General features: G+C 59.1%; 204 protein-coding genes, 7 tRNA genes and 3 rRNA genes (2 of these 214 only partly in view). 127 read left to right on the top strand and 87 right to left on the bottom strand.

Annotated elements, in window-relative coordinates:
• Nucleotides 1-1,158: the 5' portion of a murein transglycosylase A gene (locus tag PSH64_RS28060; RefSeq protein ID WP_305479279.1), read on the bottom strand. 27 nt of this gene lie to the left of the window's left edge; the window shows 1,158 of its 1,185 coding nt (coding positions 1-1,158); its start codon is at nt 1,156-1,158; its stop codon lies beyond the left edge, outside the window.
• A 128-nt stretch (nt 1,159-1,286) separates the two neighbouring features.
• Between PSH64_RS28060 and PSH64_RS28055 the strand changes: the two genes are divergently transcribed.
• Nucleotides 1,287-1,736 (top strand): cytochrome c, encoded by a 450-nt coding sequence (locus PSH64_RS28055; RefSeq protein ID WP_105340852.1) that lies wholly within the window; start codon nt 1,287-1,289, stop codon nt 1,734-1,736.
• A 20-nt stretch (nt 1,737-1,756) separates the two neighbouring features.
• Here PSH64_RS28055 and PSH64_RS28050 read toward each other — a convergent pair whose 3' ends face one another.
• The 4 genes from PSH64_RS28050 to PSH64_RS28035 form a co-directional block, all read right to left on the bottom strand.
• Nucleotides 1,757-2,152, bottom strand: a complete 396-nt coding sequence (locus tag PSH64_RS28050; RefSeq protein WP_105340853.1) for a DUF1090 domain-containing protein — start codon at nt 2,150-2,152, stop codon at nt 1,757-1,759.
• A 92-nt stretch (nt 2,153-2,244) separates the two neighbouring features.
• A complete protein-coding gene (ligB, locus tag PSH64_RS28045) occupies nt 2,245-3,924 on the bottom strand; it encodes an NAD-dependent DNA ligase LigB (protein ID WP_305479278.1) in 1,680 nt (559 codons plus the stop codon).
• A 264-nt stretch (nt 3,925-4,188) separates the two neighbouring features.
• Entirely contained in the window at nt 4,189-5,379 is a 1,191-nt protein-coding gene (gene metK / locus PSH64_RS28040) for a methionine adenosyltransferase (RefSeq protein ID WP_105340855.1), read from the bottom strand.
• 18 nt (nt 5,380-5,397) lie between these two features.
• Nucleotides 5,398-6,393: a metalloregulator ArsR/SmtB family transcription factor gene (locus tag PSH64_RS28035; protein WP_305479277.1), complete on the bottom strand. Its 996-nt coding sequence runs from the start codon at nt 6,391-6,393 to the stop codon at nt 5,398-5,400.
• 273 nt (nt 6,394-6,666) lie between these two features.
• Between PSH64_RS28035 and tkt the strand changes: the two genes are divergently transcribed.
• The 6 genes from tkt (at nt 6,667) to fba (ending at nt 13,044) form a co-directional block, all read left to right on the top strand.
• Entirely contained in the window at nt 6,667-8,664 is a 1,998-nt protein-coding gene (gene tkt / locus PSH64_RS28030; RefSeq protein ID WP_105340857.1) for a transketolase, read from the top strand.
• 150 nt (nt 8,665-8,814) lie between these two features.
• Nucleotides 8,815-9,879: an erythrose-4-phosphate dehydrogenase gene (gene epd, locus PSH64_RS28025; protein WP_105340858.1), complete on the top strand. Its 1,065-nt coding sequence runs from the start codon at nt 8,815-8,817 to the stop codon at nt 9,877-9,879.
• Between the two features lie 17 nt (nt 9,880-9,896).
• A complete protein-coding gene (locus PSH64_RS28020) occupies nt 9,897-11,060 on the top strand; it encodes a phosphoglycerate kinase (RefSeq protein ID WP_105340859.1) in 1,164 nt (387 codons plus the stop codon).
• A 34-nt stretch (nt 11,061-11,094) separates the two neighbouring features.
• On the top strand, nt 11,095-11,316 hold the full coding sequence (locus PSH64_RS28015) for a hypothetical protein (RefSeq protein WP_105340860.1): 222 nt from the start codon (nt 11,095-11,097) through the stop codon (nt 11,314-11,316).
• Between the two features lie 57 nt (nt 11,317-11,373).
• Nucleotides 11,374-11,706 (top strand): MliC family protein, encoded by a 333-nt coding sequence (locus PSH64_RS28010; protein WP_305479276.1) that lies wholly within the window; start codon nt 11,374-11,376, stop codon nt 11,704-11,706.
• 273 nt (nt 11,707-11,979) lie between these two features.
• Nucleotides 11,980-13,044 (top strand): class II fructose-bisphosphate aldolase, encoded by a 1,065-nt coding sequence (gene fba, locus PSH64_RS28005; RefSeq protein WP_018928755.1) that lies wholly within the window; start codon nt 11,980-11,982, stop codon nt 13,042-13,044.
• 79 nt (nt 13,045-13,123) lie between these two features.
• On the opposite strand, the gene PSH64_RS28000 is transcribed toward fba, so the two are convergent.
• The 4 genes from PSH64_RS28000 to PSH64_RS27985 form a co-directional block, all read right to left on the bottom strand.
• Nucleotides 13,124-14,323, bottom strand: coding sequence for a type II toxin-antitoxin system HipA family toxin (locus PSH64_RS28000; protein ID WP_305479275.1), 1,200 nt, complete (start codon nt 14,321-14,323; stop codon nt 13,124-13,126).
• Entirely contained in the window at nt 14,320-14,571 is a 252-nt protein-coding gene (locus PSH64_RS27995; RefSeq protein WP_064620880.1) for a helix-turn-helix domain-containing protein, read from the bottom strand. The genes PSH64_RS28000 and PSH64_RS27995 overlap by 4 nt, the downstream gene beginning before the upstream one ends.
• Nucleotides 14,572-14,774: 203 nt before the next feature.
• On the bottom strand, nt 14,775-15,137 hold the full coding sequence (locus PSH64_RS27990) for a DUF6124 family protein (protein WP_305479274.1): 363 nt from the start codon (nt 15,135-15,137) through the stop codon (nt 14,775-14,777).
• 459 nt (nt 15,138-15,596) lie between these two features.
• Nucleotides 15,597-16,265: a polysaccharide lyase family 7 protein gene (locus PSH64_RS27985; RefSeq protein ID WP_105340864.1), complete on the bottom strand. Its 669-nt coding sequence runs from the start codon at nt 16,263-16,265 to the stop codon at nt 15,597-15,599.
• Nucleotides 16,266-16,584: 319 nt separating this feature from the next.
• Here PSH64_RS27985 and PSH64_RS27980 point away from each other — a divergent pair, with 319 nt between their 5' ends.
• Genes PSH64_RS27980 through PSH64_RS27970 form a run of 3 tightly spaced genes read left to right on the top strand, consistent with a single transcriptional unit; the run spans nt 16,585 to nt 19,574 of the window.
• Nucleotides 16,585-18,708 (top strand): bifunctional diguanylate cyclase/phosphodiesterase, encoded by a 2,124-nt coding sequence (locus tag PSH64_RS27980; protein WP_305479272.1) that lies wholly within the window; start codon nt 16,585-16,587, stop codon nt 18,706-18,708.
• Nucleotides 18,709-18,754: 46 nt separating this feature from the next.
• Nucleotides 18,755-19,246 carry a M48 family metallopeptidase gene (locus tag PSH64_RS27975; RefSeq protein WP_305479271.1) on the top strand — a complete coding sequence of 164 codons (492 nt, stop codon included), beginning with the start codon at nt 18,755-18,757 and terminating at the stop codon, nt 19,244-19,246.
• Between the two features lie 31 nt (nt 19,247-19,277).
• Nucleotides 19,278-19,574: a winged helix-turn-helix domain-containing protein gene (locus tag PSH64_RS27970; protein WP_305479269.1), complete on the top strand. Its 297-nt coding sequence runs from the start codon at nt 19,278-19,280 to the stop codon at nt 19,572-19,574.
• Nucleotides 19,575-19,679: 105 nt separating this feature from the next.
• Here PSH64_RS27970 and PSH64_RS27965 read toward each other — a convergent pair whose 3' ends face one another.
• Nucleotides 19,680-20,132: a GNAT family N-acetyltransferase gene (locus PSH64_RS27965; RefSeq protein WP_305479268.1), complete on the bottom strand. Its 453-nt coding sequence runs from the start codon at nt 20,130-20,132 to the stop codon at nt 19,680-19,682.
• Between the two features lie 259 nt (nt 20,133-20,391).
• Between PSH64_RS27965 and PSH64_RS27960 the strand changes: the two genes are divergently transcribed.
• Nucleotides 20,392-21,129, top strand: coding sequence for an ABC transporter substrate-binding protein (locus tag PSH64_RS27960; RefSeq protein ID WP_105340869.1), 738 nt, complete (start codon nt 20,392-20,394; stop codon nt 21,127-21,129).
• Nucleotides 21,130-21,277: 148 nt separating this feature from the next.
• Here PSH64_RS27960 and yccS read toward each other — a convergent pair whose 3' ends face one another.
• From yccS to betI, 9 genes are all read right to left on the bottom strand, one after another.
• Nucleotides 21,278-23,461 (bottom strand): YccS family putative transporter, encoded by a 2,184-nt coding sequence (gene yccS / locus PSH64_RS27955; protein ID WP_305479266.1) that lies wholly within the window; start codon nt 23,459-23,461, stop codon nt 21,278-21,280.
• A 238-nt stretch (nt 23,462-23,699) separates the two neighbouring features.
• The gene (locus tag PSH64_RS27950; protein WP_305479265.1) at nt 23,700-24,878 is read right to left on the bottom strand and encodes an NAD(P)/FAD-dependent oxidoreductase; all 1,179 of its coding nucleotides are present in this window, start codon (nt 24,876-24,878) and stop codon (nt 23,700-23,702) included.
• Between the two features lie 150 nt (nt 24,879-25,028).
• On the bottom strand, nt 25,029-26,366 hold the full coding sequence (gene dbpA / locus PSH64_RS27945) for an ATP-dependent RNA helicase DbpA (protein WP_305481216.1): 1,338 nt from the start codon (nt 26,364-26,366) through the stop codon (nt 25,029-25,031).
• 231 nt (nt 26,367-26,597) lie between these two features.
• On the bottom strand, nt 26,598-28,025 hold the full coding sequence (mdtD, locus tag PSH64_RS27940; RefSeq protein ID WP_305479264.1) for a multidrug transporter subunit MdtD: 1,428 nt from the start codon (nt 28,023-28,025) through the stop codon (nt 26,598-26,600).
• A gap of 137 nt (nt 28,026-28,162) precedes the next feature.
• Complete coding sequence (locus PSH64_RS27935; protein ID WP_305479263.1) at nt 28,163-29,500, bottom strand: TldD/PmbA family protein; 1,338 nt, start codon at nt 29,498-29,500, stop codon at nt 28,163-28,165.
• Nucleotides 29,500-30,942, bottom strand: a complete 1,443-nt coding sequence (locus tag PSH64_RS27930) for a TldD/PmbA family protein (RefSeq protein ID WP_305479262.1) — start codon at nt 30,940-30,942, stop codon at nt 29,500-29,502. The genes PSH64_RS27935 and PSH64_RS27930 overlap by 1 nt, the downstream gene beginning before the upstream one ends.
• A gap of 274 nt (nt 30,943-31,216) precedes the next feature.
• Nucleotides 31,217-32,920 (bottom strand): choline dehydrogenase, encoded by a 1,704-nt coding sequence (gene betA, locus PSH64_RS27925; RefSeq protein ID WP_305479260.1) that lies wholly within the window; start codon nt 32,918-32,920, stop codon nt 31,217-31,219.
• Nucleotides 32,921-33,074: 154 nt separating this feature from the next.
• Entirely contained in the window at nt 33,075-34,547 is a 1,473-nt protein-coding gene (gene betB / locus PSH64_RS27920; RefSeq protein ID WP_305479259.1) for a betaine-aldehyde dehydrogenase, read from the bottom strand.
• 109 nt (nt 34,548-34,656) lie between these two features.
• On the bottom strand, nt 34,657-35,250 hold the full coding sequence (gene betI, locus PSH64_RS27915) for a transcriptional regulator BetI (protein WP_018928769.1): 594 nt from the start codon (nt 35,248-35,250) through the stop codon (nt 34,657-34,659).
• A gap of 380 nt (nt 35,251-35,630) precedes the next feature.
• Here betI and PSH64_RS27910 point away from each other — a divergent pair, with 380 nt between their 5' ends.
• Nucleotides 35,631-37,580 (top strand): BCCT family transporter, encoded by a 1,950-nt coding sequence (locus tag PSH64_RS27910; RefSeq protein WP_230175556.1) that lies wholly within the window; start codon nt 35,631-35,633, stop codon nt 37,578-37,580.
• Nucleotides 37,581-37,808: 228 nt separating this feature from the next.
• Here the strand turns inward: PSH64_RS27910 and choV are convergent, their stop codons facing one another.
• From choV to PSH64_RS27895, 3 genes are all read right to left on the bottom strand, one after another.
• A complete protein-coding gene (choV, locus tag PSH64_RS27905; protein WP_105340879.1) occupies nt 37,809-38,987 on the bottom strand; it encodes a choline ABC transporter ATP-binding protein in 1,179 nt (392 codons plus the stop codon).
• Nucleotides 38,984-39,829: a choline ABC transporter permease subunit gene (choW, locus tag PSH64_RS27900; protein ID WP_105340880.1), complete on the bottom strand. Its 846-nt coding sequence runs from the start codon at nt 39,827-39,829 to the stop codon at nt 38,984-38,986. Before choW ends, choV begins: the two co-directional genes overlap by 4 nt.
• A gap of 68 nt (nt 39,830-39,897) precedes the next feature.
• Complete coding sequence (locus tag PSH64_RS27895) at nt 39,898-40,845, bottom strand: choline ABC transporter substrate-binding protein (RefSeq protein WP_105340881.1); 948 nt, start codon at nt 40,843-40,845, stop codon at nt 39,898-39,900.
• Between the two features lie 436 nt (nt 40,846-41,281).
• Between PSH64_RS27895 and PSH64_RS27890 the strand changes: the two genes are divergently transcribed.
• Both PSH64_RS27890 and PSH64_RS27885 read left to right on the top strand, forming a co-directional pair.
• Entirely contained in the window at nt 41,282-42,658 is a 1,377-nt protein-coding gene (locus PSH64_RS27890) for an L-serine ammonia-lyase (RefSeq protein WP_105340882.1), read from the top strand.
• 539 nt (nt 42,659-43,197) lie between these two features.
• Complete coding sequence (locus tag PSH64_RS27885; protein WP_095052585.1) at nt 43,198-44,301, top strand: GlxA family transcriptional regulator; 1,104 nt, start codon at nt 43,198-43,200, stop codon at nt 44,299-44,301.
• A 113-nt stretch (nt 44,302-44,414) separates the two neighbouring features.
• Here PSH64_RS27885 and PSH64_RS27880 read toward each other — a convergent pair whose 3' ends face one another.
• From PSH64_RS27880 to PSH64_RS27855, 6 genes are all read right to left on the bottom strand, one after another.
• Nucleotides 44,415-44,678 (bottom strand): hypothetical protein, encoded by a 264-nt coding sequence (locus tag PSH64_RS27880; RefSeq protein ID WP_105340883.1) that lies wholly within the window; start codon nt 44,676-44,678, stop codon nt 44,415-44,417.
• 372 nt (nt 44,679-45,050) lie between these two features.
• A complete protein-coding gene (locus PSH64_RS27875) occupies nt 45,051-46,214 on the bottom strand; it encodes a gamma-butyrobetaine dioxygenase (protein WP_105340884.1) in 1,164 nt (387 codons plus the stop codon).
• A 13-nt stretch (nt 46,215-46,227) separates the two neighbouring features.
• The gene (locus PSH64_RS27870) at nt 46,228-46,704 is read right to left on the bottom strand and encodes a thioesterase family protein (protein ID WP_105340885.1); all 477 of its coding nucleotides are present in this window, start codon (nt 46,702-46,704) and stop codon (nt 46,228-46,230) included.
• Between the two features lie 167 nt (nt 46,705-46,871).
• Nucleotides 46,872-47,837 (bottom strand): L-carnitine dehydrogenase, encoded by a 966-nt coding sequence (locus PSH64_RS27865; protein WP_305410356.1) that lies wholly within the window; start codon nt 47,835-47,837, stop codon nt 46,872-46,874.
• Between the two features lie 143 nt (nt 47,838-47,980).
• Nucleotides 47,981-48,868, bottom strand: coding sequence for a 3-keto-5-aminohexanoate cleavage protein (locus tag PSH64_RS27860; protein WP_105340887.1), 888 nt, complete (start codon nt 48,866-48,868; stop codon nt 47,981-47,983).
• 75 nt (nt 48,869-48,943) lie between these two features.
• On the bottom strand, nt 48,944-49,888 hold the full coding sequence (locus tag PSH64_RS27855; RefSeq protein WP_105340888.1) for a choline ABC transporter substrate-binding protein: 945 nt from the start codon (nt 49,886-49,888) through the stop codon (nt 48,944-48,946).
• Between the two features lie 210 nt (nt 49,889-50,098).
• Here PSH64_RS27855 and PSH64_RS27850 point away from each other — a divergent pair, with 210 nt between their 5' ends.
• The gene (locus PSH64_RS27850; RefSeq protein WP_105340889.1) at nt 50,099-51,058 is read left to right on the top strand and encodes a GlxA family transcriptional regulator; all 960 of its coding nucleotides are present in this window, start codon (nt 50,099-50,101) and stop codon (nt 51,056-51,058) included.
• Nucleotides 51,059-51,213: 155 nt separating this feature from the next.
• Here PSH64_RS27850 and PSH64_RS27845 read toward each other — a convergent pair whose 3' ends face one another.
• Both PSH64_RS27845 and PSH64_RS27840 read right to left on the bottom strand, forming a co-directional pair.
• Nucleotides 51,214-51,630: a DUF3010 family protein gene (locus PSH64_RS27845; protein WP_105340890.1), complete on the bottom strand. Its 417-nt coding sequence runs from the start codon at nt 51,628-51,630 to the stop codon at nt 51,214-51,216.
• 80 nt (nt 51,631-51,710) lie between these two features.
• A complete protein-coding gene (locus PSH64_RS27840) occupies nt 51,711-52,112 on the bottom strand; it encodes a lysozyme inhibitor LprI family protein (protein ID WP_105340891.1) in 402 nt (133 codons plus the stop codon).
• Between the two features lie 235 nt (nt 52,113-52,347).
• Here PSH64_RS27840 and PSH64_RS27835 point away from each other — a divergent pair, with 235 nt between their 5' ends.
• The 10 genes from PSH64_RS27835 to PSH64_RS27790 all read left to right on the top strand — a co-directional run bounded on the left by PSH64_RS27835 (nt 52,348) and on the right by PSH64_RS27790 (nt 68,692).
• The gene (locus tag PSH64_RS27835) at nt 52,348-53,325 is read left to right on the top strand and encodes a dipeptidase (protein ID WP_105340893.1); all 978 of its coding nucleotides are present in this window, start codon (nt 52,348-52,350) and stop codon (nt 53,323-53,325) included.
• A gap of 79 nt (nt 53,326-53,404) precedes the next feature.
• Nucleotides 53,405-53,935, top strand: coding sequence for a DUF5943 domain-containing protein (locus PSH64_RS27830; RefSeq protein WP_007926354.1), 531 nt, complete (start codon nt 53,405-53,407; stop codon nt 53,933-53,935).
• 15 nt (nt 53,936-53,950) lie between these two features.
• Complete coding sequence (gene dgcA, locus PSH64_RS27825; protein WP_086944436.1) at nt 53,951-56,011, top strand: dimethylglycine demethylation protein DgcA; 2,061 nt, start codon at nt 53,951-53,953, stop codon at nt 56,009-56,011.
• Nucleotides 56,012-56,181: 170 nt separating this feature from the next.
• Nucleotides 56,182-58,131 carry a dimethylglycine demethylation protein DgcB gene (gene dgcB / locus PSH64_RS27820; RefSeq protein ID WP_105340894.1) on the top strand — a complete coding sequence of 650 codons (1,950 nt, stop codon included), beginning with the start codon at nt 56,182-56,184 and terminating at the stop codon, nt 58,129-58,131.
• Entirely contained in the window at nt 58,131-59,351 is a 1,221-nt protein-coding gene (locus tag PSH64_RS27815) for an electron transfer flavoprotein subunit alpha/FixB family protein (protein WP_105340895.1), read from the top strand. Before dgcB ends, PSH64_RS27815 begins: the two co-directional genes overlap by 1 nt.
• A 15-nt stretch (nt 59,352-59,366) precedes the next feature.
• A complete protein-coding gene (locus tag PSH64_RS27810; protein WP_019650283.1) occupies nt 59,367-60,137 on the top strand; it encodes an electron transfer flavoprotein subunit beta in 771 nt (256 codons plus the stop codon).
• 21 nt (nt 60,138-60,158) lie between these two features.
• Complete coding sequence (locus PSH64_RS27805) at nt 60,159-60,725, top strand: GNAT family N-acetyltransferase (RefSeq protein ID WP_105340897.1); 567 nt, start codon at nt 60,159-60,161, stop codon at nt 60,723-60,725.
• Nucleotides 60,726-61,870: 1,145 nt separating this feature from the next.
• Nucleotides 61,871-65,323: a GMC oxidoreductase gene (locus PSH64_RS27800; protein WP_305479256.1), complete on the top strand. Its 3,453-nt coding sequence runs from the start codon at nt 61,871-61,873 to the stop codon at nt 65,321-65,323.
• Between the two features lie 229 nt (nt 65,324-65,552).
• Nucleotides 65,553-67,421 carry a hypothetical protein gene (locus PSH64_RS27795; RefSeq protein ID WP_305479255.1) on the top strand — a complete coding sequence of 623 codons (1,869 nt, stop codon included), beginning with the start codon at nt 65,553-65,555 and terminating at the stop codon, nt 67,419-67,421.
• A gap of 26 nt (nt 67,422-67,447) precedes the next feature.
• Complete coding sequence (locus tag PSH64_RS27790; protein WP_305479254.1) at nt 67,448-68,692, top strand: metallophosphoesterase; 1,245 nt, start codon at nt 67,448-67,450, stop codon at nt 68,690-68,692.
• 123 nt (nt 68,693-68,815) lie between these two features.
• Here PSH64_RS27790 and gbcA read toward each other — a convergent pair whose 3' ends face one another.
• Entirely contained in the window at nt 68,816-70,111 is a 1,296-nt protein-coding gene (gene gbcA, locus PSH64_RS27785) for a glycine-betaine demethylase subunit GbcA (protein WP_105340901.1), read from the bottom strand.
• Between the two features lie 282 nt (nt 70,112-70,393).
• On the opposite strand from gbcA, the gene gbcB reads away from it, so the two are divergent.
• On the top strand, nt 70,394-71,494 hold the full coding sequence (gbcB, locus tag PSH64_RS27780) for a glycine-betaine demethylase subunit GbcB (RefSeq protein ID WP_105340902.1): 1,101 nt from the start codon (nt 70,394-70,396) through the stop codon (nt 71,492-71,494).
• Between the two features lie 78 nt (nt 71,495-71,572).
• Here gbcB and PSH64_RS27775 read toward each other — a convergent pair whose 3' ends face one another.
• Both PSH64_RS27775 and PSH64_RS27770 read right to left on the bottom strand, forming a co-directional pair.
• Nucleotides 71,573-72,397, bottom strand: coding sequence for an NAD(P)-dependent oxidoreductase (locus PSH64_RS27775; protein WP_105340903.1), 825 nt, complete (start codon nt 72,395-72,397; stop codon nt 71,573-71,575).
• Between the two features lie 291 nt (nt 72,398-72,688).
• On the bottom strand, nt 72,689-73,729 hold the full coding sequence (locus PSH64_RS27770; RefSeq protein WP_105340904.1) for a low specificity L-threonine aldolase: 1,041 nt from the start codon (nt 73,727-73,729) through the stop codon (nt 72,689-72,691).
• Nucleotides 73,730-73,856: 127 nt separating this feature from the next.
• Here PSH64_RS27770 and PSH64_RS27765 point away from each other — a divergent pair, with 127 nt between their 5' ends.
• From PSH64_RS27765 to fdhA, 8 genes are all read left to right on the top strand, one after another.
• Nucleotides 73,857-74,576: a TraX family protein gene (locus tag PSH64_RS27765; RefSeq protein WP_305481215.1), complete on the top strand. Its 720-nt coding sequence runs from the start codon at nt 73,857-73,859 to the stop codon at nt 74,574-74,576.
• Between the two features lie 285 nt (nt 74,577-74,861).
• Entirely contained in the window at nt 74,862-76,115 is a 1,254-nt protein-coding gene (gene glyA / locus PSH64_RS27760) for a serine hydroxymethyltransferase (protein WP_105340906.1), read from the top strand.
• A gap of 23 nt (nt 76,116-76,138) precedes the next feature.
• On the top strand, nt 76,139-77,389 hold the full coding sequence (locus PSH64_RS27755) for a sarcosine oxidase subunit beta (protein WP_007936415.1): 1,251 nt from the start codon (nt 76,139-76,141) through the stop codon (nt 77,387-77,389).
• Nucleotides 77,390-77,403: 14 nt separating this feature from the next.
• Nucleotides 77,404-77,733, top strand: a complete 330-nt coding sequence (locus tag PSH64_RS27750) for a sarcosine oxidase subunit delta (protein WP_008008142.1) — start codon at nt 77,404-77,406, stop codon at nt 77,731-77,733.
• Nucleotides 77,730-80,747 carry a sarcosine oxidase subunit alpha gene (locus PSH64_RS27745; protein ID WP_305479253.1) on the top strand — a complete coding sequence of 1,006 codons (3,018 nt, stop codon included), beginning with the start codon at nt 77,730-77,732 and terminating at the stop codon, nt 80,745-80,747. Before PSH64_RS27750 ends, PSH64_RS27745 begins: the two co-directional genes overlap by 4 nt.
• A 165-nt stretch (nt 80,748-80,912) precedes the next feature.
• Nucleotides 80,913-81,545: a sarcosine oxidase subunit gamma gene (locus tag PSH64_RS27740; protein WP_305479252.1), complete on the top strand. Its 633-nt coding sequence runs from the start codon at nt 80,913-80,915 to the stop codon at nt 81,543-81,545.
• 198 nt (nt 81,546-81,743) lie between these two features.
• On the top strand, nt 81,744-82,601 hold the full coding sequence (gene purU, locus PSH64_RS27735) for a formyltetrahydrofolate deformylase (protein WP_305479251.1): 858 nt from the start codon (nt 81,744-81,746) through the stop codon (nt 82,599-82,601).
• 204 nt (nt 82,602-82,805) lie between these two features.
• A complete protein-coding gene (fdhA, locus tag PSH64_RS27730; protein WP_105340910.1) occupies nt 82,806-84,005 on the top strand; it encodes a formaldehyde dehydrogenase, glutathione-independent in 1,200 nt (399 codons plus the stop codon).
• Between the two features lie 107 nt (nt 84,006-84,112).
• On the opposite strand, the gene PSH64_RS27725 is transcribed toward fdhA, so the two are convergent.
• Together PSH64_RS27725 and PSH64_RS27720 are read right to left on the bottom strand one after the other, a co-directional pair.
• Entirely contained in the window at nt 84,113-84,373 is a 261-nt protein-coding gene (locus tag PSH64_RS27725; RefSeq protein ID WP_305479250.1) for a hypothetical protein, read from the bottom strand.
• An 85-nt stretch (nt 84,374-84,458) separates the two neighbouring features.
• The gene (locus PSH64_RS27720; protein ID WP_305479249.1) at nt 84,459-84,671 is read right to left on the bottom strand and encodes a cold-shock protein; all 213 of its coding nucleotides are present in this window, start codon (nt 84,669-84,671) and stop codon (nt 84,459-84,461) included.
• Nucleotides 84,672-85,021: 350 nt separating this feature from the next.
• Between PSH64_RS27720 and PSH64_RS27715 the strand changes: the two genes are divergently transcribed.
• Nucleotides 85,022-85,636 carry a DUF2780 domain-containing protein gene (locus tag PSH64_RS27715; protein WP_105340911.1) on the top strand — a complete coding sequence of 205 codons (615 nt, stop codon included), beginning with the start codon at nt 85,022-85,024 and terminating at the stop codon, nt 85,634-85,636.
• 1 nt (nt 85,637) lies between these two features.
• Here PSH64_RS27715 and PSH64_RS27710 read toward each other — a convergent pair whose 3' ends face one another.
• Nucleotides 85,638-86,522: an acyltransferase gene (locus PSH64_RS27710; RefSeq protein ID WP_305479248.1), complete on the bottom strand. Its 885-nt coding sequence runs from the start codon at nt 86,520-86,522 to the stop codon at nt 85,638-85,640.
• Nucleotides 86,523-86,835: 313 nt separating this feature from the next.
• Here PSH64_RS27710 and PSH64_RS27705 point away from each other — a divergent pair, with 313 nt between their 5' ends.
• The 4 genes from PSH64_RS27705 (at nt 86,836) to creD (ending at nt 91,002) form a co-directional block, all read left to right on the top strand.
• Entirely contained in the window at nt 86,836-87,342 is a 507-nt protein-coding gene (locus PSH64_RS27705; RefSeq protein WP_105340913.1) for an ATP-dependent zinc protease, read from the top strand.
• Nucleotides 87,343-87,401: 59 nt separating this feature from the next.
• Complete coding sequence (creB, locus tag PSH64_RS27700) at nt 87,402-88,082, top strand: two-component system response regulator CreB (protein ID WP_305479247.1); 681 nt, start codon at nt 87,402-87,404, stop codon at nt 88,080-88,082.
• A complete protein-coding gene (gene creC / locus PSH64_RS27695; protein ID WP_305479246.1) occupies nt 88,082-89,500 on the top strand; it encodes a two-component system sensor histidine kinase CreC in 1,419 nt (472 codons plus the stop codon). Before creB ends, creC begins: the two co-directional genes overlap by 1 nt.
• A gap of 131 nt (nt 89,501-89,631) precedes the next feature.
• Nucleotides 89,632-91,002: a cell envelope integrity protein CreD gene (creD, locus tag PSH64_RS27690; RefSeq protein WP_305479245.1), complete on the top strand. Its 1,371-nt coding sequence runs from the start codon at nt 89,632-89,634 to the stop codon at nt 91,000-91,002.
• A gap of 211 nt (nt 91,003-91,213) precedes the next feature.
• On the opposite strand, the gene PSH64_RS27685 is transcribed toward creD, so the two are convergent.
• From PSH64_RS27685 to PSH64_RS27675, 3 genes are all read right to left on the bottom strand, one after another.
• Nucleotides 91,214-91,843 (bottom strand): glutathione S-transferase, encoded by a 630-nt coding sequence (locus PSH64_RS27685; protein ID WP_305479244.1) that lies wholly within the window; start codon nt 91,841-91,843, stop codon nt 91,214-91,216.
• A gap of 141 nt (nt 91,844-91,984) precedes the next feature.
• Nucleotides 91,985-92,692, bottom strand: a complete 708-nt coding sequence (locus PSH64_RS27680) for a PolC-type DNA polymerase III (protein ID WP_105340919.1) — start codon at nt 92,690-92,692, stop codon at nt 91,985-91,987.
• Entirely contained in the window at nt 92,689-94,623 is a 1,935-nt protein-coding gene (locus PSH64_RS27675; protein ID WP_305479243.1) for a putative nucleotidyltransferase substrate binding domain-containing protein, read from the bottom strand. Before PSH64_RS27675 ends, PSH64_RS27680 begins: the two co-directional genes overlap by 4 nt.
• A gap of 271 nt (nt 94,624-94,894) precedes the next feature.
• Here PSH64_RS27675 and PSH64_RS27670 point away from each other — a divergent pair, with 271 nt between their 5' ends.
• Nucleotides 94,895-95,341, top strand: a complete 447-nt coding sequence (locus PSH64_RS27670) for a response regulator (RefSeq protein ID WP_105340921.1) — start codon at nt 94,895-94,897, stop codon at nt 95,339-95,341.
• A 261-nt stretch (nt 95,342-95,602) separates the two neighbouring features.
• Here the strand turns inward: PSH64_RS27670 and PSH64_RS27665 are convergent, their stop codons facing one another.
• On the bottom strand, nt 95,603-97,780 hold the full coding sequence (locus PSH64_RS27665) for a malate synthase G (RefSeq protein WP_105340922.1): 2,178 nt from the start codon (nt 97,778-97,780) through the stop codon (nt 95,603-95,605).
• Here PSH64_RS27665 and PSH64_RS27660 point away from each other — a divergent pair.
• Nucleotides 97,763-98,035, top strand: coding sequence for a hypothetical protein (locus PSH64_RS27660; protein WP_146114669.1), 273 nt, complete (start codon nt 97,763-97,765; stop codon nt 98,033-98,035). The two genes, PSH64_RS27665 and PSH64_RS27660, sit on opposite strands and share 18 nt — an antisense overlap.
• A gap of 326 nt (nt 98,036-98,361) precedes the next feature.
• Nucleotides 98,362-98,880, top strand: coding sequence for a glycine cleavage system protein R (locus tag PSH64_RS27655; protein ID WP_007936467.1), 519 nt, complete (start codon nt 98,362-98,364; stop codon nt 98,878-98,880).
• A 215-nt stretch (nt 98,881-99,095) separates the two neighbouring features.
• Here the strand turns inward: PSH64_RS27655 and rarD are convergent, their stop codons facing one another.
• From rarD to PSH64_RS27630, 5 genes are all read right to left on the bottom strand, one after another.
• Nucleotides 99,096-99,983, bottom strand: coding sequence for an EamA family transporter RarD (gene rarD, locus PSH64_RS27650; protein ID WP_105340923.1), 888 nt, complete (start codon nt 99,981-99,983; stop codon nt 99,096-99,098).
• Nucleotides 99,984-100,158: 175 nt separating this feature from the next.
• On the bottom strand, nt 100,159-101,133 hold the full coding sequence (locus PSH64_RS27645) for a serine/threonine protein kinase (RefSeq protein ID WP_018928813.1): 975 nt from the start codon (nt 101,131-101,133) through the stop codon (nt 100,159-100,161).
• A 209-nt stretch (nt 101,134-101,342) separates the two neighbouring features.
• The gene (locus PSH64_RS27640; protein ID WP_305479242.1) at nt 101,343-103,244 is read right to left on the bottom strand and encodes a PhoX family phosphatase; all 1,902 of its coding nucleotides are present in this window, start codon (nt 103,242-103,244) and stop codon (nt 101,343-101,345) included.
• Between the two features lie 72 nt (nt 103,245-103,316).
• Complete coding sequence (locus tag PSH64_RS27635) at nt 103,317-104,081, bottom strand: TOBE domain-containing protein (protein ID WP_305479241.1); 765 nt, start codon at nt 104,079-104,081, stop codon at nt 103,317-103,319.
• Nucleotides 104,082-104,144: 63 nt separating this feature from the next.
• On the bottom strand, nt 104,145-104,885 hold the full coding sequence (locus tag PSH64_RS27630) for a ComF family protein (RefSeq protein ID WP_305479240.1): 741 nt from the start codon (nt 104,883-104,885) through the stop codon (nt 104,145-104,147).
• Between the two features lie 90 nt (nt 104,886-104,975).
• On the opposite strand from PSH64_RS27630, the gene bioB reads away from it, so the two are divergent.
• From bioB to PSH64_RS27580, 10 genes are all read left to right on the top strand, one after another.
• On the top strand, nt 104,976-106,031 hold the full coding sequence (gene bioB, locus PSH64_RS27625; RefSeq protein ID WP_105340928.1) for a biotin synthase BioB: 1,056 nt from the start codon (nt 104,976-104,978) through the stop codon (nt 106,029-106,031).
• Between the two features lie 209 nt (nt 106,032-106,240).
• Nucleotides 106,241-107,419, top strand: coding sequence for an 8-amino-7-oxononanoate synthase (bioF, locus tag PSH64_RS27620; RefSeq protein ID WP_305479239.1), 1,179 nt, complete (start codon nt 106,241-106,243; stop codon nt 107,417-107,419).
• Nucleotides 107,412-108,143 carry an alpha/beta fold hydrolase gene (locus tag PSH64_RS27615; RefSeq protein WP_305479238.1) on the top strand — a complete coding sequence of 244 codons (732 nt, stop codon included), beginning with the start codon at nt 107,412-107,414 and terminating at the stop codon, nt 108,141-108,143. The genes bioF and PSH64_RS27615 overlap by 8 nt, the downstream gene beginning before the upstream one ends.
• Nucleotides 108,136-108,948, top strand: coding sequence for a malonyl-ACP O-methyltransferase BioC (bioC, locus tag PSH64_RS27610; RefSeq protein ID WP_105340931.1), 813 nt, complete (start codon nt 108,136-108,138; stop codon nt 108,946-108,948). Before PSH64_RS27615 ends, bioC begins: the two co-directional genes overlap by 8 nt.
• Nucleotides 108,945-109,625, top strand: a complete 681-nt coding sequence (gene bioD / locus PSH64_RS27605) for a dethiobiotin synthase (protein WP_105340932.1) — start codon at nt 108,945-108,947, stop codon at nt 109,623-109,625. Before bioC ends, bioD begins: the two co-directional genes overlap by 4 nt.
• Before the next feature lie 120 nt (nt 109,626-109,745).
• The gene (locus PSH64_RS27600; protein WP_105340933.1) at nt 109,746-110,042 is read left to right on the top strand and encodes a pyrroloquinoline quinone biosynthesis protein PqqE; all 297 of its coding nucleotides are present in this window, start codon (nt 109,746-109,748) and stop codon (nt 110,040-110,042) included.
• A gap of 276 nt (nt 110,043-110,318) precedes the next feature.
• Nucleotides 110,319-112,124 carry a phenylacyl-CoA dehydrogenase gene (locus PSH64_RS27595; protein ID WP_305479237.1) on the top strand — a complete coding sequence of 602 codons (1,806 nt, stop codon included), beginning with the start codon at nt 110,319-110,321 and terminating at the stop codon, nt 112,122-112,124.
• Nucleotides 112,125-112,350: 226 nt separating this feature from the next.
• Nucleotides 112,351-113,640 carry a GGDEF domain-containing protein gene (locus PSH64_RS27590; protein WP_018928822.1) on the top strand — a complete coding sequence of 430 codons (1,290 nt, stop codon included), beginning with the start codon at nt 112,351-112,353 and terminating at the stop codon, nt 113,638-113,640.
• A gap of 90 nt (nt 113,641-113,730) precedes the next feature.
• The gene (locus PSH64_RS27585; RefSeq protein WP_305479236.1) at nt 113,731-115,527 is read left to right on the top strand and encodes an acyl-CoA dehydrogenase C-terminal domain-containing protein; all 1,797 of its coding nucleotides are present in this window, start codon (nt 113,731-113,733) and stop codon (nt 115,525-115,527) included.
• Nucleotides 115,528-115,714: 187 nt separating this feature from the next.
• Nucleotides 115,715-117,493 (top strand): acyl-CoA dehydrogenase C-terminal domain-containing protein, encoded by a 1,779-nt coding sequence (locus PSH64_RS27580; protein WP_305479235.1) that lies wholly within the window; start codon nt 115,715-115,717, stop codon nt 117,491-117,493.
• A gap of 225 nt (nt 117,494-117,718) precedes the next feature.
• Here PSH64_RS27580 and PSH64_RS27575 read toward each other — a convergent pair whose 3' ends face one another.
• Nucleotides 117,719-118,639 (bottom strand): LysR family transcriptional regulator, encoded by a 921-nt coding sequence (locus tag PSH64_RS27575; RefSeq protein WP_305479234.1) that lies wholly within the window; start codon nt 118,637-118,639, stop codon nt 117,719-117,721.
• A 169-nt stretch (nt 118,640-118,808) separates the two neighbouring features.
• Here PSH64_RS27575 and PSH64_RS27570 point away from each other — a divergent pair, with 169 nt between their 5' ends.
• Together PSH64_RS27570 and PSH64_RS27565 are read left to right on the top strand one after the other, a co-directional pair.
• Complete coding sequence (locus PSH64_RS27570; protein WP_105340939.1) at nt 118,809-120,092, top strand: aspartate aminotransferase family protein; 1,284 nt, start codon at nt 118,809-118,811, stop codon at nt 120,090-120,092.
• Between the two features lie 187 nt (nt 120,093-120,279).
• Entirely contained in the window at nt 120,280-120,438 is a 159-nt protein-coding gene (locus PSH64_RS27565) for a YqaE/Pmp3 family membrane protein (RefSeq protein WP_007904205.1), read from the top strand.
• 154 nt (nt 120,439-120,592) lie between these two features.
• Here PSH64_RS27565 and PSH64_RS27560 read toward each other — a convergent pair whose 3' ends face one another.
• The 10 genes from PSH64_RS27560 to PSH64_RS27515 form a co-directional block, all read right to left on the bottom strand.
• A complete protein-coding gene (locus PSH64_RS27560) occupies nt 120,593-122,425 on the bottom strand; it encodes a S9 family peptidase (RefSeq protein ID WP_305479233.1) in 1,833 nt (610 codons plus the stop codon).
• Nucleotides 122,391-123,533: a pyrroloquinoline quinone biosynthesis protein PqqE gene (gene pqqE, locus PSH64_RS27555; RefSeq protein ID WP_305481214.1), complete on the bottom strand. Its 1,143-nt coding sequence runs from the start codon at nt 123,531-123,533 to the stop codon at nt 122,391-122,393. The genes PSH64_RS27560 and pqqE overlap by 35 nt, the downstream gene beginning before the upstream one ends.
• 4 nt (nt 123,534-123,537) lie before the next feature.
• On the bottom strand, nt 123,538-123,813 hold the full coding sequence (gene pqqD, locus PSH64_RS27550; RefSeq protein WP_305479232.1) for a pyrroloquinoline quinone biosynthesis peptide chaperone PqqD: 276 nt from the start codon (nt 123,811-123,813) through the stop codon (nt 123,538-123,540).
• Nucleotides 123,810-124,562 carry a pyrroloquinoline-quinone synthase PqqC gene (gene pqqC / locus PSH64_RS27545; protein ID WP_007936521.1) on the bottom strand — a complete coding sequence of 251 codons (753 nt, stop codon included), beginning with the start codon at nt 124,560-124,562 and terminating at the stop codon, nt 123,810-123,812. The genes pqqD and pqqC overlap by 4 nt, the downstream gene beginning before the upstream one ends.
• 129 nt (nt 124,563-124,691) lie before the next feature.
• Nucleotides 124,692-125,603 carry a pyrroloquinoline quinone biosynthesis protein PqqB gene (gene pqqB / locus PSH64_RS27540; RefSeq protein WP_305479231.1) on the bottom strand — a complete coding sequence of 304 codons (912 nt, stop codon included), beginning with the start codon at nt 125,601-125,603 and terminating at the stop codon, nt 124,692-124,694.
• 84 nt (nt 125,604-125,687) lie between these two features.
• Nucleotides 125,688-125,762 (bottom strand): pyrroloquinoline quinone precursor peptide PqqA, encoded by a 75-nt coding sequence (pqqA, locus tag PSH64_RS27535; protein WP_009045898.1) that lies wholly within the window; start codon nt 125,760-125,762, stop codon nt 125,688-125,690.
• Between the two features lie 156 nt (nt 125,763-125,918).
• Nucleotides 125,919-128,357 carry a pyrroloquinoline quinone biosynthesis protein PqqF gene (gene pqqF, locus PSH64_RS27530; RefSeq protein WP_305479230.1) on the bottom strand — a complete coding sequence of 813 codons (2,439 nt, stop codon included), beginning with the start codon at nt 128,355-128,357 and terminating at the stop codon, nt 125,919-125,921.
• A 107-nt stretch (nt 128,358-128,464) separates the two neighbouring features.
• The gene (locus PSH64_RS27525) at nt 128,465-129,259 is read right to left on the bottom strand and encodes a carbon-nitrogen hydrolase family protein (protein ID WP_305479229.1); all 795 of its coding nucleotides are present in this window, start codon (nt 129,257-129,259) and stop codon (nt 128,465-128,467) included.
• A gap of 12 nt (nt 129,260-129,271) precedes the next feature.
• On the bottom strand, nt 129,272-130,954 hold the full coding sequence (locus PSH64_RS27520; RefSeq protein WP_305410321.1) for an NAD(P)/FAD-dependent oxidoreductase: 1,683 nt from the start codon (nt 130,952-130,954) through the stop codon (nt 129,272-129,274).
• A 199-nt stretch (nt 130,955-131,153) separates the two neighbouring features.
• Nucleotides 131,154-131,615, bottom strand: coding sequence for an Lrp/AsnC family transcriptional regulator (locus PSH64_RS27515; protein ID WP_007936532.1), 462 nt, complete (start codon nt 131,613-131,615; stop codon nt 131,154-131,156).
• A gap of 137 nt (nt 131,616-131,752) precedes the next feature.
• On the opposite strand from PSH64_RS27515, the gene PSH64_RS27510 reads away from it, so the two are divergent.
• Both PSH64_RS27510 and PSH64_RS27505 read left to right on the top strand, forming a co-directional pair.
• Nucleotides 131,753-132,397, top strand: coding sequence for a peptidase M41 (locus tag PSH64_RS27510; RefSeq protein ID WP_305479228.1), 645 nt, complete (start codon nt 131,753-131,755; stop codon nt 132,395-132,397).
• Between the two features lie 239 nt (nt 132,398-132,636).
• Entirely contained in the window at nt 132,637-132,822 is a 186-nt protein-coding gene (locus PSH64_RS27505) for a hypothetical protein (protein WP_305479227.1), read from the top strand.
• A gap of 551 nt (nt 132,823-133,373) precedes the next feature.
• On the opposite strand, the gene PSH64_RS27500 is transcribed toward PSH64_RS27505, so the two are convergent.
• The 7 genes from PSH64_RS27500 to rpsU all read right to left on the bottom strand — a co-directional run bounded on the left by PSH64_RS27500 (nt 133,374) and on the right by rpsU (nt 143,173).
• Nucleotides 133,374-133,616, bottom strand: a complete 243-nt coding sequence (locus PSH64_RS27500) for a hypothetical protein (RefSeq protein WP_054594326.1) — start codon at nt 133,614-133,616, stop codon at nt 133,374-133,376.
• 92 nt (nt 133,617-133,708) lie between these two features.
• The gene (locus PSH64_RS27495; RefSeq protein ID WP_305479226.1) at nt 133,709-134,128 is read right to left on the bottom strand and encodes a hypothetical protein; all 420 of its coding nucleotides are present in this window, start codon (nt 134,126-134,128) and stop codon (nt 133,709-133,711) included.
• Between the two features lie 503 nt (nt 134,129-134,631).
• Nucleotides 134,632-134,708 (bottom strand) — tRNA-Ile (locus PSH64_RS27490).
• A 15-nt stretch (nt 134,709-134,723) separates the two neighbouring features.
• A complete protein-coding gene (locus PSH64_RS27485; RefSeq protein WP_105340949.1) occupies nt 134,724-138,470 on the bottom strand; it encodes a bifunctional diguanylate cyclase/phosphodiesterase in 3,747 nt (1,248 codons plus the stop codon).
• A 122-nt stretch (nt 138,471-138,592) separates the two neighbouring features.
• Nucleotides 138,593-140,440 (bottom strand): RNA polymerase sigma factor RpoD, encoded by a 1,848-nt coding sequence (gene rpoD, locus PSH64_RS27480; protein ID WP_105340950.1) that lies wholly within the window; start codon nt 140,438-140,440, stop codon nt 138,593-138,595.
• Between the two features lie 67 nt (nt 140,441-140,507).
• On the bottom strand, nt 140,508-142,475 hold the full coding sequence (gene dnaG / locus PSH64_RS27475) for a DNA primase (RefSeq protein ID WP_105340951.1): 1,968 nt from the start codon (nt 142,473-142,475) through the stop codon (nt 140,508-140,510).
• A gap of 482 nt (nt 142,476-142,957) precedes the next feature.
• A complete protein-coding gene (gene rpsU / locus PSH64_RS27470; RefSeq protein ID WP_002551877.1) occupies nt 142,958-143,173 on the bottom strand; it encodes a 30S ribosomal protein S21 in 216 nt (71 codons plus the stop codon).
• A 199-nt stretch (nt 143,174-143,372) separates the two neighbouring features.
• On the opposite strand from rpsU, the gene tsaD reads away from it, so the two are divergent.
• The gene (tsaD, locus tag PSH64_RS27465; protein WP_105340952.1) at nt 143,373-144,398 is read left to right on the top strand and encodes a tRNA (adenosine(37)-N6)-threonylcarbamoyltransferase complex transferase subunit TsaD; all 1,026 of its coding nucleotides are present in this window, start codon (nt 143,373-143,375) and stop codon (nt 144,396-144,398) included.
• Nucleotides 144,399-144,418: 20 nt separating this feature from the next.
• Here the strand turns inward: tsaD and plsY are convergent, their stop codons facing one another.
• On the bottom strand, nt 144,419-144,988 hold the full coding sequence (gene plsY, locus PSH64_RS27460; protein WP_305479225.1) for a glycerol-3-phosphate 1-O-acyltransferase PlsY: 570 nt from the start codon (nt 144,986-144,988) through the stop codon (nt 144,419-144,421).
• A gap of 74 nt (nt 144,989-145,062) precedes the next feature.
• On the opposite strand from plsY, the gene folB reads away from it, so the two are divergent.
• Nucleotides 145,063-145,416 (top strand): dihydroneopterin aldolase, encoded by a 354-nt coding sequence (gene folB, locus PSH64_RS27455; protein ID WP_105340954.1) that lies wholly within the window; start codon nt 145,063-145,065, stop codon nt 145,414-145,416.
• Complete coding sequence (gene folK, locus PSH64_RS27450; protein WP_105340955.1) at nt 145,407-145,925, top strand: 2-amino-4-hydroxy-6-hydroxymethyldihydropteridine diphosphokinase; 519 nt, start codon at nt 145,407-145,409, stop codon at nt 145,923-145,925. Before folB ends, folK begins: the two co-directional genes overlap by 10 nt.
• 83 nt (nt 145,926-146,008) lie before the next feature.
• Here the strand turns inward: folK and PSH64_RS27445 are convergent, their stop codons facing one another.
• The 11 genes from PSH64_RS27445 to PSH64_RS27395 form a co-directional block, all read right to left on the bottom strand.
• The gene (locus PSH64_RS27445; RefSeq protein WP_305479224.1) at nt 146,009-147,238 is read right to left on the bottom strand and encodes a multifunctional CCA addition/repair protein; all 1,230 of its coding nucleotides are present in this window, start codon (nt 147,236-147,238) and stop codon (nt 146,009-146,011) included.
• A gap of 63 nt (nt 147,239-147,301) precedes the next feature.
• Nucleotides 147,302-148,864: a SpoVR family protein gene (locus PSH64_RS27440; protein ID WP_105340957.1), complete on the bottom strand. Its 1,563-nt coding sequence runs from the start codon at nt 148,862-148,864 to the stop codon at nt 147,302-147,304.
• Nucleotides 148,861-150,132, bottom strand: coding sequence for a YeaH/YhbH family protein (locus PSH64_RS27435; protein ID WP_305479223.1), 1,272 nt, complete (start codon nt 150,130-150,132; stop codon nt 148,861-148,863). Before PSH64_RS27435 ends, PSH64_RS27440 begins: the two co-directional genes overlap by 4 nt.
• Before the next feature lie 204 nt (nt 150,133-150,336).
• Entirely contained in the window at nt 150,337-152,259 is a 1,923-nt protein-coding gene (locus tag PSH64_RS27430) for a PrkA family serine protein kinase (RefSeq protein WP_105340959.1), read from the bottom strand.
• 297 nt (nt 152,260-152,556) lie between these two features.
• A complete protein-coding gene (gene glpE / locus PSH64_RS27425) occupies nt 152,557-152,886 on the bottom strand; it encodes a thiosulfate sulfurtransferase GlpE (protein ID WP_105340960.1) in 330 nt (109 codons plus the stop codon).
• A gap of 33 nt (nt 152,887-152,919) precedes the next feature.
• Complete coding sequence (locus PSH64_RS27420; RefSeq protein ID WP_305479222.1) at nt 152,920-153,798, bottom strand: symmetrical bis(5'-nucleosyl)-tetraphosphatase; 879 nt, start codon at nt 153,796-153,798, stop codon at nt 152,920-152,922.
• Complete coding sequence (apaG, locus tag PSH64_RS27415; protein ID WP_305479221.1) at nt 153,798-154,178, bottom strand: Co2+/Mg2+ efflux protein ApaG; 381 nt, start codon at nt 154,176-154,178, stop codon at nt 153,798-153,800. The genes PSH64_RS27420 and apaG overlap by 1 nt, the downstream gene beginning before the upstream one ends.
• A 114-nt stretch (nt 154,179-154,292) precedes the next feature.
• Entirely contained in the window at nt 154,293-155,111 is an 819-nt protein-coding gene (gene rsmA, locus PSH64_RS27410; protein ID WP_305479220.1) for a 16S rRNA (adenine(1518)-N(6)/adenine(1519)-N(6))-dimethyltransferase RsmA, read from the bottom strand.
• Nucleotides 155,108-156,097 carry a 4-hydroxythreonine-4-phosphate dehydrogenase PdxA gene (pdxA, locus tag PSH64_RS27405; protein WP_305479219.1) on the bottom strand — a complete coding sequence of 330 codons (990 nt, stop codon included), beginning with the start codon at nt 156,095-156,097 and terminating at the stop codon, nt 155,108-155,110. The genes rsmA and pdxA overlap by 4 nt, the downstream gene beginning before the upstream one ends.
• Nucleotides 156,094-157,410 (bottom strand): peptidylprolyl isomerase SurA, encoded by a 1,317-nt coding sequence (gene surA, locus PSH64_RS27400; RefSeq protein WP_146114671.1) that lies wholly within the window; start codon nt 157,408-157,410, stop codon nt 156,094-156,096. Before surA ends, pdxA begins: the two co-directional genes overlap by 4 nt.
• A complete protein-coding gene (locus tag PSH64_RS27395; RefSeq protein WP_105340965.1) occupies nt 157,391-160,165 on the bottom strand; it encodes an LPS-assembly protein LptD in 2,775 nt (924 codons plus the stop codon). The genes surA and PSH64_RS27395 overlap by 20 nt, the downstream gene beginning before the upstream one ends.
• A gap of 130 nt (nt 160,166-160,295) precedes the next feature.
• Here PSH64_RS27395 and PSH64_RS27390 point away from each other — a divergent pair, with 130 nt between their 5' ends.
• From PSH64_RS27390 to PSH64_RS27380, 3 genes are read left to right on the top strand one after another with little or no spacing between them, the layout of a single operon-like run.
• Nucleotides 160,296-161,315 (top strand): aminoglycoside phosphotransferase family protein, encoded by a 1,020-nt coding sequence (locus tag PSH64_RS27390; RefSeq protein WP_105340966.1) that lies wholly within the window; start codon nt 160,296-160,298, stop codon nt 161,313-161,315.
• Nucleotides 161,312-161,983 (top strand): N-acetylmuramate alpha-1-phosphate uridylyltransferase MurU, encoded by a 672-nt coding sequence (gene murU / locus PSH64_RS27385; protein ID WP_105340967.1) that lies wholly within the window; start codon nt 161,312-161,314, stop codon nt 161,981-161,983. Before PSH64_RS27390 ends, murU begins: the two co-directional genes overlap by 4 nt.
• 1 nt (nt 161,984) lies before the next feature.
• Nucleotides 161,985-162,752 (top strand): TerB family tellurite resistance protein, encoded by a 768-nt coding sequence (locus tag PSH64_RS27380; RefSeq protein WP_105340968.1) that lies wholly within the window; start codon nt 161,985-161,987, stop codon nt 162,750-162,752.
• A gap of 132 nt (nt 162,753-162,884) precedes the next feature.
• On the opposite strand, the gene PSH64_RS27375 is transcribed toward PSH64_RS27380, so the two are convergent.
• Nucleotides 162,885-163,877 carry an alpha/beta hydrolase family protein gene (locus PSH64_RS27375; RefSeq protein ID WP_305479218.1) on the bottom strand — a complete coding sequence of 331 codons (993 nt, stop codon included), beginning with the start codon at nt 163,875-163,877 and terminating at the stop codon, nt 162,885-162,887.
• Nucleotides 163,878-163,950: 73 nt separating this feature from the next.
• Between PSH64_RS27375 and PSH64_RS27370 the strand changes: the two genes are divergently transcribed.
• The 10 genes from PSH64_RS27370 to trpE all read left to right on the top strand — a co-directional run bounded on the left by PSH64_RS27370 (nt 163,951) and on the right by trpE (nt 176,326).
• Nucleotides 163,951-166,347, top strand: coding sequence for a transporter substrate-binding domain-containing protein (locus tag PSH64_RS27370; RefSeq protein ID WP_105340970.1), 2,397 nt, complete (start codon nt 163,951-163,953; stop codon nt 166,345-166,347).
• Nucleotides 166,348-166,419: 72 nt separating this feature from the next.
• On the top strand, nt 166,420-167,061 hold the full coding sequence (locus tag PSH64_RS27365) for a response regulator transcription factor (RefSeq protein WP_305479217.1): 642 nt from the start codon (nt 166,420-166,422) through the stop codon (nt 167,059-167,061).
• Between the two features lie 277 nt (nt 167,062-167,338).
• The gene (locus PSH64_RS27360; protein WP_105340972.1) at nt 167,339-168,463 is read left to right on the top strand and encodes an ABC transporter ATP-binding protein; all 1,125 of its coding nucleotides are present in this window, start codon (nt 167,339-167,341) and stop codon (nt 168,461-168,463) included.
• Between the two features lie 47 nt (nt 168,464-168,510).
• Nucleotides 168,511-169,554, top strand: coding sequence for an ABC transporter substrate-binding protein (locus tag PSH64_RS27355; protein ID WP_105340973.1), 1,044 nt, complete (start codon nt 168,511-168,513; stop codon nt 169,552-169,554).
• A gap of 189 nt (nt 169,555-169,743) precedes the next feature.
• Nucleotides 169,744-170,991 carry an ABC transporter permease gene (locus PSH64_RS27350; RefSeq protein WP_105340974.1) on the top strand — a complete coding sequence of 416 codons (1,248 nt, stop codon included), beginning with the start codon at nt 169,744-169,746 and terminating at the stop codon, nt 170,989-170,991.
• Between the two features lie 12 nt (nt 170,992-171,003).
• Nucleotides 171,004-171,828 carry an ABC transporter permease gene (locus PSH64_RS27345; protein ID WP_105340975.1) on the top strand — a complete coding sequence of 275 codons (825 nt, stop codon included), beginning with the start codon at nt 171,004-171,006 and terminating at the stop codon, nt 171,826-171,828.
• A gap of 214 nt (nt 171,829-172,042) precedes the next feature.
• On the top strand, nt 172,043-173,191 hold the full coding sequence (locus tag PSH64_RS27340) for an iron-containing alcohol dehydrogenase (RefSeq protein ID WP_105340976.1): 1,149 nt from the start codon (nt 172,043-172,045) through the stop codon (nt 173,189-173,191).
• Between the two features lie 91 nt (nt 173,192-173,282).
• A complete protein-coding gene (gene rpe / locus PSH64_RS27335) occupies nt 173,283-173,957 on the top strand; it encodes a ribulose-phosphate 3-epimerase (protein WP_007941649.1) in 675 nt (224 codons plus the stop codon).
• Nucleotides 173,954-174,772 (top strand): phosphoglycolate phosphatase, encoded by an 819-nt coding sequence (locus PSH64_RS27330; RefSeq protein WP_105340978.1) that lies wholly within the window; start codon nt 173,954-173,956, stop codon nt 174,770-174,772. Before rpe ends, PSH64_RS27330 begins: the two co-directional genes overlap by 4 nt.
• A 72-nt stretch (nt 174,773-174,844) precedes the next feature.
• A complete protein-coding gene (trpE, locus tag PSH64_RS27325) occupies nt 174,845-176,326 on the top strand; it encodes an anthranilate synthase component I (protein WP_105340979.1) in 1,482 nt (493 codons plus the stop codon).
• Between the two features lie 172 nt (nt 176,327-176,498).
• Here the strand turns inward: trpE and estP are convergent, their stop codons facing one another.
• Nucleotides 176,499-178,406, bottom strand: a complete 1,908-nt coding sequence (gene estP, locus PSH64_RS27320) for an esterase EstP (RefSeq protein ID WP_105340980.1) — start codon at nt 178,404-178,406, stop codon at nt 176,499-176,501.
• A 407-nt stretch (nt 178,407-178,813) separates the two neighbouring features.
• Between estP and PSH64_RS27315 the strand changes: the two genes are divergently transcribed.
• The 4 genes from PSH64_RS27315 to PSH64_RS27300 all read left to right on the top strand — a co-directional run bounded on the left by PSH64_RS27315 (nt 178,814) and on the right by PSH64_RS27300 (nt 182,099).
• Entirely contained in the window at nt 178,814-179,407 is a 594-nt protein-coding gene (locus PSH64_RS27315) for an aminodeoxychorismate/anthranilate synthase component II (RefSeq protein WP_105340981.1), read from the top strand.
• A 9-nt stretch (nt 179,408-179,416) separates the two neighbouring features.
• Entirely contained in the window at nt 179,417-180,466 is a 1,050-nt protein-coding gene (gene trpD / locus PSH64_RS27310) for an anthranilate phosphoribosyltransferase (protein WP_105340982.1), read from the top strand.
• Complete coding sequence (gene trpC / locus PSH64_RS27305) at nt 180,463-181,299, top strand: indole-3-glycerol phosphate synthase TrpC (RefSeq protein WP_305479216.1); 837 nt, start codon at nt 180,463-180,465, stop codon at nt 181,297-181,299. The genes trpD and trpC overlap by 4 nt, the downstream gene beginning before the upstream one ends.
• A 98-nt stretch (nt 181,300-181,397) precedes the next feature.
• Complete coding sequence (locus PSH64_RS27300; RefSeq protein WP_305479214.1) at nt 181,398-182,099, top strand: lipoate--protein ligase family protein; 702 nt, start codon at nt 181,398-181,400, stop codon at nt 182,097-182,099.
• A gap of 27 nt (nt 182,100-182,126) precedes the next feature.
• On the opposite strand, the gene crp is transcribed toward PSH64_RS27300, so the two are convergent.
• Nucleotides 182,127-182,771 carry a cAMP-activated global transcriptional regulator CRP gene (gene crp / locus PSH64_RS27295; protein ID WP_007941656.1) on the bottom strand — a complete coding sequence of 215 codons (645 nt, stop codon included), beginning with the start codon at nt 182,769-182,771 and terminating at the stop codon, nt 182,127-182,129.
• Between the two features lie 246 nt (nt 182,772-183,017).
• Between crp and PSH64_RS27290 the strand changes: the two genes are divergently transcribed.
• Both PSH64_RS27290 and speD read left to right on the top strand, forming a co-directional pair.
• Entirely contained in the window at nt 183,018-183,440 is a 423-nt protein-coding gene (locus PSH64_RS27290; RefSeq protein ID WP_007941657.1) for an OsmC family protein, read from the top strand.
• 238 nt (nt 183,441-183,678) lie between these two features.
• Nucleotides 183,679-184,473: an adenosylmethionine decarboxylase gene (speD, locus tag PSH64_RS27285; RefSeq protein ID WP_105340985.1), complete on the top strand. Its 795-nt coding sequence runs from the start codon at nt 183,679-183,681 to the stop codon at nt 184,471-184,473.
• A gap of 135 nt (nt 184,474-184,608) precedes the next feature.
• On the opposite strand, the gene coq7 is transcribed toward speD, so the two are convergent.
• The 6 genes from coq7 to hemJ form a co-directional block, all read right to left on the bottom strand.
• On the bottom strand, nt 184,609-185,256 hold the full coding sequence (gene coq7 / locus PSH64_RS27280) for a 2-polyprenyl-3-methyl-6-methoxy-1,4-benzoquinone monooxygenase (RefSeq protein ID WP_105340986.1): 648 nt from the start codon (nt 185,254-185,256) through the stop codon (nt 184,609-184,611).
• A gap of 185 nt (nt 185,257-185,441) precedes the next feature.
• Nucleotides 185,442-185,780 carry a histidine triad nucleotide-binding protein gene (locus PSH64_RS27275; RefSeq protein ID WP_007906873.1) on the bottom strand — a complete coding sequence of 113 codons (339 nt, stop codon included), beginning with the start codon at nt 185,778-185,780 and terminating at the stop codon, nt 185,442-185,444.
• An 80-nt stretch (nt 185,781-185,860) separates the two neighbouring features.
• Nucleotides 185,861-186,649: an SDR family oxidoreductase gene (locus tag PSH64_RS27270; protein ID WP_105340987.1), complete on the bottom strand. Its 789-nt coding sequence runs from the start codon at nt 186,647-186,649 to the stop codon at nt 185,861-185,863.
• Between the two features lie 62 nt (nt 186,650-186,711).
• Complete coding sequence (locus tag PSH64_RS27265; RefSeq protein WP_105340988.1) at nt 186,712-187,689, bottom strand: DUF805 domain-containing protein; 978 nt, start codon at nt 187,687-187,689, stop codon at nt 186,712-186,714.
• An 88-nt stretch (nt 187,690-187,777) separates the two neighbouring features.
• Complete coding sequence (locus PSH64_RS27260) at nt 187,778-188,746, bottom strand: nitronate monooxygenase family protein (protein ID WP_305479213.1); 969 nt, start codon at nt 188,744-188,746, stop codon at nt 187,778-187,780.
• Nucleotides 188,747-188,779: 33 nt separating this feature from the next.
• Nucleotides 188,780-189,211 (bottom strand): protoporphyrinogen oxidase HemJ, encoded by a 432-nt coding sequence (hemJ, locus tag PSH64_RS27255; protein ID WP_305479212.1) that lies wholly within the window; start codon nt 189,209-189,211, stop codon nt 188,780-188,782.
• A 295-nt stretch (nt 189,212-189,506) separates the two neighbouring features.
• Here hemJ and argC point away from each other — a divergent pair, with 295 nt between their 5' ends.
• A complete protein-coding gene (gene argC / locus PSH64_RS27250; RefSeq protein ID WP_105340991.1) occupies nt 189,507-190,541 on the top strand; it encodes an N-acetyl-gamma-glutamyl-phosphate reductase in 1,035 nt (344 codons plus the stop codon).
• A gap of 167 nt (nt 190,542-190,708) precedes the next feature.
• Nucleotides 190,709-191,059 carry an iron-sulfur cluster insertion protein ErpA gene (gene erpA, locus PSH64_RS27245; protein ID WP_007906865.1) on the top strand — a complete coding sequence of 117 codons (351 nt, stop codon included), beginning with the start codon at nt 190,709-190,711 and terminating at the stop codon, nt 191,057-191,059.
• A gap of 73 nt (nt 191,060-191,132) precedes the next feature.
• Here the strand turns inward: erpA and PSH64_RS27240 are convergent, their stop codons facing one another.
• Together PSH64_RS27240 and PSH64_RS27235 are read right to left on the bottom strand one after the other, a co-directional pair.
• Nucleotides 191,133-192,224, bottom strand: a complete 1,092-nt coding sequence (locus tag PSH64_RS27240) for an anhydro-N-acetylmuramic acid kinase (RefSeq protein WP_305479211.1) — start codon at nt 192,222-192,224, stop codon at nt 191,133-191,135.
• A 3-nt stretch (nt 192,225-192,227) separates the two neighbouring features.
• Nucleotides 192,228-193,646, bottom strand: a complete 1,419-nt coding sequence (locus tag PSH64_RS27235) for a peptidoglycan DD-metalloendopeptidase family protein (protein WP_105340993.1) — start codon at nt 193,644-193,646, stop codon at nt 192,228-192,230.
• Nucleotides 193,647-193,856: 210 nt separating this feature from the next.
• On the opposite strand from PSH64_RS27235, the gene tyrS reads away from it, so the two are divergent.
• The gene (gene tyrS / locus PSH64_RS27230) at nt 193,857-195,056 is read left to right on the top strand and encodes a tyrosine--tRNA ligase (RefSeq protein WP_105340994.1); all 1,200 of its coding nucleotides are present in this window, start codon (nt 193,857-193,859) and stop codon (nt 195,054-195,056) included.
• On the opposite strand, the gene PSH64_RS27225 is transcribed toward tyrS, so the two are convergent.
• On the bottom strand, nt 195,043-195,576 hold the full coding sequence (locus PSH64_RS27225) for a hypothetical protein (RefSeq protein WP_305479210.1): 534 nt from the start codon (nt 195,574-195,576) through the stop codon (nt 195,043-195,045). The two genes, tyrS and PSH64_RS27225, sit on opposite strands and share 14 nt — an antisense overlap.
• A 32-nt stretch (nt 195,577-195,608) precedes the next feature.
• Here PSH64_RS27225 and PSH64_RS27220 point away from each other — a divergent pair.
• From PSH64_RS27220 to rplO, 46 genes are all read left to right on the top strand, one after another.
• Nucleotides 195,609-197,146 (top strand): 16S ribosomal RNA (locus PSH64_RS27220).
• Between the two features lie 123 nt (nt 197,147-197,269).
• Nucleotides 197,270-197,346, top strand: a tRNA-Ile gene (locus PSH64_RS27215).
• A gap of 9 nt (nt 197,347-197,355) precedes the next feature.
• Nucleotides 197,356-197,431, top strand: a tRNA-Ala gene (locus tag PSH64_RS27210).
• Nucleotides 197,432-197,660: 229 nt separating this feature from the next.
• A 23S ribosomal RNA gene (locus PSH64_RS27205) occupies nt 197,661-200,552 on the top strand.
• Between the two features lie 140 nt (nt 200,553-200,692).
• Nucleotides 200,693-200,808, top strand: a 5S ribosomal RNA gene (rrf, locus tag PSH64_RS27200).
• The 16S, 23S and 5S rRNA genes sit together here with 2 tRNA genes alongside, the layout of an rRNA operon.
• Before the next feature lie 135 nt (nt 200,809-200,943).
• The gene (gene birA / locus PSH64_RS27195; RefSeq protein WP_105349168.1) at nt 200,944-201,903 is read left to right on the top strand and encodes a bifunctional biotin--[acetyl-CoA-carboxylase] ligase/biotin operon repressor BirA; all 960 of its coding nucleotides are present in this window, start codon (nt 200,944-200,946) and stop codon (nt 201,901-201,903) included.
• Complete coding sequence (locus tag PSH64_RS27190; RefSeq protein WP_105349165.1) at nt 201,893-202,642, top strand: pantothenate kinase; 750 nt, start codon at nt 201,893-201,895, stop codon at nt 202,640-202,642. The genes birA and PSH64_RS27190 overlap by 11 nt, the downstream gene beginning before the upstream one ends.
• Before the next feature lie 7 nt (nt 202,643-202,649).
• Nucleotides 202,650-203,090 carry a hypothetical protein gene (locus PSH64_RS27185; RefSeq protein WP_105349162.1) on the top strand — a complete coding sequence of 147 codons (441 nt, stop codon included), beginning with the start codon at nt 202,650-202,652 and terminating at the stop codon, nt 203,088-203,090.
• 143 nt (nt 203,091-203,233) lie between these two features.
• A tRNA-Tyr gene (locus PSH64_RS27180) sits at nt 203,234-203,318 on the top strand.
• Between the two features lie 25 nt (nt 203,319-203,343).
• Nucleotides 203,344-203,417: transfer RNA gene (locus tag PSH64_RS27175), tRNA-Gly, on the top strand.
• A gap of 26 nt (nt 203,418-203,443) precedes the next feature.
• A tRNA-Thr gene (locus tag PSH64_RS27170) sits at nt 203,444-203,519 on the top strand.
• Nucleotides 203,520-203,603: 84 nt separating this feature from the next.
• A complete protein-coding gene (gene tuf, locus PSH64_RS27165; protein ID WP_003186103.1) occupies nt 203,604-204,797 on the top strand; it encodes an elongation factor Tu in 1,194 nt (397 codons plus the stop codon).
• 53 nt (nt 204,798-204,850) lie between these two features.
• Nucleotides 204,851-204,926 (top strand) — tRNA-Trp (locus PSH64_RS27160).
• Between the two features lie 45 nt (nt 204,927-204,971).
• Entirely contained in the window at nt 204,972-205,340 is a 369-nt protein-coding gene (gene secE / locus PSH64_RS27155) for a preprotein translocase subunit SecE (protein WP_105349120.1), read from the top strand.
• Between the two features lie 9 nt (nt 205,341-205,349).
• The gene (gene nusG / locus PSH64_RS27150) at nt 205,350-205,883 is read left to right on the top strand and encodes a transcription termination/antitermination protein NusG (protein ID WP_007933727.1); all 534 of its coding nucleotides are present in this window, start codon (nt 205,350-205,352) and stop codon (nt 205,881-205,883) included.
• 117 nt (nt 205,884-206,000) lie between these two features.
• The gene (gene rplK, locus PSH64_RS27145) at nt 206,001-206,432 is read left to right on the top strand and encodes a 50S ribosomal protein L11 (RefSeq protein WP_007933726.1); all 432 of its coding nucleotides are present in this window, start codon (nt 206,001-206,003) and stop codon (nt 206,430-206,432) included.
• Complete coding sequence (gene rplA / locus PSH64_RS27140) at nt 206,432-207,127, top strand: 50S ribosomal protein L1 (RefSeq protein WP_007933725.1); 696 nt, start codon at nt 206,432-206,434, stop codon at nt 207,125-207,127. The genes rplK and rplA overlap by 1 nt, the downstream gene beginning before the upstream one ends.
• Before the next feature lie 198 nt (nt 207,128-207,325).
• Nucleotides 207,326-207,826 (top strand): 50S ribosomal protein L10, encoded by a 501-nt coding sequence (rplJ, locus tag PSH64_RS27135; RefSeq protein WP_007933724.1) that lies wholly within the window; start codon nt 207,326-207,328, stop codon nt 207,824-207,826.
• Between the two features lie 80 nt (nt 207,827-207,906).
• A complete protein-coding gene (gene rplL, locus PSH64_RS27130; protein WP_105349123.1) occupies nt 207,907-208,272 on the top strand; it encodes a 50S ribosomal protein L7/L12 in 366 nt (121 codons plus the stop codon).
• A 220-nt stretch (nt 208,273-208,492) separates the two neighbouring features.
• Nucleotides 208,493-212,566 carry a DNA-directed RNA polymerase subunit beta gene (gene rpoB, locus PSH64_RS27125; protein ID WP_018925655.1) on the top strand — a complete coding sequence of 1,358 codons (4,074 nt, stop codon included), beginning with the start codon at nt 208,493-208,495 and terminating at the stop codon, nt 212,564-212,566.
• 64 nt (nt 212,567-212,630) lie between these two features.
• Nucleotides 212,631-216,830, top strand: coding sequence for a DNA-directed RNA polymerase subunit beta' (rpoC, locus tag PSH64_RS27120; protein WP_105349125.1), 4,200 nt, complete (start codon nt 212,631-212,633; stop codon nt 216,828-216,830).
• A 215-nt stretch (nt 216,831-217,045) separates the two neighbouring features.
• The gene (gene rpsL / locus PSH64_RS27115; RefSeq protein WP_003186084.1) at nt 217,046-217,417 is read left to right on the top strand and encodes a 30S ribosomal protein S12; all 372 of its coding nucleotides are present in this window, start codon (nt 217,046-217,048) and stop codon (nt 217,415-217,417) included.
• 118 nt (nt 217,418-217,535) lie between these two features.
• Nucleotides 217,536-218,006 carry a 30S ribosomal protein S7 gene (rpsG, locus tag PSH64_RS27110; RefSeq protein WP_002555493.1) on the top strand — a complete coding sequence of 157 codons (471 nt, stop codon included), beginning with the start codon at nt 217,536-217,538 and terminating at the stop codon, nt 218,004-218,006.
• Between the two features lie 30 nt (nt 218,007-218,036).
• Entirely contained in the window at nt 218,037-220,139 is a 2,103-nt protein-coding gene (fusA, locus tag PSH64_RS27105) for an elongation factor G (protein ID WP_105349128.1), read from the top strand.
• Between the two features lie 30 nt (nt 220,140-220,169).
• On the top strand, nt 220,170-221,363 hold the full coding sequence (gene tuf, locus PSH64_RS27100) for an elongation factor Tu (protein ID WP_003186103.1): 1,194 nt from the start codon (nt 220,170-220,172) through the stop codon (nt 221,361-221,363).
• Nucleotides 221,364-221,520: 157 nt separating this feature from the next.
• A complete protein-coding gene (rpsJ, locus tag PSH64_RS27095; protein WP_003186070.1) occupies nt 221,521-221,832 on the top strand; it encodes a 30S ribosomal protein S10 in 312 nt (103 codons plus the stop codon).
• A gap of 80 nt (nt 221,833-221,912) precedes the next feature.
• On the top strand, nt 221,913-222,548 hold the full coding sequence (rplC, locus tag PSH64_RS27090) for a 50S ribosomal protein L3 (protein ID WP_003186059.1): 636 nt from the start codon (nt 221,913-221,915) through the stop codon (nt 222,546-222,548).
• Nucleotides 222,549-222,560: 12 nt separating this feature from the next.
• A complete protein-coding gene (gene rplD / locus PSH64_RS27085) occupies nt 222,561-223,163 on the top strand; it encodes a 50S ribosomal protein L4 (protein WP_007924200.1) in 603 nt (200 codons plus the stop codon).
• Nucleotides 223,160-223,459, top strand: coding sequence for a 50S ribosomal protein L23 (rplW, locus tag PSH64_RS27080; RefSeq protein ID WP_002555488.1), 300 nt, complete (start codon nt 223,160-223,162; stop codon nt 223,457-223,459). The genes rplD and rplW overlap by 4 nt, the downstream gene beginning before the upstream one ends.
• 14 nt (nt 223,460-223,473) lie before the next feature.
• A complete protein-coding gene (gene rplB / locus PSH64_RS27075) occupies nt 223,474-224,298 on the top strand; it encodes a 50S ribosomal protein L2 (RefSeq protein ID WP_003186055.1) in 825 nt (274 codons plus the stop codon).
• 16 nt (nt 224,299-224,314) lie between these two features.
• Nucleotides 224,315-224,590, top strand: a complete 276-nt coding sequence (rpsS, locus tag PSH64_RS27070) for a 30S ribosomal protein S19 (RefSeq protein ID WP_002555486.1) — start codon at nt 224,315-224,317, stop codon at nt 224,588-224,590.
• Between the two features lie 13 nt (nt 224,591-224,603).
• Nucleotides 224,604-224,936 carry a 50S ribosomal protein L22 gene (gene rplV / locus PSH64_RS27065; protein ID WP_003103908.1) on the top strand — a complete coding sequence of 111 codons (333 nt, stop codon included), beginning with the start codon at nt 224,604-224,606 and terminating at the stop codon, nt 224,934-224,936.
• A 13-nt stretch (nt 224,937-224,949) separates the two neighbouring features.
• Complete coding sequence (gene rpsC, locus PSH64_RS27060) at nt 224,950-225,636, top strand: 30S ribosomal protein S3 (RefSeq protein ID WP_003176422.1); 687 nt, start codon at nt 224,950-224,952, stop codon at nt 225,634-225,636.
• 12 nt (nt 225,637-225,648) lie between these two features.
• Complete coding sequence (gene rplP, locus PSH64_RS27055; RefSeq protein WP_003228729.1) at nt 225,649-226,062, top strand: 50S ribosomal protein L16; 414 nt, start codon at nt 225,649-225,651, stop codon at nt 226,060-226,062.
• The gene (gene rpmC / locus PSH64_RS27050; protein WP_002555481.1) at nt 226,062-226,253 is read left to right on the top strand and encodes a 50S ribosomal protein L29; all 192 of its coding nucleotides are present in this window, start codon (nt 226,062-226,064) and stop codon (nt 226,251-226,253) included. The genes rplP and rpmC overlap by 1 nt, the downstream gene beginning before the upstream one ends.
• 2 nt (nt 226,254-226,255) lie before the next feature.
• Nucleotides 226,256-226,522 (top strand): 30S ribosomal protein S17, encoded by a 267-nt coding sequence (rpsQ, locus tag PSH64_RS27045; protein WP_003176419.1) that lies wholly within the window; start codon nt 226,256-226,258, stop codon nt 226,520-226,522.
• Nucleotides 226,523-226,545: 23 nt separating this feature from the next.
• Entirely contained in the window at nt 226,546-226,914 is a 369-nt protein-coding gene (gene rplN / locus PSH64_RS27040; protein WP_002555479.1) for a 50S ribosomal protein L14, read from the top strand.
• Nucleotides 226,915-226,925: 11 nt separating this feature from the next.
• On the top strand, nt 226,926-227,240 hold the full coding sequence (gene rplX / locus PSH64_RS27035; protein ID WP_007896770.1) for a 50S ribosomal protein L24: 315 nt from the start codon (nt 226,926-226,928) through the stop codon (nt 227,238-227,240).
• A gap of 20 nt (nt 227,241-227,260) precedes the next feature.
• Nucleotides 227,261-227,800, top strand: coding sequence for a 50S ribosomal protein L5 (gene rplE / locus PSH64_RS27030; RefSeq protein ID WP_003210069.1), 540 nt, complete (start codon nt 227,261-227,263; stop codon nt 227,798-227,800).
• Between the two features lie 13 nt (nt 227,801-227,813).
• Entirely contained in the window at nt 227,814-228,119 is a 306-nt protein-coding gene (gene rpsN, locus PSH64_RS27025; RefSeq protein WP_003176414.1) for a 30S ribosomal protein S14, read from the top strand.
• A gap of 209 nt (nt 228,120-228,328) precedes the next feature.
• Nucleotides 228,329-228,721 (top strand): 30S ribosomal protein S8, encoded by a 393-nt coding sequence (gene rpsH / locus PSH64_RS27020; RefSeq protein WP_017848802.1) that lies wholly within the window; start codon nt 228,329-228,331, stop codon nt 228,719-228,721.
• A 12-nt stretch (nt 228,722-228,733) separates the two neighbouring features.
• Nucleotides 228,734-229,267 (top strand): 50S ribosomal protein L6, encoded by a 534-nt coding sequence (rplF, locus tag PSH64_RS27015; RefSeq protein WP_007896774.1) that lies wholly within the window; start codon nt 228,734-228,736, stop codon nt 229,265-229,267.
• Between the two features lie 10 nt (nt 229,268-229,277).
• Nucleotides 229,278-229,628, top strand: a complete 351-nt coding sequence (rplR, locus tag PSH64_RS27010) for a 50S ribosomal protein L18 (RefSeq protein ID WP_003186037.1) — start codon at nt 229,278-229,280, stop codon at nt 229,626-229,628.
• A 3-nt stretch (nt 229,629-229,631) separates the two neighbouring features.
• Nucleotides 229,632-230,132: a 30S ribosomal protein S5 gene (gene rpsE / locus PSH64_RS27005; RefSeq protein WP_003186035.1), complete on the top strand. Its 501-nt coding sequence runs from the start codon at nt 229,632-229,634 to the stop codon at nt 230,130-230,132.
• A gap of 2 nt (nt 230,133-230,134) precedes the next feature.
• Nucleotides 230,135-230,311, top strand: coding sequence for a 50S ribosomal protein L30 (rpmD, locus tag PSH64_RS27000; RefSeq protein WP_003176408.1), 177 nt, complete (start codon nt 230,135-230,137; stop codon nt 230,309-230,311).
• A gap of 3 nt (nt 230,312-230,314) precedes the next feature.
• Nucleotides 230,315-230,686 carry the 5' portion of a 50S ribosomal protein L15 gene (rplO, locus tag PSH64_RS26995; protein ID WP_011336169.1) on the top strand. It continues 66 nt past the right edge of the window, so the window shows 372 of its 438 coding nt (coding positions 1-372); it begins with the start codon at nt 230,315-230,317; its stop codon lies beyond the right edge, outside the window.

Genomic DNA, 230,686 nt, shown 5'->3' with positions numbered 1-230,686 from the left:
AACCTGCGGCACCTGCGGCAATGCCGCCCCTTTAGGCCAAAGCATCCAGATCTGCCCCTGCTGTTTCATGTCTCCAGCCAACTGCCCGGCTGCATCGCCCGTGCCCCAGAACAGGTCTGCGCGGACCTCGCCGGCAATCGCGCCGCCGGTATCTTGAGCCGCCACCGGACGCACCAGTGCGCTGCCGTCAGGTCGTGTGGTCGATAACCACAACAGGCTGCCAAGCGGAATCACCTTGCGATCCACCGCCGCACTGTAACCGGCGGTCAATGGCACATTCAGCGAGCCGCGCGGCCCTTCGTTGCTGTCCGGGTTGCGATTGAAAAACACATAGCTGGGATTGCTGCCGAGCAGTTCGGGAATGCGCGTCGGATTGGCCTTGGCCCAGTTATCGATGGCGCTCATGGTCACCTCTTCTTTCTTCAGCTCGCCCTGATCCACCAGCCAGCGACCAATGGGGCGGTAGGGGTGGCCGTTCTGGTCGGCATAACCGATGCGCAGTTGACGGCCATCCTCGAGCTGGATGCGCCCCGAACCCTGGATTTGCAGAAACTGCAGGTTCATCGGGTCGGTCAGCCAGGCAATCACCGGCGCCTTCACGCCTTTGGTTTCAATGGTTGCCGCATCGTCATATGGTTTGAGCACGCGACCTTCGAGCCGTCCGCGCAGGCGTTTGCCTTTGAGCTCCGGGTAAATACTGTCCAGCGAGACGATGATCATGTCTTCGGGCACGCCGTACACCGGGATGTTCGCTTGCTCGGTCTGGGTCAGGCTGCCGGGATACACCGGTTCGTAGTAACCGGTGATCAAGCCGTTGGGGTTGTCGTTGGCGGCGCGCAAGCCGTAAACATCGAGGTTCTGCTTGAGGAAGCCGCGGATATCGCTGGCGGTTGGCTGCACGTTGGCGGAAGCGGCACAGGTGCCACCCCAGACCGGGTCGGCCTTGAGTCGGGTGCAGGCGCTGCGCCACGAGCCGAAACCGGCAACGAGGTCGTTGTCGGACACCGCCGGAAGCGCTTCCCAGGTGGCGCTGGAGTAGGTCGCCAGTGCATGGGTTTTCGGTTTGCTGCTGTCGCCACCGGTGCAGCCCGCAAGCACGGCCACCATCGGAAGGGACCAGAGCAGATTGTGACGCCATGCCTTGAAACGGCTGTTCATGGAGTAATTCCTTTGCCGGTTGCCTGAGTGCTCCATGCGCTCAAACAACCCGTATTGATAATAGGGCTATTGGTCTTTGCCAGTGACGCGAGGATACTGGCTGCCGTTTCCCGTGACCTGAAGCCACCATGACTCTTAAAAGACTTTCTGTTGTATTGCTGGCCTGTCTGGCCTTGTCCGCCTGTGGCGGTGTCGACCCGAACTCGCCACTGGGTCAGCGCAAGGCGATCTTCAAGCAGATGCTCAAGACCGGCGAAGATCTGGGCGGCATGTTGCGTGGGCGTATTCCCTTCGATGGCCCGAAATTCGCCGACGGCGCGGTGAAGCTCGACGCGTTGTCCCATGAGCCGTGGAAACATTTCCCGCAGGTGCGCGAAGCAGATCACACCAGCGCCAAGGACGATGTCTGGCAGAAACAGGCACGTTTCCAGGAAATGGCCCGCACCCTTGAGGGCGCCACCGGTGAGCTGGTGATCGCCAGCCAGGTTCAACCCTACAAGGCCGGTAACCTGGGGCCGGCGGTGCAGAAAGTCGAAGACGCGTGCAGTGCTTGCCATAAAGAGTTTCGGGATCATTGAGGCGGCGTATTCAAACCGGATTACTTATCCAGTTCGTCGAGCGCGTCCTGTAAATCCTTGCGCGATTGAGCCAGTTTGTCTTTGCGCTTGTTGATCTTCTCGGCGTCGCCTTTCTTCATCGCCTTGTCGAGATCGGCCTGACGCTGGCTGACTTCATGCTTGGCGTCGAGCACCTTGTTTTCCCGTTCCTTCTTCAAGGAGGCGTCGGTGCAGTGGGCGGTGACTTCGCTCAGGGCGGTTTCCAGGCCCGCCTGTTGATCGGCATTGCCGTGGGACTTGGCCAGTTCGATCTGATTGATGATGCCTTGTTTTTTTGCGGCGCAGCCGGTGAGGCCCGGGGCGTCTTCGGCGGCCATCAATGGAGCGGCCATCACGCTGCACAGGGCCAACAAGGCGAGCGGTGAAAGAAGTTTCATAAAAGCTCCAGGTGAAAAATTCGATATGGCGATGGGCTGTTTGAGCCGCATCGGCACCTTTGGGTTCCCGGGCTGGCGGGGCTTGCCGGCTGCTAAAAACCGTCAATCCCGGCAACACGTAATGTCTCGCTCAAGGCCAGGACCTGCGGGTCGCGGAAAAATGCGCTCAATTGCGCCGCGCGTCCCGGACCGATACCGGCTTCGGCCTGCCATTGCTCGGTATTTCGTTGTGCCAGCACCTGCCATGAATCGGCGAGGCGTGCCTGGCCAGTCGGCGGCAAGCCCAGGGCTTTGAGCCAGTGAGCGAACGGGCGTTGCCGGGCGCTGTTGAAACTGTTCGCCAGGCGAGCGCTGCTGCGTTCGCCGAAGCCGTCAATGTTAGCAAGCTCTTGCTCATCGAGGGTCAACCAATCGAGCAGGCCGCCGAGGCGTTCGGCCTTGAGCAGTTTTTCCCAGGTGCCCGGTCCGACATGAGGCAAGGCCAGCCCCTGTTTGCCGCTGAGCCAGGCCAGGCGTGCGAGGAACTGACTTTCGCACCCCGGGGTCGGCTGCCAGCAACTTAACGGATGAAAATCTGCTGCCAGCGGTACGTTCAATTCAGGGCGCTCGGTGCTGCGCAATACGACACCGTCGAGCCTGGGGATGGTCAGCCCCGCCAGGCTGATGGCGACCTGATCGCCGGGACGAATGTCCAGTGCCTCCCAGCGTTGCAGGGAGCTGACACTGACGCGCTTGATCTGCCGGTCATCGAGCATTACCGGGGCCAGATCCAGCACCGGTGTGATCCGGCCGGTCCGTCCGATCTTGAAGTGGACCTTGCGCACCTCGGCCAGCGCCTGGGCAAAAGGGTATTTCCAGGCAACGCTCCAGTAAGGCGTTTTCGCCTGCCAGCGCTCGGCCGGTGGGCGTTTTCCTTGACGCAAAACGATGCCATCACTGGCAAACGGCAAGGGCGAGCGATACCAGTGATCGCGCCAGCGCTCGGCATCGGCAAATGCCTCGATCGGCTGGCTATAGGGCGCGGTGCTCGGGAACCCCAACTCATCCAGAGCCTCCACGCGGGCCGGCAGGTTTTTCGGGCCTTGCGGCCAGTCCCAGACAAACAATCCGATGCCGGCGCCTTGCTCGGCGCTCAGTTCCTTGCGCGCCATCAATCCGGCCACCGTGGCGCGGGCATTGAGGCTGCCGGCCTGGGCTTGTATGTGATCAGTCAGGCGCCAATAGAGTTCGCCTTGCAGCAGCAGGTCCAGCGGCTGTGGAAGGTTTTGAGGGATGGCGGCGATCTGGCGTGCCGAGGCGGTCCAGTCATGGCCGTTTACCCCGTCGCCACGACTGATCGCCTGGTACAGCCTGCCATTGCGATAGACCAGCGTCACTGCCACGCCGTCGACTTTGGGCTGAATCCACACATCCCCGCGATCTTTCAGCCAGGCTTCGACGGCGCGCCCATCGCGCAGTTTCTCCAGGCCTGTGTGGGCGATGGGGTGGGCAACCGTGCCGCCGGCCGTACGCAGCGGTTCGGCGGAGGGGCCTGAGTCAAAACACTCGCGCCATTCAGTCAGTCGCGCGCGGGATTGATCGTAGAGTTCATCGGCGATCAGCGATCGGCCTTCGCGGTGGTAGCTGTCGTCCCAGAGATCGATTCGCTTCTGCAATGCGGTGATTTCGTCGAGAGCGCGGGCCGGTGGCCAATCGGGGCAGTTGGTGGCATTGGCGGTCAGGCAGGTGAGGGTTAGCAGGAAACCGAAAAACAGGCGCAGGTTGGGCAGCATCGAGAGCGTCCTTGCTCGTTGGGATGCTTGAAGGCTAGATCAGTGTTGGTGAGTGCAAAGTATGGTTTTTTTGCTGAGTGTTTCTGGCGTGAGGCAGAGGTGACTGGGCAGGCCTCTTCGCGAGCAAGCCCGCTCCCACATGGACCGAGATCAAATGTGGGAGCGGGCTTGCTCGCGAAGGCGGCGACACGGTCTCAAGCGGCTGCACAATAAAAAGCCCCGCACGGCGAACCGTGCGGGGCTTTGGGTGCAACCGGGGAGGTCTTACAGGCCGGCGGCAGTACGCAGAGCGTCGGCGCGGTCGGTTTTTTCCCAGGTGAACGTGGTGAACGTATCGTCGCCCACGGTTTTGGTTTCCGGGGTACGACCGAAGTGGCCGTACGCAGCGGTGTCCTGGTACATCGGGTGCAGCAGGTCGAGCATGGTGGTGATCGCGTATGGACGCAGGTCGAACACTTCACGAACCAGTTTGACGATCTTGTCGTCGCTGATCTTGCCGGTGCCGAAGGTGTTCAACGAAATCGAAGTCGGTTGAGCGACACCGATCGCGTAGGAAACCTGGATCTCGCAACGCTCGGCCAGGCCGGCGGCGACGATGTTCTTGGCCACGTAACGACCGGCGTAGGCCGCCGAACGGTCAACCTTCGATGGATCCTTGCCGGAGAATGCGCCGCCGCCGTGACGGGCCATGCCGCCGTAGCTGTCGACGATGATCTTGCGACCGGTCAGGCCGCAGTCGCCCACCGGGCCACCGATGATGAACTGGCCGGTCGGGTTGATGTGGAACTGGGTGTCCTTGGACAGCAGTTCGGCAGGCAGTACGTGCTTGACGATCAGCTCCATCACGCCTTCGCGCAGGTCTTTGTAGGACACGTCAGGGTTGTGCTGGGTCGACAGTACAACGGCGTCGATACCGACAACCTTGCCGTTTTCGTAGCGGCAGGTCACTTGCGACTTGGCATCCGGGCGCAGCCAAGGCAGCAGGCCGGACTTACGGGCTTCGGCCTGGCGCTGAACCAGTTGGTGCGAGAAGGTGATCGGTGCCGGCATCAGCACGTCGGTTTCGTTGCTGGCGTAGCCAAACATCAGGCCCTGGTCGCCGGCGCCCTGATCTTCAGGCTTGGCACGGTCAACGCCCTGGTTGATGTCGGGGGACTGCTTGCCGATGATGTTCATCACGCCGCAGGTCGCGCCGTCGAAGCCGACATTGGAGCTGTTGTAGCCGATGTCGAGAATCACGTTACGGACGATGTCTTCCAGATCGACCCAGGCCGACGTGGTGACTTCACCTGCGATGATTGCCACGCCGGTTTTCACCAGAGTCTCGCACGCCACGCGGGCGAACTTGTCTTCAGCAATGATGGCGTCCAGCACCGCATCGGAAATCTGGTCGGCGATTTTGTCCGGATGCCCTTCAGACACGGACTCGGAGGTGAAGAGGGAGTATTCGCTCATCTCGATTGTTTCCTGAATTTACCGATGGTGAGTGTCGCCAGCCGGTCGCTGAAAATGGCGGACCTGAATCTGGAAACCATTACGTAAGCCTACATAGAGGCTTTCCCCGGGAACGAGTCCCGCAGCGGTGGCCCAACGGGCCAGATCGTCCTGTTCAAACCCCAACCAGAGATCACCGCAGGCCTCCCTGGCCCAACTCTGGTTGTGGCTACATAACTCTGTCACTAACAGGCTACCGCCTGGTTGCAGCAAGGCGGCCATGTGCTTGAGTGCTTCGGCCGGCGCGGCAAAATGGTGCAGCACCATGTTCAGTACAACGCAGTCGGCCTGAAGGCTCACACCGTTCAATGCATCGGCCAATTGCAGGCTGACGTTAGCCAGCGTTTCACGTTCGCAGACCTGACGGGCCAGTTCGAGCATCGCCGGGCTATTGTCCAGCGCGATGACCTGAGTGAAGCGCCGCGCCAGCTCCGGCAGAAAACCGCCATCGCCGGGGCCTACTTCGATGGCCGTGGCACCAGGGCCGAAACCCAGCTTGTCGAGCAATGCCACCACGCTTTCGCGGTATTGCGGCAGGCCGGCGATCAAGTCTTGCTGGGCGCGAAACTTCTCCGCCACCCGTGAGAAAAAGTCCTGGCTGGCCGCGGCTCGTTGCCCATGGACCTGCGCGATCCGCGCCTGAACATCAGGTGGCAGGGTCAGGTTGTCCACTTCTTCCATTAGCGCGGCATGCAGCTTGCCGCCCAACAGGTCGGTATGGGGCAGGGCGCGGCGGTAGAAAATCGCATTGCCTTCACGGCGGGTCGCCACCAGTCCGGCCTGGGCCAGTACCTTGAGGTGGTGACTCATGCCGGACTGGCCGATGCCGAAGATCTGCGCCAGTTCCAAAACGCCGAACGAATCGTTGGCCAGCGCGCGCAATACATTCAGCCGCAGAGGATCGCCGCCGGCCTTGCACAGGGCCGCCAGCTCATCGCAATCGTCATGTTGAACGGAAGGCACGCGCAAATTCATAAGGCCAGCAGTCTAGTGACGGTCAGAAATCACTGCAAGGGCAATATCAAAAAGTTTTGATATTGCTCGATAGATGGCACTTCTTAACGTTAGCTTCAGTCAACAAACCGACAGCGGAAAGGATTCATCGGCCGAATACGTCGTTATCCATTGGAAAAACGCCTTCAGATCACGATCTGTCATTGCCCCGAGGCCGGTGGGTGAGGGAAAATGCTCGCCTTTTTTCCGATTCGTTTTATTCATTCTCGATTCAATATCCGCAGGAGATCAGCGATGCCCAGCCGTCGTGAGCGTGCCAACGCCATTCGTGCCCTCAGCATGGATGCCGTGCAAAAAGCCAACAGCGGCCATCCCGGTGCCCCTATGGGCATGGCGGATATCGCCGAAGTACTTTGGCGTGACTACCTGAAGCACAACCCGAGCAATCCATCGTTCGCCGACCGTGACCGCTTCGTACTGTCCAACGGCCACGGCTCGATGTTGATCTACTCGCTGCTGCACCTGACTGGCTACGACCTGTCGATCGATGACCTGAAAAACTTCCGCCAGCTGCACAGCCGCACCCCGGGTCACCCGGAATACGGCTACACCCCGGGCGTCGAGACCACCACCGGTCCACTGGGCCAAGGCCTGGCCAACGCCGTGGGTTTCGCCCTGGCGGAAAAAGTCCTGGCGGCGCAGTTCAACCGTCCTGGTCATAACGTCGTCGATCACCACACCTACGTGTTCCTGGGTGATGGCTGCATGATGGAAGGCATTTCCCACGAAGTCAGCTCCCTGGCCGGTACGCTGGGCCTGGGCAAGCTGATCGCCTTCTACGATGACAACGGCATCTCCATCGACGGCGAAGTCGAAGGCTGGTTCACCGACGACACGCCGAAGCGCTTCGAATCCTACAACTGGCAAGTGATCCGCAACGTCGACGGTCACGACCCGGAAGAAATCAAGATCGCCATCGAAACCGCGCGCAAAAGCGCACAACCGACGCTGATCTGCTGCAAGACCACCATCGGCTTCGGTTCGCCGAACAAGCAAGGCAAGGAAGACTGCCACGGCGCCCCGTTGGGTGACGCGGAAATCGCCCTGACCCGTGAAGCGCTGAAGTGGAACTACGGCCCGTTCGAAATCCCGGCCAACATCTACGCCGAGTGGGACGCCAAGGAAGCCGGCCGCGCTGCCGAAGCCGAGTGGGATCAGCGTTTCGCCGCTTACTCCGCTGAGTTCCCTGAGCTGGCCAACGAACTGGTTCGTCGTCTGAGCGGCGACCTGCCGACCGATTTCGCCGAGAAGGCCCAGGCCTACATCGCTGAAGTCGCGGCCAAGGGCGAATCCATCGCCAGCCGTAAAGCCAGCCAGAACGCCCTGAACGCGTTCGGCCCGCTGCTGCCGGAACTGCTTGGCGGTTCGGCTGACCTGGCCGGTTCCAACCTGACTCTGTGGAAAGGTTGCAAAGGCGTCACCGCCGAAGATGCCAGCGGCAACTACATGTACTACGGCGTTCGCGAGTTCGGCATGAGCGCGATCATGAACGGCGTGGCCCTGCACGGCGGCCTGGTGCCTTACGGCGCGACCTTCCTGATGTTCATGGAATACGCCCGCAACGCAGTGCGCATGTCGGCGCTGATGAAAAAACGCATCGTCTATGTATTCACCCACGACTCCATTGGTCTGGGCGAAGACGGCCCGACGCACCAGCCGATCGAGCAACTGGCCAGCCTGCGCTGCACACCGAACCTCGACACCTGGCGTCCAGCCGATGCCGTTGAATCGGCGGTGGCCTGGAAGTTCGCCCTGGAGCGTGATGACGGCCCTTCGGCGCTGATCTTCTCCCGCCAGAACCTGCAGCATCAAACCCGCAATGCGATCCAGATCGAAGAGATCGCCCGTGGCGGTTACGTGCTGAAGGACTGCGCAGGCGAGCCTGAGCTGATCCTGATCGCCACCGGTTCGGAAGTCGGCCTGGCCGTTCAAGCCTTCGACAAACTGACCGAGCAAGGCCGTAAGGTCCGTGTGGTATCGATGCCATGCACCAGCGTCTTCGAAGCCCAGGACGCCGGCTACAAGCAATCGGTTCTGCCGTTGCAGGTCAGCGCGCGTATCGCCATCGAAGCCGCCCACGCGGACTACTGGTACAAGTACGTGGGCCTGGAAGGCCGCGTGATCGGCATGACCACCTACGGCGAGTCGGCGCCTGCGCCGGCCTTGTTCGAAGAGTTCGGCTTCACCCTGGAAAACATCCTGGGTCAGGCTGAAGAGCTGCTGGAAGACTGATCCAGAAAATGTGTCGTCTGGACTGCCGCCTTCGCGAGCAAGCCCGCTCCCACATGAGATCGCATTCTCCTGTGGGAGCGGGCTTGCTCGCGAAGGCGTCGGACCTGTCAATGCTGCACTGACGGATTCACCCAGGGAATCGAGAACCCCATGCCTCAACCGCGTCCTTACAAAGTTGCACTCAACGGCTACGGCCGGATTGGTCGTTGCGTCTTGCGTGCGTTGTTCGAGCGGGGCTCGACGGCTGGGTTTGAAATTGTCGCGATCAACGATCTGGCCGACATGGCCAGCATCGAATACCTGACACGCTTCGACTCCACTCACGGGCGGTTTCCCGGTGAAGTGAGGGTTGAGGGCGATTGTCTGCATATTAAGGGCGACTGCGTGAAGGTCCTGCGCAGTGCCACCCCCGAAGGCATCGATTGGGCGTCGTTGGGCGTCGATCTGGTGCTGGAGTGCTCCGGCGCTTATCACACCCGTCAGGATGGCCAGCGCTTTCTCGACGCCGGTGCGCCACGGGTGCTGTTTTCCCAACCGATGGCCAGCGAGGCGGATGTCGACGCCACCATCGTCTACGGCGTGAACCAGGATTGCCTGACCGGCGACGAACTGCTGGTGTCCAACGCGTCCTGCACCACCAACTGCGGCGTGCCGCTGTTGCGTCTGCTGGATCAGGCCATTGGTCTGGAATACGTGTCGATCACCACCATCCACTCGGCGATGAACGATCAGCCGGTGATCGACGCCTATCACCACGAAGACCTGCGCCGCACCCGTTCGGCGTTCCAGTCGGTGATTCCGGTGTCCACTGGTCTGGCGCGAGGCATTGAACGCCTGCTGCCGGAACTTGCCGGGCGAATTCAGGCCAAAGCCGTGCGGGTGCCGACGGTTAACGTGTCTTGCCTCGACATTACGATGCAGACCATAAGTGATACCGACGCCACCGAGGTCAACCGGATTCTGCGCGAGGCCGCCACCCATGGCCCGCTCAAAGGCCTTCTGGCCTACACCGAGTTGCCTCACGCCAGTTGTGATTTCAATCATGACCCCCATTCGGCCATCGTCGATGCCAGTCAGACCCGCGTTTCCGGCCCACGGCTGGTGAACATCCTGGCCTGGTTCGACAACGAATGGGGTTTTGCCAACCGAATGCTGGACGTAGCAGAACACTATCTGCAAACAGCTTCTCCACTCCCTGTTTCTCAGAAACTGTAACTCAGGAAATGCGACCCATGACCGTGTTGAAGATGACCGACCTCGATCTGCAAGGTAAGCGCGTACTGATCCGCGAAGACCTCAACGTCCCAGTCAAGGACGGTGTTGTCACCAGCGATGCGCGTATCCTGGCTTCGCTGCCGACCATCAAGCTGGCCCTGGAAAAAGGCGCGGCCGTGATGGTCTGCTCGCACCTTGGCCGTCCGACCGAAGGCGAGTTCTCGGCCGAGAACAGCCTCAAGCCAGTGGCTGACTACCTGAGCAAGGCCCTGGGCCGCGAAGTGCCGCTGGTGTCCGATTACCTGGGCGGCGTCGACGTGAAAGCCGGCGACATCGTGTTGTTCGAAAACGTGCGTTTCAACAAGGGCGAGAAAAAGAACGCCGACGAACTGGCCAAGCAATACGCCGCCCTGTGCGACGTGTTCGTGATGGACGCTTTCGGCACCGCTCACCGCGCCGAGGGCTCGACCCATGGCGTGGCCAAGTTCGCCAAAGTCGCCGCTGCTGGCCCGTTGCTGGCCGCCGAACTGGACGCACTGGGCAAGGCCCTGGGCTCCCCGGCCCAGCCAATGGCCGCCATTGTTGCGGGCTCCAAAGTGTCGACCAAACTCGACGTACTCAACAGCCTGAGCCAGATCTGCAACCAGCTGATCGTCGGTGGCGGCATCGCCAACACCTTCCTGGCCGCTGCCGGTCACCCGGTTGGCAAATCGCTGTACGAGCCGGACCTGCTCGACACCGCTCGTGAAATCGCGGCGAAAGTCAGCGTGCCATTGCCAGTGGACGTGGTGGTCGCCAAGGAATTCGCTGAAAGCGCGACCGCCACCGTCAAACTGATCGCCGACGTGGCTGCAGACGACATGATCCTGGACATCGGCCCACAGACCGCGGCGAATTTCGCCGAGCTGCTGAAGTCGTCCAAGACCATCCTGTGGAACGGCCCGGTGGGCGTGTTCGAATTCGACCAGTTCGGTAACGGCACCAAAGTGCTGGCCCAGGCCATCGCGGAAAGTTCAGCGTTCTCCATCGCCGGCGGCGGCGACACCCTGGCGGCCATCGATAAATATGGCGTTGCCGATCAAATCTCCTACATTTCTACCGGCGGCGGCGCGTTCCTCGAGTTTGTCGAAGGCAAAGTGCTGCCGGCCGTTGAAGTCCTGGAAAGCCGGGCCAAGGCCTGAGGTCGCCCATTTGACCAGGCAAAGGAGTGTTCACATGGTCAGGACATTAATGCTGTTGATCGCCGCGGGCATGCTGGCGGCTTGCGGGAGTAACCCGAAAGCCACGCCGGAGCCCGCGCCTTCCGCGACAGATAAAGGCTGCTATCAGGCCGACTGGCAAGCGGAAACCAACCCGGTGATCAACAAGCGTTCCGGGCCCGACGGCCTGGACAAATACGAGACACAGACCCCGGCCAAGGAACATGGCTGCCCTTGACGGGTCTGACTCTTTAACTCAAGGCTGGCGGCGTGCGCCGTCGGTCGAGGAACACGGATGAAACGCTTTATTGCCGTTGCGGCATTGGCATTGCTGGCAGGTTGCGCCAATTTGAACCTGTTCAACACTGCCAAGCCAGCGGACAGCTGGACCACCTGGACCTGCGACAGCCAGGCCAAAGTGCTCTGGCGCTACACTGATGTGAGCCGCAAGGAAGTCGACGTTCGCCTGGGCGGCGCCGATCAGGTCTACCGCCTGAAGCTTGAGCCGGGCGTTGAAGGTTCGCTGTATAGCAACGACATGCTGGCGTTTCACATAAAGGGTGAGGAAGGCCTGGTGTACTGGGTCGCCACCAATGATTTGATTGGCCGCGGTTGTAAAGCGCAGTAAGACACGAAGTTGATACAGCACAGATCCAATGTGGAAGCAGATCTAAATGTGGGAGCGGGCTTGCTCGCGAAGGCGTTGGGTCAGCTTGCATCAACGTCGAATGTGAAACCGCATTCGCGGGCAAGCCCGCTCCCACAGGGTTCCTGTGTAGTTTGAGAATTTGCATCACCGAATCCGCAGCCCGGGCCAACCCCCGATCTGCAATAACTTGAATAGCCGCCGCTACGGCAGGCTGGCACGATTAACGACCCTCAACCGGGAGAGACACACACAATGGCACTTATCAGCATGCGCCAGATGCTGGACCACGCAGCCGAGTTCGGCTACGGCGTTCCAGCCTTCAACGTCAACAACCTTGAGCAGATGCGCGCCATCATGGAAGCCGCTGACAAGACTGACTCCCCGGTGATCGTCCAGGCTTCGGCCGGTGCTCGCAAATACGCAGGCGCCCCGTTCCTGCGTCACCTGATCCTGGCGGCCATCGAAGAATTCCCGCACATCCCGGTGTGCATGCACCAGGACCACGGCACCAGCCCTGACGTCTGCCAGCGCTCCATCCAGCTGGGCTTCAGCTCGGTGATGATGGACGGCTCCCTGGGCGAAGACGGCAAGACCCCGACCGACTACGAGTACAACGTTCGCGTTACCCAACAAACCGTGGCCATGGCTCACGCCTGCGGCGTATCGGTGGAAGGCGAGCTGGGCTGCCTGGGTTCGCTGGAAACCGGCATGGCCGGTGAAGAAGACGGCATCGGCGCCGAAGGCGTTCTGGATCACAGCCAAATGCTGACCGACCCGGAAGAAGCCGCGGACTTCGTCAAGAAGACCCAGGTCGACGCCCTGGCCATCGCCATCGGCACCAGCCACGGGGCCTACAAGTTCACCAAGCCGCCTACCGGCGACGTGCTGGCCATCGACCGCATCAAGGAAATCCACAAACGCATCCCGAACACCCACCTGGTGATGCACGGTTCGTCTTCGGTTCCGCAAGAGTGGCTGGCGATCATCAACCAGTACGGCGGCGACATCAAAGAAACCTACGGCGTACCGGTTGAAGAAATCGTCGAAGGCATCAAGCACGGCGTGCGCAAGGTCAACATCGATACTGACCTGCGTTTGGCGTCCACCGGTGCGATGCGTCGCCTGATGGCCACCAACCCGAGCGAGTTCGACCCGCGTAAATTCTTCGGCGCGACTGTGACTGCGATGCGTGACGTGTGTATTGCGCGTTATGAGCAGTTTGGTACTGCCGGTAATGCTTCGAAGATCAAGCCGATTTCGTTGGAAGCGATGTTCCAGCGTTACCTGAAAGGCGAGTTGAACGCCAAGGTTAACTAAGCCTTAGAGTTTGACCCGTGTTGTGAAGAACCCGCCGAGAGGCGGGTTTTTTCTGGGCGGGGATTTTTGCGCGCAATAACTACCCAAAAGTCATAGAAAATGGCGCTGCCGCTTGCTCAATGGCACTGACCACATGAGGCGCCTGTTCCCGATACTCAGGATAGCGTTCAAGTACTGCTTCAGCCGAGGCAAGCAATTGCTGAATGCGCTCCTGAGGTCGCTCGATCTCACAGGTGTGCGCAAACTCAAGCAGTCCTTGCCGCGAGGCAAACATTGACTTGTTGCCCGCCAGATCCAAAGCCAAAACATCTTCCGGAATATAGGCCGTGGTGTTAACGATGTCGTAGGCCGGCGCCAGGTGTGCATCGCGTTGCGTAGGATCGGAATAGAGCAATCCGAAGTTTTTCAAATGAGCGTCGCCATTCCCGACAATACAGCTCAGAGCAACGCTATCGAAGAGTTGATCAAGGGAGGTGCGTAAATGTTTAGTCGGGCAGAACACGCGAATAGCCTTGGCGATTGCCGCATAGCTTTTGCTGTACTTCTGGTTAGCCGATAGCCCCATCAACACCGCCATGTCTTCAAATCCAATTGGGTTGAGCTGGTCGTCGCGATCAAAGCGACGCATGACAAACAGCTTGGCATTATCGGAAAGGTAAAACGGCGGAACGGGAATACCGGCCTCCTTCGCAATGGACATGCAAAGGAACTCGTTGATTGCCAGACCGGGAAATTCGTCTCGGCCACTTTTGATAATCAGGTCCGAGGTTTTCGATGTCACCCGTGATAATCCGGTTTCCAGGCGTTCCGGTACCAACACTTTGGGTTGAACGCCGGAAATGCCGGCACGCAGGATGTAGCGATCAAGAATGTCGGCGAAGATATCCTCCGTGCCGTCCCATGTCAGAATCTCTTCGAGTTTCTCCCCCGGAAATTGTTGCTCCTCCAGCAAGGCGTCAACCGTTTCAGACCGCACTTGCACCCTGCCAATGGGCGAAGTGCTGCCGGAAAGCGCCAGCAAAAGCATCGGATCGACATTCACGGTCTTGGCCAATCGATTGCGCAGTTGCTCCAATACATAGCCTTCCGGCAGATTCATCTGAAAAACAGGATGGAGTTCGCGCCGACGAAACTCGTTATGCCTTACTGGCATCGACAAGCTGATAGCCATTTCTGGCGATGCATCGTCGTGATAACGGAATGTGAAGTCTTCGGCATCGCTGAAAAGCCTGCCGCTACGCCCCTCAGGCGTGCTGACTTTGAGAGAGGACATCTTCATTCGAATAAATCCCCAAGCTCTTCAAGGGTCGGCATAGCAGCTGGAACGACAGCAAGCTCACAATCCAGAGCGCCAAGGACGCGCGCATAGGCGATCATGCCGACAGACAGAGTACCTTTCTCTACTGCGATGACTTTGTATCGTGTCAGCCCCGCGAGGTCGGCAAGCTGTGCTTGCGTCAGACCGCGATTTATACGTTTTTCGCGTATTTGGTTGCCAAGACGGCTGATCAACAGAAAATAATCCATGTTCCGCTTCAGTAACATTTATAGCTAAATGTAGCGTATACGCAACATTTTATCTACGTCGTATTTAAGTCCACGGCCATCGGCGACACGGGGATCGAGGTTAACTAAGCCCGAGCGTTAAGCTGCGTTGATAAGAAACCCGCCGAGAGGCGGGTTTTTTCATTGGAAGAAAGTTTGCTCACCTTGCACCAACCGAGCCGCGATTACTCCTTCAATTCGACATGATCCAACGCTTGATTCACCGCCAGTTCACCGAGCATGACCACTTGCGCAATGCCCAACAGGGTCTTGCGATGGGAGGTCTCCAGCAATGCTGCGAAATTGTTGAGCATGGTGGTGGCCGAGCCGAGTGTTTCGCTGGCGTTGGCCAGCAGCGCTTCGGTGTTGTACTTCGGATTGGCGAGGTACATGGGCTCGGGTTCGTGGGTGGTGGCCATGATTTTGGCGGCCGGGTTGAGGTAATGGTCGAGGGCGCGCTCGGCGGCTTCGTGGAATTTTTTTGAATCGGGGGATTCGTAGGGGGATGCCGGGTCTGTGACCGGCGGATGCGGCGTTGATTTAGTCATTTGCTCGAAACCTGATTGGAGTGCCCCTCTCTGGCTACTAATCAAAGTGGAGGCAACTGTACGCAGGTTAGTAGACCGGGGTTTCGAGCAAGCCGGCGCACCCGAAGGTGCCCTGCGCACAGTTACCATCAAGCGCAGGAATCGAAATCCCTGACTGACAGATGCTTGTGCACCAAGCTCGAAACCACGGGCTACTAAACCCGATCACTGCGAATCAGTGACACGAATCAAGTTACCGATGGCCTCCCAGACGCACAAGCCGGCGGATTCTGGCGTACCTGTAGGCGGTGACGCAAGCCGTTGTAGGCCTCATGAAGTAACGCTGAGTGTCTTTAAACGTGGGCGTTTAAGTGAGGCCTGATGCCAATCAGAGAAGAGATGGCGTTGGACACAAAGAACCTATGGCGAGGGAGCAAGCTCCCTCGCCATAAAGGGTGGATTCCTGCGGTCTTTCAGGGATTACGTATCGTGATCGATATCCAGCTTGCTGAACGTCACTTCCCCGCCTTCAGTGGTGTACCCGGTGTTGTCCTGCACATAAACCCCGGCCTTGAAGTACAGCGGCTTATCACGCCACATCGTGCTGATGTCGGTATCCCACTGGTACCCCGCCGCACTGATGCCCAATGCACCGCCCCGGCTGAGGTGGATGAGGTAGGAGAATTCCTGATTGAGTTTCACGCCGGTGGCGATGGTGATGACCCGGGCGGTGTCGTCGTCGGGGTGCATGCGGACTTTGGCGACGATGTTGCCGGTTGCGCTGTAGTCCTTGTATTGATACTCGACCTTCACCATGGGCTTCTGGCTGTTGAAGGCGTGGATCTGGCCAATGACGATCTTGCCCGAACTGGGCACCTGGCTGACCGAGAGGGTGGCACGCAGGAAGTTGTCTGCGTCGGGGTAGTACCAGTTTTTCAGCGTGCCATTGCTGTAGGTTTCGCGCAGTTCGGTGCGCGGGTAGATCGCGTTTTCGGTTTTGGAGCCGGTGACCGGGGACCAGAAAAATAAAGTACCGGTGTCGGAGTGGAAGTATTGATCCTTGAAGCCGTCTACCAGCTTGGCTGTTTCGACGGTGTACGGCGGGCTGCCGACAGGAACGCTGAGGTTCCAGGTTGCGAGATCGATCATAATTCAAGCTTCCACTTTTTTTACTGCACGTGCGTGCCAGAAGCTCTAGCTCGCGCCTTCGGGGGGGTCTTTATAAGCGTAGAAGGCCGCTTTGTTAATGCCCGTCTGGCAGATGATTGGCGTCAACAACCTGTCGAAATGCCATCCTTCCCGGTTTATAAGGCCTGCAGGACTGACCGTTAGTCGGCTATATGAAACTTTACCGAAGTGATGGGATACCAGCGGCTTCTGCTTTCCCGGATCCGGGTCTAGAGTGAAGTCGCAATATGTGACCGGTTTTAACAAAAGCCGGCCTGACGTCCCGAACAAGAGATGCAGCATGGAATGCGCAGAACTTACGCCAGCTGAAGGCAACTCAATCCTTTTAATTGTCGATGATTACCCTGAAAACCTGATCAGCATGCGCGCGTTGTTACAACGCCAGGACTGGCAGGTCATGACCGCGGCTTCCGGTTTTGAAGCCCTTGGCCTGTTACTCGAACACGATGTCGACCTGGTGCTGCTGGATGTGCAGATGCCGGGCATGGACGGTTTCGAAGTGGCGCGTCTGATGCGTGGCAGCCAGCGAACCCGTCTCACACCGATCATTTTCCTCACCGCCAACGAACAGTCCCAGGACGCGGTGATCAAGGGCTACGCCAGTGGCGCGGTGGATTACCTGTTCAAGCCGTTCGACCCGCAAATTCTCAAACCCAAAGTCCAGGCCCTGCTCGAGCACCAGCGTAATCGCCGCGCCTTGCAGCGGCTGAGTCATGATCTTGAGGTGGCCCGAGCCTTCAATGCCTCGGTGCTGGACAATGCGGCCGAAGGCATTCTGGTGGTGAGTGAGGACGGGCTGATTCGCTTCGCCAACCCGGCGATGTCGCGCCTGCTCAATGCCACGGTGTATGACCTGCAAGGCAAGGAGTTTCTGGATTTCCTGCAAAAACCGCACATCCCGATCTGGGCCGATTCCGAGCTGTTTGCCGGTTACAAACGCGGTGAGACCCTGCGCCTGCACGACGCGCTGCTGCGGACCGCGCCCGGTCAGCAAGTGCCGGTGGCGTTGTCCTGCGCGCCGTTACCCGCCGAACAGCATGCGATGGTGGTGACGGTGCTGGACATGTCGGTGGTGCACCATCTGCATCAGCAGCTTGAGTTCCAGGCAGTGACCGATCCACTGACCGGGCTGCTCAATCGGCGAGGGTTCTACCAGACTGTTGAAAACCTGCTGCTGCGCGGTGAGCGCTCCGACAGCTCCTGGGTGCTGTTGTACCTGGACCTCGACGGTTTCAAGCGGGTCAATGATTCTCTCGGCCACGATGCCGGCGACCGGGTGCTGCGCTGGGTGTCCGAGCAGTTGAAAGCTTGCCTGCGGCCCTTCGATATTCTGGCGCGGATGGGCGGCGATGAGTTCACTGCGTTGCTGGATCTTGAACTTCCCGAACAGGCGGCAAAAATTGCCGAGAAACTCATCGAGCGGGTGTCGATCTGTCAGCAGATCGAAGGCATGGACATCGCCTTGGGCGCCAGTATCGGCATCGCCACTTATCCCGATTGCGGGGCTAATCTGGACGGGTTGATGCGGGCGTCCGACATTGCCATGTACGAAGCCAAGCGCGCCGGGCGTCAGCAATATCGCTTCTACGATCACGAAATGAACGGCCGGGCGCGTTCGCGGCTGATGCTCGAAGAAAGCGTGCGTACAGCTATCGAGAACCGTGATTTCAACCTGGTTTATCAGCCCCAGGTGGCCATTGCCGATGGGCAGATTCGCGGCTTCGAGGCGTTGCTGCGCTGGCAGCATCCCAGTGTCGGCGATGTACCGCCGGGGCTGTTTTTGCCGTTGCTGGAAGAGGCGCGGTTGATCAGTCGCCTGGGCAGCTGGATTTACCATCGCGGGGCCAAACAGCGAAAAGCCTGGGAAACCTTGTTTGCCGAAGATCTGGTGCTGGGCGTCAGTTTGAGCAGTACGCAATTCGGTTTGCCCAATCTGGTCACCGAGCTGCGTCAGGTGCTGGAGCGCCATGGTTTGAAGCCGCGGCAGCTGGAAGTCGAGGTCACGGAAGAGGCCTTGATGTCCAACCCCGACGAGACCCGCAAACAACTGCGATTGCTGCGCAATCTTGGGGTGCGGGTGGCGCTGGATGATTTCGGCTCCGGTGCTTGTTCGCTGGCGCACTTGCGCGACCTGGAACTGGACACGCTCAAGCTCGACCGGCATTTGATCGCCCGGCTGCCGGGGTCCGAACGGGATGCGGCGTTGGCATACAGTGTGATCGACCTGTGCAAGCGGCTGGGTCTGCTGGTGATCGCCGAAGGGGTTGAAACGGTGGCGCAATACGAATGGCTGCAAGCCAACGGTTGCCAGTATGTGCAGGGCTTTCTGGTGGCGCGGCCGTTGATGGCCGAGGACACCGGTCACTTTGTCGAGCCGTTCGACTGGAGCGCGCTGACGAGTTGAATTCGCTACACTGGCGACCTTTTCGTGACGCATGTTGCCGCTCCCAATGACCGTGTTGAAATACCTCCAGGCCTATCCCCCCGCATTGCAGGACCAGGTGCGCCAACTGATCGCCGAAGGTCGGCTGGGCGATTACCTGAGCCAGCGCTATCCGGAAAAACACGGGGTGCAGAGCGACAAGGCGCTGTACGCCTATGCCCTGGACCTCAAGCAGGAATACCTGCGTAACGCGCCGGCCATCGACAAGGTGTTGTTCGACAACCGCCTGGACCTGACCCACCGCGCGCTCGGTCTGCACACCGCGATCTCACGGGTGCAGGGTGGCAAGCTCAAGGCCAAGAAAGAAATTCGCATCGCCTCGCTGTTCAAGGACGCGGCGCCGCAGTTTCTGAAGATGATCGTGGTGCATGAGCTGGCGCACTTCAAAGAGTCGGATCACAACAAGGCGTTCTACAAACTGTGCGAACACATGTTGCCGGGGTACCACCAGGTGGAGTTCGATTTGCGGGTGTACCTGACGTGGCGGGATATGCACTGAACAAATCTGCTAATTAATCGGGAGCGCATGGATGGACGTGAGCAAGACCAAGAGCAGCTTCTACCGCCGATTGTATGTGGCGTACCTGATCGACAGCGGGCTGGCCAGTAACGTCCCTGCATTGACCGAAGTGACCGGCATGCCCCGACGCACGGCTCAGGACACCATCGCGGCGTTGGCGGACCTGGATATCATTTGTGAATTCGAGCAGGAGGAGGGCGCGCGCAACCATGCGGGGCGCTATCGGATTCGCGAGTGGGGGGCGATTGATCGGGGGTGGATCGAGCGTAATCTGCGGCAGATCAAAGCGGTGCTGGAGTATCCCTGAGATTTTGCGGTGTTGCAGACGACGCCTTCGCGAGCAAGCCCGCTCCCACATTAGTCCTGTGAACTCAGTTCCAGTGTGGGAGCGGGCTTGCTCGCGAAGGGGCCCTTACGGGCGGCGCATCCCGATATGCGGAATCTGATCCTCCAGGTATTCCTCACCCACCACCACAAACCCGTACCGCCCGTAGTACCCCTGCAAATGTGCCTGGGCCGAGAGGTAGATCGGCACCTCGGGCCAGTGCTTCTCGGCCTGTTTCAACGCCTGGTTCATCAATTCATGCCCAAGCCCGGCGCCGCGTGCCGCGGGTGCGATGATCACCCGGCCAATCACTACATCGCCGCCCTGCAACTCTGGGTCGAGCAATCGCAGGTAGGCCACCAGCCGATCCCCGTCCCAGCCCATCAAATGGCAAGTGTCACCTTCCAGGTCCTGACCATCGACGTCCTGATAAGCGCATTTTTGCTCGACGATGAACACCTCGGCGCGCAACTGCAAAATGGCGTACAGCTGCTCTTTGCCCAGATCGCTGTGGTGTTTGCAGACCCAATCGATTGTCATCTTCACATTCCTTGAACAACGTTGTTCCGATACTAAGCGCCCTGATGGGGGTATGTCTTTATGGCAGAGAAATCTGTGATGAAGGCCAAAGTGCCATCATTCATTTCTCGCGAGATTGTCTTCTTTGTGTAATCTGCGATGAAGCGCTGTGCAATGGCCTCAATGAGCTAATGTTAGGACCTGGGTTTCGCCGGTAAAGGGACCCTGGAGTTTTGGCTGAAAAACACGTCGGGCAGCTCGCCCGCTAAGGATTTCTGGCATGCCGCGATTGCATCGAGCGTTTGCTTTGATTGGATTGCTGTTGCTGACACAGGCGGAGGCAGCGGAAAAACTGCGTCTGGTAGCCGACGCCTGGCCACCCTTTACCGATGCCACGCTGGTCAATGGCGGATTGGCCACCGACATCGTCAGCACCGCGCTGGCCCGGGCCGGTTATGCCAGTGATTTCGAACAGGTACCGTGGGCGCGAGCCTTGTTTGGAGTAGGTGAAGGGCGTTATGACGTACTGGTCAACGCCTGGTACACCGACGAGCGCACCAAGCTTGGGCAGTTTTCCGATGAATACCTGCTCAACCGGGTGCGCTTTCTCAAGCGCAAAGACACGCCAATCGAATACAACAACCTGCAACAGCTGCACACCTACCCGATAGCGGTGGTGCGCGGTTATGCCTATTCGCACGAATTCGACGATGACGTGTCGCTGCAGAAAATCCCGGTGCATAACTTCGCCATGGCCGTGCGCATGGTCGCGGCCGATCGGGTCAAACTGACCCTCGAAGACGAGTTCGTCGCCCGGTATTACCTCGCGCGGGAATCAGCCAAAGTGCGCAATGCCGTGGAGTTCTTGCCCAAGCCGTTGAGCGAAAACAGCCTGCATATTCTGGTGAGCCTGAAGAACCCGCAGCATGAACAGATCGTCGCCGGTTTCGATCGTGAGATCGCGGCGATGAAGGCTGATGGGAGTTATGAGAAGTTGCTCAGGCAGCATGGGATGTGATCTGCAAGGCCTGCGGTATCTGAGCCGGCGCTTTCGCGGGCAAGCCCGCTCCCACAGTTTTGGTGGTGGGCCACAAAACAGTGGTTCACAGCAGAACCTTGTGGGAGCGGGCTTGCCCGCGCAGAGGCCCGCCCAGACACGACACCTCTCAGGCTTCGCTGGTGTCCTTGATCAAATGCGCCGCCAACGTCCGTAACGGCCCCAGTTGCCGGCAGATCAACGCCAGTTGCGTCTGCACCAGGCGCTGCCCTTCATCGATTTCATCCGGCATCTGTTCAAGCGTATTGGCCAGCGCTTCTTCCTCGTCACTCTGAATCGCAATGGGCTGTTTGCTCGCCAGTCCCTGGGCGATTTCGTCGAGGCTGGCGGCCAGGCTCACGCCGGCGCCGTCGATCAAGTGCTCTCGCACGTCCGACGGCAGTTGGGTTTCACGGTGTGCCCCCAGGCCCGACAAATAGCTGAGCAAGGTGTGTGACAACACCAGGAAACGGAACCCGACATCGGCTTCCTTACGGAAGTGCCCCGGCTCCATCAGCATGTTGGCCAGCGTCGTCGACAACGCGGCATCGGCGTTGTGCGCGTTGCGTCGGGCCAGGCGGTAAGCCAGGTCATCGCTTTTACCAGCGGCGTATTGCTGCATGATCTGGCGCAGGTAAATGCTGTTGCAGGTCAGGGTATTGGCCAGCACTTTGTTCAGGCGTCGACCCTGCCAGTCCGGCAGAAACAGGAAGACCGCCAGCCCGGCGATCAGGCTGCCGAGCAGGGTATCGAACAGTCGCGGCAGGAGCAGCCCGTAACCGTCGCCCACCTGGTTGAAGCAGAACAGCACCATGATCGTGATGGCGGCAGTCGCCAGGGTGTAGCGGGTGGTGCGGTTGGTAAAGAACACCACCCCGGCAACGATGGCGAAGCTCGACTGGATCAACGGGTTCGGGAACAGATCGAACAGTGCCCAGGCCACGGTCAGGCCGATGGCGGTGCCGATGATCCGCTGGCCCAGTTTGCGGCGGGTGGCGCCGTAGTTCGGCTGACAGACAAACAGCGTGGTGAGGATGATCCAGTAACCTTGCGAGGGGTGGATCAAATGCACCATGGCGTAGCCGATGCTCAACGCCAGGGGCAGGCGCAGGGCGTGGCGGAACAGCAAGGACGTTGGCGTCAGCTGTGTGCGCAAGCGAATCCACACATCCTTGAGGCTGCGTGGCGAACGGTCGAGCAGGCTGCTGTCGGTGGCATCTGCGAGCGCATCGGGGTTGCTGGCATCGCTGAGCAAACGGTCGAGGGTGCCGAGGTTGGCGGCCAATGCCCGCAACGAGCGCAACAGGCCGCGCCACGCCGGATTGCTCTGGATGCGCAGGTGCTCGAGAGAGGCGTGCAGGTCACTCAGGGCTTCGGCGAAGCTGGCGTCATAGATGAACGGCTGGCGCATCTGGATCGATTCGGCCAGCGCGCGGCACGCCTTGCCCTGTTGGCGCAGCAGGCGCTGACAGCGGAACAGCACGTCGCTATGGAAAAACGCCTCGGCCAGCGCGTTGTAAGGGTAGTGCGAGGAGCTGGCGCGCTCGTGGATGTCCTGGGCGAGAAAATACAGCTTCAGGTAACGGCTGACTTTCGCGCCCGGCCGGCCATCGCCGACCCGGTGCAGAATGATTTCCTTGGCGGTGTTCAGGGCCGCCACCACCCGACCGTTCTGCTGGGCCAGTTCCAGGCGGCGCGCTTCCACGTCCAGTTGCCGGATCGGTTCGAAGAGTGACGATTTCAGCTTCAGGTAATAACCCAGCTCACGGAACAACCGCGCCAGGCTCTGTTGCACCGGCTGGTTGGAAAACAGCGCCTGCCACAGCACCGAGAGCAAGCCATACCAGGCCGCACCGGCCACCAGCAGCACCGGCTCGTGCCAGAAATCAGTGACTGCGCCGCCGCGCTGGTCCACGCCGATCATGGTGTAGACCGACAGAATCAGCGTCGCCGAAGCAATCGCCCCATAACGCTCGCCCAGCGCGCCGAGCATGGTCAGACAGAAACTGGCCAGGGCAAAGGCGATGATAAAGAGGATGGGGTAGGGGAAGAGCAGTTCGACGGACAGGGCGGCGACCATAAAACACACCAGCGTCACGGCCAGTGCGTTGAGGCGGCCCTGCCAACTGTCGTCGGTTTCGGCCAGGGCGCTGGCGATGATCCCCAGGAACAACGGGATCAGCAGGCCCATTTCATCTTGATACCAACACAGCGCCATGGTGCCGGTCAGGGCAATGAACACCCGCACGCTGTAACTGAATTTATCCAGCGCCCAGAGGCGACGCAGAGACTGCCGAAATGTGGTCGATGACATGAAGTGCGAAGGCCTTCCGAGGCAATGACGCTAAATTGAGCCACTAATGACGCCGACGCAATGGCGCCGATCACATCAGACAGCAAAATCTGTTCCTGACCAGTCACCATAAATTCAATGTGGGAGCGGCGGTGCGGCGATCCGACTTGCTCGCGAAGGGGCCAGTACATTCAACATCTCTATCGACCGTCAGACCGCCTTCGCGAGCAAGCCCGCTCCCACATTTAATTTGTGTTTGTCAGACGAATTGCGCGGCGGCGTAACCGGAGGCCCAGGCCCACTGGAAGTTGAAACCGCCTAGATGCCCGGTGACGTCGAGCACTTCGCCGATGAAATACAGGCCGGGGCTCTTCAGCGATTCCATGGTCTTGGATGACACCTCGCGCGTGTCGACGCCACCCAGGGTCACTTCGGCCGTGCGGTAGCCCTCGGTGCCGGCCGGCACGACTTTCCAGCTCGCCAGTTTTTCGGCGATGTCGGCAATTTCCGCGTGGGTGTACTGCTTCATCGGTTTGGAGACGAACCAGTTGTCCGCCAGCAGGTTGGCCATCTTCTTGGTGAAGATTTCACCGAGCAGGGTTTTCAGCTCACTGTTGGGGCGTTCGACCTGCTGTTGTTGCAGCCAGCTCGGTACGTCGTGATCCGGCATCAGGTTGATCTCTACCGTGTCGCCGGATTCCCAGAACGAAGAAATCTGCAAAATCGCCGGGCCACTGAGGCCGCGGTGGGTGAACAGGATGTTCTCGCGAAAGCTCTGGTCGTTGCAGCTCACCAGGCAATCCACCGACGTGCCGGACAGCTCGGTGCAAAGCTCCTTGAGCTGATCGGTGATGGTGAACGGCACGAGGCCGGCGCGGGTCGGCAGCAGATCGTGGCCGAACTGCTTGGCCACCTGATAGCCGAAACCGGTGGCGCCGAGAGTCGGAATCGACAGGCCGCCGGTGGCGATCACCAGGGATTGGCAAGTGATCTGGCCCAGCGTGGTATCCAGCAGGTAACCGCTTTCGAGCTTCTCGATGGTCTGGATCGAGGTGTCCAGGTGCGGGCTGACGCCGACCTGCTGGCACTCGTCGAGCAGCATGTCGAGGATGTCGCTGGATTTGTTATCGCAGAACAACTGGCCGAGTTTTTTCTCGTGGTATGGCACGCCGTGTTTGGCCACCAGACCGATGAAGTCCCACTGGGTGTAACGCGCCAACGCAGACTTGCAGAAATGCGCGTTCTGCGAGAGGAAATTGCTCGGCTCGGTGTACATGTTGGTGAAATTGCAGCGGCCACCGCCCGACATCAGGATTTTCTTGCCGGCCTTGTTGGCGTGGTCGAGCAACATCACCTTGCGCCCGCGCCCGGCGGCGGTCAGCGCACACATCAACCCTGCGGCGCCAGCGCCAATGATCACGACTTCGGTAGAGCGCAAAACGGTGTCCTCTCTGTTTCACCACAAAACTAATGTGGGAGCGGGCTTGCTCGCGAAAGCGGTGTGTCAGTCAACACTCATGCCGACTGACAGATTGCATTCGCGAGCAAGCCCGCTCCCACAGGGAATCTTCGTTGGGGCGAAGACTTCTTATAAAATGCGCACGCGCAGCGAACGGCCTTTGATTTTACCGTCGTTCAGGCGCTGCAAGGCTTGTTTGGCGATCCCGCGTTCCACGGCCACATACGCCTGGAAGTCGAAAATCGCGATCTTGCCGACCTGGGCGCCCGGGATGCCGGCATCGCCGGTCAGAGCACCCAGAATGTCACCCGGACGCACTTTGTCTTTACGGCCCGCGCCAATGCACAGCGTGCTCATCACCGGCAGCAGCGGCCCGCCGCCCTGGGACGTGAGGTTATCCACCTGATCCCAATTCAACGGCGACTTCTGCAGTTGTTCGATGGCTTGGGCGCGATGCGCTTCGGACGGAGCGACCAGGCTGATCGCGATGCCTTTCTCGCCGGCACGACCGGTACGGCCGACACGGTGAATGTGGATTTCCGAGTCACGGGCCAGTTCGACGTTGATCACCATGTCCAGCGCATCGATGTCCAGGCCGCGCGCGGCGACGTCGGTGGCGACCAGTACCGATGTACTGCGGTTGGCGAACATCGCCAACACCTGATCGCGGTCACGCTGTTCCAGATCGCCGTGCAGGCCGACGGCGGAGATGCCTTTGGACGTCAGGTGATCGACGGTTTCCTGAACCTGCTGCTTGGTGAAGCAGAACGCCACGCAGGACGCCGGACGGAAGTGGCCGAGCACCTTGGTCACCGCGCTCATGCGCTCTTCCGGGGAAATCTCGTAGAAACGCTGCTCGATCTGCGTGTCGTCGTGGAACGCCTCGGCCTTCACTTGCTGCGGATTGCGCATGAACTTCGAGGCCAGCTGCTTGATGCCCACCGGATATGTGGCGGAGAACAGCAGGGTCTGACGACGTTCCGGGCACTGGGCGATGATTTCTTCGATGGAATCGTAGAAACCCATGTCGAGCATGCGGTCGGCTTCGTCGAGGATCAGCGTGTTCAGGCCGTGAAGCACCAGCGAACCCTTGCGCAGGTGTTGCTGGATACGCCCCGGAGTGCCGACGATGATGTGCGCGCCGTGCTCCAGCGAGCCGATCTGCGGGCCGAAGGACACACCGCCGCACAGGGTCAGCACCTTGATGTTGTCTTCGGCACGGGCCAGGCGACGGATTTCCTTGGCGACCTGGTCGGCCAGCTCACGGGTCGGGCAGATGACCAGTGCCTGGCAACCGAAGAAGCGCGGATTGATCGGGTTCAACAGGCCGATACCGAAGGCGGCGGTCTTGCCGCTGCCGGTCTTGGCCTGGGCGATCAGGTCCATCCCCTTGAGGATCACCGGCAAGCTTTGCGCCTGGATCGGCGTCATCTGGGCATAACCGAGGGAGTCGAGGTTAGCCAGCATGGCGGCGGACAGCGGCAAAGTATTAAAAGCGGTGGCGATGGTGGTCACGGGACTGGCCTGCAAAACAAAATGTCGCGCAGTGTATCAGTCCCGAGCTCTGCACCTGCAAATTCTGGACGAATAGCCGTAGCAGCTGTCGAGGTACGAGGCTGCGTTGCGTGCCCGCAGGACCGCCCCGGGGGGGCCGCTTCGCAGCCCAACGCAGCCTCGTGCCTCGGCAGCTGCTACGGGTCAGTGCTCTATATCGTGCTCGCGGCTGACCATCCGTCGGCCATCCTTCGGTGAAAGTTGCGAGAAGATCGTTGCAGCCAGCATCGCCATGACTCCCACCGTCACAAACGTCAGCTGGAACGCGCCCAACACCGTGTCCACGTCGTCATTGCCCATCTCCGCCGTGAAGCCGCCGAGCAGCGCACCGGCGCACGCCACGCCCAGGCTCAGGGACAATTGCGCTACCACCGACAGCAAGCTGTTGCCGCTGCTGGCGCTGGCGTCGTCGAGGTCGATCAGTGTCACGGTATTCATCGCGGTGAACTGCAAGGAGTTGATCGCCCCCAGAATCGCCAGCTGGCCCAGCAACAGCCAATACGGCGTCTGCTCGCTGACCAGGCCCATGCTCGCCAGCATGATCCCCAGCGCCAGTGTGTTGCCGGTCAGCACGATGCGGTAGCCGAAACGTTCGATCAGCGGCCGCGCCACGGATTTGGCGACCATCGCCGCCGCAGCCAGGGGCAGCATGCTCATCCCGGCCTGTGACGGCGAATAGCCCAGCGCCACTTGCAGCAGCAACGGCACCAGGAACGGCAATGCGCCGCTGCCCAACCGGGCGAACAGATTGCCGAGGATGCCCACGGCAAAGGTCCGGGTCTTGAACAGCGATGGCGCAAACAGTGGATTGTCGATGTGCCCGGCCCGCAGCCAATAGGCCGCCAGACAGGCCATGCCGGCAAACAGCAGCAACATCACCCGCAAGTGCGGCAGATGCAGTTCGCCGAGGCCTTCCATGGCGATGGTGATCAGCACCATCGCCATGCCGAACAGCAAAAAGCCCAGGCTATCGAATCGGGTGCGCTCGCTGCCGCGCAAGTCGGGAATGAATTTCCACACCGCATAGCAGCCGATGACGCCCACCGGCAGGTTGATCAGGAAGATCCAGTGCCAGGTCAGGTATTGCACCATCCAGCCGCCCATGGTCGGGCCGATCAGCGGGCCGAGCAGGCCGGGAATGGTGATGAACCCCATGATCCGCACCAGGTCCGAGCGCGGATACGCGCGCAGCACTACCAATCGCCCCACCGGCAACATCAAGGCGCCGCCCAGGCCCTGGATCACCCGGGCGCCGATCAGCATGCTCAAGGTGCTCGATAGCGCACAGAGCAATGAGCCGATGCTGAACAACAGGATGGCGCCGAAGAAGATTTTCTTGGTGCCGAAACGGTCGGCGATCCAGCCGGAGGCGGGAATCAGCAAGGCGACGGTGAGCATGTAGGCGATGATCACACCCTGCATGCGCAGCGGGTCTTCGGCCAGGTCCCGGGCCATGGCGGGGAGGGCGGTGTTGAGGATTGTCCCGTCGAGGGACTGCATGAAAAAGGCAATGGCCACGACCCATGGCAACCAGCGGGCGGTGACGGCGTCGAGGGGGGGGCGGTTGGGCATGGGGCCTCTTGTGAGTTGGTCAGGTAACGGTAAACCTGTGGGAGCGGGCTTGCCCGCGAAGGCGATGTATCAGTCAATATTGATGTTGAAGCTGATGGCCTCTTCGCGGGCAAGCCCGCTCCCACAGGTTTTTGTGTTTACAGGGTCAAGGTCAGTCGGCTGACGAGCGCTCCCGGCAGCAATGCCGAAGACGTGTTGCGCTGACTGTAGGTGCTGGCCGACAACATCAGCTCGCGTTCCTCGGTCAACGCTTCCAGCTGCGAACCCAGCAGGCTGTAGGCGCTGTCATCGAAACGCATGGTGCTGACCGGTGCCTGAATCTCGCCGTTCTCGACCCAGAAGGTCGCGAACCGTGTCATGCCGGTCAGGCGCGCCGCCGGTTGGTCGGAGTAGTTCAGGTACCACAGGTTGCTGATGTACAAACCGGTGCCCAGTTGCTTGAGGATCTCGGCGTCAGGCAACGAGCCGGCTGCCATGTTCAACGCACTTGGCGCTTCACCGCCGCCAGCACCGTTGGCGGTCAGGCCGTACTCGGCGGCGCTGCGTGAACCGACCAGTTGCTCACCCGCCTTGCCCTCAACAATCAGCCGCAGATCACTGCGCGGATAACCTTCACCGGAGAACGCCGGGCTCAGGGAACCGCTGACTTTTTCATCCAGGGACACCATCGAACTGAACGAACTGTCGCCACCGTAGAGCTTCTGCAGCGGACTGCTCTTGCTGGCAATCGACTGCGCCGAGAACCCGCCCCAGCTGAGCATGCCCATGATTTCTTCCAGGGCCGCCGGTGCAAGGTAAGCGCGGTACTGACCCGGCGCCAGCGTGCGCAATGGCCGCCCGAGAAACGCCAACTGCTCGCGGGCCTGCTGGAAACGCCGGGCAAACCCGGCGCTGTTCCAGTCGTGCCCGGCATAGCTGGCTTTCACCGCCTGACCGTTTTCATGGAACAGGCTGAAATCGAAGTTGAAGCTATTGGCCTGATGCCAGCCGAACGCGCCCGAGGAGCTGGCGAAGCCGCGACTGATCGGCCCGGCGGCATAGAAACCGACCAGATCGAGCCCCTCGGCGGCCTGAGTGATTTCAGTGACCACCTGCTCGGTATCCGGCAGCGGATGTTCCTGCACGTTATTGCTCTGCCAGTCATCATGGTTGAGCAGCAGGTACGGGTCCTGAGGCAGCAACAGCAGGGTTTCGCGCAACTGCTGCAACCCCTCGGCCAGACGCTGAAGATCGACTTCCGGATCGCCCGACAATGTGATGTCGAGGTCGGCGTGGCGCCCATCGTTGATCAGTTTGAAACCGACGCTCGCCTGCTGCACCTGCCCGGCCTGACGCACCTTGGCGTGGTTGAAGCGCACAAAGGACGACGATTCGGCGGCGTAGCTGAGGGTGAATTGCTCAGGCTCGCGAATCGCTTCGCGCAACCAGTTGACCAATGTTTCAAACGATTCGGCCTGACCTTTTAATGTACTCATCAGGCATCTCCCCCAAACACATCAACGTTACTGAACACACAGGCCGGCGACGCATGGCCGACGCGGATCACCTGGTTCGGTTCGCCCTTGCCACAGTTCGGCGTACCCAACACCTTGAAGGTGCCGGCGTCGCCGACGGCGCTGAGGCTTTTCCAGAATTGCGCGGAAATCGCCCGGTAATTCGGGTTCTTCACCACGCCCTTGAGTTCACCGTTTTCGATCAACTGACCCCATTCGCAACCGAACTGGAATTTGTTGCGCGCGTCGTCGATGGACCACGAACGGTTGGTGCTCATCAAAATGCCGTGTTCGATGTTGCCGATCAGTTGTTCAAGCGGCTGATCGCCGGGCTCGATGTTGAGGTTGGCCATGCGGTCGATCGGCGGCCGGTTCCAGCCGCAGGCGCGGCTGTTGGCCACGCCGTCGAGGCCGGCCCGGAACTGCGAGAGTGCGCCGCCCAATGGCCGCAGCAGCAAACCTTCCTTGATCAGGAATTGCTTGCTGGCGGCGGTGCCGTCGTCGTCATGGCCGTAGCTGGCGAGTTGTTCGGGGATGTCCGGGTCGAAGGTCACATTGAGCAGTTCGGAGCCGTACTGCAGGCGGCCGAAGTCTTCTGCCTTGACGAAACTGGTGCCGGCGTAATTGCGCTCATCGCCCAGGATGCGGTCCAGTTCCAGCGGATGACCAATGGACTCGTGGATCTGCAGCATCATCTGGTCGGGCATCAGCAACAGGTCGCGCGGGCCTTGCGGGGTGTTCGGCGCCAGTAGCAATTGCAGTGCCTGATCAGCGATTTTCGGGCCGGAGCCGATCAGGCCGCAACGGCTGATCACATCAAAGCCGCCCTGCTGACCGAAGTTCTCGCGGCCCAGGGTACGGGTCTGGCTGTCGCTGCCGTCGTAGGCGGTGACGTCCATGCTCGGGTAGACGAAACGCTGGGCTTGGCGCAATTCGGCCCCGGCGCTGTTGAGGTAGATTTGCTCGACATGGGTGATGCCGATGCTCGCCTGCCAGTTCACCAGGCGCTCGTCCTTGGGCACGGCGGCGGATTCGGCGCCGAGCACTTGGTAGCAATCGCTCAGGGACGGGAAGGGCTGATCAAGGTTGGGCGATAAATAGTCGGCGCGGTCGCTGGAGACCGCTTGCTCGCGCAAGTCGAGGAGGGCGTGGGGCTTGAGTCGACGGGCTTGATGCTCGGCCTTCTCCAGCGCGGCTTGCAGGCCGGATTGGGACAGGTCGTTGGTCGCGGCATAGGCTTCGACGCCGTTGACCCGAACGGTCAGCATCGCGCCTTCGTCACGGCTCAGGCTCGGCGGTTCGGCGACGTTCTTGCGCACCGACAGGTACTGGCCGGACTCGCGCACATAACGCAGCGAAAAGAATTCAGCGCCCGTGCGCAAGGCAGCGAAGCGCTGCTTGAGCTGGGGGTGGAAATCGAACATTCGGGAACCTCCTTGGTATGGAGTGGCGGTGTATCGATGTCGCGAGGGGGTGAAACGTTTGCGTGGCGCTAGATTAGGCCTGCAGGGGGGTAGGATCAAGCGAAGAGCTGTGTAGGAAAGGTTTACCTCTGGGTGAGTCTGGAGGTTGTGTGTTGTCTGGTCGGGCCTCTTCGCGGGCAAGCCCGCTCCCACATTTGATCGTATTCCCCTGAGAGAACTCGGTTGAATGTGGGAGCGGGCTTGCTCGCGAAGGCTGCGCCTCGGTGTAACTGCCTTACTGCGCGGTAGGGCTCACATCCCGCAACGGCTTGCCACGCACCGGTGCATCACCGGCCACGTAGTATTTGGCCTTGCTGCGTGGCAGTGGCTTGCGACCGCGGATCTTGTCGGCGATTTTCTCGGCCATCATGATCGTCGGCGCGTTCAGGTTGCCGGTGGTGATGATCGGCATGATCGAGGCATCGACCACGCGCAGGCCTTGCATGCCGTGCACACGACCTTCGCCATCGACCACCGCCATTTCGTCGGTGCCCATCTTGCACGAGCAGGACGGATGGAACGCGGTTTCGGCGTGCTCGCGGATGAACTTGTCCAGCTGCTCGTCGGTTTGCACGTCGATGCCAGGGCTGATTTCCCGACCACGGAAGGCGTCCAGTGCTGGCTGTTGCATGATTTCACGGGTCAGGCGGATGCCGTCGCGGAATTCCTGCCAGTCCTGCTCGGTGGCCATGTAGTTGAACAGGATGCTCGGGTATTCGCGCGGATCCTTGGACTTGGCCTGGATGCGACCGCGGCTTGGCGAACGCATGGAACCCATGTGTGCCTGGAAGCCGTGCTCTTTCACGCCGTTGCTGCCGTTGTAGTTAATCGCTACCGGCAGGAAGTGATACTGGATGTTCGGCCATTCGAATTCCGGACGGGTACGAATGAAACCGCCGGCTTCGAATTGGTTGCTGGCGCCGATGCCGGTGCCTTTGAACAGCCACTCGGCGCCGATGGCCGGTTGGTTGTGCAGGAGCAGCGACGGGTACAGCGAAACCGGTTGGGTGCAGGCGTATTGCAGGTACAACTCGAGGTGATCCTGCAGGTTTTCACCGACGCCCGGCAGGTCGTGGACCACCGGGATATCAAGCTTTTTCAGCAGTTCGGCCGGGCCGACACCGGAGCGTTGCAGAATCTGCGGCGACGCGATGGCGCCGGAGCACAGCAGCACTTCCTTGCGGGCACGGACTTCAACGCGCTCTTCAGCCGCGCCAATCAGGTAACGCACGCCGACTGCACGCTTGCCTTCGAACAGAATTTTGTCGGTCAGGGCGTGGGTGACGATGGTCAGGGTCGAACGCTTCTTGGCGACGTCCAGGTAACCGCGAGCGGTACTGGCGCGACGGCCGTTCGGCGTCACGGTACGGTCCATCGGGCCGAAACCTTCCTGCTGGTAACCGTTCAAGTCTTCGGTACGCGGGTAACCGGCCTGCACGCCTGCTTCAACCATCGCGCTGAACAGCGGGTTGTTGCCGGCTTTTGGCGTGGTCACGCTGACCGGACCGTCGCCACCGTGGTAGTCGTTCGGGCCGATGTCACGGGTTTCCGCCTTGCGGAAATACGGCAGGCAGTCGAGGTAAGTCCAGTCTTCCAGGCCGGGCAATTTCGCCCAGTTGTCGTAATCCATCGCGTTGCCGCGGATGTAGCACATGCCGTTGATCAGCGAAGAACCACCCAGGCCCTTGCCGCGACCGCATTCCATCCGGCGACCGTCCATGTGTGGCTCCGGATCGGTTTCGTACGCCCAGTTGTAGCGACGACCTTGCAGCGGGAACGCCAAAGCCGCCGGCATTTGCGTGCGGAAATCCAGGCGGTAATCCGGGCCGCCCGCTTCGAGCAGCAGGACGGTGACGCCTTCGTCTTCAGTCAGACGGGTCGCCAAGGTGTTACCGGCCGAGCCGGCACCGATGATGATGTAATCGAATACTTGGGACATTGAATGCACCCTCTTTGAAGTTGGTCAGGTCATGGCCAAGGCGAGTGCTGTGCACTCATTCGCGAGCAAGCCCGCTCCCACATTGGAATGGGGACTCCTGTGGGAGCGGGCTTGCTCGCGAAGGCGGCCTCGCGGGCAACACAAGACTCGGGGCTTAGAACACCGAGGCGTAATCGCCCAGTTCGACCTGTACCGATTTGATGCGTGTGAAGTTGTTCAGCGAGCTGATGCCGTTCTCACGGCCCACGCCCGACTGCTTGTAGCCGCCGACCGGCATCTTGGCGTCGGACTCGCCCCAGGCGTTGATCCAGCAGATACCGGCTTCCAGTTGATGAATCACGCGGTGGGCGCGGTTCAGGTCCTTGGTGACGACACCGGCAGCCAGACCGAAGTCGGTGTCGTTGGCACGACGGATCACTTCTTCTTCGGTTTCGTAGGTCAGGATGCTCATCACCGGGCCGAAGATTTCTTCGCGCACGATGGTCATCTCGTCGGTGCAGTCGGTGAACACGGTCGGGGCCACGAACGCGCCTTTGGCGAATTCGCCGTCGGTCAGACGAGCGCCGCCGCACAGCAGGCGAGCGCCTTCTTCCTTACCTTTGGCGATGTAGCCCAGCACGCTTTCCATATGGGCGAAGCTGACCAGCGGGCCGAAGTTGGTGTTTTCGTCTTCCGGGTTGCCCACGCGAATGCGCGCAACGCGCTCAACGATCTTGGCTTCGAACGCGGCTTTCAGGTGGCTCGGTACGAACACGCGAGTGCCGTTGGTGCAGACCTGACCGGAGCTGTAGAAGTTGGCCATCATCGCGGTATCGGCGGCGCGATCGAGGTCGGCGTCGTCGAAAATGATCAGCGGGGATTTGCCGCCCAGTTCCATGGTCACGTCTTTGAGCGTGGAGGCGGAAGCGCTGGCCATGACTTTCTTGCCGGTGTCAGTGCCGCCGGTGAAGGAGACTTTTTCGATGCGTGGGTGCTCGGTCAGCCAGGTGCCGACTTCACGGCCGCTGCCGGTCAACACGTTGAACACGCCAGCTGGAACGCCGGCTTCGGTGTAGATCTCGGCCAGTTTCAGGGTGGTCAGCGAGGTGACTTCGCTTGGCTTGAAGATCATCGCGTTGCCGGCCGCCAGGGCTGGCGCGGACTTCCACAGGGCGATCTGGATCGGGTAGTTCCACGCGCCAATACCGGCCACGATGCCCAGCGGCTCGCGACGGGTGTAGACGAAAGAGGTGGTGCGCAGCGGAATCTGCTCGCCTTCGATGGCCGGTACCAGACCTGCGTAGTATTCCAGCACGTCAGCGCCGGTGACGATGTCGACGTAACGGGTTTCGGAGTACGCCTTGCCGGTGTCCAGGGTTTCCAGGGCGGCCAGTTCGTCGTTGCGCTCGCGCAGGATGTCGACGGCACGACGCAGGATGCGCGAACGCTCCATGGCGGTCATCGCGGCCCAGATTTTCTGGCCCTTTTCGGCACTGACCACTGCACGCTCGACGTCTTCCTTGGTCGCACGCTGTACGGTTGCGAGGACTTCACCGTTAGCCGGGTTGATGGCTTCGAAGGTGGCGTCGCTGCTGGCGTCGGTGTAACCGCCGTCGATGTAGAGTTTTTGCAGTTCGAAACGGGCCATAGTGTCCTCGCAAGTGCATTAAGTGGTTGGCGTTGACCACCGGGCGTGCCGTGTTGCGGGGCGACGCTGATCAGTGGCGGTTCAGGGGTTGAGCGGTTTTATGTGTGCTCTAACTCACCTGCTTGGCCAATTGGATATCCATGTATTCGTAAGCGATCCGTTGCGCCTGCTCGGTGTCGAAAGCATCTCCCGACAGCGCGCCGCGCAACCACAAACCGTCAATGAGGGCTGCCAGGCCCCGGGCGGCGCTGCGTGCTTGATCAAGCGGCAACGCACGGCGGAACTGGCAGCACAGGTTGGAATACAGACGGTGATCGTTGATCCGCTGCAACCTGTGCAAAGACGGCTGGTGCATGCTGGTGGCCCAGAAGGCCAGCCAGGTTTTCATTGCCGGGCCATTGACCTGGCTGGCGTCGAAGTTGCCTTCGATGATCACCTGCAGATGCGCCCGTGGGCTGTCATCTGCCATCGCCTGACGGCGCGCGGTGACGTTCTCGCTGAGGACGCTCATCAGATACCGCATCGTGGCGGCGATCAGGCCGTTCTTGTCCTGAAAGTAGTGACTGATGATGCCATTCGAGACACCGGCCAAACGGGCGATCAGCGCAATGCTGGCGTCCCCCATGCCGACCTGATCGACGGCCTGCAACGTGGCTTCGATCAATTGCTGGCGGCGGATGGGTTGCATACCGACCTTGGGCATCTTGCACATCTCCTTAGGCCTTCCGGTGGACGAAATACGGCTACCGGATTGAGGGCCAGTCTATTTTGTTTTGATTGAACGTTCAATCAACAAAGAATAAGATCTGCGACAATTCGTCGCTGCTTACAGATTTTTCCTACGTGTAAATGACGATAAACCGACATCCAAAAATGCTCGAAACCCATACGCAGACGCGTTCCAGGGGTTTCGGGCTTTTTTCGGGGTGTCTTTATATCACCCGCCGGTCGGCTGCCAACTAATCGATTGGTCGGGTACCGCGTTGCCTTGTGTTCTTCTCTCGCACTGCCCGGAGCATCTGTGCCATGAGTTCTGCCTCTCTAATAAAGACCCCACCCGAGAAGGTGATGGTCAACGGTTGGGTGTTCTACACCTCTACCGCGCTGATCCTGCTGTTGACCGCCATTCTGATCATCGCCCCGCAAGAGGCCGGCAGAATGCTCGGTATTGCCCAGGCCTGGTTGTCCCGCAGCTTCGGCTGGTACTACATGGTGGTGATCGCCGCCTATCTGGTTTTTGTCGTCGGCCTGGCGTTTTCGTCTTACGGCAAGCTCAAGCTGGGCAGCAAGGACGATACCCCGGATTTCAGCTACGGCGCCTGGGCGGGGATGCTGTTCTCGTCGGGTATCGGCATCTCGCTGCTGTACTTCGGCGCGTCCGAGCCACTGGACCACTACTTCAATCCGCCGGAAGGCGTGGCCGGCAGCAACCTTGCCGCGCGTCAGGCGGTGCAGTTGACGTTCCTGCATTGGGGCCTGCATGGCTGGGCGATCTATGCCTTGGTCGGCCTGGCCGTGGCGTACTTTGCTTACCGTCATAACCAACCGCTGGCGTTGCGTTCGGCGCTGTATCCGCTGGTCGGCGAGCGTTGGGTCAAAGGCGCGGCCGGTCATGCGGTGGACGGCTTCGGCATGTTCGTGACCCTGCTGGGGCTGGTGACGAACCTGGGGATCGGTTCGCTGCAAGTGTCGTCGGGGCTGGAAAACCTGTTCGGCATGGCACACAGCAACACCAACCTGCTGATCGTGATCATCGTGATGAGCACCGTGGCGACCATCGCCGCGGTGTCCGGTGTGGAAAACGGCATTCGTCGTCTGTCCAACCTGAACATCGTGCTGTTCAGCGGTCTGCTGATTTTCGTGCTGTTGTTCGGCCCGACCCTGCACCTGCTCAACGGCTTTGTGCAGAACATCGGTGACTACCTGAATGGCGTGGTGCTGAAGACCTTCGACCTCTACGTGTACGAAGGCGACAGTGAGAAGTCCGACCGCTGGTTGGGCCTGTGGACCCTGTTCTACTGGGCCTGGTGGATTTCCTGGGCGCCATTCGTCGGCATGTTCATCGCGCGTATTTCCCGTGGTCGCACGGTGCGTGAGCTGGTCGCCGGCGTGCTGCTGATTCCACTGGGTTTCACCCTGGCATGGCTGTCGATCTTCGGTAACTCGGCCCTGGACCTGGTGATGAACCATGGGGCGGTGGAACTCGGGAAGACGGCGCTGGAACAGCCATCGATGGCGATCTACCAGTTGCTTGAGCATTACCCTGCGTCGAAAGTGGTAATCGGCGTGTCGATCTTTGTCGGCTTCGTGCTGTTCCTGACCCCGGCGGACTCCGGCGCGGTGATGATGGCGAATCTGTCCTGCAAGGGCGGCAACGTCGACGAAGATGCGCCGCACTGGCTGCGGATTTTCTGGTCGGTGGTGATCACCCTGGTGACCATCGGTTTGCTGTTCGCCGGTAACTTCGAAGCCATGCAAACCATGGTGGTGCTGGCGGGGCTGCCGTTCTCGGTGGTGCTGGTGTTCTTCATGTTCGGCTTGCACAAGGCCATGCGCCAGGACGTGCAGATCGAACAGGAGCAAGCGGAACTGGCGGCGCGTGGTCGTCGTGGTTTCAGCGAGCGTCTGACTCAGCTGGACTTGCAGCCGAACCAGTCGATCGTTCAGCGTTTCATGGACAAACAAGTCAGCCCGGCGCTGGAAGAGGCCGTGGTGCAACTGCGTGGCAAGGGCCTGGACGTGCAAACGTTGCTGGGCAAAGCCAAGCGTTGCATGGGCCTGCGGATCGAGATGGAAGAGGGCAATCCTTTTGTCTACGAAGTGAGCCTGGACGGTTATCTGGCGGCGGCGAGCGAAACGGTGTCGGCCGAAAGTGCCGATGAACCGCGCGCACGTTACTACCGCGCCGAGGTGTACCTGCACAACGGCAGCCAGGACTATGACTTGATGGGCTTCACTCAGGATCAGATCACCCGTGACGTGCTCGATCAGTTTGAAAGCCATCGGCAGCTGCTAGGCCGGGTTTATAGCTGAGTTGTAAGAGGCGCGGTGTTTCTGTCTGAAGCACCGTGTCGCATTCATCGCGGGCAAGCCCGCTCCCACAGGATCAGGGCTGTGACACAAATATTGGTCACGACACCGATCCCTGTGGGAGCGGGCTTGCCCGCGAAGGGGCCATCACTGGCAAAGCTGATTGACCCGATACCCCATAAACAAAAACGCCGCGATCATCTCGCGGCGTTTTTGTGTCTGCTGCCTTGCTTACCCCAGGTTCTTGCCGAGCAGCGCGTGGTACAGCTCGCTGTCGCCGAGGATCCCGACCACCTTGTTGTTGTCGTGCAGCACCAGCTTGTTGCCGGTCTGGTAACGAATCTGCAGGGCATCGCGCATGCCGATGTTGGAGTCCACCAACGTTGGGCGACGACCCAGGCCTTCAACCGCTTGGCCCGGTATCCAGTTCTGCAGGTCCAGGCTTGAGCCGTTCTGGCGTGCGCCCTTGATGGTGTTGCCTTCGGCCAGGTCCAGCCACGAATCGCCGCCCGGATCCAGGCACACCGAACCGTTGATGCGTTTGCAGTTGTCCAGGGTGCGCATCAGGCTGCGACCGCACAACACGTTCAGCGGGTTGGTGTGAGCGACGAAGGTGCGCACGTAATCATCCGCGGGGTTCAGGACGATTTCTTCCGGCACGCTGTACTGGATGATCCGGCCATCTTTCATGATCGCGATACGGCTGCCCAGCTTCAGGGCTTCATCGAGGTCGTGGCTCACGAAAACGATGGTCTTGCTCAGTTTGCGTTGCAGCTCCAGCAATTCGTCTTGCAGACCCTGGCGGATCAGCGGGTCGAGAGCCGAGAACGGTTCGTCCATCAGCAGAATGTCGGCGTCCATCGCCAAGGCGCGGGCCAGGCCGACACGCTGCTGCATGCCGCCGGAGAGTTCGTCGGGTTTCTTGTTGCGCCACTGGGTCAGGCCCACCAGCTCAAGCTTCTCGTCCACCAGTTTGCGGCGTTCTTTCTCAGGGCGGCCCTGCATTTCCAGACCGAAGCTGATGTTCTCGCGCACCGTCAGCCAAGGCATCAGGGCGAACTTCTGGAACACCATCGCGATGCGCTTGGTGCGCATCATTTTCAGTTCTGCCGGAGTGCACGACGCGATGTCGATCTGCCTGCCTTCGTGCTCGACGAACAACTTGCCGCGGCTGACGGTGTTGAGGCCGTTGATGCAGCGCAGCAGGCTGGATTTGCCGGAGCCGGACAGGCCCATCAGCACGCAGATTTCACCTTTTTCGATGTCCAGGCTGGCCTTTTCGACACCGACGATTTGCCCGGTCTTTTTCAGGATCTCGTTGCGGGTCATGCCCTGGTCGAGGAGTTTGAGGGCCTCGCGCGGATCCTTGGAGAAGATCACATCCACGTCTTCGAAGCGAATAATGCTCATGCGTCACCCCCTACTTTGGCGTCGGGTTGTTTGCAGATACGGTCGAGCATGATCGCCAGCAGTACGATCGCCAGGCCTGCTTCGAAGCCCAGTGCGATATCAGCAGTGTTCAGTGCGTTGACCACGGGTTTGCCCAGGCCGTCGGCGCCCACCAGTGCCGCAATCACCACCATCGACAACGACAGCATGATGCACTGGGTGATACCGGCCGCGATGCTTGGCATGGCGTGGGGCAATTCGATTCGCGAGAGCAGCTGACGGCGCGAGCAGCCAAAGGCCTTGCCGGCGTCCATCAATTCTTGCGGCACATCGCGGATGCCCAGGTAGGTCAGGCGGATGGGCGCGGCAATCGCGAACACCACCGTCGAGATCAGACCCGGGACCACACCCAGACCGAAGAGGGTCAGGGTAGGAATGAGGTATACGAAGGTCGGTACGGTCTGCATCAGATCGAGTACCGGACGCATCAGTGTGTAGAACATCGGCTTGTGCGCGGCGACGATGCCCAACGGCACGCCGATCACTACGCAGACCAGGGTGGCGAACAGCACCTGGGCGAGGGTTTCCATGGTTTCCTGCCAGTACCCCAGGTTGAGGATCAGCAGAAAGGAGGCAATGACGAAAACGGTCAGGCCCCATTTGCGTTGGATGAAATGTGCCAGTAGCGCGATGAGGCCGATCAATGCCAGCGGGTTGAACCAGGTCAGCGCAAAAGTCACGCCGTGGATCATCGTTTCCAGTGACACGGCGATGGCGTCGAAGGTGCTGGCGCCGTGTTGCGTCAACCATTCGACAAAGCCCGCGATGTACTGGCCTAAGGGTATTTTCTGATCAATCAGCATGGTAGTGAACGTCCGCATGCAAGGAAATAAACAGCCCGGGCGGGCGAGCCCGCCCGGCGTAAGCGATTTTACTGTGCGAGCTTGGCTTTCACGGCTTCCAGGCCAGGTTTACCGTCAATGGTGGTCACGCCAGCCAGCCAGGTATCGAGCACCTGTGGATTCTTTTTCAGCCAGGCCTTGGCGGCCGCTTCAGGCTTCATTTTGTCGTCCAGGACGTTGCCCATCAGCGTACTTTCCATGTCGACGGTGAATTCCAGGTTTTTCAGCAATTGGCCGACGTTGCTGCACTCTTGGGTATACCCCTTGCGAGTGTTGGTCGCAACGGTGGCAGCACCGAAATCCGGGCCGAAGTAGTCATCGCCCCCGGTCAGGTACTGGATTTTGAAACGCTTGTTCATCGGGTGCGGTGCCCAGCCGAGGAACACCACGGCGGTGTCGCGTTTTTGCGCACGGTCGACTTGCGACAGCATGCCCGCTTCGCTGGACTCGACGACTTTGAAGCCGGCGGTTTTGAGACCGAAGGCGTCTTTGTCGATCATGCTCTGGATCAGACGGTTACCGTCGTTGCCTGGCTCGATGCCGTAGATCTTGCCGTCGAGTTCTTTCTTGAATTTGGCGATGTCGGCGAAGTCATGCAGCCCTTTGTCGTACAACGCTTGTGGCACGGCGAGGGTGTATTTGGCGCCTTTGAGGTTGGTGCGCACGGTTTCCACGGTGCCGGCATCGCGGTAGGCCTTGATGTCGTTTTCCATGGTCGGCATCCAGTTGCCGAGGAAGACGTCCATGTTCTTGCCGTCGGCCAGGGACTTGTAGGTCACCGGCACGGAAATCATCGTGGTTTTGGTCTTGTAGCCCAGGGCATCGAGAACGACGCTGGTGGTGGCGGTGGTGACGGTAATGTCCGTCCAGCCGACATCGGAGAAGTTTACGGTACTGCACTGGGCCGGTTCTGCAGCTTGAGCCAGGAACGGCAGACTCAGCATGGCGGCCAACAACAACGACGGGGAACCTTTCATAGGGGCGACTCCTGAGTGTTTTTTTTGGCAGTGTTCCGACTGGACCACCGCACTTATCTGTTGCGGTTGGATGGCGTTTTGGAGACAGCTCTACCACGGCGCCTTGCAATCGAGTCGATACGATCATGTACCAGTGAAAATCTGACGCCTACAGGGTGCGTCGTAACCAGTACAGGGATGGTCGCATCCAGTGTCGGTGACGTCGTTTACAGCTTTTTTCAGCCCTGTTTGTCCCTTTGATCCGCAAAAAAACGGCGAAAACACAGCGTGAGAGACTTGCGGCGCTAGTGGGCATGAGTGCGTCGGTGTGAGACGTTGAACGACATGGCAAAAGCCTGATGATGCGGCCATCTCGACGGATTGCAGCTTCAGCGTAGCAGCTCCGTCACTGGGCGCTTTCGCGCCTGGAGCAGGCACATCCAGGAGTTCAGCAGTAATGGCTATCAGCGTTTTCGACCTGTTCAAAATCGGCATCGGCCCTTCCAGTTCGCACACCGTGGGGCCTATGCGCGCCGCGGCGCTGTTCGTGCAAGGTTTGCGTGAACGAGGACTTTTGGAACAGGTGTGTCGCGTCGAAGTTCAGCTTTATGGCTCGCTCTCGGCCACCGGCATCGGCCACGGCAGCGACAATGCGGTGATCATGGGGCTGATGGGCGAGTGGCCGGACGCGATCGATCCGTCGCAAATCGGTATTCGCATCCAGGCCCTGCGTGAAACCAACACGCTATTGCTCGACGGTCGCTTGTCGGTCCCGTTCATCTGGGCCCGGGACATGCGCCTGATCGACGAAAACCTGCCATTCCATCCCAACGCCATGACCCTGGTTGCCGAAGGCGATCACGGCGAGCTGCATCGCGATACCTACTATTCCGTCGGCGGTGGTTTTGTCGTCGATCAAGCACAAGCTTCCAGTGGCGTGGTGGACCTGGATCGCACCGTGCTGCCATACGATTTCTCCAGTGCTGTCGAATTGCTCAACCTGTGCCAGAAACACAACCTGCGCGTGGCCGAATTGATGATGGCCAACGAAAAGGTCTGGCGCAGCGAAGAAGAAATCCGTGGCGGCCTGATGAAGCTCTGGCGCGCCATGCAGGATTGCGTGGAGCAAGGCCTCAAGCACGAAGGCATCCTGCCCGGCGGCCTCAATGTGCGCCGTCGTGCGGCGAAACTTCATCGCAGTTTGCAGGAGCTGAGCAAGCCCAACGTGATCGGCTCGACCTTGAGCGCGATGGAGTGGGTCAACCTGTTCGCCCTGGCGGTCAACGAAGAAAATGCCGCCGGTGGGCGCATGGTCACGGCGCCGACCAACGGCGCGGCAGGGATCATTCCGGCGGTGTTGCACTACTTCATGAAATTCAGCGAGGCAGTGACCGACGCCAACGTGGTCGATTACTTCCTCAGTGCCGCGGCGGTGGGCATTCTGTGCAAGAAAAACGCCTCGATCTCCGGTGCCGAAGTCGGTTGCCAGGGGGAAGTCGGTTCGGCCTGCGCCATGGCGGCGGCCGGGCTGGCGGAGATTCTCGGCGCCACGCCGGAGCAGTTGTGCAACGCGGCGGAAATCGGCCTGGAGCACAACCTCGGTCTGACCTGCGATCCCGTGGGCGGGTTGGTGCAGGTGCCGTGCATCGAGCGCAATGCGATTGCTGCGGTGAAAGCGATCAATGCGGCGCAGATGGCGCTGCGGGGTGACGGTCAGCACTTTATCTCGCTGGACCGGGTGATCCGCACCATGCGTGATACCGGTGCCGACATGCACGACAAATATAAAGAGACATCGCGCGGTGGGTTGGCGGTCAGCGCGGTGGAGTGCTGAGACCGAGTTGACCCCATCGCGGGCAAGCCCGCTCCCACAGGATTTGTTGTGTAATCGAGAAATGAGGTACACCACAAATTCTTGTGGAAGCGGGCTTGCTCGCGAAGGGGCCAGACCAGTCAAAACTGCGCACTAAGTGAACACCCGATTCAAAACGCGCCATGTTTTGGCGCGTCGCTAACAGGTAAGCCGTTTCACCCGGATCCAGGATCCATACAAGCCCTGACCGTCCGTCACCTGTGCTTGCGGTGACACTCTCTCCCGGCCCGCCGCAGGCCTGTTCCCACAAGTGCTACCGATTTGCTCACACGCAACGGGGCAGCGGCTTCGGGGCCTTTGATGGCACTTGTAACCTCTTATCTCTGCGCGCCATATCTAGACGCATCGCGACGTCGTTTTCAGGAGTTATTGAACGCGCATTCAATTTAGGCATGGCAATTGCTCTGTCATTACAAAGCCCGTCTCCCACGCGAGAACGATGGCAATAAAAAGAGCCTCCGCCTGAGGCCATCACCCGCTTTGTGTGAGGAGATACCGCGATGACGACGTTCAACTCCGGGGCCCAACCCCAGAACCGTGCGCCTCAATCCATCGGCTTTCTGCTGCTGGACAATTTCACGCTGATTTCTCTGGCCTCTGCAGTAGAACCTCTGCGCATGGCCAACCAATTGTCCGGCCGCGAGCTGTATCGCTGGACCACGCTCACCGTCGATGGTGGTCAGGTCTGGGCCAGTGACGGTCTGCAGATCACCCCCGATGCCTCCATGCACAAAGCGCCGCCCCTGGACACCGTCATTGTCTGCGGCGGTATCGGCATTCAGCGCACCGTAACCCGTGAGCATGTGTCGTGGCTGCAAAGCCAGGCGCGTCAGTCCCGTCGCCTCGGCGCGGTCTGCACCGGCAGCTGGGCCCTGGCGTGCGCCGGCCTGCTGGACGGTTTCGATTGCAGCGTGCACTGGGAATGTCTGGCCGCTATGCAGGAAGCTTTCCCGCGGGTGGCCATGAGCACCCGGCTGTTCACCCTCGACCGTAACCGCTTCACCAGCTCCGGCGGCACCGCGCCGCTGGACATGATGCTGCACCTGATCAGCCGCGATCATGGTCGTGAACTGTCGGCCGCGATTTCGGAAATGTTCGTCTACGAGCGCATCCGCAACGAGCAGGACCACCAGCGCGTGCCGCTCAAGCACATGCTCGGCACCAACCAGCCGAAGCTGCAGGAAATCGTCGCGCTGATGGAGGCCAACCTCGAAGAGCCGATCGATCTCGACGAACTGGCGGTGTACGTCGCCGTGTCGCGTCGTCAGCTGGAGCGGCTGTTCCAGAAATACCTGCACTGCTCGCCGTCGCGTTACTACCTGAAACTGCGCCTGATCCGCGCTCGGCAACTGCTCAAGCAAACGCCGATGTCGATCATCGAAGTGGCGTCGGTGTGTGGGTTCGTGTCCACGCCGCACTTCTCCAAGTGCTACCGCGAATACTTCGGCATTCCGCCGCGTGACGAGCGCGTAGGCTCCAACACCACGCAACAAGTGGCGATGATGCCGCTGCCGCAAGCGCTGGTGCTGTCGCCGTTGTCCGGGCCGCTGTCGGCGTTGAGCCAGGCGCGCAATGAGTCGACGTTTGCCAGCGTAAGGCTCTAAACCGCGCGGGCTATTGTGGCGAGGGGGCTTGCCCCCGTTGGGTCGCGCAGCGGCCCCAAGATTTTACGACTGCTGCGCAGCCGAACAGGGGCAAGCCCCCTCGCCACAGGCTGTCAGGCGTTACGGCTTTGCTGGTACTGCGCCAATGCCGGTAACAGTTGCTGGTCAATGGCCTGGCGCACGGCCGGCAGGATGGTCGCGCTGCTGGTGTACATCTGCTTGACCATCGTACGCAGCGTCATCGCCCGCTCATCGTTCAAGCCTCGCACTGCGCACTCGCAAGCCTGCTCGGCCGTGGCGCCGCTCGGCACTTGAAAACCCAATGACTTCAGATGGCCCAACAGGTCTTCCTGGTCTATCAAATCGGCGTGCATCATGACGCAATCCTTCTTTAGGGAACGGTGTCTTGGCTCGATTCTCGTAGGGGTGCGGGGTGGCGGCAAGGACGATTTGTCGCAATGGCCGCAATACCTATGAACAGGTCGTTTTCGGCTAACTTGCAAGAGGGGAGAGTGGGCACACTGGACTCAGCTGGCTTCACGAAGGTTTGGTCACCCTCGCGCATCAGCTCCTCAACAGTACCCTCCTCAGCTCCGATCCTGTCACGGCTTGATCGGGGTTTTTTTTGCCTGTGAATCCACAATTTATGTGTTGTCTGTGCGGACGCCATCGCGGGCAAGCCACGCCCCCACAGGACTTGCAAATAACCTGTGGGAGCGTGGCTTGCCCGCGATGAACGATGACCCGGTCTAGCGTTGCAACACCAAAATGCGCGATAGCAATTCATCCCGGTCGACATAGCACCCCTGGAAATGCCGGGCACCGGTGGCGGGGTCGAAGGCGTTGCGGGCGTGGAGGGTGCGACGGTTGTCGAAGCACCACAACTCGCCGGGGTTGAGCCGCGTCATCACCCGGAAACGCGCCTCGCGGGTCATCGCAATGAAGCGTCGGTAAGCGCGATACAGCCTGGGCATTTGCTCCACCGATGCATCGAACGGCCCACGCAGAAAGTTCGCCATGCGGATTTCCGACACCTGCCCGATTGCATCCAGCGCGATGATCGGCGCCAGGCAGCGGTAGTCGCTGTGACGGTCCTTGTTGCGAAACTCCACGGGGATATCACACAAGGCTTGAAACGCCTCGGGATCTTCCTGGCGCAAGGCTTGGGCGATGGCAAAACCGTCGACGAAAATGCTCTCGCCACCATCGGCGTCATTGACCAGGCAATGCAGAAATTGCAGCCCCGGTTGCAACTCCCGGGTCGGCAGGTCGCTGTGCAGTGGCAGGTTGAAGGCGGTGTAGGCATTGCTGTCGGCATCGGCCTTGGACTGCACGTTGAACAGCACGCCGAAATTGCTCTCGCGGATGAAGGAAATCCGCTGGGCAATCAACTTCAGCGAGCCAGGTTCGGTAGGTACGCCGCGCACTTGGGTCAGGCCGATGTCGCGCACAGCCAGCAACCATTGCAGCAAGGCTTGGTTGTCGTTCATCAGCGCCTGATAGTCGAACACCGGCAACTTCAGATGACTGTCCCACAGCTTGCTTTTCGGTTTGGCGGCCTGCCGCTCGGCGCGGGACTCGTCGTCGTAGGCATGGGCGCGCAACCAGCCGGGATCGAAGCGGCTGAGGTGGCCGTCCTGCCAATCGACGCACAGGCGACCTTCGGCATCGATTCGAGCATTGTCGGGAATCAGATCTTCCGCGACATCGACGATTTCCAGCACTTGCTCGCGGGTCACGGTGTAGACGCACTGAGGACACGGGCAGTTGTCCCGCAGCCATTGATGATGAAAAGGGCTGGCCCGACCGTCCGCCCACTGCACTTGAATGCGGTCCGCCAGGGTGTGCACGGCAGTCAACGCGCTGATCAACGGGTAGGTGCGGAAATCGGCAAAAGCGGCGGCGGTGTTCATGACGAGCTCCTTATTATTTTTCGGGCGGTAAAGCGATCACTCGGCCGATGAAGGCGGGGGCGGGCAGGTCGGCCTGCTCGGCGACAATGGCCCGCAGCTTGCTCAAGGTTTCTTCGCTGAACGGGGCGGATCGCGGCCCGGCGAGGTCGACGTGCAGCAGCATCTGTTCATTGCCCGCCAGCTCCTTGTCACCGCCCACCAGATGCAGGCTGTGGTAGAGGTGCAGACGTTTGCGGTCATGGCCGATGATCTGGGTGTGCACCTCGACCTCGGCATCGAGCTTCACTTCATGCAGGTAATTGAGGTGCAGTTCGAGGGTGAACAGCGAGTTACCGCTGGCTTCGCGGTTGTTGCTGTCCATGCCGAGTCGATCCATCAGCGCGTCGGTGGCGTAGCTGAAAATCAGCAGGTAGAAGGCATCGCGCAAATGGCCGTTGTAGTCGACCCAATCGGGGATGATTCTGGTTTGATAGGTGGTGAGGGTGGGCATGATGAGTGATCCAGGATGTAGGGTGACTGGGGCTGCCGTTTTCGCGAGCAAGCCCGCTCCCACAGGGGATTTGCTGGGTGACATGGATTGCATTCACACCTCAAATCAACTGTGGGAGCGGGCTTGCTCGCGAGGGGGCCAGACCTGCTGGCCCATAAACTTGAGGATTATTCGCTGAACGCCATCCCATGCTTCTCTTTGGTGGTTTTCACCGCCTCCAGCACCGCCAGCAAGCAATCGTCACGATAGCGCTCCAGCGCCGAGATGCTGTGTTTGCCCAACTGATCACTGGTGCCATCCACCACATCGTCAATCAACTTGTCGGTCAGCTCCGGTGCCGGCAGATACGTCCACGGCAACTGCAACGCCGGCCCGAACTGCGCCATGAAGTGCCGCATTCCGGCATCGCCACCGGCCAGGGTGTAAGTCAGGAAGGTGCCCATGAACGACCAGCGCAGGCCTGCGCCAAAACGAATCGCATCGTCGATTTCACCGGTGGTCGCCACGCCGTCGTTGACCAGGTGCAGCGCTTCACGCCACAACGCTTCGAGCAGACGGTCGGCGATGAATCCTGGCACTTCCTTGCGCACATGCAGTGGGCGCATGCCTAAGGATTCATAGACTTTCATCGCCGCTTGCACGGCTTCTGGCGCGGTGTTCCTGCCACCGACCACTTCCACCAAGGGCAGCAGGTAAACCGGGTTGAACGGGTGCCCGACCACGCAGCGTTCCGGGTGGGTCGAGCTCTCATAGAACTCACTCGGCAACAGGCCCGAGGTGCTGGAACCGATCAAGGCATTGGGCTTGGCCGCCGCGCTGATTTTGCTGTGCAGTTCCAGTTTCAGCTCCAGTCGTTCTGGAGCACTTTCCTGAATGAAATCTGCATCACGAACGCATTCTTCGATGGTGGCGACAAAGCGCAGCCGATCCTGCGACGCGCCGGGCGCCAGGCCTTGTTTCTCCAGGGCGCCCCAGGCATTGGCGACGCGTTTGCGCAGCGCCGCTTCGGCACCGGGCGCCGGATCCCAGGCCACCACATCGAGGCCGTGGGCGAGGGCGCGGGATACCCAGCCGCTGCCGATGACACCGCTGCCCAGCGCGGCGAAGGTTTTGATATCAGTGATAAAGCTCATGAATGCCGTCCTGAAGATTGGTCGAGAAACCTGTGGGAGCGGGCTTGCCCGCGAAGACGGTGGTCCTGCCACAAGAAATGTGGCGGATGTACCGGCCTCTTCGCGGGCGAGCCCGCTCCCACAGGGTTAGAGATGAGTTCGGTTCAACCGCGCTTGGTCAGGCCCATTTTTGCCCGGCCTTCTGCCGGGGTCAGAACGCGGGCGCCGAGGCGACTGAGGATTTCCGAGGCGCGTTCGACCAGTTGGCCGTTGGTCGCCAGTACGCCCTTGTCCAGCCACAGGTTGTCTTCCAGGCCGACCCGCACGTTGCCACCGAGCAGCACAGCCTGTGCGGCCATCGGCATCTGCATGCGTCCGATGCCGAAGGCGGCCCAGACCGCGCCGGCCGGCAGGTTGTCGACCATGGCTTTCATGGTGGTGGTATCAGCCGGCGCGCCCCACGGGATGCCCAGGCACAGCTGGAACAACGGGTTATCGAGCAGACCTTCCTTGATCATCTGTTTGGCGAACCACAGGTGACCGGTATCGAAGATTTCCAGCTCAGGCTTGACGCCCAGCTCTTGAATGCGTTTGGCGCCAGCACGCAGCTGCGCCGGGGTGGAGACGTAAATGGTGTCGCCGTCGCCGAAGTTCAGGGTGCCGCAATCCAGGGTGCAGATTTCCGGCAGCAATTCTTCAACGTGGGCCAGACGGGTCAGTGGGCCGACCAGATCGGTGTTCGGGCCGAACTCCATCGGGTTCTCGCCCGCGCCGATTTCCAGGTCGCCGCCCATGCCGGCGGTGAGGTTGACGATGATGTCGACGTCCGCCTCGCGGATGCGCTCCATCACTTCGCGGTACAGCGCCACGTCGCGGCTGAACTTGCCGGTTTGCGGGTCGCGAACGTGGCAGTGGACCACGGTAGCGCCCGCCTTGGCGGCCTCCACGGCGGCCGCGGCAATTTGTTTCGGGGTGACCGGCACGTGTGGGCTCTTGGCGGTCGTGTCGCCAGCACCGGTGAGTGCGCAGGTGATGATGACGTCGTGGTTCATTTAGCGGTTCCTTACAGGCGTGATTAGTCTGTTCGCAGCCCATGCAGGGCTGCGAATTGGTGGTTCATTTCGGTTCTATTTACTGGTCAGCTTCAGGTTTTCAGCGGCTGGTTTGCCATCGAAAGTGGTCACACCTTCGAGCCAGCGTTGCTTGTCTTGCGGGTGATCCTTGAGCCATTGTTTGGCCGATTCGAAGGCGTCCTTGTGATCCAGCAGCGGCTGCATCATGCGGCTCTCGTCTTCGGCGGTGAATGTCAGGTTGCTCAGCAAGCGACCGACGTTCGGGCACTGTTCGGCGTATTTCGGCGCGGTGACGGTCCAGACCGTGGCCATGCCTTCGTTCGGGCCGAGGGCGTCGTCGCTGCCGGTGAGGTAGGTCATCTTCACATTGACGTTCATCGGGTGCGGTGCCCAGCCGAAGAACACCACGGCTTCCTTGCGGCGTACCGCGCGATCTACTGCCGCCAGCATGCCGGCTTCGCTGGACTCGACCAGCTGGAACTTGCCGAGGCCAAACTGGTTCTTGGCGATCATCGCCTTGATCTGGGTGTTGGCGCCCGAGCCAGGTTCGATGCCGTAAATCTTGCCGCCCAGCTCTTTCTCGAATTTGGCGATGTCGGCGAAGGTTTTCAGGCCCTTGTCGGCAAGGTAAGTCGGTACTGCCAGGGTGGCGCGGGCGTCCTTGAGGCTTGGCGCCTCAAGCACTTTGACCTGCTTGGCATCGACAAACGGCGTGATGGTCTGGGTCATCAGCGGGTTCCAGTAGCCCAGGAACACATCCAGGCGCTGGTCGCGAATGCCGGCAAAGACGATTTGCTGGGAGGCGCTGGTTTGTTTGGTGCTGTAGCCGAGGCCGTCGAGCAGGACCTGGGTCATGGCGCTGGTGGCGATCACGTCGGTCCAGTTCACTACGCCCATGCGCACGTTCTGGCACGACGCGGGTTCGGCCGCCATGACACTGGCGCTCAAGAAAGCGGTACCGCTGAGTGCAAGAACACAGCTGCTGATCAGTCGTTTCATGTCGGGGTTCCTCGGCAGGTCGTTTATTGTGGGGTCCGGTGTCTGATGCGCCGGTGATGCCAAGTTACGCAGCAAAGCCCCCGTGAAAACGCACTGCGGCGACCAGCTCTTGCACTGCGGCGACCTGCGCACTTGAATGCCGCTTGCAAGTGGCGTATCAACATCCACACGCTACCCGCCCTCTCGTTACCTGCCAGTCGAGTGCGCTCCATGTCCCAGGATTTCTACTTCTTGTTGATGCCGGGTTTTTCGGCGATCGGTTTTATCTCGGCCATCGAGCCGTTGCGGGTCGCCAATCGCTTTCGTGGCGAGCTGTATCGCTGGCATGTGTTGAGCGCCGATGGCGGGGCGGTTCTGGCCAGTAACGGTATGTCGGTCAACGCTGATGCGGCGCTGGAGCCGCTGAAGAAAGGCGCGACCTTGCTGGTGGTCGCCGGTTTCGAACCGCTGAAGTTCGCCACCCCGGCCCTGGAGCATTGGCTACGTCGGCTGGACAACGAAGGCGTGACCCTCGGTGCCATCGACACCGGCAGTTTCATCCTCGCTGAAGCCGGCCTGCTCGACGGCCATCGCCTGACCCTGCACTGGGAAGCGATCGACGCCTTCAAGGAATCTTACCCACAGCTGAGCGTCACCCAGGAGCTGTTCGAGATCGACCGCCGACGCATCACTTCTGCCGGCGGCACCGCTTCCATCGACCTGATGCTCGACCTCATCGCCCAGGCCCACGGCCCGGAGCTGGCGATTCAGGTCAGCGAGCAATTCGTACTCGGCCGCATCCGCCCGCGCAAAGACCACCAACGCATGGAAGTCGCCACGCGATATGGCATCAGCAACAAGAAACTGGTGCATGTCATTGGGGAGATGGAACAGCACAGCGAACCGCCGCTCAGCACTTTGGAGCTGGCGGAATCGATCAAAGTGACCCGGCGTCAGCTAGAACGCTTGTTTCGCCTGCACCTGAACGACACACCGAGCAATTTCTACTTGCGCCTGCGGCTGGAGAAGGCGCGGCAGCTGCTGCGCCAGACGGACATGAGCGTGCTGGAGGTGAGCATCGCCTGCGGGTTTGAATCGCCATCGTATTTCACCCGCAGTTATCGGGCGAGGTTTGAGCGGTGCCCGCGGGAGGATCGGCGACGGTTGGGGGACGGGCGGGAGGTGGTCTGACTGCGTTCCAGGCCAGACACAAGACAAAATGTGGGAGCGGGCTTGCTCGCGAAAGCGCTGGATCAGTCGACATCAATGTTGAATGATCAGCCGCCTTCGCGAGCAAGCCCGCTCCCACATTCAGATCTGCGCTGCTCTGAAAGTCCGTGCCAGCCTTACTTCTTCATCAGCGCCGAGCAGGCCGCTTTGTAAGCCTCATGCTGATACTTGTTCAGCGTGGCCGGCAGTTCGAAATTGAACTTCTTGCTCTGCGCATTGATGGTTTGCGGCGACAGCAGCGTCACCTCGCAATTTTCCAGCAACTGGAAAACCCCTTCGATCTTGAACGTGGTCGGCCCACCGGCGAATTCACCTTTCTTGCTGCGCTTCTTGATCGCGATCCGGTCGATGGAATTCTCGCGCACAAACGACGCCACCTGAGCAGCAAAGAGTTTGACGTTGGCGGCTTCTTCGTCATCGTCGAGGGCGATTTTCTTGGTGGCCAGCGCGACGTGAGTCAGCCCCTGATCGTCGAGGGAGGCCACGGCAAGGATTGCTTCGCTGCCTTTGATTTCGATACCGCAGATTTTCATTTGAATCCCTTTACTGGCTGATGACGTGCAGCTTACAGCTCAAGTTGGCAAGTGTTTATGTCAACCGCTGTGGCAGCTTTTTACTCCTGCCCAATCGACTCCAAAAACTCCGACCGCTCGTCACTCATCCGCGCCACGCAATCGTTTTGCGCAATGTTGAAGGCTTTACTGCCGCTCGTCGCCGGGAACGCTTCCACCGCGCAATCGGCATCCCGGGTTTTCAGCCACTGCTGTTGCGCGGTCTTGATTTTGGCGGTGATGTCGGACAGTTGCGCCTTGTTACTGCCGTAGCGCGTTTGCATGCGCTCGTTCAGGTTTTGATAGTTGTCGTTCAGAAGCTGTTCGGCGGTGTTTCTGCTGTACGCCGAGCATTCCAGGGTCTGGACTTCGTTTTCGACGGCGTCGCAGGGGTTGTCGTCGGCCTCTTCGGCCGCCTGTACGCCAGTCGCTATCAGTACCAAAGCCAGCAAGATCGATTTCATTGCGTCGCCGCCCTTAATTCAGTGAAACATTCAGTGATGCGGCGAATTCTGGCCCATGCGGACGGGCTTGAACAGGTAGGTAATTACGTCGGTTGGCGACCCTTTGTCGCGGATTGACGCTTTCGGCAATTCCCCTGTCGTTTTTGCACCCGGCTGCCCCGTCCCTCAGGCATATGCTGGCCCCAAAGCGCCGGCAGACGATTCGGCGCATGAATCGCTAATAGGGGACAGCCTGATGAGCCCAGCCGAATTGCACGCCGACAGCATCGTTATCGACGGGCTGATTATTGCCAAGTGGAACCGTGAACTGTTCGAAGACATGCGCAAGGGCGGCCTGACCGCGGCCAACTGCACCGTGTCGGTGTGGGAGGGCTTCCAGGCCACCGTCAACAACATCGCCGCCAGCCAGAAGCTGATTCGCGAGAACAGCGACCTGGTGATTCCGGTGCGCACCACCGCCGACATCCGCAAAGCCAAGGAGCAGGGCAAGACCGGCATCCTGTTCGGTTTCCAGAATGCTCATGCTTTCGAAGACCAGATCGGCTATGTCGAGATCTTCAAGCAGCTGGGCGTCGGTATCGTTCAGATGTGCTACAACACCCAGAACCTGGTGGGTACCGGTTGCTACGAGCGCGATGGCGGCCTGTCGGGTTTCGGTCGCGAAATCGTTGCCGAGATGAACCGCGTCGGGGTCATGTGCGACCTGTCCCACGTCGGTTCGAAGACTTCCGAGGAAGTCATCCTCGAATCCAAGAAGCCGGTCTGCTACTCCCATTGCCTGCCGTCGGGCCTGAAAGTGCACCCGCGCAACAAATCCGATGAAGAACTGAAGTTCATCGCCGATCACGGCGGTTTCGTCGGCGTGACCATGTTCGCGCCGTTCCTGGCCAAAGGCATCGATTCGACCATCGACGACTACGCCGAAGCCATCGAATACACCATGAACATCGTCGGCGAAGACGCCATCGGCATCGGCACCGACTTCACCCAGGGCCATGGCCAGGACTTCTTCGAATACCTGACCCATGACAAGGGCTACGCCCGCCGTCTGACCAGCTTCGGCAAGATCATCAACCCGCTGGGCATCCGCACCGTGGGCGAGTTCCCGAACCTGACCGAGACCCTGCTCAAGCGCGGCCATTCCGAGCGCGTGGTGCGCAAGATCATGGGCGAGAACTGGGTCAACGTCCTCAAAGACGTTTGGGGCGAGTAAGCCGCCGCATCTGAAGAATCCTTTCCCCCGGCCGTCCGTGCCGGGGGCAACACAACGAATTTTCTGGAGTTAAGTTTCCATGGCCAAGATCGCCCCGCAATTGCCAATCGAAGTCGACAGCGAAACCGGTGTCTGGACCTCCGACGCCCTGCCGATGCTGTATGTGCCGCGCCATTTCTTCGTCAACAACCACATGGGCATCGAGGAAGTGCTGGGGGCCGACGCCTACGCCGAAATCCTCTACAAGGCCGGCTACAAGTCCGCCTGGCACTGGTGTGAAAAAGAAGCCGAATGCCACGGCCTGGAAGGCGTCGCGGTGTTCGAGCACTACATGAAGCGCCTGTCGCAGCGCGGCTGGGGCCTGTTCAAGATCCAGGACATCGACCTCGACAAAGGCACCGCCAGCGTCAAGCTCGAACACTCCGCATTCGTCTACGTGTACGGCAAGGTCGGGCGCAAGGTCGACTACATGTTCACTGGCTGGTTCGCCGGCGCCATGGATCAGATCCTGGCCGCTCGCGGCAGCAAGATCCGCACCGTCGCCGAACAAGTCTACGGTGGCTCCGAAGAAGGCCACGACGACGGTTTGTTCACCGTCAAGCCGTTGTAAGTCGAGGACCCCGCCATGGCTTTCGAAGCAATGTTCCAGCCGATCCAGATCGGCAAACTGACCATCCGCAACCGCGTGCTCAGCACCGCGCACGCCGAGGTCTACGCCACCGACGGCGGCATGACCACCGACCGGTACGTCAAGTATTACGAAGAGAAAGCCAAGGGCGGGATCGGCCTGGCGATTTGCGGCGGTTCCTCCAGTGTGGCCATCGACAGCCCGCAAGGCTGGTGGAAGTCGGTCAACCTGGCCGACGACCGGATCATTCCGCACTTCCAGAACCTGGCTGATGCCATGCACAAGCATGGCGCCAAGATCATGATCCAGATTACCCACATGGGTCGCCGCTCCCGCTGGGACGGCGAGCATTGGCCAACCCTGTTGTCGCCGTCGGGCATCCGTGAACCGGTGCACCGCGCGACCTGCAAAACCATCGAGCCGGAAGAAATCTGGCGGGTGATCGGCAACTACGCCAGCGCCGCGGCACGGGCCAAGGCCGGTGGCCTGGATGGCGTCGAGCTGTCTGCCGTGCACCAGCACATGATCGACCAGTTCTGGAGCCCGCGGGTCAACAAGCGTACCGACGAATGGGGCGGCAGCTTCGAGAACCGTATGCGTTTCGGCCTGGAAGTGATCAAGGCTGTACGCAAGGAAGTCGGTCCGGACTTCTGCGTCGGCATCCGTATCTGTGGTGACGAGTTCCACCCTGATGGCCTGAGCCATGAGGACATGAAGCAGATCGCCAAGTACTACGACGACACCGGCATGATCGACTTCATCGGCGTCGTGGGCTCGGGTTGCGACACCCACAACACCCTGGCCAACGTTATTCCGAACATGAGTTATCCACCGGAGCCGTTCCTGCACCTGGCCGCCGGTATCAAGGAAGTGGTGAAGGCTCCCGTGCTGCACGCGCAGAACATCAAGGACCCGAACCAGGCGACCCGTATCCTGGAAGGCGGTTACGTCGACATGGTCGGCATGACCCGCGCGCACATCGCCGACCCGCACCTGATCGCCAAGATCAAGATGGGCCAGGTCGACCAGATCAAACAGTGCGTGGGCGCCAACTACTGTATCGACCGTCAGTACCAGGGCCTGGACGTCTTGTGCATCCAGAACGCCGCGACCTCCCGTGAATACATGGGCGTGCCGCACATCATCGAGAAATCCACCGGGCCGAAGCGCAAAGTCGTGGTGGTCGGTGCCGGTCCTGCCGGGATGGAAGCGGCTCGCGTATCGGCTGAACGCGGCCACGACGTGACCCTGTTCGAGAAGAAAGAATTCATCGGCGGGCAGATCACCACCGCCTCGAAAGCCCCGCAACGGGACCAGATTGCCGGTATCACCCGCTGGTTCCAGCTGGAACTGGCGCGTTTGAAAGTCGACCTGCGCCTGGGCGTGGCGGCGGATGCGGCGACCATTCTCGACCTGCGTCCGGACGTGGTGGTGCTTGCCGTTGGCGGCCATCCGTTCCTGGAGCAGAACGAGCACTGGGGCGCGGCTGAAGGCCTGGTGGTCAGCAGCTGGGACATCCTCGACGGCAAGGTTGCACCGGGCAAGAATGTGCTGGTCTACGACACCATTTGCGAGTTCACCGGGATGTCGACCGCCGACTTCCTCGCCGACAAGGGCAGCCAGGTCGAGATCGTCACTGACGACATCAAGCCGGGCGTAGCGATTGGCGGCACCTCGTTCCCGACTTACTACCGCAGCATGTACCCGAAAGAAGTGATCATGACCGGCGACATGATGCTGGAAAAGGTCTATCGCGAAGGCGACAAGCTGGTGGCGGTACTGGAAAACGAATACACCGGCGCCAAAGAGGAGCGGGTGGTGGACCAGGTGGTCGTCGAGAACGGCGTGCGTCCGGACGAAGAAATCTACTACGCCATGAAGGAAGGCTCGCGCAACAAAGGCCAGATGGACATCGAAGCCCTGTTCGCGATCAAGCCACAACCTTCGCTGAGCCAGGCGGGCGACGGCTACTTGCTGTTCCGCATCGGCGATTGCGTGGCCCAGCGCAACACCCACGCGGCGATCTATGACGCGTTGCGGTTGTGCAAGGATTTCTAAGAGCTTGTGGAAACCTAAGTGGGAGCGGGTTTGCTCGCGAATGCAATCTGTCAACCGACATTGATGTCGACTGACCCACCGCTTTCGCGAGCAAGCCCGCTCCCACAGGAATCGAGCAAGGCATCCAGGTAGTTTGGCCTGCAAGACCCTGCGGTCTTTGGGAGCTCCACATGTTGAACACCCTTCTTCCAATCCTGTTGTTCGCTGCCCTGGGCCTGGCTGTCCTGGGCGCGTTGCGGCGGGTGGCTATGTGGCGTCAGGGCCGGGCTTCGAAAGTCGACCTGATCGGCGGTCTGTTCGCCATGCCCAAGCGTTACATGGTCGATTTGCACCACGTCGTCGCGCGGGACAAATACATCGCCAATACCCACGTCGCCACGGCCGGTGGTGCGGTGGCGTCCATTGTGCTGGCGATTCTGGTTCACGGTTTCGGCCTGCATAACCGCATCCTCGGTTATGCCCTGCTGTTGATGACGGCGGTGATGTTCGTCGGTGCGATCTTTGTCTTCCTGCGCCGCCGCAACCCACCGGCCCGGTTGTCCAAAGGTCCGTGGATGCGCCTGCCGAAAAGTCTGCTGGCATTCTCGGCGTCGTTCTTCCTGTTGACCCTGCCAGTGGCGGGCATCCTTCCGGAAAACTTCGGTGGCTGGGTACTGGCGGCGATCCTCGGCGTCGGTGTGCTGTGGGGTGTGTCGGAACTGTTTTTCGGCATGACCTGGGGCGGGCCGATGAAGCATGCCTTCGCCGGTGCCCTGCACCTGGCCTGGCACCGTCGCGCCGAACGTTTTGGTGGCGGCCGTTCCACTGGTTTGAAACCACTGGACCTGAATGATCCGACCGCGCCACTGGGCGTGGAAAAACCCAAGGATTTCACCTGGAACCAACTGCTCGGCTTCGATGCCTGCGTGCAGTGCGGTAAATGCGAAGCCGCGTGCCCGGCATTTGCTGCCGGCCAGCCGCTGAACCCGAAAAAACTGATTCAGGACATGGTCGTCGGCCTGGCCGGTGGCACCGATGCCAAGTTTGCCGGCAGCCCATATCCCGGCAAGCCGATCGGTGAGCACTCCGGCAACCCGCATCAACCGATCGTCAACGGTCTGGTGGACGCTGAAACCCTGTGGTCCTGCACCACCTGCCGTGCCTGCGTCGAGGAATGCCCGATGATGATCGAGCACGTCGATGCCATCGTCGACATGCGCCGCCATCTGACCCTGGAAAAAGGCGCGACCCCGAACAAGGGCGCCGAGGTCCTGGAAAACCTGATCGCCACCGACAACCCGGGCGGCTTCGCGCCGGGCGGGCGGATGAACTGGGCGGCGGATCTGAACCTGAACCTGCTCAGCGAAAAGAAAACCACCGACGTGCTGTTCTGGGTCGGCGACGGTGCCTTCGACATGCGCAACCAGCGCACCCTGCGCGCCTTCGTCAAAGTGCTGAAAGCGGCCAAGGTCGACTTCGCGGTGCTGGGGCTTGAAGAGCGCGACAGCGGTGACGTGGCCCGGCGTCTGGGCGATGAAGCGACCTTCCAGCTGTTGGCCAAACGCAACATCCAGACCCTGGCCAAATACCGTTTCAACCGCATCGTCACCTGCGACCCGCACAGCTTCCATGTGCTGAAAAACGAGTACGGCGCCTTCGACGGCAACTACCTCGTGCAGCACCACAGCACGTACATGGCGGAGATCATTGGCGAAGGCGCACTGAACCTTGGCCAGCACAAAGGCAGCAGCGTGACCTATCACGACCCGTGCTACCTCGGCCGCTACAACGGCGAGTACGAGGCACCGCGTGAAGTGCTGCGCGCCCTGGGCATCGAGATCAAGGAAATGCAACGTTCCGGATTCCGTTCGCGCTGCTGCGGCGGTGGTGGCGGTGCGCCGATCACCGACATTCCGGGCAAGCAACGGATCCCTGACATGCGCATGGAAGACATCCGCGAAACCGGCGCCGAACTGGTGGCCGTGGGTTGTCCACAGTGCACCGCGATGCTTGAAGGCGTGGTCGAGCCACGGCCGTTGATCAAGGACATTGCCGAACTGGTAGCCGATGCGTTGCTCGAAGACGCCGCGCCGGGAAAGCCTTCGGCACCGGCCAAACGTGAACCTGCGGAGGTGCATTGATGAGCGACATAATCCGCCGCGACCCTCGCGCTGAATGGATCGCCCGTAACCGTCTGCACCCGCTGCACGCGGCCATGCAACCGGCACAACACAGCTGGATGGGGCCGAACGGCATCATCCGCAAGAATCCTCACGGGATCGGTTTTATCGGCCCCAACGGCATCAAGCGGATTGACCGCAGTGGCGCTCAGCAGGGCGGGGCGACTAAACGCTCGGCGGCGGTTGAAGTGCAATTGCCGCTGCATCAAGTGGCTGCCCCCGCGTTCTACATCAGCGTGGTGCCGGACATGGTCGGCGGCCGCTTGAGCAGCCACGACCGCGACTTGCTCGGCCTGGCCCATCAGTTGGCCGGCAACGACGGCGCGGTACTGGCCGTGGTCTTCGGTGAGCACAAGGAAAACGCCTTCGCCACGGCGGGCGTCGACCGCTTGCTGGTACTGGAAGGCGACGAATTCAGCGGTTATGCACCGGAACAACGGGTCCAGGGCCTGCGGGCTGTGGATAACCAGTTCAGCCCGCGTCACTGGTTGCTGCCGGACAGCCGCAGCGGTGGCGGCGAACTGGGTCGGCGTTTTGCTGCCGCGCTGGGCGAGCGCCCGGCCACACGGGTCTGGCAGGTCAAGGATCAGGAATGCATCGGCCGTGCCGGTGCCGGTTTGCAGGACCTTGCGCGGCCAGTGGCACGCCTGATTCTGGCGGCTGCCGAATGCGCCGAACCGGTCAGCGAAACCCGTCACGAAGCGTTGCCGGTGGAGTTATCCACAGCGGTCGCTCGCAGCCTGTCGCGGATCGAAGATCTGGGCGCGGTGGCGGTGGACCCGGCGGCGATTCCGATGGCCGAAGCCGAGTTCATTTTCTCGGGCGGCAACGGGGTCAAGGACTGGGGACTTTTCCACAGGACGGCCGAAGCGTTGGGCGCGACCGAAGGGGCATCGCGGGTGGCGGTGGACGATGGTTTCATGGCGCGTGACCGTCAGGTTGGCGCGTCCGGCACCTGGGTCACCGCACGGGTTTACGTGGCGGTGGGGATTTCCGGGGCGATCCAGCACCTGCAAGGCATCGGTGCCTGCGACAAGGTGGTGGCGATCAACCTCGATCCGGGCTGCGACATGATCAAACGGGCCGACCTGTCGGTGATCGGCGAGAGCGCCGAGATTCTTCAAGCCTTGATCGATGCGGTAGAGGCTTACCGCAACGACGCCAAGCGCGATGCGGCTTAAGGGAAGGAAAGGGTTATGAGCACGAAAATCATCAGCCTGGTGTCCATCGGCGCCCACCCGACCTCCGGCCGGCCACGCCGCGCCGAGCAGGACGCGCGGGCCGTTGAGCTGGGTCTGCAACTGGCTGGGGATAACCTGCAAGTGCTGCACGCCGGCGACGTCGCGGAACCGGCGCTACGCGCCTATCTGGGCATGGGCCTGGAACAGTTGCATGTGCTGGAACAACCGGTCGGCGCGGATGCGCTGCCAGCGTTGACCGACTATTTGCGTGACGCCGGGGCGCAGGTGGTGTTGACCGGCAGCCAGGCGGAAACCGGTGAAGGCTCGGGCATGTTGCCGTTCCTGCTGGCCGAAAGCCTCGGCTGGCCGCTGGTGGTGGGTTTGGCGCAAGTCGAATCCATCGACGGCGGTTCGGCGCTGGTGCTGCAGGCCTTGCCTCGAGGTCAGCGCCGTCGCTTGAAAGTGCGCCTGCCGTTTCTGGCGACTGTGGATAACGCAGCGCCCAAGCCTCGGCAAAGCGCCTACGGTCCGGCGCGGCGCGGGGTGTTGCAGGCGGATGAAGTGGAAGTGGTCGACGATGAACTGCTGGCGGTGGCCACGTTGCAACCGGCCAAGCCACGGCCTAAACGCCTGAAGGTGATCAAGGCCAAGAGCGGTGCCGACCGCATGAAGGCCGCGACCGCCAAGGCCAGTGGCGGTGGCGGGCAGGTGCTCAAGGGTGTGACCGCGCAGGCGGGCGCTGAAGCCATCCTCAAGTTGCTGATTGAAGAAGGCGTGGTTCGCTAACGGCCCTGTGGAGTCCGGTATATGGCAGTTGAGTTTCGTTCGGCCCTGCGCGCGGATGCGCGGGAGATTGCTCGCTTGTTTCAGATTTCATCAGAAGGTGCGGCGGATTACATCTGGAGCCAACTGGCAAAGCCAGGCCAGGATTTGCTGGAGGTCGGCGCCAGTCGTTACGCTCGTGAAGACGTCGATTTCTCCTATCAGAACTGCCTGATCGCACAGGCCGAGGGAAAGGTCATCGGCATGCTGCACAGCTACGTGATGCGCTACGATCCTCAGGCCGCTCCCGTGACCGATCCGGTCCTGGCGCCGTATGCCACGATGGAAATCCCCGACACCCTTTATATTTCGAGCCTGGCCCTGCATGAGGGCTGGCGTAATCAGGGGTTGGGCAAACAATTCCTCGCCTACGCCTACGACCGTGCCAACCAGTTGGGGCTCAACGGTTTGAGCCTGATCGACTACGCGGCGAACACCGGCGCCCGACGGTTTTATGAGCGGCATGGCTTCCGGATCGTCGATACCTGCCAGATCACGCCTCACCCAATGATTCGGGTCACGGGGGAAGCCTATCTGATGTATCGGCCTTAAGGCATGAACCCAATCCGTGTGGGAGCGGGCTTGCTCGCGAAGACTGACTGACATTCAACGTCGATGCCGACTGACCCGCCGCCTTCGCGAGCAAGCCTGCTCCCACATGGTTCGATGTAGATCAAGATTGTGTGCACCCCAACAATCCACCGCGGTTACCCACAATCCCTGTTAGCGCTTCTGTGGATAACATGTTCGCCCCTCGCTACACCCCATGCCAATCAAGCCCTGCAGCCCTCCGTACAAAAAACAACCAGCCTAAGCCACGGTTTTTTCGAGCTTTTTCCACAGAGTGACGTCGCTCACGGGCCGATACTTGCCCCCAATCTCTGTTGGCGCTTCTGTGGATAAGATGTTCGTTGTCCGTTACAGGCCATACAGATCAAGGCTTTCACTGGGTTGATCAAATATTGTTCAATTCGGCGTTATCTCTCCCTAAACCTCCCGCAAACCCCGAATTCTCGCGGCTTTCAGCGGTTTTCCACAGAACCCGTAAAGTTGCCCCCAAAGTCTGTTGGTGCTTCTGTGGATAAGGTGTTCGCCATCCTCTGTACGCCCTGTAAAACGTGGTCTACAAGCTTCTGGTCAAAAAGTAACCAGTGCCCGGCTCAAACCCTGCTTCTGGATAAGTCACGGTTTTTCTTCGGTTTTTGTGCGGAAATTTCGCCTGCCATCCACAGTTGTCCCCATTTGCTGTGGGTGGAGGTGTGGATAACTTGTTCGCTGAACCCTGCAAGCCACGGCCCGCTTAGGCTGGAACGCGATAGATCAGATTTCATACAGTTCTAAGGCACTTCCTTGACTTCGATCTGTCGCCTGTCTTCACTCTCATGGCACAAGGACAGCCACCGCTTTATCCACATCTGGTTCAGGGAGAACGCGTGATGGATAGCCAGCCACATCGCTCGCAGCCACATTCGCACCCCAGCCCCTGCACGACCTGTGTTCCGACATCCGCCACCTTGTTGCACAAGCGGATTCACCGTCGCGCCGCCAATCAGCGCGCTCGTCTATAGCGCCTGGCCCCCCTTATGCCCTGACGCCGCTGCCATTGAGGCCCGACCGTGCCCGGTGACCAGGCGTTCGTTCGTCTATCGATTGCAGGCAACCACAGAGTTGCCCATCTGCCTGAGAGGAAATGACCCATGACACGGATCGCCACGCCCATCAGCGACATCAAGGAACATTACGACGTGATCGTCATCGGCTCCGGCTACGGCGGCGGGATCGCGGCGTCGCGCCTGTCCCGGGCCGGCAAGCGGGTATGCCTGCTGGAGCGGGGCCGGGAAATCCAGCCTGGCGAATACCCCAATACGATGCTGGCGGCCACTGAAGAGCTGCAAGTGCATGACCCGGACGGCCACATCGGTTCGCGCACCGGGCTGTTCGACCTGCACGTCAATGCTCAGCAGAACGTGGTGGTCGGTTGTGGTCTGGGCGGCACTTCGCTGATCAACGCCAACGTCGCGCTGGAGCCGGAGCCCGGCGTATTCGACGACCCGCGCTGGCCGCAGGCGGTACGTGAACATCGTGACACGCTGCTCAAGGACGGTTACGCCCGGGCTCGGGAAATGCTCAAGCCCAATCCCTATCCAAGCACTTCGCCGACGTTGCCGAAACTGGAGGCCAACAAAAAGTCCGCCGACTACCTCAAGCAAGACGCGCACTTTTATAAACCGCCAATCAACGTGACCTTCGACAAACTGCCCAACAACCTCAACCACGTCGGTGTCGAGCAGCTGCCGTGCAACCACTGCGGCGACTGCGTTTCGGGCTGTAACAACAAGGCCAAGAACACCACGCTGATGAATTATTTGCCGGATGCCTGGAACCACGGCGCGGAAATTTTCTGCCAGGCCGAGGTGCGGCATCTGGAGCGCGACGGCGACGGCTGGATCGTGCATTTCCAATACCTGGACAGCGGCCGCGAGAAATTCTCCGCGCCGACGCTGTTCGTCAAGGCTGACATTGTCGTGGTGTCGGCCGGCACCCTGGGTTCCACCGAAATCCTCCTGCGCTCTCGAGACAAAGGTTTGTCGACGTCCAGTCAGCTCGGCGAAAACATGAGCGGCAACGGCGACATCCTCGGTTTTGGCCACAACTGCGATGAAACGATCAACGGCATCGGTTTCGGTGCCCATCCGGCCAAGGAAATGAAACCGGTCGGCCCGTGCATCACCTCGATCATCGACATGCGCACCGAAGGCGACTGGCGCAGTCGCATGGTTATCGAAGAAGGCTCGATCCCCGGGGCTCTCGGACGGCCCATGGTGCCGAGCATGGCCGCGTTCGCCGGGTTGATCGGCAAGCCCAGCGATGACAGCTTCACCGGCAAGCTCAAGTACGCCGAACGCGAAGCCGAAAGCTTCCTGCGTGGCCCGTATCATGGCGCCCTGCACAACATGCAAACCTATCTGATCATGAGTCATGACGACGGCAAGGGTCGCATGGTGCTCGACAGCAACGACCAGCTGCGCATCGACTGGCCGGGTGTTGGCGAGCAGGAAAACGTCAAGATCGGCAATGAGCGCCTGCACCAGAGCACCAAGGCCTTGGGCGGGATCTGGGTCGAGAATCCGATCTGGACCGAGCTGCTCAAGCACAGCATCGTTTCCGTTCACCCGTTGGGTGGTTGTGTGATGGGCGAGGATGCGACGCAGGGCGTGGTCAACCACAAGGGCCAGGTGTTCAGTGGCGCCAGCGGCACCGATGTCTATGCCGGGCTGTACGTGGCTGACGGCGCGGTGATTCCGACCTCCCTGGCGGTCAATCCGCTGCTGACCATCTCCGCCGTGAGCGAGCGCAACATGGGCCTGCTGGCCGCCGATCGCGGCTGGCACATCGACTACACGCTGCCCTCGGCACCACGTAAACCAGTGGCGGCGCCGACTCTCGGCGTGCAGTTCACCGAAACCATGAAGGGGTATTTCTCCAAAGACTTCACCCAGCCGCAGGGCACCGATCTCAAGCTCTACGAAGCGGCGGCCAAACGCGGCAAGTCGGATAACTCGCCGATCGAGTTCACCCTGACCATCACCGCCAATGACCTCAACCGCATGATCAAGGAGCCGGAGCACGCCGCGACGCTGGTCGGTACCCTGGATGCGCCGGGGCTGTCGCCCGAACCGCTGACCGCCAGCAATGGCGTATTCAATCTGTTCGAGGAATATCAGGAACAGGTCGGCGTGCGGCACATGAACTACGACATGAAACTGACCGCCGAGGACGGCAGCGATTATTACTTCAGCGCATTCAAGACCGTGCCCGAAGACAACGGCGTGCTGAACGTCTGGCACGACACCAGTACCCTCTACGTGACGCTGTATCGCGGGCCGGACAAGACGGGCCAGGTGATCGGCTCGGGGGTGATGCACATCCAGCCGGCCGATTTCGCCAAGCAGATGACCACCATGAAGGTGCTCAACGCGCGCAACGAACGCGAACGCATTGAAGGGCTGGCGCGGTTCGGCAAGTTCTTCGCCGGCATTTTGTGGGAGAGCTACGGTGGAGTGTTCGCGGGCGATATCTACTTCAACCCCGATGCACCGCCCCGGCAGAAACGGCCGCTGGATGCGCCAATCCCGAGCGTGCATTTCTTCCAGACCGAAGACAATGTCCAGCTACGCCTGACCCGCTATCAGGGCGGCACCAAGGGGCCGGTGATGCTGGTGCATGGCTTGGGGGTGGGCTCGAATATTTTCTCCACCGACACCATCCAGACCAACCTGCTGGAATACCTGTGCAAGCACGAGTACGACGTCTGGCTGCTGGATTTGCGGGTGAGCATTCTGTTGCCCGTGAGCAAGAAGGAATGGAACGGCGACCAGATCGCGAAGTATGACTTCAAGGCCGCCATCGAACTGATCCAGCAGGCAACCCTCGCCGCCGACGTGCAGTGCGTGGTGCATTGCTACGGCGCGACGACGTTCTTCATGTCGCTGCTGGCCGGGTTGCAGGGGGTGCGTTCGGTGGTCTGTTCGCAGATCGCCGCCGATACGGTGGTCGCCACGGCAACGGGGCTCAAGGCCGGCCTGCATTTACCGGGGATGCTCGACGCCATCGGCATCAAATCCCTCACCGCGTATGCCGACAACAAGGAGAGCTGGTTCAACAAACTCTACGACAAGGCCCTCAATGGTTACGCCCGCATCGAGGCCCAGGGCTACTGCACCAACCCGGTGTGCCATCGCATCACCTTCATGTACGCGTCGCTGTACCGTCACGACACGCTCAACGAGACCCTGCACGACAACCTGCATGAACTGTTCGGCGAGTCGAACATGCAGACCTTCGAGCACCTGGCGCTGATCCTGCGCAAAGGCCAACTGGTGGACTTCAAGGGCCAGGACGTCTACATGCCGCACTTTGACCGGTTGACCATGCCGATCTGTTTCATCAGTGGTGAGGACAACCAGTGCTACCTGCCGGAAAGCACGCTCAAGACCTATGAACGGGTGTGCAAAGTCCATGGACCGGAGCGCTACAGCCGGCATGTGGTACCGGGTTATGGGCATATCGACTGCATGTTCGGCAAGAATGCGGTGGTCGATGTGTACCCGATCATCCTGCAACACCTGGAGAAGACGGCCCTCGGCTAGCACCGCTACCTGTGGCCTGGAGCTTGTTGTGGCGAGGGGGCTTGTCGGACCGCCGCACCGCCCCGTTCGGCTGCGAAGCAGTCGTGAAACCTGCAATCGCGGTTTTCCTGAATGACCGCATTTGCCGATTTGGGGCCGCTTCGCAGCCCAACGGGGGCAAGCCCCCTCGCCACAGGTAGGTACCCACTCAAGATTTGTTGGTGGATAGGGACAAAAGGAAAGGGATGCCATGGACAGTTACATCCGCTGGTTTCAACGCTTCATCTGGATAGGCATCGTGATGAACATGGTCTTTGCGATTCCGGCGCTGTTCGCGCCGGCGTTGCTGACCTCATTGCTCGGGATGCCTCCTCAGCTCTCCGATCCTTGGCTGGAGAACGCCGGCATGTTGCTGGTGGGGATCAGCCTGTTTTACATGCCGTCAGGCTTCAACGCACCCAGATACGTCGTGCATTCGTGGCTGTGCGTGTTATCGCGGTTGGTCGCGGTGGCGTTCTGGATCTACCTGATCAACACCAGCAACCAGGCCCAGGTGTTCGTGCCGATGCTGCTGGGCGATCTGGGCATGTTCCTGATCCTGGGGATTCTGCTGTACCTGGGCAGCGCGCCGGCCAATCGGCCATTCGCATTGCTTCGCGACGGTTGGCAGGAGTGGCGCGCAGCGTGGGCGCGCCGCTGGCAGCGGCACAGTTTCAAGGTCGCCACGCTGGTCGTGGTGCTGGCGCTGGGGTTCATCGGCTACGAAACCTGGTACCAGATGCTGCGGGTGGTGCCGGCCGAGCAGTACGCCTCCGACGAAGACCACTACAAATACGCCGCCATCGGCCTGGGCATCGAAGCACGGATTCCCTATTACCTGTTCGCCGTGTTGCCGCAGATGTGCCCGGAGAAACTGCCGAAACCCGGCGGCTATGAAGTCTTCGGTTTCCTCTATGAAAACGGCAAGGATCTGCCGATCGGCATGGCCAAGCGGCAGATCGGCTACCCGACCGTGGAGCCCAACTGTGCCCTGTGCCACACCGGCTCCTACCGCGCCAATGCCAGTGACGTCGCGACCCCGGTGGCCTCCGCGCCGGCCAATACCCTGCAGCTGCAGGCCTTCCAGTGGTTCGCTTACGATTGCGCCAGCGACCCGAAATTCACTCCCGACGCGGTGATGGCTGCGATCAACAGCAAGTTCCAGCTCGGTTTTTTCGAGCGGTTGTACAACCGATATCTGATCATCCCGATGGCCACGAGCGCGTTGATCAAGCAGAAACAGGCCTATGCCTGGCAGCAACTGCGCGCACCGCAAGGGCCGGGGCGCACCGACACCTTCAACCCGACGAAAATGGTGGTGTTCGGCTTCCCGGATGACTCGACCATCGGCACTGTCGACCTGCCGCAAGTCTGGAACCAGAAACCCCGGGAGTCGCTGTACCTGCACTGGGACGGCAACAATAACGATATCCATGAGCGCAACTACGCGGCGGCCATGGCCGTGGGCGCGACACCGGACTCGGTGCTGCCGGACAGTTTTAACCGGGTGACCAATTGGCTGCTGGGCCACAAGGCACCGGCCTGGCCATTCGCGCTGGATCAGGCCAAGGTCGCCCGGGGCAAACCGGTCTGGGAAAAAAATTGCGCCGGCTGCCATGACTTCGGCCGCACCGACACCGGTCAGGTCACCACCACGATTGATGAGTTGGGCACCGATCCCCATCGGCTGAACTCGTTCACCACTGGGTTAGTGACGGCTTTCCACGGCTTCAAGAAACCGCCGTTCGACTTCGGTGCCTACCGCAAGACCCAGAGCTACAGCAACACGCCTACCGACGGTATCTGGCTGCGTGCGCCGTACTTGCACAACGGCTCGGTGCCGACCCTGTGGGATTTGCTGCAGCCACCGGAACAGCGGCCGTTGGTGTTCTTCACCGGCTCCGATATTTACGACCAGGACAAGGTCGGCTTCGTCACCGGTGGCGAGCAAATGAAAGCCTCGGCGGACTTCAAATACGACACCCGTCTGGAGGGCAACCACAACGGCGGCCACCTGTACGGCACGCAGTTGTCGGAACTCGATAAGCGGGCGCTCATCGAGTTCATGAAAACCCTGTGATTCCACTACGGATGGAGGAAAGAAACATGTCATTGGTCAGTCATTGGGAACACGAGTACGACAAGGTCAAGGTACGCCTGCACGGCGTGCTCACCCGCCTGGAAATGGCCTGGAAGAAGCTCGTCAGCGAGCTTGAGCCTGAGGAGTACCAGGCCATCGTCGCGCTGCTGCAACGGGGGCATGATCAGGCGCAATACGTGCTCAAGCACGGCGATATGCCGGACGATCAGCCGAGTGTGCCGTGGGAGTTGTCCCACGGCTTGTCGATCCTGCACATCGGTAACGCCAGTCCTCTGCCGCAATCGGTAGACGAACTGCAAACCCGAGTGCTCAAGGATGGCAGCCTGCTCGGTTGTCGCAAATGGGAGCTGCTGGATCTGTTGTGGAGCGAAGCGTTGCTGAAGTGGATCGAGAACCTGCGGCATCACGCGCCGTTCGCCACCACCCCGGCGCTGATGCGCATGGACAGCGACGTGACCCTGGCCATCGCCGGCGACTGGGGCACCGGGCCGTTCGACAGCCATGCCCCGGCGGTGGCGGTGGCGAACCAGATGCAACTGGCCCAGGCTGACTTCACCATCCATCTGGGGGATGTGTATTACGCCGGTACCCGCTCCCAGGAAGACGTGGACATGGTCGGCTGGCCGATGGGCAAGCAGGGCTCGTTCACCCTCAACTCCAACCACGAGATGTACAGCGGCGCCCATGGCTACTTCAAGGAGCTGGTCAAGCGTTTCCCGGCGCAGCAGGGCACCAGTTATTTTGCGTTGTACAACGATGACTGGCTGGTGATCGGGCTCGACACGGCTTATGCCTCAGATCCAATCAATCTGTATATGGACGGTGCGCTGAACAAGCAGCAGATCGACTGGATGAAAGACTTGCCCAAACGCAAGAAGGTCATGGTGCTCAGTCATCACCAGGGCTTCGACATTACCGGTCATAACAAGACATCGTTGTATCAGCCGGTGTGTGATGCCTTGGGGCGCGAGCCGGATTACTGGTACTGGGGGCATTTGCACAACGGCATCTGCTACGCCACCCAGGGTGGGCTGCATGCACGCTGCGCCGGGCACGGAGCGATTCCCTACGGCAATGCCAGCGAGCTGAACGGGCATTCGCGGGTGCTGTGGTCGGAAACGCAAAATGCGCGGGATGAGGCGTACCCGGATCGGGTGCTGAACGGTTATGTGAAAGTGCGGCTGGTGGGGGAGAACATCGAAGAGACGTTTATCGGCGAGGATGGGTCGGTGCGGTGGTCTTCGAGTTGATGGGGTGAATGTGCGATCGCTTTCGCGAGCAAGCCCGCTCCCACAGTTGATCGGGTCGTTCACAGATTTTGTGTACGCCACCGAACCAATGTGGGAGCGGGCTTGCTCGCGAAGCTTTTGTTCTTAGCCTTGAACCGGAACACCTTTGAGGTAAGGCGCAGGCTCGGCCCCCAGGTTGTTCAGCATCCGCTCGCTGTACCAATCCACGAAGTTCACCACACCAAACTCATAGGTCTTGGAGTAAGGCCCTGGCTGGTACGCGGTGGAGTTGATCCCGCGCTGGTTCTCTTCGGCCAGGCGACGGTCCTGGTCGTTGGTGGCATCCCAGACCTGGCGCATGCGCTCCACGTCGTAGTCCACGCCTTCGACCGCGTCCTTGTGCACGATCCACTTGGTGGTGACCATGGTTTCCTGGGCGCTGATCGGCCACACGGTGAACACGATGATGTGGTCGCCCATGCAGTGGTTCCACGAGTGCGGCAGGTGCAGGATGCGCATCGAGCCCAGGTCCGGGTTCTTGATGCGACCCATGAGTTTGGCGCAGCCCTGTTTGCCGTCCATGGTCATCGACACGGTGCCTTTGAGCAGCGGCATGCGCACGATGCGGTTACGCAGGCCGAAACTGGCGTGGGCGTAAGGGATCTTCTCGGCTTCCCAGGCAGCGGCGGAAGCGGCTACGTGGTCCTTGAAGGCCTGGTCGGCACGGGGGTCGGTAACGTCGTCCCATTCCAGCAGGGTTTTCAGCAGTTCCGGGTGCGACGCGTTGCAGTGGTAGCACTCGCGGTTGTTTTCCAGCACCAGTTTCCAGTTGGCTTTTTCCATCAAGGTGGTTTGCACCGCCACCTTGGTGTTCTCCATGTCGTACGGTTCCATGTAATGGCTGAGCGTCGACAGGAAGTCGTCAATGGCCGGCGGGTTTTCCGCCAGGCTGATGAAGATGTAACCGCCGGCGGTCTTCACGTTCACCGGCTTGAGGCCGTACTGCTTCATGTCGAAGTCGGCGCCCATCTCGGTGCCGGCGAACAGCAGGCGACCGTCCAGCTCGTAGGTCCACTGGTGGTAGTGGCAGACCAGTTTGGCGACCTTGCCTTTTTCACTGGTGCACAGCCGTGAGCCGCGGTGACGGCAGACGTTGTGGAACGCATGGACCACGCCATCGGCGCCGCGAATCACGATGATCGGGTTCTTGCCGACTTGCAGGGTCAGGTAATTGCCTTTGGCCGGGATTTCGCAGGTCATGCCGGCGATCAACCACTCTTTCTGGAAAATTTCCTGCATGTCGATATCAAACAGCCGCTCGTCAGAGTAAAACGGCTGCGGCAGCGAAAAGGTGCGCTCGCGCTCTTGCAGCATCTGCGCGGTGGCCTTGCGTGCGGGTTCCAGTGGATCGCCCAGGCTCAGGGTAGTGGTGACGTCCATCGTGTGTTTCCTCAAGGCCATCTGCGTGGCCGCGAAAGTGGCTGATCAGGTTTGCTACGCAAGGTGTAAAGGTTGTGTCTTGGTATGGGGCGAGTGTGGGGCCGGCGCGCACCAGAACCTTATCCATGGGCGACATGGCCCAATCTGTTCCCGACGCGCAACCCCCGGTAATTGGGGGCTGGTCGCGATAAGTATGTGAATGTCGCAGATAGGTAAATGGCGGGGCTGCGCTATACGCAGAATCGCCAATATGAAGGCCGGTAGTCGGCCGTGGAGATCAGCATGTCCAACAGCTTCCTGAACCCGGTAACCACCCAGACCTGGGCCAATGGTCGACATATAGTCCGTTGCGTCAAAGTCATCCAGGAAACCTGGGATGTGCGCACCTTCTGCTTCATGGCCGACCAGCCGATCCTGTTCTTCTTCAAGCCCGGGCAGTTCGTCACCCTGGAGCTGGAAATCGACGGCGTGCCGATCATGCGCTCCTACACCATTTCCAGTTCGCCGTCGGTGCCGTACAGCTTTTCGGTGACCATCAAGCGCGTGCCGGGGGGCAAGGTGTCCAACTGGCTGCACGACACCCTGCACGAAGGCCAGGAACTGGCGGTGCACGGGCCGGTCGGGCTGTTCAACGCCATGGACTTCACCGCGCCGAAAGTGCTCTACCTCAGCGGCGGTGTCGGCATTACGCCGGTCATGTCCATGGCGCGCTGGTTCTACGACACCAACGGCAATGTCGACATGGTGTTTATCCACAGCGCCCGTTCGCCCAAAGACATCATTTACCACCGCGAGCTGGAGCACATGGCATCGCGGATCGACAACTTCAGCCTGCACCTGATCTGTGAGAAGCATGGTCTGGGCGAGCCGTGGGCCGGTTATCGCGGTTACCTGAACCACAAGATGCTCGAACTGATGGCGCCGGACTTCCTTGAGCGTGAAGTCTTCTGCTGCGGCCCGACCCCGTACATGAACGCGGTCAAGCGCATGCTCGAGGCGGCGGGTTTCGACATGAAGCGTTATCACGAAGAGTCCTTCGGCGCGACGCCGCCGGAAGCTCGTGCCGACGCCGTGGAACAAGCCGAACAGGCAGCGGATGCTCCGGAAATCGACGCGGCGGATCTGCATCAGGTGGAGTTCACCGCCTCCGGCAAGAGCATCCGCGTGGGCCCGGGCGAAACCGTCCACGCAGCGGCCGCCAAGCTTGGCCTGTTGATTCCCAAGGCCTGCGGGATGGGGATCTGCGGGACGTGCAAGGTGATGAAGCTGGGCGGCGAGGTCGAAATGGAGCACAACGGCGGGATTACCGAGGAAGACGAAGCCGAAGGGTTCATCCTGTCGTGCTGCAGTGTGCCGAAGGGTGATGTGCGGATCGAGTTTTGACATCGGCTGCAACCAACTCTTGATGCTTGCGTCGAAACCTGTGGGAGCGAGCCGGCTCGCTCCCACAAAGGTCGGTTTTCAGTCGATAAACAGGTCGGGCATCAGGGTGTCGGTTGTGCCCGGCGCAAATCGATACCCTTCAAAATCCGTCACCCCGTGCTCACCCAGTATTTCTTCATCGATCAGCAACCGACCGGTAATGCTGCGGCCGCTGCTGTCCAGAATGACGTGGGCGGCATCCGCCATGATCGCCGGTGTGCGCGCATGTTTGAACGACTCCCGCGAGCCCAGCTGAAACTCGATGGCGGCCGTGGCAATCATGGTCTGCGGCCACAGGGAGTTGACGCTGATGCCGTAGGCGGCGAATTCCTCGCTCATGCCCAGGGTGAGCATGCTCATGCCGTACTTGGTGATCGTGTAGGGACTGTATTGGGCAAACCATTTGGTGGCCAGGTTCAGCGGCGGTGACAGGTTGAGGATGTGGCCGCCGGTTTTTTTCAGATAGGGCAGGGCGGCCTGACTGCACAGCAGCACGGCACGAGTGTTGATCTGGTGCATCAAGTCGAAGCGCTTGAGTTCGATGTGCTGCACCCCGGTCAGTTTGATCGCCCCGGCATTATTGATCAGCGCATCGATGCCGCCGAAATGCTCGCTGGCGTTAATCATGGCCTGCTGCACGATGGTTTCATCGCGCACATCCACCTCCAGGGCCAGCGCCTTGCCACCCGCGGCTTCGACTTCCGCTGCCACGCTGAAGATGGTGCCAGGCAGTTTGGGGTGAGGGGCGGCGCTTTTCGCGGCAATCACGATGTTGGCCCCATCCTTTGCTGCTCGCAGCGCGATTTCGCGGCCGATCCCGCGGCTGGCGCCGGTGATGAACAGGGTTTTGCCTTGTAATGACATGCGGACGCTCCTGATGGGTGATCCGGGCGGATCGAAACGGCTCGCCAGTCAATGTAGACCAACTCTTCCGTGATCATTTCGCATGAGGGCTTTATGTGGCGAGGGGGGGCTAATGCCAGTCAATTAAGATGCCGAACCTGTGGGAGCGGGCTTGCTCGCGAAGAGGGAGTGACAGGCAACATTAATGTCGACTGACACTCCCTCTTCGCGAGCAAGCCCGCTCCCACATGGATTGCGATTAACTGACTGGCATTAGGGCAAGCCCCCTCACCGCAAAAGCTGGGTAAGGCTTCAGGCCGTCATCACTTGCCGGATATCCGCCGCCAGTTCCCGCACGCGTTCTTCTTCGGTGTCCCACGAACACATGAAACGCGCGCCGCCGTTACCGATGAAGGTGTAGAAGCGCCAGCCCTTGGCGGTCAGCGCGGCGATGGCCGGTTCCGAGAGTTGCAGGAACACGCCGTTGGCCTGCACCGGGAACATCAGTTCCACGCCAGGAATGTCGCTTACCAGCTCGGCCAGCAACTGCGCGCAATGGTTGGCGTGGCGGGCGTATTTGAGCCAGGCATCGTTTTCCAGGATCCCGACCCATGGCGCGGAGAGAAAACGCATCTTCGACGCCAGTTGCCCGGCCTGTTTGCAGCGGTAATCGAAGTCTTCGGCCAGTTTGTGGTTGAAGAACAGAATCGCTTCGCCCACCGCCATGCCGTTTTTCGTACCGCCGAAGCACAGCACGTCGACGCCGGCCTTCCAGGTCAGGTCGGCTGGCGAGCAGCCCAGGTATGCGCAGGCGTTGGAGAAACGAGCGCCGTCCATGTGCAGGTTCAGGCCCAGTTCCTTGCAGGTGACGCTGATGGCGCGGATTTCTTCCGGGGTGTACACGCTGCCGACTTCAGTGGCCTGGGTCAGGGTCACGACGCGCGGTTTAGGGTAGTGGATGTCCTGGCGCTTGAGGGCGATTTCGCGGATCGATTCCGGCGTCAATTTGCCGTTTTCGGTGCGGGCGATAAGCAGCTTGGAACCGTTGGAGAAAAACTCCGGCGCGCCGCATTCGTCGGTTTCGACGTGGGCGGTTTCCGAGCAGATCACGCTGTGGTAACTCTGACACAGCGACGACAGGGCCAATGAGTTGGCGGCGGTGCCGTTGAAGGCGAAGAATACTTCGCAGTCGGTTTCGAACAGTTTGCGGAATTGATCCGCAGCGCGTGCGGTCCACTCATCGTCGCCGTAAGCGCGCTGGTGGCCGTGGTTGGCCTGTTCCATGGCAGCCCAGGCTTCAGGGCAGATACCGGAATAGTTGTCGCTGGCGAATTGTTGGCTCTTGTCGGTCATGGCCGGCTTCCGTGATCGAGGCGCTTGTGGCGCTTCGTTGGTCAATGATGGTGCGCACTTTACCGAAGATCGTCCGGGGAGCACACGGGGTGAGTCTGTCAGAAAAATACAAATGCCTTGGGCAATTATGCACATGACTCAACGGGACGGTGCACTGGATCTGCTCAAGTGGCTGGCACTGCTGAGCATGGTGCTCGATCACCTGCGATATGTCGGTTATTCCGTCGATATCCTTTATGTTCCGGGCAGGTTGGCGTTCCCGTGGTTCTGTCTGGCGATGGCGGCGAACCTGTCGCGTGTCCGTACAGTGGCGACCGACAGCCAGTGGCACTACCTCGGTTGGTTGTTGCTGTTTAGTGCCCTGAGCGAAATTCCCTACCGGATGTACATCCCCGATCCCGGCACCTTAAACGTGTTGCCCACGCTCGCCCTGGGGTTGTTGCTGGCGCGTGGCTGGCAGCACAGGACGCTGCAATCGCGACTGTTGGCGGCGCTTGCCTTGTTGCTGGCGGCACTGTTCCCGGAGCGACTGATGTTCGGTTTCTTCGGTGTGCTGTTGCCACTGGCGATGTTGCTGGTGATCCGGCGGCCCTGGTATTTCAGCCTGCTGCCGGGGTTGGTGTGCCTGGCGGCCAATCAGTGGGAGGTTCTGTATCAGGCCGCCCGGTTCGGTAACGCGTCCGCCGTGCTCGGCATTGCCACTTGTCTGATCGCGCCATTGGCCGGTCTGCTTTTGCTGCGCCACGCCGGCCGATTAAAACCGCCGCCACCGATGCGTCGCTGGGCTTATACCCTGTATCCGCTGCATTTTTTGCTGCTGCTACTCGTTCGCCAGATTGCTGCCTGACCCTTGTGGGAGCGGGCTTGCTCGCGAATGCGTCAGGTCATTCGATATCAACGGTGGATGACACACCGCATTCGCGAGCAAGCCCGCTCCCACAGGGGATCTTCGCTGGATTGAAGATTGTGTCCGCTCAGCCATTTCATCCCATGTCGTAAACGCACCTTTGCGTGGCGTCCATAGGCATTTGACCTGTCTGCGCCGGTCATACCATCGCATCCAAAGGGCACTGCCGTAACGCCAGTGCCTTACCGAGACGAATGGCGCATAGATGCCGCTGGGAGAGACGCGATGTTCAGCAAGCAAGACCAGATCCAGGGTTACGACGATGCACTGCTGGCGGCGATGAATGCCGAGGAGCAACGTCAGGAAGATCACATCGAGCTGATCGCGTCAGAGAACTACACCAGCAAACGCGTGATGGAAGCGCAAGGCAGCGGCCTGACCAACAAATATGCCGAAGGCTATCCGGGCAAGCGCTACTACGGCGGCTGCGAGCATGTCGATAAAGTCGAAGCCCTGGCCATCGAACGCGCCAAGCAACTGTTCGGCGCCGATTACGCCAACGTCCAGCCGCACTCCGGTTCTTCGGCCAACAGCGCCGTTTACCTGGCCCTGCTGCAAGCCGGCGACACCATTCTGGGCATGAGCCTGGCCCATGGCGGTCACTTGACCCACGGCGCGAAAGTGTCGTCCTCGGGCAAGCTGTACAACGCCGTGCAGTACGGCATCGACACCAAGACCGGGCTGATCGACTACGACGAAGTCGAGCGTCTGGCCGTCGAGTGCCAACCGAAGATGATCGTTGCCGGCTTCTCGGCGTACTCCAAGACCCTCGACTTCCCGCGTTTCCGTCAGATCGCCGACAAGGTCGGTGCGCTGCTGTTCGTTGACATGGCGCACGTCGCCGGTCTGGTCGCCGCTGGCCTGTACCCGAACCCGCTGCCATACGCCGACGTAGTGACCACCACCACCCACAAGACCCTGCGCGGTCCACGTGGTGGCCTGATCCTGGCCAAGGCCAACGAAGAAATCGAGAAGAAGCTCAACGCCGCGGTATTCCCTGGTGCCCAGGGCGGCCCGCTGATGCACGTGATCGCCGGTAAGGCGGTGTGCTTCAAGGAAGCATTGGAGCCCGGCTTCAAGGCCTACCAGCAACAAGTGATCGACAACGCCCAGGCGATGGCCGGCGTATTTATCAAACGCGGCTACGATGTAGTGTCCGGCGGTACCGATAACCACCTGTTCCTGGTCAGCCTGATCCGTCAGGGCCTCACCGGCAAAGAGGCGGACGCAGCACTCGGTCGCGCCCACATCACCGTGAACAAGAACGCTGTCCCGAACGATCCACAGTCGCCGTTCGTGACCTCCGGCCTGCGCATCGGCACCCCGGCGGTGACCACTCGCGGCTTCAAGGTTACCCAGTGCGTTGAACTGGCTGGCTGGATCTGCGACATCCTCGACAACCTCGGCGACGCCGATGTCGAGGCCAATGTCGCGCAGCATGTGGCGGCCCTGTGCGCGGACTTCCCGGTTTATCGCTGAGCGCGGTTTTGGAGTAAATGACTATGCAACGCTATTCGGGCTTCGGCCTCTTCAAACACTCCCTCAGCCACCATGAAAACTGGCAGCGCATGTGGCGCACGCCGACCCCGAAAAAGGTCTATGACGTGGTCATCGTCGGCGGTGGCGGGCATGGTCTGGCGACCGCCTACTACCTGGCCAAGGAACACGGCATCACCAACGTAGCCGTGGTCGAGAAAGGCTGGCTGGGCGGCGGTAACACCGCGCGCAACACCACCATCGTTCGCTCCAACTACCTGTGGGACGAGTCGGCGCACCTGTACGAACACGCGATGAAACTGTGGGAAGGCCTGTCCCAGGACCTGAACTACAACGTGATGTTCTCCCAGCGCGGCGTCTACAACCTGTGCCACACCCTGCAGGACATTCGTGATTCCGAGCGTCGGGTCAGCGCCAACCGCCTCAACGGCGTGGACGGCGAACTGCTCGATGCCAAGCAAGTGGCGGACGAGATCCCGTACCTCGACTGCTCCAAGAACACCCGCTACCCGGTGATGGGCGCTACCGTCCAGCGTCGCGGCGGCGTGGCCCGTCACGATGCCGTGGCGTGGGGCTTTGCCCGTGCCGCCGACGCCTTGGGCGTGGACCTGATCCAACAGACCGAAGTGATCGGTTTCCGCAAGGAAAACGGTGTGTGCATCGGTGTTGAAACCAACAAGGGCTTCATCGGCGCCAAGCGCGTCGGTGTGGTCACCGCCGGTAACTCCGGGCACATGGCCAAACTCGCCGGTTTCCGTCTGCCGATCGAATCGCACCCGCTGCAAGCGCTGGTGTCCGAGCCGATCAAGCCGATTATCGACAGCGTGATCATGTCCAACGCCGTGCACGGTTACATCAGCCAGTCCGACAAGGGCGACCTGGTGATCGGCGCCGGTATCGACGGCTACAACGGCTACGGCCAGCGTGGTTCTTATCCGGTGATCGAGCACACCATCCAGGCCATCGTCGAGATGTTCCCGGTGCTGTCGCGCGTGCGCATGAACCGTCAGTGGGGCGGCATCGTCGACACCACGCCGGATGCCTGCCCGATCATCTCGAAGACTCCGGTACCGAACATGTTCTTCAACTGCGGTTGGGGCACCGGTGGCTTCAAAGCAACACCTGGCTCGGGCAACGTGTTTGCCGCCAGCCTGGCCAAGGGTGAAATGCATCCATTGGCTGCACCTTTCTCCATCGACCGCTTCCACAGCGGTGCGTTGATCGACGAACACGGCGCTGCAGCAGTCGCCCACTAACAGGAGAAATCCCTATGTTGCATATCTTCTGTCCTCACTGTGGCGAACTGCGCTCCGAAGAGGAATTCCATGCATCCGGCCAGGCGCACATCCCGCGCCCACTGGACCCGAACAGCTGCACCGACGAGGAGTGGGGCGACTACATGTTCTTCCGCGATAACCCTCGCGGTCTGCACCACGAACTGTGGGATCACGTCGCCGGTTGCCGTCAGTACTTCAACGTGACCCGTGACACCGTGACCTACGAGATTCTCGAAACCTACAAGATCGGCGCCAAGCCGCAGTTCACCGACAAGACCGACAGCCCGAAAGCGGCCGCCACGGCTCTGGGAGAGAAGGTATGAGCCAGATCAATCGCCTGTCCAACGGCGGACGCATCGACCGCAACAAAGTGCTGAGCTTCACCTTCAACGGCCAGGTCTACAAAGGCTTTGAAGGCGACTCGCTGGCCGCCGCGTTGCTGGCCAACGGTGTCGACATCATCGGCCGCAGCTTCAAGTATTCGCGCCCACGCGGCATCTTCGCCGCCGGTGCCGAAGAGCCGAACGCCGTGCTGCAGATCGGTGCGACCGAAGCCACGCAGATCCCCAACGTACGCGCCACGCAACAAGCGCTGTACCAAGGCCTGGTCGCCACCAGCACCAACGGCTGGCCGAGCGTGAACAACGACATGATGGGGATTCTCGGCAAGGTCGGCGGCAAGCTGATGCCGCCGGGCTTCTACTACAAAACCTTCATGTACCCGCAATCCTTCTGGATGACCTACGAGAAGTACATTCGTAAGGCCGCCGGTCTTGGCCGTTCGCCGACCGAGAACGATCCGGACACCTACGACTACATGAACCAGCACTGCGACGTGCTGATCGTCGGCGCTGGCCCTGCGGGTCTGGCGGCTGCACTGGCGGCTGCCCGCAGCGGCGCCCGTGTGATCCTGGCCGATGAGCAGGAAGAGTTCGGCGGCAGTCTGCTCGACTCCCGCGAAAGCCTCGATGGCAAACCAGCTACCGAGTGGGTTGCCAGCGTCATCGCCGAGCTGAAAAACACCCCTGACGTGCTGCTGTTGCCGCGCGCCACGGTCAATGGTTACCACGACCATAACTTCCTGACCATTCACGAGCGCCTCACCGATCACCTCGGCGACCGCGCCCCGATCGGCCAGGTGCGTCAGCGCATCCACCGGGTTCGCGCCAAGCGCGTGGTGCTGGCGACCGGTGCTCACGAGCGTCCACTGGTTTATGGCAACAACGACGTGCCGGGCAACATGCTCGCCGGCGCTGTGTCGACTTATGTACGTCGCTATGGCGTGGCACCGGGCAAGAAACTGGTGCTGTCGACCAACAACGACCACGCCTACCGCGTTGCCCTGGACTGGCTCGACGCCAGCCTGCAAGTGGTGGCCATCGCCGACGCCCGCAGCAACCCTCGCGGTGCGCTGGTGGAAGAAGCGCGCGCCAAAGGCATTCGCATCCTGACCGGCAGTGCCGTGATCGAGGCCCGTGGCAGCAAGCACGTGACCGCCGCTCGCGTTGCCGCGATTGATGTAAAAGCACACACCGTGACCAGCCCGGGCGAATGGCTCGATTGCGACCTGGTCGCCAGTTCCGGCGGTTACAGCCCAGTGGTTCACCTGGCTTCGCACCTGGGTGGCAAGCCGATCTGGCGTGAAGACATCCTCGGTTTCGTACCGGGCGAAGCACCGCAGAAACGCGTATGCGTCGGTGGCATCAACGGCGTCTACAGCCTCGGCGATTCGTTGGCCGATGGTTTTGAAGGCGGTGCTCGCGCTGCCAGCGAAGCCGGTTTCGGCAAGGTCGAAGGCGTACTGCCCAAAGCCCTGAGCCGACTGGAAGAGCCGACGCTGGCGCTGTTCCAGGTGCCTCACGAAAAAGCCACTGCCCGTGCGCCGAAGCAATTCGTCGACCTGCAGAACGACGTCACCGCGGCCGCCATCGAACTGGCGACCCGCGAAGGCTTCGAGTCGGTCGAGCACGTCAAGCGCTACACCGCACTGGGCTTCGGCACCGATCAGGGCAAGCTCGGTAACGTCAACGGCCTGGCCATCGCCGCCCGTTCGCTGAACGTGACCATCCCGCAGATGGGCACCACCATGTTCCGCCCGAACTACACGCCGGTGACTTTCGGCGCCGTGGCCGGTCGTCACTGTGGGCACATCTTCGAGCCGGTTCGCTTCACCGCGCTGCATCACTGGCACGTGAAGAATGGCGCCGAGTTCGAAGACGTCGGTCAGTGGAAACGTCCTTGGTACTTCCCGAAAAACGGTGAAGACCTGCATGCCGCCGTAAAACGCGAATGCAAAGCCGTGCGCGACAGCGTCGGCCTGCTGGATGCTTCGACCCTGGGCAAGATCGACATCCAGGGCCCGGACTCCCGTGAGTTCCTCAACCGCATCTACACCAACGCCTGGACCAAGCTCGACGTGGGCAAGGCGCGCTACGGCCTGATGTGCAAAGAAGACGGCATGGTGTTCGACGACGGCGTGACTGCATGCCTGGCCGACAACCATTTCGTGATGACCACCACCACCGGCGGCGCTGCGCGCGTGCTGCAATGGCTGGAAATCTACCACCAGACCGAATGGCCAGAGCTGAAGGTGTACTTCACTTCCGTGACGGATCACTGGGCAACCATGACCCTGTCCGGGCCGAACAGCCGCAAGCTGCTCAGCGAAGTCACCGACGCCGACCTGAGTAACGAAGCCTTCCCGTTCATGACCTGGAAAGAAGCCCTGGTCGGTGGCGTGCCGGCGCGGATATTCCGGATTTCGTTTACCGGTGAGCTGTCGTACGAAGTCAACGTGCAGGCCGACTACGCCATGGGCGTGCTCGAGAAAATCGTCGAGGCCGGCAAGAAGTACAACCTGACCCCGTACGGCACCGAAACCATGCACGTACTGCGGGCCGAGAAGGGCTTCATCATCGTCGGTCAGGACACTGACAGCTCGATGACCCCGGACGACTTGAACATGGGCTGGTGTGTCGGCCGCACCAAACCGTTCTCGTGGATCGGCTGGCGTGGCATGAACCGCGAAGACTGCGTGCGTGATCAGCGCAAACAGCTGGTTGGCCTGAAGCCGATCGATCCGACCAAATGGCTGCCGGAAGGCGCGCAACTGGTGTTCAACACCAAGCAAGCGATTCCGATGACCATGGTTGGCCACGTGACTTCCAGTTACCTGCACAACTCCCTGGGCTATTCGTTTGCCATGGGCGTGGTGAAAGGCGGCTTGAAACGCATGGGTGAGCGGGTGTTCGCACCGCTGGCCGACGGTAGCGTGATCGAGGCGGAAATCGTTTCTTCGGTGTTCTTCGATCCGAAAGGCGAGCGCCAGAACGTTTAATGGCCTCGGGTCCTGTGGGCGGGCAGTTGCACCGAGTCGTCTGATTCGCGAGCAAGCCCGCTCCCACAGGGGAACGCGGTCGAATGTGGGAGCGGGCTTGCTCGCGAAGGCGGCGGCACAGCCACCACAAGGGCCAGAACCAACAGAATTCAAGACAGGTGCTTTATGACCGCAGCCAATGTTTACCAACAACGCCCAACCACTGGCGCCAAGGCCGAGTCGTCGCTGCATCATGCCGACCTCGCCAGCCTGGTGGGCAAGGGTCGCAAAAACGCCGGCGTGATCGTGCGTGAGAAAAAACTCCTCGGTCACCTGACCATCCGTGGCGATGCCCACGATCCAGCGTTCGCCGCCGGCGTGCACAAGGCCCTCGGCATCGAATTGCCAGGTGCGCTGACCGTGATCATCAAAGGCGAAACCAGCCTGCAGTGGATGGGGCCGGATGAATGGCTGCTGATCGTGCCGACCGGTGAAGAATTCGCCGCCGAGAAAAAACTCCGTGAAGCGCTGGGCGACCTGCACATCCAGATCGTCAACGTCAGCGGTGGCCAGCAGATCCTCGAACTCAGCGGCCCGAACGTGCGTCAGGTGCTGATGAAGTCCACCAGCTACGACGTGCACCCCAACAACTTCCCGGTGGGCAAGGCTGTTGGCACGGTGTTCGCCAAGTCGCAACTGGTGATCCGCCATACCGCCGAAGACACCTGGGAACTGCTGATTCGCCGCAGCTTCTCGGATTACTGGTGGTTGTGGTTGCAGGATGCGGCTGCTGAGTACGGGCTTAGCGTCCAGGCTTGAGATTGATCGTTCCCACCTGTGGCGAGGGGGCTTTTGTGGCGAGGGGGCTTGCCCCCGTTGGGCTGCGAAGCGGCCCCAAAGTCCATCAGTTAAACCGTATTGATTGGTTTTACGACTGCTTCGCAACCGAACGGGGGCAAGCCCCCTCGCCACAGAGTTTTCTCTGATCACAGATGTAGCAGCAGGAGTCACCGCACTATGAGCCGCGCCCCAGACACATGGATTCTGACCGCCGACTGCCCAAGCGTCCTCGGCACCGTGGATGCGGTGACCCGCTTTCTGTTCGAGCAGGGCTGCTACGTCACCGAGCACCACTCCTTTGATGACCGGCTCTCGGGCCGTTTCTTCATTCGTGTGGAATTTCGGCAACCCGACGGTTTCGACGAACAAGCCTTCCGCGCAGGTCTGGCGGAGCGTGGTGCCGCCTTCGGGATGGTCTTCGAGCTGACCCCGCCGAACTACCGACCAAAAGTGGTGATCATGGTCTCCAAGGCCGATCACTGCCTCAACGACTTGCTCTACCGCCAGCGCATCGGCCAGTTGTCGATGGACGTGGTCGCGGTGGTCTCCAACCACCCGGACCTCAAGCCGTTGGCCGACTGGCACCAGATTCCGTATCACCACTTTCCGCTGGACCCCAACGACAAGCCGGCGCAGGAGCGTCAGGTCTGGCAGGTGATCGAAGAGGCCGGCGCCGAACTGGTGATCCTTGCCCGCTACATGCAGGTTCTGTCGCCAGAGCTGTGCCGCAAACTCGACGGCAAGGCGATCAACATTCACCACTCCCTGCTGCCGGGCTTCAAGGGCGCCAAGCCGTATCACCAGGCCTACAACAAAGGCGTGAAGCTGGTCGGCGCCACGGCGCACTACATCAACAACGACCTGGACGAAGGTCCGATCATCGCCCAGGGCGTGGAGGCCGTGGATCACAGCCACTATCCCGAAGACTTGATCGCCAAGGGGCGGGATATCGAAGGGCTGACGTTGGCGCGGGCCGTGGGTTATCACATTGAACGACGCGTATTTTTGAACGCCAACCGCACGGTCGTTCTTTAGATCGCTTTCGCGGGCGAGCCCGCTCCCACAGGGTTTTGTGTTGTTCACAGACCTTGTGTACACCCGATCCACTGTGGGAGCGGGCTTGCCCGCGATGGCGGCATAACAGACAACACAAGACACACAGGCAATACCCGAGCAATCAACGCGCCGCCGCTGTCGGGCGACGCGACCGCTACATAAAAACAACAGCGAGGTGAAAGCATGTCTGGCAATCGTGGTGTGGTGTATCTCGGCGCTGGCAAGGTCGAAGTACAGAAAATCGACTATCCCAAAATGCAGGACCCGCGCGGCAGGAAGATCGAGCACGGCGTCATCCTGCGCGTAGTGTCCACCAATATCTGTGGTTCCGATCAGCACATGGTGCGCGGTCGCACCACCGCTCAGACCGGTCTGGTGCTGGGCCATGAGATCACCGGTGAAGTGATCGAGAAGGGCAGCGATGTCGAGAACCTGAAAATCGGCGATCTGGTGTCCGTCCCGTTCAACGTCGCTTGCGGGCGCTGCCGTTCCTGCAAAGAGATGCACACCGGTGTCTGCCTGAGCGTCAACCCGGCGCGTCCGGGCGGTGCCTACGGTTATGTCGACATGGGCGACTGGACTGGTGGCCAAGCCGAATATGCGATGGTGCCGTATGCCGACTTCAACCTGTTGAAACTGCCGGATCGCGACCGGGCCATGGAGAAAATCCGTGACCTGACCTGCCTCTCCGACATCCTGCCGACCGGCTACCACGGCGCAGTGACTGCCGGCGTTGGCCCAGGCAGCACCGTGTACATCGCCGGCGCTGGTCCGGTTGGCCTGGCGGCTGCCGCTTCCGCTCGCCTGCTGGGCGCTGCGGTGGTGATCATCGGTGACGTCAACCCGATCCGCCTGGCCCACGCCAAGGCACAGGGTTTCGAAATCGCCGACCTGTCGACAGACACCCCGCTGCACGAGCAAATCGCTGCGTTGTTGGGCGAGCCTGAAGTTGATTGCGCCGTCGATGCGGTGGGCTTCGAAGCCCGTGGTCATGGCCATTCCGGCGTGAAACACGAAGCCCCGGCGACCGTGTTGAACTCTCTGATGGGCGTGGTTCGCGTTGCCGGCAAAATCGGTATCCCTGGCCTGTATGTGACCGAAGATCCGGGTGCAGTGGATGCTGCCGCGAAAATGGGCAGCCTGAGCATCCGCTTCGGCCTGGGCTGGGCCAAATCCCACAGCTTCCACACCGGCCAGACGCCAGTGATGAAGTACAACCGCCAGCTGATGCAGGCGATCATGTGGGACCGCATCCATATTGCCGACATCGTCGGTGTGGAAGTCATCAGTCTCGATGACGCACCACGGGGTTACGGCGAGTTCGATGCGGGCGTGCCGAAGAAGTTTGTGATTGATCCGCACAAGTTGTTCAGTGCGGCGTAAGCTATTTAGTTGATGTGAAAAGCGATCTTTTCAGGTATTTCGGTAATACTCTGCTAAGGTCGCTTTTTATTTAGATGGCTTACGAGGAGGTAAGATTATGAGGCAGGTTATTCTGTTAGAGATAAATGTATTTCCGTCTGTTCACTATCGGCTAATTTAAGGTTGGTTGCGTAGTATTGGCCATTATCACCTTGTACTAGTTCATACGTTACTTTCTCCCCGGCCTTGAACGGTGGATCGCCTGGGTTGATGCAAAAAATGATCGAATGAGTGTCCGAGTCAATATACTCGGGATTTGCCGACGCTGAAGACATAATGTTGATGTCTTCGATGATCGAGTCATTGCGTTTTATCGGTTGTTTCTCCATTGCTGCATCTCCCGTAAAAAGAACCCACGCTCCCGATAGGCAGCGCGGGCCTCGTCGAAAATTCAGGAACCAGAAGGGGCTTGTTTCATTCTGGGCGCACCTGTGCAGCTTGGGGGCCCTTTTGCCCAGACTCTTTTACGTAGGATACTGTTTGGCCTTCTTTTAGCGACTTGAAGCCGTCAGTCTCAATCGCTTTGAAGTGCACGAAAAGGTCCTCCCCTCCTTCTTTTGGTGTGATGAATCCGAAGCCCTTTTCATCGTTAAACCATTTAACGGTACCGAATTCTCTATCTGCCATTTTCATATTTCCTAAGTGCTCAATAATCGAAGGGGGCTAGCGACTAGGGGCCAGCTCCCATTCATTGTTTCGAAGCAAGCTTGGGAGAAGTGCGGGCGAATACCAACTATCATATCTGATAGTTTTTTATGTCGGTTTGAAATAAGAGTCTTATTGCTTGTTGCTATTAGAAATGCAGTATGTGGCACCGGCAAAGGAGGGGTACCCTTTAGTTTGTGCTGTACGCTTAAAAATAGTGATCAGATGAAATGCATGCATGACGAGGAACATGCCACCGGATACCCGGTCCAATCGGCAGTTTTGCCGCTCCCGTTATCGAGCGGTTTTTCACGGCACAAGAGGATGTCTGGATGAACGTTTCACGCGGTTTTGCACTGGCATCGATCATGGCTGTCGCTTCGTTGACGACGCTGGCCGCCAGCCCGGCCTTTGCACAGTTAAGCCTCAGCGATGCGGTCAAGGCGGTGTCATCGATGCAGGACGACGAAGATGTCGAGGGTGTCGAGACCGATGATGTCGATGGCATCGTGGCGGCGGCGCCCAAGGCCGCCGGTTTGCTCAATACCCTGGGCTCGCAGCTCGACATCACCCCGGAGCAGGCCATCGGCGGTGCCGGTGCGATGCTGGGGCTGGCGAAGAACCAGCTCAGCGGCCAGGACTTCTCCGAGCTGAGCAAAAATGTGCCGGGCCTCGCTCAGATCGCCGGCAACAGCGCCATGGGTGGCCTGACCGGATTGGGTAGTCTGCTTGGCGCCGGTTCGGACAAGAATGCGTTGCTCGATGGCTTGCTGGGTAACGTCAAGGACACCAAGGACCTGAACAACGCCTTCAGCGCCCTGGGCATGGACACCGGGATGGTCGGAATGTTTGCTCCGGTGATCCTGCAATACCTCGGTCAGCAAGGCGTTGCCGGTTCGCTGCTGCAAAACCTCGGCGGGATCTGGGGCACCGGCGCCGGTAGCTGAGTCAGCCCTCGGCGCGTAGCTCCTTGATGCGCCGGTCCTTGTCGATCCAGAGCTGGTTGACCCAGTTCTGGATCGTTTCGCGAAACACCGGATCGTTTTCGTAATCGCCTTGCCACAGTGCCGGGTCCAGTTCGCGGGTGTGGATGTCGATGATCACCTTGGGCACGTTGCCACTGAGCAAATCCCAGAACCCCGGAATCTTCTGTTGTGGATACACCACGGTCACATCGAGAATGGCGTCCAGCTGTTCGCCCATCGCCGCCAGCACGAAAGCCACGCCGCCCGCCTTGGGCTTGAGTAGATGGGTGAACGGTGACTGCTGCTGGGCGCTTTTCGCTGCTGTATAGCGTGTGCCTTCCAGGTAGTTGACCACCGTCACCGGCTGACGCTTGTACAACTCGCAGGCTTGTTTGGTGATCTCCAGGTCCTTGCCGGCCAGCTCCGGGTTCTTCGCCAGAAACGCCTTGGTGTAGCGCTTCATGAACGGATAGTCCAACGCCCACCAGGCCAGGCCCAGGAACGGCACCCAGATCAGTTCTTTCTTGAGGAAGAATTTGAAGAACGGCGTGCGCCGGTTAAGTGCCTGGATCAGCGCCGGGATATCGACCCAGGATTGATGGTTACCGATCACCAGATACGAGGTGTCGCCGCGCAGCTCATCGCCGCCGCGAATGTCCCATTGAGTGGGAATGCATAGACGGAAGATCAGCTTGTCGATCTCGGCCCAGGTTTCGGCAATCCACATCACCGCCCACGAGGCGTAATCGCGAAAGCGCCCGGGCAGAAGCAATTTGAGCAGTGCGAACACCATCAAAGGTCCGAACAGGACCAGGGTGTTGAGCAACAGCAGCAGGGTAACGAGACAGCCGGTGAGCAGGCGGCGCATAGGAAACTCTTGAAAGCGTGTGGGCGCGCCATGATAAGCAGCTTCGGTGGGCAGGCCAAATCGGTGATGACGAATGTTTCACCTATTCGGCGGTATCCTTTAGCGAATTCGAACCCGTCAGGCTGTTGTAGTGATTGATCTGGCCTATGCGCGGGCAAGCCCGATCCCACAGGAATTTTGTGCTGACCACATTTTTGTAGTGAACCCAAAACCCTGTGGGAGCGGGCTTGCCCGCGAAGCGATTTCAAGAACGAACGAATTCACAGGCAACGGTCTAAAATTCCGCTGCCCACTCTCCAAGGAAGCCCCTTACGTGAAATCTCTCCTTGCACTGCTTGCCCTTGTAACCCTGCCGGTTCTGGCCGCTGAGCCGACCCTGTACGGTCGTTATGAATACATCGCGCTGCCGGAAATCGGCGGCGAAGTCCTCAAGGCGAAAATGGACACCGGCGCCCTGACCGCGTCGCTGTCGGCCAAAGATATCGAAACCTTCACCCGTGACGGCGACGAGTGGGTACGTTTCCGTCTCGCCACCAAAGGCGCGAGCAACAAGGTCTACGAACACAAGGTCGCGCGGATCAGCAAGATCAAGACCCGTTCCGAAGAAGACGACGATGACAAGGAAGTGACCGCGCCCACCAAACGCCCAGTGGTCGATCTGGAACTGTGCCTGGGCAACGTCAAGCGCACCGTCGAGGTCAACCTCACCGACCGCAGCAGCTTTAACTACCCGTTGCTGATCGGCGCCAAAGCCCTGCGTGAGTTCGGCGCGGCAGTGAACCCGGCGCGTCGCTTTACAGCCGACAAACCCGACTGCTGATTGACGGCGAATCAGCCTTGGGGCACCGTTCGTCCACTTAACTAGCGGGCTCGGACGCCATGCCTCATATCCTGATTGTCGAAGACGAAGCGGCGATTGCCGACACCCTGATTTTCGCCTTGCAGGGCGAGGGCTTCACCACCACCTGGTTGAGCCTTGGCGCGGCGGCGCTCGAACATCAGCGCGCGACGCCCGCCGACCTGATCATTCTCGACATCGGCCTGCCGGATATCAGCGGCTTTGAGACCTGCAAGCAGTTGCGGCGTTTCAGCGAAGTACCGGTGATGTTCCTCAGCGCCCGTGACGCCGAGATCGACCGCGTGGTGGGGCTGGAAATCGGCGCCGACGACTACGTGGTCAAGCCGTTCAGCCCCCGGGAAGTGGCGGCGCGGGTCCGGGCGATTCTCAAGCGCATGGCGCCACGATCGGTGACGGAGGTGGCATCGGCGCTGTTTCGCATCGACGGCGAACGGGTGCAGATCAGCTATCGCAACCAGCCCCTGAGCCTGACCCGGCATGAGTTTCGATTGCTGCAATGCCTGCTGGAACAACCGGAGCGAGTCTTCAGCCGCGAGCAATTGCTCGATGCGCTGGGGGTGGCCGCCGATGCCGGTTACGAGCGCAGCATCGACAGCCACATCAAGAGCGTGCGCGCCAAACTGCGGCTGGTGAAGGCCGACGCCGAGCCGATCCAGACTCATCGCGGCCTCGGCTATAGCTACAGCCCGGGGCACAGCTGATGTCACTGGGGATCCGGATTTTTCTGGTCTACGTGCTGTTCATCGGCCTGACCGGTTACTTTGTGCTCAACACCGTGATGGAAGAAATCCGCCCCGGTGTGCGCCAGTCCACCGAAGAAACCCTGGTGGACACCGCCAACCTGATGGCCGAGATCCTGCGCGACGACTTCAAGGCCGGCACCCTCAGCCAGAACCGCTGGCCCGAGTTGCTCAAGGCTTATGGCGAGCGGCAACCGAAGGCGAAAATCTGGGGCCTGTCGAAGAATCAGGTCAACCACCGCATTTACGTCACCGATGCCAAGGGCATTGTGGTGCTGGATTCCAGCGGCATCGCGGTGGGCCAGGACTACTCACGCTGGAACGACGTCTACCTGACCCTGCGTGGCGAGTACGGCGCGCGCTCGACGCGCAGCAATCCGGATGATTCGAACTCATCGGTAATGCACGTCGGGGCGCCGATTCGTGACAACGGTCAGATCATCGGCGTGGTGACGGTGGCCAAGCCCAACAGCTCGTTGCAGCCTTACGTCGATCGCACCGAGCGGCGATTGCTGGCTTATGGCGCCGGATTGATTGGCCTCGGTTTGCTGTTCGGTGCGCTGTTGTCGTGGTGGCTGAGCGCGGCGCTGCGAAGGTTGACGGCTTATGCCCAGGCCGTCAGTGAAGGCCGCCGGGTCGAGGTGCCGCATTACCGTGGCGGCGAACTGGAACAACTGGCCACGGCGGTGGAGCACATGCGTACCCAACTCGAGGGCAAAGCCTATGTCGAGCGTTATGTACACACCCTGACCCATGAATTGAAAAGCCCGCTGGCGGCGATTCGCGGCGCGGCGGAGCTGCTGCAAGGCGAGATGCCGCCGGCCCAGCAGCAGCGTTTCGTCAGCAACATCGGCAGCGAAAGCGCGCGCATGCAGCAGTTGATCGAACGACTGCTGAACCTGGCGCAGGTCGAACAACGCCAAGGATTGGAGGAGCGGGTGGCGGTGCCGCTGGCGGACTTGGTGGAAGAACTGTTGAGCGCCCAGGCTGCACGAATCGAAAGCAAGCAGTTGCGTGTGGAACGGCAAATTGCAGCGGATCTGAATCTGCTTGGCGAGCCGTTTCTATTGCGCCAGGCGCTGGGCAATCTGCTGGAGAATGCCCTGGACTTCACCCCAGCGCATGGCGTGCTGCGATTTTGTGCCGAACGAGTCGGTGAGCAGATTGAGTTCAGGCTGTTCAACCAGGCCGAGGCGATTCCCGACTATGCGCTGCCGCGTTTGAGCGAGCGTTTCTACTCGCTGCCGCGTCCGGACAGTGGGCGCAAAAGTACGGGGCTAGGCCTTAACTTCGTTGAGGAAGTGGTCAAGCTGCATGGCGGTGTGATGAGCATTGGTAATGTCGACGGCGGTGTAGAGGTCATGTTGCGCTTGCCTTAGAACCGAGTCGCGGCCATCGCGAGCCTGCTCGCGAAGAGGCCGGCCCAGTCTCCACAAAATCTCCACATTCCCCCCATAAATCTCCCACATACCGACTCCAGACTCTCCCCATCCAAACAGGGAGAGTCCCCATGAACCGAAGCCTTACCCTAAAACTCGGGGCGATTGCCCTGCTGATTCTGTTGCTGCTGATCCCGCTGCTGATGATCAACGGCGTGATCCAGGACCGCCAGCAACTGCGCGACGGTGTGCTCGAAGACATCGCCCGCAGCTCCAGCTATAGCCAGCAACTGAGTGGCCCGCTGATGGTGGTGCCTTATCGCAAAACGGTGCGCACCTGGAAAACCAACGAAAAAACCAATGAGCGTTATCAGGACGTCGGCGAGGAGCGCGGGCGTTTGTATTTCCTGCCGGAGCGCTTTGAACTCGACGGCCAGGTCCAGACCGAACTGCGCGCCCGGGGTATCTACGAGGCGCGGCTGTTCCATGCCGATAACCGCATCAGCGGGCATTTCTTGGTCCCGGCGCAACTGGGCATCAAGGAAGACTTTGCTGATTACCGCTTCGATCAGCCGTTCCTGGCTGTCGGCATCAGCGACATTCGCGGCATCGAGAATGCCCTGAAACTCGAACTCAATGGGCAGAAGCTGGATTTTGTACCGGGCAGCCAAGTGGGCTGGTTGGGCGAAGGTGTGCACGTGACGCTACCAGTACTGGACACCCAACAGGCCACGGAGCTGGCCTTCGGTTTCGACTTGCGTCTGCAAGGCACCGGCCAGTTGCAGGTTCTCCCGGTGGGCAAGACCAGCAAGGTTTCACTGGCCGCCAATTGGCCTCACCCCAGCTTCATCGGCAATTACCTGCCGGCCCAGCGTGAAATCACCGATCAGGGCTTCACGGCCAATTGGCAGACCTCGTTTTTCTCCACCAACCTGCAAGAGGCGTTGAACAGTTGCGTGTCGGGTGGTCATTGCGAGGCGTTCAACGGTCGCAGCTTCGGCGTGAGTTTCATCGACCCGGTGGACCAATACCTGAAAAGCGACCGGGCGATCAAATATGCGCTGTTGTTTATCGTCCTGACCTTCGCCGGTTTCTTCCTCTTCGAAGTGCTGAAAAGCCTGGCGGTACACCCGGTGCAGTACGCCTTGGTGGGTGTCGCGCTGGCGTTCTTCTACCTGTTGCTGTTGTCGCTGTCCGAACACATCGGTTTTGCCCTGGCGTATCTGTTGTCAGCGAGTGGCTGTGTGGCGTTGATCGGTTTCTATGTCTGCCATGTGCTGCGCAGCGTGCGTCACGGCTTGAGCTTTTCGGCGGGGTTGGCGGCGTTGTACGGGCTGCTTTACGGCTTGTTGAGCGCCGAGGATTACGCGCTGTTGATGGGCTCGCTGCTGTTGTTCGGTCTGCTGGGTGTGTTCATGGTGCTGACCCGCAAGCTGGACTGGTATGGGATCGGGCAGAAAACCGCGAAGCCTTTGGCCTTTGATATAGGCGCCGTGGAATGAGCCGGTGGGTGGGGTTGCGCGAAGATCAGCGGATGGGCGAGGCGTTGGCGACGCGGATTGCCGGGTTGTTTCCGTTGGATTCGGTGTGGTGCATTCGCGAGCAAGCCCGCTCCCACATTGGCTCTGTGTTGTTACAAATATGGAGTGAACAACACAAGTCCCCTGTGGGAGCGGGCTTGCTCGCGAAGAGGCCGGTACCGCCAGCGAGAATCTAAGCCTTGGGCATCGTCGCAATCATCGAAGGCCGCTGACTCACTTCGAAATACCACGCTGCCAACTTTGGATTCTCTTTGCGCCATTCCAGATCCGGATGGCGCAAATCCAGATAACCCAAGGCACAGGCCACACTGATTGCCGCCACATCGAAATGGCTGGTCAGCTCGGCAATCGCGTCGGCCTCCAGCAGCGCCAGGGCGCGACGAATCTTGTCGCGCTGACTGTCGAGCCAGGCGTCCCAGTGTTTTTCCGGCGGGCGCAGGGCCACTTCATAGCGAATCATCACGGCGGCATCCATGATCCCGTCCGCCAGAGAAGCCAGGGTCAAGCGCCGCCAGCGCGCCGAGCCTTCACGAGGAATCAGCGGATTGCCGACGTGCTGGTGATCGAGGTAATCGAGGATCACCCGGCTGTCGTACAACACATTGCCGTCCGCCAGGCGCAGCGCCGGAATCTTGCCCAGCGGGTTGTCTTTGTTGAGAGCCGGATCCGGGCTGACCGGCGTGAGCTGGCAGGCTTGCAGCGCCACGCGGTTCGTTTGGCCGGTCTCGTGCAGCAGCACCATGACTTTGCGAACAAAGGGCGAGGCGGGGTTGTGGAACAAGGTCATGCTGGGGGCGGACATGGCGGCATCTCGATCATGGGCAGTGTCGGGAGCATAGCGCTGAGCTCAAGCTCGTTCCAACAGGTCTTGTGTCGTCCGCCGATCACAACATCTGTAGGACCGAGGCTTGCCCGCGAAGACCCCATAACAGACACCACAGATCTAAAATGAAGGCGCTTGCCGCCGCCGCTTCCACTGACTCAGCCGCTGCTGCAGGTTCAACGGGCTGTGGATCTGTTGCTGTCGCGCCCGGCTGAACAGAATCAGCATCAGTTCCGCCGTCGCCAAGGCATCGGCGCTGGCGTTATGCCGTTCGAAGACCTCCAGTTTGAACCAGTCGATCCACTCGTCCAGCCCAGCCTCGCGAAAATGCGCCTGGGGGCAAAGCAGCGGGGCGATGTCTGCCACATCCAGAAAGGGATGCTGCAACTTGTAACCCAGATGTTCTTTCAGCGCGCGCCCGAGCATGTGCTGGTCGAACGGCGCATGAAAGGCCAGCACCGGACTGTCGCCGACAAACTCCATGAACTCGAGCAAGGCCTGCGCCGGGTCGCTACCGGCGGCAATGGCGCTCGGGCCCAGACCGTGAATCAACACGCTGGGGCCGAGTTTGAGTTCGCTGCATTGCAGCGTGCGCTCGAACTGCTGGCTGAAGTCGATCGCTCCGTCCTCGATCACCACGGCACCGATGGACAGCAGCCGATCCTTATTCAGGTTCAGTCCGGTGGTTTCCAGGTCGAGCACCACCCAGCGTTGCTCCCGCAGGCTGCAGTCACTCAGCTCTGCCACGACCGGCAAGCGTTCCAGACGTTGTTGCAGTTCGCCGGGCAAAACGGGACTGGCCGGGCGCAGCCATGAAAACAGGCTCATAGCTGATACCGCAGGGTCAGGCTGCTTTGCAGGCGTTGGGCCTGGCGCAGGGATTCTCGCAGGATGCGTCGGTCCAGATGATTGAGGCTGTCGGGATCGACGCGGTTGGAGTAGGGCAAGTTCTCTCGGGTCTGTAGCTGATGTTGCTGCATGCGGGTTTGCTGGATGAAGTGATACGCCTCTTCATAGGCCGCGCCGTCCAGCTGTTCGATGACTTCTTTTTCCACCAGTTGGCGAAAGCGCTCCAGGGTATTGTTGGCGTCGATGCCGTGGGCCAGGGCCAGCACTCGCGCGCCGTCGACGAATGGCGTCAGGCCCTGGAGTTTCAGGTCGAGGGTGGCTTTCTCGCCATTCTTGCGCGCCAGCACGAATTCACGGAAACGCCCCACGGGCGGACGGTTGCGCAGGGCGTTCTCGGCCATCATGCGCTGGAACAACCGGTTGTCGCCGACCTGATCGAGAATGCCCCGGCGCAGTTGTTCGCAGCCCCGCTCATCGCCCCAGACCACGCGCAGGTCGAAGTAGATGCTCGATCCCAGCAGGTTTTCCGGGGTCGCCTCGCGGATAAACGCCGCAAAGCGTCGCGCCCATTCGACTCGGGACAAACACAGCTCGGGGTTGCCGGCCATGATGTTGCCTTTGCACAGGGTGAAGCCGCACAGCGCCAGGTTCTGATTGATCTGCTGGGCGATGGGCAACAGCTTGCCGCGGATCTCGGCGGCGTGAGCCGCATCGCGGGCTTCGAACAGAATGCCGTTGTCCTGATCGGTGTACAGCGTTTGCTCGCGGCGGCCTTCGCTGCCGAAACACAGCCAACTGAACGGCACGCCAGGGTCACCTTTCTCTGCGAGCACCAGTTCGATCACCCGGCACACGGTGTGGTCGTTGAGCAGGGTGATGATATGGGTGATCTGCGTCGAGGACGCGCCATGGGCCAGCATCCGCTCGACCAACTGGCCGATTTCGCCGCGCATCGCCACCAGGTTTTCCACCCGTTGGGCACTGCGAATGGTCCGCGCCAGGTGCACCAGATCGACCCTTTGCAGGGAAAACAGGTCGCGTTCCGAGACCACACCGCACAAGCGCTGATCCTTGACCAGACAGACGTGGGCGATGTGTCGCTCGGTCATGGCGATCGCTGCGTCGAAGGCGCTGTGATCCGGCGTCAGGTAAAACGGCGCCGGGGTCATGTGCCGCTCGATGGATTCATTGAAATCGCTGGTGCCGTTGGCCACCACATGCCGCAAGTCGCGCAGGGTGAAAATGCCCAGCGGCGCCTTTTGCTCATTGACCACCACAATGCTGCCGACTTGCTGATCGTGCATCAGCGTCACCGCTTCACGCAGGGGTGTGATCGGGCTGCAGGTCACCGGGTGCCGCATGGCCAATTCGCCGAGCCGGGTATTGAGCGAATACTGGGTGCCTAGGGTTTCCACGGCTTTTTGCTGGACTTGCTGATTGACCTGATCCAGCAAACTGCTGACACCGCGTAGGGCAAAGTCGCGAAACGGGCTGGAAAGAGCGAACAGTTTGATGAACGCCAACTTGTTCAGCTGTAGGCAAAAGGTATCTTCGGCCGCCAGATGTTCGGTGCGGGTGGCACGCTCGCCCAGCAGCGCGGCGAGGGGAAAGCACTCGCCGGTGGTGATTTCGAAGGTTGTTTCGGTGCCGCCCTTGGCCGTATGCGGTCGCTCGCCGACGACCCGGCCCTGTTTGACGATGTAGAAATGTTCAACGGGGCCATCGGCGGGTTTGATGATGCTCTCGCCGGGGGCATAAAAACGCAGCTGGCATTGTTCCACCAGATAGACCAGGTGGGCGTTTTCCATCTGATTGAACGGCGGGAAACGCTGGAGGAATTGCAAAGTGCCCTGGATGTTCTGCAATACCGCGGTTTTCCCTGCCTGGGTGAAGGCGTCCGCTTTACTCATAACCATTACCGCAGTCTTTTTCTGATTGTTGTGTCGGATCGTTGTTTCAGATCGTTCCAGGCATGGTCGACCCCTGCGGGCAGGGTGCCCATTGGACGTAAGTCTAGGTAGGCAGTTCAGCGGCCAAAATATGGGAAATGTCTGACACAACTGTGGGAAAAGCCTCCTACATTGTCTATTGGAAAAGTTTCCGACGAAGTGCACATTGAAGCTCTTCTGAGCGATGTCAGACCACTGTGTCAGGGATCGAATCGAAAATGTTGAGAACGCTATGTCCGACCACGATATTTTGAGTGATGCCGAGCGCGAAGCGCTCAGTGCCGTCATGTTGGAACCTGACTTGCCGCCGCAGCGGGTACTTATCGTCGATGACGATAAGGATGCCAGGGAGTTGCTGTCGGAAATTCTGGGTCTGGATGGCATTCACTGCATGACGGCGGCCAGCGGCGAAACGGCGCTCAAATTGCTTGAGACCAAACCATCGATCGGCCTGGTGATTACCGATCTGCGGATGGGGCACGTCGATGGCCTGGAACTGATCCGTCTGGTGCGGGAATCGCCACGCGCGGCGTTGCCGATCATCATCGTTTCCGGCGATGCCGACGTGAAGGATGCGATCGAAGCCATGCATTTGCACGTCGTGGACTTTTTGCTCAAGCCCATCAATAGCGAAAAATTGCTTGAGTTGGTCAAGCATGAGCTGGGGATGGATGTGTAGCGCGGACTTCCAGGTTGGCAGCTTTTGTGGCGAGGGGGCTTGCCCCCGTTCGGCTGCGCAGCAGTCGTAGATTCTGCCGATGCGGTGTACGAAAGAATGTATGGGGCTGCTTCGCAACCCAACGGGGGCAAGCCCCCTCACCACAGGAATTGCATGTCTAGTCCTGAAACAGGTGTGAACCTATTTCAGGAAGAGACAGCGTAAATGAAAAAGCCCTGATCTCTCGATCAGGGCTTTTTCACGTCCGGTGTCAGCGTTTACTCAAAGGCCGTTGGCAGCCTTGAACTCGCGACGACGACGATGCAGAACCGGCTCGGTGTAGCCGTTCGGCTGTTTAGTGCCTTCAACCACCAGTTCGACCGCCGCCTGGAAGGCGATGTTGCTGTCGAAGTTCGGTGCCAGCGGGCGGTACAGCGGATCGTTGGCGTTTTGGCGGTCAACCACTGGCGCCATGCGCTTGAGGCTTTCCATCACTTGATCTTCAGTGACGATGCCGTGGCGCAGCCAGTTGGCGATGTGCTGGCTGGAAATACGCAGCGTCGCACGGTCTTCCATCAGGCCGATGTCGTTGATGTCCGGCACTTTCGAGCAACCTACGCCCTGGTCGATCCAGCGCACCACGTAACCAAGGATGCCCTGGGCGTTGTTGTCCAGTTCGTTCTTGATCTGTTCCGCGGTCCAGCTCGGGTTGACGGCCAACGGGATAGTCAGGATGTCGTCCAGCGAAGCACGCGCACGTTTGGCCAGTTCGGCCTGACGGGCGAACACGTCGACCTTGTGGTAATGCAACGCGTGCAGCGCAGCAGCGGTCGGCGATGGAACCCAGGCGGTGTTGGCACCGGCCAATGGGTGAGCGATTTTTTGTTCGAGCATCGCCGCCATCAGATCGGGCATGGCCCACATGCCTTTACCGATCTGGGCGCGACCTTGCAGGCCGGTGCTCAAACCGATGTCGACGTTCCAGTTCTCGTAGGCACTGATCCACTTCTCGGCCTTCATGTCGGCCTTGCGCACCATCGGGCCGGCTTCCATGGAGGTGTGGATTTCATCGCCCGTGCGGTCGAGGAAACCGGTGTTGATGAACACTACGCGCTCGCTGGCAGCCTTGATGCAGGCCTTGAGGTTGACCGTGGTACGGCGCTCCTCGTCCATGATCCCGACTTTCAGCGTATTGCGCGGCAGGCCGAGGACGTCTTCGATGCGACCGAACAGCTCGTTGGTGAACGCGGCTTCCTCCGGGCCGTGCATCTTCGGCTTCACGATGTAGACCGAGCCGGTGCGGCTGTTCTTGCGCGAGCTGTTGCCATTGAGGCTGTGGATCGCCGCGAGGCAAGTCACCAGACCGTCGAGAATGCCTTCCGGCACTTCGTTGCCGTCTTTGTCGAGGATCGCGTCGATGGTCATCAGGTGACCGACGTTGCGCACGAACAACAGCGAGCGACCGTGCAGGCTCAGTTCGCTACCGTCGAGGGCGGTGTAGGTGCGGTCGGCGTTCATGGTGCGGGTAAAGGTCTGACCGCCCTTTGAGACTTCTTCCGACAGATCGCCCTTCATCAGGCCGAGCCAATTGCGGTAGATCACCACTTTGTCATCGGCATCGACCGCGGCAACCGAGTCTTCGCAGTCCATGATGGTGGTCAACGCGGCTTCCATCAGGATGTCTTTGACACCGGCGGCATCGGTTTGGCCGACCGGGGTGCTGGCATCGATCTGAATTTCGAAGTGCAGGCCGTTGTTCTTCAGCAGGATCGCGGTCGGAGCCGCCGCATCGCCGTGGAAACCGATCAGTTGAGCATCGTTGTGCAGGCCGGTGTTGCTGCCACCTTTGAGGGCGACCACCAGTTTGCCGTCTACGATTTTGTAGCCGGTGGAGTCGACGTGGGAGCCAGCGGCCAGTGGCGCGGCTTCGTCGAGGAAGGCGCGGGCGAAGGCGATGACCTTGTCGCCACGTACCTTGTTGTAGCCTTTGCCTTTTTCCGCGCCGTCCGCTTCGCTGATGGCGTCAGTGCCGTAGAGCGCGTCGTACAGCGAACCCCAGCGGGCGTTCGAGGCGTTGAGCGCGAAACGGGCGTTCATCACCGGCACCACCAACTGTGGACCGGCCATGCGGGCGATTTCGTCATCGACGTTTTGTGTCGTTGCCTGGAAATCGGCCGCTTCTGGCAGCAGATAACCGATGTCTTGCAGGAAGGCTTTGTAGGCCACCGCATCGTGCGCAACACCTGCACGAGCCTGGTGCCAGGCATCGATGCGTGCCTGGAAATCATCGCGTTTGGCGAGTAGGGCTTTGTTCTTCGGTGCCAGGTCATGGATGACCTTGTCGGCACCGGCCCAGAACGTGTCGGCGGTGAGGCCGGTACCGGGAATGGCTTCGTTGTTCACGAAGTCGAACAGGACTTTGGCGACCTGCAGGCCACCGACTTGAACGTGTTCAGTCATTGCTTGCCTCACTCTGCTCAGCTATTTCGCTTTTCAGCTCTTCAATTTAACAATGAAGCCTCTGGCCATTTAAACCACAAACCCTTCTACCAGTACATGCCATTGCTGGCGGCTGGGTTCGATCCGATCAACGGCATTGCGGCCTTGCTGACGGGGCTTTCCGGGTTGCGAGTGTGCCTGCGGCAGACATCGATCCAACGTTATGTAGTGCGCGCTGCGGCATACTACATGATGAATTGCGGTTGTGAAAATTAGACTAATTACGTCGTTCTGCGACCCCATGACGCATTGCAGTCACGTCGGGGCACGGGATGTTCTCAAAAAACTATTGGATTGTTCCAGTTAAATATAAAAACTTGTACACATGATCTTCGATGCCCTGCTATGGAGATGGGGCTTTTGTGGCGAGGGGGCTTGCCCCCGTTCGGCTGCGAAGCAGTCGTAGATCGCCTGATGCGAATACGCTGGAGAAACTCAAGGGGCCGCTTCGCGAACCAACGGGGGCAAGCCCCCTCGCCACAACCAGCCTCTTGCCTATACTTGCCTTTCCATAACAAAAGTCATGACAAGAGGGCTGCGCCATGGACCATCTCGTACTCACGGTATTCGCCCCGGACAAGCCCGGGCAGGTCGAGCGCATTGCCCAATGCATTGCCGAGCACGGCGGCAACTGGCTGGAGAGCCGCATGTCGCGCATGGCCGGGCAGTTTGCCGGGATTCTTCGGGTGGGTGTGCCAGCGGAGGCTTATGATGAACTGGTAGACGCCCTGCAGGGTTTGTCGACCCAGGGCATCCGCGTGATGATCGCCGAAAGCAGCATCGAACAATCCTGCACCTGGAAGCCGATTGCCATGGAACTGGTGGGCAATGATCGTCCGGGCATTGTGCGCGACATTACGCGTCTGCTGAGTGAGCAGGGGGTGAGTCTGGAGCGGCTGGTGACCGAAGTGCGTCCGGCGCCGATGAGCAGCGAGCCACTGTTCCATGCCGAGGCAATTCTTGCGGTGCCCCTGACGTTGTCTTTAGAGGTGCTGCAATCGCGCCTGGAAACCCTGGCGGACGATCTGATGGTCGAATTGGTGCTGCGCAGCGAACCTTGAGCAGGTTATCCAAGTTATACGTGCACCTGCCTGTGGATAACCTGTAGAGACACCCCGCCAGCCCACGCCGGCCGGGGCTCTTCAGGATCTGATCAAAAAACCAGCAGTTTCAGTGACTTGCGCACAAACGCCGGGGATCACGCTGTGGATAACCTTGGGAAGGATGGATGCAGGCCACGTGACACGTGGCCTGTAGAGAATTGTATGTTTTTTGATCAGCTGCGACGACGCAGACTTATCCACGCGTCGACGCTGTAAACCGCCAGACCTGCCCAGATAAAGATGAACGCCACCAGCGTGCTTGACGACAAGTGTTCACCAAACAGCAGAACGGCTTGCAACAACACCAGCGTCGGCGCCAGGTACTGGAGAAATCCGAGGGTTGTGTAGGGCAAGTGCCGGGCGGCAGCGTTGAAACACACCAGCGGCACCAGCGTCACCGGACCGGCGGCTACCAGCCACCAGGCTTCGGAGCTGGTCCAGAATGCGGCTTGCGCGCTGGTCGCCGTCGGGTTGAAAAGCAACCAGGCGAGCGCAATCGGCACCAGCATCCAGGTTTCCACCACCAGCCCCGGCAGCGCCTTGACCGGTGCCTGCTTGCGGATCAGGCCGTAGAAGCCGAAGGTCAATGCCAGCACCAGCGACACCCACGGCAGACTGCCGACCTGCCACACTTGCTGCGCGACACCGACCGCCGCCAGGCCCACCGCGATCCATTGCATGCGCCGCAGCCGTTCGCCGAGGATCAGCATCCCCAACAGCACGTTTACCAGCGGGTTGATGTAGTAACCGAGGCTTGCTTCGAGCATGCGCCCGTTGTTCACCGACCAGACGTAGGTCAGCCAGTTGGCCGCGATCAGCGTCCCACTCAGCGCCAGGACTGCCAGCCGTCGCGGGTTCTCACGCAGTTCGCGCCACCAGCCGGGATGCTTCCAGACGAGCAGCAACAACGTGCCAAACAGCGCGGACCACAGCACTCGGTGGATGATGATCTCCACGGCGGGCACGCTGGCGATGGCTTTGAAGTAGAGCGGGAACAATCCCCAGATGATGTAGGCACTCAGGCCTAGAATGTACCCGCGACGCGGGTTGGCGGCTTGCATGAGAATCCTTGCTTAGGCAGCTAACAAAGAGGGGATTGTAAGGAGATTTGTTGGGACATGTCGCGGACCTTGTGGGAGCGGGCTTGCTCGCGAAAGCGGTCATTCAGTCAGTATTTCTGTTGAATGTGAAACCGTATTCGCGAGCAAGCCCGCTCCCACATTGGATTTGTGTTTGTCAGAACAACTTCAATGGCTCTTCATTGAGCGCAGCCAATTGCTCACGCAACGCCAGTACCTGATCACCCCAATAGCGCTCGGTACCAAACCACGGAAAGCTGCGCGGGAAGGCCGGGTCGTCCCAGCGGCGGGCGAGCCAGGCGCTGTAGTGCATCAACCGCAAGGCGCGCAGCGGTTCGATCAGCGCCAGTTCCCGTGGGTCGAAGTCGTGGAATTCGCTGTAGCCGTCCATCAGTTCCGACAATTGCCCCAGACATTCCTGGCGGTCACCCGCCAGCATCATCCAGATATCCTGCACCGCCGGGCCCATACGGCAGTCGTCGAGGTCGACGATGTGGAACATTTCATCGCGGCACATCATGTTGCCGGGGTGGCAATCGCCATGTATGCGGATGTTCTGGTGCGGGGTGGCCTGATAGACCTCTTCCACGCGCTTGAGCAAGTCTCGGGCAACGGACTCGTAGGCCGGCAGCAGACTGCGCGGTACGAAATTGCCTTCGAGCAAGGTGGCCAGTGAGTCGTGGCCGAAGTTTTTCACCCCAAGCACTTCACGGTGTTCGAACGGTTTTGTAGCACCGACCGCATGCAGACGACCTAGCAGTTGGCCCAGGCGATACAGCTGATCGAGGTTGCCCGGCTCCGGTGCGCGACCACCCCGGCGCGGGAACAGGGTGAAACGGAATCCGGCATGTTCGTGCAGGCTTTCATCGTTGTGGATCAGCGGCGCGACCACCGGTATATCGCACTCGGCGAGTTCGAAGGTGAATTGGTGTTCTTCGAGAATCGCTTCGTTGGTCCAGCGCAGTGGACGGTAAAACTTGGCGATCAGCGGCTCGGAGTCTTCGATGCCGACCTGATAGACACGGTTCTCGTAGCTGTTGAGCGCCAGAATACGGGCGTCGCTGAGAAAGCCGATGCTTTCGACGGCATCGAGCACGAGGTCTGGGGTGAGGGTTTCAAACGGGTGGGCCATGCTGACTCCTGCGCGCGGCAGGCTGCCGCGTCCGGCCAAGCATGGTAGCGCAGACGGGGCCTCTTTAGGGGGTGGGCTTGAGATGAGTATTGTTTGGGATGACGCTTTCGCGAGCAAGCCCGCTCCCACAGGTAATCTGCTGTGTGTCACAGATAGTCTGCACACCAAAGATCCGATGTGGGAGCAGGCTTGCCCGCGAAGAGGCCCTGTCAGGCGCCGACGATCCCGCCGTCCTCGCGGGTAATTGCCATCACCGAAGACCGCGGCTTGCCGTTGGGCAGATGTTCCGGGAATGTCGACCCGCCGTTTTCCCCCGGATGCTGAATCCCGACAAACAAGGTCTTCTGATCCGGCGAGAAGCTGATCCCCGTCACTTCACAGCCCACCGGCCCCACCATGAAACGACGGATCTCGCCGGTCATCGGGTCGGCACACAGCATCTGGTTATTGCCCATGCCGGCGAAATCTCCTGCGTTGCTCGTATCGCCATCGGTCAGAATCCACAAGCGTCCAGCCCTGTCGAAGCCCAGGCCGTCCGGGCTGTTGAACATGTTCTGCGGAGTAATGTTCGACGAACCGCCCTTCGGCGTTCCCGCATGGACGCCCGGGTTGCCGGCGACCACAAACAGGTCCCAGGCAAAGCTATTCGAACCGTGATCGTCGCGGTCGGTGCGCCAGCGCAGGATCTGCCCGTAGACGTTCTTCTCGCGTGGGTTCGGGCCGCCCACCGGTTGGCCTTCTTCGCCGCGTTTGGCGTTGTTGGTCAGGGTGCAATAAACCTGACCGTCCTTGGGGCTGACGACGATCCATTCCGGGCGGTCCATGCGCGTGGCGCTCACCACGCTGGCGGCGAGGCGCGCATGAATCAGCACTTCGGCCTGATCGGCAAAACCGCTGCTGGCGTCGATGCCGTTCTTGCCGTGGGTCAGTTCGATCCACTGGCCCTGGCCTTTGGGGTGATCGGCATTGCCGTCGCCCGCATCGAAACGCGCCACGTACAAGGTGCCGTGATCCAGCAGGTCGCGGTTGGCCTTGGGGTTTTTGTGGTTGATCTTGTCGCGGCTGACGAATTTGTAGATGAACTCGCCACGTTCGTCGTCGCCCATGTACACCACGGCGCGACCGTCGTTGGTTTCGGCCAGGGCAGCGTTTTCATGTTTGAAGCGGCCCAGCGCGGTGCGTTTGACCGGCGTCGACTGCGGATCGAACGGGTCGATTTCCACCACCCAACCGTGGCGGTTGAGTTCGTTGGGGTTCTTCGCCAGGTCGAAGCGTGGATCGTGTTGATGCCAGTTGATGTCTTTGCTGGTTGCCACTGCGCCGTAGCGTTTCTGCGCGGCGTCGAATTTTTGCTCGGCATTGCTGCTGCCGAAGCAGTCGGTGAAGTTCTCTTCGCAGGTCAGATAAGTGCCCCACGGCGTTTTGCCGTTGGCGCAGTTCTGGAAAGTGCCGAGGACTTTCTTGCCGTGTTTGTCGGCACTGGTTTTCAGCAGGTCGTGACCCGCTGCGGGGCCGCTCAGTTTGATCGGCGCGTTACCGTGAATGCGCCGGTTGTAGCGCGAGCCCTGGACGAACTGCCACTGGCCGTTCTTGCGCTGCACCTCGATCACCGACACGCCTTCGCAGGCCAGGGCCTTGCGCACGTCTTCAGCCGATTGCGGCATGCCGCCGTGGGGATAGAGGTAGCGGTAATTGGTGTATTCGTTGTTGATCGCCATCAGCGCCCGGTCTTTGTCACCGGGGAATTCGAACAGGCTCATGCCGTCGTTGTTGTCGCCGAACTGGACTTCCTGAGCCTGGGCCGTGCCGTTACCGCTCGGGTCGAACGCCGGGCCATTCTTTTGCAGAGGCTGGCCCCAGCTGATCAGCACCGAGGACTTGTAGCCTGGCGGCAGGGTGATGGTGTCGGTGGTGGCGGCGGCGATGCTGTCGAAACCCAACAATTTGCTGGAGCCGGCGCTGACGCTGGCGGCCAGCACACTGCGACTCAGCAGGTTGCCACCGAGGAACATCGCCGCACCGCAGAGGGCGCCGGCGCTGATGAAGCCACGACGGCTGAGGCCGACCATTTTTTCGAGGTCGGTGGGTTGGTTGTCTTCTAATAGGCTCACATCAGGCTCCCTGCGGGTTTTTGCAGCCACCTTAATGGTGATCGATGAAGCTTTTGTTGCAGCGCCTGCAGGCTAGAGCGGTGTGCCCAGCAGGATGTTCGATGGCGCGAACTGCACCTGCACCGGTTTACCGGCGGCAAGCCCGAGGTTTTTCAGGTGCAGCGGCTCGGCCAGGGCGCAAAGTGTCTGGCCATTGGGCAGGCCGATGCGCACTTCACTGGGGCCATCGTCGGCGTCGAGGATTTCTTCGATCGTGCCCTTCAGGCAATTGTTGCCATGTGTTGCAGCTTGATCGATGCCAAGCAGTTCCAGCCAACCGGCCTTGATCAGTGCGACCACTTCGGTACCCGTTTCCAGCTCCAGGCGCAGGGTGCTGTCGTGAGTGATCTGCGCGTCAATGAGCAAGCCTTCGGCCAGTTCAAGGCGGATCCGGTCGTTGCGCCCCTGTGCCTCGATCGCCACGACCTTGCCGTGCAATTGATTGCGCGCGCTGGTTCTGAGCATCAGTCGCCCGAGCAGGTCCAGGTCGCTGGCCTCTTCAGCGGCTTCCAGTACCTGGGCCTGCAACGCTTGCAGCTTTTGATACAGGCGCAACACGCGCTCGCCTTCACTGGACAGTTTGGCGCCGCCACCGCCCTTGCCGCCGACGCTACGCTCCACCAGCGGTTTTTGCGCGAGGTTGTTCAACTCGTCGATGGCGTCCCACGCCGCCTTGTAGCTCAGCCCCGCGCTTTTTGCGGCGCGGGTGATCGAGCCCTGTTCGGCGATGTGTTGCAGCAACGCGATTCGCTGCGGACGACGGACAATGTGCTGGGACAACAACGTAGGCAAGGACATGGCAAGGCGCTTTGGGCTGTGACGATGGATGGGACGTTGGCGACTTGGCGTGCGGGAGTCAAGTCAGGCTCCATCGCCGGGTTTGGGTGTGCGGGCCAGGCAGTAGACGTCGACCCGCGCCGCACCCGCCGCCATCAACAGCCGGGCCAGGGCCTGTGCGGTGGCGCCGGTGGTCAGCACATCGTCCACCAGTGCGAAGTGGCGGCCATTGACCGAAGCCTCGGGGGCCAGGGCGAAGGCGTGGCGCAGGTTCTTTTTACGTGCGTCGGCATTAAGGTCTTGTTGCGCACTGGTGTCCTGAATCCTCACCAACAGCGTTTCATCGCAAGGAATGTCGAGGCCGGCGCTGAGCCAGCGGGCGAGCATCGCCGCCTGGTTGAAACCCCGCTGGCGCAGCCGCTTGGGGGCCAGCGGTACCGGTATCAGCGCGTCGGGCCGATCCAGATCTTCATCGAAGCGATGCTGCAGGAACTGAGCAAGAAGTTCGGCGAGCAGGCGGCCAAACGGCCATTTTGCGCTGTGCTTGAAGCGGGTGATCAAACTGTCGACGGGAAAGCTGTAAGTCCAGGGCGCGGCGACTCGCTCGAAGGCTGGCGGTTGTTTCAGGCATTGGCCGCACGTCAGACCGGTGGTGGGCAAGGGCAGGGCGCAGGTATGGCATTGGTCGCCCAGCCAGGGCAGCTCGGTTTCGCAGGCCATGCAGATCGGTATGGTGTCGTCCGCGACCTCTGAGCAGAGCAAACAGAATTGTTTGTTTTTTAACCAGATGTAAACCGGTCTTTCGTATCGTGGTTGACAGTGCATGAGTCTTCCTTAAATATGCCGAACATCCGTGTCGCGTCTGTGGGTATTCCATTCCCCAGGCGCTTGCCAAGCATAACCAAGGAATCGCCCATGAGCGCCAGCACCACCGCCACCCTGCGTCACGACTGGTCTTTGGCTGAAGTCAAAGCACTCTTCGTTCAGCCATTCAACGACCTGTTGTTCCAGGCGCAGACGGTGCACCGCGCGCATTTCGACGCCAACCGCGTCCAGGTTTCCACCCTGTTGTCGATCAAGACCGGCGCGTGCCCTGAAGATTGCAAATATTGTCCGCAGTCGGGCCACTACAACACTGGCCTGGAAAAAGAAAAACTGATGGAAGTGCAGAAGGTCCTCGAAGAGGCTGCTCGCGCCAAGGCCATCGGTTCGACCCGTTTCTGCATGGGTGCGGCGTGGAAACACCCGTCGGCCAAAGACATGCCTTACGTGCTGGAGATGGTCAAAGGCGTGAAAGCCATGGGCCTGGAAACCTGCATGACCCTTGGTCGTCTCGATCAGGACCAGACCGTCGCCCTGGCCGAAGCAGGCCTGGACTACTACAACCACAACCTCGACACCTCGCCGGAGTTCTACGGCAGCATCATCACCACTCGTACCTACAGCGAGCGCCTGCAAACCCTGGCCTACGTGCGTGATTCGGGGATGAAGATCTGCTCCGGCGGCATTCTCGGCATGGGCGAATCCCTCGATGACCGCGCCAACCTGCTGATCCAGCTGGCCAACCTGCCGGAGCATCCGGAGTCGGTGCCGATCAACATGCTGGTGAAAGTCGCCGGCACGCCGCTGGAAAATGCCGACGACGTCGATCCGTTCGACTTCATCCGCATGCTCGCGGTCGCCCGCATCCTGATGCCCAAATCCCACGTGCGCCTGTCCGCCGGCCGCGAAGCGATGAACGAGCAGATGCAGGCCCTGGCATTCCTGGCCGGTGCCAACTCGATTTTCTACGGCGAAAAACTGCTCACCACCGCCAACCCGCAGGCCGACAAGGACATGCAACTGTTCGGGCGCTTGGGGATTCTGCCGGAAGCCCGTGAAGAGCACGCCGACGAAGTGCATCAGGCCGCCATCGAACAGGCGCTGGTGGAGCAGAAGAGCAGCGAGCAGTTCTATAACGCTGCTGTCTGATCCAGCACAAATCGAATGTGGGAGCGGGCTTGCTCGCGAAGGCGTCAGTACAGCCGACATCAAGGTTGAATGTCACACTGCTTTCGCGAGCAAGCCCGCTCCCACATTAACCGCGCTCAACCTGTGGGAGCGTGGCTTGCCCGCGATGGCCGTGACTCGGTCTCCAGACAAGTCAGGATAGCTCCCCATATCTGACCTTCGAGGCCTGCATGTCTTTCGATCTCGCCGCACGCCTTGCTGCCCGTCGTGCTGAAAACCTTTATCGCCAGCGCCCGCTGCTCGAAAGCCCTCAAGGCCCGGAAGTGGTGGTCGACGGTCAGCCGTTGCTGGCGTTCTGTAACAACGATTACCTGGGCCTGGCCAGTCATCCGCAAGTGATCGAAGCCTGGCGCGCCGGCGCGTCGCGTTGGGGTGTGGGCGGTGGTGCGTCGCATCTGGTGATCGGTCACAGCGGCCCGCATCACGCGCTGGAAGAGGCCCTTGCCGAATTCACCGGCCGCCCGCGCGCATTGCTGTTTACCACCGGCTACATGGCCAACCTCGGCGCGGTCACCGCATTGGTCGGGCAGGGCGATACGGTGCTGGAAGACCGGCTCAATCACGCGTCGCTGCTGGATGCCGGGTTGCTGTCCGGTGCGCGTTTCAATCGCTATCTGCATAACGATGCGGTCAGTCTGGCCAAGCGCCTTGAGAAGGCTACCGGTAATACGCTGGTGGTCACCGATGGCGTGTTCAGCATGGACGGTGACATCGCCGACTTGCCGGCGCTGGCGCGGGAAGCCAGGGCCAAAGGTGCGTGGCTGATGGTCGATGACGCGCACGGTTTTGGTCCGCTGGGCGCCAATGGTGGCGGAATCGTCGAGCATTTCGGTCTGAGCCAGGAAGACGTGCCGGTGTTGGTCGGCACCCTCGGCAAGGCGTTCGGTACGGCCGGGGCTTTTGTGGCTGGCAGTGAAGAGCTGATCGAAAGCCTGATCCAGTTCGCTCGCCCTTACATCTACACCACCAGCCAACCGCCGGCGCTGGCCTGCGCGACGCTGAAAAGCCTTGAGCTGTTGCGCAGCGAACACTGGCGACGCGAGCATCTGCGGACGCTGATTCGCCAGTTCCGCCACGGTGCCGAGCAGATTGGCCTGGAATTGATGGACAGCTCCACGCCGATCCAGCCGATCATGATCGGCGATGCCGGGCGCGCGGTCCGGCTGTCGCAAATGCTGCGTGAGCGCGGTCTGATGGTGACGGCAATCCGTCCACCGACCGTGCCCGCCGGCAGCGCCCGCTTGCGCGTAACCCTGACCGCCGCTCACAGCGAGGCGCAGGTACAGCTATTGTTAAATGGACTGGCCGATTGTTTTCAACAACTGGGACCGGAGCCAAGCCATGCGTGATCGTCTGATTCTGCTGCCGGGCTGGGGTCTCGGGATTTCTCCGCTGGAACCCTTGGCGGCTGCCTTGCAAGGCCTGGATGAGCATCTGCGCGTCGAAATCGAACCACTGCCGGAACTGGAATCGAGCGACCTTGAAGAATGGCTCGATGAACTGGATTCGACGCTGCCCCAGGATGCCTGGCTCGGTGGCTGGTCATTGGGCGGCATGTTGGCGTCCGAATTGGCGGCGAGGCGTGGTGACCGTTGCTGCGGTTTGGTGACCCTGGCGAGTAATCCTTCTTTTGTCGCCCATGAGCAGTGGTCGAGCGGGATGCCCGGCGAGACCTTCGACGCGTTTCTGGCCGGTTGCAAAGCCGACCCAGGCATGACGTTGAAACGTTTCTCGCTGCTGTGCACCCAAGGTGCCGCAGACCCGCGCGGGCTATCGCGGCTGTTGCTCGCTGGCGCACCCCTTTCGTCTCCATCGGTGCTGATGAGCGGCCTGGAGTTGCTCGCACAGCTGGATACCCGGCAAGCATTGCAGGCATTTCGTGGTCCGCAGTTGCACTTGTTTGGCGGCCTCGACGGGCTGGTCCCGGCCGAAGCAGCGGGGGATTTGCTGACACTGCTGCCGGATGTCGAAATCGGTCTGATTGAACAGGCCAGCCACGCGTTTCTTCTGGAGGACCCCCACGGTGTGGCGGGGGCGATTCAGGCCTTTTTGCATGAGTTCGGTGATGACTGATTTGTCCCTTCCCAACCTGCCCGGCGGCTTGCCCGATAAACGCCAGGTAGCGGCGTCCTTTTCCCGAGCGGCGGCGAGCTACGACAGCGTGGCCGAATTGCAGCGCGACGTTGGCAATGAATTGTTGCGTCGCTTGCCGGAGGATTTTGTCCCGGGTCGATGGCTGGACATGGGTTGCGGCACCGGGTATTTCAGCCGTGCGCTCGGTGAGCGTTTTCCTGCCAGCAACGGGCTGGCCCTTGATATCGCAGAGGGGATGCTCAATCACGCCCGTCCCTTGGGCGGCGCCAACCATTTCATCGCCGGTGATGCCGAACGCTTGCCGTTGCAGGATTCGACCTGCGACCTGGTCTTCTCCAGCCTGGCGGTGCAATGGTGCGCGGATTTCGCCTCGGTGCTCAACGAAGCGTATCGGGTGCTGAAACCGGGCGGTATTTTCGCGTTTGCTAGTCTGTGTGTAGGCACTCTGTACGAATTGCGCGACAGCTGGCGTCAGGTGGACGGCATGGTGCACGTCAACCGCTTCCGCGAGTTCGGTGTTTACCAACAGCTTTGTGCAGGCAGCGGCTTGAAGGTCATCAGCCTCGAAACGCGTCCACATGTGTTGCATTACCCCGATGTCCGCAGCTTGACTCATGAGCTCAAGGCACTCGGGGCGCATAACCTGAACCCCGGTCGGCCGGGTGGTTTGACCGGCAGGGCGCGAATCCTCGGCTTGATCGAGGCTTACGAGCGGTTTCGTCAGGCACAGGGACTGCCGGCGACTTACCAAGTGGTTTACGCCGTGCTGGAGAAACCCTTATGAGCGCAGCCTATTTCATCACCGGTACTGACACCGATGTCGGCAAGACCACCGTTGCCGCCGGTTTGCTGCATGCCGCGCGATTGGCGGGCTTGAGCACCGCGGCGGGTAAGCCGGTAGCCTCCGGGTGTGAACTCACGCCCAAGGGATTACGCAACGCCGATGCGCTGGCACTGTGGACCGAATGTTCATTGCCGTTGACTTACGAACAGGTCAATCCGGTTGCGTTCGAGCCGGCGATTGCACCGCATCTGGCCGCACGGGAGGCCGGCGTGGCGTTGACCGTGCAATCACTGCTGGCGCCGATGCGGCAGATTCTCGATATGCGGGCGGACTTCACCTTGATCGAAGGCGCTGGCGGCTGGCGAGTGCCGTTGGCGGATCAGGACAATCTATCGGACCTGGCCATGGCGCTGGGTCTACCGGTAATCCTTGTGGTTGGCGTGCGCCTGGGTTGCATCAACCATGCGCTGCTGACGGCTGAGGCGATTGCCCGGGATGGTTTGCAGCTGGCGGGGTGGGTGGCCAACATCATCGACCCGAAGACCTCGCGCCTGGAAGAGAACCTTGCGACGCTGGCCGAGCGCATTCCCGCGCCATGCCTGGGACGGGTGCCGAAACTCAAGTCGGTGACAGCGGAAGCGGTGGCCGAACATCTACAACTGGATCTGCTGGACTGAGGTTTATATTCTGGGTTTTACCTATGATAAGGCACTGTGCCATTAGTGTTTTTGTCGGGCCTTTTTACGGCGTGTCTGGTTCAATGGCTGCTGTTGATCCTTCGTAGGACGAGTTCTCCCATGGAAATCTCAGGAAACACCGCTTTCTATGCCGGTCTGAGCACTATTCAGACAGGGCAGAACCGTGTCGATCAGGCTTCGGGGCAGATCGCCAACAACACTATCGAGCGTTCGGTCACCAGTCAGTCCTCCGAGGTTCAGGTCGATCGTCTGCGTTCGGTAGACCGCAGTCAGCAATCGGATCTGGCCAGCAACATGGTCGAAATGTCTCAGGGCAAATTCCAGGTGGAACTCGGTGTCAAAGTCGCCAAAGCCTCCGATGAAATGCTCGGTACGCTGATCGATACCTACGCTTGATTCTTAGCTGAATTGCTACTCCGACGCCGCGCCTGTTCGCGGCGTTTTTCTGCGTAAGCCCTTCTGCCTCAACTAATCTCTCCTACATGGCGTGTTGTTCAATCAACGGCGTTACGCAATCGCGTGGCCGACATTCCCATGATTCGATGACGAACGGCAAAAGATCGGCGCTTGACAAGATTTGGGCGTAAACGTATGTTTCAAACAACTGTTTGACCTTCACAACAAATCGACACGGTCGTTCATTCCCGGTTACATCAGCAGAGGTTTATCGCTATGCCTGACTACAAGGCCCCCTTGCGTGATATTCGCTTCGTTCGTGACGAACTGCTCGGCTACGAAGCGCACTATCAGAGCCTTCCGGCTTGTGCAGACGCAACTCCGGACATGGTTGACGCCATTCTCGAAGAAGGCGCCAAGTTTTGTGAGCAGGTGCTGGCTCCGCTGAACCGCGTGGGTGACATCGAAGGCTGCACCTGGAGCGAGTCCGGCGTTAAAACTCCGACTGGCTTCAAAGAAGCCTACAAGCAATTCGTCGAAGGCGGCTGGCCAAGCCTGGCCCACGACGTAGAGCACGGCGGTCAGGGCCTGCCGGAGTCTCTGGGCCTGGCTGTCAGCGAAATGGTGGGTGAAGCCAACTGGTCGTGGGGCATGTACCCAGGCCTGTCCCATGGCGCGATGAACACCATTTCCGAGCACGGCACGCCTGAGCAGCAAGAGGCTTACCTGACCAAGCTGGTTTCCGGCGAATGGACCGGCACCATGTGCCTGACCGAACCGCACTGCGGCACCGACCTGGGCATGCTGCGCACCAAGGCCGAGCCTCAGGCCGACGGCTCCTACAAAGTGTCCGGCACCAAGATCTTCATCTCGGCCGGTGAACACGACATGGCCGACAACATCGTCCACATCGTTCTGGCACGTCTGCCGGATGCACCGGCCGGCACCAAAGGCATCTCGCTGTTCATCGTGCCGAAATTCCTGCCGAACGCAGATGGCTCGATCGGCGCGCGCAACGCTGTGAGCTGCGGTTCCCTGGAACACAAGATGGGCATCCACGGTAACGCCACCTGCGTGATGAACTTCGACGCGGCCACCGGTTACCTGATCGGCCCGGCGAACAAAGGCCTGAACTGCATGTTCACCTTTATGAACACCGCACGTCTGGGTACCGCGCTGCAAGGTCTGGCACACGCCGAGATCGGCTTCCAGGGCGGCCTGAAATACGCTCGCGATCGTCTGCAAATGCGCTCCCTGACTGGCCCGAAAGCGCCGGACAAAGCCGCTGACCCGATCATCGTTCACCCTGATGTACGTCGCATGCTGTTGACCATGAAGGCGTTCGCCGAAGGCAACCGTGCGATGGTTTACTTCACCGCCAAGCAAGTCGACATCGTCAAATACGGCGTCGATGAAGAAGAGAAGAAGAAAGCCGACGCATTGCTGGCCTTCATGACGCCGATCGCCAAAGCCTTCATGACTGAAGTCGGTTTCGAATCCGCCAACCACGGCGTGCAGATCTACGGTGGCCACGGCTTCATCGCCGAGTGGGGCATGGAGCAGAACGTTCGCGACAGCCGTATTTCGATGCTGTACGAAGGCACCACCGGCATCCAGGCACTCGACCTGCTGGGCCGTAAAGTGCTGATGACTCAAGGCGAGGCGCTTAAAGGCTTCACCAAGATCGTCCACAAGTTCTGCCAGAGCAATGAAGGCAACGAAGCGGTCAAAGAGTTCGTCGAGCCATTGGCTGCGCTGAATAAAGAATGGGGCGAGCTGACCATGAAGGTCGGTATGGCGGCCATGAAAGATCGCGAAGAAGTCGGCGCAGCATCCGTGGACTACCTGATGTACTCCGGTTACGCCTGCCTGGCCTACTTCTGGGCTGACATGGCGCGTCTGGCGGCCGAGAAACTGGCTGCCGGTACCACCGAAGAGGCGTTCTACACCGCCAAGCTGCAGACTGCGCGCTTCTACTTCCAGCGCATCCTGCCGCGTACCCGCACTCACGTTGCAACCATGCTGTCGGGCGCCAACAACCTGATGGACATGAAAGAAGAAGACTTCGCACTGGGTTACTAAGCCCTACGCAGTCTCTTCACAAAGCCGCTGCTTCTTCGGAAACAGCGGCTTTTTTATGCCTGACGCAAACGATCACGTCTTTAAATATTCCTGACTAAAACGCTAAGAAGAACGACTTTGCTGCCGTTAAAGAGGCTGCGATGTGACACGTGTCACATTGCACGTGCTTAGCTGCGCCAAATGCAGGCACAATGCCATCTTTGTTTGCCGGGTCGGAGCTTTACCCTTGCCGCGTTCTTCCGCTGTACGTTTCAGCCATTTTTTGCCATCGCTGCTGTTGTTGCTCGCGGGGCTTGCGGCTGCCTACGTCAAGGATCTCAACGTCTTCTTCACTTCGCTGTTCAACGTGCTGCCCACTCTGGTGCTGTTGCTCGGCGGTGCGTATTGCGCGGTTTACCGACGTCAGCGTGAACTGTTTCTGATGGTCACGGTGTACATCGCCTACTTCCTGCTCGACACCCAGACTGACTATTACCGCGACAACGGCAAGGTTCGTGAAGACGCCGCGGTGGTGTTCCATCTGTGCTGTCTGTTGTTGCCGTTGCTGTTTGGCTTGTTCGCTGCCTGGCAAGAGCGTACGCACCTGTTCCAGGACATGGTGGCGCGCTTCGCGGTGTTGCTGGCGTTCGGCAGCGTGGCGCTGGGGCTGGAACAAAGTTACCCACAGGCGCTGCTGATGTGGCTGTCGGAGATCCGCTGGCCAGCCCTGCATGGCGCCTGGATGAGCCTGATCCAGTTGTCCTACCCGGTATTCATCGCCTCGTTCCTGTTGTTGGCCTGGCAATACTGGCGCAACCCAAGACCCTTGCACGCGGCGCAATTGGTGGGGCTGTTGGGATTGTTCTGGATGTTGCCGAAAACCTTCATCCTGCCCTTCACCCTGAACATCATGTGCAGCCAGGTGATGTTGATGATTGCCGCCGCGGTTGCCCATGAGGCCTATCAGATGGCCTTCCGCGACGAACTCACCGGCCTGCCGGGTCGCCGCGCATTGAACGAACGCATGCAACGGTTGGGGCGCAATTACGTGCTGGCCATGAGCGACGTCGATCACTTCAAGAAATTCAACGACACCCACGGCCACGATGTCGGCGACCAGGTGCTGCGATTGGTCGCCAGCAAACTGTCGAAAATCAGCGGTGGCGGTAGGGCATATCGCTACGGCGGTGAGGAATTTGCCCTGGTGTTTGCAGGCAAGACTCTCGAAGAGTGCATGCCGCACCTGGAAGTCATCCGCGAATCCATCGCCACCTACAACATCCAGCTGCGCAATCAGGACAGCCGTCCCCAGGACGACCAGCAAGGTCGCCAGCGCCGCGCGGGTTCAGGTGCCTCAAGTGTTTCGGTCACGGTCAGCATCGGCGTTGCCGAACGACTGGAACAGCGCACCCCCGAAGAAGTGCTCAAATCCGCTGACCAGGCGCTCTACAGCGCCAAGGGCGCGGGGCGAAACTGTGTGATGGCCTTCGGTCAGAACCGCCGTGGCGCAGTGCGCATGGACGCTGCTGCGGGTTGAGTGATGATGGCGCATTCAGCGTCTGGACTGTGATTGTGAGGCGTGGTGCACGGCAGTAGGTTTGAGCCATCTGCTGCCGGAGAAATGACCATGCCCGAGTACAAAGCTCCCCTGCGCGACATGCGCTTTCTGATCGATCACGTGTTCGATTTTCACCGCAACTACGCCGCGCTGGGGGCCACCGATGCCAGCCCGGACATGGTCAATGCGATCCTCGAAGAAGGCGCGAAATTCTGTGAGAACGTTCTCGCACCGCTGAACCGCAGCGGCGACGAAGAAGGCTGCCATTTCGACAACGGCGTGGTCACAACGCCTACAGGCTTCAAGCAAGCATTCGCACAGTACGTGGAAGGCGGCTGGCATGGTCTGGCGGCGGACCCGGCTTACGGCGGCCAGGGCCTGCCAAGTTCCTTGGGGCTGGTCATCAGCGAAATGGTCGGTTCCAGCAACACCTCCTGGGGCATGTACCCCGGCCTGACCCACGGTGCGATGTCGGCCATCCACGCCCATGGCACTGAAGAACAGAAACACACCTACTTGAGCAAGCTCACCGCTGGCCAATGGACCGGCACCATGTGCCTGACCGAAGCCCATTGCGGCACCGACCTGGGCATCATCAAGACCCGCGCGGTACCACAGGCCGACGGCAGTTACGCGATCTCCGGCAGCAAGATATTCATCTCCGCCGGCGAACACGACATGAGTGAAAACATCATTCACCTGGTGCTGGCGAAACTGCCGGATGCTCCTGCAGGAACCAAAGGTATTTCGCTGTTTATCGTGCCCAAATTCCTACCCAATGCCGAGGGCGAGGCAGGCGAGCGCAATGGCGTTTCCTGTGGCTCGATCGAACACAAAATGGGCATCAAGGCCTCCGCCACCTGCGTGCTGAATTTCGACGATGCCAAGGGCTTCTTGATCGGTGAGCCGAACAAGGGCCTGAACTGCATGTTCACCATGATGAACCACGCGCGGCTCGGCACCGGCATGCAAGGTTTGTGTCTGGGGGAGGCGAGCTTCCAGGGTGCGGTCAAATACGCCAACGACCGTCTGCAAATGCGCTCGCTGACCGGACCCAAAGCGCCGGAAAAACCCGCCGACCCGATCATCGTGCATCCCGATGTGCGCAGGATGTTGCTGACCATGAAGGCCTTCAACGAAGGCAACCGGGCGCTGACGTACTTCACCGCACAGTTGCTGGACGCTGCGCACCTGAGCCCGGATGAAACGACACGGCAGGACGCCGAAGATTTGCTGGCGTTCCTCACACCGATCTGCAAAGCCTTCATGACCGACACTGGGCTGGAGGTGACCAACCTTGGCATGCAGGTGTTTGGCGGCCACGGTTTCATTCGTGAATGGGGCATGGAGCAATTGGTTCGAGACTGCCGGATCGCGCCGATCTATGAAGGCACCAACGGCATTCAGGCGCTGGATCTGCTTGGGCGCAAAGTCCTTGGCAGCCAGGGAAAACTGCTGCGTGGTTTCACCAAAATCGTCCATAAGTTCTGTGCGGCAAACGCTGATCATCCGCAACTCGGCAGCTATGTGGCGCAACTCAACGATCTGAATCAGCAGTGGGGCGAATTGACCACCAGGATCGGCATGGCGGCGATGAAAAATCCGGATGAAGTGGGTGCCGCCTCGGTGGATTACCTGATGTACAGCGGCTACATCATCCTCGGCTACCTGTGGCTACGCATGGCGCTGGTGGCTCAGGCGCAGTTGGATGCAGGCACTGGGGATGCCGATTACTGCCAGGGCAAACTGGCGACCAGCGAGTTTTACTTCAAGCGTTTACTGCCGCGTACGGCTGCTCATCGGGCGGCCATCGAGGCGGGTAGCGATTGTCTGATGAAGCTGCCGGCGGAGTTGTTTGCGCTTTAATCATTCAAATCAGCCACAAAGAAGCCCGCCTCGCTGCGGGCTTCTTTGTGAGGAACAAGCTGATGACTAAAAATAACAAAATGGTCACGGGTTGACCCTATGTGTCGTAAAAGTTGTTGAGGTACACTCGGACACAACGAAATCACTATTCCTACGAACCACCTGTTTAGATCTTGCGAGGTTTGCCATGGCTGACTACAAAGCGCCCCTGCGCGATATGCGCTTCGTCCTCAATGAAGTTTTCGAGGTCGCCAAACTCTGGGCCGAACTGCCTGCGCTGGCTGAGACCGTCGATGCAGAAACTGTCGAAGCCATTCTGGAAGAAGCGGGCAAGGTCACCAGCAAAAGCATCGCGCCCCTGAGCCGTGCAGCTGACGAGGAAGGTTGCCATTGGACCGACGGCGCCGTCACCACCCCGGCTGGTTTCCCACAGGCTTATCAGACTTACGCTGAAGGCGGTTGGGTCGGTGTCGGTGGCGATCCGACCTACGGCGGCATGGGCATGCCCAAGGCGGTTTCGGCGCAAGTTGAAGAAATGGTCAACTCCGCGAGCCTGTCGTTCGGTCTGTACCCGATGCTGACCGCCGGCGCCTGCCTGTCGATCAACGCCCACGCCAGCGAAGAGCTCAAAGCCACGTACCTGCCGAACATGTACGCCGGTGTCTGGGCCGGCTCCATGTGCCTGACCGAGCCGCACGCCGGTACTGACCTGGGGATTATCCGCACCAAGGCCGAACCTCAGGCCGACGGTTCCTACAAAGTCAGTGGCACCAAAATTTTCATCACCGGCGGCGAGCACGACCTGACAGAGAACATCATCCACCTGGTATTGGCCAAACTGCCCGACGCGCCGGCAGGGCCGAAAGGCATTTCGCTGTTCCTGGTGCCGAAATTCATGGTCAATGCCGATGGCAGCCTTGGAGCGCGTAACCCGGCGACCTGTGGTTCGATCGAACACAAGATGGGCATCCAGGCGTCCGCGACCTGCGTGATGAACTTCGACGAAGCTGTGGGTTACCTGGTCGGCGAGCCGAACAAAGGCCTGGCGGCGATGTTCACCATGATGAACTACGAGCGCCTGGGAGTCGGCATCCAGGGCCTGGCCTCGGGTGAGCGTTCTTACCAGAACGCTATCGAATACGCTCGCGACCGTCTGCAGAGCCGTTCACCGACCGGCGCGCAGAACAAGGACAAAGTGGCAGACCCGATTATCGTCCACCCGGACGTGCGGCGTATGCTGCTGACCATGAAAGCCTCGAACGAAGGCGGCCGTGCATTTTCCACTTACGTGGCGATGCAGCTGGACACCGCCAAGTTCAGTGAAGACGCCACCACCCGCAAACGTGCGGAAGACCTGGTGGCCTTACTGACCCCAGTGGCCAAAGCATTCCTGACCGACCTGGGGCTGGAAACCACGGTTCATGGCCAGCAGATTTTTGGCGGCCACGGCTACATCCGTGAGTGGGGCCAGGAGCAACTGGTTCGTGACGTGCGTATCACGCAGATCTACGAAGGCACCAACGGTATTCAGGCGCTGGACCTTGTAGGACGCAAGATTGTCGGCAGCGGCGGGGCGTTCTACAAACTGTTCGCCGACGAAATTCGTCATTTCACCGCCACGGCCAGTGCAGATTTGGCGGAGTTCACCAAGCCGCTGAACGATGCGGTGGACACCCTCGATGAACTGACCGCCTGGTTGCTGGATCGTGCAAAAGGCAACCCGAACGAAATCGGCGCTGCCTCGGTCGAGTATCTGCAAGCCTTCGGTTACACGGCCTATGCCTACATGTGGGCGCTGATGGCCAAGGCAGCCTTCGGCAAAGAAGCGCAGGACGATTTCTATGCGAGCAAACTCGGTACGGCGCGGTTCTATTTCGCCCGTCTGCTGCCGCGTATTCACTCGCTGAGCGCGTCGGTAAAGGCGGGGAGTGAGTCGCTGTTCCTGTTGGACGCAGGACAATTCTGACCCTGTAACGTCATGTAAGCATTCTCTTACATAACGTGCTGCTGTTTTCCCATATGCGCAAATTGGATCCAGAGCTAATCTACTTCTCAAGGACGTCGCGCAGGAAGCGCAAAGCAACAACACGGACACGTAGGATTCTGCCAGGACGGCGGAGTGAAATGGATGTCAGGGAAACAGTCTGCAAAGCCCCGCTTCGGCGGGGTTTTCTTTTGCCTGAAGAAAAGTTCAGCTCAACCCATCCAGGGCCGTCGGGCTACGCATGTGTTCATCCATCACCTCTTCCAGCAATGTCCGCAACAACGCCAGCGAAGCCTGTTGCCGCTGCACATCCCGACACACCAACCCGACTTTCAGCGGCACCCGTGGCTCGCTCAGTGGCTTCCACAACAGCGCCTGGTCGCCATGGGTCTTTTGCGAGCGTCCGGGTAGAACGGTCGCCAGTCGCGTGTGCGGCAGGCTGTCGAGAATCCCCGCCATGTTGTTCAGCTCGGCCTGTACCTGCGGGCGGCGCCCCAGATTGGCCAATTGTGCCTGCCAGATCTGCCGCACCTGGAATTCTTCACCCAGCAGCAACATGGGCAACTCGGCGGCCTGGCTCATGGAGACTTTCTTGAATTCGCGCAACGGATGGTCCGCCGGGATGACAAGGGTCAGCTCATCTTCGTACAACGGCACACCGTGCAAACCCGGCTGACGGGGCGGCAGGTAACTGATGCCGATGTCCAGTGAACCATTGAGTAGCCGCCGTTCTATTTCCAGGCCGGTCAGTTCATAGATCTGCACCACCAGATGCGGCTGTGCCTTGCGCAGGCGTTCGAGCATTTGCGGCACCAGGCTGGAGTGGACGGTCTGCAGCACGCCGATGGCCAAGGTTCGCAGCGCCTTGCCCTTGAAATTGCCCAAGGCTTCGCGCGCTCGTTGCAGGCCATCGAGCAAGGGCAGGGCATGGTTGTACAGCGTGTGCGCCGCCAGGGTGGGCAACAGGCGCTTGCTGCTGCGTTCGAACAGGCTCACATCGAGGTTTTGTTCGAGTTGGCGGATCTGTTGGGACAACGCTGGCTGAGAGATTGAAAGTCGCTCGGCGGCGCGACCGACGTGGCCTTCTTCGTAGACCGCGACGAAATAACGCAGTTGTTTAAAATCCATAAGTAATACTTATCGAAAATGCTGGGAAATCGAAATGGCTCAGCGCCTTGCCAGCGCCTAGTCTAACCGCATTCACAAGGCTTACAGGGCCAGAAAGAACGATGAATACCGTTTACGAAGATGGTGTTTACATAGGCAAGGCAAAAAACCTCGGACGAGGTTCTATCCGATGAATCTGTTCAATCTGCGACGCAAGCCACCGAGCCTTGATGACCTGGCGATGGACACTTCCCTGCCGGCCAGAAGCGACAACTTTTCCAGCGAGTGCCTGATGCCCAGTGTCGAACGACCGAAACAGATTTTCGTGCGTGGCCAAGGCTCCTGGTTGTGGGACAGCGATGACCGCGCTTACTTGGATTTCTCACAGGGTGGCGGCGCCAATAGCCTCGGACATAGCCCCTCGGCACTGGTCAAAGCGATTTCGGAACAGGCTCAGTCGCTGATCAATCCGGGTTTCGGACTGCACAACCGCGGCATGCTCAACCTCGCCGACCGGCTCTGCGCCAGTACCGGCAGTGACCAGGCGTACCTGCTCAACAGTGGCAGCGAAGCCTGTGAAGCGGCGATCAAGCTGGCGCGCAAATGGGGCCAGCAACATCGTGGCGGCGCTTCGCGGATCATTGTGGCCAGCAAAGGCTGTCATGGTCGTAGCCTCGGGACGATTTCTGCGTCGGACAGTTCGAATCTGATCAACCGATTCGAGCCACAGTTGCCGGGCTTCAGCCATGTCCCGTTCAATGACCTGCCCGCCTTGCATGCGGCCGTGGATGCCCAGACGGTCGCGATCATGCTCGAACCGATCCAGAGCGAGGCCGGGGTGATTCCTGCTACCGAGCACTACCTCAAGGGCGTCGAGCGCTTGTGTCGTGAGCTTGGCATTCTGCTGATATTTGACGAAGTGCAAACCGGCGTCGGGCGCTGCGGCACATTGCTTGCCGAACAGTCCTACGGCGTGCGGGCGGATATCGTGGTGCTCGGCAAAGGGCTCGGTGGTGGCGTGCCATTGGCGGCACTGTTGGCGCGAGGCAAGGCCTGTTGTTTCGAAGTCGGCGAAATGAGCGGCACTCATCATGGCAATGCGTTGATGAGTGCCGCCGGGCTTGTCGTGCTCGACAGCGTGCAGGACAAGGGCTTTCTCGATCATATGCGGGAAACCGCCCGGCATCTGGGCGAAGGCCTGAGTCGTCTGGCCCATCGCTATGGTCACGGTGAATTGCGCGGGCAAGGGCTGCTCTGGGGGCTCGATCTGTCCGACGATTCGGCCGACGCCGTAGTCAAGGCTGCGTTGTACGAAGGTTTGCTGCTCAATGCGCCGCAACCCGATTGCCTGCGCTTTACCCCGGCCCTCACCGTCAGCAAGGCCAATATCGACGAAATGCTCCTGCGCCTGGCCCGCGCCTTCTCCCGCGTACGCACCGCGCAACTGCAGTGTCGCAAAGGTATTGCTGTCTGACCGGACCCGCCCTACACGAATTTCCGAACCGTCTCGCGGTATAACGCAGCGCCCCACGTTGGATTTTTTCGCGTGGGGCGTTTTTTTCTTTTCGAGGCGCTTGCGAACCACAACTGAACCCTGATGAACGGCACAGGTCGACTATTTGTATGGCTCGCACGAGCCCACTTCAATCAGGAGCCGCCCCATGGACTTTATTCGCATCATCATCGCCATTCTGTTGCCGCCACTGGGTGTGTTTCTGCAAGTCGGTTTCGCTGGGGCGTTCTGGCTGAATATTCTGCTGACGTTGTGCGGTTACATTCCAGGGATCGTGCATGCGGTGTATATCATCGCCAAGCGCTGAGTTTCGCGGTGCTGGTTGGATCGCCTTCGCGAGCAAGCCGGCTCCCACACTGGAGCTTCTGCGAACCGATTATTTGTGAACACCAGAGATCAAAGTGTGGGAGCGGGCTTGCTCGCGAATGGGGCGGCACAAATATTTGTATTGGGCGCAGACGTCAGACCGCCAACTCCATCACCCGCCGATAAAACAACCACTCCTGTTCCAGCGCATGGGCCTGATTGCCGGCCTTGCGAAAACCATGGCGTTCGTCGGCGTAGTAATGGGCTTCGACCAGAATGCCGTTGTCCTGTAATGCCTTGACCATGTCGCGGGTCTGTTGCGGCACCACCACGGCGTCCAGTTCCCCCTGAAAGAAGATCATCGGAACACTGATGTTGTGCGCGTGCAGCAGTGGCGTGCGCGCGGCGTAGCGTTCGGCGTCCTGCACCGGGTCGCCGATCAACCAGTCCAGATAATCGCCTTCGAACTTGTGGGTGACGCGACCCAGAGCGACAGGATCACTGACGCCATACAGGCTGGCGCCCGCACGAAATACCTTGTGAAAGGCCAGTGCGCACAATGCGGTGTAGCCACCGGCGCTGCCGCCGCGGATGAATGCGTTGTTGCCGTCGATCAGCCCGCGTTCGGCCAGATAGCCGACCACCGCGCAGGCATCTTCCACATCCACCTCGCCCCAGCTCAAATGCAACGCCTGGCGATAAGCGCGGCCGTAGCCGCTGCTGCCTCGGTAATTGAGGTCGGCCACGGCGAAGCCCCGTTGTGCCCAATACTGGATTCGCGGGTCGAACATCGGGTAGCAGGCCGACGTCGGCCCGCCGTGAATGAACACCACCAAGGGTGGTTTCGAGTCGCCGGTCATCGCCGGGTAGAAGAAGCCGTGGGCCTCGCCCGAACCGCTCGGATAACGCAGGGTTTGCGGGCGGCTGATCTGATCGGCGGGCAGGGGTACCACACCACCGGCGAGGGTCTTTACCTGCCGGGTTGTGCGGTCAATGGCAATCACCGCCGCCGAACTGACCGGTGAAGCGGCAATGCAGTAAATGAACTGCTCATCCTGTGCGAGATGGCGGAAGCGACTGTAGTCGCCCGTGAAATCCTCACGGGAGCCATCGCCATGACACAGCCCCAGTCGCCCAAACCCCTCTTCGGTCCAACTCGCCAGATAAGTGTCTTCGCTTAGCGGTAACCAGGTGCAACCACCCAATTGCCAGGGCGCCGGTCCATGGTCGGCAGCAGCGCTCGGGAGTGGGCTCAGACCTTCTGTCGACTCCACCCACGGCTGCCAGAAACCGCCGCGATCAGTCAGGCAATACAGACGATTGCTGGCATCGAATCTCGGTTGTTGCAGTGACTCCTGAGGACCGTCGCCGGCCACACAACGCGGCTGCGCAAAGGTGTGATCGCGCTGTCGCTCGGCAACCATCAGGCGAGTCGCGGTCCAGGGCTGATCCGGGCGATTCCACTCGATCCAGGCCAGTCGCCGGCCGTCGGGGCTCAGGGCCGGTGCCGCGTAGAAATCGGCACCCTCGGCCAGCAGATGACGTTGGCCGTCAGCCAGATCGATCGCCACCAGGCGATGCCGATCGCGGTGCTCTTCAACCGCCAGCACCTGCCCGTTGGCAAATTGTAGATCGCCGTAACGGCATTCACTTGCAGTCAGTACCTCAGGCGTCCCATCGGTCAGTGATTGCCGATACAGCTGCTGATCGGCCTCGTTGACGAACACCAGCCCGTCATCGGTCAGACAAAACGACCCGCCGCCATATTCGTACACCCGGCTGCGCACACTGAAGGTGGGCGGTGTCAGGCAATGAGCCTGACCGTCGCGCCACTGCCAGATCCGGCAGGCGGCATCCTCCGGGCGGTACTCGTTCCAGAACAGGCCATGTGGCCCGACCTGCAACTCGGCGAAGTCGATGCCGGCCGCGACGGCTCTGGCGGCGCTCAAGGGTTCAGCTTTTGGCGATGAGGCGTGAGTTTCGTTCATTGCGAAAGGCCAGTTGTTCGATGGTCTGGGTCGCGTGCTCGGCTTCTTCGCGAGCCTTGAGGATCACGCCGTGATGTTGCGACTTGCTGCACACCGGGTCGGCATTGCTCGCGTCACCCGTGAGCATGAACGCCTGGCAACGGCAGCCGCCGAAGTCCTTTTCTTTCTCGTCGCAGGACCGGCACGGCTCGGGCATCCACTCGTAACCGCGAAAGCGGTTGAAGCCGAACGAGTCGTACCAGATGTGCTGCATGCTGTGGTCGCGCACGTTGGGAAACTGCACCGGCAGCTGTCGGGCGCCGTGACAGGGCAGGGCGGTTCCGTCTGGTGTGACCGTCAGAAAAATACTGCCCCAGCCGTTCATGCAGGCTTTCGGACGTTCTTCGTAATAGTCCGGCGTCACGAAAATCAGCTTGCACGGATGCCCTTCGGCTTCCAGTTTGGCGCGGTATTCGTTGGTGATGCGTTCGGCGCGAACCAGTTGCTCTTTGGTCGGCAACAGGCCGACCCGATTGAGCTGCGCCCAGCCGTAGAACTGGCACGTCGCGAGTTCGACGAAGTCTGCCTCAAGGGCAATGCACAGCTCGATGATCCGGTCGATCTTGTCGATGTTGTGCCGATGGGTGACGAAGTTCAGCACCATCGGATAGCCGTGTGCCTTCACCGCACGGGCCATTTCGAGTTTTTGCGCGAAGGCTTTTTTCGAGCCGGCCAGCAGGTTGTTCACCTGCTCGTCGCTGGCCTGGAAGCTGATCTGGATATGGTCCAGGCCGGCCTTCTTGAAGTCACTGATTTTCTGTTCGGTGAGGCCGATGCCGGAGGTGATCAGGTTGGTGTAGAAACCCAGCTTGCGCGCTTCAAGGATCAACTCGGTGAGGTCCTGGCGCACCAGCGGTTCACCACCGGAAAAGCCCAACTGCGCCGCGCCCATTTCCCGGGCTTCGCGAAAGACCTTGATCCACTGCTCAGTGGTCAATTCCTGGCCTTGCTTGGCGAAATCCAGCGGATTGGAGCAGTACGGGCATTGCAACGGGCAGCGATAGGTCAGCTCGGCCAGCAGCCAAAGGGGCAGGCCGATTTCGGGCTTGGGCGGTAACTTGTCTGACACGAAATCAGGCAAGTTCGATCCAGTGCTGAGCACGGGCGACCTCCATGAATTGCTCGATGTCGTCACCGAGCTCGGGCACGTCGGGGAACTGCGTGCCCAGTTCGGCAATGATCGCCGCAACATCCCGCTGGCCATCGATCAAGCCGCCGATCATCGCCGCGCTATCGTTGAGTTTGATCATGCCTTCGGGGTAGAGCAACACATGGCCTTTTTGCGCCGGTTCGTACTGGAAACGGTAGCCGGGGCGCCATGTCGGGGTTTTGCTGCGATCGAAACTCATAAGGTGATTCCTTTATGCCAGACCCGCTGTTCGGTCACGCTGTGGTAGGGCGGGCGGTTCAGTTCGTAGGCCATGCTCATGGCATCGAGCATGCTCCAAAGAATGTCCAGTTTGAACTGGAGAATTTCCAGCATGCGCTCCTGGCCTTCCCGCGTAGTGTAATGCTGCAGCGTGATCGCCAGACCGTGTTCCACATCCCGGCGCGCCTGGCCCAGGCGTGTGCGGAAATATTCGTAGCCGGCCGGGTCGATCCACGGGTAATGCTGCGGCCAACTGTCGAGGCGCGATTGGTGGATCTGCGGCGCGAACAGCTCGGTCAGCGAACTGCTGGCGGCTTCCTGCCAACGGGCCCGGCGGGCGAAGTTGACGTAGGCATCCACGGCGAAACGCACGCCGGGCAGCACCAGCTCCTGGGAGCGCAACTGATCCGGGTCGAGACCGACCGCTTGCCCAAGACGCAACCAGGCTTCGATACCGCCGTCTTCGCCGGGGGCGCCGTCATGGTCCAGCAGGCGCTGAATCCACTCACGACGAATCTCGCGGTCCGGGCAGTTGGCCAGGATGGCAGCGTCCTTGAGCGGGATGTTCACCTGATAGTAAAAGCGGTTGGCGACCCAGCCCTGGATCTGCTCGCGGGTCGCCCGGCCTTCATACATCGCCACGTGATACGGGTGATAGATGTGGTAGTAGGCGCCCTTGGCGCGCAGGGCCGCTTCGAATTCGGCGGGGGACATTGGGGTATCAGTCATTGCGGTTCTCCGGGGGAACAACCGGTGGATTCTTTGGTGTCTGGTCGGGCGCCTTCGCGGGCAGGCCTGCTCCCACAGAGATAGCGCTATCCCTGTGGGAGCGTGGCTTGCCCGCGAAGAGGCCATCCGCTACAGCACAATACTCATGCCGTCATAGGCCACTTCAACTTCACGACGGGCCAGCTCCGCACGCTCTGGCGAATCCTCATCGAGAATCGGGTTGGTGTTGTTGATGTGGATAAGCACTTTGCGCTGCTTGGGCAGTTGTTCCAGCACTTCGAGCATGCCGCCGGGGCCGTTCTGCGCCAAGTGGCCCATTTCCCGCCCCGTGCGCGTGCCGACACCACGGCGCTGCATTTCGTCGTCATCCCACATCGTACCGTCCACCAGCAGGCAATCGCTGCTGGCCATGATTTTCAGCAGCGGTGCATCGACCTTGCCCAGGCCCGGTGCGTAGAACAGTTTGCCGCCGGTGCCCAGGTCTTCGACGATCAGGCCGATGTTGTCGCCCGGATGCGGGTCAAAGCGGTGCGGCGAGTACGGAGGGGCGGCGCTGCGCAGGGGCAGCGGGGTGAAGCGCAGGTTCGGGCAGGCCGGCACGGTGAAGCTCTGATCGAGTTCGATACGGTTCCAGTTCAACCCGCCATTCCAGTGGGTCAACATGGTGAACAACGGGAACCCGGTACTCAGGTCTTCATGGACCATGTCAGTGCACCAGACCTGATGCGGGCAGCCTTCGCGCAAACTGAGCAGGCCGGTGGTGTGGTCGATCTGGCTGTCCATCAGGATGATTGCGCTGATGCCGGTATCACGCAGCGCGCGTCCCGGCTGCATCGGCGCGAAACTCTGGAGCTGGGCGCGGATGTCCGGCGAAGCATTGCACAGCACCCAGTTCACACCGTCATCGGAAATTGCAATGGACGACTGGGTACGCGCCTCGGCCCGCAGGCTGCCGTCGCGAAAACCTGCGCAGTTCGCGCAGTTGCAGTTCCACTGGGGGAAACCGCCGCCGGCGGCGGAACCTAGAATCTGGACAAACATGGCCGCTCCATCATGGAAAACTGAAAATAAAAACGCCCCGGCAAGCCGAGGCGTAGCACTGCATTCTCTACCAAACGGCAGAGCTTAGCGGCTTGCGAAGTACATGGTGACTTCGAAGCCGATACGCAGGTCGGTGTAAGCAGGTTTGGACCAGGACATAGAAGCGCTCCTTCAGGTGGATGGGACAGTTGAGACCTACACATATAGTCCACCTCCAGCCGGAGATGTTCAGATAGTTAGGTGGCTATGTTACTCAAAATTACAGAGTGATTGGCTGCGAATCTTTGAGAAAGCTAATTGCAGCGCCGGTAATGATCATTTTGCCACTTGCCAACGCGTAGTCGGGCAAGGTCCGCTGGCCAGACAGCGCCAGCCACCTTCGGCCCGATTCAGTCGTTGCGCTGCCGCCAGCAAGGCTTCACGTTCGATCATTAGAATCGACTGAGGCAAGCGTTTCAGGTAATCCGACGAGTGGCCGGCCAGTTTGCCTTGCCAGAGCAGTTCGGCGGCCTGGGCGTTGGGCAGGGCGGTGCTGTCGAATTGATCGGCCAAGTCCTGGCGCTGAGTGATGAAAGCGGTTTCGTCGATGCTTTCGATCATCCCTTCCAGTTCGCTGAGGAACAGTTCGATGTGCTGCAGCAGGTCCAGAGGCGCGACGCTCGGCGATTGCACGCCAAACAGCAACCCCGTCTGCCCGTTTATCTGGCGCAGCCCGCTGAACACGGCGTAACCCAGTTGCAGTTCCACCCGCAGGCGCTGGTAGAACGGTGTCTGGCACAGGTGTGCGAGTAAACGCCAGGCGGCTTCATCGGCGATCTCATGGGTGGCCGTCGGACAAAAGAGTAACAGCGCGTGTTCGCTGGAACCGGTATCGACGGCGTTCCAGAGATGCTGTGAGGCGATCGATAAAGGCGGCGTCGATTGATGGTCTGGCGTTCCCGGCACACGACTCAAGACCAGCCCCATCGCTGCTTGCGTTTGGGCCGACAGACCAGTCGCCAGGCCATCCCAACGTGCGCTCGACCAGAGTTGCTGCAAGTCTTCTGAGGTCGCGGCGTGTTGAAGACATAAATCGGGCAGCGCCTTGAGCAACTGTCGAATCGGCATCAACGGGGGGGCCGTCGGTGCTTCTTGCGAGAAACGGGCATCAGGTTGTGTCAGCGCTTTCAGCACATGCTCGAGGACTGTTGGCATCGGCTCCTGGAGGCCCGTCAGTTTCAGCAGCCATTCATTGCCCGATGCACTGAAGGAAACGTCGACACCCGCCTGACGTGCATCTTCGCGCAACGGCCCCAGGCTGTTTTCCAGATTCGTCTGAAGACGGCTGTGAGGTGCGGATTCCAGGCGCCAGCGCAGATACACCGCACCTTCATCCGTGTTATCCGGCAATGCCTGACTGAACTGCATCGGCGATCGCTCGCGGCGACTGCGCGAGCGATCCTGGGCAAAGGTCCGCAGGCCGCGATGAGCGCTGGTCTGGCCGCGAATCAACCCGGCATTCGCGGCTGGAGCCTCGGTACGCAAAAACGGATTGGGCGTTGGCAGTTGCCACTGGCCGGTGAAGTTATCCACAGCGCCGATTTGTTTCAGGATTGCCTTGAGTGCGACAACGCCCTGTTCGGATAACCCCGGTTCAAGTTGCTCGCTGTCCCGTTGGGCCAGTTGCAAGGCGCTGCTGACTTGCTGTTGGCGCTGCTGCAGGGTTGCGTACTCTTCGCGCAATTGAGCCCAATCCTGACGGGAGGCAAAAAAGCCCAGCCAATCCAGAAGCCGTTCGCGGATTGCGCTGCCCGGTTGCGTGGCGTTCGCCCGCAGCGTGAATTCGATGTGCAGCAAGGCTTGCCCGGCGTAGCGGTAGAGCGGCGCGGCTTTCAGGTTGTCCGCCAGCCCAGAGTTTTGCAGCTGTGCCAACAGGCCGCCGGGTTTTGCGGCATTCAACCAATGACACAGGAACGCCAGTGCTTCGGGCGATGAGTCGGGCAGCGCTTCGAGGGTGATCAGCAGATCCAGCCGACGTTCTCCAGCCTGTTGATAACTATTGGCCGAAGAATCCATCAACAGGGTGGGCTTTGTCTGAGGGACTTTCTCCCCGGTGGTAATGGCCGCGGCAAACTTCTGCGCCATCCCTTTCAATTCGTCGAGACTCTGCGGGCCGGCCAGGCTCAGCGTCATCTGGCCGGTCTGATAAAACCGCTGATAGAAGCCCTGTAAGGCTTGCTGAAACTCGGGCTGCGGAATCGGCAGGCTGTAACGGTTGCCAGCATGAAACGCCCGCAACGGGTGAGCCGCCGAGAGCCCATCGAACAGCGCGAATTGCTGTTGGGCTGTGGCATCCCGCGACCAGGCGACAAATTCGGCGTGCAGCACTTCCCGTTCCCGCCGCTGATCGTCCGGATTCATACGCGGATGGGCGAGCATGTCCGACAGACGCTCCAGTCCAGCGCTGAACGCCTGGGGTGGCAGTTCGAAAAAGAAGTCTGTTGTCCGTTCGCTGGTGCGCGCATTCACCTGCCCGCCATGACCTTGTACGTAGGCCATCAGCCCTTGTTGGGCGGGAAAGCGCTCTGTACCCAGGAACAGCAAATGCTCAAGAAAGTGCGCCAGCCCCGGCCAAGCCAATGGCACGTCGTGACTGCCGGCAGCGACCCGCAACGCCGCGGCGCAGCGTTTCAAACCGGGAGCATGGCGCAGCGTCACCCGCAGGCCGGTGGCCAGGGTTTCAGTGTGAAGGTGGGGGTGATTCAGCGCAGGCATGAGCACTTCCAGAACAGAGAAGCGCTAATGCTAGCGGATTAGGGGGCGTTCTCAATGAGTTTCCACACCGCGCCGGGGAAACTGATTGAGAACGCCCCCTTCGTGGATCAGCGCTTGTTCAGATCACCGTACAGCTCGGGACGGCGATCGAGGAAGTAGCGATTGGCGGCGCGGGAATCGATCATCAGCTGGCGATCCAGCTCACCGACAATCAGCGCTTCATCAAGGCCGGCCTGGGCGATACGGCTGCCATCCGGCGCGGCGATGCTGCTCTGGCCGCAATACTGGATCTCGCCTTCGTGCCCGCAGTAGTTGGCATAAGCCACATAACACTGGTTTTCGAAGGCCCGGGCGCGGACGGTGACGTCGGCGATGAAATCGTAGGGAATCATGTTCGCCGTCGGCACCAGGATCAGCTCGGCGCCGGCCAACGCCAGACGCCGGGCGTTTTCCGGGAACTCCAGGTCGTAGCAGATCAAGAAGCCAAGCTTCCAGCCATTGAGTTCAACCAACGGAAACTCATCCGGCCCGGGGCTGAACATCGAATGATCGAGGTCGCCAAACAAGTGAGTCTTGCGGTAGTTGCACAGCCGCTCGCCATTGGCGTCGATCAACTGCACGGCGTTGTAGATCTGCCCGTCCTCGGTACGCTCCGGGTAGCCATACAAAATGGCGATCCCCGCCGTCTTGGCGATGCGCGCGATTTGCTGCGCCGACTCACCGTTGTGCACCTCCGCCAGCACGCTGACCGCATCAATGCCGATGTTGTAGCCGGTCAGGAACATCTCCGGCAGCACCAGCAAATCCGCGCCCTTGGCCTCCAGCGCCAATTGATGCAGGCGTTGCAGGTTGCCTGCGACATCCAGGGGCAGCGGTGGACATTGGTAAAGGGCTACGCGCATTTCGGATTCCTCTTACTCGGGCAGGGCGATCGGACCGATCTCGTTGAACACATCTCCTGGACCCGGGTTTTCGGCGTGAGTTTCACCGCCGAAGTGTTTCATGATGCCCCACACCGCGTTGAGCGAGGTCTGCACCGCGCCTTCAACCCACGCCGGTGTCCATGAAACGTCATCGCCGGCGATGAAAATCCCGCGCTGCTCGGGCGGCATGTCGTCCTGCATGAAGTGCGCGTACATGCGCTGGTTGTAGCGGTAGTGACCGGGCAGGGCACCTTTGAAAGCCCCGAGGAAATGCGGGTCGGCTTCCCACGACACGGTGATCGGATCGCCGATGATGCGCGCGGCGATGTCGACTTTCGGGTAGATCTTCTTCAGCGCATCCAGAGCCAGTTTCACGCGTTTTTCCACGGGGTGTGGAAGCATTTTCAGGGCGTCGCTCATCCACGAGTACGACAGGCAAATCACCCCAGGCTTGTCGTCGCCGTTATCGAACAAATAGGTGCCGCGGGTCAGGCGATCGGTGAGGGTCATGCTCATCAGGTCGCGGCCGGTTTCCGGGTCTTTGTCCTTCCAGAACGGGCGGTCGACCATCACGAAAGTCTTCGACGACTGCATGTAGCGGGTACGGTCCAGGGCCATCCACATTTTTTGCGAGAACAGGCTCTCGTCGCATTCGATCTGGGTGGTCAGCAGCCAGCTCTGGCAAGTGGTCAGTACTGCTGCGTACTCGCGGGTGTCGCCCCAGTTATCGGTGACCGCAAAACGGCCGTCTGCCGCGTGGGCGATTTTCTTCACGCCAGTACGTGGCGCGCCGTTGTGCAGCGAGCTGAGGCTGGTGCCTTCCGGCCAGTGTACGCAACGCTCCGGCACATGGCGCCAGATGCCCTGGGGCACTTGTTCCACGCCGCCGACCACCAGGTGCTGGTGATCGTCGCAGTTGGTCATTACCACGCGGAAGATTTCCAGCATCGAGTTGGGGAAGTCCGAGTCCCAGCCGCCGGTGCCGAAACCGACCTGGCCGAACACTTCGCGGTGATGGAATGAGAGCTTGGCGAAGGCTTTGGAGGTGGCGACGAAGTCGTAGAACGTGCGGTCGTCCCACAGCGGCACCAAGGTGTTCCACAATTCCTTGAGGCGCGGCACGTCGCGATCGCGGATCGCTTGCTGGATCTCGCCGAAGCGCGAACCGTCTTCCAGGGCATCGGCCCAAGCGTCAGCCACTTCCTGGAACAGAGCAGGAAGATCCGCCAGTTTCTGTGCGTAATGGGTTTTGCCTTCCAGATCGATCACCGTGCTGCCAGACGCGGGGGTCAGCGGGTTCGGGAAGGGCTTGGTCTCGAGGCCGAGCTTGTCGACGTAGTGGTAAAACGCAGTGGACGACACCGGGAAGCGCATGCCGCCGAGCTCGGCGATGATGCCTTCGGCACCGTTGAACGCCTGGGAGCGCAGACGACCGCCCATTTTCGAGGCTTCGTAGACGACGGGTTTCAGGCCCAGTTTCATCAGTTCATAGGCGGCCACCAGACCGGCGATGCCAGCCCCGACAATCGCCACTTCGGCGCCGTGATTGTGCGCTGGAATACTCCCCAGGCCGGCCGGGTGTTCGATCCAGTCGTCAAAGGCGAAAGGAAAGTCCGGGCCGAAAATAGTGACTGGTTTTTTACCGTCTGCAGGATGGCGATTGTTCTTGTTCATGGCTGACCTTGCTGGCGACCCGACGCAGGATGCGCGTCTGAGTATAGGAAAAGATGGTCGCCATTCTAGAGAGCGTAGAACACGTTAATAAGACGCAATGTGTCGTCGTTTTGCTAAATGTTTGTGCAATACGACGATCTGCTGCTGCACACTGTTCAATGTGGGGGCTAGCCGACAACACGTGACCCCAGGGTAAAACTCAAACCGGCTGCCCCCGATCAATCTTGCTGCTCAAGATGATCGAAGTCGTAGTCTTCTCCACCCCATCCACACTGCCGATCTGATCCAGCAACTGATCCAGCTGCTCCGGCGAATCGGTGCGCAACCACGCCACATAATCAAACTCGCCACTCACCGCGCACAGCTGCTGCACCTGAGCCATGGCGCTGAGCCGCCGCAGCACCTCCTTGCCGGAGCGCGGTTGCACGGTGATCCCGACGTAGGCCTGCAACCCTCCATCGATCACGCGCTGACCCAGGCGCACACCGTAACCGGTGATCACCTTGGCCTTTTCCAGCCGCGCCAGGCGCGACGTGACGGTGGTGCGGGCGATCCCCAACTGCCGGGCGAGCATGGCCACGCTTTCGCGGGCATTGATCTGCAGGGCGGCGATCAATTGGCGGTCGATTTCGTCGAGAACGGGCGGGCGAGTGTCAGGCAAAGGGTATCTCCAGCGGTACAGAGCAATGGGCAGGCATATTACAGGCAGTCCATGCCCTCGACGGGTTAATTGGATGGACACAAATTGTCACTCGTAGTCGAATGCGCAACCAGGGGCTGTGAAGCGAGGGGATCGAAATGAAGAGCATGCCGGCGGCTCTGCGCGACTATGCACTGCAGATTGCCAATCACGAAATGGGGCATTACGTCGTGGCCCGAGCCCTGGGTTTTGAAACGGGTGATGTGACCCTGAAAGTGACCATGGGCCTGACGCACCATGGCGGGGCCTCCATTACCTTGACGCGGTCGATTACGTCGATCGAAGCCATGAAGGAACATTTGGAAGCCCGGATGATGGTCCTCTGCGCCGGCGCCATGGCGCAGACATTGCCTCCAAAACATTCGCCCGAGAAACGCGTCGATAAGTCGAAAGCGGCAGCCATTCTGAAAGGAGAGTTTGGAGCGGAACAGGATCACGCAAAAATAAGGGAGTTGCGGTATTTGCTTCGAAATATCGCCTATCCCGATACGGATCCAGCGTTGTCTGATCGCATCATTGCTGAGCTGACAGACATTAATGATCGCTTGTGGTTGCGCACCCAAGAAATCGTAGAGGAATTGGCCGAGACGATTACTGGATTGGCAGGGCTTCTGGTAGAGCGCATGGTCATTGTGGAGCAGTGGGGGCGGCCGGCGGATACGTATGAGGTTGTGTTGACGGGGGAAGTGCTTGAGCGGTTGCAGCCGGTGCAGGCGATCCCTTCATTGGGCGTTTGGACGTAAGCTGATTGGCAGCGACGTCCGGAGAGTATCCCGTCAAAAAAAAGCCCAACAAGGCGGCAAAGTGCCCAAATGCGCCCATTACGCAATTCTCGGAGTTTGCCTACAACCTTGGCGGACGTCATCCGATAACCCACCGTCCGCGCAAAATATAACCTAGACGACAGACAGGAAAAATGACGCACGACCCGCCTCGGAGCCGCGCACAAGGCGCGATCTGATCCCCGACAGGAAGACGCTGTATGTCCTTACCTCCCACGACTCAAGCCAGCATTGAACAGTTGCACCGAGACGTGGCTGCTTTGGCTGAAGACATGCGTAGCCCGGCCCCCACCGCGACCCGAGCGATACTACTGCCGTTCGGGCTCGGCGCCGCGCTGGCCATGGTGACCTTTGTTGTCGTCGCCTTGGTGGCTCGTCTGGTCTGAACCCTAAGACCAAACGTCAATCTCAGAAAGCCAAAAGCCGCGCATTAGCGCGGCTTTCTTGTTTGGTGGGCCCACACGGAGTTGAACCGTGGACCAAAACATTATGAGTTGCTGGGAGAGGTGATATGCCTAGAGAAAGCGTTCGTAGGTGAACGTAGGTTGGCATAGCTGGAGGCCCCGTAATACGTGGTGTTAAGCGTAATTTTGAGAGGGTTGCTCAAGCTGAGTACTGTACCGTGGTTGTACTGATTTTGCGCTAGATCCGTGCTGTCTAGGATCAGAATTAGGCCGCGCCCGCAGAGTTGGCGAGGCTGGTCAATGTGGCATTACACATTTCCGACTGCACCTGGCCTGCGTTACAGCCGCCACCCATCATTTAGCAGTGATTTTGGCGGCATCTAACCTACGTTAGGAGTTACCAGTATGTTCAAAGTAACCCCCAATCCGCCGGCAAGGTCCAACGCTAAGATCATCGATCAACGCGCTGTTGATCGACTGTTGTCCCATATGATTTTGGGTCAGAGACGGCACCGAGAAATCGTGCCAGGGTTTCAGTCCCCCTCCGTGAACCGCCGCCGCGTCAGGAAAAGCACCACGCCCAGCGGCACGGCCAGCAGTGCTAGCAGCTCCAGGTCAAAGCCCAGCACCTGCTGCTCACCAACCTTGAAGATGCTGACCAAGCCCGTTGCCAGCAGCGCCAAACCCAGCCACTTGCGCAGCGGGTATGGTTTCAGAAACTGAACGAGGATCGCGCCCAGCACCAGAAGGACGACAGTTTGCATGATGTAGGGCATGTGCAGTTCCTCAGACCTTGATGACCAGCGTCACGACAGAGCGCTGTGGGCCAATCCCGCCATGGACCTCTCCCTCGATGCTGACCAGCACGTCACCTGCATGCAGGTTCGGCTGGGCCCCTTTGAGGTACCAGTTGATTACCTGTCGTCACGACTGCACCTGAAGCCCAGCCAATGAGCGGCCCGCCCAACGCACCTACCCTCCCGGCAACACCACCTGAGGCCGCAGCAATTCCCTTGGCGACGTTGCCGCGCATAGTGCTGATAGCATCGGCCTGCTGCCGGGTCAGGGGATTGGAAATGCAGACTGTCAGCAGGCATGGCAGGTTTCGAGCCTGCATTCGGTCGTACATATCGACGACCATGCTGTTGACTTGGTAATGGGCGCGTTTCGCTTCGCCAAAGTGCAGCTCGCGCAGGCGACCTCGGTCGCTTTCCATGAGGGTGATTTGAGACAGATTGAAGACGATCCCTTCCTCGGACCTGTACTGCGTGGTCTTCTCGAACTTCATGCGCGTATCCATTCGTGCAAAAAGGCGATGATTTTCTACAAGCGGTGACTAAGATGCAAACGGTCTTTGATGTGAGGCCCCCAGGGAATTTGACGTCTGCACGGGTCTCATCGCCAGCTACCGCACCCGCGCAAGGTCAGTTTTCGGTCAGCGGCAACAGAGACGGCTCATTCGGCGTCCGAAAGTGTGCTGTGGGACCTGAAGCAAGAGAACAATAGCTTCGACCTAGATTCGGCTTACGATCAGTATGATCGTGCTCGGGAGATGTCAGCTGCGTTGGAGCTGGGCACTATGCTGGGACGGTACTCCTTCGCGGTGCCGGATGAGGTTGCACGCGGTGAGTTGCGGCTGTTGCGCAATCCAGAGGATGACCTGTAGGCCAAGGCACCTCCTTGAAGCGCCTTGGCGGCTGGCGAACCAGCATTGCACCCTTGGACCATAGGACTGTATCTGTGGTGCACCAGCCAGAAACGCGAAAGCCGCGCAATGCGCGGCTTTGGAGTTGGTGGGCCCACACGGACTTGAACCGTGGACCAAAGGATTATGAGTCCTCTGCTCTAACCAACTGAGCTATAGGCCCTCAGTAGGCCGCGGATTATAGCGATGGTTTCTCGGCTGTGCTATCCGAAAAATCCGATACGGCCATACGAAGAAACGTCGCGGCGAATTCGTCGGGGGAAAGCGGCAGGCTGACGATGTAGCCCTGGATCTGTTCGCAGCCTTCGGTGGCGAGGAATTGTTGCTGGGCGTGGGTTTCGACGCCCTCGGCGATGACGGTGAATTGCATGCTGCGGCCCAGGGCGATGATTGCGCGGACAATCGCCGCGTCGTGCGGGTCGTCCGGCAGGCCGCGGACGAAGGATTGGTCGATCTTGAGGATGTCCAGCGGCAGGCGTTTGAGGTAGCTCAGGGATGAATAGCCGGTGCCGAAGTCGTCGATGGCCAGTTGTACGCCCAGGCGCTTGAGTTGATGCAGTACCGCCAGCGCTTCTTCGGCCTGGCTCATGATGAAGTTTTCGGTAATCTCCAGTTGCAGATAATCGGGTTTGAGTCGGTTGTCCTTGAGCAATTGCTCGATTCGGCCGAGCAGGTTCGGTTGGCGCAATTGAGCGCCCGCCAGGTTGACCGAGAGCGGGCCGAGGCACTCATAGACCTGATTCCACTCGTACATCTGCCGGCAGGCGGTCTCCAGTACCCAATCACCGATTTGCAGGATCATGCCGTTTTCTTCGGCCAGGGGAATGAAGTGCTCGGGGGGCACGTCGCCGAAGGTCGGGTGATGCCAGCGAATCAGCGCTTCGGCGCCGACCAGTCGATGATCCTCGAGGCTGATTTTGGGCTGGTAGTACAAAAACAGCTCATTGCGCTCGATGGCGCGTCGTAGTTCATGCTCCAGCGCCACGCGTTCGCTGGCCTGGGCGGTGAGGTCTCGGGTGTAGCTTTCGACCCGGTTACGGCCCTTGGCCTTGGAGCGATACATCGCGGCATCGGCGTTCTTGACCAGTGTGGCAACGTCGCAACCGTCCCTGGGATACAGGCTGGTGCCGATGCTGGCACTGATGAAAAACTCATGCTCGCCGGCCTGGAAAGGCGCCGCGAAGCAATTGAGCAACTTGGTGGCGATGTTGTCGGCATCGCTGGCCTGTTGCAGGCCGGGGAGCAGGATGATGAATTCGTCGCCACCCAGCCGCGCCACGGTATCGATATCGCGCAGCTGCTCCTTGAGGCGCACGGCGATGCCTTTGAGCAGCAGGTCGCCAACCGGGTGGCCGAGGCTGTCGTTGATGTGTTTGAAACGGTCCAGGTCCAGGAACAGCACGGCGCCCTGGCCACCGTTTTCCTGCTGGTTGTTCAGCGCGGTCAGCAGGCGGCTTTCGAACAATGTGCGGTTTGGCAGGCCGGTCAACGGATCGTGGTGCGCCTGGTAGTCGAGTTTGGCTTGTGCGTGCTTGAGGCTGGAAATGTCCGCGAACACCGCGACAAAGTGGGTGATGAGTTTGTCCCGGTTGCGCACTGCGCTGATGGTCAGCCAGCTTGGGTAGAGCTCACCATTCTTGCGCCGGTTGGAAATCTCGCCCTGCCAATGACCTTCGGCGGTCAGTTGATGCCACATCGCCGCATAGAAGGCGCTGTCGTGCAGGCCCGAGGCGAGCAGGCGAGGGGTGTGGCCCAGTGCTTCGGTCTCGCTGTAACCGGTGATTTCGGTAAAGGCCCGATTGACCGCGCTGATGTGCTGTTGGGTATCGGTGATCAAGACACCCTCGGCCGTACTCTCGAACACGGTGGCGGCCTGTTGCAGTTTCTCCTGCATCAGGTGCCGCTCGGTGATGTCCCGGGCGATGGTCAACATGCAGTCTTCATCGCCGATGGGCAACGGTCGGCTTGAAACCTCGCAGAGCCGGATCTGCCCGTCCTTGCGGCGGATGTGGCAGCTGAAGTCGCGGACGAACCCGTCCCGGTGCAGCAATTCGAGCATCTGTTTGCGTTCGTTGAGATTGACCCAGATCCCCAGGTCCAGGGCCGACCGATCCACAGACATTGCGCTGTTGAAACCGGTAATACGGCTGAAGCCTTCGTTGACTTCCAGGAGCAAGCCATCGCTCTGCCGGGACAGCAGCAAGCCGTCGGGGGAGGCATGAAAGGCCTTGGCGAATTTCTCTTCGGAAGTTTGCAGCTGTTGCTGGGTTTCCTTGAGCTGACTGATGTCCCGCACCACGACCACCAATGCCGGGGTCGTATCGAGGTCGAAAGGCTCGGCGGAGATCAGGCCGGTAAACACCTGGCCATTGTTGCGGCGAAAGGGCATCTCCAGATTGCGGATGCTGCCGGCCTGCAACCGCTGCAACAAGCCGGGCCCCACGCCGGGTACGCCCCAGATGTTCAGGTCGGTGGCAGTCTGGCCTATGACATCTTCGGCCTTGAGACCGATCTGCTCTTCGAAGGCTTCGTTGACTTCCAGCAGACAACCATCGGAAAGCCGCGCGATCACCAGAATATCCGGGCATTGCTGGAACACCGAGGCGAACTTCTGTTCTGACAGGCGCAGCGCTTCTTCGGTGCGCTTGGCTTCGCTGATGTCGATCATCAGCCCGCGCAGGACCGGTTCATGGCCGTGTTCGATCAGGCTGACGATATCGCGGACCCACAGGCAGCGGCCGTCAGCGGTGATAACCCGGTAATCGACGCTGTAATCGTGCCCGGCCGCCACTTCGCGGTCGCAGAAGGCCTGGGCCCGGGTGAGGTCCGCGGGGTGGATGATGTTGCGCCAGAAGCCCGGAATCAGCCAATGGGACAGGGGGTAGCCGAGGAGGTCCTGGGCGTGGGGCGACACGTAACTGTAGGTGTAATCGCTGATCTGTGCTTCCCAGGCGATGGCTGAAAGACTCTCCACCAGCCCGCGGTAATGGTACTCGCTGCTGCGCAGCTCCTGTTCCAGATTGACCCTGCGGGCTATTTCCGAGCTCAGTCGGCGGTTGATCCGGATAACCACTGCCAGAACGACGATCAGAAGCAGTAGTCCTGGCAGGCCGTACATCAACACATCGGACCAGAAGGTTCGATGATCGAGGACATTACCGACCCAATGTTCCTGGATGGCACTGATTTCACTCGGGCTCATGTCTGCCAGGACTTTGTCCAGGATACTGACCAGCAGCTTGTCGTTCGGCGGGACGGCCATCGCCAATTGGTAGCGGTAGGGCGTTTCACCGCTGACGTAGAGCCCTTCGAGCTTGAGCTGGCGCAAGCTCCAGACGCTGGAGGCAAGATCGCCCACAACGGCGTCCACGGCATCGGTGGCAAGTGCCTGCAGCGCCGAGCTGACGTTGGGCATCGCCACCAGATTCAAGTCGGGATGCTGGGTGCGCAACAGTTCATGGGGAGCGTAGTTTTCCACCACGGCAATCTTCAGCCCGTACAGGTCTTCGAGCTTTCGCGGTTGGGGGCCTCCCACGTGGGCCAGAATGACAATCGGAAAGTCGAGGTAGGGACGGGTGAACGACAGATAGGTCTGGCGTTCGGGGGTCGACATGATGCCCGGCAAGATGTCTAGCTTGCCCTGTTTGGCCTGCTGCAGGACTTCAGTCCAACTGACCGGTTCGATGGGCGTGAGTTTGATGCCCAGCCGTTGCCGGATGACGTTGATATAGTCCGCTGCCAGGCCCTGATAGCGCCCATGATCGTCGCGAAATTCAAACGGCGGCCAGGACGCGTCCACGCCCAGGCGCAATTCCGGGTGAGCCGCCAGCCAGCTACGTTCTTCGTCGGTCAGAGTCAGCGCGCCAGCCGTTGCGGTCCAGGTCATCAGCGACAGCAAAAAAAGCACGGTCGACCATCTGGGCATAACGGTCTCGTTATGGCTTGGGGGAATGTTTCGAGTGTAGACGGGCTATTCGGCGGGGGGGACGTGCGGGGAATTTAATCTGCATAAAGCAAAACCCCCGGCCTGGGCCGGGGGTTCTGTGATCACTCGTCGAGGAAGGAGCGCAGATGCTCGCTTCTCGTCGGGTGGCGCAGCTTACGCAGCGCCTTGGCTTCGATCTGACGAATCCGTTCACGGGTCACGTCGAACTGCTTACCAACCTCCTCAAGGGTGTGGTCGGTATTCATGTCGATACCGAAGCGCATGCGCAGAACCTTGGCTTCACGGGCAGTGAGGCCGGACAGGACTTCGCGAGTCGCTTCTTTAAGGCTCTCAACAGTGGCGACATCGATTGGCGACTGCATGGTCGAGTCTTCGATGAAGTCACCCAGATGGGAGTCTTCGTCATCACCGATCGGGGTTTCCATGGAGATCGGCTCTTTAGCGATCTTCAATACCTTGCGGATCTTGTCCTCAGGCATTTCCATGCGTTCACCCAGCTCTTCCGGGGTCGGTTCGCGACCCATTTCCTGCAGCATTTGCCGGGAAATACGGTTGAGCTTGTTGATCGTCTCGATCATGTGCACCGGAATACGGATGGTGCGGGCCTGGTCGGCGATCGAGCGAGTGATCGCCTGACGGATCCACCAGGTGGCATAAGTCGAGAATTTGTAGCCGCGACGGTATTCGAACTTGTCTACCGCTTTCATCAGACCGATGTTGCCTTCCTGGATCAGATCGAGGAATTGCAGGCCACGGTTGGTGTACTTCTTGGCGATGGAGATCACCAGACGCAAGTTCGCTTCGACCATCTCTTTCTTCGCGCGGCGGGCCTTGGCCTCACCGATCGACATGCGACGGTTGATGTCCTTGATCTCGGCGATCGTCAAACCGGTTTCGGTTTCCAGCGCGGTCAGCTTCTGCTGGCAACGAATGATGTCCGGTTGCAGGCGACCAATGGCTTCAGCGTATTTGCTTTTGCCTTTGGCCAGAGCATCACTCCAGCTTTCGTCGACTTCGTTGCCCGGGAACTGGCGCAGGAAGTCGGCACGCGGCATGCGTGCATCACGCACACACAGTTGCATGATCGCGCGCTCTTGCTGACGCAGACGATCCAGGGCACTGCGAACACGCTCGACCAGGCCTTCGAATTGCTTCGGCACCAGCTTGATCGGCATGAACAGCTCGGCCAGGGCCAACAGCTCGGCAATCGCTGCCTTGTTGTGGCGACCGTGCTTTTTCAGGGCCTTGCGAGTGATTTCCATCTGATCGGCGACAGCACCGAAGCGCTGTGCGGCGATGACCGGATCCGGGCCGCTTTCGGCTTCTTCTTCGTCATCGCTTGCTTCGGCGTCATCGTCGTCGGTGTCGTCGTCCGCTTTCACGGCTTTCGGGTCGACAGGCGGTGGCACTTCGGCTGCAGGCGGCGCAATGCCGTCGTCCGGGTCGATATAACCGCTCAGGACGTCGGACAGGCGGCCACCTTCGGTGGTGACGCGGGTGTACTCGGAGAGAATATGGTCAACCGTGCCAGGGAAGTGCGCGATTGCGCCCATCACTTCACGGATGCCTTCTTCAATACGCTTGGCGATTTCGATTTCGCCTTCGCGTGTGAGGAGCTCTACCGTGCCCATTTCACGCATGTACATGCGCACGGGGTCGGTGGTGCGACCAATGTCGGTCTCGACCGCTGCCAACGCTGCGGCCGCTTCTTCAGCGGCCGCCTCGTCGGTATCGGCGTCGGCCAGCATAAGGGCATCCTTATCTGGAGCAACCTCGAATACGTTGATCCCCATGTCGTTGATCATGCGGATGATGTCTTCCACCTGTTCCGGATCTGAAATATCCTCCGGCAGGTGGTCGTTGACCTCCGCGTAAGTCAGGTAGCCCTGCTCACGACCCAATAGGATCAACTCTTTGATACGAGACTGCTGTTGCGCTTTTCCGGACATAACACCCTATCCACTGAAGGTCTTGGCGGGCAAAAAACAAGCCGAGGATTATACCTGAGCTATGACCTCACGCGCCAGTTGAGGTCGGGCTTGATGCGGAAACATTGCGACTTAAAAGGTCGCGCAGTTGATTTTTCTCTTCGGCACTCAATTCACTTTGACGCGCTTTTCGAAGAAGTTGTTCCAGGTTTCGCTCGCGTTGGCGGGCTGACAAGCTAGTAATGGTGTCGAAAAACTGTTGTTCAAGGTTATCTCCATCAATCAGCCATTCCTTTTCCGCCAGCGCTTTAAGTAGTCGGCCTTGTTCAGTGCCGTGCCAGCGTGCAATCAGTTGAAATGAGTTTAGCTTGGGATTCTTCTGCACCGCTTCGAGCAGGGCGACCAGCAGTTGCGTGTTAGTGTGGTCCTCGGCCGCAAAGTGCCCGGCATCCTCGACTTTTTCGGCCAGTTGCGGGTGATGCAGCAGCGTGCGCAAGGCGGCCAGGGTAGGCGGCTCTACAGCAGCGGGTATCCGTGGTGCTCGCGGTTGATCATGGTCGCCGCCGCGTTTGCCGTTCTTGTCCCACGGTTTCTTGTCCCATTTCTTGCCACCTGCACCGGGTTTCTTCGGCGTCCACTCCTGCTGCGGCACATACATTTCTTGTGCCTGCGGCTGATGGTAGTCGCTGTAATCGGGCATGGCGTCGTAATCGATGCCCGGGTCGTACGCCGGTGGCGCTTCCTGGGGAGCGCTGTGCGCCAGCTGACTCACGGCTTCGCCGCTCAGGCCGGTGATTTCGCTCAGGCGTTGACGCATCAGGGTGCGCAGGTTGGCGCCCGGGACTTTGTCGATCAGCGGCGCGGCCAGGGTGGCCATGTGGGCCTTGCCTTCAAGCGAGCGCGGGTCCGACTCTTCGGTCAATTGTTGAAAAAAGTAATCGGCCAGCGGTTGGGCGTGCTGATTGATTCGCGCGCGGAAGGCGTCAGTGCCCTCGGAGCGGACCAGAGTATCCGGGTCCTCGCCCTCGGGCAGGAACAGAAAGCGCGCCCGACGCCCGTCCTGCAGGCTCGGCAGCGTGGCCTCCAGTGCTCTCCAGGCGGCATTTCGGCCAGCCTGGTCGCCATCAAAGCAGAACAGCACGCTGGGTACGACGCGAAACAGTCGCTTCAGGTGCTCTTCGCTGGTGGCGGTGCCCAAGGTGGCGACGGCATTGCGCAGGCCTTGCTGGGCGAGGGCGATGACGTCCATGTAGCCTTCGACGACGATGATTTCGTCGAGGTTGCGGTTGTTCTTGCGTGCTTCATAAAGGCCGTAGAGTTCCTGGCCTTTATGGAATACCGGGGTTTCCGGTGAGTTCAGGTATTTCGGCTTGTCGTCGCCCAGCACCCGGCCGCCGAAGGCGATGATGCGCCCGCGACTGTCGCGGATCGGGAACATCACGCGATCGCGGAAGCGGTCATAGCGTTTGCCGGTTTCGGCGTTCTCCACCAGCAGGCCGGCATCGATCATGGCTTTTTGTTGCAGGGTGTCGTTGCTCAGATGCTTGAACAGATTGTCCCAGCCGGGCGGGGCGAAACCGAGGCCGAAGTCCCGGGCGATCTCGCCGGTCAGGCCGCGACCTTTCAAGTAATCCACAGCCGCTTTGCGTGCCGGATGGCTTTTCAGGGCCTGGCGGTAAAAGTCGGCAGCGGCGGTGAGCAGCGGATACAGCGGCGAATCGGTGGGCTGGCGCGGTTTGTGCGGTCGGCCGCTTTCTTCGCGGGGAATTTCCATGCCGGCGGCTTTGGCCAGTTCTTCGACGGCCTGGGGGAAGTCCAGGTTGTCGTGGTCCATGATGAAGCCGAGGGCGTTACCGCCAGCGCCGCAACCGAAGCAGTAATAGAACTGTTTGTCGGGGCTGACGCTGAAGGAAGGGGTTTTTTCTTTATGAAACGGGCAGCAGGCGGTGTAGTTCTTGCCGGCCTTTTTCATTTGCAGGCGCGAGCTGACCACATCGACAATGTCGGTGCGGTTCAGAAGGTCGTCAATGAAGCTCTGGGGAATTAGCCCGGCCATGGCGTTCTCGTCATCTGCGCTGAAATGGACCCGAAACGAAGGGCGGCCGAACGCTGGTCATTGTTTGAGGCGCGCAGGGTGTGCGGCTCGACCGGTGTCGTCTGCGTAATCGCTGTCGGGAAGTGTATCTGCCGAAAATCCACTGACGTTAGTACCAATCAGCATTCGACTATTTGAAAGTGTTTCGCTGAGTCCGGCGACGGCCAGTCAATGGCCTCGGATAGCTCATAAGCGGGCACGCAAGAAGGTGCCTTGGGCTGATCGTCGTGAGAGGAATCAGTGGGTGTGCTCGTCAGTAGCCTTGAAAGGCTCGTCAGAAAAGACGTGCACCGCTGGCAAAAGAGCCAGGTCTGACGCTGTGAAGCAGGTTTGTCTCGGTCGCGTCTGCGGCTTTGACGGTGAAGCATCAAGCGTTGTCCGCAAATGCCATTAGCCCGGCTGAGGGCCGGGCTTGGCAGAAGCTTGCTACGATCGTCTGTGTATTAGTACAGACGAACGGCGCGGCGCTGTTCGCGCTGTACTTTCTTGGCGTGACGCTTAACAGCGGCTGCTGCTTTGCGCTTACGCTCAGAAGTAGGCTTCTCGTAAAATTCGCGGCTACGAACTTCAGCCAGTACACCGGCTTTTTCGCAGGAGCGCTTGAAACGACGCAGAGCTACGTCGAAGGGTTCGTTCTCTTTAACTTTGACGGCTGGCATCCAGAGCTACCTTCATTCATTACCGGGGTCAACATCCTCGCGGCAAAAGAGCACTTGAAGACGTCGGTTTTTAAGGGTTGCGGATGTTAACCCCTCATCGCTCGGAATGCAAAGCCTCTGATCGAAAACCGCTGGTCGGGGCATCACGCGACGACTATTATGCGCGCCTTCGAATTCAGCCTCTACAAGGCGCAAACCCATGCTAGTACTGGGATTAGAAACTTCTTGCGATGAAACCGGTGTCGCTCTTTACGACAGTGAGCGCGGTTTGTTGGCCGATGCGCTGTTCAGTCAGATCGACCTGCACCGCGCCTATGGCGGCGTGGTGCCGGAGCTGGCTTCGCGTGATCACGTCAAGCGCATGCTGCCCTTGATCCGTCAGGTGCTGGCCGAGGCCGATTGCGTGCCGACCGAGATCGACGCCATCGCTTATACCGCCGGCCCCGGCTTGGTCGGAGCCCTGCTGGTAGGGGCTTCCTGCGCGCAGGCGCTGGCTTTTGCCTGGGGTATCCCGGCGCTGGGCGTGCACCACATGGAAGGTCACTTGCTGGCGCCGATGCTGGAGCCGCAGCCACCGGAGTTCCCGTTCGTCGCTTTGTTGGTCTCGGGCGGTCATACGCAGCTGGTTCAGGTCGACGGGATCGGCCAGTACACGCTCCTGGGCGAGACCCTCGACGATGCCGCCGGCGAAGCGTTCGACAAAACTGCAAAAATGATGGGCCTCAATTATCCGGGCGGTCCGGAGATTGCTCGTCTGGCGGCGCAAGGCGTTGATGGACGTTTCGTCTTCCCGCGTCCGATGTGTGATCGTCCGGGCCTGGCATTCAGCTTCAGCGGTTTGAAAACCTTCGCCTTGAACACCTGGCAGCAATGCGTCAGCGCCGGGGACGACGGCGATCAAGCCCGTTGCGACATCTCGCTGGCGTTCCAGCAGGCTGTGGTGGAGACTTTGACCATCAAGTGCAAGCGTGCCCTGAAACAGGCCGGCATGAAGCGTCTGGTGATCGCTGGTGGCGTCAGCGCCAACAAGGCATTGCGCACGTCACTGGAAAAAATGCTCGGCGATATGAAGGGCGACGTGTTTTATGCCCGTCCGGAGTTCTGCACCGACAATGGCGCGATGATTGCGTTTGCTGGCTGCCAGCGCTTGCAGGCCGGTCAGCATGAAAGCCTGGCGATCAGCGTGCAGGCGCGCTGGCCGATGGAGCAGTTATCGGCGCTGTGATGAGCGGCGCGCACGGTATTTTAAAAATGCCGTTCGCGCCCGGCAAACAGGTCGCGTAGATTGCCGCGATGGCGCCAGACGATCAGCCCCGTGAGCGCACTCATGGGCAGCAGTGCCGCCGGTTCTTGCCAGGCGAGCAGCGGCAGGATCAGTGGTGTGGCGATCAGGGCGGCGAGTGAGCTGGTGCGGGTCAGGTAGAACGTCAGCAGCCAGGCGCAGACCGCCAGCAGTGCGGCGGGCGGGTAGAGCCCCAGCAACATGCCGGCCGCGGTGGCGACACCCTTGCCACCGCGAAAGCGGAAGTACAGTGGAAACAGGTGACCGATGACGGCGCAGACGCCGATCCAGGCCTGCTCCTGCAGTGAAAGACCCGCAGCGCCCGCGATCAATACGGGTAGCAGGCCTTTGTTCAGGTCGCCAAGCAAGGTCAGGATGGCCAGTTTTTTGCCGGCCAGACGAAACATATTGGTGGCGCCGGCATTGCCCGAGCCACTCATTCGCGGATCGGGGGTACCGGTCAGGCGGCTGAGCAAAATGGCGAAGGACAGAGAGCCAAGCAGGTAGGCGAAAATCGCCAGTGACCAAAACATGCTAACTATTCCGGGCGAGGACGCCCTGATTCTAACGGCGCATTGCGCCCTTGTCGTGCAGCGGAGAGAAGTGCTTGGACAGAGTGTTTATCGAGGGCCTGGAAGTCGACACCGTGATTGGTGCCTACGACTGGGAACGAGGCATCCGACAGTGTCTGCGACTTGATCTGAGCTTCGCCTGGGACAATCGCCCGGCCGCCGCCGGTGATGACCTGACGCTGGCGCTCGACTACGCGAGCGTTTCGTCGCGCATCCAGGCGTTCGCCGACCAGGCGCAGTTTCAACTGGTCGAGACCTTTGCCGAACGCCTGGTTGAAGTCCTGATGAGTGAATTCAAGATCACCTGGATGCACCTCAAGCTGACCAAGCCAGGTGCCGTTCCGGCTGCCAGGGGCGTGGGCGTGGAGATCGAGCGCGGATGTCGCTGACTCAGGTGTATCTCGGGCTCGGTAGCAATATCGAGCGCGAATCCCATTTGCAGGCTGGCCTGGATGCCTTGGCGGGTTTCCTGGTGGATATGCGCTGCTCGGCGGTATTTGAAAGCCAGCCGGTGGGGATCAAAAGCGGGCCGTTTTTCAACTTTGTGGTCTCGGCCTTCACCGATCTGCCACTGATGGAGCTGGATCGACGGCTGAAATTCATCGAAGCGGATAATGGCCGCTACGCGCCGGACCGCAAGGGCTTGCCGCTGGATATCGACGTGCTGTTGTTCGGCGATCTGGTGGGCAACTTCGATGGCTTGATCTTGCCCCGGGCAGAAATCCTGAAAAATGCCTTCGTACTGTGGCCATTGTCGCTGATTGCGCCGGACAGAGTGCATCCGGGCGTAGGCAAAAGCTTTGCGACCCTGTGGAGTGAGGCACGGATCGATCAGGTGTTGGCGCCGGTGGCTTTTGAGTGGCGCGGTGAGCCGTTGACCCCTTTGAATCTGCTTTGATCTTGCAGACGTCATCGCGGGCAAGCCCGCTCTCACAGGTTCTATGCAAAACCCTGTGGGAGCGGGCTTGCCCGCGAAGCTTTTCAGGCTGACGCCGCCTCTTTGTAAATCTTCAGCGCCTTGAGCCGTTCGCGCTTGATCGCCTCGCCCAATTCCGGCCCCTTGAACCCCTTCTCCAGCAACGGCTGAACCGCCACGCCGCGGGCCGCACTCGCCGCACCCCGCAAATAATCCGCCTGTGGATAACTTCTCCGCTCCAGGCCTTTGCGCCCTCGAGCATCCATCTCGCACGCCGCGATAAATTCCTCGAAGCGCTGAGGGCGACGATAGACGTCGAAACTCTGCAGCAGCTCCAGCAAGGTCGACGGTTTCAGCTCCAGAGCCCGATGGCCATGGGTGTGATACTCGCCCACCAGCAGCGCCAGTTCCTGACAGTCCTTCGGTGCCTTGAAGCGCTCGTTGACCGCTTTGATCAACTTCAGGCCTTTGTGCTCATGAGCGATGTGGCGAGGCCATTCTTCCTCGGGCGTCAATCCTTTGCCCAAATCATGCAACAGGCAGGCCCAGCGCACGGTCAGCGGTTGTTTGTGCAGCGCCGCTTGGTCCAGCACGCTCAGGGTATGCACGCCCGTGTCGATTTCCGGGTGATGGGCTTCGGGTTGCGGTACGCCGAACAGTGCATCGACTTCCGGCATCAGCACCTTGAGCGCGCCGCATTCGCGCAGTACCTGGATGAACACCTGAGGCTGGTCTTCCATTAGCGCGCGGGCGATTTCCTTCCAGCTGCGTTCCGCGGTCAGCGCCTCCAGTTCACCCGATTCGCTGAGCATACGCATCAGTTCCATTGTCTCGGGGGCGACGGTGAAACCCAGTCCCGCGTAACGCGCGGCGAAGCGGGCAACGCGCAGGACGCGGAGAGGATCTTCGGCGAACGCGGGGGAAACGTGACGAAGCAGGCGAGCCTCCAGATCCCGCTGGCCATGGTAGGGGTCGGTCAGGTTCTGTTGATCGTCTTCGGCCATGGCGTTGATCGTCAAGTCGCGACGAATCAGGTCTTCTTCGAGGGTGACTTCGGGGCTGGCGTGAAAGGTGAAGCCGCCATAGCCGCGACCGCTTTTACGCTCGGTGCGGGCGAGGGCATATTCCTCACCGCTTTTGGGATGAAGAAATACCGGGAAGTCCGCGCCTACCGGACGAAACCCCTTGGCGAGCATTTCTTCGGTGGTGGCCCCTACCACGACCCAGTCGATATCGGTGACAGGCTTGCCCAGCAGGCGATCGCGTACCGCGCCACCGACTTTATAAATCTGCATAAAAAACCTCCGTTAGCCCGACAGAATAACCTTTGCGTCGAACTTGCGGAGGCCAAAACAGGATCAAAGATGGATGACAGCCAGGTCTAGCCGACCGTAATCCCCCTCGCCGTGCTCACCTTTAGGCGGAACATGGTGGGTTTTTACCACCTGATCCCCTTGCAGGGTTTCCAGGTGAATGTCGAAGCCCCAGAGCCGGTGCAGGTGCTTGAGGACTTCCTCGGTGGAATCACCCAACGGCTTGCGGTCGTGTTGCTGGTGACGCAAGGTCAGCGAGCGGTCGCCACGCCGGTCGATGCTGTAGATCTGTATGTTGGGTTCGCGATTGCCCAGGTTGTATTGCGCCGCCAGGGTTTCGCGAATGGTTCGATAACCCTCTTCATCGTGGATCGCCGGAACCAGCAGGTCATCCTTCTGATCGTCGTCAAGAATGCTGAACAACTTGAGGTCGCGGATGACCTTGGGTGACAGGTATTGCAGGATGAAACTTTCATCCTTGAAGCTGCTCATGGCGAATTTGATGCTGGACAGCCAGTCGGTGCCAGCGATTTCCGGGAACCAGCGGTAATCCTCCTCGGTGGGCGATTCGCATATCCGCCGGATATCGCGATACATGGCAAAACCCAGGGTGTAGGGGTTGATTCCGCTGTAGTAAGGGCTGTCGAAGCCGGGCTGGAAGACCACGCTGGTATGGGACGTCAGGAACTCCATCATGAAGCCATCGGTGACCAGGCCTTCGTCATAAAGGTCGTTCATCAAGGTGTAGTGCCAGAAGGTGGCCCAGCCTTCGTTCATCACCTGGGTCTGGCGCTGTGGATAAAAATACTGGGCGATCTTGCGCACGATCCGTACGATTTCGCGTTGCCAGGGCTCTAGCAGCGGTGCGTGTTTTTCAATGAAATACAGGATGTTTTCCTGAGGTTCGGCGGGGAAGCGTGCGTTGTCCTTGTCGCTGAATTTGTCCGCGCCTTTTGGAATCGTCCGCCACAAGTCATTGATCTGCTTCTGCAAATGCTCTTCCCGATCTTTCTGCCGACGACGTTCTTCTTCGGCGGAAATCGGATAAGGCCGTTTGTAACGGTCGACCCCGTAATTCATCAGCGCATGACAGGAGTCGAGCAAGTCTTCCACCGCGTCGATGCCGTGGCGTTCTTCGCACTGCATGATGTACTGCTTGGCGAACACCAGGTAATCGATGATCGAGCTGGCGTCGGTCCAGGTGCGGAACAGGTAGTTGCCCTTGAAGAAACTGTTATGGCCATAGCAGGCGTGAGCCACCACCAGGGCTTGCATGCAGATGGTGTTTTCTTCCATCAGATAGGCGATGCAAGGGTCCGAGTTGATCACAATCTCGTAGGCCAGCCCCATCTGGCCGCGGCTGTAGGACTTCTCGGTGCTGAGGAAGTGTTTGCCGTAGGACCAATGGTGATAACCCAAGGGCATGCCCACAGAGGCGTAGGCGTCCATCATCTGTTCGGCGGTAATCACTTCGATCTGGTTAGGGTAGGTATCGAGCGCATAGCGGGCCGCGAGACGACTGATTTCGCGGTCGTAGGCCTGGATCAGCTCGAACGTCCATTCGGAGCCGGTGGAAATGGGTTGGCGCTTTTGCTCTTTGGCGGTCATGTCACTAACCTGCGCTGGAAGAGTTCACGGAAGACCGGATAGATATCCCCGGCCGAAACCAGTTGCTGTTGGGCAAAAGTGTCAGAGAAGGCTTCGGCGATGCGTTCGTATTCGAACCACAGGGCCTGGTGTTCGCGCGGGGTTATCTCAACATAAGTGTAGTACTGCACGAACGGCATGATCTGATTGATCAGGATGTCGCGGCAGATCGGCGAGTCGTCGTTCCAGTTGTCGCCGTCGGACGCCTGGGCGGCATAGATGTTCCACTCATTGCTCGGATAACGCTCGGCCATGATCTCCTGCATCAGTTTCAGGGCGCTGGAAACGATGGTGCCGCCGGTTTCCCGGGAGTAGAAAAACTCCTCTTCATCCACTTCACGGGCGCTGGTGTGGTGGCGGATGAATACGACGTCGATTTTGTCGTAGTTCCGCTTGAGGAACAGGTACAGCAGGATGAAGAAGCGTTTGGCGATGTCTTTAGTTGCCTGGGTCATGGAGCCGGACACGTCCATCAGGCAGAACATCACTGCTTTGGAGCTGGGGTTCGGCTGCTTGATCAGCAGGTTGTACTTGAGGTCGAAGGTGTCGAGAAATGGCACTCGGTGAATGCGCGCGCTGAGTTTCTCGATTTCCGCTTCGAGGTCCTGGATATCGCCGAAGTTGTCCGGCTCCTCTCGTCTAAGCCGCGCCAGTTCTTCTTTGACTTCGCGCAGTTTTGCCCGGCTGCTGCCGGACAGGGCGATGCGCCGGGCATGGGCCGAACGCAGCGTGCGGATGATGTTGATCCGTGACGGGTTGCCCTCGTTGCTGATGCCCGCGCGTACGGTCTTGAAGGTGTCGGTGCCGGTCAGGTGACGTTTGACCAGGTTAGGCAGTTCAAGGTCCTCGAACATGAATTCGAGAAATTCTTCCTGGGTGATCTGGAAGACGAATTCATCCATCCCTTCACCCGAGTTACCGGCCTTGCCGGGACCTCTGCCGCCGCCACCTCCGGGCGGACGGGCAATGTGCTCGCCGCTGGTGAACTCCTTGTTGCCCGGGTGCACGATGGTCTGCTTGCCGCCCCGGCCATGGTGAAGCACCGGCTCGTCGATATCGCGGCCGGGAATGCTGATTTGCTCGCCGTGCTCCATATCCGTAATGGAACGCCGGCCTACCGCCTCTTCGACGGCCTTTTTGATGTGATCACGGTAGCGCCGCAGAAACCGCTGACGGTTTACCGTGCTCTTGTTCTTGCCATTGAGACGTCGGTCGATCACATAGCTCATGACTGCTCCTTAGAAGCTGTCCTGAAAGGGGCGAGCGGTTATGCAGCATCGGATCGGTGCCAAGGGATGTTCACGCTTCCCCCAAGCGCTTTTGGATGCTGCTGAACCTCGTTACCGACTTTCGAACACCTCCCAGAGGTCTGTGTAACAGAAAAAGCGTACACAGGCCTCTGGCTAACGACAACCGGTCTGACCGGCAGCGGGTTACTGTGATTTTCTGACCCGCAGGTACCACTCGGACAGCAGCCGTACCTGTTTGTCGGTGTAACCCCGCTCGACCATCCGTGTGACGAAGTCGTTGTGCTTCTGCTGGTCCTCTTTGCTGGCCTTGGCGTTGAAGCTGATGACCGGCAGCAGGTCCTCGGTGTTGGAGAACATTTTCTTCTCGATGACCACCCGCAGTTTTTCGTAGCTGAGCCAGGTTGGGTTCTTGCCATTGTTGTTGGCGCGGGCACGCAGTACGAAGTTGACGATTTCGTTGCGGAAATCCTTCGGATTGCTGATGCCGGCCGGTTTTTCGATTTTCTCCAGCTCTTCGTTCAGGGCGACGCGGTTGAGAATCTCGCCGGTTTCCGGATCGCGGTATTCCTGATCCTGAATCCAGAAGTCGGCGTACAGCACGTAGCGATCGAAGATGTTCTGGCCGTACTCGCTGTAAGACTCGAGGTAGGCAGTCTGGATCTCTTTGCCAATGAATTCGATATAACGCGGCGCCAGGTACTCTTTCAGGAAGCGCAGATAGCGTTCGCGGGTTTCGGCCTGGAATTGTTCCTGTTCGATCTGCTGTTCCAGCACGTAGAGCAGATGCACCGGGTTGGCGGCGATTTCGTGGGGATCGAAGTTGAAGACCTTCGACAGAATCTTGAACGCGAAACGGGTCGACAGACCGTTCATGCCTTCGTCGACACCCGCTGCGTCGCGGTATTCCTGGATCGACTTGGCCTTCGGATCGGTGTCCTTGAGGTTTTCGCCGTCATACACGCGCATCTTGGAGTAGATGTTGGAGTTTTCCGGCTCTTTGAGACGCGAAAGCACGGTGAACTGGGCGAGCATTTTCAAGGTGTCAGGCGCGCAATGGGCCTTGGCCAGCGAGCTGTTGAACAGGAGCTTGTCGTAGATCTTCACCTCGTCGCTGACGCGCAGGCAGTACGGCACTTTGACGATATAGATCCGGTCGATGAAGGCTTCGTTGTTCTTGTTGTTGCGGAAGGTGTGCCATTCCGATTCGTTGGAGTGGGCCAGCAGAATCCCGGTGAACGGAATCGCCCCCAGGCCTTCGGTACTGTTGTAGTTGCCTTCCTGGGTGGCCGTCAGCAATGGGTGCAGCACCTTGATCGGTGCCTTGAACATTTCGACGAATTCCATCAGACCCTGGTTGGCCCGGCACAGTGCGCCCGAATAGCTGTAGGCATCGGCGTCGTTCTGCGGGAACTCTTCCAGTTTGCGGATATCGACCTTGCCCACCAGTGCCGAGATGTCCTGGTTGTTTTCATCGCCTGGCTCGGTTTTCGCGACTGCAATCTGGTTGAGGATCGACGGATAGAGTTTCACCACCCGGAACTGGCTGATGTCGCCGCCGAATTCGGCCAGGCGCTTGGTGGCCCATGGCGACATGATGGTGTTGAGATAGCGCCGGGGGATGCCGAAGTCTTCTTCGAGGATCGCGCCATCTTCAGTGGCGTTGAACAGACCCAGAGGCGACTCGAAAACCGGCGAGCCCTTGATTGCGTAGAAGGGCACTTTCTCGATCAGCTGTTTTAGCTTTTCGGCCAAAGATGATTTACCGCCACCGACTGGACCAAGCAGGTAGAGGATCTGTTTCTTTTCCTCCAGGCCCTGAGCGGCATGACGGAAATACGACACGATCTGGTCGATGCATTCTTCCATCCCATGGAAGTCTTCAAAGGCCGGATAGCGACGGATCACCTTGTTGGAAAAAATTCGCGACAGCCTCGAGTTGGTCGAGGTGTCGAGCAGCTCCGGCTCCCCGATGGCCAGCAGTAGACGCTCGGCGGCGGAGGCGTAGGCGCTGCGGTCCTTTTTGCACAGTTCCAGGTACTCCTGCAGGGAGAATTCTTCCTGGCGTGTGGACTCGAAGCGTTGTTGGAAGTGGCTAAAGATACTCATGACGTCACCTCGCTCGATACGTGGAGCCGACGCCGGATCACTCAGTCGATGCTGGCAGCAACCGAACAGGCAGTCGCTGTTTACCCCCCAGAACTCTTCCGGAGCTGACTACTCCGAAAGCTACTCCCGATGACCCGCGCGCCGGTGTACCGGCTCTCCCCTGTTTTGGATGGCCTGCGCTTAAGGATAGTTCGGAATCGGGGAGATAAAGTAGCAATGAGTAATAAGTTATGGCAGACCGTTCGTCTGCCACCGCGCTAGCCCGCGAAAGCCGGGGCTTGCGCGTCTGGAAAAAAATTATTCGGAAGTGCCCTGCGCCGTTTCCGAAGGATAGATCGTACGCCACAGCTCAAAACCACCGTCCATGCTGTAGACGTCGGAAAAGCCCTGGCTGATCAGATAAGCCGCCGCGCCCTGGCTGGAATTTCCGTGATAGCAGACCACTACCGTCGGCGCATCCAGATCGGCGCCCTGAATGAAAGCATGCAGAGAATGGTTATCCAGATGCTTCGAACCGGCGATGTGCAGCGCGGCAAAAGTGGCCGGATCGCGGACATCGACTACCACCGCGCCTTGTTCGCGCAGGGTCTGGGCCTGTTCTGGGGGGATACGTTTGAATTCGCTCATGGCGGGCTCCTGTGGCTCGGCTGAAAGCGCAGTCTAGCGTTGGACGCTGGCTGACGTTTGTTCGGGAATAGAGGTGGCGACAGTCGGTCGGGAATGGCCATGGGCGTCGCATTTGCATTGCAGGCGCTCAAAGGTATCGACGTTCATCAGGGTCATGGCACCGCCCCAGACGCAACCGGTGTCGAGTGCAAACAGGCCTGGTTCATTGCACTGGCCTTCGAGCGCCGCCCAATGGCCGAAAATGATCTTCAGGCCTTTGGTTTTGCGCTCGTGCGCGAACCACGGCGCATAACCCGGTGGTGCGGTGTCGATGCCTTCCTTGCCCTTGAGGTCGAGTTTGCCGTCGCGGGTGCAGAAACGCATCCGCGTGAAGTAGTTGGTGATGACTCGCAGGCGGGCCGCGCCTTTAAGGTCGTTGTCCCACTTCACTGGCTCGTTGCCGTACATGCCGTCAAGGTACGGCGCGAAGCGGTTGTCGTCGCGCAAGGCTTCTTCGACTTCGGCGGCGCACTTCAAGGCTTTGCGCAGCGACCATTGCGGCGGGATGCCGGCATGGACCAGGGCGATTTCGCGTTGTTCATCGTAGTGCATGAGCTTTTGCTGGCGAACCCATTCCAGCAGATCCGCGCTATCGGGTGCTTCGAGGATCTCACGCAGGGTATCGGCTTTTTTCAAGCGCTCGATGTTTTGCCCTACGGCCAGTAAGTGCAGGTCGTGGTTGCCAAGTACGCATACCAGCGACTCGCGGATGCTATAGAGGAAGCGCAGGGTTTCCAGCGACTGTGGACCACGGTTGACGAGGTCACCCACCAGCCACAGGCGGTCTCGGGCAGGGTTGAAGGCGACTTGCTTGAGCAGGCATTGCAACGGCTCAAGGCAACCTTGCACATCGCCGACAGCATACGTCGCCATCAGTGCAGGGCTCCGGGTACCGCCAGACGGAACGGCGCGATGATGGCCTCGAAGTGTTTGCCGTCGTCGGCGACCATCTGGTAGGTGCCCTGCATGGTGCCGACCTTGGACGTCATGACAGTGCCGCTACTGTAAGTGTGGCTCTTGCCCACTTCGATCAACGGCTGCAGGCCGACGACGCCAGCACCGCGAACCTCTTCGACATGGCCGTCACCGTCGGTGATCACCCAATGCCGCGACATCAGTTTGGCGGGTAGCAGGCCATTGTTGTGCACGGTGACGGTGTAGGCGAAGGCGAAGCGGTTGTGCTCGGGTTGCGATTGTTCTGCCAGATAGCGGGTGACGACGCTGACGTCGACCTGATAACGAGGATCGGACATGCAAGAGGCCTTAAATCAAAGCGGGACGCGGGGCGTAGCTGATACAAATCAGTCTAGGCCAAGTATCGGGTAGTAAACCAGAGTGGCGTCCTACCCGATAGCGCTCATCGCCTGTCAGTCGGTGGCAGGCTTTTGCAGGACTTGTTCGCTGAGCTTGTCGGCCAGGCGCACGAAGGCGGCCAGGTCGAGCTGCTCGGGGCGCAGACTGCCATCGACGCCGGCGGCTTCGATTTCGGCATTGCTCAGCAGCAGCTTCAGCGTGTTGCGCAGGGTTTTGCGGCGCTGGTTGAAGGCTTCACGCACAACGCGCTCCAGCAGGCGATGATCCTTGGCCGGGTGCGGCAGCACCGCGTGGGGCACCAGGCGTACGATCGCGGAGTCGACTTTGGGTGGCGGATTGAACGCACCCGGGCCGACGTTGAACAGATGTTCGACCCGGCAATGGTACTGAACCATGATCGACAGGCGACCCCAGTCACCGCCACCCGGACCCGCCGCCAGACGTTCGACCACTTCCTTTTGCAGCATGAAGTGCATGTCGCGAATCAGGTTGGCGTTGTTCAGCAGATGAAAGATCAGCGGCGTCGAGATGTTGTACGGCAGGTTACCGACCACTCGCAGGCTGTTTGGCGCGGCGTTCAGGCTGTTGAAGTCGAACTTCAGTGCGTCACCCTGATGCAGGTTGAAGTTGCTCTTGCCGGCGAACTGCTGATTGAGGATCGGGATCAGGTCCTTGTCCAGCTCTACGACGTCCAGTTGAGCGCCGCTGTTGAGCAGGCCGGCGGTCAATGCACCCTGGCCCGGACCGATTTCCAGCAGGCGGTCTTCAGGTTTGGCGTGAATGGAGCGCAGGATGCGGTCGATAACGCCCGCATCGTGCAGGAAGTTCTGGCCGAAGCGCTTGCGCGCCCGGTGTTGGTAATGCTCGGTCATAAACGGGTCTCGGCCATCTGGTAGGCGGTTTCCAGGGCGACTTGCAGGCTGCCGGTGTCGATGTTGCCGCTGCCGGCCAGGTCCAGGGCGGTGCCGTGGTCGACCGAGGTGCGGATGATCGGCAAGCCGAGGGTCACGTTGACTGCCGCGCCGAAGCCTTTGTATTTCAGCACGGGCAAGCCCTGGTCGTGGTACATCGCCAGCACCGCGTCGCAGTGCTCCAGATATTTGGGGGTAAACAGAGTGTCGGCGGGCAGGGGGCCGCGAAGGTCCATGCCCTCGCCGCGCAGGCGCTCTAATGTAGGTTCGATGATGTCGATTTCTTCATGGCCCAGGTGACCGCCTTCACCGGCGTGCGGGTTCAGCCCGCAAACCAGGATGCGTGGCTGGGCAATGCCGAATTTTTCTTGCAGGTCAGTGTGCAGAATCCGTGTGACCCGCTCCAGCCGCTCCGGCGTGATCGCGTCGGCAATCTCGCGAAGGGGCAGGTGAGTGGTGACCAGGGCCACGCGCAAGCCGCGGGTGGCGAGCATCATCACCACTTGTGCGGTATGAGTCAGGTCGGCGAGAAATTCCGTGTGCCCGGAAAAGGCGATCCCGGATTCATTGATCACACCCTTGTGCACCGGGGCGGTGATCATGCCGGCAAAATGCCCGTCCAGGCAGCCCTGGCCAGCGCGGGTCAGGGTTTCCAGGACGAAAGCCGCATTGGCCTTGTCCAGTTGCCCTGCAGTGACCCTGGTGTTGAGTGGCGTATCCCACACATAGAGGCTGTTGGCCGGTGCAGGAACATCCGGCCAACTGTCCGGCGTGACCGCCAGCAGATCGACAACCACGCCCAGCTGCGCGGCCCGCTCAAGGAGCAGGTCGCGGCTGGTAATGGCAATCAGGGGGTGTGGCTGGGCTTGCGAGGCGAGCAGCAGGCACAGGTCAGGACCTATGCCGGCCGGTTCGCCGGGGGTCAGCGCGAAACGCTTGGGTTTCACTGCGCTGCCTGGTCTGCACCAGGGAGTTTGATTTCTACGTACGCTTCGTCACGGATCTGACGCAGCCAGGTTTGCAGCTCTTCGTCGTATTTGCGGTTACGCAGTACGGTCATCGCTTGCTGCTCACGGGCCTGGGTGGTGCTGTCGGTGGCGCGGCGGCCAAGGACTTCCAGGACGTGCCAGCCATATTGAGTCTTGAACGGCTTGGACAGCTGACCTTGCGGGGTCTTGGCCATCACTTCGCGGAATTCAGGCACCAGTGCGTTCGGATCGATCCAGTTCAGGTCGCCGCCGTTGAGGGCGGAACCCGGGTCTTCCGAGAAGCTTTTCGCCAGCTCGCCAAAATCTTCGCCCGCTTCGATACGGGAGTAGAGCGATTGAGCCAGGGCCTTGGTTTTTTCTTCGTCGCGAATCGGGCTTGGTTTGACCAGGATGTGACGTACATGGACTTCGTCACGCACCTGGGCTTCGCCACCACGCTTGTCGAGGATCTTCAGGATAATGAAGCCGCCCGGGGTGCGCATTGGCTGGGTTACGTCGCCAACGGCCATGGTGCTCAGCAGGCGGTCGAATGGAGGTGGCAATTGAGCGGCTTTACGCCAGCCCATGTCGCCGCCTTCCAGTGCAGTTTCGCTGGCGGATTTGGCGATTGCCAACTGACCGAAGTCAGCGCCTTGCTTGAGCTGCTGGTAAACCGCGTCGGCTTGTTTGGCAGCATTCTGAATCGCGTCGGAGTTGGCGCTTTCCGGCGTGGGAATCAGGATGTTGGCCAGACGAAACTCTTCGGACAACTGCATTTTGCCCAGGTCGGATGCCAGGAAGTTCTTCACTTCCTGCTCGGACACCTGGATGCGTTCCGCCACACGGCGCTGACGCACACGGCTGATGATCATTTCGCGGCGGATCTGGTCGCGGGCGGCGTCATAAGACAGGCCGTCGCGAGCCAGGGCGGCGCGGAATTGTTCGATCGACATGTTGTTGCGCTGGGCAATGGTGCCGACAGCCTGATTCAGCTCTTCATCGGTAATCCGGATGCCGGAACGCTCGCCGATCTGCAATTGCAGGTTTTCGACGATCAGGCGCTCGAGCACCTGCTGATCCAGTACGCCGGCTGGCGGTACGGCAGCACCGCGTTTGGCGATGGTTTGCTGAACTTCATGGACACGCTGATCCAGCTGGCTCTGCATGACCACGTCGTTGTCGACGATGGCCACCACTTTATCGATGGGTTGTACCGCGGCGTTGGCCGCGGTACCCAGGAACAGCGCGCCCAGCATCAGCGGGCGCAGACAATCAGAAAGCTTGGTCTTCACGTTCACGATAACCTTGGATGCCTTTGTCGAGGAAGCTCTCTACTTTGGCGCCGGTGAGGCCGCCGAGACCTTTCAGAACGATTTGTAGGAAGACGCCGTGGTCGCCTTTTTCGTTTTGTGGAGCTTCCTGACTGAATTCGTCATAGGAAACCCAGTAACGGTTGATCAGGCGTAGTTTCCAGCAGCAGTTGTCGTACTCGAAACCACCAAAGGCTTCCAGGGTACGGTTACGGTTGTAGTCATACTGCCAGCGGCTGATGGCGTTCCACTGCGGCACGATCGGCCAGATCACCGAGAAGTCGTGCTGTTTGATCTTGTAGTAGTCCTTCACGTAGCCAGGTTGGCCTGGTGTGCCGTAGTCACCACCGCCCACCGACCATTTACCGGTGTTCTGGTCATAACGGACCTGGTCATTGCGATAGCGATAACCGGCGTTGATGACTTTGTTCGGGTTGTCTTCAGGCTGGTAGTGGAACATCGCGCTGCCCGAGCGAGGGCTGCGGCTGTCCGGGTCCCAGTTGTAGTCGGCGGTGGTACGCCAGTCGCGGTTCCAGCGGTATTCGTATTCCAGTGCATATGGCGAAACGTTGGCTTGTGCATCGTCGCGGGTTTTTGCATCGATACCCGGCAACTGGACTTCACGGTCCTTGAAGTACACGGCCTGGCCGACGCTGATGCGTTGACGTTCGAAACCGTTGTCTTCGATCCAGCGGTTGGTGATGCCCAGCGACAGCTTGTTCTCGTCGCCGACACGGTCGGAGCCGGAGAAACGGTTGTCCCGGAACAGCGAGGCGTAGTTGAAGGTGTATTCGCCGGTGTCAAAGACTGGAATATCGGTCTGATCCTTCTCTGGAACATAGAGATAGAAAAGGCGTGGTTCCAGGGTCTGGCGGTAGTTCTTGCCAAACCATTGGGTGTTGCGATCGAAATACAGGCCGCTGTCGATACTGGCTATCGGTACGCCACGGCTCTGGTTACGGCTGTAGCTTTCACCGGCAAGCAGAGTGTTTTTGCCCTGCTGATCCAGATCCAGGTCGTACTGGGTGTACTGGTACTTCAGGGACGGTTTCAAGAAACCATAAGTCCAGTTCAGCGGCAGGCTGACACTTGGCTTGAGGTTCAAGCGATTGCCGTTGGCACGTGCCAGGCCGGTCACGTTGTTATCAAGACGTGATGCAACAGTGCCATCTTCGTTTACGAAGTCACCGTTCTTCAAATCGCGGTCAAATCGAACGATCTCTGTCTCGTAATCGAAGTTCAAACCTTCCGGATGATACGGCAGCTGACCATTGAAGGTGATCTGCGGCAAACGGTCGTACGGCGTGATGTTCGAAACGGTCGCCAGTTGATAAGCCTGGGCGTTCAAGCGAGCGGTGTAGCTGTCGCCACGATAGGTGACAGAGCCCTGCTGGTTCACGTAGTCAGCGCTTTTCACGCCAATCTGGTCAGTCTGCAGATCCTGGAAGTAATACGGATCGCTGATCTTGGTGTAGTCGACTTGCGTAAAGACGCGCGAGTCGAGGCCACCCTTGTGCTGCCAGTTGTACATGTAGCGGGTTTTTTCGTAGTCGCTCTGCTTGCTGCGATCGGTGTCTTCGTCGTTGAGGTACGCGGCGCCGAACTGACCTTCGCTGGACTTGGTCAGGTAGCGGAATTCGCCTTCCATCAACAGGCCATGCTTGGCCATGTAACGCGGGTACAACGTGGCATCGTAGTTCGGTGCCAGGTTGAAGTAGTACGGAGTGACCAGCATGAAGCCGGTATCGCTACCGGTGCCGATGGTCGGCGGCAGGAAGCCGGACTGGCGACGGTCGTCGATCGGGAAATAGATGTACGGCGTGTACAGAACCGGAATGTCCTTGACCCGCAGCGTCACGTTGGTAGCGGTACCGAAACCGGTAGCCGGGTTCAAAGTGATGTTGTTGCCCTTGAGCTGCCAGGCATTGCTGTTCGGTTCGCACGTGGTGTACGTACCATCCTTGAGGCGGATGATCGCGTTCTCGGCACGTTTGGCGTACAGCGCGTTACCGCGGATACGCGACTTGTGCATCACGTACTCGGCGTTGTCGACCTTGGCTTCACCGGTGTCGAGCTGCACGTCGGCGTGGTCGCCCACGATCAGTGCGCCATTGTCGCGAACGCGCACGTTACCGCTCAGTTCGCCACGGCTCTCGGCCTGGTAGAGGTTCGCTTCGTCGGCTTCGACCTGCATGCTGCCCTGACGCATGACCACGTCACCGGCCAGGGTCGCGATCTGCTCTTCCTGCTTATAGCGGGAGGCTTTGGCGCCGAGAAAGGTCGGAGCGTCACTTTTATTCGTCTTGTCATTCATGCCAGGACGAATCGGTTCGATATAGGAACCAGAGCAGTAAGGACCGGTTTCGGCCAATTGCGCTGCAGTGAGCTTCTCGCGCGGAACCCAGTCGAGGTGGCTGTAGTCTTCACTACGCGACTTCAGGCCGCGGCCCTTGGACTCGGTAACCAGCACAGGCTTGGCGCCGGTTTCTTCGCTGGAGCCAGTGCCAGCCGGGGTTTCGCCGGTGACGGAAACTGCGCTGCCGTCATGGACGGGACGCGGCGGCAATGCAGCGGCCGGCACCTTTGGCGCACAGTCCCAGGCACCCGAAGCAGAGACTGAGCAGTCATACTGTTCCGCGGCGACCACGAACGACGTGGCCAGGGGTTGCAGGGCCAGCAGACTGCCGGTAACCAACAACGGAAATTTTTTACGAAACGCGGGGGATTTCAATGCCATCTTATTAGTCCGGGCTTCCTGCGTGCCATCTGCCCGCGGTGTGGGCCGCACGCCTCTCGATGGTCTGAAAAAGATGCTGGATAATAAAGCATGACCCGCTTGACGGCTAGCGCCGTCGGAGACCCTTGCAATGCCTGACCAAGATGTACGCTTGCAACACCTGAAAGTTTGGCTTGATGAACAGTTGGCTATCCTCTTTGCAGAACAAGGTTGGGGCTCCGTACCCCCGGCCACGTTGACCGCGGCCAGTAGCGACGCCAGTTTTCGGCGCTATTTCCGCTGGGAAGGCGCGGGCCGAAGTTTCGTCGTGATGGATGCGCCGCCACCCCAGGAAAACTGCAAACCCTTTGTGGATATCGCTTTTCTGCTGGCGAAATCCGGAATAAACGTGCCGAAAATTTATGCCGAAGACCTCGAACGCGGTTTTCTTTTGCTCAATGACCTGGGCAACAAGACTTACCTGGACGTGATCGACAGCGAAAATGCCGACGGTTTGTTCAAGGATGCCCTGCAGGCGTTGCTGGCTTTTCAGCAGTTGCCGATGGTGGCGCCGCTGCCCAGTTATGACGTGGCACTGTTGCGTCGCGAGCTGGAACTGTTCCCCGAGTGGTACGTGAAACGCGAACTGGGCATTGAGTTCGACGCGGCGCAGCAAGTGCTCTGGCAGCAGGTCAGCGACCTGCTGATCGACAGCGCTCTGGCTCAGCCCAAAGTCCTGGTGCATCGCGACTACATGCCGCGCAACCTGATGATCAGCGAGCCGAATCCCGGTGTGCTGGATTTCCAGGACGCGGTCTACGGGCCCGTGACCTATGACGTGACCTGCCTGTTCAAGGACGCCTTCCTCAGCTGGCCTGAAGAACGCGTGCGCGGCTGGCTGGAGGATTACTGGCAGCAAGCCGCTGCGCTCGACATCCCGGTTCAGCCTGACTTTGAAGAATTCCTGCGCGCCAGCGACCTGATGGGCGTGCAGCGTCACTTGAAAGTGATCGGCATCTTTGCCCGTATCTGCCATCGCGACGGCAAGCCACGTTACCTCGGTGATGTGCCGCGCTTCTTTGCTTATATAGACGCGGTCATCGCCCGTCGCCCTGAACTGGCGGAGCTGGATGTATTGCTGGCCAGTCTGCGTGTTGGAGCGAAGGCATGAAGGCAATGATTCTGGCGGCGGGTAAAGGCGAGCGCATGCGCCCGCTGACCCTGACCACGCCAAAACCGCTGGTTCGCGCCGGCGGAGCACCCTTGATCGAGTATCACCTGCACGCCCTGGCGGCGGCAGGGTTTACCGAGATCGTGATCAACCACGCCTGGCTCGGTCAGCAGATCGAAGATTATCTGGGTGATGGCTCGCGGTATGGCGTGAGCATTCAATACTCACCGGAAGGTGAACCGCTGGAAACCGGTGGCGGTATTTTTCGTGCGTTGCCATTGCTGGGGGATGAAGCTTTTGTGGTGGTCAATGGCGACATCTGGACCGACTACGACTTCAGCGTGTTGCACCAGCCCATCGTCGGGCTCGCTCATTTGATCCTGGCGGACAACCCGGCGCATCACCCGAGCGGGGATTTCACCTTGGTCGATGGCCATGTGCAGGACGGTCAGCCGGATACGGCAACCCTGACTTACAGTGGCATCGCCGTGTTGCATCCGCAGCTGTTTGACGGTTGCTCGGCCGGTGCCTTCAAGCTTGCTCCACTGCTGCGCAAAGCCATGGCCGATGGGCAAGTGACGGGCGAACGCCTGAATGGGCATTGGGTGGACGTCGGCACCCACGAGCGCCTGGCTGAAGTAGAAACCTTGATAGAAGCGAGACGCTGACATGTTGTGGCCAGGGACTCTGATTGGAGCCGGAGCGGGCTTTGCCATAGCCAGCATTCCGGGGGCCATGCTCGGTGCTTTATTGGGACAGGCGCTGGATCGGCGCCTGCACCTGCAGAGCTGGGCGCATTTATGGGAAAAAATCGGTGGCCGCTCGGTGCTGCGCAACGATGAACTGCTGTTCGTGTTGCTGGGCCGATTGGCCAAGAGTGATGGGCGGGTCGTGGATGGTCACATCCAGCAGGCGCGCCAGGAAATGCGTGCGCTGGAGATGACCGAATCGGCGCAACGTCGCGCGATTGCGGCGTTCAATCGCGGCAAGTCGGGGCATGACCGGTTGCGCGGCTATTTGCGACGCTTGAGTGCTCAACCCCATGCGGCGGAAGGTGTGTTGCGTGCCTGTTGGCGGATGGTCTGGGCCGATGGCCGGGCCGGTAGCCGTGAGCGCGAGCTGATTGCCCAGTGGGGCAAATGGCTGGGCTGGACGCCATATCAGGTGCAGGCATTGGCGAGCGACTACGAGCCGCACAAGCGCCCATTGGTCAATAGCACGGTGACCTATCAGGACGCTTTGCGGCTATTGGGGGTGTCGGCGACCAGCGAGCCGGCGCAGATCAAGCGCGCCTATCGACGCCTGCTCAGTCGCCATCACCCGGACAAGATTGCCGGCAGCGGTGCGACGGCGTTGCAGGTTCGCGAGGCTACGGATAAAACGCGTGAATTGCACAACGCCTACGCGTTGATTCGTGAGCGGCGGGATTTTCGATAGCAGGCAAGAGTTGTGTCGACAGTGCTATCGCCTTCGCGAGCAAGCCCGCTCCCACATTAGACCGCGTTCAGACAGGCAGCGTCGGTCAAATGTGGGAACGGGCTTGCTCGCGAAGGGCGCGACGCCGATCTATCAGTCCGCCGCAGGCTGCGGATTCAGCCATCCCCGCACCCGGCGCACCAACTGCTCTTGCTCAGCCTTGGCATTCCCCGGCAATGCCTTGAGTGACACCTGGCTGAACGCCGAGGTCTTCAAGCGTTTGTTGGCCTGCAAGCGTGCCAGTGCCGCGTTGCGATCCAGCGGTTTGTCCGTATAGAAAATGTCGGCGACAGGCAGCTTGATCGTCGGCGTCAATTCGACCAGTTGTGGTTTAGCCGTAACGGGGGTCTGGGCGGCGACCATCATGAACTTCTCGACCTGCGAAGGCTGCTTCTCGCTCAAATAACGCGCGGCCCAGTAAGCGCCGGTGCCATGCCCCAGTACGACGATGCTGCGAGCGCTTTGCTGTTCGGCATAAGCGACAGCCGCGTCGAGGCGGGCAAAGATTCGCTCGGCGTCGGCTTTGGCCTGTTCTTCGGTGGTTTCGGCGATGGCCTTGTCGGCCACATCCGCTTCGCCGCCGGCTGCCTGTTCGATGGGCGCGGCGGTCGTGGAATCCTTGCTGGCGGCCTCAGGCGCTTTGGGGGCCGGTGCCACTTCGGCGATACGAGGTGCAATGGCTTCGCTTTGCAGGTCCGGCAAGGTGATACTCAGGCTGCTCCAGTTGGCGTCTGGCAATTGGCGGCGCAATGGGCTGATTGCTTGCGGCCAGTCAACGGTTTCGCCGGCGCCAGGGATAATAATCACCACGCCTTTGGGTTCGGCGGTATTGGCCGGTTTCCACAAGGCGAGAAAGGTGTCGGTGCCTGCTTGCAGTTGTTGCTGTTCCTGCGCGGGGATTTGTCGCTCGAGTGCGGTCGCTTCTTCCTGACTACGCTCAAGCAGCGGCTGGCGTTCGGCCGGTTTTTCTTCGGCGGGTTTTTCCGCTGCGGCAGGTGTCGGGTCGGCCGCCTCGACGGAAAAGGCGCACGGCAGGATCAGCGACAGGCACAATGCTGGCAGTGCCAGGCGGTAGACAGGGGGCATCGGATATTCCAGGCCAGAAGTTATTCCGGCAGCCTAATGGGTTGGTCAGTATTTGTCAGTGTGTGAGACTTCGATGATGCGTTTTCGCTGCCTGTGGGTTATCGGCTGTTTGTGGTTTCCCTTGATGGGCTGGGCGGCGCCCGCGCCACCGGCGCACGTCGTGTCGTTGTCTTCGGCGCAACAGCAATGGCTGGCCCAGCATGACGAATTGCGGGTCGGGCTGGTGTTACAAGCGCCCTACGCCCAATACGATCGCCGCTTGCAGCGCCTGTCCGGGGTTAACGTCGAGTTGATGAAATGGCTGGCCAAGGCGCTAAAGGTCGAGCTGAGCTGGCGTAATTACCCTGATCTTGCGCAACTGGAAGCCGCCGCGCGTGAAGGTGACATCGATATCGCACCGGGGCTGACGCAAACGCCCGCAGGGTTGCGGCTCTGGCAATTTTCCGATCCGTATATGCGGGTGCCGCAACTGGTGGTCAGCGACCAGAAGAGCACCGGTGCGGTGGAGCTGGAAAAGCTCGACAGCCACACCCGCGTCGCCGTGCGCATGCCTAGCGTCACCGCCGATTTTTTGCGTAGCACCTATCCCCATCTGAACCTGCAAGGCGTGCCTCTGGAACGCCAGGCGTTGCAACTGTTGTTGAGCCAGCAAGCCGGCTACGCCGTGGTCGATGAAGCACAGTTCGGGCGTCTGTCTGTCGAACCTGAATTCTCCGGGTTGGCCGTGGTGGGTGACATTGGTTTCCCGCAACTGTTGCGAGTGGCCACGCGTCGGGATTGGCCGGAGTTGGCCGGCATCGTCGAAAACGCCTTGCGGGCGATTCCGGCCAAGGACCTGGAGCAACTGCACAATCAATGGCTGCAACCCAAGTATCCACGGCTGTCCGATTCACCGGGCTTCTGGAAAAACCTCTGTCTGCTGTTGCTGGTATTGCTGCTGAGCAGCATGGCCATTGTCTTCTGGCAGCGTCGTCAGCAACACAGCCTGGAGCAACGATTGCTGGCGGCGCGCGAAGACATTGCCCTGCGCGAGGCCAGCGAAGAGGCCTTGCGCCTCACGCAGTTTTCCATTGATCAAAGCACCGTCGGCATCCTTTGGGTCAACTGGGACAGCCATGTGCGCTACGCCAACCGCGCGGCCGAAACCATGCTCGGCTACCCGCCGGGCGGGATCATTGATCGGCCATTGATCGATTTTGAACCTGACTTGCACATGGACCGCTGGCTGAACTTGTGGAAGCGCGCCCGGGCCAGCGAGGAAGGGCCTTTAAGTTTCGAAACCAACTGTGTTCGGGCCGATGGCAGTATTCTGCCGGCGGATGTTTCGTTGAGCTTCCTGCGTTTTCGCGAGGGCGAATACCTGGTGGTTTACCTCAATGATGTCACCGAGCGCCGTCGCGCCCTGGCCGCCTTGCAGGAAAGTGAAGCGCGGCTGCAGGGCATTGCCGCCAACGTGCCAGGATTGGTCTTTCGTCTGGAGCGCGCGCCGGTGACCGGCCAGATCGACTTTGCCTACATCAGTGAAGGCAGCGAGAGCCTGGTGGGCTACTCGCCGGCCACCCTGGCCCATCGGGACAAAGGCCTGCGCAGCCTGGTGCATCCGGATGACAAGGCCAGTTATCACCAGACCCAGGACCATGCACTGGATACCGACAGTGACTGGTCGTGGCAGGGGCGGATTCTGACCCGCCAGGGCGAACAGCGCTGGGCCGAGATCAAGGCCATTACCCGCCGTCTCGAAGACGGTACCTATGTCTGGGACGGGATCGTCTGGGACATCACCGAGAGCAAACGCGTCGAACTGGAACTGGCCAGCTCCCGTGAGCAACTACGCGAGTTGTCCGCGCACCTGGAGAGCGTGCGGGAAGAGGAAAAGGCCCGGATTGCCCGGGAAGTTCACGATGAGCTGGGTCAGATGTTGACTGTGTTGAAGCTGGAAACGTCCATGTGCGAACTGGCCTACGCCCAGCTTGATCCGGGTCTGCACGAACGCTTGAACAGCATGAAGCGCTTGATCGCTCAGCTGTTTCAACTGGTGCGTGATGTGGCCACGGCGCTGCGGCCACCGATTCTCGATGCCGGGATCGCCTCGGCCATTGAATGGCAGGCCCGGCGTTTCGAAGCGCGCACGCAGATTCCGTGCTTGGTGCAGGTGCCGGATAACTTGCCGGTGCTAAGTGATGCCAAGGCTATCGGACTGTTCCGGATCCTTCAGGAAGCGCTGACCAATGTCATGCGACATGCCCAGGCGCATACTGTCGAGCTGACGCTGGCCCTGGAGGGCGACGAACTTTGTCTGACTGTCAGCGATGATGGCGTAGGATTTGTCGCCGGGCCGGGCAGGCCGACATCCTTTGGCGTGGTTGGCATGCGTGAACGGGTGTTGATCATGGGCGGGCAATTGTCGCTTGAGAGTGAGCCGGGGGAGGGCACGACCCTGACGGTGCGAGTGCCGCTGGATGAAGCCTGATGGTTTTGTGTTGTTTGAGCTGGCGCCTTTGCAGGCAAGCCCGCGATAGATCTTGGTTCTGACATAAAAAGAATGGAGAAGAACGTGATCCGTGTACTGGTAGCCGAAGACCACACCATCGTTCGCGAAGGCATCAAGCAATTGATTGGCCTGGCCAAGGACCTGCTGGTGGTGGGGGAGGCGGGCAATGGCGAGCAGTTGCTCGAGACCTTGCGCCATATTCCCTGCGAAGTGGTGTTGCTGGACATCTCCATGCCCGGGGTCAACGGCCTGGAAGCGATCCCGCGGATCCGCGCCTTGAATAATCCGCCGGCGATTCTGGTGTTGTCGATGCACGACGAAGCGCAGATGGCTGCTCGGGCCTTGAAGGTTGGCGCCGCAGGATATGCGACCAAGGACAGCGATCCGGCGTTGTTGCTGACGGCGATCCGCAAGGTCGCGGCGGGCGGGCGATACATCGATCCGGACCTGGCCGACCGCATGGTTTTCGAAGTCGGTCTGACCGATGCACGACCATTGCACTCATTGCTGTCGGAGCGTGAGTTTTCGGTATTCGAGCGCCTGGCCCAGGGCTACAACGTCAACGACATCGCCCAACAACTGGCCTTGAGCAGCAAAACCATCAGTACCCACAAGGCGCGGCTGATGCAGAAACTCAACATCACCTCCCTGGCCGAATTGGTGAAGTACGCGATGGAGCACAAACTCCTGTGATCCACACGACCCACTGATTCACTGCAAATCCCTGTGGGAGCGTGCATGTCCATTTACGACATGCACGCAAAGCCGCTTTTACCGGTTCCTGTGGCTTGCAGCCCACCGCCTGTCGCCATCACGAATCGACATATCAATCCCCGCCATCCTTGTAGGGCAATCCCTACACGCAACCTTCCATCCGGCTGAGGCGATTCTCTCCTGCGCCCCGATTTGCGCGGCTCCCAGTGTCCACTAGGCTTAGTCCACAGCAGTCATCAATAACAAAGGTGTGGGTATGAGCCAGGTTGATTCAAACGCAGGGGCCAGCGATATTCTGGTCAGCTTTCGTGGAGTGCAAAAGAGCTACGACGGCGAGAACCTGATCGTCAAAGACCTCAACCTGGAAATTCGTAAAGGCGAATTCCTGACCTTGCTCGGGCCGTCCGGCTCCGGCAAGACCACCAGTCTGATGATGCTCGCCGGTTTCGAAACGCCGACCGCCGGGGAGATTCAACTGGCGGGGCGTTCCATCAACAACGTGCCACCGCACAAGCGCGACATCGGCATGGTGTTCCAGAACTACGCGTTGTTTCCGCACATGACCGTCTCCGAGAACCTGGCGTTCCCGCTGACCGTGCGCGGCTTGAACAAAAGCGACGTCAGTGACCGGGTCAAGCGTGTGCTGAGCATGGTTCAGCTCGACACCTTCGCCCAGCGCTATCCGGCGCAACTGTCTGGCGGCCAGCAGCAGCGTGTGGCCCTGGCCCGTGCCCTGGTGTTCGAACCGCAACTGGTACTGATGGACGAACCCCTCGGCGCACTGGACAAACAACTGCGTGAACACATGCAGATGGAAATCAAACACCTGCACCAGCGCCTCGGCGTGACCGTGGTCTATGTGACCCACGACCAGGGCGAAGCATTGACCATGTCCGACCGCGTCGCCGTGTTCCACCAGGGCGAGATCCAGCAGATCGCGCCACCGCGCACGCTCTACGAAGAGCCGAAAAATACTTTCGTCGCCAACTTCATCGGCGAGAACAACCGCCTCAACGGCCGCTTGCACAGCCATACCGGTGATCGCTGCGTGGTCGAGCTCGGTCGTGGTGAAAAGGTTGAAGCCCTGGCGGTCAACGTCGGCAAGACCGGCGAACCCGTCACGCTGTCGATTCGTCCGGAGCGCGTGAGCCTCAATGGCTCGAGCGAGTCCTGTGTCAACCGCTTCTCGGGAAGGGTGGCGGAATTCATCTATCTGGGCGACCACGTCCGGGTTCGCCTGGAAGTCTGCGGCAAGACCGACTTCTTTGTGAAACAACCGATTGCCGAGCTCGATCCTGCGCTGGCTGTCGGCGACGTGGTACCGCTTGGCTGGCAGGTCGAACACGTTCGCGCGCTCGACCCACTTCTAGAGGCGCATTGATCGCCCCCCGCTTCACCAACACTAACCCTGCAGTTGGAGAACAATAAATGTTGAGATCCCTGAAATTCACCGCCCTGGTCGTGGGCATGATGGGCGCGGCACATGCAATGGCGGCGGGCCCGGACCTGACCGTGGTGTCCTTTGGCGGGGCGAACAAGGCGGCGCAGGTCAAAGCCTTCTACGCACCTTGGGAAGCGGCGGGCAACGGCAAGATCGTTGCCGGCGAATACAACGGTGAGATGGCCAAGGTCAAAGCCATGGTCGACACCAAGAGCGTGTCCTGGGACCTGGTGGAAGTTGAATCGCCGGAACTGTCCCGTGGTTGCGACGAAGACATGTTCGAGCAGCTTGATCCGAAGCTGTTCGGCAAGTCTGAAGACTATGTCAAAGGCGCTATCCAGCCTTGCGGCGTGGGCTTCTTCGTGTGGTCGACCGTGCTGGCCTACAACGCCGACAAGCTGAAAACCGCTCCGACCAGTTGGGCTGATTTCTGGGACACCAAGAAATTCCCGGGCAAGCGCGGCCTGCGCAAAGGCGCCAAGTACACCCTGGAATTCGCTCTGATGGCTGACGGCGTTGCGCCGAAAGACGTCTACAAAGTGCTGGCCGGCAAAGATGGCCAGGACCGCGCGTTCAAGAAACTCGATGAACTCAAGCCAAGCATCCAGTGGTGGGAAGCCGGCGCACAACCGCCGCAATACCTCGCCTCCGGTGACGTGGTCATGAGCTCGGCCTACAACGGCCGGATCGCCGCGGTACAAAAAGAAAGCAACCTGAAAGTGGTGTGGAACGGCGGCATCTACGACTTCGACGCATGGGCCATTCCAAAAGGTCTGGACAAGACCCGTGCCGAAGCTGCGAAGAAGTTCATTGCCTTCTCGGTACAGCCGCAACAGCAGAAGACCTACTCGGAAAACATCGCCTACGGTCCGGCCAACACCCAGGCAGTGCCATTGCTGTCCAAGGATGTCCTGAAAGACATGCCGACCACCCCGGAAAACATCGCCAACCAGGTGCAGATCGACGTCAGCTTCTGGGCTGACAACGGTGAGCAACTGGAACAGCGCTTCAATTCCTGGGCTGCCAAGTAACCAAAACCTTGTGGTGGGCTTGCCCACCTGTGGGAGCGGGCTTGCTCGCGAAGAGGACATCACATTCAACATCGATGTTGATTGATCTACCGCTTTCGCGAGCAAGCCCGCTCCCACAGGTTGCCGTGTTTCAACAGAACAGAGGTGGTGCGCCGCCTCTGTAACGATCAAAGATTTCCGGAGTACGCCATGGCTATCGCCGTTCCCGTGAACGCGGGCACCGACCCCACCTTGAAGCAGCGGCTAAAGCACGCCGAGCGAATCAACCGCTGGAAAGCACAAGCCTTGATCGCGCCGTTGGTGCTGTTTCTGTTGCTGGTGTTCCTGGTGCCGATCGTGGCGCTGCTCTACAAAAGCGTCGGTAACCCGGAAGTGGTCGGCGTCATGCCGCGCACCGTGGCAGCCATCGCCAGTTGGGATGGCCGAGGCCTGCCGGCAGAGCCTGTGTACAAGGCCGCCAGCGAAGACCTCGCCGAAGCCCGCAAGAATCAGACCTTGGGCGACTTGTCCAAGCGCTTGAACATGGAGTTGGCCGGCTACCGCAGCCTGCTGACCAAAACCGCGCGCGCCTTGCCGTTCGCCACGGAGCCTGCTTCTTATAAAGAAGCGCTGGAAGGACTCGACGAACGTTGGGGCGATCCGGCCTATTGGCAGGTCGTGCGCCGCAACACCAGTGGCGTGACGCCTTATTACCTGCTGGCCGCCGTCGATCACCGTATCGACGACCTCGGTGAACTGGCCCGGGCCACTCCCGATCAGGCGATCTACCTCGACATCTTTGCCCGGACCTTCTGGATGGGCCTGATCATTACCATGATCTGCCTGGTGCTGGCCTATCCGCTGGCCTACCTGCTGGCAAACCTGCCCTCGCGGCAAAGCAACCTGCTGATGATTCTGGTGCTGTTGCCGTTCTGGACCTCGATTCTGGTGCGGGTCGCGGCGTGGATCGTGTTGCTGCAATCGGGCGGCTTGATCAACAGCGGCCTGATGGCCATGGGCATCATCGATAAGCCGCTGGAGTTGGTGTTCAACCGCACCGGGGTCTACATCTCGATGGTGCACATCCTGCTGCCGTTCATGATTCTGCCGATCTACAGCGTGATGAAAGGCATCTCGCCGACTTACATGCGTGCGGCGATTTCCCTCGGCTGCCACCCGTTCGCCAGCTTCTGGCGGGTGTACTTCCCGCAGACCTATGCCGGTGTCGGCGCCGGTTGCCTGTTGGTGTTCATCCTCGCCATCGGCTACTACATCACCCCGGCGTTGCTGGGCAGCCCGAACGATCAGATGGTCAGTTACTTCGTCGCCTTCTACACCAACACCAGCATCAACTGGGGCATGGCGACCGCGCTCGGTGGGCTGTTGTTGCTGGCGACCGTGGTGCTTTATCTGATTTACAGCTGGCTGGTGGGCGCCAGTCGCCTGCGCCTGAGCTAAGGGGAGAATGAAATGCTGAGTCCTTATATGTCGCCCATTGAACGGGTGTGGTTCTACAGCTTGCGGATTCTCTGCGGCTTGATTTTGTTGTTCCTGATCTTGCCGGTGCTGGTGATCATTCCGCTGTCGTTCAACTCAGGGAGTTTTCTGGTCTACCCACTGCAAGGCTTTTCGCTGCACTGGTACCAGGACTTCTTCGCTTCGGCGGAATGGATGCGTTCGTTGAAGAACAGCATGATCGTGGCCCCGGCAGCAACCGTGCTGGCGATGATCTTCGGCACGCTGGCGGCGATCGGCCTGACCCGTGGCGACTTCCCGGGCAAGCCGCTGGTGATGGCGCTGGTGATTTCGCCGATGGTGGTGCCAGTGGTGATCATCGGTGTGGCCAGTTACCTGACCTTCGCGCCATTGGGCTTCGGCAACAGCTATATCTCGCTGATCGTGGTGCACGCCGTGCTGGGTGTGCCGTTCGTGATCATCACGGTGTCGGCGACCTTGCAGGGGTTCAACCAGAACCTGGTGCGGGCGGCTGCAAGCCTGGGCGCTTCGCCGCTGACGACGTTCCGCCGGGTGACCTTGCCGTTGATTGCACCGGGGGTGATTTCCGGTGCGCTGTTCGCCTTTGCCACGTCGTTCGATGAAGTGGTGGTGACGCTGTTCCTCGCCGGCCCCGAGCAAGCGACCTTGCCTCGGCAGATGTTCAGCGGCATCCGCGAAAACCTCAGCCCGACCATTGCCGCTGCCGCGACGCTGCTGATTGCGTTCTCGGTGATCCTGTTGCTGACCCTGGAATGGCTGCGCGGACGCAGCGAAAAACTGCGCACGGCTCAGGTCTGAAGCCATACGCTTTAGAAATGTGGGAGCGGGCTTGCTCGCGAAAGCGGACTTCCAGTCGACATCAATGGCGAATGTCAGTCCGTCTTCGCGAGCAAGCCCGCTCCCACACTGTATCTCCACTGGATCATGAGTCATTTATGATCTGAATAGCAGACAAACCCCAATCCCCAGCTACTATTGTGCCCAGCTCCCCTATCTATAAGAGGCTGCGCACATGAGTCTTTCCTCTTTCAAAATCGCTCACAAACTGATCACCGGCGCAGGTGCCATCGAGCAACTGGCGGCCGAGCTCACACGCCTGGACATCGACAACCCGCTGATCGTCACCGATGCCGCGCTGGTCAAGTCCGGTACGGTAGAGCTGGCGCTGGCGCAGCTGGGCGAGCGCAGTTACGAGATTTTCGACCGGGTGCTGCCGGACCCGGAAATCGCCATCGTCGAAGATTGCATGCGGGTTTACCGTGAGGGCGGGCATGACGGGCTGATTGGCCTCGGTGGCGGCAGTGCCATCGACATCGCCAAGAGTGTCGCAGCCTATGCCGGTTATCACGGCGAACTGGAGGACTTGTTCGGCGTCGATCAGGTGCCGCGTAAAGGCCCGCCGCTGATCGCCATCCCCACCACTGCCGGCACCGGTTCGGAAGTGACCAACGTGGCTATCCTCTCCGACAAGGTCGCGCAGCTGAAGAAAGGCATTGTCAGCGATTACCTGTTGCCGGACGTGGCGCTGGTCAGCCCGCAAATGACCCTGACCTGCCCGCGCAGTGTCACTGCTGCCAGTGGCGTCGACGCGCTGGCACACGCCATCGAATCCTACCTGTCGCTCAATGCCTCACCCATCACCGATGCCCTGGCCATTGGCGCGATCAAGCTGATCACCAAGGCGCTGCCCAAGGCTTACGCCAATCCTTCCCACCTGCAAGCCCGTGAAGACATGGCCACCGCCAGCCTGATGGCCGGCATGGCGTTCGGCAATGCCGGGGTCGGTGCGGTGCATGCGTTGGCGTATCCGCTGGGCGGGCGCTTCAACATTGCCCATGGTGTCAGCAATGCCTTGCTGCTGCCGTATGTCATGACCTGGAACAAGCTGGCCTGTGTGGAACGCATGCAGGATATTGCCGAGGCCATGGGGGTGAAGACCGCTCATCTGAGCGCCAATGAGGCGGCGGACAAAGCCGTGGAGGCGATGACCGAGCTGTGCGCCGCGGTAGAAATTCCGTTGGGCCTGCGCAGTTTCGGGGTGCCCGAGGACGCGATCCCGGCCATGGCCATGGAAGCCGCCGGCATCGAGCGCCTGATGCGCAATAATCCGCGCAAGCTGAGTGCCGTCGATATCGAGAAGATCTACCGGGCGGCTTATTAGGACCTGCCCCAATCATCGCAGCACGGTGCGCGCGTCAAAGCATGAGGTATACAATGCGCGCCATCGTGATTCTGCTCAAAAAAGGTGCGTCATGCAGCCCTTCGTCATTGCTCCGTCGATTCTCTCCGCCGACTTCGCCCGCCTGGGCGAGGAAGTGGACAACGTCCTGGCCGCCGGCGCCGACTTCGTGCACTTCGATGTCATGGACAACCACTACGTGCCAAACCTGACCATCGGCCCGATGGTGTGCTCCGCGCTGCGCAAGTACGGCGTGACCGCGCCGATCGATGCGCACCTGATGGTCAGCCCGGTGGACCGCATCGTCGGTGACTTCATCGAGGCCGGTGCGACCTACATCACCTTCCACCCGGAAGCCACGCTACACGTCGACCGTTCCTTGCAACTGATCCGCGAAGGCGGCTGCAAGGCGGGCCTGGTGTTCAACCCGGCGACTCCGCTGGACGTGCTCAAATACGTGATGGACAAGGTCGACATGATCCTGCTGATGAGCGTCAACCCGGGCTTCGGCGGGCAGAAGTTCATTCCAGCCACCCTCGACAAGCTGCGTGAAGCGCGGGCGCTGATCGATGCCTCCGGGCGTGACATTCGCCTGGAAATCGACGGTGGGGTGAACGTGAACAACATTCGCGAAATTGCCGCCGCGGGCGCCGATACATTCGTGGCCGGCTCGGCGATCTTCAATGCGCCGAACTACCAGGAAGTGATTGAAAAAATGCGCTCCGAACTGGCGCTGGCTCGCCCATGAGCGGTTTTGAGCAGCTGTTCCCGGGGCGTCTGCCGCGGCTGGTGATGTTCGATCTGGATGGCACGCTGGTCGATTCGGTCCCTGACCTCGCGGCGGCTGTGGATAACATGCTGCTCAAACTCGGGCGTGACCCGGTCGGCATCGAACCGGTGCGTGAGTGGGTTGGCAACGGCGCGCCGGTGCTGGTGCGGCGTGCACTGGCCGGCGACATCGATCATTCGTCGGTCGATGACGGCGAAGCCGAAGGTGCGCTGCAGATCTTCATGGAAGCCTACGGTGAGGGCCATGAGCTGACCGTGGTCTATCCCGGTGTGCGCGACACCCTGAAATGGCTGAACAAGCAGGGTGTGGCGATGGCGCTGATCACCAACAAACCGGAGCGTTTCGTCGCGCCGTTGCTGGATCAGATGAAGATCGGCCGTTACTTCAAATGGATCATCGGCGGCGACACCCTGCCACAACAGAAACCCGACCCGGCCGCGCTGTTTTTCGTGATGAAAATGGCCAACATTCCGGCGTCGCAATCGTTGTTCGTTGGCGACTCGCGCAGCGATGTACTGGCGGCGAAAGCGGCGGGGGTCAAATGTGTGGCCCTCAGTTACGGTTATAACCACGGTCGGCCGATTGCCGAAGAGTCGCCGGCGCTGGTGATCGATGATCTGCGCAAACTAATTCCCGGTTGCCTGGATCCGGCCGCTGAGATAACGTTGCCCGACGCTGTTCAACCCCCTGCTGGAAACGCCATCGTGGTGGTCACTCGCAAACTCTGGATGAAAGTCATCAAGGCCCTGGCCCGCTGGCGTTGGCGCGCCTGACTTGTTCCTGGCCGGTTATCCGGCGCGTTTGCATACCTGACTGTTAGACCCTCAAGCCACGAGGCTACCCCCATGATCCGCGAAGAATTCCTGCGATTGGCCGCTGCCGGCTACAACCGCATTCCGCTTGCCTGCGAAACCCTGGCCGACTTCGACACACCGCTGTCGATCTACCTGAAACTGGCCGACGAGCCCAACTCCTACCTGCTGGAGTCGGTGCAGGGCGGCGAGAAGTGGGGCCGTTATTCGATCATCGGCCTGCCGTGCCGCACCGTGCTGCGGGTTCACGATCATCACGTCAGCGTGACCCACGACGGCGTCGAGATCGAAAACCACGATGTTGAAGACCCGCTGGCCTTCGTCGAAGCCTTCAAGGCACGCTACAACGTGCCGACCATCGCCGGTCTGCCGCGCTTCAACGGCGGCTTGGTGGGTTACTTCGGCTACGACTGCGTGCGTTATGTGGAGAAGCGTTTGGGCAAATGCCCGAACCCGGATCCGCTGGGCGTGCCGGACATTCTGCTGATGGTCTCCGACGCGGTAGTGGTGTTCGACAACCTGGCCGGCAAGATGCACGCGATCGTCCTGGCCGATCCGGCGCAGGAAGATGCCTTCGAGCAAGGTCAGGCGCGTCTGCAAGCGCTGCTGGAACAGCTCCGTCAGCCGATCACTCCGCGCCGTGGCCTGGACTTCAGCAAGCAGCAATCGGCCGATCCGGTGTTCCGTTCGAGTTTCACCCAGGGCGATTATGAAAAAGCCGTCGACACCATCAAGGAATACATCCTGGCCGGTGACTGCATGCAGGTCGTGCCGTCCCAGCGCATGTCGATCGACTTCAAGGCTGCGCCTATCGACTTATACCGGGCGCTGCGCTGCTTCAACCCGACGCCGTATATGTACTTCTTCAATTTCGGCGACTTCCACGTCGTCGGCAGTTCGCCGGAAGTGCTGGTGCGGGTCGAAGACAACCTGATCACCGTGCGCCCGATTGCCGGCACTCGCCCACGCGGGGCCAACGAAGAGGCGGACCTGGCGCTGGAAAAAGACCTGCTGTCGGATGACAAGGAAATCGCCGAGCACTTGATGCTGATCGATCTGGGCCGCAACGATACCGGGCGGGTTTCGGAAATCGGTTCGGTGAAACTCACCGAGAAGATGGTCATCGAGCGTTATTCCAACGTGATGCACATCGTGTCCAACGTCACCGGCCAATTGAAGGCCGGGCTGACAGCGATGGACGCACTGCGGGCGATCCTGCCGGCCGGCACCTTGTCTGGCGCACCGAAGATTCGCGCGATGGAAATCATCGACGAGCTGGAACCGGTCAAGCGTGGCGTCTATGGCGGCGCGGTCGGTTACTTCGCCTGGAACGGCAACATGGACACCGCGATTGCGATTCGCACCGCAGTGATCAAGGACGGTGAGCTGCATGTGCAGGCGGGTGGCGGCATCGTCGCCGACTCGGTGCCGGCGCTGGAGTGGGAAGAAACCCTGAACAAACGTCGCGCGATGTTCCGCGCCGTGGCCCTGGCCGAGCAAACCCCGGACACCTGAGTTTCACCGATAACCTTGTGGGAGCGGGCTTGCCCGCGATGGGGCCAGTACATTCAACATTGATGTTGTCTGTCAGTCCGCTCTCGCGGGCAAGCCCGCTCCCACATGGATAGTGCTCATTTCAAAAAAACGCGGCGCCTGTAAGGCGGCCGCGTTTTTTATTGCCTGCGATTTAGAAGTCCAGCGCAACCCCAACGGTCAAACCTTGTTGGGTAAAATCATCATCCTTGCGCAAGGTATAGCCGCCACGCAGCGCCAGATCGGCGGTCAACTTGTGGCTGACCCCCAGGCTCAAGCGGTTGAGATGGCTTTGCGGCGTGTAGCCTTGGAGATTGAAGTCGAGGGACTGCAGGCTGTTGAGGGCGATATTCACTTTCTGGGTGTCGTCCTCGTACTCACGCTCGTGGGCATATTCGCCAAACACCTGGGTCTGACGGGTGATGTTGTATTTGCCTTGCAAACCGATACCCAGACGTTTCGAGTCCCTGGTCTGGTCATCGAAGGTCAGCGCCGTGGAACGGTTGCTGTTCTCCGAGTAGCCGTCGACTTCCACTTTGGCGTAATCGGCGCTGATGAACGGCGACAGGTGCCACTCGCTGCCCGGTTGGGCAATGTCATAGCCAAGGCGAGTGCTGAAGGCCCAGAGATGGCCGTCGGTATCACCCTTTTCCCCACCTTCGCTGACGCCCAGGTCGAATTTGCGTTTGAGGCTGTCGTAATCCAGCTTGCCACCGGTCAACGCGGCATCGGCCCACCAGCGATTCTGCTGGAACTGGGCGAAGGCGGTCGCCAGGTAGCTGTTGAGCTTGTAGTCCGAATCGTTGTTGCCCGCTTCCAGGTTCTGACGATAGAAACCGGCTGCCACACCGACGCGCCACGCTTCATTGAGGCGATAACTACCACCGATATTCAGGTTGTAGCCGTTGCCATCAGCGCTGGCCCCACTGCTTTGGCTATCGACATCCAGACGCTGACCGCCACCGGCGACAATCGCACGCCATTGGCCGACGGCCTGCCAGTTCTCCCAATCGGATTGCCACTGGCTGCGCAGTTCATCCTGGTGGGCACGCAAGGTGGCGTGAGCCATTTCCGGCAGCAGCGTCAGCTCCCACGGGGCCGCCAGCAAGGAATAGGCGTAATCGGCTATCAGCTTTTGACCGGTTTCGGTTGGATGTACCCCGTCGTTGTAGATCAGCTTGGTCGGATCCGGAGTTGCGCTGTTGATGCCATACACCGGATTTTCCGTACAGCCGTTGCCGCTGAAACAGGTGGCCGTCAGGTTCTGACCGACGGCAAGGCCGAAACGCGCGGGGTCGGCGAAGGTTTCCTGCAACAACAGTGGAATGTTCAGCGGGATGATTTCGGCATTGATCCCGGCGAGTCGGGTGACCAACTGCCGGTTGAAGGCGGCGCTCAGTTGTGAGGTTGATGTCTGCAGGGGGGTACCATTGATGGCAGGCGTCAACCCGAGGTCGGGCAACAGCCAGACCATGATGTATCGGGCGCCGGCGGTTTGCAGAACCTGGACGCTGCTTGCCAGTCGGTCCGCAGCGGCATTCGCCTGAGCGCCACTTTGTACAAATCCCTGAAGAAAATCGTTACCACCTCCGGAGATGTAATACAGCGCATTCGGATCGGCGCGGAAGTTGTTTGTGGGCAGATAACCCGAACGCGTGCGTTCGCCCGTGGCGGATGTGTTGGTGATCGATTCGAGGATCTGGTCGGTACGGTAGCCGCCAACGGCCCAGTTATTGCCGTCCGGCAGGCCCTGGTTCGCGCGCGCCGCCGAGGTTGAAGCGGCTGTTTGGTCTGGTGAAAACCCGAGTTTTCCACCCAGCAGTTGCGTCGAGTTGGCTGAATAGACTTCGCCACTACCGTCCAGATAAATCGGTCCGGTTCGGTTAGTGAAGCGCAGGGTCGAACCGGCAGGGCCACCCGGATCGGTAAACTGCCCCGCATCGTTGAGGCTGTCGCCAAAAACGATGAAACTCGAGTAAGGGGTTGGCGCTGCGGTCGCCTGGGTGCAGGCCATCGCGAGCAAGCAGCCGGCAAGCGGTACTACCAGTGTCTGTCTGAGCATGAGCAAGTCCGTTTGGTTGTTGTTTTAGTGAACGAAACGATAGTGCCAAAAACTATAGAGTCTGTTGCCATTCGGCGCGAACCCGTCGAATGTTTCACGTGCTTCGATCGCGCCATATTGCACGCTCTGCCCAGCTAAGTTACTGTGCCAAGACGTACAAATGAGACCTTCCCTGTGTTGATCGTCAGCAAACTTCTGGATCAAGTCATCAAGGCACACGCCCGTTGGCGTTGGCGCGCCTGAATTCTTCTGCCGGCCTGGCCGGACCTGTACCGCTTTGCCTTCTTACCTGTATGAAATGCCGCTTTGCTGGCGCCACTCCAGCACCTGTCAAAGCGCAGCGCGCTGCGGGTAAATCATTCGAAGGCCGTATTAAAAGTCAGTGAATTCAAGAGGTTCCTAACGCCATGTTGCTGATGATCGATAACTACGACTCTTTTACTTACAACGTTGTGCAATACCTCGGCGAGCTGGGCTCCGAGGTTAAAGTCGTGCGCAACGATGAACTGACCATTGCCGAAATCGAAGCCCTCAAGCCTGAGCGCATCGTTGTGTCTCCCGGTCCTTGCACCCCGACCGAAGCCGGTATTTCCATCGAAGCGATCAAGCACTTCGCCGGCAAACTGCCGATTCTCGGTGTTTGCCTGGGGCACCAGTCCATCGGCCAGGCGTTTGGTGGCGATGTGGTCCGTGCCCGTCAGGTCATGCACGGAAAGACCAGCCCGGTATTTCATGAGGACAAGGGCGTATTCGAAGGCCTGAATCGCCCATTGACGGTCACCCGTTACCATTCGCTGATCGTCAAGCGTGAAACCTTGCCCGATTGTCTGGAGCTGACCGCCTGGACCCAGCTCGAAGACGGCTCGGTCGACGAGATCATGGGCCTGCGCCACAAGACGCTGAACATCGAGGGTGTGCAATTCCACCCTGAGTCTATCCTCACCGAACAGGGGCACGAGCTGTTCGCCAACTTCCTCAAACAAATCGGCGGCACGCGCTAAGGACTTTCCATGGATATCAAGACAGCCCTGAGCCGTATCGTCGGCCACCTCGACCTCAGCACTGATGAAATGCGCGATGTCATGCGCGAAATCATGACCGGGCAATGCACGGATGCGCAGATCGGCGCGTTCATGATGGCCATGCGCATGAAGAGCGAAAGCATCGACGAGATCGTCGGCGCCGTGACGGCAATGCGAGAGTTGGCGGACAAGGTCGAACTCAACACTCTGGACGGCGTGGTCGATGTGGTCGGCACCGGCGGCGACGGGGCCAATATCTTCAACGTCTCGACTGCTTCCTCGTTCGTAGTCGCGGCGGCCGGTTGCACTGTGGCCAAGCACGGTAACCGTGCGGTATCGGGTAAAAGCGGCAGCGCCGACCTGCTGGAAGCAGCGGGTATCTACCTGAACCTGACCCCGGTTCAGGTGGCACGCTGCATCGACAACGTCGGTATCGGTTTCATGTTTGCCCAGACCCATCACAGTGCCATGAAGCACGCCGCCGGCCCGCGCCGCGAGCTGGGCCTGCGCACCTTGTTCAACATGCTCGGCCCGCTTACGAATCCGGCCGGCGTGAAACATCAGGTGGTGGGTGTGTTCAGTCAGGCATTGTGCCGGCCATTGGCCGAAGTCTTGCAGCGCCTGGGCAGTAAACACGTACTGGTGGTGCACTCCAAGGATGGCCTGGACGAGTTCAGTCTGGCGGCACCGACCTTTGTCGCGGAATTGAAGAATGACCAGATCACCGAGTATTGGGTCGAACCCGAAGACTTGGGGATGAAGAGCCAGAGTCTGCACGGTCTGGCAGTGGAAAGTCCGGTAGCTTCCCTTGAGCTGATTCGCGATGCCTTGGGCAAGCGCAAGACCGAAAACGGTCAGAAAGCCGCCGAGATGATCGTGCTTAATGCCGGTGCCGCTTTGTATGCCGCCGATCATGCCAGCAGTTTGAAAGAAGGCGTTGCCCTGGCGCACGATGCGCTGCACACAGGCCTCGCTCGGGAAAAACTTGAGGAGTTGGGTGCATTTACCGCGGTATTCAAAGTGGAGAATGAGGGATGAGTGTACCGACGGTTCTGGAAAAAATTCTGGCCCGCAAAGTCCAGGAAGTCGCCGAGCGCAGCGCTCGTGTGAGCCTGGCAGAGCTGGAAAACCTGGCCAAGGCGGCCGATGCACCCCGTGGTTTCGCCAAGGCATTGATCGATCAGGCCAAGAAGAAACAGCCGGCGGTGATTGCTGAAATCAAGAAAGCTTCGCCAAGCAAGGGCGTGATTCGCGAGAGCTTCGTGCCCACGGACATTGCCAGGAGTTACGAGAAGGGCGGGGCTACTTGCCTGTCGGTGCTCACCGATATCGATTACTTCCAGGGCGCGGATGCGTATCTGCAACAAGCCCGGGCGGCGTGCAAGCTGCCGGTGATCCGTAAAGACTTCATGATTGATCCGTACCAGATTATCGAGTCCCGCGCCCTGGGGGCTGATTGCGTGCTGTTGATCGTCTCCGCACTGGATGACGTGAAAATGGCCGAGCTGGCGGCCGTGGCCAAAAGCGTCGGTCTCGATGTGCTGGTGGAAGTCCACGATGGCGACGAGCTGGAGCGGGCCTTGAAAACCCTCGACACGCCGCTGGTGGGCGTGAACAACCGCAACCTGCACACCTTCGAGGTGAGCCTGGAAACCACCCTCGACCTGTTGCCGCGTATTCCGCGTGATCGTCTGGTGGTCACCGAGAGTGGCATTCTTAACCGGGCCGATGTCGAGCTGATGGAAATCAGCGACGTGTACGCGTTCCTGGTCGGCGAAGCGTTCATGCGCGCCGAAAGCCCGGGTACCGAACTGCAGCGTCTGTTCTTTCCCGAGCGCGGTATTCCAGTGAGCGGTTCTACGCTCGACTGAACACATTTTCGCAGGCAGCCCGATCCTCAGTGGGAGCGGGCTTGCCCGCGAAGAGGCCATCAAGCGTCCCAAAGACTTCATGTCTTGCGGAGTCATTCATGCCCCAGCCAACCTCTCTGATCATCGAAGCCGGCCTGCTCGCCGAACAGGATCTGTTGGCCCATGTGTGCACCGGAGAGTCGGAGTTCGGTCTGCTGTTCTGGCAACCCACTGACCGGGCGTTGGTCATGCCCCGCCGTTTGAATCGTCTACCAGGGTTTGAGGCTGCATGCGAAGTGTCGGCCGCCGCCGGCTGGCCGGTACTGCTGCGCGAAACCGGTGGTGAGCCGGTGCCGCAGTCGGCATCCACCCTTAACATCGCGCTGGTCTATGCGCCACCGCGTAGCGAGGGTGATCAGAACCGGATTGAAACCGCCTATCGTCGACTCTGCGACCCGATTTGCCAGCTGCTTGACGAGTTGGGTGGCGTGTCGTCCCTGGGTGAAATCGATGGGGCGTTTTGCGATGGGCGTTTCAATGTCAACCTTGATGGTCGCAAGATGGTCGGTACCGCTCAGCGCTGGCGCCAAAGCAAGGGCGGTCAGCGTCCGGTCGGTCTGGTGCACGGGGCGATGTTGATCGATAACGAGCGAGAGTCGATGGTTGCGGCGGTCAATCGTTTCAACGAAGCCTGCGGTCTGGAACAGCGGGTTCGCGCAGAAAGCCACATTGCTCTGCATGAAAAGTTTGCCGCTCCTGATGCGCTGGAACGGCTCGACGGGTTGTATCGCCAAATGCTGGCAGAAGTGCTCGGGGCTTAAGTTTTTCCAAGCTACAGTTTCCAGAGCCTAGCGCGTACCGAAGACCACCATGGTCTTGCCTTTGACGTCGACCAGGTTACGTTCCTCCAGATCCTTGAGCACGCGGCCGACCATCTCACGGGAGCAACCGACAATCCGGCCGATTTCCTGACGCGTCACCTTGATCTGCATGCCGTCCGGGTGGGTCATGGCGTCCGGCTGCTTGCACAGTTCCAGTAGGCAGCGTGCAACACGACCGGTCACGTCGAAGAACGCCAGGTCGCCGACCTTGCGCGTGGTATTGCGCAGGCGTTGTGCGATTTGTCCGCTGAGTACGTAAAGAATGTCTGGATCCTGTTGGGACAGCTCGCGGAATTTCGCGTAGCTGATTTCCGCGACTTCGCACTCGACTTTGGCGCGCACCCAGGCACTGCGTTCCTGTTCCAGCCCGGCTTGCTCAAACAGACCCAATTCGCCGAAGAAGTCGCCGGAGTTGAGGTAGGCAATGATCATTTCACGGCCGTCATCATCCTCGATCAGGATGGTCACCGAACCTTTAATGATGAAGAACAGCGTGTCCGAGCGGTCGCCGGCACAGATGATGTTGCTCTTGGCGGCATAGCGCCGGCGCTGGCAGTGCATCAACAGCTTGTCGAGGTTCTTGATTTTGGGTGTGGGGGTAATAGCAACCATGGTTGTATCCCGAAAAGACTGCACGGTGTGTTTGTTTTTTTAGGAGCTGGCAAAGCCTGCGATCCTTTATTCATTACAAAGCCGGCTGCGCGCCAGTGAATTGAAGCCAGCTTAACAGACGCATTCCTTCAAGATTCGAGAATTTGCCTACGACGCAGACGGTTATGTCCTAGGAAGGCGAAGCGCTGCCAATCAAGGGCCCTGTGCTAAGCTGGCGACCCTTTTTTATACAGTGGAGTCTTGGCGATGAAGGCACGCATCCAATGGGCAGGCGAAGCCATGTTCCTCGGCGAATCCGGCAGCGGTCATGTCGTGGTCATGGACGGTCCGCCCGATGCCGGCGGTCGTAACCTGGGTGTCCGGCCGATGGAAATGCTCCTGCTGGGTGTTGGTGGTTGCAGCAATTTCGATGTGGTCAGCATCCTCAAGAAGTCCCGTCAGGCCGTCGAAAGCTGCGAAGCCTTCCTCGAAGCCGAGCGCGCGACCGAAGATCCGAAGGTGTTCACCAAGATCCATATGCATTTCGTGGTCAAGGGACGGGGGCTGAAAGAGGCTCAGGTCAAACGCGCCATCGAGCTGTCGGCCGAGAAGTATTGCTCGGCCTCGATCATGCTCGGCGCGGCCGGTGTGGCGATTACCCATGACTACGAGATCATTGAGCTCGGTTGAATCGACATTCAACTATCATAAAAGCGGTGCAGACTCTGGCGATCCATAGCTGACGTCTGCATAATGCGCCACTTTTTTCAGGGCAGTGATCGGTCAGTCGACAGGTCGCTTGCCTGAACAGACAACCAAAATCGCCATCGCGAAGAGGTGTTAACCGTCCTACGCAGGTGCGTCGTTCGCATCTGACGGGCATGCTTGATCACGCGGCCAGCCCGCAATACATAGAGAGTTTTTAACGGTGAAAAGCAAACTCAAGCTCCACGGGTTCAATAACCTGACAAAGACCTTGAGCTTCAACATCTATGACATCTGCTACGCGGAAACCCCGCAAGACCAACAGGCTTACGTCGAGTACATCAATAAAGAGTACAACGCCAAACGCCTGACGCAGATCCTCACAGAAGTTGTCGATATCATTGGTGCCAACATCCTGAACATCGCCAGTCAGGATTATGAACCCCAGGGCGCCAGCGTCACGATTCTGATCTCTGAAGAGCCGGTGACTCCTACCGACAGTCAGATTGAAGAGTCTCCGGGCCCACTGCCCGAAATCATCCTGGCCCACCTCGACAAGAGCCACATCACGGTGCACACCTACCCGGAAATCCATCCGGTGGACGGTATCGCAACGTTCCGTGTGGACATCGACGTGTCGACCTGTGGCGTCATTTCACCGCTCAAGGCGCTCAACTTTCTGATTCACCAGTTCGATTCGGATATCGTGACCGTGGATTACCGGGTACGCGGCTTCACCCGTGACATTGAAGGCAAGAAGCACTTCATCGACCACGAGATCAACTCGATCCAGAACTACCTCTCCGAAGACACCCGCGACGCGTACCAGATGACCGACGTGAACGTGTACCAGGAAAACCTGTTCCACACCAAAATGCTGCTGAAGAACTTCGAACTGGATAACTACCTGTTCGGCGACGCCACCAGCAACCTGTCCTCTGAGCAGCGTGCCCAGGTGACTGAACGTGTGAAACACGAAATGCTCGAAATCTTCTACGCGCGCAACATGCCGAGCTGAGATTTCCGAGTACAAAAAAAGGCGACTACCTCGAGGTAGTCGCCTTTTTTATGGCTGTTGTCGCAGATCCTTGTGGGAGCGGGCTTGCTCCGGGCGGCGATCCGACGAAGAGGCCCGATCAAACAAACACCACCGTCAGATCCTATAGGTGCTTTTGGTCATCACCTTGGCCAATAGACTCATCCCGAACTTCACCGGTGCAGGAAAGCGCAAACCCCCAGCATCCAGTGCGCTTTCGGCGTGGTGTTCTTCATCGATGCGCATCTGCTCAAGGATCGCCCGGGATTTTTCGTCCTCGGCGGGCAGTTGCTCAAGGTGTTCGTTCAGGTGTTTGCAAACCTGATGCTCGGTGGCGGCAACGAACCCCAGGCTGACTCTATCGCTGATCAAGCCGGCCACTGCACCAATCCCGAACGACATACCGTAGAACAGTGGATTGAGAATGCTGGTGTGGCTGCCCAACTGGTGAATGCGCTGTTCGCACCAGACCAGATGGTCGATTTCTTCTTCAGCGGCATGTTCCATGGCGGCGCGCACTTGCGGCAGTCTGGCGGTCAGGGCCTGACCTTGATACAGCGCCTGGGCGCAGACTTCGCCGGTATGGTTGATGCGCATCAAACCGGCGACGTGCCGGGTATCCTCGTCGCTCAATTGCGTATCTGGTTGCACAATGGCAGGCGACGGACGGTAGGGCTGACCGCTGAAGGGCAGCAAAGTACGCATCGCGGCATCAGCTTGCAGCAGAAGACGGTCAATCGGCGAGTAGTGACGTTGGGTAGTCATGCTGACCTCCGGGAGGAATCTCGGCGGCCAGTTTAACCCAATCGGCCGGGGAGGGCTTGCGCTGGGTCATTTCGGCCGGTGTCACCACCGACCCCGTAGGAAGCGAGGCTCGCCCGCGAAAAGCGTGCCTCGGTCTGTCTGAGCAACCGCGTAGACTTCTTTGCGGTATAGGGACGGTTGGCGAATCAGCCCGGCGGCCAGTGCATCTGACGCTGACCCAGCACGTGCATATGAATGTGATAGACGGTCTGCCCGCCCAGTTCATTGCAGTTCATGACCACCCGGAAACCCTCTTCACAGCCCAGCTCCAGAGCCAGACGCTGCGCGGTGAACAGAATATGCCCGGCCAGCGCCTTGTCGTCCTCGGTGAGGTCATTGAGGGTGCGTACCGGTTTCTTCGGGACCACCAGGAAATGCACGGGGGCCTGTGGCGCGATGTCGTGGAAGGCCAGTACCTGGTCGTCCTCGTAAATGATCTTCGCCGGGATTTCCCGGTTGATGATCTTGGTGAACAGAGTATCCACAGCTGTTTCTCCGTTGTTTGGCTGGCCTGAGTGTACCCATGAGCCATGCATGATCCCAGTTTTTTACCTTGGGTGGCCGGTCAGCGCGGGCAGTGCGCCTTGTTGACCATGCCCGCGATTGTCCGGGTCAGCCAGCGCGAGCCGAGCCGCGGCAGGAAGGCGAACCAGCGATTCAGGCGGCCGGGGATGATAATGGCGCGATTTTTCTCCAGGGCCCGGACGGTATAGAGCGCGACTTCTTCCGGACTCATTAGCAACTTGCTATCGACCAGCTTATCGGTGTCCAGTTGTGCGGTGCGGAAAAACGCAGTGCGGGTTGGGCCGGGGCAGAGCACCGACACCTTGACCGCGCATTTTTTCAGTTCGACGCGCAAACCCTCGGAAAAATGCAGCACATAAGCCTTGCTGGCGTAGTAAGTGCTCATCCACGGGCCGGGATGAAACGCTGCGACCGAGGCAACGTTCAGAATCTGCCCGCCGCCCTGCAAGGCCATGCTGTTACCAATGGCATGACACAAACGAGTGAGGGCCAGGATGTTCACTTCGATCAAGTCCTGCTCGGTCATCCAGTCCTGGGCCAGGAATGGGCCACAGGTACCGATGCCGGCACAGTTGACCAGCAAGTCGATTTGTCGCTCACCTTCCTCCAGTTCCAGCAGAAATCCGGACAGGCGCAACGGCTCACCCAGATCACAGGCGCGGAACAACACTTCCACGTCAAAGCGCTGAGTCAGTTCAATCGCAATACTTTCCAGCTGATCACGCTGTCGAGCCACCAGCAGCAGGCTGCGGCCGCGCCGGGCCAGCGCTTCGGCCATCGCCAGGCCGATGCCGCTGGTAGCGCCAGTGATCAGAGCGTAACGGGTCATGCAGTTCTCCATCGCAACAGCTCCGCGCCGGCGACGCAGGTGTCACGGGCGGGGAGCGCTGTTCATTCTTTTGCAGAGTCTACAGGGGGCTGGGGTGCTTCGGCTGCATCGTCTGTGGAATCAGGGGCTTGTTCGGCCTCTTCGGCCGGTTCGACTTCAACTTCGTCGGTAGTCACTGAGCTGCTGTCATAGCTGCTCTGGGCAGTGTTTTCATATTCATTCTGCAGGGCACCGATGCCGCCTGTGAGTGCGCCAATGAATACACCAGCAACGACCACCAGCCAAAGCGCACAAAGCACTTTTACTGCAGTGCTGTTGGCGGGTGGCGGTGCACCGTATTGGTTGGCTGCAGTATTGCCTGGCAGTACCGCCAGTAAAATCGGCAAGAGCCCGCCCACGAAGGGCACCAGTGTCAGCAGATAAAGCCAGCCGGACCAACCCAGGTCGTGCAGGCGCTGAACGCTGATCTGAACACTGACAACGATAAACGCGATGCATATCGCCGTGCCGACCAAGCCGCCGATTACCAGACCAACCGTTGATGTAAGGGCAATGAGTGACAAACCGATGGAAACGAACACCCCGGCGACACCCATCAGCACCAGCGTCAAGGCCATTGTCCAGGCCAGATAGCGCAAGCGGCCGATGCGTCCTGTGAATGTGAAAGCCTTGAGTGTGCCGAACTCTGGTAATGCGTCACCGACGGAGGCTTGCGGTGGCGCATAAGGCGATTCGGCGTCTGGCGATACCCATTGGTTAGGCGCAGGGGAGGGGTCGTGGACGTCGGACAGGCTCAGCTCGATTGAGGGGTCGGCTTCTATTCGGGCATCAATGCCGGTTTTCGTCAGCGCCTGAAGATAAGTTTGCGCGTCGGCGTGCGACAGGTTGCGTTTGAGCGCAACCATCCGGCCACTGAACAGACGCTCGATGGCAGCGACATCGCTTTTGAACAGCTCAGCGAGATTGAGCTTGGCGGTAGTGGCGTCCACACCTGGCAGCAGAGCACCATTGAAGACGATCTTGAAACGGTTTTCACTCATGGCCGAGGCATCCTTGTCGCGAGAGTTGTAATAGGGAGTGTTACAAGGAGTGTAAAGCCAGCCGGGGCGGGCTGGCCAAGTTTTCCTGTCAGCGCGGCCAGCGCTTGGGCAACGCTGCCGCCAGTTCCAGCGCTTTGCGGTATTCGGCGTCGAGACGTGCGACCAGTTGATCGACACTCGGCAGGTCTTCGATTGCTCCAACGCCCTGGCCAGCAGACCACACGGTTTTCCAGGCTTTGGCTTCATCGTTCAACGGCTTGAGCTTGGAGCCGAAGTCTACCTCGCCCTTGCTTTGCAGCGCCGCCATGTCGAAACCGGCGGCCTCCAGGCTCTGACGCATGAAGCTTGCCGGTACGCCCGACACCGCTGGAGTATGGACGATGTCTGCGGCTCTGGCAGTCAGGAGCATCTCCTTGTAGGCGTCAGGCGCATGACTTTCCGTGGTGCCGATAAATCGCGTACCGAAGTAGGCCAGATCCGCACCAAGCAATTGCGCAGCAAGAATCTCGTGGCCATGGTTCAGGCAGCCAGCCAGCAGCAGGGTCTTGTCGAAAAACTGGCGAATCTCGGCGATCAGCGAAAACGGGCTCCAGGTCCCGGCGTGACCACCGGCCCCCGCGGCAACGGCAATCAAACCGTCGACGCCGGCTTCGGCGGCTTTTTCGGCGTGGCGACGGGTCGTCACGTCGTGAAACACCAGGCCGCCATAGCTGTGCACCGCGTCGACCACTTCCTTCACGGCGCCGAGGCTGGTGATCACGATCGGTACTTTGTGTTCGATGCAGATCTCCAGGTCCGCCTGCAATCGCGGATTGCTGTGGTGGACGATCAGGTTCACCGCGTAAGGGGCGGGGTTTTCCAGTGTCGCCAACCCTGCTTCGATTTCTTCCAGCCAGGCCTTGAAACCGCTGCTTTCACGCTGATTCAACGCAGGGAAACTGCCCACCACGCCATTACGGCAGCAGGCGAGCACCAGCTCAGGGTTGGAGATCAGGAACATCGGTGCCGCCACTACCGGCAGTCGCAAGCGTTGTTCGAGCAGAGCGGGCAGCGACATTGGAAGTACCCCGGGTGAGTGTGCCTGTTGGATTTAAAACGGCCGGACAACGACCAGAATGACGATAGCCAGCAATATCAGAACCGGCACTTCATTGAACCAGCGATAAAAGACATGGCTGCGGGTGTTTTCGCCACGGGCAAAGCGTTTTACCTGGGCGCCGCACATGTGGTGGTAGCCGATCAGGATCACCACCAGGGTCAACTTGGCGTGCATCCACGCGCCATGGCTGAAATAGGCGCTTGGGTTGAGGCTGATCAGCCAGATGCCGAACACCAAGGTGGCGATCATCGCTGGCCCCATGATGCCCCGGTACAGCTTGCGCTCCATGATGCTGAAGCGTTCCTTGCTGACGGCGTCTTCGCTTTGCGCGTGATAGACGAACAGGCGCGGCAGGTAAAACAGGCCGGCAAACCAGCAGACCATGCTGATGATGTGAAGCGCTTTGAGCCACAGATAAAGCATTTTTGGTTATTCCCAGGTTCACGGTAGCCCGAATAGTAGAGAAAGTGTCCCGTCTCGGACATAACTGTTCAATTTTGACGGTGTCTTTTGTCGCCATACTGCGTTGCCGCTCCTCGCCATAGCGGGCTATGACTCGTCGCGGCGCCTTGTCTGGCAACAAAATCCACTCGCCAAAACTTGAACGTATGCCCGAGACGGGACACATGAGCCGCCGCACGTCACCTTGACGGTTGTCGCAGGGCCGCGCGGCCCCTATTATCGACGGCTTTCCAGTGGGTTCGTTGAGGGCAGGTTTATGGTCAAGGTCGGTATCGTCGGCGGCACGGGTTACACCGGTGTCGAACTGCTGCGTCTGTTGGCACAGCATCCGCAGGCAGAAGTGGTGGTGATCACTTCCCGATCCGAGGCCGGCCTGGCCGTGGCCGACATGTACCCGAACCTGCGAGGCCATTACGACGGCCTGGCGTTCAGCGTTCCGGACATCAAGACCCTCGGGGCTTGCGACGTGGTGTTCTTCGCCACGCCGCACGGTGTTGCCCATGCGTTGGCGGGTGAGTTGCTGGCTGCCGGGACCAAGGTCATCGACCTGTCGGCAGACTTCCGTCTGCAAGACGCCGATGAATGGGCCAAGTGGTACGGCCAGCCGCACGGTGCACCGGAACTGCTGGAGGAAGCGGTCTACGGCTTGCCGGAAGTCAATCGCGAGCAGATCAAGCAGGCACGCCTGATTGCTGTACCGGGTTGCTACCCGACCGCGACGCAATTGGGGTTCCTGCCATTGCTTGAAGCCGGTCTGGCCGATACCACGCGTTTGATCGCCGACTGCAAATCTGGTGTCAGTGGTGCCGGTCGTGGCGCTTCGGTAGGTTCGCTGTACTCCGAGACGTCGGAAAGCATGAAGGCCTACGCCGTCAAAGGGCACCGTCACTTACCGGAAATCCGCCAGGGGCTGCGTCGTGCCTCGGGCAAGGACGTTGGTCTGACGTTCGTTCCGCACCTGACGCCAATGATTCGCGGTATTCACTCGACGCTCTACGCGACTGTCGTGGACCGCTCGGTGGATCTGCAGGCTCTGTTCGAAAAGCGTTATGCCAACGAACCGTTCGTCGACGTAATGCCAGCCGGCAGCCATCCGGAAACCCGCAGCGTGCGTGGTGCCAACGTTTGCCGTATCGCCGTGCATCGTCCGCAGGATGGTGATCTGGTGGTGGTGTTGTCGGTCATCGACAATCTGGTCAAAGGCGCGTCGGGTCAGGCGGTGCAGAACCTGAATATCCTTTTCGGCCTGGATGAGCGCCTGGGTCTTTCCCATGCGGGCATGCTGCCGTAAGGCTTTATCCGCACAGCAAAGAGGCCCGTTGAACGGGCCTTTTTGCATTCTGGTCTGACAATTGGGTTGATTGATATACCGTAACAATAGTTGACCGATTTTCTGGGAGAAGCGGATAATGCGCGTCATCACGCATTATGGCGGCGTAACGCCGGGAGATAGTCAGCATGAGCGTCGAATCCTTCACCCCCACGGCTTTGCAATTCACCCACGGTGCCGCGCACAAGGTGAAGAGCCTGGTCGATGAAGAGGGGAATGATCGCTTGAAGCTGCGCGTATTCGTTACGGGCGGCGGTTGTTCAGGTTTTCAGTACGGCTTTACCTTCGATGAAGAAGTGGCCGATGACGACACCATCGTCGAGCGCGAAGGCGTCAGCCTGGTGGTTGATCCGATGAGCTTCCAGTACCTGGCAGGTGCCGAGGTGGATTACCAGGAAGGTCTGGAAGGTTCGCGTTTCGTGATCAAGAACCCGAACGCCACCACCACGTGTGGTTGCGGCTCTTCGTTTTCGATCTGATCGCACCTTACCGTATTAACAAGCGCCGCAGGGTCTCGGGAGTCTGCGGCGTTTTGCTGTCTGGAGTTCAGGTTCAGGCGGGGTAGATGGCGCCGAGAATGCGCAAACCGCGGGCGCCGGTGACGCTTGGGCGGTTGGCCGCGATACCTTCCAGGCAGCAATGAGCCAGCCAGGCGAAGGCCATGGCTTCGACCCAGTCCGGGTCTACACCATATGCAGCGGTGCTGCTGACTTTCGCGTTCGGCAACAGGCTGGCCAGCCGTTTCATCAACGTGGCGTTGTGCGCGCCACCGCCGCAGACCAGCAGCTCCCGGGTATCCGATTGAGCGCTTTGCAATGATTCGACGATGGTCTGGGCGGTCAGCTCAAGCAGGGTGGCCTGCACGTTTTCGGCAGCGAAGGTAGGCAGCTTTGACAGATGCTGCATCAGCCATGGCAGATTGAACACTTCGCGGCCGGTGCTCTTCGGGCCTTGAGTTACAAAGAACGGATCACTGAGCAGCTCATTCAACAGAGCCGGTTCAACCTTGCCGCTGGCGGCCCATTTGCCATCGCGATCGAAGTTGTCGCCGCGTTGCCGGTGAATCCAGGCATCCAGCAGGACGTTCCCCGGGCCGCAGTCAAAACCCGCGACAGGCTGGCCGGGCTCGATCAGGCTGAGGTTGCTGAACCCGCCGACGTTCAGCACCGCGCGGTTACCAGGCTGTTCTTCAAACAAGGCTTCGTGAAAGGCTGGAACCAATGGCGCGCCTTGTCCGCCAGCGGCTACATCGCGGCTGCGGAAATCGCTGATCACGGTGATGCCGGTCAGCTCGGTGAGCAACGCAGGGTTGCCGATCTGCACCGTGAACCCGCGCGCCGGTTCGTGGCGAATGGTCTGGCCGTGGCTGCCAATCGCGCGAATGTCTTCGGGCTTCAGGTTTTGTTGATCAAGGAGGGTATGAATGCCCTGCGCGGCCAACTTCACCCAGTTCTGCTGGGCAATGGCGGAGCGGGCAATTTCGTCCGGACCGCTGGCGCACAAGCCAAGCAGCTCGGCGCGCAGGGATTCGGGCATGGGGATGTAATGCGTGGCGATCAGCTTGATCGCCGGGGCTTGCTCGATCAGCGCAATGTCCAGGCCATCAAGGCTGGTCCCGGACATCACACCTATATAGAGCGCCATGGCTTAGCGTTTGCTCGAAGCCAGCAGAGTGGCCTTCTCTTGGTCCATGCGCGCCATCAGTGGTTGGCTTTGTGCAAGGAAGCGTGAGCGTTCGGCTTTGGAGATCGGGTCGGCCATCGCCACCTTCTGACCCAGCGGATCGACGTGCACGCCATTGACCTGGAACTCATAGTGCAAGTGCGGGCCGGTGGATAGACCGGTGGTGCCGATGTAGCCGATCACCTGGCCTTGCTTGACGCTGCCGCCAGTCTTGATGCCTTTGGCGAAGCCCTGCATGTGGCCATAGAGCGTGCGATAGGTGCTGCCGTGCTGGATGATCACTGTGTTGCCGTATCCGCCACGGCGACCGGCCAACAATACCTGGCCGTCGCCGGCAGCCTTGATCGGTGTGCCGCGCGGAGCTGCGTAATCGACACCCTTGTGGGCACGGATCTTGTTCAGGATCGGGTGCTTGCGGCCCATGGAGAATTTCGAGCTGATGCGGGCGAAGTCTACCGGAGTGCGGATGAACGCCTTGCGCATGCTGTTGCCGTCAGCCGTGTAGTAGCTGCTGTTGCCTTGTTTGTTGGTGTAGCGCACGGCGGTATAAGTCTTGCCGCGGTTGGTGAATCGTGCGGAAAGAATCGGACCGTTGCCGACCGCTTTGCCGTTGACGACTTTCTGTTCATAGATCACATCGAATTCGTCACCCTGGCGAATATCCTGGGCGAAGTCGACGTCATAGCCGAACACGCTGGCCATATCCATGGTCAGGCTGTGGGACAAACCGGCACGGGCTGCGGATTGCGACAGCGAACTGTTGATCACGCCATGCACATAGGCGGTGCGAACAGTGGGCTTGGCGGTAATGCGGTTGAATGTATAACCCTTGTCGCTCTTGGTCAGGCTGATGCTTTCCGTGTCGCTGACTTTGCTGTGCAAATTGGTCAGTTGGCCGTTCGGGCCCAGTTCGAACTCGAGCTTCTGGCCATGTTTGAGTTGGCTGAACTGCTTGGCCTGCTTGTCGCTGGCCAGCACTTCATGCACCGAAGTGGCCGGAAGACCTACTTTCTCGAACAAAGTCGAAAGGGTGTCGCCTTTGGCGACAATCACTTCCCTGTGGCCTGGCGCCTTCTTTTCTTCGACGATAGGTGCGGGGGCGGCCTGGGCAGTTTCCTGCGGGGCTTCGGCGCTGTTTTCGATCTGCGCGAAAGGGGAGGCTGCCGGCTCATTTGTGGCTTGGACGACGTCGGCGGCGTCTTGATCTTGTGTCAGTTGTTCTGCGGGGCTTTCCAGTTCAAGACTCAGAGTCGTCTTTTTGGCTTCAACATCACTGGAAGGAAATACCAGAAGCGCCAGGCTCAGAAGGGCGGCGATGCCACTTGCTGCGAGCAGGTGGGTCTTCGGGTAAAGCGGTGGCGCTTTAGACGGTTCTTTGGTCATAAGTAATTTTGACTTTGAAAAAATGAATTGGAAAAGATGAATGACATGATGAAGACGAAATAACTGTATAAAATATAACCAAATCATCTCTGAAGCAAGCCTGCGGACACTCTGTCCGTGGATTGGCGTCCGCGCGCCGGGCAAAACTTGTATTTGACGCCCGATCTTGTATGGTTGGTCCCCTTTGAATCTGAGCCTTGCGGGTCTGTTATGAAGTCGGTTGAAGAGCAGCTAGCGCTGATCAAACGTGGTGCAGAAGAACTGTTGGTCGAGTCCGAGCTGATCGAAAAGCTCAAGCGTGGTCAGCCGCTACGTATTAAGGCGGGCTTCGATCCGACCGCGCCGGATTTGCACCTGGGTCATACCGTGCTTATTAATAAGCTGCGCCAGTTCCAGGAGCTGGGTCACCAGGTGATCTTCCTTATAGGTGACTTCACCGGGATGATCGGTGATCCAAGCGGCAAGAGCGCGACACGTCCTCCGCTTACCCGTGAACAGGTTCTCGAGAATGCCGAGACCTACAAGACTCAGGTCTTCAAGATTCTTGATCCTGCCAAGACCGAAGTAGCCTTCAACTCCACCTGGATGGATCAGATGGGGCCGGCGGACTTCATTCGGTTGACTTCGCAATACACCGTGGCTCGCATGCTTGAGCGTGACGACTTCGACAAGCGCTACACGAGCAATCAGCCAATCGCCATTCATGAGTTCCTCTATCCGCTGGTTCAGGGTTATGACTCGGTCGCTTTGCGTGCGGATGTCGAACTGGGTGGTACCGATCAGAAATTCAACCTGCTGATGGGGCGTGAGCTGCAGCGTAGTTATGGTCAGGAGGCTCAATGCATTCTGACTATGCCGTTGCTCGAAGGGCTGGATGGCGTGAAGAAGATGTCCAAGTCCTTGGGTAACTATGTCGGTATCCAGGAGGCGCCGGGTGTCATGTATGGCAAGCTGGTCTCGATTCCGGATGTGCTGATGTGGCGTTACTTCGAATTGCTCAGCTTCCGTTCCATGGAAGAGATCGATGCTTTGCGGGCTGACGTCGAGGCGGGTGCGAATCCGCGGGACATCAAGATCAAGCTGGCTGAAGAGATCGTTGCGCGTTTCCATGGTGAGGAGGCTGCAGCCAATGCTCACCGTGCGGCGGGCAACCGTATGAAAGACGGAGAGTTGCCGGATGATCTGCCGGAGATCGAATTGACCGCTGCCGAAGATATGCCGATCGCTGCCGTCCTTAATAAAGCGGGCCTGGTGAAGAACTCTGCTGTGGCGCGCGATCTTTTGGGCTCTGGTGGTGTGCGTGTGGATGGTGAGGTTGTTGATCGCACCTTTATATACGTACTGGGCTCGACTCATGTTTGCCAGGCCGGTAAGAAGGCGTTTGCGCGTATTACGCTCAAATCCGAATAAAGCTGAAATTAGTGGTTGACGGCAGATCCTGGACGTCTATAATTCGCCCCACTTCCGGCGCAGTCGAAACGGAAAACTCCTTGGTAAACAATGAGTTACGCAGTTTTCGGCAGCGGTTACGCTTCAGTTCATCGAGGCCAGAAGGAGTTGGTAAGGCAGTGTGTTGTCGCCTTGTTGACGGTTCGATCTTCTCGGTCGAAAGCGGAGAAAAAGAGGTGTTGACAGCAGCGAGTAACGCTGTAGAATTCGCCTCCCGCTGACGAGAGATCGGGAGCGCAAGTGGTTGAAGTTGCAAAGGAAACTTTGAAAACTTCGGAAAATAACCGCTTGACAGCAACAGAGGCTGCTGTAGAATGCGCGCCTCGGTTGAGACGAAAGCTCTTAACCAACCGCTCTTTAACAACTGAATCAAGCAATTCGTGTGGGTGCTTGTGGAGTCAGACTGATAGTAAACAAGATTATCAGCATCACAAGTTACTCCGCGAGAAATCAAAGATGTAACCAACGATTGCTGAGCCAAGTTTAGGGTTTCTTAAAAACCCAAAGATGTTTGAACTGAAGAGTTTGATCATGGCTCAGATTGAACGCTGGCGGCAGGCCTAACACATGCAAGTCGAGCGGCAGCACGGGTACTTGTACCTGGTGGCGAGCGGCGGACGGGTGAGTAATGCCTAGGAATCTGCCTGGTAGTGGGGGATAACGCTCGGAAACGGACGCTAATACCGCATACGTCCTACGGGAGAAAGCAGGGGACCTTCGGGCCTTGCGCTATCAGATGAGCCTAGGTCGGATTAGCTAGTTGGTGAGGTAATGGCTCACCAAGGCGACGATCCGTAACTGGTCTGAGAGGATGATCAGTCACACTGGAACTGAGACACGGTCCAGACTCCTACGGGAGGCAGCAGTGGGGAATATTGGACAATGGGCGAAAGCCTGATCCAGCCATGCGCGTGTGTGAAGAAGGTCTTCGGATTGTAAAGCACTTTAAGTTGGGAGGAAGGGCAGTTACCTAATACGTAATTGTTTTGACGTTACCGACAGAATAAGCACCGGCTAACTCTGTGCCAGCAGCCGCGGTAATACAGAGGGTGCAAGCGTTAATCGGAATTACTGGGCGTAAAGCGCGCGTAGGTGGTTCGTTAAGTTGGATGTGAAATCCCCGGGCTCAACCTGGGAACTGCATTCAAAACTGTCGAGCTAGAGTATGGTAGAGGGTGGTGGAATTTCCTGTGTAGCGGTGAAATGCGTAGATATAGGAAGGAACACCAGTGGCGAAGGCGACCACCTGGACTGATACTGACACTGAGGTGCGAAAGCGTGGGGAGCAAACAGGATTAGATACCCTGGTAGTCCACGCCGTAAACGATGTCAACTAGCCGTTGGGAGCCTTGAGCTCTTAGTGGCGCAGCTAACGCATTAAGTTGACCGCCTGGGGAGTACGGCCGCAAGGTTAAAACTCAAATGAATTGACGGGGGCCCGCACAAGCGGTGGAGCATGTGGTTTAATTCGAAGCAACGCGAAGAACCTTACCAGGCCTTGACATCCAATGAACTTTCCAGAGATGGATTGGTGCCTTCGGGAACATTGAGACAGGTGCTGCATGGCTGTCGTCAGCTCGTGTCGTGAGATGTTGGGTTAAGTCCCGTAACGAGCGCAACCCTTGTCCTTAGTTACCAGCACGTAATGGTGGGCACTCTAAGGAGACTGCCGGTGACAAACCGGAGGAAGGTGGGGATGACGTCAAGTCATCATGGCCCTTACGGCCTGGGCTACACACGTGCTACAATGGTCGGTACAGAGGGTTGCCAAGCCGCGAGGTGGAGCTAATCCCACAAAACCGATCGTAGTCCGGATCGCAGTCTGCAACTCGACTGCGTGAAGTCGGAATCGCTAGTAATCGCGAATCAGAATGTCGCGGTGAATACGTTCCCGGGCCTTGTACACACCGCCCGTCACACCATGGGAGTGGGTTGCACCAGAAGTAGCTAGTCTAACCTTCGGGAGGACGGTTACCACGGTGTGATTCATGACTGGGGTGAAGTCGTAACAAGGTAGCCGTAGGGGAACCTGCGGCTGGATCACCTCCTTAATCGACGACATCAGCTGCTCCATAAGTTCCCACACGAATTGCTTGATTCATTGAAGAAGACGATAGAAGCAGCTTTAAGCTCCAAGCTGATAGCTCAATGCTAACAGTTACGCGCTCGAAATTGGGTCTGTAGCTCAGTTGGTTAGAGCGCACCCCTGATAAGGGTGAGGTCGGCAGTTCGAATCTGCCCAGACCCACCAATTTTGTATGGGGCCATAGCTCAGCTGGGAGAGCGCCTGCCTTGCACGCAGGAGGTCAACGGTTCGATCCCGTTTGGCTCCACCATTAACTGCTTCGAAACGTTTGAGAGTTTAGAAATGAATATTCCGTTGTGAATATTGATTTCTAGTCTTTGATTAGATCGTTCTTTAAAAATTTGGGTATGTGATAGAAAGATAGACTGAACGTTACTTTCACTGGTAACGGATCAGGCTAAGGTAAAATTTGTGAGTTTAATCGCGAATTTTCGGCGAATGTCGTCTTCACAGTATAACCAGATTGCTTGGGGTTATATGGTCAAGTGAAGAAGCGCATACGGTGGATGCCTTGGCAGTCAGAGGCGATGAAAGACGTGGTAGCCTGCGAAAAGCTTCGGGGAGTCGGCAAACAGACTTTGATCCGGAGATGTCTGAATGGGGGAACCCAGCCATCATAAGATGGTTATCTTAAGCTGAATACATAGGCTTAAGAGGCGAACCAGGGGAACTGAAACATCTAAGTACCCTGAGGAAAAGAAATCAACCGAGATTCCCTTAGTAGTGGCGAGCGAACGGGGACTAGCCCTTAAGTTGATTTGAGATTAGCGGAACGCTCTGGAAAGTGCGGCCATAGTGGGTGATAGCCCTGTACGCGAAAATCTCTTATCAATGAAATCGAGTAGGACGGAGCACGAGAAACTTTGTCTGAATATGGGGGGACCATCCTCCAAGGCTAAATACTACTGACTGACCGATAGTGAACTAGTACCGTGAGGGAAAGGCGAAAAGAACCCCGGAGAGGGGAGTGAAATAGATCCTGAAACCGTATGCGTACAAGCAGTGGGAGCCCACTTTGTTGGGTGACTGCGTACCTTTTGTATAATGGGTCAGCGACTTATTTTCAGTGGCGAGCTTAACCGAATAGGGGAGGCGTAGCGAAAGCGAGTCTTAATAGGGCGTCTAGTCGCTGGGAATAGACCCGAAACCGGGCGATCTATCCATGGGCAGGTTGAAGGTTAGGTAACACTGACTGGAGGACCGAACCGACTACCGTTGAAAAGTTAGCGGATGACCTGTGGATCGGAGTGAAAGGCTAATCAAGCTCGGAGATAGCTGGTTCTCCTCGAAAGCTATTTAGGTAGCGCCTCATGTATCACTGTAGGGGGTAGAGCACTGTTTCGGCTAGGGGGTCATCCCGACTTACCAAACCGATGCAAACTCCGAATACCTACAAGTGCCGAGCATGGGAGACACACGGCGGGTGCTAACGTCCGTCGTGAAAAGGGAAACAACCCAGACCGTCAGCTAAGGTCCCAAAGTTATGGTTAAGTGGGAAACGATGTGGGAAGGCTTAGACAGCTAGGAGGTTGGCTTAGAAGCAGCCACCCTTTAAAGAAAGCGTAATAGCTCACTAGTCGAGTCGGCCTGCGCGGAAGATGTAACGGGGCTCAAACCATACACCGAAGCTACGGGTATCACTTAGGTGATGCGGTAGAGGAGCGTTCTGTAAGCCTGTGAAGGTGAGTTGAGAAGCTTGCTGGAGGTATCAGAAGTGCGAATGCTGACATGAGTAACGACAATGGGTGTGAAAAACACCCACGCCGAAAGACCAAGGTTTCCTGCGCAACGTTAATCGACGCAGGGTTAGTCGGTCCCTAAGGCGAGGCTGAAAAGCGTAGTCGATGGAAAACAGGTTAATATTCCTGTACTTCTGGTTATTGCGATGGAGGGACGGAGAAGGCTAGGCCAGCTTGGCGTTGGTTGTCCAAGTTTAAGGTGGTAGGCTGGAATCTTAGGTAAATCCGGGATTCTAAGGCCGAGAGCTGATGACGAGTGTTCTTTTAGAACACGAAGTGGTTGATGCCATGCTTCCAAGAAAAGCTTCTAAGCTTCAGGTAACCAGGAACCGTACCCCAAACCGACACAGGTGGTTGGGTAGAGAATACCAAGGCGCTTGAGAGAACTCGGGTGAAGGAACTAGGCAAAATGGCACCGTAACTTCGGGAGAAGGTGCGCCGGTGAGGGTGAAGCATTTACTGCGTAAGCCCACGCCGGTCGAAGATACCAGGCCGCTGCGACTGTTTATTAAAAACACAGCACTCTGCAAACACGAAAGTGGACGTATAGGGTGTGACGCCTGCCCGGTGCCGGAAGGTTAATTGATGGGGTTAGCTAACGCGAAGCTCTTGATCGAAGCCCCGGTAAACGGCGGCCGTAACTATAACGGTCCTAAGGTAGCGAAATTCCTTGTCGGGTAAGTTCCGACCTGCACGAATGGCGTAACGATGGCGGCGCTGTCTCCACCCGAGACTCAGTGAAATTGAAATCGCTGTGAAGATGCAGTGTATCCGCGGCTAGACGGAAAGACCCCGTGAACCTTTACTATAGCTTTGCACTGGACTTTGAATTTGCTTGTGTAGGATAGGTGGGAGGCTTTGAAGCGTGGACGCCAGTTCGCGTGGAGCCATCCTTGAAATACCACCCTGGCAACTTTGAGGTTCTAACTCAGGTCCGTTATCCGGATCGAGGACAGTGTATGGTGGGTAGTTTGACTGGGGCGGTCTCCTCCTAAAGAGTAACGGAGGAGTACGAAGGTGCGCTCAGACCGGTCGGAAATCGGTCGTAGAGTATAAAGGCAAAAGCGCGCTTGACTGCGAGACAGACACGTCGAGCAGGTACGAAAGTAGGTCTTAGTGATCCGGTGGTTCTGTATGGAAGGGCCATCGCTCAACGGATAAAAGGTACTCCGGGGATAACAGGCTGATACCGCCCAAGAGTTCATATCGACGGCGGTGTTTGGCACCTCGATGTCGGCTCATCACATCCTGGGGCTGAAGCCGGTCCCAAGGGTATGGCTGTTCGCCATTTAAAGTGGTACGCGAGCTGGGTTTAGAACGTCGTGAGACAGTTCGGTCCCTATCTGCCGTGGACGTTTGAGATTTGAGAGGGGCTGCTCCTAGTACGAGAGGACCGGAGTGGACGAACCTCTGGTGTTCCGGTTGTCACGCCAGTGGCATTGCCGGGTAGCTATGTTCGGAATAGATAACCGCTGAAAGCATCTAAGCGGGAAACTAGCCTCAAGATGAGATCTCACTGGGACCTTGAGTCCCCTGAAGGGCCGTCGAAGACTACGACGTTGATAGGTTGGGTGTGTAAGCGCTGTGAGGCGTTGAGCTAACCAATACTAATTGCCCGTGAGGCTTGACCATATAACACCCAAGCAATTTGCGCTTAAAGAGCCAGATTGCGGTGTGTGAAGACGCAATGAACCGAAAGTTCGAGAGCAACACACAAACTATCGCATACCCAATTTGCTGAAGCGTCGAAAGACGGTTCGGTACCCGAATTTCTTGACGACCATAGAGCATTGGAACCACCTGATCCCATCCCGAACTCAGCAGTGAAACGATGCATCGCCGATGGTAGTGTGGGGTTTCCCCATGTGAGAGTAGGTCATCGTCAAGATTAAATTCCGAAACCCCTATCTGCGTATGCAGGTAGGGGTTTTGTTTTGCGCGCAGGAAATCTGACCATTAGGGTTTCTATGCAACAGCTCGGGGCATGGCTATCATGCGGGCCTCATTGTGAGGCGAGACTTGCATGCTGACGTTGTTAAAGCTTCTTAAGGATGGCCGATTCCATTCAGGACAAGCCCTGGGCATAGCCTTGGGGGTCAGTCGTAGCGCCGTATGGAAACAGCTTCAGCATTTGGAAGCTGAACTCGGTTTGTCCATTCACAAGGTGCGCGGTCGCGGCTATCAACTGGCTACGCCATTGACGTTACTTGATCCTGTTGAAATAGGCGCGAGGTCGCCTTCTTGTAAGTGGCCCATTCTAGTCTTCGACTCCATTGATTCGACCAATGCTGAAGCCTTGCGCGCTATAGAGCGTGGCCAGGCTGCGCCATTTCTGGTGCTTGCCGAGCGACAGACGGCCGGACGTGGGCGGCGTGGACGCAAGTGGGTGAGTCCGTTCGCAGAAAACATCTATTACAGTCTGGTATTGCGCATCGACGGTGGAATGCGACAACTGGAAGGATTGAGTCTTGTTGTCGGGCTCGCCGTAATGCAGGCCTTGCGAGGGCTTGGTATTTCGGGTGTAGGGTTGAAGTGGCCCAATGATGTTCTGGTTGGTCAGAAAAAGATTGCTGGGATACTGCTTGAATTGGTAGGGGATCCTGCTGATGTGTGTCACGTAGTGATCGGTGTCGGAATCAATGTGAACATGCAGATGACCGATGAGGTTGATCAGCAGTGGACGTCCATGCGACTCGAGTCGGGTAGCGCGATTGATCGCAATCAACTGGTTGCGGAGCTGGGTGTGATGCTCCAGGCGTACTTGAGTCGCCACCATGCCGGCGGATTTCCGGCCATACAGGCGGAGTGGGAGCAAAATCATCTATGGCAGGGGCGAGCGGTGTCGTTGATTGCCGGTGTTAGTCAGATAGATGGGACGGTGCTGGGTATCGATAGTCAGGGTGCCCTGCGCTTGAGGGTGAATGGTGTGGAAAAGGTCTTTAGTGGTGGTGAGCTCAGCCTGAGGTTGCGTGATGATTCTTGAGCTCGATTGTGGGAACAGTTTCATCAAGTGGCGGGTGCTTGGTGCGGATTCGCGGCAGGTGGTTGGTGAGGGGGTTGTTGATTCGGATCTTGCGCTGCTGGAGAGCTTGAAGGGGATCAGGGGACTCGCTCTCAAGCATTGTCGGTTGGTCAGTGTCAGAACCGCTGAAGAAACGGCTGCCTTGATCTCTCTCTTAACCGAGGCTTTCGGTGTTTCCGTAGTGTGTGCGACACCGGCTCGTGAAATGTCCGGGGTCCGCAATGGCTATGAGGAGTTCGAGCGACTAGGGCTCGACCGCTGGCTGGCAATGCTCGGAGGATTCCATCTGGCTTCGGGTGCTTGTCTGGTGCTCGACTTTGGTACTGCGGTTACTGCTGATTTTGTTGCTGGGGATGGTAGTCATCTCGGAGGATTCATCTGTCCGGGAATGCCGTTGATGCGTAACCAGTTGCGCACCCATACTCGTAAAATTCGCTATGGCGATCTTGCTGCCGAGCGTGCTTTGGAGAGTCTTGTTCCAGGGCGTACAACTGTCGAAGCGGTTGAACGAGGTTGCTTGTTGATGTTGAGAGGTTTTGTCCTGACGCAGCTAGAGTTGGCTCGCAGCTATTGGGGGGGGGATTTCGCTGTATTCCTCACTGGAGGTGATGCAGATCTGGTCTCTGGTATTGTGCCCGACGCCAGGGTGGTTCCAGACCTGGTGTTTGTAGGGTTGGCTATGGCGTGCCCCTTGTCCTGAGGTTTTTATGCGTTGGTTGTTCCTGCTACTGCTTGTTCTCAATGTGTTCTATTACGTCTGGCATCAACAGGAGGCCCCGCTTCGTGCGAAAGATGTAACCCCCTTGAGTTTGTATCGCGGTTCGCAGCAGGACATTCGTTTGTTGAGCGAAGCGACTGATACTGCTCGAGACAAGGGAAAAAACACGCAGTCGGATGGCAGTTGTCTCTATCTGGGTGGTTCTGCTCGGCAGGAAGTCGCCCAGGCAATCGAGCATCGATTGAGTGGTATGGACATCAAGTTTCAGCCCTTGCCGAAGGATCTCCCTGAATATACGGGTTACTGGGTGCGTGTGACGCCGGAAAGCCGGCGTTTTCTGGATGACTTGCAGCTGCAAAACCTTTCTAAAGAATTCAATGAGTTAAAACATAAAATAATGCCGTGTGAGGGGGTTGCACCTGCCGGATAGTTTGCATAGAATGGCGCCCGCTTCGCAGTGAAGACCTTTTAAGGGTTAACGGTGCGAAGCGAGGTCAACGCAGCTAACCTCAGGTTTTTAATGAGAAAATGCTTGACAGAAGGCTGGCATGATATAGAATGCCGGCTCGCTTAGGAGGGGTTCCCGAGCGGCCAAAGGGATCAGACTGTAAATCTGACGTCTACGACTTCGAAGGTTCGAATCCTTCCCCCTCCACCAGATTTTAGCGTGAGCTGCAAGCTCCGCGGGTATAGTTTAGTGGTAGAACCTCAGCCTTCCAAGCTGATGATGCGGGTTCGATTCCCGCTACCCGCTCCAAGTTTGCAGGTTGTGCAATGTGTTTCGCTCTTGTAGCTCAGTTGGTAGAGCACACCCTTGGTAAGGGTGAGGTCAGCGGTTCAAATCCGCTCAAGAGCTCCATATAACAAGGCAGATATGAAAATATCTGCCTTTGTTTTAATGGCTGATGTTACTTGCTTAATTCTTCTGCTAGGGGTGATTTCGATGGCTAAGGAAAAGTTCGAACGTAATAAGCCGCACGTCAACGTTGGTACCATTGGTCACGTCGATCACGGTAAAACCACTCTGACTGCTGCTCTGACCCGTGTCTGCTCCGAAGTTTTCGGTTCGGCCAAGGTTGACTTCGACAAGATCGACAGCGCCCCGGAAGAAAAAGCTCGCGGTATCACCATCAACACCGCTCACGTTGAATACGATTCGGCCGTGCGTCACTATGCGCACGTTGACTGCCCAGGTCACGCCGACTACGTAAAAAACATGATCACCGGTGCTGCTCAGATGGACGGCGCTATCCTGGTTTGCTCGGCCGCTGATGGTCCGATGCCTCAGACCCGTGAGCACATCCTGCTGTCCCGTCAGGTTGGCGTTCCGTACATCGTTGTCTTCCTGAACAAGGCTGACATGGTAGACGACGCTGAGCTGCTGGAACTGGTTGAGATGGAAGTGCGTGATCTGCTGAGCACTTACGACTTCCCAGGCGACGACACTCCGATCATCATCGGTTCGGCGCTGATGGCTCTGAACGGTCAAGACGACAACGAGATGGGCACCACTGCCGTCAAGAAGTTGGTTGAGACTCTGGACAGCTACATCCCAGAACCAGAGCGTGCTATCGACAAGCCGTTCCTGATGCCAATCGAAGACGTATTCTCGATCTCGGGTCGCGGTACTGTTGTGACTGGTCGTGTTGAGCGTGGCATCGTCCGTATCCAGGAAGAAGTTGAGATCGTTGGTCTGCGCGATACTCAGAAAACTACCTGCACCGGCGTTGAAATGTTCCGCAAGCTGCTCGACGAAGGTCGTGCTGGCGAGAACTGCGGCGTGCTGCTGCGCGGCACCAAGCGTGACGACGTTGAGCGTGGCCAGGTTCTGGTCAAGCCAGGCACCGTTAAGCCGCACACCAAGTTCACCGCAGAAGTTTACGTTCTGAGCAAGGAAGAAGGCGGCCGTCATACTCCGTTCTTCAAAGGCTACCGTCCACAGTTCTACTTCCGTACTACTGACGTGACCGGTAACTGCGAATTGCCAGAAGGCGTTGAAATGGTAATGCCAGGTGACAACATCCAGATGACTGTCACTCTGATCAAAACCATCGCGATGGAAGATGGTCTGCGTTTCGCTATCCGTGAAGGCGGTCGTACCGTCGGCGCTGGCGTAGTAGCTAAAGTCATCGAGTAAATAGTTGTAATGTCTTTTTCGGGCCGGCATAATGGTCGGCCTGATTTTGTTTTAGGTCAGTAGCTCAATTGGCAGAGCGACGGTCTCCAAAACCGTAGGTTGGGGGTTCGATTCCCTCCTGACCTGCCAGATTCACTTGGTGTGTCTGGCTTTCTTTTCACAGGATCTTCATAGATGACTCCTAAAGCTGAAGCTCAAGGCTCTCGCTTCGATCTGCTCAAGTGGCTTGTAGTAGTCGCTTTGGTGGTTGTTGGCGTTGTTGGCAATCAGTATTACTCTGCTTCGCCGATCCTGTACCGCGTACTCGCTTTGCTTGTTATTGCTGCTGCAGCTGCCTTTGTAGGCTTGCAGACAGTCAAGGGCAAGTCTTTCTTTGTACTGGTTAAGGAAGCTCGCACCGAGATTCGTAAAGTCGTATGGCCAACTCGCCAAGAAACCACGCAGACCACGTTGATTGTCGTGGCTGTTGTGCTGGTTATGGCGTTGCTGTTGTGGGGGCTTGATTCCCTGCTCGGCTGGCTTGTTTCCTTGATTGTCGGCTAAGGGTGTCCCGTGGCTAAGCGTTGGTACGTTGTGCATGCTTACTCGGGTTACGAGAAGCATGTCATGCGTTCGTTGATCGAGCGCGTAAAGCTGGCTGGCATGGAAGATGGCTTCGGCGAAATTCTGGTTCCCACTGAAGAAGTGGTTGAGATGCGTAATGGCCAGAAGCGCAAAAGCGAACGCAAATTCTTCCCAGGCTATGTGCTGGTTCAGATGGATATGAATGAGGGTACTTGGCACTTGGTCAAGGATACTCCTCGGGTGATGGGCTTTATTGGCGGTACCGCCGACAAGCCTGCGCCAATCACAGATAAAGAAGCAGAAGCGATTCTGCGTCGTGTTGCTGATGGTAGCGACAAGCCGAAGCCGAAGACTCTGTTCGAGCCAGGTGAGTCGGTACGTGTCAACGACGGACCGTTTGCTGATTTTACCGGCACGGTTGAAGAAGTTAACTACGAAAAGAGCCGAATCCAAGTGGCGGTGCTCATTTTCGGTCGCTCTACCCCGGTAGAGTTAGAGTTCAGTCAGGTCGAAAAGGTCTAGCTGATCAAGCATCCCAACCCCGCAGCCCTAGGCTGTGGGGTTTTGTCGTCACTGGGATAAACGCGCAAGTAACCGGGGAGCCTTTCGAGGCGTTTGAACCCGTAATTGGAGTGCCTCATGGCCAAGAAGATTACCGCTTACATCAAGCTGCAAGTGAAGGCCGCTCAGGCTAACCCAAGTCCACCTGTTGGTCCTGCTCTGGGTCAGCACGGCGTGAACATCATGGAATTCTGCAAGGCTTTCAACGCCCGTACTCAGGGTCTTGAGCCAGGTCTGCCGACTCCAGTGATCATCACTGTCTACAGCGACCGTAGCTTCACTTTCGAAACCAAATCCACACCTGCTTCGGTTCTGCTGAAGAAGGCTGCTGGTCTGACTAGCGGTTCTGCTCGTCCGAACACCGTTAAGGTTGGCACTGTGACTCGTGCTCAGCTGGAAGAAATCGCGAAGACCAAAAACGCGGATCTGACTGCAGCTGATATGGAAGCAGCCGTGCGTACTATCGCCGGTTCTGCTCGTAGCATGGGCCTTAATGTGGAGGGTGTGTAATGGCTAAGCTGACCAAGCGTCAAAAGGCTATCGCCGGCAAAATCGAAGCAGGCAAGGCCTACAACTTTGTAGACGCTGCTGCTCTGCTGTCCGAGCTGTCGACTGTCAAGTTCAGCGAGTCGTTCGACGTTGCTGTGAATCTGGGTGTTGACCCGCGTAAATCTGACCAGGTTGTTCGTAGCGCTACCGTGCTGCCACACGGCACTGGCAAGACCGTTCGCGTTGCTGTGTTCACCCAGGGTCCAGCTGCTGAGGCCGCTCTGGCTGCCGGCGCTGACCGTGTAGGCATGGACGACCTGGCTGCTGAAATGAAAGGCGGCGACCTGAACTATGACGTAGTGATCGCATCCCCGGATGCAATGCGCGTTGTAGGTCAGTTGGGTCAGATCCTCGGTCCACGTGGTCTGATGCCTAACCCTAAAGTCGGCACCGTGACTCCAGACGTAGCTACCGCGGTTAAAAACGCCAAGGCTGGTCAGGTTCGTTATCGCACCGACAAAAACGGCATCATCCACACTTCCGTTGGCAAAGTCGGCTTCGATGCCGTCAAGCTGAAGGAAAACGTTGAAGCCCTGATCGCTGATCTGAAGCGTATCAAGCCAGCTTCCTCGAAAGGTATTTACGTCAAGCGCGTTACCCTGAGCACCACCATGGGTCCAGGCCTGGTCATCGACCAAGGCTCGCTCGACGCGTAAGACACAGATTGGCGCAAGCGATTGCGCCAGTTGAAAGATTGGGGTCCCTGCCTGGCGGGGGCTGTCCAAGACCGTAGGCGACGCAAGTCTTAAACCTCAAGCCTACGCAGATGGTGCTCCCGGTTCCTTACCGAATCAGACACCAAAACGACATCCGGTTTCGACTGGATGAAACGGTAACAAGCAGGAGTTAAACCCGTGGCAATTAAACTCGAAGACAAGAAGGCCATCGTCGCTGAAGTCAACGAGGCTGCCAAAGTCGCTCTGTCCGCTGTCGTGGCTGATGCCCGTGGCGTAACAGTAGGCGCGATGACCGGACTCCGTAAAGAGGCTCGTGAAGCTGGCGTTTACGTACGTGTCGTACGTAACACCCTGCTCAAGCGCGCTGTTGCTGACACTGAGTACAGTGTTCTCAACGACGTGTTCACCGGCCCTACCTTGATTGCATTCTCCAAAGAACATCCGGGCGCTGCTGCTCGTATCTTCAAAGAGTTTGCAAAAGGTCAGGATAAGTTCGAGATCAAGGCAGCTGCGTTCGAGGGCAAGTTCCTCGCAGCTAACCAAATCGACGTGCTGGCAACTCTGCCGACCCGTGACGAAGCAATTTCTCAGCTGATGAGCGTGATTCAAGGCGCAACCAGCAAATTGGCTCGTACTCTGGCGGCACTTCGCGACCAGAAAGAAGCTGCCGCAGCCTAAGGCTGAGCGACTCCTTTCAGCGTTTATTGTTTATTTCGATAGCCGCGTAGGCTGTCACCCCAATACAGGAATTTATAGTCATGTCTCTGACTAACGAGCAAATCATCGAAGCAATCGGCGCGAAATCCGTAATGGAAATCGTTGAGCTGATCAAGGCAATGGAAGAGAAGTTCGGCGTTTCCGCTGCTGCTGCTTCCGCCGGCCCAGCTGTTGCTGCTGCCGTTGTTGAAGAACAAACTGAATTCAACGTCATGCTGACCGAAGCTGGCGAGAAGAAAGTTAACGTGATCAAGGCTGTACGTGAACTGACCGGTCTGGGCCTGAAAGAAGCCAAGGCTGTAGTTGACGGCGCTCCTGCCATGGTTCTGGAAGCTGTTGCCAAAGAAGCAGCTGACAAAGCCAAAGCAACTCTGGAAGAAGCAGGCGCTAAAGTCGAGCTGAAGTAAGCATCGACTTTGCTCCTCCAGCCCGAGCGTTAAGCGAAAGGCTGATGGCTGGTGGCTCTTGCCACCGGCCTTTTTCCGTTATTGGCAGCCGACTGGGTCGGTGCTGATAACGAGCTGTAACCACCCGATGCGGTGGCGCAAACCATGGGGTTTGCACGATTTTCTGGCTGCTCCCGTCGGGAGGGGCCAAACAAGCAGGTGACCAAGCTGGGGAACGCTGATGGCTTACTCATATACTGAGAAAAAACGTATCCGCAAGGACTTTAGCAAGTTGCCGGACGTCATGGATGTGCCGTACCTCCTGGCCATCCAGCTGGATTCGTATCGTGAATTCTTGCAAGCGGGAGCGACTAAAGATCAGTTCCGCGACGTGGGCCTGCATGCGGCCTTCAAATCCGTTTTCCCGATCATCAGCTACTCCGGCAATGCTGCGCTGGAGTACGTCGGTTATCGCCTGGGCGAACCGGCATTTGATGTCAAAGAATGCGTATTGCGCGGTGTAACTTACGCCGTACCTTTGCGGGTAAAAGTGCGCCTGATCATTTTCGACAAAGAATCGTCGAACAAAGCGATCAAGGACATCAAAGAGCAAGAAGTCTACATGGGTGAAATCCCCCTGATGACTGAGAACGGTACCTTCGTAATCAACGGTACCGAGCGTGTAATCGTTTCCCAGCTGCACCGTTCCCCGGGCGTGTTCTTCGACCACGACCGTGGCAAGACGCACAGCTCCGGCAAACTGCTGTACTCCGCGCGTATCATTCCTTACCGCGGTTCGTGGCTGGACTTCGAGTTCGACCCGAAAGACTGCGTATTCGTGCGTATCGACCGTCGTCGCAAGCTGCCTGCATCGGTACTGCTGCGCGCACTGGGCTATACCACTGAAGAAGTGCTGGACGCGTTCTACACCACCAACGTCTTCCATGTGCAGGGTGAAAACCTCAGCCTGGAGCTGGTGCCTCAGCGCCTGCGTGGTGAAATTGCTGTCCTCGATATCCAGGATGACAAGGGCAAGGTTATTGTCGAGCAGGGTCGTCGTATCACCGCTCGCCACATCAACCAGCTGGAAAAGGCCGGGATCAAAGAGCTGCAAGTGCCTCTGGACTACGTCCTGGGTCGCACTACCGCCAAGGTCATCGTGCATCCGGCTACCGGCGAAATCCTGGCAGAGTGCAACACCGAGCTGAACACCGAAATCCTGGCAAAAATTGCCAAGGCCGGTGTTGTTCGCATCGAAACTCTGTACACCAATGATATCGACTGCGGTCCGTTCGTCTCCGACACCCTGAAGATCGACTCCACCAGCAACCAATTGGAAGCGCTGGTCGAGATCTATCGCATGATGCGTCCAGGCGAGCCGCCAACCAAGGACGCTGCCGAGACGCTGTTCAACAACCTGTTCTTCAGTCCTGAGCGCTATGACCTGTCTGCGGTCGGCCGGATGAAGTTCAACCGTCGTATCGGTCGTACCGAGATCGAAGGTTCGGGCGTGTTGTGCAAAGAAGACATCGTCGCGGTTCTGAAGACTCTGGTCGACATCCGTAACGGTAAAGGCATCGTCGATGACATCGACCACCTGGGTAACCGTCGTGTTCGCTGCGTAGGCGAAATGGCCGAGAACCAGTTCCGCGTTGGCCTGGTACGTGTTGAGCGTGCGGTCAAAGAGCGTCTGTCGATGGCTGAAAGCGAAGGCCTGATGCCGCAAGACCTGATCAACGCCAAGCCAGTGGCTGCGGCGGTGAAAGAGTTCTTCGGTTCCAGCCAGCTGTCGCAGTTCATGGACCAGAACAACCCGCTGTCCGAGATCACCCACAAACGTCGTGTCTCTGCACTCGGCCCAGGCGGTTTGACTCGTGAGCGTGCAGGCTTCGAAGTCCGTGACGTACACCCGACTCACTACGGTCGTGTCTGCCCGATTGAAACGCCGGAAGGTCCGAACATCGGTCTGATCAACTCCCTGGCCGCCTATGCGCGCACCAACCAGTACGGCTTCCTCGAGAGCCCGTACCGTGTGGTGAAAGACGCTCTGGTCACCGACGAGATCGTGTTCCTGTCCGCCATCGAAGAAGCCGATCACGTGATCGCTCAGGCTTCGGCCACGATGAACGACAAGAAAGTCCTGATCGACGAGCTGGTAGCTGTTCGTCACTTGAACGAATTCACCGTCAAGGCGCCGGAAGACGTCACCTTGATGGACGTATCGCCGAAGCAGGTAGTTTCGGTTGCTGCGTCGCTGATTCCGTTCCTCGAGCACGACGACGCCAACCGTGCGTTGATGGGTTCGAACATGCAGCGTCAAGCTGTACCGACCTTGCGTGCTGACAAGCCGCTGGTAGGTACCGGCATGGAGCGTAACGTAGCTCGTGACTCCGGCGTTTGCGTCGTGGCTCGTCGTGGTGGCGTGATCGATTCCGTGGACGCCAGTCGTATCGTGGTTCGTGTTGCGGATGATGAAGTTGAAACCGGTGAAGCTGGTGTCGACATCTACAACCTGACCAAATACACCCGCTCCAACCAGAACACCTGCATCAACCAGCGTCCGCTGGTGAGCAAAGGTGATCGGGTTCAGCGTAGCGACATCATGGCCGACGGTCCGTCCACCGACATGGGTGAACTGGCTCTGGGTCAGAACATGCGCATCGCGTTCATGGCATGGAACGGCTTCAACTTCGAAGACTCCATCTGCCTGTCCGAGCGTGTTGTTCAGGAAGACCGTTTCACCACGATCCACATCCAGGAACTGACCTGTGTGGCACGTGACACCAAGCTTGGGCCAGAGGAAATCACTGCAGACATCCCGAACGTGGGTGAAGCTGCACTGAACAAGCTGGACGAAGCCGGTATCGTTTACGTAGGTGCTGAAGTTGGCGCAGGCGACATCCTGGTTGGTAAGGTCACTCCGAAAGGCGAGACCCAGCTGACTCCGGAAGAAAAACTGCTGCGTGCGATCTTCGGTGAAAAAGCCAGCGACGTTAAAGACACCTCCCTGCGTGTGCCTACCGGCACCAAGGGTACTGTCATCGACGTACAGGTCTTCACTCGCGACGGCGTTGAGCGTGATGCTCGTGCACTGTCGATCGAGAAGACTCAACTCGACGAGATCCGCAAGGACCTGAACGAAGAGTTCCGTATCGTTGAAGGCGCCACTTTCGAACGTCTGCGTTCCGCGCTGGTCGGCCACAAAGCCGAAGGCGGCGCCGGTCTGAAGAAAGGTCAGGAAATCACCGACGAAGTTCTCGACGGTCTTGAGCACGGCCAGTGGTTCAAACTGCGCATGGCTGAAGATGCTCTTAACGAGCAGCTCGAGAAGGCTCAGGCCTACATCGTTGATCGCCGCCGTCTGCTGGACGACAAGTTCGAAGACAAGAAGCGCAAGCTGCAGCAGGGCGATGACCTGGCTCCAGGCGTGCTGAAAATCGTCAAGGTTTACCTGGCAATCCGTCGCCGCATCCAGCCGGGCGACAAGATGGCCGGTCGTCACGGTAACAAAGGTGTGGTCTCCGTGATCATGCCGGTTGAAGACATGCCGCACGATGCCAATGGCACCCCGGTCGACGTTGTCCTCAACCCGTTGGGCGTACCTTCGCGTATGAACGTTGGTCAGATCCTTGAAACCCACCTGGGCCTCGCGGCCAAAGGTCTGGGCGAGAAGATCAACCGGATGGTCGAAGAGCAACGTAAGGTTGCTGAACTTCGCACCTTCCTGGACGAGATCTACAACCAGATCGGCGGTCGTAACGAAGATCTGGATAGCTTCTCCGACCAGGAAATCCTGGATCTGGCGAAGAACCTGCGTGGCGGCGTTCCAATGGCCACTCCAGTGTTCGACGGCGCCAAGGAAAGCGAAATCAAGGCCATGCTGAAACTGGCAGACCTGCCAGAAAGCGGCCAGATGCAGCTGACCGACGGCCGTACCGGCAACAAGTTCGAGCGCCCGGTTACTGTTGGCTACATGTACATGCTGAAGCTGAACCACTTGGTAGACGACAAGATGCACGCTCGTTCTACCGGTTCGTACAGCCTGGTTACTCAGCAACCGCTGGGTGGTAAGGCTCAGTTCGGTGGTCAGCGTTTCGGGGAGATGGAGGTCTGGGCACTGGAAGCATACGGTGCTGCTTACACTCTGCAAGAAATGCTCACAGTGAAGTCGGACGATGTGAACGGCCGGACCAAGATGTACAAAAACATCGTGGACGGCGATCACCGTATGGAGCCGGGCATGCCCGAGTCCTTCAACGTGTTGATCAAGGAAATTCGTTCCCTCGGCATCGATATCGATCTGGAAACCGAATAACACGTGACGCGAATCGAGAGCGGGGCTGGATTGCCCGCTCTCTGCTCCGCCAGGAGGAAAGGCCTTGAAAGACCTACTGAATTTGCTGAAAAACCAGGGTCAAGTCGAAGAGTTCGACGCCATCCGTATTGGATTGGCATCGCCTGAGATGATCCGTTCGTGGTCGTTCGGTGAAGTTAAAAAGCCGGAAACCATCAACTACCGTACGTTCAAACCTGAGCGTGACGGCCTGTTCTGCGCCAAGATCTTTGGCCCGGTAAAGGATTACGAGTGCCTGTGCGGTAAGTACAAGCGCTTGAAGCACCGTGGCGTGATCTGCGAGAAGTGCGGCGTTGAAGTCGCGCTGGCAAAAGTTCGTCGTGAGCGCATGGCGCACATCGAACTGGCCTCGCCGGTTGCTCACATCTGGTTCCTGAAATCGCTGCCGTCCCGTATCGGCTTGCTGATGGACATGACCCTGCGTGATATCGAACGCGTTCTCTACTTCGAGAGCTATGTCGTTATCGATCCAGGCATGACCACCCTTGAAAAAGGTCAGCTGCTCAACGACGAGCAGTACTTCGAAGCGCTGGAAGAGTTCGGTGACGATTTCGATGCCCGCATGGGTGCCGAAGCTGTCCGTGAACTGCTGCACGCTATCGACCTGGAACACGAGATTGGCCGTCTGCGTGAAGAAATTCCGCAAACCAACTCCGAAACCAAGATCAAGAAGCTGTCCAAGCGTCTGAAGTTGATGGAAGCCTTCCAGGGTTCCGGCAACCTGCCAGAGTGGATGGTGCTGACTGTTCTGCCGGTTCTGCCGCCAGATCTGCGTCCACTGGTCCCGCTGGACGGTGGTCGCTTCGCGACTTCCGACCTCAACGACTTGTATCGTCGAGTGATCAACCGTAACAACCGCTTGAAGCGTCTGCTCGATCTGTCCGCTCCGGACATCATCGTGCGCAACGAAAAGCGTATGTTGCAGGAAGCCGTCGATGCACTGCTCGACAACGGTCGTCGTGGCCGCGCTATCACTGGTTCCAACAAGCGTCCTCTGAAATCCCTGGCTGACATGATCAAGGGTAAGCAAGGTCGTTTCCGTCAGAACTTGCTCGGTAAGCGTGTTGACTACTCCGGTCGTTCGGTAATTACCGTAGGTCCGACCCTGCGTCTGCACCAGTGCGGTCTGCCGAAGAAGATGGCTCTCGAGCTGTTCAAGCCGTTCATTTTCGGCAAGCTGGAAATGCGTGGTCTTGCTACCACCATCAAAGCCGCCAAGAAGATGGTCGAGCGCGAACTGCCAGAGGTTTGGGACGTTCTCGCTGAAGTGATCCGCGAACACCCGGTTCTCCTCAACCGTGCGCCGACCCTTCACCGTCTGGGTATCCAGGCATTTGAACCAGTACTGATCGAAGGTAAGGCTATCCAGCTGCACCCTCTGGTCTGTGCTGCGTACAACGCCGACTTCGACGGCGACCAAATGGCCGTGCACGTACCGCTGACACTGGAAGCCCAGTTGGAAGCGCGTGCGTTGATGATGTCGACCAACAACATTCTGTCGCCAGCCAACGGTGAGCCAATCATCGTTCCGTCGCAGGACGTTGTATTGGGTCTGTACTACATGACTCGTGAAGCGATCAACGCCAAGGGCGAAGGTCGTGTGTTCGCGGATCTGCAGGAAGTTGACCGTGTGTTCCGTGCCGGTGAAGCCGCACTGCACGCCAAGGTCAAAGTCCGGATCAACGAAACCGTCAATGATCGTGATGGTGGCAGCGTCAAGAACACCCGTATCGTCGACACTACTGTCGGCCGTGCACTGTTGTTCCAGGTTGTTCCGCCTGGCCTGTCGTACGACGTCGTCAACCAGCCGATGAAGAAAAAGGCGATCTCCAAACTGATCAACCAGTGCTACCGCGTGGTTGGTTTGAAAGAGACCGTGATCTTCGCTGACCAGTTGATGTACACCGGTTTTGCTTATTCGACCATCTCCGGCGTTTCCATCGGCGTTAACGACTTCGTTATCCCGGATGAAAAAGCCCGCATCATCGGTGCCGCCACCGACGAAGTGAAAGAGATCGAAAGTCAGTACGCCTCCGGCCTGGTAACCCAGGGCGAGAAGTACAACAAAGTGATCGACCTTTGGTCCAAGGCGAACGACGAAGTTTCCAAGGCGATGATGGCTAACCTCTCGAAAGAGAAAGTCATCGACCGTCATGGCGTCGAAGTCGACCAGGAATCGTTCAACTCGATGTACATGATGGCCGACTCGGGCGCACGGGGTTCTGCTGCGCAGATCCGTCAGCTCGCCGGTATGCGTGGTCTGATGGCCAAGCCGGACGGTTCCATCATTGAAACGCCGATTACTGCGAACTTCCGTGAAGGTTTGAGCGTACTTCAGTACTTCATCTCGACTCACGGTGCTCGTAAAGGTCTGGCGGATACCGCGTTGAAAACTGCGAACTCCGGTTACCTGACTCGTCGTCTGGTAGACGTGGCGCAGGATCTGGTTGTGACCGAGATCGATTGCGGCACTGAACATGGCCTGGTAATGACTCCGCACATTGAAGGCGGTGACGTTGTTGAGCCGTTGGGTGAGCGCGTATTGGGTCGTGTCATTGCCCGTGACGTATTCAAGCCGGGTACCGAGGAAGTTATCGTTCCTGCCGGCACCCTGGTCGACGAGAAGTGGGTCGAGTTCATCGAGCTGAACAGCATCGACGAAGTGATCGTGCGTTCGCCGATCAGCTGCGAAACCCGCTACGGCATTTGCGCCAAGTGCTACGGCCGTGACCTGGCTCGTGGCCACCAGGTGAACATCGGTGAGGCGGTCGGCGTTATCGCTGCCCAGTCCATTGGTGAGCCGGGTACTCAGCTGACCATGCGTACGTTCCACATCGGTGGTGCGGCAAGCCGGACCTCCGCGGCCGACAGCGTTCAGGTGAAGAATGGCGGTACCGTCCGTCTGCATAACCTGAAGCATGTTGAGCGAGTGGATGGTTGCCTGGTTGCTGTGTCCCGTTCCGGTGAGCTGGCGATCGCTGATGACTTCGGTCGTGAGCGTGAGCGCTACAAGCTGCCGTATGGTGCTGTGATTTCGGTTAAAGAAGGTGACAAGGTCGACGCTGGCGCAATCGTGGCCAAGTGGGATCCGCACACTCACCCAATCGTTACCGAAATGAAAGGTACCGTGACCTACGTGGGCATGGAAGAAGGCATCACGATCAAGCGTCAGACTGACGAATTGACCGGTATGACCAACATTGAAGTACTCGACGCCAAAGACCGTCCAGCTGCCGGTAAAGATATCCGTCCTGCTGTGAAGATGGTTGATGACAACGGCAAGGATCTCTTGCTGCCGGGTACTGACGTAATTGCTCAGTACTTCCTGCCTGCCAACGCCTTGGTCGGTGTGGCGGACGGTGCGAAAATCGCGATCGGTGATGTTATCGCTCGTATTCCGCAAGAGACTTCGAAGACCCGTGACATCACCGGTGGTCTGCCGCGTGTTGCCGACTTGTTCGAAGCTCGTCGTCCGAAAGAGGCTTCGATTCTGGCTGAAGTCAGCGGCACCATCGCGTTCGGTAAAGAGACCAAAGGCAAACGCCGTCTGGTTATTACCCCGAACGACGGTAGCGATCCGTACGAAGAGTTGATTCCGAAGTGGCGTCACCTGAACGTCTTCGAAGGCGAACAGGTAAACCGCGGCGAAGTTATCTCCGACGGTCCGAGCGATCCACACGACATCCTGCGTCTGCTGGGTGTGAGTGCGCTGGCCAAGTACATCGTGAACGAGATCCAGGACGTTTACCGTCTGCAAGGCGTGAAGATCAACGACAAGCACATCGAGACCATCCTGCGTCAGATGCTGCGTAAGGTTGAGATCGCTGAATCCGGCGATTCCAGTTTCATCAAGGGCGACCAGATGGAATTGACTCACGTATTGGTAGAGAACGAGCGTCTGAGCACTGAAGACAAATTCGTCTCCAAGTTCACTCGCGTTCTGCTGGGTATCACCAAGGCGTCGTTGTCCACCGAATCGTTCATCTCGGCGGCTTCCTTCCAGGAAACCACTCGCGTACTGACCGAAGCGGCGGTAACCGGCAAGCGTGATTACCTGCGCGGCCTGAAAGAAAACGTGGTCGTGGGTCGTCTGATCCCGGCTGGTACCGGTCTGGCTTATCACAGCGAGCGCAAGCGCCGCCGTGATGCTGACAAGCCGTTGCGCGTGAGCGCCAGTGAAGTGGAAGCTGCACTGACCGAAGCGTTGAACTCGAGCGGTAACTGAGTTCTGCGGTAAATGAGCGCGGGCCCTGATCGAACCGTTCATCCAGTCGAGACAATTTGTCGAGGCTGGATGGGTGGGGAGGTCGGGGCCTTGCCTTGACTGGGGGCAAGATCCTCTTTAGACTCTTGTACCCCTAAATTTGGCGGGAATTCGTTCCTGCCATTTTGCTTTTCTTGCAAGACAATAGCGTCGCAAGACAACAGTGGAGCTAGTAGATGGCAACTATCAACCAGCTGGTACGTCAGCCGCGTAAGCGTATCGTCGAGAAATCCGACGTGCCTGCGCTGCAGAACTGCCCGCAACGTCGTGGCGTATGCACCCGTGTGTATACCACTACGCCGAAAAAACCTAACTCGGCACTGCGTAAAGTATGCCGTGTGCGTCTGACCAACGGTTTCGAGGTTTCCTCGTACATCGGTGGTGAAGGCCACAACCTGCAAGAACACAGCGTGGTACTGATCCGCGGCGGTCGTGTAAAAGACTTGCCAGGTGTTCGTTACCACACCGTTCGCGGCTCTTTGGATACTTCCGGCGTTAAAGGTCGTAACCAAGGTCGTTCGAAGTACGGTACCAAGCGTCCGAAGTAATAGTCGCTTGCAGCAAAAAACCGATTTCTATTTTTCTGAGTCGATAAGAGTAAGGTCGGAGGCGTCCCGAAAGGGCACCGATTCCGAGCGAACCTGAAGACCGTTTGAGGGCTTATCCATGCCAAGAAGACGCGTAGCAGCCAAGCGCGAAGTGCTTGACGATCCAAAATACGGAAGCCAAATCCTGGCCAAGTTCATGAACCACGTGATGGAGAGCGGCAAGAAAGCCGTTGCCGAGCGTATCGTTTATGGCGCGCTGGAAAAGGTTAAAGAACGCAAGAACAGCGACCCCCTGGAAATCTTCGAGAAAGCTCTCGACGCCATCGCTCCGCTGGTCGAAGTAAAGTCGCGCCGTGTAGGCGGTGCTACTTATCAGGTTCCGGTCGAAGTTCGTCCGTCCCGTCGTAACGCGCTGGCAATGCGCTGGTTGGTAGACTTCGCCCGTAAGCGCGGCGAGAAGTCTATGGCTCTGCGTTTGGCTGGCGAACTGTTGGACGCTGCTGAAGGTAAAGGTGCTGCAGTTAAGAAGCGTGAAGACGTGCACCGTATGGCTGAAGCCAACAAGGCTTTCTCGCACTACCGCTTCTAATTTTAGCGTCACTAATTTTGCGAGGGCTTTATGGCTCGTACTACTCCGATTAACCGCTACCGTAACATCGGTATCGTTGCTCACGTGGATGCTGGTAAAACCACCACCACCGAGCGCGTCCTTTTTTACACTGGCGTAAACCACAAAATGGGCGAGGTGCATGATGGCGCCGCGACCATGGACTGGATGGTGCAAGAGCAGGAGCGGGGTATCACCATTACCTCCGCTGCTACTACTGCGTTCTGGGCTGGCTCCAACAAGCAGTTCGAGAAGCACCGCTTCAACATCATCGATACCCCTGGTCACGTTGACTTCACCATCGAAGTAGAGCGCTCCCTGCGCGTACTCGACGGCGCGGTCGTTGTGTTCTGCGGTACTTCGGGCGTTGAGCCTCAGTCGGAAACCGTATGGCGTCAAGCCAACAAGTACGGTGTTCCGCGTCTTGTTTACGTAAACAAGATGGACCGTGCCGGCGCGAACTTCCTGCGCGTGATCGGTCAGATCAAGCAGCGTCTGGGTCACACCCCAGTGCCAATCCAGTTGGCTATCGGTTCCGAAGACAACTTCCAGGGTCAGATCGATCTGATCTCCATGGAAGCGGTTTACTGGGATGATGCTGACAAGGGTATGGCTGCTCGCCGTGAAGCTATTCCTGCTGAACTGCAGGAACTGGCTGAAGAGTGGCGTAGCAACATGGTTGAGGCTGCGGCTGAAGCCAGCGAAGAGCTGATGAACAAGTACCTCGAAGGTGAAGAACTCACCGTTGCGGAAATCAAGGGCGCTCTGCGTCAGCGTACTATCGCTGGTGAAATCGTTCTGGCTGTTTGTGGTTCTTCCTTCAAGAACAAGGGCGTTCCCCTGGTTCTCGACGCCGTTATCGACTACCTGCCTGCACCAGTCGACATTCCTGCCATCAAGGGTACCGACCCGGATGACGAGACTGTTGAAATGGAGCGTCACGCAGACGACAGCGAGCCGTTCTCGGCTCTGGCGTTCAAGATCGCTACCGACCCATTCGTGGGTACTTTGACCTTTGCCCGCGTTTACTCGGGCGTGTTGAGCTCCGGTGACGGCGTGATCAACTCGGTTAAAGGCAAGAAAGAGCGCGTGGGTCGTATGGTGCAAATGCACGCAAACACCCGTGAAGAGATCAAGGAAGTGCGCGCTGGCGACATCGCGGCCCTGATCGGCATGAAGGACGTCACCACTGGTGACACCCTCTGCTCCGCTGACAAGCCAATCATCCTGGTTCGCATGGACTTCCCGGAGCCGGTTATTTCGGTTGCCGTTGAGCCTAAGACCAAGGACGACCAGGAAAAAATGGGTATCGCTCTGGGCAAGCTTGCTCAGGAAGATCCATCTTTCCGCGTCAAGACTGATGAAGAGACTGGTCAAACGATCATCTCCGGCATGGGCGAGTTGCACCTGGACATCCTGGTTGACCGGATGCGCCGTGAGTTCAACGTCGAAGCCAACATCGGTAAACCACAGGTTTCCTACCGTGAGAAGATCACGAAGGCCTGTGAGATCGAAGGCAAGTTCGTTCGCCAGTCCGGCGGTCGTGGTCAGTTCGGCCACTGCTGGATCCGTTTTGCTCCTGCTGACGAAGGTCAGGAAGGTCTGCAATTCCTGAACGAAGTTGTTGGTGGTGTGGTTCCTAAGGAATACATCCCGGCGATCCAGAAGGGTATCGAAGAGCAGATGAAGAACGGCGTTGTTGCCGGCTATCCGCTGATCGGCCTGAAGGCTACCGTTTTCGATGGTTCTTACCACGACGTCGACTCCAACGAGATGGCGTTCAAGGTGGCGGCCTCCATGGCGACCAAGCAACTGGCTACCAAGGGTGGCGGTGTTGTTCTTGAGCCGATCATGAAGGTTGAAGTTGTAACACCTGAGGACTACATGGGTGACGTGATGGGTGACCTGAACCGTCGTCGTGGTCTGATCCAGGGTATGGAAGACACAGTGTCCGGCAAAGTTATCCGTGCCGAAGTTCCGCTGGGTGAGATGTTCGGTTATGCGACCGACGTTCGTTCCATGTCTCAGGGTCGCGCGAGCTACTCTATGGAATTCTCCAAATACTCCGAAGCTCCGTCGAACATCGTCGAAGCTATCGTTAAAAAACAAGGCTGATCCAGCCCTTTAGGCAAGGAGTTAATTGTCGTGGCTAAAGAAAAATTTGAACGTAACAAACCGCACGTCAACGTTGGCACTATCGGTCACGTTGACCACGGTAAAACCACTCTGACCGCTGCTCTGACCCGCGTTTGCTCCGAAGTTTTCGGTTCGGCCAAGGTTGACTTCGACAAGATCGACAGCGCTCCGGAAGAAAAAGCTCGCGGTATCACCATCAACACCGCTCACGTTGAATACGATTCGGCCGTGCGTCACTACGCGCACGTTGACTGCCCAGGTCACGCCGACTACGTAAAAAACATGATCACCGGTGCTGCTCAGATGGACGGCGCTATCCTGGTTTGCTCGGCCGCTGATGGTCCGATGCCTCAGACCCGTGAGCACATCCTGCTGTCCCGTCAGGTTGGCGTTCCGTACATCGTTGTCTTCCTGAACAAGGCTGACATGGTAGACGACGCTGAGCTGCTGGAACTGGTTGAGATGGAAGTGCGTGATCTGCTGAGCACTTACGACTTCCCAGGCGACGACACTCCGATCATCATCGGTTCGGCGCTGATGGCTCTGAACGGTCAAGACGACAACGAGATGGGCACCACTGCCGTCAAGAAGTTGGTTGAGACTCTGGACAGCTACATCCCAGAACCAGAGCGTGCTATCGACAAGCCGTTCCTGATGCCAATCGAAGACGTATTCTCGATCTCGGGTCGCGGTACTGTTGTGACTGGTCGTGTTGAGCGTGGCATCGTCCGTATCCAGGAAGAAGTTGAGATCGTTGGTCTGCGCGATACTCAGAAAACTACCTGCACCGGCGTTGAAATGTTCCGCAAGCTGCTCGACGAAGGTCGTGCTGGCGAGAACTGCGGCGTGCTGCTGCGCGGCACCAAGCGTGACGACGTTGAGCGTGGCCAGGTTCTGGTCAAGCCAGGCACCGTTAAGCCGCACACCAAGTTCACCGCAGAAGTTTACGTTCTGAGCAAGGAAGAAGGCGGCCGTCATACTCCGTTCTTCAAAGGCTACCGTCCACAGTTCTACTTCCGTACTACTGACGTGACCGGTAACTGCGAATTGCCAGAAGGCGTTGAAATGGTAATGCCAGGTGACAACATCCAGATGACTGTCACTCTGATCAAAACCATCGCGATGGAAGATGGTCTGCGTTTCGCTATCCGTGAAGGCGGTCGTACCGTCGGCGCTGGCGTCGTAGCCAAAGTCATCGAGTAAGTCTCTTAAAGAGTCGGCTTCGATGAGTTGAAAAAGCCCCCGCTTAGCGGGGGCTTTTTTATTGGGTTGACACCTATCGGGGGCGTCTATAGAATTGCGCCTCCTTTTAACGGGCGTATTGCGCCCGGTGGGAATAGCAGCCGGAGTCTGAAATCCAATGCAAAATCAGCAAATCCGTATCAGGTTGAAGGCTTTTGACCATCGCCTGATCGACCAATCCACCCAGGAAATCGTGGAAACCGCGAAACGTACTGGTGCTCAAGTGCGTGGTCCAATTCCACTGCCTACCCGTAAAGAGCGGTTCACCGTTCTGGTCTCCCCGCACGTCAACAAAGACGCGCGTGACCAGTACGAGATCCGTACTCATAAGCGTGTTCTGGACATCGTCCAGCCAACGGATAAAACCGTTGATGCTCTTATGAAGCTTGATCTTGCGGCCGGTGTGGAAGTGCAGATCAGCCTCGGCTAAGACTCGGTCTTAGTCGTGTAACGCTCTGAAATGGGCGGCCATAGCGGGTGAAAGCCCCGTACACTCATGAGGTTTACAACATGACTATTGGTGTAGTCGGTCGTAAATGCGGTATGACCCGTATTTTCACCGAAGAAGGTGTCTCCATTCCGGTCACGGTCATTGAGATCGAACCGAATCGCGTCACCCAGTTCAAAACTGAAGAGACCGATGGCTATCGTGCAGTGCAAGTCACTGTCGGCGAGCGTCGTGCTTCGCGTGTTACAGCCGCTCAAGCTGGCCACTTCGCTAAAGCGAACGTTGCCGCTGGTCGTACCGTAATGGAATTCCGTCTTGAAGAAGGCGAGTACCAGGCCGGCGATCTGATCAACGCTGAAATCTTCGCTGCTGGTCAACTGGTTGATGTAACCGGTCAGTCCAAGGGTAAAGGCTTCCAGGGTACGATCAAGCGTTGGAATTTCCGCGGGCAAGATAACACCCACGGTAACTCCGTATCCCACCGCGTTCCAGGCTCTATCGGCCAGTGCCAGACTCCTGGTCGTGTATTCAAGGGCAAAAAAATGTCCGGTCATATGGGCGCTGAGCGCGTGACCGTGCAGTCCCTCGAAGTAGTGCGCGTGGACGCTGAACGCAATCTGTTGTTGGTCAAGGGCGCTGTTCCTGGCGCTACTGGCGGCAACTTGGTTGTACGTCCAGCAGCCAAGGCTCGCGGTTAAGGGGAAGCTGACATGCAATTAAATGTAAATGACGCTCAAGCGATCGAAGTTTCCGAACTGACATTTGGCGGCGAATTCAACGAGACGCTGGTTCACCAAGCAGTCGTGGCCTACATGGCCGGCGGCCGTCAAGGTAGCAAGCAGCAAAAGACCCGTTCCGACGTTTCTGGTGGCGGTAAGCGCCCATGGCGTCAGAAAGGTACTGGCCGTGCTCGTGCCGGTACTATCCGTAGCCCAATCTGGCGTGGCGGCGGTACCACTTTCGCAGCTCGTCCTCAGGATCACTCCCAGAAGCTGAACAAGAAGATGTATCGCGCAGCAATGCGTTCCATCCTTGCTGAGCTGGTGCGTACTGATCGTCTGGTCGTGGTTCAGGATTTCGCTGTTGAAACGCCGAAAACCAAAGACCTGCTGGGCAAACTGAACAACATGAGCCTGACCGACGTTCTGATCGTGTCGGACGCTGTTGATCAGAACCTGTACCTGGCTGCTCGTAACCTGCCACACGTTGATGTACGTGACGTGCAAGGTTCCGATCCAGTTAGTCTGATCGCATACGACAAGGTGTTGATCACCGTGTCGGCCGTGAAGAAATTCGAGGAGCTGCTGGGATGAACCAGGAACGCGTATTTAAAGTTCTGCTTGGCCCGCACGTTTCCGAGAAGGCTACGGTTCTGGCAGACAAGAAAGGCCAGTTCGTTTTCAAGGTTGCGACTGACGCAACCAAGCTGGAAATCAAGAAGGCCGTCGAAAGCCTGTTCAGCGTGAAAGTAGAGCGCGTTACTACCCTGAATGTTCTGGGTAAGAGCAAGCGCACTGCTCGCGGTCTGGGCAAGCGTAATGACTGGAAGAAGGCAGTTATCTCCCTTCAGCCAGGCCAAGATCTCGATTTCAGCAGCAGTGCTGAGTAAGGAAGGGGTGCATCATGGCAATCGTTAAATGCAAACCGACTTCCCCTGGCCGCCGTTTTGTGGTCAAGGTGGTCAACCAGGAGCTGCATAAAGGCGCTCCTCACGCACCGCTGCTCGAGAAAAAATCGAAGTCTGGTGGTCGTAACAACAATGGTCGTATTACCACTCGTCACATCGGTGGTGGCCATAAGCAGCATTATCGTCTGGTCGATTTCCGTCGCAACGACAAAGATGGCATCGCTGCCACTGTCGAGCGTATCGAATACGATCCAAACCGTACTGCTCACATCGCTCTGCTGCTGTACGCAGATGGCGAGCGTCGCTACATCATCGCCCCTAAAGGCGTGAGCGCTGGCGACCAGCTGATCGCAGGTGCTTTGGCACCGATCAAGCCGGGCAACGCTCTGCAACTGCGTAACATTCCAGTTGGTAGCACCGTACACGGCATCGAATTGAAGCCAGGTAAAGGCGCGCAAATCGCTCGTTCCGCTGGTGCTTCGGCTCAGCTGATCGCTCGTGAAGGTGTCTACGTGACCCTGCGTCTGCGTTCTGGTGAGATGCGTAAAGTGCTGGCTGAATGCCGCGCGACCTTGGGTGAAGTCTCGAACTCCGAGCACAGCCTTCGTTCGCTGGGTAAGGCTGGTGCCAAACGCTGGCGTGGCGTTCGCCCAACCGTTCGTGGTGTTGCCATGAACCCGGTTGACCACCCACATGGTGGTGGTGAAGGTCGTACCTCTGGTGGTCGTCATCCGGTATCGCCATGGGGCTTCCCGACTAAGGGCGCGAAGACTCGTGGTAATAAGCGTACCGACAAAATGATCGTCCGTCGTCGCAAGTAAATAGAGGGATACGACAGTGCCACGTTCTCTGAAAAAAGGTCCTTTTATTGATCTTCACCTACTGAAGAAGATCGAAGTGGCGGCGGAAAAGAACGATCGCAAACCAGTTAAGACCTGGTCGCGCCGTTCCATGATCCTGCCACAAATGGTCGGTCTGACCATTGCTGTGCATAACGGTCGTCAACATGTTCCAGTTCTCGTGAACGAAGACATGGTCGGCCACAAACTGGGCGAGTTTGCCGGTACCCGCACATATCGTGGGCACGTGGCAGACAAGAAAGCCAAGCGTTAAGGGGTAAGGAACGATGGAAGTAGCCGCTAAGTTGTCGGGCGCTCGAATCTCCGCCCAGAAAGCCCGCTTGGTCGCCGACCAGATCCGCGGGAAGAAGGTGGGCGAAGCGCTCAACCTGTTGGCTTTCAGCAGTAAGAAAGCCGCCGAGATCATGAAGAAAGTGCTGGAGTCGGCCGTAGCCAACGCCGAGCATAACGAAGGCGCAGACGTTGATGACCTGAAGGTCAGCACCGTTTTCGTCAACGAAGGGCGTTCGCTGAAGCGCATCATGCCACGTGCCAAAGGCCGTGCTGATCGCATCGTCAAGCGGTCTTGCCATATCACTGTCAAGGTTGCTGACAAGTAACGGAGTCGAAGAGATGGGTCAGAAAGTACATCCCATTGGCATTCGCCTGGGAATCGTCAAGGAGCACACCTCCGTCTGGTACGCAGACGGTCGGACTTATGCGGACTATTTGTTCGCTGATCTGAAGGTGCGTGAGTATCTCCAAGACAAACTAAAAAGCGCGTCCGTAAGCCGTATCGATATCCATCGTCCGGCTCAGACTGCACGTATCACCATCCACACCGCTCGTCCAGGTATCGTTATCGGGAAGAAGGGTGAAGATGTTGAGAAACTGCGTCAGGACCTGACCAAGCAAATGGGTGTGCCTGTGCACATCAATATCGAAGAGATCCGCAAGCCGGAGCTCGACGGTATGCTGGTTGCGCAGAGCGTAGCTCAGCAGCTGGAGCGTCGCGTAATGTTCCGTCGCGCTATGAAGCGCGCTGTTCAGAACGCCATGCGCATTGGTGCCAAAGGCATCAAAATCCAAGTGAGCGGTCGTCTCGGCGGTGCTGAAATCGCACGTACTGAATGGTATCGCGAAGGTCGTGTGCCTCTGCACACCCTGCGTGCCGACATCGACTATGCCAACTACGAAGCTCACACCACTTATGGTGTGATCGGTGTAAAGGTTTGGATCTTCAAAGGCGAAGTAATTGGTGGTCGCCAAGAAGAACTGAAACCACAAGCACCAGCGCCTCGTAAAAAAGCTGCTAAGTAAGGGGTACGCCAAATGTTGCAACCAAAGCGTACGAAGTTCCGCAAGCAAATGACTGGTCACAACCGTGGCCTGGCATTGCGCGGTAGCAAAGTCAGCTTCGGCGAGTTCGCGCTGAAGTCTGTTGCTCGTGGTCGTCTCACCGCTCGTCAGATTGAGTCAGCGCGTCGTGCACTGACCCGTCACGTTAAGCGTGGCGGCAAGATCTGGATCCGTGTATTCCCGGACAAGCCTATTTCCAAAAAGCCACTCGAAGTTCGGATGGGTAAAGGTAAGGGTAACGTGGAGTACTGGGTTGCCCAGATTCAGCCAGGCAAAGTCCTGTATGAAATCGAGGGTGTTTCTGAAGAGCTGGCGCGTGAGGCTTTCGCCCTGGCTGCTGCAAAGCTGCCGCTCGCCACCTCCTTTGTTAAACGGACGGTGATGTGATGAAAGCGAATGAACTTCGTGAAAAATCCGCACAGCAGCTGAACGAGCAACTGCTCGGCCTGCTGCGCGACCAGTTCAATCTGCGTATGCAGAAAGCAACTGGCCAGTTGGGGCAGTCTCATCTGCTCTCGCAAGTTAAGCGTGACATCGCTCGCGTGAAGACTGTGCTCAACCAGCAGGCAGGTAAGTAATCATGGCTGAAGCCGAAAAAACTGTCCGTACGCTGACTGGCCGTGTTGTCAGCGACAAGATGGACAAAACCATCACCGTTCTGATCGAGCGTCGCGTTAAGCACCCGATCTACGGTAAATACGTTAAGCGTTCGACTAAGCTGCACGCGCACGACGAAACCAATCAGTGCCACATCGGCGACAAAGTCACTATTCGTGAAACTCGTCCTTTGGCCAAGACCAAGTCTTGGGCGCTGGTTGATGTTCTCGAACGCGCTGTGGAAGTCTAAGGACTAGGGGTCGGAGAAATTATATGATTCAGACTCAATCCATGCTCGATGTGGCCGATAACAGCGGCGCTCGCCGCGTTATGTGCATCAAGGTGCTGGGTGGCTCCCATCGTCGTTACGCTGGTATCGGTGACATCATTAAAGTTACCGTCAAGGAAGCAATTCCTCGCGGTAAAGTGAAAAAAGGCCAAGTGATGACTGCTGTTGTAGTCCGCACTCGTCACGGCGTACGTCGTGCTGATGGCTCCATTATCCGCTTTGATGGCAACGCTGCTGTTCTTCTGAACAACAAGCAAGAGCCGATCGGCACCCGTATCTTTGGGCCAGTGACCCGTGAACTTCGTACTGAGAAGTTCATGAAGATCGTCTCGCTCGCCCCAGAAGTGCTGTAAGGAGATCCGACATGCAAAAGATTCGTCGTGACGACGAGATCATCGTGATCGCCGGCAAAGACAAAGGTAAGCGCGGTAAGGTGCTTAAGGTTCTCGCTGACGACCGTCTGGTCGTTGGTGGTCTGAACCTGGTAAAGCGTCATACCAAGCCTAACCCGATGTCGGGCGTACAAGGCGGTATCGTCGAGAAAGAAGCGCCACTGCACGCTTCCAACGTTGCCATTTTCAACGGCGAAACCAACAAGGCTGATCGCGTTGGTTTCAAAGTAGAAGACGGTAAGAAAATTCGTGTCTTCAAGTCGACCCAAAAAGCGGTTGATGCTTGAACACTGCTAGGTAGAAGACCATGGCACGACTAAAAGAGATTTACCGGAAGGAAATCGCACCGAAACTTAAGGAAGAACTTAAGCTTTCGAACGTGATGGAAGTTCCGCGCGTTACCAAAATCACCCTGAACATGGGTCTGGGCGAAGCGATCGGCGACAAAAAAGTCATCGAGCACGCTGTTGCTGACCTGGAAAAGATCACCGGCCAGAAAGTCGTCGTGACCTACGCTCGGAAATCCATCGCTGGCTTTAAAGTCCGTGAAGGTTGGCCGATCGGCGTCAAAGTGACCCTGCGCCGTGAGCGTATGTACGAGTTCCTGGATCGTCTGCTGTCGATCTCCCTGCCTCGGGTTCGCGACTTCCGCGGCCTGAATGCCAAGTCCTTCGATGGTCGTGGTAACTACAGCATGGGCGTTAAAGAGCAGATCATCTTCCCGGAAATCGACTACGACAAGATCGATGCTCTCCGCGGTCTGGACATTACCCTGACCACCACTGCCAAGAACGATGATGAAGGTCGCGCTCTGCTGCGCGCTTTCAAATTCCCGTTCCGCAACTGATTGGAGTAGGAAAATGGCCAAGATGAGCATGAAAAACCGCGAGCTGAAGCGTCAGCTCACGGTTGCAAAGTACGCCAAAAAGCGTGCAGCACTGAAAGCAATCATCGTTGATCTGAACGCAAGTCCAGAAGCGCGTTGGGAAGCTACAGTAGCTCTGCAGAAGCAGCCACGTGACGCAAGCGCTTCGCGCATGCGTAACCGCTGCCGCCTGACCGGTCGTCCACACGGCGTTTACCGCAAGTTCGGCCTCGGCCGTAACAAACTGCGTGAAGCGGCAATGCGTGGTGACGTACCAGGTCTGGTTAAAGCCAGCTGGTAAGTACTGTCAAAGTCTCGATGTTCGGGATCGCAAGATCCTGACCGTCGGTGGCCTTGAATCTGGATCAAGCCCCTTTTGGGGCTTGATTCATTTCTGGGGTGTGTCTAGAATGACCGGCTCGCCTGAGCCCGTGTTTTTCATGCCCGGAGTTTCTCGGCGACAAGTAATAGCCGCAAGGCTAATTTTTTTGTATTAGGAGCGTCTAGCCCATGAGTATGCAGGACCCGTTAGCGGACATGCTAACTCGAATCCGTAATGCCCAGATGGCTGAAAAGTCCGTCGTAAGCATGCCGTCTTCCACGTTGAAGGTGGCTGTAGCAAAAGTCCTGAAGGACGAAGGTTACATCGCGGGTTATCAGATCAGCAGCGAAATCAAACCACTGCTGTCCATCGAGCTGAAATACTTCGAAGGCCGTCCGGTCATCGAGGAAGTTAAGCGCGTTAGCCGTCCAGGCCTGCGTCAGTACAAGTCCGTCGAAGATCTGCCGAAAGTTCGTGGCGGTCTCGGTGTGTCTATCGTCTCCACCAACAAAGGTGTGATGACGGATCGTGCTGCGCGCGCTGCCGGTGTCGGCGGCGAAGTTCTTTGCACTGTGTTCTAAGGGGGGATAAGCATGTCTCGCGTCGCTAAGAACCCCGTTAAGCTGCCAGCCGGTGTCGAAGTAAAATTCGCAGGCCAACAGCTTTCGGTGAAGGGTGCCAAGGGTACTCTTGAACTGAACATCCATTCGTCCGTTGAGATCGTTGAAGAAGCTGGTGAGCTGCGTTTCGCTGCTCGCAATGGCGATCAACAGACTCGCGCAATGGCCGGTACCACTCGTGCGTTGGTAAACAACATGGTCCAAGGCGTAAGCCAAGGCTTCGAGCGCAAGCTCCAGCTGGTCGGTGTTGGTTACAAAGCGCAAGCAAAAGGCACAGTGCTGAACCTGGCTCTTGGCTTCTCGCACCCAGTGGATTACGAACTGCCGGAAGGCATCACCGCTGAGACTCCTAGCCAGACCGATATCCTGATCCGGGGCATCGATAAGCAGCTAGTAGGTCAAGTGGCCGCCGAGATCCGCGACTTCCGTCCACCAGAGCCTTACAAAGGCAAAGGTGTGCGCTACGCGGACGAAGTCGTCCGTCGTAAAGAAGCCAAGAAGAAGTAGGGCATAGCAAATGACCGACAAAAAAGTTACTCGCCTGCGTCGCGCTCGCAAAGCACGCCTGAAAATGCACGAACTCGAAGTCGTGCGTCTCTGCGTGTTCCGCTCGTCGCAGCACATCTACGCCCAGGTCATTTCGGCCGACGGCAACAAAGTCCTGGCAAGCGCCTCGACTTTGGATAAAGAACTGCGTGATGGCGCCACTGGCAACATCGACGCGGCCACTAAGGTTGGCCAGCTGGTCGCTACGCGTGCTAAAGCCGCTGGCGTCTCGCAGGTGGCTTTCGACCGCTCTGGCTTCAAGTATCACGGCCGCGTCAAGGCGCTGGCTGATGCTGCTCGTGAAGCTGGGCTGGAGTTCTAAGTTATGTCAAATAACGACCAAAAGCGCGACGAAGGCTACATCGAGAAGCTGGTTCAAGTTAACCGCGTAGCCAAAACCGTTAAAGGCGGCCGTATCTTCACTTTCACCGCGTTGACCGTGGTAGGTGATGGTAAAGGGCGTGTTGGCTTCGGCCGTGGCAAGTCGCGTGAAGTGCCTGCTGCGATCCAGAAGGCAATGGAAGCTGCTCGCCGCAACATGATCCAGGTTGATCTGAACGGCACCACTCTGCAGTACGCAATGAAGTCCGCTCATGGCGCTTCGAAGGTGTACATGCAGCCTGCTTCTGAAGGTACCGGTATCATCGCTGGCGGCGCTATGCGTGCTGTCCTCGAAGTTGCTGGCGTTCAGAACGTTCTGGCCAAGTGCTACGGCTCGACTAACCCGGTAAACGTGGTTCACGCCACTTTCAAGGGTTTGAAAGCAATGCAGTCTCCTGAATCCATTGCCGCCAAGCGTGGCAAAAGCGTCAAGGAGATCTTCTGATCATGGCTACCGTAAAAGTTACGCTGATCAAAAGCATGACCGGCCGCATCCCTAACCACAAACTGTGCGTTAAGGGTCTGGGTCTGCGTCGCATCGGTCACACTGTAGAAGTCCAGGATACTCCCGAGAATCGCGGGATGATCAACAAGGCTTACTACATGCTGCGTGTCGAGGGTTAATCGATGAAACTCAATGATCTGAGTCCAGCGCCGGGTTCCCGTCGCGAAAAGCATCGTCCGGGCCGTGGTATCGGTAGCGGTTTGGGTAAGACTGGTGGCCGTGGTCACAAAGGTCAAACCTCCCGTTCCGGTGGCACCATTGCTCCAGGCTTTGAAGGCGGTCAACAGCCGCTGCATCGTCGCCTGCCGAAGTTTGGTTTCGTTTCCCTGAAGGCCATGGATCGCGCAGAAGTGCGTCTGTCCGAGCTGGCTAAAGTGGAAGGCGACATCGTCACCGTGCAGTCCCTGAAAGATGCCAATGTGATCAACGTCAACGTTCAGCGCGTGAAAATCATGCTGTCCGGCGAAGTTGCTCGCGCTGTTACCATCGGAAAG

Origin of the sequence: Pseudomonas sp. FP1742 (genome assembly GCF_030687145.1) — a bacterium.
Classification (GTDB): Bacteria; Pseudomonadota; Gammaproteobacteria; order Pseudomonadales; family Pseudomonadaceae; genus Aquipseudomonas; species Aquipseudomonas frederiksbergensis_D.
Note: the sequence above shows the minus strand (reverse complement) of the source record. Positions and strands in the feature narration are given on the sequence as shown.

Excerpts from the sequence above, each read along its gene's own strand:
- PSH64_RS28055 (WP_105340852.1), top strand. The coding sequence starts at position 1,287 with ATGACTCTTAAAAGACTTTCTGTTGTATTGCTGGCCTGTCTGGCCTTG.
- PSH64_RS28050 (WP_105340853.1), bottom strand. The coding sequence starts at position 2,152 with ATGAAACTTCTTTCACCGCTCGCCTTGTTGGCCCTGTGCAGCGTGATG.
- ligB (WP_305479278.1), bottom strand. The coding sequence starts at position 3,924 with ATGCTGCCCAACCTGCGCCTGTTTTTCGGTTTCCTGCTAACCCTCACC.
- metK (WP_105340855.1), bottom strand. The coding sequence starts at position 5,379 with ATGAGCGAATACTCCCTCTTCACCTCCGAGTCCGTGTCTGAAGGGCAT.
- PSH64_RS28035 (WP_305479277.1), bottom strand. The coding sequence starts at position 6,393 with ATGAATTTGCGCGTGCCTTCCGTTCAACATGACGATTGCGATGAGCTG.
- tkt (WP_105340857.1), top strand. The coding sequence starts at position 6,667 with ATGCCCAGCCGTCGTGAGCGTGCCAACGCCATTCGTGCCCTCAGCATG.
- epd (WP_105340858.1), top strand. The coding sequence starts at position 8,815 with ATGCCTCAACCGCGTCCTTACAAAGTTGCACTCAACGGCTACGGCCGG.
- PSH64_RS28020 (WP_105340859.1), top strand. The coding sequence starts at position 9,897 with ATGACCGTGTTGAAGATGACCGACCTCGATCTGCAAGGTAAGCGCGTA.
- PSH64_RS28015 (WP_105340860.1), top strand. The coding sequence starts at position 11,095 with ATGGTCAGGACATTAATGCTGTTGATCGCCGCGGGCATGCTGGCGGCT.
- PSH64_RS28010 (WP_305479276.1), top strand. The coding sequence starts at position 11,374 with ATGAAACGCTTTATTGCCGTTGCGGCATTGGCATTGCTGGCAGGTTGC.
- fba (WP_018928755.1), top strand. The coding sequence starts at position 11,980 with ATGGCACTTATCAGCATGCGCCAGATGCTGGACCACGCAGCCGAGTTC.
- PSH64_RS28000 (WP_305479275.1), bottom strand. The coding sequence starts at position 14,323 with ATGAAGATGTCCTCTCTCAAAGTCAGCACGCCTGAGGGGCGTAGCGGC.
- PSH64_RS27995 (WP_064620880.1), bottom strand. The coding sequence starts at position 14,571 with ATGGATTATTTTCTGTTGATCAGCCGTCTTGGCAACCAAATACGCGAA.
- PSH64_RS27990 (WP_305479274.1), bottom strand. The coding sequence starts at position 15,137 with ATGACTAAATCAACGCCGCATCCGCCGGTCACAGACCCGGCATCCCCC.
- PSH64_RS27985 (WP_105340864.1), bottom strand. The coding sequence starts at position 16,265 with ATGATCGATCTCGCAACCTGGAACCTCAGCGTTCCTGTCGGCAGCCCG.
- PSH64_RS27980 (WP_305479272.1), top strand. The coding sequence starts at position 16,585 with ATGGAATGCGCAGAACTTACGCCAGCTGAAGGCAACTCAATCCTTTTA.
- PSH64_RS27975 (WP_305479271.1), top strand. The coding sequence starts at position 18,755 with ATGACCGTGTTGAAATACCTCCAGGCCTATCCCCCCGCATTGCAGGAC.
- PSH64_RS27970 (WP_305479269.1), top strand. The coding sequence starts at position 19,278 with ATGGACGTGAGCAAGACCAAGAGCAGCTTCTACCGCCGATTGTATGTG.
- PSH64_RS27965 (WP_305479268.1), bottom strand. The coding sequence starts at position 20,132 with ATGACAATCGATTGGGTCTGCAAACACCACAGCGATCTGGGCAAAGAG.
- PSH64_RS27960 (WP_105340869.1), top strand. The coding sequence starts at position 20,392 with ATGCCGCGATTGCATCGAGCGTTTGCTTTGATTGGATTGCTGTTGCTG.
- yccS (WP_305479266.1), bottom strand. The coding sequence starts at position 23,461 with ATGTCATCGACCACATTTCGGCAGTCTCTGCGTCGCCTCTGGGCGCTG.
- dbpA (WP_305481216.1), bottom strand. The coding sequence starts at position 26,366 with ATGCTGGCTAACCTCGACTCCCTCGGTTATGCCCAGATGACGCCGATC.
- mdtD (WP_305479264.1), bottom strand. The coding sequence starts at position 28,025 with ATGCCCAACCGCCCCCCCCTCGACGCCGTCACCGCCCGCTGGTTGCCA.
- PSH64_RS27935 (WP_305479263.1), bottom strand. The coding sequence starts at position 29,500 with ATGAGTACATTAAAAGGTCAGGCCGAATCGTTTGAAACATTGGTCAAC.
- PSH64_RS27930 (WP_305479262.1), bottom strand. The coding sequence starts at position 30,942 with ATGTTCGATTTCCACCCCCAGCTCAAGCAGCGCTTCGCTGCCTTGCGC.
- betA (WP_305479260.1), bottom strand. The coding sequence starts at position 32,920 with ATGTCCCAAGTATTCGATTACATCATCATCGGTGCCGGCTCGGCCGGT.
- betB (WP_305479259.1), bottom strand. The coding sequence starts at position 34,547 with ATGGCCCGTTTCGAACTGCAAAAACTCTACATCGACGGCGGTTACACC.
- betI (WP_018928769.1), bottom strand. The coding sequence starts at position 35,250 with ATGCCCAAGGTCGGTATGCAACCCATCCGCCGCCAGCAATTGATCGAA.
- choV (WP_105340879.1), bottom strand. The coding sequence starts at position 38,987 with ATGAGCATTATTCGCTTCGAAGACGTGGATGTGATCTTCTCCAAGGAT.
- choW (WP_105340880.1), bottom strand. The coding sequence starts at position 39,829 with ATGCTGATTGATCAGAAAATACCCTTAGGCCAGTACATCGCGGGCTTT.
- PSH64_RS27895 (WP_105340881.1), bottom strand. The coding sequence starts at position 40,845 with ATGAAAGGTTCCCCGTCGTTGTTGTTGGCCGCCATGCTGAGTCTGCCG.
- PSH64_RS27890 (WP_105340882.1), top strand. The coding sequence starts at position 41,282 with ATGGCTATCAGCGTTTTCGACCTGTTCAAAATCGGCATCGGCCCTTCC.
- PSH64_RS27885 (WP_095052585.1), top strand. The coding sequence starts at position 43,198 with ATGACGACGTTCAACTCCGGGGCCCAACCCCAGAACCGTGCGCCTCAA.
- PSH64_RS27880 (WP_105340883.1), bottom strand. The coding sequence starts at position 44,678 with ATGATGCACGCCGATTTGATAGACCAGGAAGACCTGTTGGGCCATCTG.
- PSH64_RS27875 (WP_105340884.1), bottom strand. The coding sequence starts at position 46,214 with ATGAACACCGCCGCCGCTTTTGCCGATTTCCGCACCTACCCGTTGATC.
- PSH64_RS27870 (WP_105340885.1), bottom strand. The coding sequence starts at position 46,704 with ATGCCCACCCTCACCACCTATCAAACCAGAATCATCCCCGATTGGGTC.
- PSH64_RS27865 (WP_305410356.1), bottom strand. The coding sequence starts at position 47,837 with ATGAGCTTTATCACTGATATCAAAACCTTCGCCGCGCTGGGCAGCGGT.
- PSH64_RS27860 (WP_105340887.1), bottom strand. The coding sequence starts at position 48,868 with ATGAACCACGACGTCATCATCACCTGCGCACTCACCGGTGCTGGCGAC.
- PSH64_RS27855 (WP_105340888.1), bottom strand. The coding sequence starts at position 49,888 with ATGAAACGACTGATCAGCAGCTGTGTTCTTGCACTCAGCGGTACCGCT.
- PSH64_RS27850 (WP_105340889.1), top strand. The coding sequence starts at position 50,099 with ATGTCCCAGGATTTCTACTTCTTGTTGATGCCGGGTTTTTCGGCGATC.
- PSH64_RS27845 (WP_105340890.1), bottom strand. The coding sequence starts at position 51,630 with ATGAAAATCTGCGGTATCGAAATCAAAGGCAGCGAAGCAATCCTTGCC.
- PSH64_RS27840 (WP_105340891.1), bottom strand. The coding sequence starts at position 52,112 with ATGAAATCGATCTTGCTGGCTTTGGTACTGATAGCGACTGGCGTACAG.
- PSH64_RS27835 (WP_105340893.1), top strand. The coding sequence starts at position 52,348 with ATGAGCCCAGCCGAATTGCACGCCGACAGCATCGTTATCGACGGGCTG.
- PSH64_RS27830 (WP_007926354.1), top strand. The coding sequence starts at position 53,405 with ATGGCCAAGATCGCCCCGCAATTGCCAATCGAAGTCGACAGCGAAACC.
- dgcA (WP_086944436.1), top strand. The coding sequence starts at position 53,951 with ATGGCTTTCGAAGCAATGTTCCAGCCGATCCAGATCGGCAAACTGACC.
- dgcB (WP_105340894.1), top strand. The coding sequence starts at position 56,182 with ATGTTGAACACCCTTCTTCCAATCCTGTTGTTCGCTGCCCTGGGCCTG.
- PSH64_RS27815 (WP_105340895.1), top strand. The coding sequence starts at position 58,131 with ATGAGCGACATAATCCGCCGCGACCCTCGCGCTGAATGGATCGCCCGT.
- PSH64_RS27810 (WP_019650283.1), top strand. The coding sequence starts at position 59,367 with ATGAGCACGAAAATCATCAGCCTGGTGTCCATCGGCGCCCACCCGACC.
- PSH64_RS27805 (WP_105340897.1), top strand. The coding sequence starts at position 60,159 with ATGGCAGTTGAGTTTCGTTCGGCCCTGCGCGCGGATGCGCGGGAGATT.
- PSH64_RS27800 (WP_305479256.1), top strand. The coding sequence starts at position 61,871 with ATGACACGGATCGCCACGCCCATCAGCGACATCAAGGAACATTACGAC.
- PSH64_RS27795 (WP_305479255.1), top strand. The coding sequence starts at position 65,553 with ATGGACAGTTACATCCGCTGGTTTCAACGCTTCATCTGGATAGGCATC.
- PSH64_RS27790 (WP_305479254.1), top strand. The coding sequence starts at position 67,448 with ATGTCATTGGTCAGTCATTGGGAACACGAGTACGACAAGGTCAAGGTA.
- gbcA (WP_105340901.1), bottom strand. The coding sequence starts at position 70,111 with ATGGACGTCACCACTACCCTGAGCCTGGGCGATCCACTGGAACCCGCA.
- gbcB (WP_105340902.1), top strand. The coding sequence starts at position 70,394 with ATGTCCAACAGCTTCCTGAACCCGGTAACCACCCAGACCTGGGCCAAT.
- PSH64_RS27775 (WP_105340903.1), bottom strand. The coding sequence starts at position 72,397 with ATGTCATTACAAGGCAAAACCCTGTTCATCACCGGCGCCAGCCGCGGG.
- PSH64_RS27770 (WP_105340904.1), bottom strand. The coding sequence starts at position 73,729 with ATGACCGACAAGAGCCAACAATTCGCCAGCGACAACTATTCCGGTATC.
- PSH64_RS27765 (WP_305481215.1), top strand. The coding sequence starts at position 73,857 with ATGCACATGACTCAACGGGACGGTGCACTGGATCTGCTCAAGTGGCTG.
- glyA (WP_105340906.1), top strand. The coding sequence starts at position 74,862 with ATGTTCAGCAAGCAAGACCAGATCCAGGGTTACGACGATGCACTGCTG.
- PSH64_RS27755 (WP_007936415.1), top strand. The coding sequence starts at position 76,139 with ATGCAACGCTATTCGGGCTTCGGCCTCTTCAAACACTCCCTCAGCCAC.
- PSH64_RS27750 (WP_008008142.1), top strand. The coding sequence starts at position 77,404 with ATGTTGCATATCTTCTGTCCTCACTGTGGCGAACTGCGCTCCGAAGAG.
- PSH64_RS27745 (WP_305479253.1), top strand. The coding sequence starts at position 77,730 with ATGAGCCAGATCAATCGCCTGTCCAACGGCGGACGCATCGACCGCAAC.
- PSH64_RS27740 (WP_305479252.1), top strand. The coding sequence starts at position 80,913 with ATGACCGCAGCCAATGTTTACCAACAACGCCCAACCACTGGCGCCAAG.
- purU (WP_305479251.1), top strand. The coding sequence starts at position 81,744 with ATGAGCCGCGCCCCAGACACATGGATTCTGACCGCCGACTGCCCAAGC.
- fdhA (WP_105340910.1), top strand. The coding sequence starts at position 82,806 with ATGTCTGGCAATCGTGGTGTGGTGTATCTCGGCGCTGGCAAGGTCGAA.
- PSH64_RS27725 (WP_305479250.1), bottom strand. The coding sequence starts at position 84,373 with ATGGAGAAACAACCGATAAAACGCAATGACTCGATCATCGAAGACATC.
- PSH64_RS27720 (WP_305479249.1), bottom strand. The coding sequence starts at position 84,671 with ATGGCAGATAGAGAATTCGGTACCGTTAAATGGTTTAACGATGAAAAG.
- PSH64_RS27715 (WP_105340911.1), top strand. The coding sequence starts at position 85,022 with ATGAACGTTTCACGCGGTTTTGCACTGGCATCGATCATGGCTGTCGCT.
- PSH64_RS27710 (WP_305479248.1), bottom strand. The coding sequence starts at position 86,522 with ATGCGCCGCCTGCTCACCGGCTGTCTCGTTACCCTGCTGCTGTTGCTC.
- creB (WP_305479247.1), top strand. The coding sequence starts at position 87,402 with ATGCCTCATATCCTGATTGTCGAAGACGAAGCGGCGATTGCCGACACC.
- creC (WP_305479246.1), top strand. The coding sequence starts at position 88,082 with ATGTCACTGGGGATCCGGATTTTTCTGGTCTACGTGCTGTTCATCGGC.
- creD (WP_305479245.1), top strand. The coding sequence starts at position 89,632 with ATGAACCGAAGCCTTACCCTAAAACTCGGGGCGATTGCCCTGCTGATT.
- PSH64_RS27685 (WP_305479244.1), bottom strand. The coding sequence starts at position 91,843 with ATGTCCGCCCCCAGCATGACCTTGTTCCACAACCCCGCCTCGCCCTTT.
- PSH64_RS27680 (WP_105340919.1), bottom strand. The coding sequence starts at position 92,692 with ATGAGCCTGTTTTCATGGCTGCGCCCGGCCAGTCCCGTTTTGCCCGGC.
- PSH64_RS27675 (WP_305479243.1), bottom strand. The coding sequence starts at position 94,623 with ATGAGTAAAGCGGACGCCTTCACCCAGGCAGGGAAAACCGCGGTATTG.
- PSH64_RS27670 (WP_105340921.1), top strand. The coding sequence starts at position 94,895 with ATGTCCGACCACGATATTTTGAGTGATGCCGAGCGCGAAGCGCTCAGT.
- PSH64_RS27665 (WP_105340922.1), bottom strand. The coding sequence starts at position 97,780 with ATGACTGAACACGTTCAAGTCGGTGGCCTGCAGGTCGCCAAAGTCCTG.
- PSH64_RS27655 (WP_007936467.1), top strand. The coding sequence starts at position 98,362 with ATGGACCATCTCGTACTCACGGTATTCGCCCCGGACAAGCCCGGGCAG.
- rarD (WP_105340923.1), bottom strand. The coding sequence starts at position 99,983 with ATGCAAGCCGCCAACCCGCGTCGCGGGTACATTCTAGGCCTGAGTGCC.
- PSH64_RS27645 (WP_018928813.1), bottom strand. The coding sequence starts at position 101,133 with ATGGCCCACCCGTTTGAAACCCTCACCCCAGACCTCGTGCTCGATGCC.
- PSH64_RS27635 (WP_305479241.1), bottom strand. The coding sequence starts at position 104,081 with ATGTCCTTGCCTACGTTGTTGTCCCAGCACATTGTCCGTCGTCCGCAG.
- PSH64_RS27630 (WP_305479240.1), bottom strand. The coding sequence starts at position 104,885 with ATGCACTGTCAACCACGATACGAAAGACCGGTTTACATCTGGTTAAAA.
- bioB (WP_105340928.1), top strand. The coding sequence starts at position 104,976 with ATGAGCGCCAGCACCACCGCCACCCTGCGTCACGACTGGTCTTTGGCT.
- bioF (WP_305479239.1), top strand. The coding sequence starts at position 106,241 with ATGTCTTTCGATCTCGCCGCACGCCTTGCTGCCCGTCGTGCTGAAAAC.
- PSH64_RS27615 (WP_305479238.1), top strand. The coding sequence starts at position 107,412 with ATGCGTGATCGTCTGATTCTGCTGCCGGGCTGGGGTCTCGGGATTTCT.
- bioC (WP_105340931.1), top strand. The coding sequence starts at position 108,136 with ATGACTGATTTGTCCCTTCCCAACCTGCCCGGCGGCTTGCCCGATAAA.
- bioD (WP_105340932.1), top strand. The coding sequence starts at position 108,945 with ATGAGCGCAGCCTATTTCATCACCGGTACTGACACCGATGTCGGCAAG.
- PSH64_RS27600 (WP_105340933.1), top strand. The coding sequence starts at position 109,746 with ATGGAAATCTCAGGAAACACCGCTTTCTATGCCGGTCTGAGCACTATT.
- PSH64_RS27595 (WP_305479237.1), top strand. The coding sequence starts at position 110,319 with ATGCCTGACTACAAGGCCCCCTTGCGTGATATTCGCTTCGTTCGTGAC.
- PSH64_RS27585 (WP_305479236.1), top strand. The coding sequence starts at position 113,731 with ATGCCCGAGTACAAAGCTCCCCTGCGCGACATGCGCTTTCTGATCGAT.
- PSH64_RS27580 (WP_305479235.1), top strand. The coding sequence starts at position 115,715 with ATGGCTGACTACAAAGCGCCCCTGCGCGATATGCGCTTCGTCCTCAAT.
- PSH64_RS27575 (WP_305479234.1), bottom strand. The coding sequence starts at position 118,639 with ATGGATTTTAAACAACTGCGTTATTTCGTCGCGGTCTACGAAGAAGGC.
- PSH64_RS27570 (WP_105340939.1), top strand. The coding sequence starts at position 118,809 with ATGAATCTGTTCAATCTGCGACGCAAGCCACCGAGCCTTGATGACCTG.
- PSH64_RS27565 (WP_007904205.1), top strand. The coding sequence starts at position 120,280 with ATGGACTTTATTCGCATCATCATCGCCATTCTGTTGCCGCCACTGGGT.
- PSH64_RS27560 (WP_305479233.1), bottom strand. The coding sequence starts at position 122,425 with ATGAACGAAACTCACGCCTCATCGCCAAAAGCTGAACCCTTGAGCGCC.
- pqqD (WP_305479232.1), bottom strand. The coding sequence starts at position 123,813 with ATGAGTTTCGATCGCAGCAAAACCCCGACATGGCGCCCCGGCTACCGT.
- pqqC (WP_007936521.1), bottom strand. The coding sequence starts at position 124,562 with ATGACTGATACCCCAATGTCCCCCGCCGAATTCGAAGCGGCCCTGCGC.
- pqqB (WP_305479231.1), bottom strand. The coding sequence starts at position 125,603 with ATGTTTGTCCAGATTCTAGGTTCCGCCGCCGGCGGCGGTTTCCCCCAG.
- pqqF (WP_305479230.1), bottom strand. The coding sequence starts at position 128,357 with ATGCCTGCGCTGAATCACCCCCACCTTCACACTGAAACCCTGGCCACC.
- PSH64_RS27525 (WP_305479229.1), bottom strand. The coding sequence starts at position 129,259 with ATGCGCGTAGCCCTTTACCAATGTCCACCGCTGCCCCTGGATGTCGCA.
- PSH64_RS27520 (WP_305410321.1), bottom strand. The coding sequence starts at position 130,954 with ATGAACAAGAACAATCGCCATCCTGCAGACGGTAAAAAACCAGTCACT.
- PSH64_RS27510 (WP_305479228.1), top strand. The coding sequence starts at position 131,753 with ATGAAGAGCATGCCGGCGGCTCTGCGCGACTATGCACTGCAGATTGCC.
- PSH64_RS27505 (WP_305479227.1), top strand. The coding sequence starts at position 132,637 with ATGTCCTTACCTCCCACGACTCAAGCCAGCATTGAACAGTTGCACCGA.
- PSH64_RS27500 (WP_054594326.1), bottom strand. The coding sequence starts at position 133,616 with ATGCCCTACATCATGCAAACTGTCGTCCTTCTGGTGCTGGGCGCGATC.
- PSH64_RS27495 (WP_305479226.1), bottom strand. The coding sequence starts at position 134,128 with ATGAAGTTCGAGAAGACCACGCAGTACAGGTCCGAGGAAGGGATCGTC.
- PSH64_RS27485 (WP_105340949.1), bottom strand. The coding sequence starts at position 138,470 with ATGCCCAGATGGTCGACCGTGCTTTTTTTGCTGTCGCTGATGACCTGG.
- rpoD (WP_105340950.1), bottom strand. The coding sequence starts at position 140,440 with ATGTCCGGAAAAGCGCAACAGCAGTCTCGTATCAAAGAGTTGATCCTA.
- dnaG (WP_105340951.1), bottom strand. The coding sequence starts at position 142,475 with ATGGCCGGGCTAATTCCCCAGAGCTTCATTGACGACCTTCTGAACCGC.
- rpsU (WP_002551877.1), bottom strand. The coding sequence starts at position 143,173 with ATGCCAGCCGTCAAAGTTAAAGAGAACGAACCCTTCGACGTAGCTCTG.
- tsaD (WP_105340952.1), top strand. The coding sequence starts at position 143,373 with ATGCTAGTACTGGGATTAGAAACTTCTTGCGATGAAACCGGTGTCGCT.
- plsY (WP_305479225.1), bottom strand. The coding sequence starts at position 144,988 with ATGTTTTGGTCACTGGCGATTTTCGCCTACCTGCTTGGCTCTCTGTCC.
- folK (WP_105340955.1), top strand. The coding sequence starts at position 145,407 with ATGTCGCTGACTCAGGTGTATCTCGGGCTCGGTAGCAATATCGAGCGC.
- PSH64_RS27445 (WP_305479224.1), bottom strand. The coding sequence starts at position 147,238 with ATGCAGATTTATAAAGTCGGTGGCGCGGTACGCGATCGCCTGCTGGGC.
- PSH64_RS27440 (WP_105340957.1), bottom strand. The coding sequence starts at position 148,864 with ATGACCGCCAAAGAGCAAAAGCGCCAACCCATTTCCACCGGCTCCGAA.
- PSH64_RS27435 (WP_305479223.1), bottom strand. The coding sequence starts at position 150,132 with ATGAGCTATGTGATCGACCGACGTCTCAATGGCAAGAACAAGAGCACG.
- PSH64_RS27430 (WP_105340959.1), bottom strand. The coding sequence starts at position 152,259 with ATGAGTATCTTTAGCCACTTCCAACAACGCTTCGAGTCCACACGCCAG.
- glpE (WP_105340960.1), bottom strand. The coding sequence starts at position 152,886 with ATGAGCGAATTCAAACGTATCCCCCCAGAACAGGCCCAGACCCTGCGC.
- PSH64_RS27420 (WP_305479222.1), bottom strand. The coding sequence starts at position 153,798 with ATGGCGACGTATGCTGTCGGCGATGTGCAAGGTTGCCTTGAGCCGTTG.
- apaG (WP_305479221.1), bottom strand. The coding sequence starts at position 154,178 with ATGTCCGATCCTCGTTATCAGGTCGACGTCAGCGTCGTCACCCGCTAT.
- rsmA (WP_305479220.1), bottom strand. The coding sequence starts at position 155,111 with ATGACCGAGCATTACCAACACCGGGCGCGCAAGCGCTTCGGCCAGAAC.
- PSH64_RS27395 (WP_105340965.1), bottom strand. The coding sequence starts at position 160,165 with ATGGCATTGAAATCCCCCGCGTTTCGTAAAAAATTTCCGTTGTTGGTT.
- PSH64_RS27390 (WP_105340966.1), top strand. The coding sequence starts at position 160,296 with ATGCCTGACCAAGATGTACGCTTGCAACACCTGAAAGTTTGGCTTGAT.
- murU (WP_105340967.1), top strand. The coding sequence starts at position 161,312 with ATGAAGGCAATGATTCTGGCGGCGGGTAAAGGCGAGCGCATGCGCCCG.
- PSH64_RS27380 (WP_105340968.1), top strand. The coding sequence starts at position 161,985 with ATGTTGTGGCCAGGGACTCTGATTGGAGCCGGAGCGGGCTTTGCCATA.
- PSH64_RS27375 (WP_305479218.1), bottom strand. The coding sequence starts at position 163,877 with ATGCCCCCTGTCTACCGCCTGGCACTGCCAGCATTGTGCCTGTCGCTG.
- PSH64_RS27370 (WP_105340970.1), top strand. The coding sequence starts at position 163,951 with ATGATGCGTTTTCGCTGCCTGTGGGTTATCGGCTGTTTGTGGTTTCCC.
- PSH64_RS27365 (WP_305479217.1), top strand. The coding sequence starts at position 166,420 with ATGGAGAAGAACGTGATCCGTGTACTGGTAGCCGAAGACCACACCATC.
- PSH64_RS27360 (WP_105340972.1), top strand. The coding sequence starts at position 167,339 with ATGAGCCAGGTTGATTCAAACGCAGGGGCCAGCGATATTCTGGTCAGC.
- PSH64_RS27355 (WP_105340973.1), top strand. The coding sequence starts at position 168,511 with ATGTTGAGATCCCTGAAATTCACCGCCCTGGTCGTGGGCATGATGGGC.
- PSH64_RS27350 (WP_105340974.1), top strand. The coding sequence starts at position 169,744 with ATGGCTATCGCCGTTCCCGTGAACGCGGGCACCGACCCCACCTTGAAG.
- PSH64_RS27345 (WP_105340975.1), top strand. The coding sequence starts at position 171,004 with ATGCTGAGTCCTTATATGTCGCCCATTGAACGGGTGTGGTTCTACAGC.
- PSH64_RS27340 (WP_105340976.1), top strand. The coding sequence starts at position 172,043 with ATGAGTCTTTCCTCTTTCAAAATCGCTCACAAACTGATCACCGGCGCA.
- rpe (WP_007941649.1), top strand. The coding sequence starts at position 173,283 with ATGCAGCCCTTCGTCATTGCTCCGTCGATTCTCTCCGCCGACTTCGCC.
- PSH64_RS27330 (WP_105340978.1), top strand. The coding sequence starts at position 173,954 with ATGAGCGGTTTTGAGCAGCTGTTCCCGGGGCGTCTGCCGCGGCTGGTG.
- trpE (WP_105340979.1), top strand. The coding sequence starts at position 174,845 with ATGATCCGCGAAGAATTCCTGCGATTGGCCGCTGCCGGCTACAACCGC.
- estP (WP_105340980.1), bottom strand. The coding sequence starts at position 178,406 with ATGCTCAGACAGACACTGGTAGTACCGCTTGCCGGCTGCTTGCTCGCG.
- PSH64_RS27315 (WP_105340981.1), top strand. The coding sequence starts at position 178,814 with ATGTTGCTGATGATCGATAACTACGACTCTTTTACTTACAACGTTGTG.
- trpD (WP_105340982.1), top strand. The coding sequence starts at position 179,417 with ATGGATATCAAGACAGCCCTGAGCCGTATCGTCGGCCACCTCGACCTC.
- trpC (WP_305479216.1), top strand. The coding sequence starts at position 180,463 with ATGAGTGTACCGACGGTTCTGGAAAAAATTCTGGCCCGCAAAGTCCAG.
- PSH64_RS27300 (WP_305479214.1), top strand. The coding sequence starts at position 181,398 with ATGCCCCAGCCAACCTCTCTGATCATCGAAGCCGGCCTGCTCGCCGAA.
- crp (WP_007941656.1), bottom strand. The coding sequence starts at position 182,771 with ATGGTTGCTATTACCCCCACACCCAAAATCAAGAACCTCGACAAGCTG.
- PSH64_RS27290 (WP_007941657.1), top strand. The coding sequence starts at position 183,018 with ATGAAGGCACGCATCCAATGGGCAGGCGAAGCCATGTTCCTCGGCGAA.
- coq7 (WP_105340986.1), bottom strand. The coding sequence starts at position 185,256 with ATGACTACCCAACGTCACTACTCGCCGATTGACCGTCTTCTGCTGCAA.
- PSH64_RS27270 (WP_105340987.1), bottom strand. The coding sequence starts at position 186,649 with ATGACCCGTTACGCTCTGATCACTGGCGCTACCAGCGGCATCGGCCTG.
- PSH64_RS27265 (WP_105340988.1), bottom strand. The coding sequence starts at position 187,689 with ATGAGTGAAAACCGTTTCAAGATCGTCTTCAATGGTGCTCTGCTGCCA.
- PSH64_RS27260 (WP_305479213.1), bottom strand. The coding sequence starts at position 188,746 with ATGTCGCTGCCCGCTCTGCTCGAACAACGCTTGCGACTGCCGGTAGTG.
- hemJ (WP_305479212.1), bottom strand. The coding sequence starts at position 189,211 with ATGCTTTATCTGTGGCTCAAAGCGCTTCACATCATCAGCATGGTCTGC.
- argC (WP_105340991.1), top strand. The coding sequence starts at position 189,507 with ATGGTCAAGGTCGGTATCGTCGGCGGCACGGGTTACACCGGTGTCGAA.
- erpA (WP_007906865.1), top strand. The coding sequence starts at position 190,709 with ATGAGCGTCGAATCCTTCACCCCCACGGCTTTGCAATTCACCCACGGT.
- PSH64_RS27240 (WP_305479211.1), bottom strand. The coding sequence starts at position 192,224 with ATGGCGCTCTATATAGGTGTGATGTCCGGGACCAGCCTTGATGGCCTG.
- PSH64_RS27235 (WP_105340993.1), bottom strand. The coding sequence starts at position 193,646 with ATGACCAAAGAACCGTCTAAAGCGCCACCGCTTTACCCGAAGACCCAC.
- tyrS (WP_105340994.1), top strand. The coding sequence starts at position 193,857 with ATGAAGTCGGTTGAAGAGCAGCTAGCGCTGATCAAACGTGGTGCAGAA.
- birA (WP_105349168.1), top strand. The coding sequence starts at position 200,944 with ATGCTGACGTTGTTAAAGCTTCTTAAGGATGGCCGATTCCATTCAGGA.
- PSH64_RS27190 (WP_105349165.1), top strand. The coding sequence starts at position 201,893 with ATGATTCTTGAGCTCGATTGTGGGAACAGTTTCATCAAGTGGCGGGTG.
- PSH64_RS27185 (WP_105349162.1), top strand. The coding sequence starts at position 202,650 with ATGCGTTGGTTGTTCCTGCTACTGCTTGTTCTCAATGTGTTCTATTAC.
- tuf (WP_003186103.1), top strand. The coding sequence starts at position 203,604 with ATGGCTAAGGAAAAGTTCGAACGTAATAAGCCGCACGTCAACGTTGGT.
- secE (WP_105349120.1), top strand. The coding sequence starts at position 204,972 with ATGACTCCTAAAGCTGAAGCTCAAGGCTCTCGCTTCGATCTGCTCAAG.
- rplK (WP_007933726.1), top strand. The coding sequence starts at position 206,001 with ATGGCCAAGAAGATTACCGCTTACATCAAGCTGCAAGTGAAGGCCGCT.
- rplA (WP_007933725.1), top strand. The coding sequence starts at position 206,432 with ATGGCTAAGCTGACCAAGCGTCAAAAGGCTATCGCCGGCAAAATCGAA.
- rplL (WP_105349123.1), top strand. The coding sequence starts at position 207,907 with ATGTCTCTGACTAACGAGCAAATCATCGAAGCAATCGGCGCGAAATCC.
- rpoB (WP_018925655.1), top strand. The coding sequence starts at position 208,493 with ATGGCTTACTCATATACTGAGAAAAAACGTATCCGCAAGGACTTTAGC.
- rpsL (WP_003186084.1), top strand. The coding sequence starts at position 217,046 with ATGGCAACTATCAACCAGCTGGTACGTCAGCCGCGTAAGCGTATCGTC.
- rpsG (WP_002555493.1), top strand. The coding sequence starts at position 217,536 with ATGCCAAGAAGACGCGTAGCAGCCAAGCGCGAAGTGCTTGACGATCCA.
- fusA (WP_105349128.1), top strand. The coding sequence starts at position 218,037 with ATGGCTCGTACTACTCCGATTAACCGCTACCGTAACATCGGTATCGTT.
- rpsJ (WP_003186070.1), top strand. The coding sequence starts at position 221,521 with ATGCAAAATCAGCAAATCCGTATCAGGTTGAAGGCTTTTGACCATCGC.
- rplC (WP_003186059.1), top strand. The coding sequence starts at position 221,913 with ATGACTATTGGTGTAGTCGGTCGTAAATGCGGTATGACCCGTATTTTC.
- rplD (WP_007924200.1), top strand. The coding sequence starts at position 222,561 with ATGCAATTAAATGTAAATGACGCTCAAGCGATCGAAGTTTCCGAACTG.
- rplW (WP_002555488.1), top strand. The coding sequence starts at position 223,160 with ATGAACCAGGAACGCGTATTTAAAGTTCTGCTTGGCCCGCACGTTTCC.
- rplB (WP_003186055.1), top strand. The coding sequence starts at position 223,474 with ATGGCAATCGTTAAATGCAAACCGACTTCCCCTGGCCGCCGTTTTGTG.
- rplV (WP_003103908.1), top strand. The coding sequence starts at position 224,604 with ATGGAAGTAGCCGCTAAGTTGTCGGGCGCTCGAATCTCCGCCCAGAAA.
- rpsC (WP_003176422.1), top strand. The coding sequence starts at position 224,950 with ATGGGTCAGAAAGTACATCCCATTGGCATTCGCCTGGGAATCGTCAAG.
- rplP (WP_003228729.1), top strand. The coding sequence starts at position 225,649 with ATGTTGCAACCAAAGCGTACGAAGTTCCGCAAGCAAATGACTGGTCAC.
- rpmC (WP_002555481.1), top strand. The coding sequence starts at position 226,062 with ATGAAAGCGAATGAACTTCGTGAAAAATCCGCACAGCAGCTGAACGAG.
- rpsQ (WP_003176419.1), top strand. The coding sequence starts at position 226,256 with ATGGCTGAAGCCGAAAAAACTGTCCGTACGCTGACTGGCCGTGTTGTC.
- rplN (WP_002555479.1), top strand. The coding sequence starts at position 226,546 with ATGATTCAGACTCAATCCATGCTCGATGTGGCCGATAACAGCGGCGCT.
- rplX (WP_007896770.1), top strand. The coding sequence starts at position 226,926 with ATGCAAAAGATTCGTCGTGACGACGAGATCATCGTGATCGCCGGCAAA.
- rplE (WP_003210069.1), top strand. The coding sequence starts at position 227,261 with ATGGCACGACTAAAAGAGATTTACCGGAAGGAAATCGCACCGAAACTT.
- rpsN (WP_003176414.1), top strand. The coding sequence starts at position 227,814 with ATGGCCAAGATGAGCATGAAAAACCGCGAGCTGAAGCGTCAGCTCACG.
- rpsH (WP_017848802.1), top strand. The coding sequence starts at position 228,329 with ATGAGTATGCAGGACCCGTTAGCGGACATGCTAACTCGAATCCGTAAT.
- rplF (WP_007896774.1), top strand. The coding sequence starts at position 228,734 with ATGTCTCGCGTCGCTAAGAACCCCGTTAAGCTGCCAGCCGGTGTCGAA.
- rplR (WP_003186037.1), top strand. The coding sequence starts at position 229,278 with ATGACCGACAAAAAAGTTACTCGCCTGCGTCGCGCTCGCAAAGCACGC.
- rpsE (WP_003186035.1), top strand. The coding sequence starts at position 229,632 with ATGTCAAATAACGACCAAAAGCGCGACGAAGGCTACATCGAGAAGCTG.
- rpmD (WP_003176408.1), top strand. The coding sequence starts at position 230,135 with ATGGCTACCGTAAAAGTTACGCTGATCAAAAGCATGACCGGCCGCATC.